215 protein-coding genes and 2 pseudogenes (1 of these 217 running past the window's edge) are annotated in these 224,777 nt (G+C 70.3%); 91 read left to right on the top strand and 126 right to left on the bottom strand.

What is annotated here, in order from left to right:
* On the bottom strand, positions 1-757 hold the 5' portion of the coding sequence (locus tag HMPREF2833_RS08725) for a polyprenyl synthetase family protein (protein WP_070637471.1). It extends 341 nt beyond the left edge of the window; 757 of the gene's 1,098 nt are visible here — the first part of the coding sequence; its start codon is at positions 755-757; its stop codon lies beyond the left edge, outside the window.
* Between the two features lie 39 nt (positions 758-796).
* Positions 797-1,420 carry a LysE/ArgO family amino acid transporter gene (locus HMPREF2833_RS08720; protein WP_047978916.1) on the bottom strand — a complete coding sequence of 208 codons (624 nt, stop codon included), beginning with the start codon at positions 1,418-1,420 and terminating at the stop codon, positions 797-799.
* Positions 1,421-1,542: 122 nt separating this feature from the next.
* Between HMPREF2833_RS08720 and HMPREF2833_RS08715 the strand changes: the two genes are divergently transcribed.
* A complete protein-coding gene (locus HMPREF2833_RS08715; RefSeq protein ID WP_070637469.1) occupies positions 1,543-2,157 on the top strand; it encodes a malonic semialdehyde reductase in 615 nt (204 codons plus the stop codon).
* 141 nt (positions 2,158-2,298) lie between these two features.
* On the opposite strand, the gene HMPREF2833_RS08710 is transcribed toward HMPREF2833_RS08715, so the two are convergent.
* The 3 genes from HMPREF2833_RS08710 to speB form a co-directional block, all read right to left on the bottom strand.
* The gene (locus HMPREF2833_RS08710) at positions 2,299-2,799 is read right to left on the bottom strand and encodes a MarR family winged helix-turn-helix transcriptional regulator (protein ID WP_070637467.1); all 501 of its coding nucleotides are present in this window, start codon (positions 2,797-2,799) and stop codon (positions 2,299-2,301) included.
* Between the two features lie 197 nt (positions 2,800-2,996).
* Positions 2,997-4,178, bottom strand: a complete 1,182-nt coding sequence (locus HMPREF2833_RS08705; RefSeq protein WP_070637465.1) for an aminotransferase-like domain-containing protein — start codon at positions 4,176-4,178, stop codon at positions 2,997-2,999.
* Complete coding sequence (gene speB, locus HMPREF2833_RS08700) at positions 4,178-5,215, bottom strand: agmatinase (protein ID WP_019310800.1); 1,038 nt, start codon at positions 5,213-5,215, stop codon at positions 4,178-4,180. Before speB ends, HMPREF2833_RS08705 begins: the two co-directional genes overlap by 1 nt.
* 193 nt (positions 5,216-5,408) lie before the next feature.
* Between speB and HMPREF2833_RS08695 the strand changes: the two genes are divergently transcribed.
* Positions 5,409-6,854 (top strand): sodium:solute symporter family protein, encoded by a 1,446-nt coding sequence (locus HMPREF2833_RS08695; protein WP_070637463.1) that lies wholly within the window; start codon positions 5,409-5,411, stop codon positions 6,852-6,854.
* The gene (locus tag HMPREF2833_RS08690) at positions 6,851-8,500 is read left to right on the top strand and encodes a thiamine pyrophosphate-binding protein (protein ID WP_070637462.1); all 1,650 of its coding nucleotides are present in this window, start codon (positions 6,851-6,853) and stop codon (positions 8,498-8,500) included. Before HMPREF2833_RS08695 ends, HMPREF2833_RS08690 begins: the two co-directional genes overlap by 4 nt.
* A 127-nt stretch (positions 8,501-8,627) precedes the next feature.
* Here HMPREF2833_RS08690 and HMPREF2833_RS08685 read toward each other — a convergent pair whose 3' ends face one another.
* Positions 8,628-9,191 (bottom strand): P-loop NTPase family protein, encoded by a 564-nt coding sequence (locus HMPREF2833_RS08685; protein ID WP_070637461.1) that lies wholly within the window; start codon positions 9,189-9,191, stop codon positions 8,628-8,630.
* A 113-nt stretch (positions 9,192-9,304) separates the two neighbouring features.
* Here HMPREF2833_RS08685 and HMPREF2833_RS08680 point away from each other — a divergent pair, with 113 nt between their 5' ends.
* From HMPREF2833_RS08680 to lysX, 4 genes are all read left to right on the top strand, one after another.
* Positions 9,305-9,805, top strand: a complete 501-nt coding sequence (locus tag HMPREF2833_RS08680) for a nucleoside deaminase (RefSeq protein ID WP_070637460.1) — start codon at positions 9,305-9,307, stop codon at positions 9,803-9,805.
* Positions 9,806-10,072: 267 nt separating this feature from the next.
* Positions 10,073-10,963 carry a formyltetrahydrofolate deformylase gene (gene purU / locus HMPREF2833_RS08675; RefSeq protein WP_070637638.1) on the top strand — a complete coding sequence of 297 codons (891 nt, stop codon included), beginning with the start codon at positions 10,073-10,075 and terminating at the stop codon, positions 10,961-10,963.
* A 137-nt stretch (positions 10,964-11,100) separates the two neighbouring features.
* Positions 11,101-11,991 carry an alpha/beta fold hydrolase gene (locus HMPREF2833_RS08670; RefSeq protein ID WP_246829104.1) on the top strand — a complete coding sequence of 297 codons (891 nt, stop codon included), beginning with the start codon at positions 11,101-11,103 and terminating at the stop codon, positions 11,989-11,991.
* Between the two features lie 129 nt (positions 11,992-12,120).
* Complete coding sequence (gene lysX, locus HMPREF2833_RS08665; protein ID WP_070637634.1) at positions 12,121-15,420, top strand: bifunctional lysylphosphatidylglycerol synthetase/lysine--tRNA ligase LysX; 3,300 nt, start codon at positions 12,121-12,123, stop codon at positions 15,418-15,420.
* Positions 15,421-15,495: 75 nt separating this feature from the next.
* Here the strand turns inward: lysX and HMPREF2833_RS08660 are convergent, their stop codons facing one another.
* Complete coding sequence (locus tag HMPREF2833_RS08660) at positions 15,496-16,803, bottom strand: acyltransferase family protein (protein WP_070637459.1); 1,308 nt, start codon at positions 16,801-16,803, stop codon at positions 15,496-15,498.
* A gap of 266 nt (positions 16,804-17,069) precedes the next feature.
* On the opposite strand from HMPREF2833_RS08660, the gene HMPREF2833_RS08655 reads away from it, so the two are divergent.
* From HMPREF2833_RS08655 to HMPREF2833_RS08635, 5 genes are all read left to right on the top strand, one after another.
* Entirely contained in the window at positions 17,070-18,902 is a 1,833-nt protein-coding gene (locus HMPREF2833_RS08655; RefSeq protein ID WP_070637458.1) for a sensor histidine kinase, read from the top strand.
* A 1-nt stretch (position 18,903) separates the two neighbouring features.
* Positions 18,904-19,560, top strand: a complete 657-nt coding sequence (locus HMPREF2833_RS08650) for a response regulator transcription factor (RefSeq protein ID WP_070637456.1) — start codon at positions 18,904-18,906, stop codon at positions 19,558-19,560.
* A gap of 8 nt (positions 19,561-19,568) precedes the next feature.
* Positions 19,569-20,744: a DUF4097 family beta strand repeat-containing protein gene (locus HMPREF2833_RS08645; protein WP_246829103.1), complete on the top strand. Its 1,176-nt coding sequence runs from the start codon at positions 19,569-19,571 to the stop codon at positions 20,742-20,744.
* Between the two features lie 290 nt (positions 20,745-21,034).
* Entirely contained in the window at positions 21,035-22,255 is a 1,221-nt protein-coding gene (locus HMPREF2833_RS08640) for an MFS transporter (RefSeq protein WP_083310975.1), read from the top strand.
* A gap of 57 nt (positions 22,256-22,312) precedes the next feature.
* Positions 22,313-23,599: a cytochrome P450 gene (locus HMPREF2833_RS08635; RefSeq protein WP_070637452.1), complete on the top strand. Its 1,287-nt coding sequence runs from the start codon at positions 22,313-22,315 to the stop codon at positions 23,597-23,599.
* Between the two features lie 200 nt (positions 23,600-23,799).
* Here the strand turns inward: HMPREF2833_RS08635 and HMPREF2833_RS08630 are convergent, their stop codons facing one another.
* Together HMPREF2833_RS08630 and HMPREF2833_RS08625 are read right to left on the bottom strand one after the other, a co-directional pair.
* On the bottom strand, positions 23,800-24,981 hold the full coding sequence (locus HMPREF2833_RS08630; protein WP_070637450.1) for an NAD(P)/FAD-dependent oxidoreductase: 1,182 nt from the start codon (positions 24,979-24,981) through the stop codon (positions 23,800-23,802).
* 114 nt (positions 24,982-25,095) lie between these two features.
* Positions 25,096-26,844 (bottom strand): M23 family metallopeptidase, encoded by a 1,749-nt coding sequence (locus HMPREF2833_RS08625; RefSeq protein WP_083310974.1) that lies wholly within the window; start codon positions 26,842-26,844, stop codon positions 25,096-25,098.
* On the opposite strand from HMPREF2833_RS08625, the gene HMPREF2833_RS12790 reads away from it, so the two are divergent.
* A complete protein-coding gene (locus HMPREF2833_RS12790; protein ID WP_256388766.1) occupies positions 26,825-26,953 on the top strand; it encodes a hypothetical protein in 129 nt (42 codons plus the stop codon). The genes HMPREF2833_RS08625 and HMPREF2833_RS12790 overlap by 20 nt on opposite strands.
* A 61-nt stretch (positions 26,954-27,014) precedes the next feature.
* Here HMPREF2833_RS12790 and HMPREF2833_RS08620 read toward each other — a convergent pair whose 3' ends face one another.
* Together HMPREF2833_RS08620 and HMPREF2833_RS08615 are read right to left on the bottom strand one after the other, a co-directional pair.
* Positions 27,015-27,536 carry a mycothiol transferase gene (locus HMPREF2833_RS08620; protein ID WP_070637445.1) on the bottom strand — a complete coding sequence of 174 codons (522 nt, stop codon included), beginning with the start codon at positions 27,534-27,536 and terminating at the stop codon, positions 27,015-27,017.
* A 127-nt stretch (positions 27,537-27,663) separates the two neighbouring features.
* Positions 27,664-28,512, bottom strand: coding sequence for a LysR family transcriptional regulator (locus HMPREF2833_RS08615; protein WP_070637443.1), 849 nt, complete (start codon positions 28,510-28,512; stop codon positions 27,664-27,666).
* A gap of 105 nt (positions 28,513-28,617) precedes the next feature.
* Between HMPREF2833_RS08615 and HMPREF2833_RS08610 the strand changes: the two genes are divergently transcribed.
* Entirely contained in the window at positions 28,618-29,559 is a 942-nt protein-coding gene (locus tag HMPREF2833_RS08610; protein WP_070637442.1) for a DMT family transporter, read from the top strand.
* Here HMPREF2833_RS08610 and HMPREF2833_RS08605 read toward each other — a convergent pair.
* The 12 genes from HMPREF2833_RS08605 to HMPREF2833_RS08550 all read right to left on the bottom strand — a co-directional run bounded on the left by HMPREF2833_RS08605 (position 29,547) and on the right by HMPREF2833_RS08550 (position 41,609).
* Entirely contained in the window at positions 29,547-30,023 is a 477-nt protein-coding gene (locus HMPREF2833_RS08605; RefSeq protein WP_070637440.1) for an ester cyclase, read from the bottom strand. The genes HMPREF2833_RS08610 and HMPREF2833_RS08605 overlap by 13 nt on opposite strands.
* Before the next feature lie 170 nt (positions 30,024-30,193).
* Positions 30,194-31,564: an NAD-dependent succinate-semialdehyde dehydrogenase gene (locus tag HMPREF2833_RS08600; protein ID WP_070637438.1), complete on the bottom strand. Its 1,371-nt coding sequence runs from the start codon at positions 31,562-31,564 to the stop codon at positions 30,194-30,196.
* Positions 31,565-31,696: 132 nt separating this feature from the next.
* Positions 31,697-32,788, bottom strand: coding sequence for a HoxN/HupN/NixA family nickel/cobalt transporter (locus tag HMPREF2833_RS08595; RefSeq protein ID WP_070637436.1), 1,092 nt, complete (start codon positions 32,786-32,788; stop codon positions 31,697-31,699).
* A 22-nt stretch (positions 32,789-32,810) separates the two neighbouring features.
* Entirely contained in the window at positions 32,811-33,698 is an 888-nt protein-coding gene (locus HMPREF2833_RS08590) for an urease accessory protein UreD (protein WP_070637434.1), read from the bottom strand.
* Positions 33,691-34,302, bottom strand: coding sequence for an urease accessory protein UreG (gene ureG / locus HMPREF2833_RS08585; protein ID WP_070637431.1), 612 nt, complete (start codon positions 34,300-34,302; stop codon positions 33,691-33,693). The genes HMPREF2833_RS08590 and ureG overlap by 8 nt, the downstream gene beginning before the upstream one ends.
* Positions 34,303-34,420: 118 nt before the next feature.
* On the bottom strand, positions 34,421-35,089 hold the full coding sequence (locus HMPREF2833_RS08580; protein WP_070637631.1) for an urease accessory protein UreF: 669 nt from the start codon (positions 35,087-35,089) through the stop codon (positions 34,421-34,423).
* Between the two features lie 40 nt (positions 35,090-35,129).
* Entirely contained in the window at positions 35,130-35,621 is a 492-nt protein-coding gene (ureE, locus tag HMPREF2833_RS08575) for an urease accessory protein UreE (protein WP_070637429.1), read from the bottom strand.
* 149 nt (positions 35,622-35,770) lie between these two features.
* Positions 35,771-37,486, bottom strand: coding sequence for an urease subunit alpha (ureC, locus tag HMPREF2833_RS08570; RefSeq protein ID WP_070637427.1), 1,716 nt, complete (start codon positions 37,484-37,486; stop codon positions 35,771-35,773).
* Between the two features lie 85 nt (positions 37,487-37,571).
* Positions 37,572-38,003 carry an urease subunit beta gene (locus tag HMPREF2833_RS08565; protein ID WP_070637425.1) on the bottom strand — a complete coding sequence of 144 codons (432 nt, stop codon included), beginning with the start codon at positions 38,001-38,003 and terminating at the stop codon, positions 37,572-37,574.
* Between the two features lie 18 nt (positions 38,004-38,021).
* Entirely contained in the window at positions 38,022-38,324 is a 303-nt protein-coding gene (locus HMPREF2833_RS08560) for an urease subunit gamma (protein ID WP_070637423.1), read from the bottom strand.
* A 162-nt stretch (positions 38,325-38,486) separates the two neighbouring features.
* Positions 38,487-39,872: a S41 family peptidase gene (locus HMPREF2833_RS08555; RefSeq protein ID WP_070637421.1), complete on the bottom strand. Its 1,386-nt coding sequence runs from the start codon at positions 39,870-39,872 to the stop codon at positions 38,487-38,489.
* Positions 39,873-40,091: 219 nt separating this feature from the next.
* The gene (locus HMPREF2833_RS08550) at positions 40,092-41,609 is read right to left on the bottom strand and encodes an MFS transporter (RefSeq protein ID WP_070637629.1); all 1,518 of its coding nucleotides are present in this window, start codon (positions 41,607-41,609) and stop codon (positions 40,092-40,094) included.
* A gap of 173 nt (positions 41,610-41,782) precedes the next feature.
* Here HMPREF2833_RS08550 and HMPREF2833_RS08545 point away from each other — a divergent pair, with 173 nt between their 5' ends.
* The gene (locus HMPREF2833_RS08545) at positions 41,783-42,337 is read left to right on the top strand and encodes a TetR/AcrR family transcriptional regulator (protein ID WP_070637419.1); all 555 of its coding nucleotides are present in this window, start codon (positions 41,783-41,785) and stop codon (positions 42,335-42,337) included.
* Between the two features lie 243 nt (positions 42,338-42,580).
* Here HMPREF2833_RS08545 and HMPREF2833_RS08540 read toward each other — a convergent pair whose 3' ends face one another.
* The 13 genes from HMPREF2833_RS08540 to HMPREF2833_RS12535 form a co-directional block, all read right to left on the bottom strand.
* Positions 42,581-44,803, bottom strand: a complete 2,223-nt coding sequence (locus HMPREF2833_RS08540; RefSeq protein ID WP_070637417.1) for an ABC transporter permease — start codon at positions 44,801-44,803, stop codon at positions 42,581-42,583.
* Positions 44,803-45,591 (bottom strand): ABC transporter ATP-binding protein, encoded by a 789-nt coding sequence (locus HMPREF2833_RS08535; RefSeq protein WP_246829102.1) that lies wholly within the window; start codon positions 45,589-45,591, stop codon positions 44,803-44,805. Before HMPREF2833_RS08535 ends, HMPREF2833_RS08540 begins: the two co-directional genes overlap by 1 nt.
* A 146-nt stretch (positions 45,592-45,737) precedes the next feature.
* Positions 45,738-46,622 (bottom strand): response regulator transcription factor, encoded by an 885-nt coding sequence (locus tag HMPREF2833_RS08530; RefSeq protein ID WP_070637415.1) that lies wholly within the window; start codon positions 46,620-46,622, stop codon positions 45,738-45,740.
* Entirely contained in the window at positions 46,619-47,821 is a 1,203-nt protein-coding gene (locus HMPREF2833_RS08525) for a sensor histidine kinase (RefSeq protein ID WP_070637413.1), read from the bottom strand. The genes HMPREF2833_RS08530 and HMPREF2833_RS08525 overlap by 4 nt, the downstream gene beginning before the upstream one ends.
* A gap of 117 nt (positions 47,822-47,938) precedes the next feature.
* On the bottom strand, positions 47,939-48,538 hold the full coding sequence (locus tag HMPREF2833_RS08520; protein ID WP_047979145.1) for a DUF3817 domain-containing protein: 600 nt from the start codon (positions 48,536-48,538) through the stop codon (positions 47,939-47,941).
* On the bottom strand, positions 48,535-49,614 hold the full coding sequence (locus HMPREF2833_RS08515; protein WP_047979144.1) for a hemolysin family protein: 1,080 nt from the start codon (positions 49,612-49,614) through the stop codon (positions 48,535-48,537). Before HMPREF2833_RS08515 ends, HMPREF2833_RS08520 begins: the two co-directional genes overlap by 4 nt.
* Positions 49,611-51,155, bottom strand: coding sequence for a hemolysin family protein (locus HMPREF2833_RS08510; RefSeq protein ID WP_070637411.1), 1,545 nt, complete (start codon positions 51,153-51,155; stop codon positions 49,611-49,613). Before HMPREF2833_RS08510 ends, HMPREF2833_RS08515 begins: the two co-directional genes overlap by 4 nt.
* A gap of 207 nt (positions 51,156-51,362) precedes the next feature.
* The gene (locus tag HMPREF2833_RS08505) at positions 51,363-52,775 is read right to left on the bottom strand and encodes a TIGR01777 family oxidoreductase (protein WP_070637409.1); all 1,413 of its coding nucleotides are present in this window, start codon (positions 52,773-52,775) and stop codon (positions 51,363-51,365) included.
* Between the two features lie 46 nt (positions 52,776-52,821).
* Positions 52,822-53,949, bottom strand: coding sequence for a Gfo/Idh/MocA family protein (locus HMPREF2833_RS08500; RefSeq protein ID WP_070637407.1), 1,128 nt, complete (start codon positions 53,947-53,949; stop codon positions 52,822-52,824).
* A gap of 175 nt (positions 53,950-54,124) precedes the next feature.
* Entirely contained in the window at positions 54,125-54,277 is a 153-nt protein-coding gene (locus HMPREF2833_RS12540; RefSeq protein WP_161936986.1) for a hypothetical protein, read from the bottom strand.
* Between the two features lie 267 nt (positions 54,278-54,544).
* A complete protein-coding gene (locus tag HMPREF2833_RS08495; protein ID WP_047979142.1) occupies positions 54,545-55,342 on the bottom strand; it encodes a carbon-nitrogen hydrolase family protein in 798 nt (265 codons plus the stop codon).
* A 66-nt stretch (positions 55,343-55,408) separates the two neighbouring features.
* Complete coding sequence (locus tag HMPREF2833_RS12865; protein ID WP_082142087.1) at positions 55,409-55,618, bottom strand: Fic family protein; 210 nt, start codon at positions 55,616-55,618, stop codon at positions 55,409-55,411.
* Positions 55,619-55,621: 3 nt separating this feature from the next.
* Complete coding sequence (locus tag HMPREF2833_RS12535) at positions 55,622-55,777, bottom strand: hypothetical protein (protein WP_161936985.1); 156 nt, start codon at positions 55,775-55,777, stop codon at positions 55,622-55,624.
* 205 nt (positions 55,778-55,982) lie between these two features.
* Between HMPREF2833_RS12535 and HMPREF2833_RS08485 the strand changes: the two genes are divergently transcribed.
* Positions 55,983-56,162 carry a hypothetical protein gene (locus HMPREF2833_RS08485; protein ID WP_070637405.1) on the top strand — a complete coding sequence of 60 codons (180 nt, stop codon included), beginning with the start codon at positions 55,983-55,985 and terminating at the stop codon, positions 56,160-56,162.
* 14 nt (positions 56,163-56,176) lie between these two features.
* On the opposite strand, the gene HMPREF2833_RS08480 is transcribed toward HMPREF2833_RS08485, so the two are convergent.
* The gene (locus HMPREF2833_RS08480; protein ID WP_083310971.1) at positions 56,177-56,569 is read right to left on the bottom strand and encodes a DoxX family protein; all 393 of its coding nucleotides are present in this window, start codon (positions 56,567-56,569) and stop codon (positions 56,177-56,179) included.
* Positions 56,570-56,697: 128 nt separating this feature from the next.
* Here HMPREF2833_RS08480 and HMPREF2833_RS08475 point away from each other — a divergent pair, with 128 nt between their 5' ends.
* From HMPREF2833_RS08475 to HMPREF2833_RS08465, 3 genes are all read left to right on the top strand, one after another.
* Entirely contained in the window at positions 56,698-57,513 is an 816-nt protein-coding gene (locus HMPREF2833_RS08475; RefSeq protein ID WP_070637401.1) for a sulfurtransferase, read from the top strand.
* A gap of 95 nt (positions 57,514-57,608) precedes the next feature.
* The gene (locus HMPREF2833_RS08470; RefSeq protein ID WP_059281512.1) at positions 57,609-58,487 is read left to right on the top strand and encodes a hypothetical protein; all 879 of its coding nucleotides are present in this window, start codon (positions 57,609-57,611) and stop codon (positions 58,485-58,487) included.
* A 257-nt stretch (positions 58,488-58,744) separates the two neighbouring features.
* The gene (locus HMPREF2833_RS08465) at positions 58,745-59,470 is read left to right on the top strand and encodes a hypothetical protein (RefSeq protein WP_235586654.1); all 726 of its coding nucleotides are present in this window, start codon (positions 58,745-58,747) and stop codon (positions 59,468-59,470) included.
* Between the two features lie 63 nt (positions 59,471-59,533).
* Here the strand turns inward: HMPREF2833_RS08465 and HMPREF2833_RS08460 are convergent, their stop codons facing one another.
* The 4 genes from HMPREF2833_RS08460 to HMPREF2833_RS08445 form a co-directional block, all read right to left on the bottom strand.
* Positions 59,534-60,175: a DUF1345 domain-containing protein gene (locus HMPREF2833_RS08460; protein ID WP_059281511.1), complete on the bottom strand. Its 642-nt coding sequence runs from the start codon at positions 60,173-60,175 to the stop codon at positions 59,534-59,536.
* A 195-nt stretch (positions 60,176-60,370) separates the two neighbouring features.
* Entirely contained in the window at positions 60,371-61,804 is a 1,434-nt protein-coding gene (locus tag HMPREF2833_RS08455) for a dihydrolipoyl dehydrogenase family protein (RefSeq protein WP_059281510.1), read from the bottom strand.
* 57 nt (positions 61,805-61,861) lie between these two features.
* Positions 61,862-62,875 carry an alpha/beta hydrolase gene (locus tag HMPREF2833_RS08450; RefSeq protein ID WP_201024645.1) on the bottom strand — a complete coding sequence of 338 codons (1,014 nt, stop codon included), beginning with the start codon at positions 62,873-62,875 and terminating at the stop codon, positions 61,862-61,864.
* Positions 62,872-63,750, bottom strand: coding sequence for a helix-turn-helix domain-containing protein (locus tag HMPREF2833_RS08445; protein ID WP_059281509.1), 879 nt, complete (start codon positions 63,748-63,750; stop codon positions 62,872-62,874). The genes HMPREF2833_RS08450 and HMPREF2833_RS08445 overlap by 4 nt, the downstream gene beginning before the upstream one ends.
* Before the next feature lie 142 nt (positions 63,751-63,892).
* On the opposite strand from HMPREF2833_RS08445, the gene HMPREF2833_RS08440 reads away from it, so the two are divergent.
* From HMPREF2833_RS08440 to HMPREF2833_RS08420, 6 genes are all read left to right on the top strand, one after another.
* Positions 63,893-64,807 (top strand): alpha/beta hydrolase, encoded by a 915-nt coding sequence (locus tag HMPREF2833_RS08440; protein WP_059281508.1) that lies wholly within the window; start codon positions 63,893-63,895, stop codon positions 64,805-64,807.
* A 105-nt stretch (positions 64,808-64,912) separates the two neighbouring features.
* Positions 64,913-65,539, top strand: coding sequence for an NAD(P)H-binding protein (locus HMPREF2833_RS08435; protein ID WP_047979298.1), 627 nt, complete (start codon positions 64,913-64,915; stop codon positions 65,537-65,539).
* 55 nt (positions 65,540-65,594) lie between these two features.
* Positions 65,595-66,542 carry an alpha/beta hydrolase gene (locus HMPREF2833_RS08430; protein ID WP_047979299.1) on the top strand — a complete coding sequence of 316 codons (948 nt, stop codon included), beginning with the start codon at positions 65,595-65,597 and terminating at the stop codon, positions 66,540-66,542.
* A gap of 43 nt (positions 66,543-66,585) precedes the next feature.
* Positions 66,586-66,714, top strand: a complete 129-nt coding sequence (locus HMPREF2833_RS12785; RefSeq protein ID WP_256388765.1) for a hypothetical protein — start codon at positions 66,586-66,588, stop codon at positions 66,712-66,714.
* 2 nt (positions 66,715-66,716) lie between these two features.
* A complete protein-coding gene (locus tag HMPREF2833_RS08425) occupies positions 66,717-67,640 on the top strand; it encodes a quinone oxidoreductase family protein (RefSeq protein WP_070637399.1) in 924 nt (307 codons plus the stop codon).
* Between the two features lie 89 nt (positions 67,641-67,729).
* Entirely contained in the window at positions 67,730-68,407 is a 678-nt protein-coding gene (locus HMPREF2833_RS08420; RefSeq protein WP_059281541.1) for an enoyl-CoA hydratase/isomerase family protein, read from the top strand.
* A 132-nt stretch (positions 68,408-68,539) separates the two neighbouring features.
* On the opposite strand, the gene HMPREF2833_RS08415 is transcribed toward HMPREF2833_RS08420, so the two are convergent.
* The 3 genes from HMPREF2833_RS08415 to HMPREF2833_RS08405 form a co-directional block, all read right to left on the bottom strand.
* A complete protein-coding gene (locus tag HMPREF2833_RS08415) occupies positions 68,540-69,040 on the bottom strand; it encodes a GNAT family N-acetyltransferase (RefSeq protein WP_059281507.1) in 501 nt (166 codons plus the stop codon).
* A gap of 219 nt (positions 69,041-69,259) precedes the next feature.
* Positions 69,260-70,285: a DUF4232 domain-containing protein gene (locus HMPREF2833_RS12530; RefSeq protein ID WP_256388768.1), complete on the bottom strand. Its 1,026-nt coding sequence runs from the start codon at positions 70,283-70,285 to the stop codon at positions 69,260-69,262.
* A gap of 310 nt (positions 70,286-70,595) precedes the next feature.
* Positions 70,596-72,566, bottom strand: a complete 1,971-nt coding sequence (locus tag HMPREF2833_RS08405) for a penicillin-binding transpeptidase domain-containing protein (RefSeq protein ID WP_164481637.1) — start codon at positions 72,564-72,566, stop codon at positions 70,596-70,598.
* Between the two features lie 64 nt (positions 72,567-72,630).
* Between HMPREF2833_RS08405 and HMPREF2833_RS08400 the strand changes: the two genes are divergently transcribed.
* Positions 72,631-73,521 (top strand): LysR family transcriptional regulator, encoded by an 891-nt coding sequence (locus HMPREF2833_RS08400; protein ID WP_082142057.1) that lies wholly within the window; start codon positions 72,631-72,633, stop codon positions 73,519-73,521.
* The gene (locus HMPREF2833_RS08395; RefSeq protein ID WP_053069435.1) at positions 73,511-74,419 is read left to right on the top strand and encodes a serine hydrolase; all 909 of its coding nucleotides are present in this window, start codon (positions 73,511-73,513) and stop codon (positions 74,417-74,419) included. Before HMPREF2833_RS08400 ends, HMPREF2833_RS08395 begins: the two co-directional genes overlap by 11 nt.
* Positions 74,420-74,803: 384 nt before the next feature.
* Here HMPREF2833_RS08395 and HMPREF2833_RS08390 read toward each other — a convergent pair whose 3' ends face one another.
* Positions 74,804-75,736: a nucleoside/nucleotide kinase family protein gene (locus HMPREF2833_RS08390; RefSeq protein WP_308302116.1), complete on the bottom strand. Its 933-nt coding sequence runs from the start codon at positions 75,734-75,736 to the stop codon at positions 74,804-74,806.
* Between HMPREF2833_RS08390 and HMPREF2833_RS12860 the strand changes: the two genes are divergently transcribed.
* Positions 75,701-75,787, top strand: a complete 87-nt coding sequence (locus tag HMPREF2833_RS12860) for a ribbon-helix-helix protein, CopG family (RefSeq protein ID WP_371441078.1) — start codon at positions 75,701-75,703, stop codon at positions 75,785-75,787. The genes HMPREF2833_RS08390 and HMPREF2833_RS12860 overlap by 36 nt on opposite strands.
* 653 nt (positions 75,788-76,440) lie before the next feature.
* Here the strand turns inward: HMPREF2833_RS12860 and HMPREF2833_RS08380 are convergent.
* The 7 genes from HMPREF2833_RS08380 to HMPREF2833_RS08350 all read right to left on the bottom strand — a co-directional run bounded on the left by HMPREF2833_RS08380 (position 76,441) and on the right by HMPREF2833_RS08350 (position 83,927).
* Positions 76,441-76,872 (bottom strand): cytidine deaminase, encoded by a 432-nt coding sequence (locus HMPREF2833_RS08380; protein WP_082142059.1) that lies wholly within the window; start codon positions 76,870-76,872, stop codon positions 76,441-76,443.
* 98 nt (positions 76,873-76,970) lie between these two features.
* Positions 76,971-77,741 carry an HpcH/HpaI aldolase family protein gene (locus HMPREF2833_RS08375; protein WP_062946282.1) on the bottom strand — a complete coding sequence of 257 codons (771 nt, stop codon included), beginning with the start codon at positions 77,739-77,741 and terminating at the stop codon, positions 76,971-76,973.
* 50 nt (positions 77,742-77,791) lie between these two features.
* Positions 77,792-78,577 carry a 2-oxo-hept-4-ene-1,7-dioate hydratase gene (hpaH, locus tag HMPREF2833_RS08370; protein ID WP_047978835.1) on the bottom strand — a complete coding sequence of 262 codons (786 nt, stop codon included), beginning with the start codon at positions 78,575-78,577 and terminating at the stop codon, positions 77,792-77,794.
* Between the two features lie 211 nt (positions 78,578-78,788).
* The gene (hpaD, locus tag HMPREF2833_RS08365) at positions 78,789-79,955 is read right to left on the bottom strand and encodes a 3,4-dihydroxyphenylacetate 2,3-dioxygenase (RefSeq protein ID WP_059281497.1); all 1,167 of its coding nucleotides are present in this window, start codon (positions 79,953-79,955) and stop codon (positions 78,789-78,791) included.
* Positions 79,956-80,086: 131 nt separating this feature from the next.
* Positions 80,087-81,622 (bottom strand): 5-carboxymethyl-2-hydroxymuconate semialdehyde dehydrogenase, encoded by a 1,536-nt coding sequence (hpaE, locus tag HMPREF2833_RS08360; protein WP_070637398.1) that lies wholly within the window; start codon positions 81,620-81,622, stop codon positions 80,087-80,089.
* Positions 81,623-81,660: 38 nt separating this feature from the next.
* A complete protein-coding gene (locus HMPREF2833_RS08355; protein WP_083310970.1) occupies positions 81,661-82,350 on the bottom strand; it encodes a GntR family transcriptional regulator in 690 nt (229 codons plus the stop codon).
* Between the two features lie 44 nt (positions 82,351-82,394).
* Positions 82,395-83,927, bottom strand: coding sequence for a fumarylacetoacetate hydrolase family protein (locus HMPREF2833_RS08350; protein WP_070637396.1), 1,533 nt, complete (start codon positions 83,925-83,927; stop codon positions 82,395-82,397).
* Positions 83,928-84,333: 406 nt separating this feature from the next.
* Between HMPREF2833_RS08350 and HMPREF2833_RS08345 the strand changes: the two genes are divergently transcribed.
* Complete coding sequence (locus HMPREF2833_RS08345; protein ID WP_070637394.1) at positions 84,334-86,220, top strand: FAD-binding monooxygenase; 1,887 nt, start codon at positions 84,334-84,336, stop codon at positions 86,218-86,220.
* A gap of 116 nt (positions 86,221-86,336) precedes the next feature.
* Here HMPREF2833_RS08345 and HMPREF2833_RS08340 read toward each other — a convergent pair whose 3' ends face one another.
* The 4 genes from HMPREF2833_RS08340 to HMPREF2833_RS08325 all read right to left on the bottom strand — a co-directional run bounded on the left by HMPREF2833_RS08340 (position 86,337) and on the right by HMPREF2833_RS08325 (position 89,137).
* The gene (locus HMPREF2833_RS08340) at positions 86,337-87,272 is read right to left on the bottom strand and encodes a Dyp-type peroxidase (protein WP_210387055.1); all 936 of its coding nucleotides are present in this window, start codon (positions 87,270-87,272) and stop codon (positions 86,337-86,339) included.
* 75 nt (positions 87,273-87,347) lie between these two features.
* Positions 87,348-87,677 (bottom strand): DMT family transporter, encoded by a 330-nt coding sequence (locus HMPREF2833_RS08335; RefSeq protein WP_047978839.1) that lies wholly within the window; start codon positions 87,675-87,677, stop codon positions 87,348-87,350.
* A complete protein-coding gene (locus tag HMPREF2833_RS08330; RefSeq protein ID WP_070637393.1) occupies positions 87,674-88,042 on the bottom strand; it encodes a DMT family transporter in 369 nt (122 codons plus the stop codon). The genes HMPREF2833_RS08335 and HMPREF2833_RS08330 overlap by 4 nt, the downstream gene beginning before the upstream one ends.
* An 81-nt stretch (positions 88,043-88,123) precedes the next feature.
* The gene (locus HMPREF2833_RS08325; RefSeq protein ID WP_070637391.1) at positions 88,124-89,137 is read right to left on the bottom strand and encodes an NAD(P)H-dependent flavin oxidoreductase; all 1,014 of its coding nucleotides are present in this window, start codon (positions 89,135-89,137) and stop codon (positions 88,124-88,126) included.
* A gap of 23 nt (positions 89,138-89,160) precedes the next feature.
* Here HMPREF2833_RS08325 and HMPREF2833_RS08320 point away from each other — a divergent pair, with 23 nt between their 5' ends.
* Positions 89,161-89,646, top strand: a complete 486-nt coding sequence (locus tag HMPREF2833_RS08320) for an NUDIX hydrolase (RefSeq protein WP_083310969.1) — start codon at positions 89,161-89,163, stop codon at positions 89,644-89,646.
* On the opposite strand, the gene HMPREF2833_RS08315 is transcribed toward HMPREF2833_RS08320, so the two are convergent.
* The 4 genes from HMPREF2833_RS08315 to HMPREF2833_RS08300 all read right to left on the bottom strand — a co-directional run bounded on the left by HMPREF2833_RS08315 (position 89,643) and on the right by HMPREF2833_RS08300 (position 94,028).
* Positions 89,643-89,957, bottom strand: coding sequence for a hypothetical protein (locus tag HMPREF2833_RS08315; RefSeq protein WP_101888120.1), 315 nt, complete (start codon positions 89,955-89,957; stop codon positions 89,643-89,645). The genes HMPREF2833_RS08320 and HMPREF2833_RS08315 overlap by 4 nt on opposite strands.
* A gap of 282 nt (positions 89,958-90,239) precedes the next feature.
* Positions 90,240-91,907 carry an MFS transporter gene (locus tag HMPREF2833_RS08310; RefSeq protein WP_070637620.1) on the bottom strand — a complete coding sequence of 556 codons (1,668 nt, stop codon included), beginning with the start codon at positions 91,905-91,907 and terminating at the stop codon, positions 90,240-90,242.
* A gap of 210 nt (positions 91,908-92,117) precedes the next feature.
* Positions 92,118-93,002: a 5'/3'-nucleotidase SurE gene (gene surE, locus HMPREF2833_RS08305; RefSeq protein WP_070637389.1), complete on the bottom strand. Its 885-nt coding sequence runs from the start codon at positions 93,000-93,002 to the stop codon at positions 92,118-92,120.
* A gap of 63 nt (positions 93,003-93,065) precedes the next feature.
* The gene (locus HMPREF2833_RS08300; RefSeq protein WP_039100720.1) at positions 93,066-94,028 is read right to left on the bottom strand and encodes a 1-phosphofructokinase family hexose kinase; all 963 of its coding nucleotides are present in this window, start codon (positions 94,026-94,028) and stop codon (positions 93,066-93,068) included.
* Positions 94,029-94,089: 61 nt separating this feature from the next.
* Between HMPREF2833_RS08300 and HMPREF2833_RS08295 the strand changes: the two genes are divergently transcribed.
* Positions 94,090-94,569: a GNAT family N-acetyltransferase gene (locus HMPREF2833_RS08295; protein WP_070637387.1), complete on the top strand. Its 480-nt coding sequence runs from the start codon at positions 94,090-94,092 to the stop codon at positions 94,567-94,569.
* 4 nt (positions 94,570-94,573) lie between these two features.
* On the opposite strand, the gene HMPREF2833_RS08290 is transcribed toward HMPREF2833_RS08295, so the two are convergent.
* Entirely contained in the window at positions 94,574-94,993 is a 420-nt protein-coding gene (locus tag HMPREF2833_RS08290) for a ChaB family protein (protein WP_039100718.1), read from the bottom strand.
* Positions 94,994-95,271: 278 nt separating this feature from the next.
* Between HMPREF2833_RS08290 and HMPREF2833_RS08285 the strand changes: the two genes are divergently transcribed.
* Entirely contained in the window at positions 95,272-95,745 is a 474-nt protein-coding gene (locus HMPREF2833_RS08285) for an Hsp20/alpha crystallin family protein (protein WP_070637386.1), read from the top strand.
* A gap of 91 nt (positions 95,746-95,836) precedes the next feature.
* Here the strand turns inward: HMPREF2833_RS08285 and HMPREF2833_RS08280 are convergent, their stop codons facing one another.
* Together HMPREF2833_RS08280 and HMPREF2833_RS08275 are read right to left on the bottom strand one after the other, a co-directional pair.
* Positions 95,837-96,832 (bottom strand): phosphatidate cytidylyltransferase, encoded by a 996-nt coding sequence (locus HMPREF2833_RS08280; RefSeq protein ID WP_070637385.1) that lies wholly within the window; start codon positions 96,830-96,832, stop codon positions 95,837-95,839.
* Positions 96,833-96,838: 6 nt separating this feature from the next.
* Positions 96,839-97,501: a CDP-alcohol phosphatidyltransferase family protein gene (locus HMPREF2833_RS08275; protein WP_070637384.1), complete on the bottom strand. Its 663-nt coding sequence runs from the start codon at positions 97,499-97,501 to the stop codon at positions 96,839-96,841.
* Between the two features lie 253 nt (positions 97,502-97,754).
* On the opposite strand from HMPREF2833_RS08275, the gene HMPREF2833_RS08270 reads away from it, so the two are divergent.
* Positions 97,755-98,318: a hypothetical protein gene (locus tag HMPREF2833_RS08270; protein WP_070637383.1), complete on the top strand. Its 564-nt coding sequence runs from the start codon at positions 97,755-97,757 to the stop codon at positions 98,316-98,318.
* Between the two features lie 67 nt (positions 98,319-98,385).
* On the opposite strand, the gene HMPREF2833_RS08265 is transcribed toward HMPREF2833_RS08270, so the two are convergent.
* The 4 genes from HMPREF2833_RS08265 to HMPREF2833_RS08250 form a co-directional block, all read right to left on the bottom strand.
* Complete coding sequence (locus HMPREF2833_RS08265) at positions 98,386-102,186, bottom strand: MMPL family transporter (protein ID WP_070637381.1); 3,801 nt, start codon at positions 102,184-102,186, stop codon at positions 98,386-98,388.
* Between the two features lie 198 nt (positions 102,187-102,384).
* Positions 102,385-103,017: a TetR/AcrR family transcriptional regulator gene (locus HMPREF2833_RS08260; RefSeq protein WP_070637379.1), complete on the bottom strand. Its 633-nt coding sequence runs from the start codon at positions 103,015-103,017 to the stop codon at positions 102,385-102,387.
* A gap of 112 nt (positions 103,018-103,129) precedes the next feature.
* Entirely contained in the window at positions 103,130-104,512 is a 1,383-nt protein-coding gene (locus HMPREF2833_RS08255; RefSeq protein WP_070637377.1) for a D-serine ammonia-lyase, read from the bottom strand.
* A 48-nt stretch (positions 104,513-104,560) separates the two neighbouring features.
* Positions 104,561-105,817, bottom strand: coding sequence for an MFS transporter (locus tag HMPREF2833_RS08250; RefSeq protein WP_070637373.1), 1,257 nt, complete (start codon positions 105,815-105,817; stop codon positions 104,561-104,563).
* A gap of 333 nt (positions 105,818-106,150) precedes the next feature.
* Here HMPREF2833_RS08250 and HMPREF2833_RS08245 point away from each other — a divergent pair, with 333 nt between their 5' ends.
* On the top strand, positions 106,151-107,755 hold the full coding sequence (locus tag HMPREF2833_RS08245; protein WP_070637371.1) for a GMC family oxidoreductase: 1,605 nt from the start codon (positions 106,151-106,153) through the stop codon (positions 107,753-107,755).
* A 188-nt stretch (positions 107,756-107,943) separates the two neighbouring features.
* On the opposite strand, the gene HMPREF2833_RS08240 is transcribed toward HMPREF2833_RS08245, so the two are convergent.
* The 3 genes from HMPREF2833_RS08240 to HMPREF2833_RS08230 form a co-directional block, all read right to left on the bottom strand.
* Positions 107,944-108,150, bottom strand: a complete 207-nt coding sequence (locus HMPREF2833_RS08240) for a cold-shock protein (RefSeq protein ID WP_019310274.1) — start codon at positions 108,148-108,150, stop codon at positions 107,944-107,946.
* 248 nt (positions 108,151-108,398) lie between these two features.
* The gene (locus HMPREF2833_RS08235; protein WP_070637369.1) at positions 108,399-109,481 is read right to left on the bottom strand and encodes an alkene reductase; all 1,083 of its coding nucleotides are present in this window, start codon (positions 109,479-109,481) and stop codon (positions 108,399-108,401) included.
* 280 nt (positions 109,482-109,761) lie between these two features.
* Positions 109,762-111,168, bottom strand: coding sequence for an aldehyde dehydrogenase family protein (locus tag HMPREF2833_RS08230; protein ID WP_070637368.1), 1,407 nt, complete (start codon positions 111,166-111,168; stop codon positions 109,762-109,764).
* A 209-nt stretch (positions 111,169-111,377) separates the two neighbouring features.
* Here HMPREF2833_RS08230 and HMPREF2833_RS08225 point away from each other — a divergent pair, with 209 nt between their 5' ends.
* The gene (locus HMPREF2833_RS08225) at positions 111,378-112,850 is read left to right on the top strand and encodes an APC family permease (RefSeq protein ID WP_070637366.1); all 1,473 of its coding nucleotides are present in this window, start codon (positions 111,378-111,380) and stop codon (positions 112,848-112,850) included.
* A gap of 169 nt (positions 112,851-113,019) precedes the next feature.
* Positions 113,020-114,351 carry an NAD(P)/FAD-dependent oxidoreductase gene (locus HMPREF2833_RS08220; protein WP_070637364.1) on the top strand — a complete coding sequence of 444 codons (1,332 nt, stop codon included), beginning with the start codon at positions 113,020-113,022 and terminating at the stop codon, positions 114,349-114,351.
* A 231-nt stretch (positions 114,352-114,582) separates the two neighbouring features.
* Here the strand turns inward: HMPREF2833_RS08220 and HMPREF2833_RS08215 are convergent, their stop codons facing one another.
* Positions 114,583-115,533 (bottom strand): AraC-like ligand-binding domain-containing protein, encoded by a 951-nt coding sequence (locus tag HMPREF2833_RS08215; protein WP_070637363.1) that lies wholly within the window; start codon positions 115,531-115,533, stop codon positions 114,583-114,585.
* A gap of 200 nt (positions 115,534-115,733) precedes the next feature.
* On the opposite strand from HMPREF2833_RS08215, the gene HMPREF2833_RS08210 reads away from it, so the two are divergent.
* Positions 115,734-116,174, top strand: coding sequence for a PaaI family thioesterase (locus HMPREF2833_RS08210; RefSeq protein WP_047978691.1), 441 nt, complete (start codon positions 115,734-115,736; stop codon positions 116,172-116,174).
* 72 nt (positions 116,175-116,246) lie between these two features.
* On the opposite strand, the gene HMPREF2833_RS08205 is transcribed toward HMPREF2833_RS08210, so the two are convergent.
* From HMPREF2833_RS08205 to HMPREF2833_RS08195, 3 genes are read right to left on the bottom strand one after another with little or no spacing between them, the layout of a single operon-like run.
* Positions 116,247-117,047, bottom strand: a complete 801-nt coding sequence (locus tag HMPREF2833_RS08205; RefSeq protein ID WP_082142042.1) for an SDR family NAD(P)-dependent oxidoreductase — start codon at positions 117,045-117,047, stop codon at positions 116,247-116,249.
* Positions 117,048-117,094: 47 nt separating this feature from the next.
* A complete protein-coding gene (locus tag HMPREF2833_RS08200; protein ID WP_070637362.1) occupies positions 117,095-118,756 on the bottom strand; it encodes an amidohydrolase in 1,662 nt (553 codons plus the stop codon).
* Positions 118,757-118,781: 25 nt separating this feature from the next.
* The gene (locus tag HMPREF2833_RS08195; protein WP_083310968.1) at positions 118,782-120,164 is read right to left on the bottom strand and encodes an MFS transporter; all 1,383 of its coding nucleotides are present in this window, start codon (positions 120,162-120,164) and stop codon (positions 118,782-118,784) included.
* A 213-nt stretch (positions 120,165-120,377) separates the two neighbouring features.
* Here HMPREF2833_RS08195 and HMPREF2833_RS08190 point away from each other — a divergent pair, with 213 nt between their 5' ends.
* Positions 120,378-120,569: a hypothetical protein gene (locus tag HMPREF2833_RS08190; protein ID WP_019310283.1), complete on the top strand. Its 192-nt coding sequence runs from the start codon at positions 120,378-120,380 to the stop codon at positions 120,567-120,569.
* A gap of 3 nt (positions 120,570-120,572) precedes the next feature.
* The gene (locus tag HMPREF2833_RS12525; protein ID WP_168165719.1) at positions 120,573-120,749 is read left to right on the top strand and encodes a hypothetical protein; all 177 of its coding nucleotides are present in this window, start codon (positions 120,573-120,575) and stop codon (positions 120,747-120,749) included.
* Here HMPREF2833_RS12525 and HMPREF2833_RS08185 read toward each other — a convergent pair.
* From HMPREF2833_RS08185 to HMPREF2833_RS08175, 3 genes are all read right to left on the bottom strand, one after another.
* Positions 120,746-122,479, bottom strand: coding sequence for a choline/carnitine O-acyltransferase (locus HMPREF2833_RS08185; RefSeq protein WP_070637361.1), 1,734 nt, complete (start codon positions 122,477-122,479; stop codon positions 120,746-120,748). The two genes, HMPREF2833_RS12525 and HMPREF2833_RS08185, sit on opposite strands and share 4 nt — an antisense overlap.
* Positions 122,476-123,126, bottom strand: a complete 651-nt coding sequence (locus HMPREF2833_RS12520; RefSeq protein ID WP_070637359.1) for a TetR/AcrR family transcriptional regulator — start codon at positions 123,124-123,126, stop codon at positions 122,476-122,478. The genes HMPREF2833_RS08185 and HMPREF2833_RS12520 overlap by 4 nt, the downstream gene beginning before the upstream one ends.
* A 113-nt stretch (positions 123,127-123,239) precedes the next feature.
* Positions 123,240-123,908, bottom strand: a complete 669-nt coding sequence (locus HMPREF2833_RS08175; protein ID WP_070637357.1) for a DedA family protein — start codon at positions 123,906-123,908, stop codon at positions 123,240-123,242.
* A gap of 104 nt (positions 123,909-124,012) precedes the next feature.
* On the opposite strand from HMPREF2833_RS08175, the gene HMPREF2833_RS08170 reads away from it, so the two are divergent.
* The 7 genes from HMPREF2833_RS08170 to HMPREF2833_RS12725 all read left to right on the top strand — a co-directional run bounded on the left by HMPREF2833_RS08170 (position 124,013) and on the right by HMPREF2833_RS12725 (position 129,125).
* On the top strand, positions 124,013-124,462 hold the full coding sequence (locus tag HMPREF2833_RS08170; RefSeq protein ID WP_070637355.1) for a pyrimidine dimer DNA glycosylase/endonuclease V: 450 nt from the start codon (positions 124,013-124,015) through the stop codon (positions 124,460-124,462).
* Positions 124,459-125,241 (top strand): alpha/beta hydrolase, encoded by a 783-nt coding sequence (locus tag HMPREF2833_RS08165; protein WP_246829101.1) that lies wholly within the window; start codon positions 124,459-124,461, stop codon positions 125,239-125,241. Before HMPREF2833_RS08170 ends, HMPREF2833_RS08165 begins: the two co-directional genes overlap by 4 nt.
* Positions 125,242-125,370: 129 nt before the next feature.
* Positions 125,371-125,874, top strand: coding sequence for a TspO/MBR family protein (locus tag HMPREF2833_RS08160; RefSeq protein ID WP_083310967.1), 504 nt, complete (start codon positions 125,371-125,373; stop codon positions 125,872-125,874).
* A 64-nt stretch (positions 125,875-125,938) separates the two neighbouring features.
* Positions 125,939-126,919, top strand: a complete 981-nt coding sequence (locus tag HMPREF2833_RS08155) for a DNA-3-methyladenine glycosylase family protein (protein WP_223246136.1) — start codon at positions 125,939-125,941, stop codon at positions 126,917-126,919.
* Entirely contained in the window at positions 126,916-127,419 is a 504-nt protein-coding gene (locus tag HMPREF2833_RS08150; RefSeq protein ID WP_070637352.1) for a methylated-DNA--[protein]-cysteine S-methyltransferase, read from the top strand. Before HMPREF2833_RS08155 ends, HMPREF2833_RS08150 begins: the two co-directional genes overlap by 4 nt.
* Positions 127,420-127,590: 171 nt before the next feature.
* The gene (locus tag HMPREF2833_RS08145) at positions 127,591-128,373 is read left to right on the top strand and encodes a glycosyltransferase family 2 protein (protein ID WP_223246137.1); all 783 of its coding nucleotides are present in this window, start codon (positions 127,591-127,593) and stop codon (positions 128,371-128,373) included.
* Positions 128,370-129,125: a hypothetical protein gene (locus tag HMPREF2833_RS12725; RefSeq protein ID WP_246829100.1), complete on the top strand. Its 756-nt coding sequence runs from the start codon at positions 128,370-128,372 to the stop codon at positions 129,123-129,125. Before HMPREF2833_RS08145 ends, HMPREF2833_RS12725 begins: the two co-directional genes overlap by 4 nt.
* Positions 129,126-129,223: 98 nt before the next feature.
* Here the strand turns inward: HMPREF2833_RS12725 and HMPREF2833_RS08135 are convergent, their stop codons facing one another.
* The 3 genes from HMPREF2833_RS08135 to HMPREF2833_RS08125 all read right to left on the bottom strand — a co-directional run bounded on the left by HMPREF2833_RS08135 (position 129,224) and on the right by HMPREF2833_RS08125 (position 130,740).
* On the bottom strand, positions 129,224-129,658 hold the full coding sequence (locus tag HMPREF2833_RS08135; protein WP_371441074.1) for a DoxX family protein: 435 nt from the start codon (positions 129,656-129,658) through the stop codon (positions 129,224-129,226).
* On the bottom strand, positions 129,658-130,080 hold the full coding sequence (locus HMPREF2833_RS08130) for an organic hydroperoxide resistance protein (protein WP_070637348.1): 423 nt from the start codon (positions 130,078-130,080) through the stop codon (positions 129,658-129,660). The genes HMPREF2833_RS08135 and HMPREF2833_RS08130 overlap by 1 nt, the downstream gene beginning before the upstream one ends.
* Positions 130,081-130,389: 309 nt before the next feature.
* Positions 130,390-130,740: a hypothetical protein gene (locus tag HMPREF2833_RS08125; RefSeq protein ID WP_070637346.1), complete on the bottom strand. Its 351-nt coding sequence runs from the start codon at positions 130,738-130,740 to the stop codon at positions 130,390-130,392.
* A gap of 199 nt (positions 130,741-130,939) precedes the next feature.
* On the opposite strand from HMPREF2833_RS08125, the gene HMPREF2833_RS08120 reads away from it, so the two are divergent.
* Positions 130,940-131,569 (top strand): hypothetical protein, encoded by a 630-nt coding sequence (locus HMPREF2833_RS08120; RefSeq protein ID WP_070637344.1) that lies wholly within the window; start codon positions 130,940-130,942, stop codon positions 131,567-131,569.
* A gap of 36 nt (positions 131,570-131,605) precedes the next feature.
* Here HMPREF2833_RS08120 and HMPREF2833_RS08115 read toward each other — a convergent pair whose 3' ends face one another.
* A complete protein-coding gene (locus HMPREF2833_RS08115) occupies positions 131,606-132,193 on the bottom strand; it encodes a GNAT family N-acetyltransferase (RefSeq protein WP_070637342.1) in 588 nt (195 codons plus the stop codon).
* 164 nt (positions 132,194-132,357) lie between these two features.
* Between HMPREF2833_RS08115 and HMPREF2833_RS08110 the strand changes: the two genes are divergently transcribed.
* The 3 genes from HMPREF2833_RS08110 to HMPREF2833_RS08100 all read left to right on the top strand — a co-directional run bounded on the left by HMPREF2833_RS08110 (position 132,358) and on the right by HMPREF2833_RS08100 (position 136,137).
* Positions 132,358-134,577: a catalase gene (locus tag HMPREF2833_RS08110; protein ID WP_070637340.1), complete on the top strand. Its 2,220-nt coding sequence runs from the start codon at positions 132,358-132,360 to the stop codon at positions 134,575-134,577.
* A gap of 223 nt (positions 134,578-134,800) precedes the next feature.
* A complete protein-coding gene (locus HMPREF2833_RS08105; protein ID WP_141756173.1) occupies positions 134,801-135,862 on the top strand; it encodes an iron-containing redox enzyme family protein in 1,062 nt (353 codons plus the stop codon).
* Positions 135,859-136,137, top strand: coding sequence for a CDGSH iron-sulfur domain-containing protein (locus HMPREF2833_RS08100; protein ID WP_070637336.1), 279 nt, complete (start codon positions 135,859-135,861; stop codon positions 136,135-136,137). Before HMPREF2833_RS08105 ends, HMPREF2833_RS08100 begins: the two co-directional genes overlap by 4 nt.
* Positions 136,138-136,262: 125 nt before the next feature.
* Here the strand turns inward: HMPREF2833_RS08100 and HMPREF2833_RS12515 are convergent, their stop codons facing one another.
* Positions 136,263-136,430, bottom strand: coding sequence for a hypothetical protein (locus tag HMPREF2833_RS12515; protein WP_168165718.1), 168 nt, complete (start codon positions 136,428-136,430; stop codon positions 136,263-136,265).
* 260 nt (positions 136,431-136,690) lie between these two features.
* Between HMPREF2833_RS12515 and HMPREF2833_RS08095 the strand changes: the two genes are divergently transcribed.
* From HMPREF2833_RS08095 to HMPREF2833_RS12155, 3 genes are all read left to right on the top strand, one after another.
* Entirely contained in the window at positions 136,691-137,605 is a 915-nt protein-coding gene (locus HMPREF2833_RS08095) for a sulfite exporter TauE/SafE family protein (RefSeq protein WP_070637335.1), read from the top strand.
* A gap of 108 nt (positions 137,606-137,713) precedes the next feature.
* Entirely contained in the window at positions 137,714-137,836 is a 123-nt protein-coding gene (locus HMPREF2833_RS12780; protein ID WP_256388764.1) for a hypothetical protein, read from the top strand.
* Positions 137,833-138,228 carry a type II toxin-antitoxin system death-on-curing family toxin gene (locus tag HMPREF2833_RS12155; protein WP_083310964.1) on the top strand — a complete coding sequence of 132 codons (396 nt, stop codon included), beginning with the start codon at positions 137,833-137,835 and terminating at the stop codon, positions 138,226-138,228. The genes HMPREF2833_RS12780 and HMPREF2833_RS12155 overlap by 4 nt, the downstream gene beginning before the upstream one ends.
* A gap of 26 nt (positions 138,229-138,254) precedes the next feature.
* On the opposite strand, the gene HMPREF2833_RS08090 is transcribed toward HMPREF2833_RS12155, so the two are convergent.
* On the bottom strand, positions 138,255-138,578 hold the full coding sequence (locus HMPREF2833_RS08090) for a hypothetical protein (RefSeq protein WP_141756172.1): 324 nt from the start codon (positions 138,576-138,578) through the stop codon (positions 138,255-138,257).
* Positions 138,579-138,914: 336 nt separating this feature from the next.
* Here HMPREF2833_RS08090 and HMPREF2833_RS08085 point away from each other — a divergent pair, with 336 nt between their 5' ends.
* Positions 138,915-139,109, top strand: coding sequence for a hypothetical protein (locus tag HMPREF2833_RS08085; RefSeq protein WP_070637330.1), 195 nt, complete (start codon positions 138,915-138,917; stop codon positions 139,107-139,109).
* Between the two features lie 8 nt (positions 139,110-139,117).
* Here HMPREF2833_RS08085 and HMPREF2833_RS08080 read toward each other — a convergent pair whose 3' ends face one another.
* The 7 genes and pseudogenes from HMPREF2833_RS08080 to HMPREF2833_RS08050 all read right to left on the bottom strand — a co-directional run bounded on the left by HMPREF2833_RS08080 (position 139,118) and on the right by HMPREF2833_RS08050 (position 147,363).
* Positions 139,118-140,062: an electron transfer flavoprotein subunit alpha/FixB family protein gene (locus HMPREF2833_RS08080; RefSeq protein WP_070637328.1), complete on the bottom strand. Its 945-nt coding sequence runs from the start codon at positions 140,060-140,062 to the stop codon at positions 139,118-139,120.
* Positions 140,063-140,195: 133 nt separating this feature from the next.
* Positions 140,196-141,002 (bottom strand): electron transfer flavoprotein subunit beta/FixA family protein, encoded by an 807-nt coding sequence (locus tag HMPREF2833_RS08075; RefSeq protein ID WP_039100685.1) that lies wholly within the window; start codon positions 141,000-141,002, stop codon positions 140,196-140,198.
* Positions 141,002-141,892 (bottom strand): HpcH/HpaI aldolase/citrate lyase family protein, encoded by an 891-nt coding sequence (locus HMPREF2833_RS08070; protein ID WP_070637327.1) that lies wholly within the window; start codon positions 141,890-141,892, stop codon positions 141,002-141,004. The genes HMPREF2833_RS08075 and HMPREF2833_RS08070 overlap by 1 nt, the downstream gene beginning before the upstream one ends.
* Positions 141,893-142,041: 149 nt before the next feature.
* Positions 142,042-142,506: pseudogene (locus tag HMPREF2833_RS08065) on the bottom strand (MaoC family dehydratase); the annotation flags it as partial.
* A gap of 73 nt (positions 142,507-142,579) precedes the next feature.
* Complete coding sequence (locus tag HMPREF2833_RS08060; protein WP_039100772.1) at positions 142,580-143,743, bottom strand: acyl-CoA dehydrogenase family protein; 1,164 nt, start codon at positions 143,741-143,743, stop codon at positions 142,580-142,582.
* A 14-nt stretch (positions 143,744-143,757) separates the two neighbouring features.
* Positions 143,758-145,743, bottom strand: a complete 1,986-nt coding sequence (locus HMPREF2833_RS08055; RefSeq protein WP_070637324.1) for an ATP-binding protein — start codon at positions 145,741-145,743, stop codon at positions 143,758-143,760.
* A gap of 12 nt (positions 145,744-145,755) precedes the next feature.
* Positions 145,756-147,363, bottom strand: a complete 1,608-nt coding sequence (locus HMPREF2833_RS08050; RefSeq protein ID WP_059281097.1) for a carboxyl transferase domain-containing protein — start codon at positions 147,361-147,363, stop codon at positions 145,756-145,758.
* A gap of 135 nt (positions 147,364-147,498) precedes the next feature.
* Here HMPREF2833_RS08050 and HMPREF2833_RS08045 point away from each other — a divergent pair, with 135 nt between their 5' ends.
* The 6 genes from HMPREF2833_RS08045 to HMPREF2833_RS08020 all read left to right on the top strand — a co-directional run bounded on the left by HMPREF2833_RS08045 (position 147,499) and on the right by HMPREF2833_RS08020 (position 152,851).
* Complete coding sequence (locus tag HMPREF2833_RS08045; protein ID WP_047979458.1) at positions 147,499-148,110, top strand: TetR/AcrR family transcriptional regulator; 612 nt, start codon at positions 147,499-147,501, stop codon at positions 148,108-148,110.
* A gap of 4 nt (positions 148,111-148,114) precedes the next feature.
* Positions 148,115-149,284 carry an acyl-CoA dehydrogenase family protein gene (locus HMPREF2833_RS08040; RefSeq protein ID WP_047979459.1) on the top strand — a complete coding sequence of 390 codons (1,170 nt, stop codon included), beginning with the start codon at positions 148,115-148,117 and terminating at the stop codon, positions 149,282-149,284.
* Between the two features lie 77 nt (positions 149,285-149,361).
* The gene (locus HMPREF2833_RS08035; RefSeq protein ID WP_070637322.1) at positions 149,362-150,984 is read left to right on the top strand and encodes an AMP-binding protein; all 1,623 of its coding nucleotides are present in this window, start codon (positions 149,362-149,364) and stop codon (positions 150,982-150,984) included.
* A gap of 83 nt (positions 150,985-151,067) precedes the next feature.
* Complete coding sequence (locus HMPREF2833_RS08030; RefSeq protein ID WP_047979407.1) at positions 151,068-151,499, top strand: helix-turn-helix domain-containing protein; 432 nt, start codon at positions 151,068-151,070, stop codon at positions 151,497-151,499.
* Positions 151,500-151,580: 81 nt separating this feature from the next.
* Entirely contained in the window at positions 151,581-152,156 is a 576-nt protein-coding gene (locus HMPREF2833_RS08025; RefSeq protein WP_047979408.1) for a PIN domain-containing protein, read from the top strand.
* 11 nt (positions 152,157-152,167) lie between these two features.
* Positions 152,168-152,851, top strand: a complete 684-nt coding sequence (locus tag HMPREF2833_RS08020) for a GNAT family N-acetyltransferase (protein WP_047979409.1) — start codon at positions 152,168-152,170, stop codon at positions 152,849-152,851.
* Positions 152,852-152,904: 53 nt separating this feature from the next.
* Here HMPREF2833_RS08020 and HMPREF2833_RS08015 read toward each other — a convergent pair whose 3' ends face one another.
* The 3 genes from HMPREF2833_RS08015 to HMPREF2833_RS08005 all read right to left on the bottom strand — a co-directional run bounded on the left by HMPREF2833_RS08015 (position 152,905) and on the right by HMPREF2833_RS08005 (position 156,529).
* Complete coding sequence (locus HMPREF2833_RS08015) at positions 152,905-153,660, bottom strand: SDR family oxidoreductase (protein ID WP_047979410.1); 756 nt, start codon at positions 153,658-153,660, stop codon at positions 152,905-152,907.
* Between the two features lie 22 nt (positions 153,661-153,682).
* A complete protein-coding gene (locus tag HMPREF2833_RS08010; protein WP_047979411.1) occupies positions 153,683-155,008 on the bottom strand; it encodes a cryptochrome/photolyase family protein in 1,326 nt (441 codons plus the stop codon).
* A 201-nt stretch (positions 155,009-155,209) separates the two neighbouring features.
* Positions 155,210-156,529: an SLC5/6 family protein gene (locus HMPREF2833_RS08005; protein ID WP_070637320.1), complete on the bottom strand. Its 1,320-nt coding sequence runs from the start codon at positions 156,527-156,529 to the stop codon at positions 155,210-155,212.
* Between the two features lie 150 nt (positions 156,530-156,679).
* Between HMPREF2833_RS08005 and HMPREF2833_RS08000 the strand changes: the two genes are divergently transcribed.
* Positions 156,680-157,102 carry a MarR family winged helix-turn-helix transcriptional regulator gene (locus tag HMPREF2833_RS08000; RefSeq protein ID WP_047979501.1) on the top strand — a complete coding sequence of 141 codons (423 nt, stop codon included), beginning with the start codon at positions 156,680-156,682 and terminating at the stop codon, positions 157,100-157,102.
* Between the two features lie 47 nt (positions 157,103-157,149).
* Here HMPREF2833_RS08000 and HMPREF2833_RS07995 read toward each other — a convergent pair whose 3' ends face one another.
* Entirely contained in the window at positions 157,150-158,907 is a 1,758-nt protein-coding gene (locus HMPREF2833_RS07995; RefSeq protein WP_070637317.1) for an oleate hydratase, read from the bottom strand.
* A gap of 88 nt (positions 158,908-158,995) precedes the next feature.
* Between HMPREF2833_RS07995 and HMPREF2833_RS07990 the strand changes: the two genes are divergently transcribed.
* Entirely contained in the window at positions 158,996-159,745 is a 750-nt protein-coding gene (locus HMPREF2833_RS07990) for a TetR/AcrR family transcriptional regulator (RefSeq protein WP_246829099.1), read from the top strand.
* Positions 159,746-159,999: 254 nt separating this feature from the next.
* On the opposite strand, the gene HMPREF2833_RS07985 is transcribed toward HMPREF2833_RS07990, so the two are convergent.
* Both HMPREF2833_RS07985 and hutG read right to left on the bottom strand, forming a co-directional pair.
* On the bottom strand, positions 160,000-161,454 hold the full coding sequence (locus HMPREF2833_RS07985; protein ID WP_070637315.1) for an amino acid permease: 1,455 nt from the start codon (positions 161,452-161,454) through the stop codon (positions 160,000-160,002).
* The gene (hutG, locus tag HMPREF2833_RS07980) at positions 161,447-162,532 is read right to left on the bottom strand and encodes a formimidoylglutamase (RefSeq protein WP_070637313.1); all 1,086 of its coding nucleotides are present in this window, start codon (positions 162,530-162,532) and stop codon (positions 161,447-161,449) included. Before hutG ends, HMPREF2833_RS07985 begins: the two co-directional genes overlap by 8 nt.
* 418 nt (positions 162,533-162,950) lie before the next feature.
* On the opposite strand from hutG, the gene HMPREF2833_RS07975 reads away from it, so the two are divergent.
* The 8 genes from HMPREF2833_RS07975 (at position 162,951) to fmdA (ending at position 172,043) form a co-directional block, all read left to right on the top strand.
* Positions 162,951-163,736, top strand: a complete 786-nt coding sequence (locus HMPREF2833_RS07975; protein ID WP_070637311.1) for an IclR family transcriptional regulator — start codon at positions 162,951-162,953, stop codon at positions 163,734-163,736.
* Positions 163,737-164,084: 348 nt separating this feature from the next.
* Positions 164,085-164,387 (top strand): hypothetical protein, encoded by a 303-nt coding sequence (locus HMPREF2833_RS12395; protein WP_141756171.1) that lies wholly within the window; start codon positions 164,085-164,087, stop codon positions 164,385-164,387.
* 131 nt (positions 164,388-164,518) lie between these two features.
* Entirely contained in the window at positions 164,519-165,253 is a 735-nt protein-coding gene (locus HMPREF2833_RS07970) for a hypothetical protein (protein ID WP_168165717.1), read from the top strand.
* Between the two features lie 226 nt (positions 165,254-165,479).
* Positions 165,480-167,198, top strand: a complete 1,719-nt coding sequence (locus HMPREF2833_RS07965) for a urocanate hydratase (RefSeq protein ID WP_070637309.1) — start codon at positions 165,480-165,482, stop codon at positions 167,196-167,198.
* 170 nt (positions 167,199-167,368) lie between these two features.
* Entirely contained in the window at positions 167,369-168,532 is a 1,164-nt protein-coding gene (hutI, locus tag HMPREF2833_RS07960) for an imidazolonepropionase (RefSeq protein ID WP_070637612.1), read from the top strand.
* A 111-nt stretch (positions 168,533-168,643) separates the two neighbouring features.
* On the top strand, positions 168,644-170,206 hold the full coding sequence (gene hutH, locus HMPREF2833_RS07955; protein ID WP_070637307.1) for a histidine ammonia-lyase: 1,563 nt from the start codon (positions 168,644-168,646) through the stop codon (positions 170,204-170,206).
* 228 nt (positions 170,207-170,434) lie between these two features.
* Entirely contained in the window at positions 170,435-170,728 is a 294-nt protein-coding gene (locus tag HMPREF2833_RS07950; RefSeq protein ID WP_039100667.1) for an FmdB family zinc ribbon protein, read from the top strand.
* Positions 170,729-170,786: 58 nt separating this feature from the next.
* The gene (gene fmdA / locus HMPREF2833_RS07945; protein ID WP_070637306.1) at positions 170,787-172,043 is read left to right on the top strand and encodes a formamidase; all 1,257 of its coding nucleotides are present in this window, start codon (positions 170,787-170,789) and stop codon (positions 172,041-172,043) included.
* Between the two features lie 123 nt (positions 172,044-172,166).
* Here fmdA and HMPREF2833_RS07940 read toward each other — a convergent pair whose 3' ends face one another.
* The 6 genes and pseudogenes from HMPREF2833_RS07940 to HMPREF2833_RS12715 form a co-directional block, all read right to left on the bottom strand.
* Positions 172,167-173,045: an alpha/beta fold hydrolase gene (locus HMPREF2833_RS07940; protein ID WP_070637305.1), complete on the bottom strand. Its 879-nt coding sequence runs from the start codon at positions 173,043-173,045 to the stop codon at positions 172,167-172,169.
* 242 nt (positions 173,046-173,287) lie between these two features.
* On the bottom strand, positions 173,288-173,851 hold the full coding sequence (locus tag HMPREF2833_RS07935) for a DUF3349 domain-containing protein (protein ID WP_070637303.1): 564 nt from the start codon (positions 173,849-173,851) through the stop codon (positions 173,288-173,290).
* On the bottom strand, positions 173,848-174,120 hold the full coding sequence (locus HMPREF2833_RS07930) for a hypothetical protein (protein WP_039100661.1): 273 nt from the start codon (positions 174,118-174,120) through the stop codon (positions 173,848-173,850). The genes HMPREF2833_RS07935 and HMPREF2833_RS07930 overlap by 4 nt, the downstream gene beginning before the upstream one ends.
* Positions 174,117-175,340: an inorganic phosphate transporter gene (locus HMPREF2833_RS07925; RefSeq protein WP_083310963.1), complete on the bottom strand. Its 1,224-nt coding sequence runs from the start codon at positions 175,338-175,340 to the stop codon at positions 174,117-174,119. Before HMPREF2833_RS07925 ends, HMPREF2833_RS07930 begins: the two co-directional genes overlap by 4 nt.
* A gap of 244 nt (positions 175,341-175,584) precedes the next feature.
* Positions 175,585-175,797, bottom strand: a complete 213-nt coding sequence (locus HMPREF2833_RS12720; protein ID WP_338074425.1) for a sulfurtransferase TusA family protein — start codon at positions 175,795-175,797, stop codon at positions 175,585-175,587.
* Between the two features lie 387 nt (positions 175,798-176,184).
* A pseudogene (locus HMPREF2833_RS12715) lies at positions 176,185-177,015 on the bottom strand (YeeE/YedE family protein); the annotation flags it as partial.
* Positions 177,016-177,270: 255 nt separating this feature from the next.
* On the opposite strand from HMPREF2833_RS12715, the gene HMPREF2833_RS12390 reads away from it, so the two are divergent.
* On the top strand, positions 177,271-177,855 hold the full coding sequence (locus HMPREF2833_RS12390; protein WP_141756169.1) for a hypothetical protein: 585 nt from the start codon (positions 177,271-177,273) through the stop codon (positions 177,853-177,855).
* 32 nt (positions 177,856-177,887) lie between these two features.
* On the opposite strand, the gene HMPREF2833_RS07910 is transcribed toward HMPREF2833_RS12390, so the two are convergent.
* Positions 177,888-178,349 carry a hypothetical protein gene (locus tag HMPREF2833_RS07910; protein WP_070637609.1) on the bottom strand — a complete coding sequence of 154 codons (462 nt, stop codon included), beginning with the start codon at positions 178,347-178,349 and terminating at the stop codon, positions 177,888-177,890.
* Positions 178,346-179,347, bottom strand: a complete 1,002-nt coding sequence (locus HMPREF2833_RS07905) for a Rossmann-fold NAD(P)-binding domain-containing protein (RefSeq protein WP_070637297.1) — start codon at positions 179,345-179,347, stop codon at positions 178,346-178,348. The genes HMPREF2833_RS07910 and HMPREF2833_RS07905 overlap by 4 nt, the downstream gene beginning before the upstream one ends.
* Positions 179,348-179,506: 159 nt before the next feature.
* Here HMPREF2833_RS07905 and HMPREF2833_RS07900 point away from each other — a divergent pair, with 159 nt between their 5' ends.
* Positions 179,507-179,743 carry a hypothetical protein gene (locus HMPREF2833_RS07900; protein WP_070637294.1) on the top strand — a complete coding sequence of 79 codons (237 nt, stop codon included), beginning with the start codon at positions 179,507-179,509 and terminating at the stop codon, positions 179,741-179,743.
* A 93-nt stretch (positions 179,744-179,836) separates the two neighbouring features.
* Here HMPREF2833_RS07900 and HMPREF2833_RS12510 read toward each other — a convergent pair whose 3' ends face one another.
* From HMPREF2833_RS12510 to HMPREF2833_RS07890, 3 genes are all read right to left on the bottom strand, one after another.
* Positions 179,837-179,998, bottom strand: coding sequence for a hypothetical protein (locus tag HMPREF2833_RS12510; protein WP_168165716.1), 162 nt, complete (start codon positions 179,996-179,998; stop codon positions 179,837-179,839).
* A 128-nt stretch (positions 179,999-180,126) separates the two neighbouring features.
* The gene (locus tag HMPREF2833_RS07895) at positions 180,127-182,328 is read right to left on the bottom strand and encodes a chorismate-binding protein (RefSeq protein ID WP_246829098.1); all 2,202 of its coding nucleotides are present in this window, start codon (positions 182,326-182,328) and stop codon (positions 180,127-180,129) included.
* A 160-nt stretch (positions 182,329-182,488) separates the two neighbouring features.
* Entirely contained in the window at positions 182,489-183,508 is a 1,020-nt protein-coding gene (locus HMPREF2833_RS07890; protein ID WP_059281272.1) for an NADP-dependent oxidoreductase, read from the bottom strand.
* Positions 183,509-184,033: 525 nt separating this feature from the next.
* On the opposite strand from HMPREF2833_RS07890, the gene HMPREF2833_RS07885 reads away from it, so the two are divergent.
* The 6 genes from HMPREF2833_RS07885 to HMPREF2833_RS07860 are packed head-to-tail and all read left to right on the top strand — an operon-like array spanning position 184,034 to position 191,905.
* Positions 184,034-184,123: a potassium-transporting ATPase subunit F gene (locus HMPREF2833_RS07885; RefSeq protein WP_065118165.1), complete on the top strand. Its 90-nt coding sequence runs from the start codon at positions 184,034-184,036 to the stop codon at positions 184,121-184,123.
* Entirely contained in the window at positions 184,123-185,799 is a 1,677-nt protein-coding gene (gene kdpA, locus HMPREF2833_RS07880; RefSeq protein WP_070637292.1) for a potassium-transporting ATPase subunit KdpA, read from the top strand. Before HMPREF2833_RS07885 ends, kdpA begins: the two co-directional genes overlap by 1 nt.
* Positions 185,796-187,952, top strand: a complete 2,157-nt coding sequence (kdpB, locus tag HMPREF2833_RS07875) for a potassium-transporting ATPase subunit KdpB (RefSeq protein ID WP_070637290.1) — start codon at positions 185,796-185,798, stop codon at positions 187,950-187,952. Before kdpA ends, kdpB begins: the two co-directional genes overlap by 4 nt.
* 57 nt (positions 187,953-188,009) lie before the next feature.
* Entirely contained in the window at positions 188,010-188,627 is a 618-nt protein-coding gene (kdpC, locus tag HMPREF2833_RS07870) for a potassium-transporting ATPase subunit KdpC (protein WP_047978199.1), read from the top strand.
* 1 nt (position 188,628) lies between these two features.
* Entirely contained in the window at positions 188,629-191,235 is a 2,607-nt protein-coding gene (locus HMPREF2833_RS07865; protein ID WP_070637288.1) for an ATP-binding protein, read from the top strand.
* Positions 191,213-191,905: a response regulator gene (locus tag HMPREF2833_RS07860; RefSeq protein ID WP_070637287.1), complete on the top strand. Its 693-nt coding sequence runs from the start codon at positions 191,213-191,215 to the stop codon at positions 191,903-191,905. Before HMPREF2833_RS07865 ends, HMPREF2833_RS07860 begins: the two co-directional genes overlap by 23 nt.
* A gap of 96 nt (positions 191,906-192,001) precedes the next feature.
* Here HMPREF2833_RS07860 and ykgO read toward each other — a convergent pair whose 3' ends face one another.
* From ykgO to HMPREF2833_RS07845, 3 genes are all read right to left on the bottom strand, one after another.
* Positions 192,002-192,124 carry a type B 50S ribosomal protein L36 gene (ykgO, locus tag HMPREF2833_RS07855; protein WP_070637286.1) on the bottom strand — a complete coding sequence of 41 codons (123 nt, stop codon included), beginning with the start codon at positions 192,122-192,124 and terminating at the stop codon, positions 192,002-192,004.
* A gap of 198 nt (positions 192,125-192,322) precedes the next feature.
* Positions 192,323-192,961 (bottom strand): YdhK family protein, encoded by a 639-nt coding sequence (locus tag HMPREF2833_RS07850; RefSeq protein ID WP_059281277.1) that lies wholly within the window; start codon positions 192,959-192,961, stop codon positions 192,323-192,325.
* Between the two features lie 104 nt (positions 192,962-193,065).
* Entirely contained in the window at positions 193,066-193,683 is a 618-nt protein-coding gene (locus HMPREF2833_RS07845; protein ID WP_223110094.1) for a DUF4396 domain-containing protein, read from the bottom strand.
* Between the two features lie 139 nt (positions 193,684-193,822).
* Here HMPREF2833_RS07845 and HMPREF2833_RS07840 point away from each other — a divergent pair, with 139 nt between their 5' ends.
* A complete protein-coding gene (locus HMPREF2833_RS07840) occupies positions 193,823-194,743 on the top strand; it encodes a restriction endonuclease (protein WP_070637285.1) in 921 nt (306 codons plus the stop codon).
* A 372-nt stretch (positions 194,744-195,115) separates the two neighbouring features.
* Here the strand turns inward: HMPREF2833_RS07840 and HMPREF2833_RS12385 are convergent, their stop codons facing one another.
* Positions 195,116-195,790, bottom strand: coding sequence for a GIY-YIG nuclease family protein (locus tag HMPREF2833_RS12385; protein ID WP_059281279.1), 675 nt, complete (start codon positions 195,788-195,790; stop codon positions 195,116-195,118).
* 143 nt (positions 195,791-195,933) lie between these two features.
* Complete coding sequence (locus HMPREF2833_RS07830) at positions 195,934-197,208, bottom strand: MFS transporter (RefSeq protein WP_101888152.1); 1,275 nt, start codon at positions 197,206-197,208, stop codon at positions 195,934-195,936.
* A 203-nt stretch (positions 197,209-197,411) separates the two neighbouring features.
* Between HMPREF2833_RS07830 and HMPREF2833_RS07825 the strand changes: the two genes are divergently transcribed.
* The 3 genes from HMPREF2833_RS07825 to HMPREF2833_RS07815 all read left to right on the top strand — a co-directional run bounded on the left by HMPREF2833_RS07825 (position 197,412) and on the right by HMPREF2833_RS07815 (position 199,277).
* Positions 197,412-197,885: a MarR family winged helix-turn-helix transcriptional regulator gene (locus HMPREF2833_RS07825; RefSeq protein WP_083310962.1), complete on the top strand. Its 474-nt coding sequence runs from the start codon at positions 197,412-197,414 to the stop codon at positions 197,883-197,885.
* A gap of 220 nt (positions 197,886-198,105) precedes the next feature.
* Positions 198,106-198,363: a DUF6480 family protein gene (locus HMPREF2833_RS07820; RefSeq protein WP_039100644.1), complete on the top strand. Its 258-nt coding sequence runs from the start codon at positions 198,106-198,108 to the stop codon at positions 198,361-198,363.
* 140 nt (positions 198,364-198,503) lie between these two features.
* Positions 198,504-199,277 (top strand): alpha/beta fold hydrolase, encoded by a 774-nt coding sequence (locus HMPREF2833_RS07815; RefSeq protein WP_308302109.1) that lies wholly within the window; start codon positions 198,504-198,506, stop codon positions 199,275-199,277.
* Positions 199,278-199,305: 28 nt separating this feature from the next.
* On the opposite strand, the gene recQ is transcribed toward HMPREF2833_RS07815, so the two are convergent.
* Positions 199,306-201,156 carry a DNA helicase RecQ gene (recQ, locus tag HMPREF2833_RS07810; protein WP_070637283.1) on the bottom strand — a complete coding sequence of 617 codons (1,851 nt, stop codon included), beginning with the start codon at positions 201,154-201,156 and terminating at the stop codon, positions 199,306-199,308.
* Positions 201,157-201,208: 52 nt separating this feature from the next.
* Positions 201,209-201,739, bottom strand: coding sequence for a hypothetical protein (locus tag HMPREF2833_RS07805; RefSeq protein WP_141756168.1), 531 nt, complete (start codon positions 201,737-201,739; stop codon positions 201,209-201,211).
* A gap of 587 nt (positions 201,740-202,326) precedes the next feature.
* On the opposite strand from HMPREF2833_RS07805, the gene HMPREF2833_RS07800 reads away from it, so the two are divergent.
* A complete protein-coding gene (locus HMPREF2833_RS07800) occupies positions 202,327-202,830 on the top strand; it encodes an FBP domain-containing protein (protein WP_039102102.1) in 504 nt (167 codons plus the stop codon).
* Between the two features lie 4 nt (positions 202,831-202,834).
* Here HMPREF2833_RS07800 and HMPREF2833_RS07795 read toward each other — a convergent pair whose 3' ends face one another.
* Entirely contained in the window at positions 202,835-204,184 is a 1,350-nt protein-coding gene (locus HMPREF2833_RS07795; protein ID WP_019310402.1) for a threonine/serine exporter family protein, read from the bottom strand.
* Between the two features lie 139 nt (positions 204,185-204,323).
* Here HMPREF2833_RS07795 and HMPREF2833_RS12380 point away from each other — a divergent pair, with 139 nt between their 5' ends.
* Positions 204,324-205,271 (top strand): SRA domain-containing endonuclease, encoded by a 948-nt coding sequence (locus HMPREF2833_RS12380; RefSeq protein WP_141564922.1) that lies wholly within the window; start codon positions 204,324-204,326, stop codon positions 205,269-205,271.
* Positions 205,272-205,318: 47 nt separating this feature from the next.
* On the opposite strand, the gene dnaB is transcribed toward HMPREF2833_RS12380, so the two are convergent.
* The 10 genes from dnaB to HMPREF2833_RS07745 all read right to left on the bottom strand — a co-directional run bounded on the left by dnaB (position 205,319) and on the right by HMPREF2833_RS07745 (position 214,897).
* Entirely contained in the window at positions 205,319-207,685 is a 2,367-nt protein-coding gene (dnaB, locus tag HMPREF2833_RS07790) for a replicative DNA helicase (RefSeq protein ID WP_070637281.1), read from the bottom strand.
* 207 nt (positions 207,686-207,892) lie between these two features.
* On the bottom strand, positions 207,893-208,207 hold the full coding sequence (locus HMPREF2833_RS07785; RefSeq protein WP_059281286.1) for a hypothetical protein: 315 nt from the start codon (positions 208,205-208,207) through the stop codon (positions 207,893-207,895).
* Positions 208,208-208,396: 189 nt separating this feature from the next.
* A complete protein-coding gene (gene rplI, locus HMPREF2833_RS07780) occupies positions 208,397-208,846 on the bottom strand; it encodes a 50S ribosomal protein L9 (protein WP_012399404.1) in 450 nt (149 codons plus the stop codon).
* 20 nt (positions 208,847-208,866) lie between these two features.
* A complete protein-coding gene (rpsR, locus tag HMPREF2833_RS07775; protein ID WP_012399405.1) occupies positions 208,867-209,103 on the bottom strand; it encodes a 30S ribosomal protein S18 in 237 nt (78 codons plus the stop codon).
* A 66-nt stretch (positions 209,104-209,169) separates the two neighbouring features.
* Positions 209,170-209,796, bottom strand: coding sequence for a single-stranded DNA-binding protein (locus HMPREF2833_RS07770; RefSeq protein ID WP_059281287.1), 627 nt, complete (start codon positions 209,794-209,796; stop codon positions 209,170-209,172).
* A gap of 121 nt (positions 209,797-209,917) precedes the next feature.
* Positions 209,918-210,223 (bottom strand): 30S ribosomal protein S6, encoded by a 306-nt coding sequence (gene rpsF / locus HMPREF2833_RS07765; RefSeq protein WP_012399407.1) that lies wholly within the window; start codon positions 210,221-210,223, stop codon positions 209,918-209,920.
* A 130-nt stretch (positions 210,224-210,353) separates the two neighbouring features.
* Positions 210,354-210,743, bottom strand: coding sequence for a TM2 domain-containing protein (locus HMPREF2833_RS07760; RefSeq protein WP_039102103.1), 390 nt, complete (start codon positions 210,741-210,743; stop codon positions 210,354-210,356).
* 51 nt (positions 210,744-210,794) lie between these two features.
* On the bottom strand, positions 210,795-211,946 hold the full coding sequence (locus HMPREF2833_RS07755) for a hypothetical protein (protein ID WP_019310408.1): 1,152 nt from the start codon (positions 211,944-211,946) through the stop codon (positions 210,795-210,797).
* A gap of 15 nt (positions 211,947-211,961) precedes the next feature.
* Positions 211,962-213,221: a glycosyltransferase 87 family protein gene (locus HMPREF2833_RS07750; RefSeq protein WP_059281288.1), complete on the bottom strand. Its 1,260-nt coding sequence runs from the start codon at positions 213,219-213,221 to the stop codon at positions 211,962-211,964.
* 239 nt (positions 213,222-213,460) lie between these two features.
* Positions 213,461-214,897 carry a CCA tRNA nucleotidyltransferase gene (locus HMPREF2833_RS07745; RefSeq protein WP_059281289.1) on the bottom strand — a complete coding sequence of 479 codons (1,437 nt, stop codon included), beginning with the start codon at positions 214,895-214,897 and terminating at the stop codon, positions 213,461-213,463.
* A 153-nt stretch (positions 214,898-215,050) separates the two neighbouring features.
* On the opposite strand from HMPREF2833_RS07745, the gene HMPREF2833_RS07740 reads away from it, so the two are divergent.
* The 6 genes from HMPREF2833_RS07740 to HMPREF2833_RS07715 all read left to right on the top strand — a co-directional run bounded on the left by HMPREF2833_RS07740 (position 215,051) and on the right by HMPREF2833_RS07715 (position 222,330).
* Complete coding sequence (locus tag HMPREF2833_RS07740) at positions 215,051-215,551, top strand: NUDIX hydrolase (RefSeq protein WP_029603333.1); 501 nt, start codon at positions 215,051-215,053, stop codon at positions 215,549-215,551.
* 65 nt (positions 215,552-215,616) lie between these two features.
* Positions 215,617-217,272, top strand: coding sequence for a murein biosynthesis integral membrane protein MurJ (gene murJ, locus HMPREF2833_RS07735; RefSeq protein WP_070637279.1), 1,656 nt, complete (start codon positions 215,617-215,619; stop codon positions 217,270-217,272).
* A 65-nt stretch (positions 217,273-217,337) separates the two neighbouring features.
* Positions 217,338-219,179 carry a hypothetical protein gene (locus tag HMPREF2833_RS07730; protein ID WP_059281290.1) on the top strand — a complete coding sequence of 614 codons (1,842 nt, stop codon included), beginning with the start codon at positions 217,338-217,340 and terminating at the stop codon, positions 219,177-219,179.
* Between the two features lie 247 nt (positions 219,180-219,426).
* Positions 219,427-220,410 (top strand): thioredoxin-disulfide reductase, encoded by a 984-nt coding sequence (trxB, locus tag HMPREF2833_RS07725; RefSeq protein ID WP_059281318.1) that lies wholly within the window; start codon positions 219,427-219,429, stop codon positions 220,408-220,410.
* A 116-nt stretch (positions 220,411-220,526) separates the two neighbouring features.
* The gene (trxA, locus tag HMPREF2833_RS07720) at positions 220,527-220,862 is read left to right on the top strand and encodes a thioredoxin (protein ID WP_059281291.1); all 336 of its coding nucleotides are present in this window, start codon (positions 220,527-220,529) and stop codon (positions 220,860-220,862) included.
* 154 nt (positions 220,863-221,016) lie between these two features.
* The gene (locus HMPREF2833_RS07715) at positions 221,017-222,330 is read left to right on the top strand and encodes an N-acetylmuramoyl-L-alanine amidase (RefSeq protein WP_070637277.1); all 1,314 of its coding nucleotides are present in this window, start codon (positions 221,017-221,019) and stop codon (positions 222,328-222,330) included.
* Between the two features lie 144 nt (positions 222,331-222,474).
* Here the strand turns inward: HMPREF2833_RS07715 and HMPREF2833_RS12710 are convergent, their stop codons facing one another.
* The gene (locus HMPREF2833_RS12710; protein ID WP_237708748.1) at positions 222,475-223,779 is read right to left on the bottom strand and encodes a ParB/RepB/Spo0J family partition protein; all 1,305 of its coding nucleotides are present in this window, start codon (positions 223,777-223,779) and stop codon (positions 222,475-222,477) included.
* A gap of 535 nt (positions 223,780-224,314) precedes the next feature.
* Here HMPREF2833_RS12710 and HMPREF2833_RS12505 point away from each other — a divergent pair.
* The gene (locus HMPREF2833_RS12505; protein WP_019310419.1) at positions 224,315-224,458 is read left to right on the top strand and encodes a hypothetical protein; all 144 of its coding nucleotides are present in this window, start codon (positions 224,315-224,317) and stop codon (positions 224,456-224,458) included.
* The last annotated feature ends 319 nt before the right edge of the window (positions 224,459-224,777 follow it).

The raw sequence follows: 224,777 nt of genomic DNA, 5'->3' as shown, positions 1-224,777 counted from the left end.
CTCGCGCGAGACCGTGGGCCATGCCCAACGCGCGACCGGTGTCCGCCAGGGCGTTGACGTGGGCGGTGGGGGCGCCGCCCAGCACAGCACCCGCGCGCAGCGGTGCCTCGTAGCAGGGCACGGCGCTGCCGATCCGCAGGGCCTCCAGCACCTCGCCGTGCCCGACCGTGGCGGCACGCTGGGTGAGCTCGCCCAGGATCCGCTCCCCCGCCGCGGCGTGGAAGACCGAGTGGTCCAGGATCTCCAGGAGCTTGATCAGCCGGGACTCCGGCGCGTGGGACGTGGCCACCATGCGGTAGGCGGCGGCCAGGGCGATCTCGCTCGCGAGGGAGGTGTCGTGGACGGAGTCCTCGGAGGTCGCCGCAGCGTCGTCGTGCTCGTCCGCACCAGGCTGAGGGGACTGCACGGTTGCGTCGCCCGGGGACGCCGCACCGATCGCCGTTCCGGGGCTCACCCCCTCGCCGCGCAGCAGCAGGGCGGTGTTGAGCAGCTCGAAGCCCGCCGCCACGGCGTTGAGCACCGGGCGGGTGGGACGTGCGGGGTAGGCCTCCACCGCGGCCATCACGAAGTCCTGCTGCAGGCCCTCCGCGGCGTACGCGACCTCCGCAACCCGGGCCCACACGCGCTCGTAGCCGGGGCTGAGGTCCGCGGCCCGGCGCCGGGAGTGCTCCAGGAACCCGCGCACCGCTGTGGCGGGGGTGAACTCCTGGGACCTGCGCCCGGTCCCGCTGCTGGTGTACGAGGAGGTGGGCGTCATGAGTCCATTTCAGCACACGGCGCAAGCGCCGACGCCGGGTCAGACGGCCGGCATCAGCGCGAGCTGCACCGCGATGAACAGCATCACCAGGCCCACGCCCACGTCCACGATCCGCCACGTCAGCGGGGTGTTCAGCACGTGGGACAGCGCCCGGGCCCCGGCGCCGAGCGCCGTGAACCAGATGACCGATCCCGTGAACGCGCCCGCCGCGAAGATCCACCGCTGCTCTCCGTGCTGGTTGGCCAGGTTGCCCAGGATCAGGACCGCATCCAGGTAGGCGTGCGGGTTGAGCCACGTGAAGGCGAGCGTCGCGAGGACGACCCCGCGCAGCGAACCTGCTCCGCTGCCCGCGGCCTCCATGGTCTGGGGTTTCAGCGCGGACCTGAAGGACATCACCGCGAACACCACGAGGTACACGACTCCCGCCCAGCGGAAGGCGTTGATCAGCCACGGCACCTGCTCGACGAGCACCCCGATCCCCGCCGTGCCCAGCCCGATGAGGAAGATGTCCGAGACGATGCAGATGGCCACCACCACGCCCACGTGCTCGCGGCGGATGCCCTGCCGCAGCACGAACGCGTTCTGGGCGCCGATGGCCACGATCAGGGCCAGGCCGGTCACCAGCCCGGGAAGGAACGCAGAAGTCACCCGGACAAGGTACATCCCTGGCGTGACGTCCCCGACATTCGGACCGCGCCGAGGGACACCAGCGGTATGCTTTCCCCAGAAACGATTTTGCCGGGCGGTACGACGCCGCCCGCGCACCCCTGCGTGGAAGGACACCCATGAGCACCCCCGCCCTCGAGCAGCTCGCCCTCGACATCACCACCGAGGACGCCGACCGCCTGTTCACCACGGCTCGCACCGCGAGCCACTTCACGGACGAGCCCGTGACCGCGGAGCAGAGGCACACCATCTACGAGCTCACCAAGATGGGCCCCACGGCGTTCAACTCCCAGCCCCTGCGCATCACGTGGGTGGAGTCCCCCGAGGCCCGCGAGCGCCTGGTGCAGCACATGAACGGCGGCAACCAGGAGAAGACCCGCAAGGCTCCGCTGACCGCCATCCTGTCCTTCGACGAGAACTGGCACACCCGCTTCCCGGAGTTCCTCCCCGCGGCCCCTCACCTGCAGGGCATGTACGACGAGAACGCTGAGCTGCGCATGTCCAGCGGCACCGCCAACGCGCACATCCAGGTGGGCTACTTCATCATCGCCGCCCGCGCCGCCGGGCTGGCCGTGGGCCCCATGACCGGCTTCGACGCCCCCGCCGTGGACCGGGAGTTCTTCGAGGGCACGGGCAAGCGCTCCATCGTGGTGGTCAACCTGGGCCGTCCCCAGGCACCGAGCTATGAGCGCAATCCCCGCTTCGCCGTGGAGGACGTCACCGAGACCATCTGAGACGCCACGACGCCGCCGGGCCCCGCCGGTCGGGCCGCCACCGTGGCACCGCCGCCCGCGCGCTGGCTGTCCGCGCCACGGCTGTCCGTAGCGGCGTCGTGCACCTCGGCCCTGCGGGCCACGCGGTTCCAGGAGTTCCGTTCAGGACTTGCGGCTGACCCCTGCCGCCTCTGCACCCGCCCCGCCGTCCCCCGTGGCGAGTTTGGCGAGGACCGGCAGCGCGGCGTCGAGCGCGGCGACCTCCCGGGCGTCCAGTGTGGAGAGCACGTCCGCGACGAAGCCGTTGCGGCGCTCGTCCTCGCGCGCCAGCACCTCTTCCCCGGCGGGCGTGAGGGACACCAGCACGGCGCGGGCGTCCGTGGGGTCGGGATCGCGGCGCACCAGACCCGCCCTGCTCAAACGGTCCACACCCTGCGTGGCCGTGGGCGTGCGGACACCGAGGTTCGCGGCGATCGTGGTCATCCGCACCCCGCCCGGGCGCAGCATGGTCAACAGGCTGATCTGCTGGCTGGTGATCTGCCGGGACCCTTCCATGCTGCGCAGGAAATACACGCCGTGGCGCAGCACCTCCCGCAGGCGAGCCGCGCTCTGGAGCAGCTGGGCGCGGTCGACGTCGGGGGTGGAGGGGCGGGAGGTGTCCATGCCTCCGTATTTTAGGCCCGCAGCCTGCCGAGATCGCGGTGCCCTGGAGCACACCGACCCCGCAACGATTCCTCGTCGTTCCCTGAGCAGGCCTCCGGCGGGCCGCCGGGGCGTCCCCCGGACAGACCTCGGGCGGGAGGGGATGCCTTCCCCGTCCCGCCCGAGACCACCACGTCACGCTGCGCGGTGCGTGAGCGTCAGAGGCTCCGCAGCGCCTCCGCGAAGCGCTTGACCCCTTCGCGGATGCGCGCGGGGGCCACCCCCGAGAACGCGAGCCGCGCGGCGTTGGACTCACGGCCGTCCATGTAGGACGCCGAGCCCGGCACGAGCACCACGCCGTGGGCGATGGCCTCGGCCAGGATGTCCTTGCCCCGCAGCTCCTCCGCGGTGACCCACGTGAAGAACCCGCCGGAGGGCGTGGTCCAGGATGCCGAGTCCGGCATGTACTCCGTGAGCGCCTCCTCCATGGCGGTCCAGCGCTCCTTGTAGAGCTCAACGGCCCGGTCCAGCGCCGGTTCCCAGTGCTCGGAGCCCACCCAGGAGGTCACGAGCGACTGCGCCAGGTTGGACGGGTGGATCACCACGGACTCCGCGGCGATCTGCAGCCGCCCGCGCACCTCGGGCGGCGCCGCCATCCAGCCCACGCGCAGCCCGGGCGCGAAGATCTTGGAGAAGCTGCCCAGGTGGATCACGTGCTCCGGGTCCATGCCGTGCATCGAGGGCAGCGGTTCGCTGCGGTCGAAGGCCAGCAGCGCGTACGGGTCGTCCTCGACGATCATCACGTCCCGCTGCGCGCACACCTCCACGAGTTCACGACGCCGCTCCTCGGGCATGGTCACGCCGGTCGGGTTCTGGAAGCTCGGGATCGCGTACACGAACGGCACACGCTTTCCCTGGGCCGCCAGCTCGTCGAGCGCCCGGGCCACGGCCTCCGGCTTCATCCCGTCGTGATCCATCTCCACGTGGTGCACGTCCACCTCGTATGCGCCGAACACGCCGAGCGCCCCCACGTAGGTGGGCCCCTCGGCCACGATCACGTCACCGGGGTTGCAGTAGAGCTTGGTCACGAGGTCCAGCCCGGCCTGCGAGCCCGTGGTGGGGAGGATGTCCGCACCCGTCACGGTGGACCCGCCGCGGGCCATGAGCTTCACGACCAGCTCGCGCAGCCCGTCCATGCCCGCGCCCGAGCCGTACTGCAGGATCTCTCCGGCGTGCCCGCGCAGCAGCAGGGAGGCGACGTCGCCCACGGCGTCCGCGGGCAGCACGGACAGGTCCGGGTTGCCGCCGGCCAGCGACACCACGGAGGGGTCGCGGGCCACCTCGAACACGGCGCGGACCGGGGACGGGCGGAACTCCTCCGCGCGGGATGCGAAGCCCATCACTTCTCCGTTCCGTAGCGCGCGCCCGAGATGCCGTACGCGGGACCGTCCGCGGCGGCGTCGGCGCCCAGGCTGATCAGGGAGATCAGCTCGTAGACCACGTGAGCGGCGGCAATGCCGGTGAGCTCGGCGTGGTCGTACGCGGGCGAGACCTCCACCACGTCGCACGCGACCACGTCCAGCCCGCGCAGACCGCGCAGGATCTCCAGCACCTCGCGGCTCGTGATGCCGCCGGCCTCGGGGGTGCCGGTGCCGGGAGCGTGGGCGGGGTCCAGGACGTCGATGTCCAGGGAGATGTAGAGCGGGCGGTCCCCCACGCGCTCGCGCAGGGCCGCGACTACGGCGTCCACGCCGGAGCGCATGACGTCCGCGGAGGAGACGATCTCGAAGCCGAAGCGCGCGTCGTCCTCGAGGTCCTGCGTGCCGTAGAGCGGGCCGCGGGTGCCCACGTGCATCACGGCGTCGGTGTCGATGATCCCCTCCTCGAACGCGCGCCGGAACGGGGTGCCGTGCGTGTACTCGGCGCCGAAGTAGGTGTCCCACGTGTCCAGGTGGGCGTCGAAGTGCAGCAGCGCCACCTTGCCGTGGCGCGAGTGCGCGGCGCGCAGCAGGGGCAGCGCGATGGTGTGGTCGCCGCCGATCGCCACCACCTTGGTGGAGTCCCCCATGAGCTCCTTGGCCGCGGCCTCGATCGACTCGATGGCCTCCGGGATGTCGAACGGGTTGCCCACGATGTCCCCGGCGTCCGCCACCTGCAGGTTGGCGAACGGCGAGTGGTTCTGCGCGGGGTTGTAGGGGCGCAGCAGGCGGGAGGACTCACGCACGTGGTTGGGACCGAACCGGGCACCGGAGCGGTAGGACACCCCGGAGTCGAAGGGCACGCCCACGACGGCCACGTCCGTGTGCTCCACCTGGTCTGTGCGGGGCAGCCGCGCGAACGTGGCCGGCCCGGCCCACCGCGGCGTGAGTGCTGCGTTCACGGGCCCCACCCGCTGCTCACCAGCGCTGTTGGTCTCCACAATGCGTTCCGGTTCCACCCGTGCTCCTCTCGTCCCGGGATCGTCCGGGCGTCGTCCGGGGCCGCGTCGCTGGGGCCCCTGGTGCTGCGACCGATCGTCGCGGTGCTAGTTTTTGTGACCTGGTCCATAAACCCTAACGCCACGCACCCGCCCGGAAACGCAGCCGGACGAGGACGCGCGGCACCCTGTCCCCTGCCCGAGGAGAACCTCCGTGAACGTGCTCGTGATCGTGCTGTACCTGGCCGCCATGGTGGTGATCGGGCTGTGGGCCGCACGCCGCGCGCACACCGCCACGGACTACCGCGTGGCCGGCCGACGCCTGGGCGCGGGGCTCTACACCTCCACCATGGCCGCCGTGGTGCTGGGTGGTGCTTCCACCGTGGGCGGTGTGGGGCTGGGCTACCAGTACGGAATCTCCGGGATGTGGCTCGTGGTGGCCATCGCCACCGGGCTCGCGGTGCTGAGCCTCTTCTTCGCGCCGCGCATCCAGTCGCTGAAGGTGTTCACGGTCTCCCAGATGCTGCAGCTGCGCTACGGCGCGCGCGGTGGCGCCACGGCGTCGTCGTTCGTGATGCTCGCGTACACCGTGATGATCGCCGTGACCTCCACCGCGGCCTACGCCTCGATCTTCTCCGTGCTGTTCCCCATCTCCCGGCCGTGGGCCATCCTGCTGGGCGGCGTGGTGGTGATCGCCTACTCGGTGCTGGGCGGGATGTGGTCCATCACGCTCACGGACCTCATGCAGTTCGTGTTCATGACCATCGGGATCTTCGCGATCCTGCTGCCCTTCTCCCTCGCGGCCGGGGGTGGCTGGTCCGGGATCACCGAGCGCCTGGACGCCTCCTACTTCTCCGCTGGGTCCATGGGGTTCCAGGCGATCGTCACCCAGTTCGTGGTCTACGGCTTCGGCATGCTGATCGGCCAGGACATCTGGCAGCGCGTGTTCACGGCCCGCTCCCCCAAGGTTGCCCGCTGGGGCGGGCTGGCCGCGGCCGGGTACGTGGCCGTCTACGGCGTGGCCGGCGCCCTGATCGGCACCGCCGCGGCCGCCGTGCTCCCCACCCTCGAGGTGCCCGAGGAGGCCTTTGCGGCCATGGCCCAGTACCACGTGCCCGCCGGCCTGGGCGGGGTCGTTCTCGCGGCCGGGGTCGCAGCCATGATGTCCACGGCCTCCGGCGCCACGATCGCCGCGGCCACCGTGGCCCGCGTGGACGTGGTCCCCACGCTGCGCGGACTGTTCGGGGCCTCCCCCGAGGACGTGGAGCGCGCCCGCTCGGAGGAGGCCTCCGTGACGAAGGACCGGGTGTACGTGGTGGTGGTCGGACTCGTGATCACCGCGCTGTCCATGCTGGTCAGCTCCACCGTGGTGGCCCTGACCATCGCGTACGACCTGCTGGTGGGCGGGCTGCTCGTGGCCGTGCTGGGCGGGCTGGTCTGGCGCCGCGGCACCGCGGCCGGGGCCATGTGGTCCATGGCCGCCGGTGTGGTGGCCACCGTGGCGGGGATGCTCGCCTTTGGCGTGCTGGCCAACGCCCCCATCTACCTGGGACTCGTCAGCTCGGCCGTAGTATTCGTGGTGGTGTCGCTGGTGACCAGGCCCACGCCACCCCAGATCAGTGAAGAGTGGAACCGACGCATCCAGGAGTCCAAGGCATGAGCACCGAGAACAGCATCCCCGAGACCGGGGGGACCCAGGCGGCGTCGCGCCCCGAGCGCACCGTGGCCACGGCCGTGCTGGAGACCCTGCGCGGGTACGGCATCGACACCGTGTTCGGGATCCCCGGAACCCACTCGCTGGAGTTCTACCGGCCGCTGCGCGAGCTCGGGATCACCGCGATCACCACACGCCACGAGCAGGGCGCGTCCTACGGCGCAGACGGCTGGTCCCAGGTGCGCGGGCTGCCCGGGGTGGTCATCACCACTTCCGGGCCCGGCCTGCTGAACTCGCTGTCCGGCGCGGCCACCGCGTACGCCGAGTCCCGGCCCATGATCCTGCTGTCCCCGGGGCGCCCCGTGGGGCACGACTTCCGGGACATCGGCTCGCTGCACGAGACCAAGAACCCCTCCGCCGCCGTCAACGCGATCGTGGGCGTCTCCCGCCGCGTGACCTCCGGCGCCGAGGCCGTGACCATGATCCACGACGCCATGCGGGACTTCGCGCACTCGCGGCCCCGCCCCATCCACATCGAGATCCCGCTGGACATCCTCGAGACCGAGGCTGACGTCCCCGAGTCCGCGACGGCGCCGCGTCCCCTCGGCGAGCCCACGCCCGCCCCGGAGCACGACGTCGCCGCGGCCGTCTCCGCGCTCGCGGCCAGTGAGCGCCCGGTCATCCTGGCCGGCGGCGGCTCGCTCGCGGCCGGGGACCGGCTGCTGGAGCTGGCCGAGCTGCTCGAGGCCCCCGTGATCACCACGACCAACGGCAAGGGCGCGATCCCGGAGAAGCACCGGCTCTCGCTGGGCGCGGACCTGCGGCTGAGCACCGCGCACGAGTTCCTGCGCTCCGCGGACGCGCTGCTCGTGATCGGCTCCAAGGTGGGCGAGGCCGAGCTGTGGGGCGGTGACATCACCCCGCAGGGGCCGATCGTGCGCGTGGACATCATGCGCGACCAGATGTTGTGCAACCTCACCCCGGACGTGGAGGTCCCCGGCAACGCCGCCGCGGTGGTGCCGCAGCTGCTCGACGGGCTGCGCGCCGCGTTCGAGGCCTCCGACGCCGAGCCACGCCCCGAGCGCGACCTGCGCGAGGTCTTCGACGCCATGGACGAGGAGGGCCGCCAGTGGGCGCCGGACCTCGCCGCGCTCAACGAGACCATCATGGAGGTGGTCCCGGACGACACCATCCTGGCCGGTGACTCCTCCCAGGTCACCTACATGGGTTCCACCACTTTCTTCCGCGCGCCCGCGCCGCACTCGTTGCTCTACATGGGCACGTACGCCACGCTGGGCTACGGGCTGCCCGCGGCGGTGGGCGCCAAGCTGGCCGCGCCGGAGCGCCCGGTGGTGTGCCTGGTGGGTGACGGCGCCCTGATGTTCTCCATCCAGGAGCTCATGACCGCGGTGGAGCTGAACCTGGACCTGCCGGTGATCTGCGTGGACAACGGCGGCTACGGGGAGATCCGCCAGAACATGGTGGACCGGGACATCGACCCCCTGGCCGTGGACCTCGTCCAGCCGGACTGGGTGAAGCTCGCTGAGGGCTTCGGCGCCACCGGGTTCCCCGCCACCATGGACACCCTCGCGGAGACCGTGCAGAAGGCGCTCGCCACGAAGGGCCCGAGCCTGGTGCACCTGAAGATCTGACCAGCAGTGCGCCCTGCGCGCACGCCCGTGGCACGACGTCGCCGCCGAGCAGCTCGTTCGGCGGCCACGTCCTGTCCCAGGGCAGGGTGCCTTGCCGCACGAGCGCGTGCCGTATCTGCGGAGGGAGTCAGGCCGCCGCGTGGTCCTCGCGAGACCACGTGGCCGCGACCCACTCGCGCGCTTCCCGCGGGGTGCGCACCCGGACCACGCGCAGGGCCGGGTGGGTGCGCTCCAGGGCGGGGATGCGGTGCCGACAGCTGTTCCGTGTGGCCACCGCCCAGCGGATGATGTGCTCCGGGTCCGTGACGATGCTGCGCAGCGGGGCTTCCCGGTTGCCGTTCCACAGTTCTTCGCGGCGCAGGCTGCGCCGCACGGTCCGACGTACCACACGATGGAACGTCACCGTCCAGAAGGGGAGGTCGAGCCACACGAGGGTGTCGGCGCGCTCGGCGAGTAGGGGGCGGGCGGCGTCGTACTGCCACTCCGTGACCCACGACGGCTGGGACACCAGGCGCTGCACGTCCGCGACGAACTCGGGGCGCGGGGTCCAGCCCGGACCGTGGAACAGTGCGTCGATCTCCGTGTGGGGAATCCCGGAGCGCCTGGCAATCTCCCGGCAGAGCGTGGTCTTGCCCGCGCCGCTGACCCCGGCCACCAGAATGCGGCGGGGAGCGGGCGTGGGAGTGTCCATGCCGTGAGCCTATGCGCCCCGGCGAAGCCGCCCCGGAGGGGCCGTCCGCGACAGGCAGTGGCACCATCGGCAGTGTCCACGGCATTCACCGCCCCCGCGCGAAAGGAACTCCCATGACACCCGAGAAAACCCCCGGCCAGGACGCGGTCCGCGCGCACCTGCGCACCGCCATCGATGCGGCCACCCGCAGCGCCTCCGAGGGTGGTGGCCCGTTCGGCGCCGTGCTGGTCACTGCGGACGGGCAGGAGTTCATCGCGGTCAACCGCGTCACTGCCGAGAACGATCCCACGGCGCACGCCGAGATCTCTGTCATCCGCGCGGCCGCCGCTGCCCTGGGCACGCCCGACCTGTCCGGGGCCACGCTCTGCGTCAGCTGCGAACCGTGCCCCATGTGCCTCTGCGCGGCGCTGTGGGCCCGGCTGGCCCGCGTCTACTTCGCGGCGGACCGTCACGACGCCGCGCAGGGCGGTTTCGACGACGCCGCCTTCCACGACTTCTTCACAGCGTCCCGGGAGCAGCGGGACGCCATGCTTCCCGTGGAGCACAAGTCCGTGGAGAACTGCACCGAGCCCTTCGAGGCCTGGAAGGCGAACCCGGACCGTACCGACTACTGACTCGCACCCGCGCGCCTCCCCCGTGGGACGGGCAGTGTCCACGACACTGGGGCCCGTACAGGTGCGGCTGCGGCGCACAGGTGAGGGGCGGCGGCAGATCATGCCGCGCACCTCCCCCACGCCGCCCGCAGCACCTGGTGCCAGGCGCCATGACCGGGTTCGCCTCCCCACGACGTCCCCTGGGACGAGCGCGGGCTGCGGCTCCGACCGACCCGTTTCCGAACCACCGACCGAGCACGAGGAGAACCCGTGAGCATCCCGCAGCCCATGACGTCCGGAGCGGTTCCCGCCAGCGAGTCCAGCCCCACCGAACTGGTGCTGACCCTCGACTGCGCCGAGCAGCCGGGGATCGTGCACGCCGTGAGCGGTGTGCTCCTGGAGCACGGTGCCAACATCGTGGAGCTGACCCAGTACGACGACCGCCGCCTGGGCCACTTCTTCATGCGCGTGCACATGGCCCCTCTGGAGGGCAGCGCACTGTCCGAGGACGCCCTGCGGCGTGATCTCACCCCGGTGGCCGAGCGGTTCGGGATGCGCTGGGAGCTGCACGAGCACCGGGCCCGGCGCCGCGTGCTGGTGATGGTCTCCAAGTTCGAGCACTGCCTCAACGACCTGCTCTTCCGCGCCCGCACCGGGGAGCTGCCGGTGGAGATCGTGGCCGTGGTCTCCAACCACCTGGACCACCAGCGCCTGGTGGAGTGGCACGGCATCCCGTTCTTCCACGTGCCCGTCACCAAGGACACCAAGCCGGAGGCGGAGGCGCGGCTGCTGGAGCTCGTGGACCGCTTCGAGGTGGACCTGGTGGTGCTCGCCCGGTACATGCAGGTACTCAGCGACTCCCTGGCCACCCGGATGGAGGGCCGGGTGATCAACATCCACCACTCGTTCCTGCCGTCCTTCAAGGGCGCCAAGCCGTACCACCAGGCCTATGCGCGCGGGGTCAAGACCGTGGGCGCCACCGCGCACTACGTCAACGCTGAGCTGGACGAGGGGCCGATCATCGCCCAGCAGGTGGTGGAGGTGAACCACGCCTACGGGCCGGAGGACCTCGTGGCCGCGGGCAGGGACACCGAGTGCAAGGCGCTCTCGGACGCCGTCCGCTGGCACTGCGAGGGCCGGGTGATCCTGCACGAGGGCAAGACCGTGGTCCTGCGGTGACGGCGGCCGGGCAACGGTCTCGGTTCCCCGTTCCACCGGGCAGGCCGGGCCCTGCGGGCAGCCGCCGAACCACCGCCCACCACGACGACGCCGCGGCACCTCCCGCTCCGCCCTCCGCCCCCGTGCGCCCTCCCGGGGTGGACGGCGAAGAGCGTGTCGTCCATCTGGACCCCGAGCGGTTCATGTGCGTCCGCACGGACGGCCCGGACACCGGCAGGCCCCTGGTCCTGGTGACCGGGATCGGCTTCGACCTCACCTCGTGGCCGGAACAGTTCGTGACCGGACTGTGCGAGCACGGTCACCGCGTGATCCGCATCGACAACCGGGACGTGGGCCGGTCCTTCCGTGCGTCCTCGGCCTCCCCCACTGCCCGGCAGCTGCTGCGCGGGAACCTGCCCGATGGGCAGTACACCGTGGAGAACATGGCCCGGGACGTCGCCGACACCCTGAAGGCACTGGACGTGGACTGCGCGGACGTCCTGGGGTTCTCCCTGGGTGGGATGATCGCCCAGTCCCTCGCGGCCCACCACCCCCGGCGGGTGCGGCGGCTGGTCTCCCTGTGCTCCACCACGGGCGCGCCGTCGGTGGGAACGGTTGCAGCGTCCACGGCCGCCATGCTGGCCCTGCCCGGCGCACGCACCCGGGGCGCGTTCATCGCCTCACGGCTCGTGATGGCCCGCCACCTCGCGGGCACCGGCTTCCCCGTGGACCGGGCGCACGAGCGGCGGCTCGCGGCGGCCCACTGGGACCGCAGCCTGGACCCGCGCCAGGAGACCGCAGCCATGCGGCGTCAGATCGGCGCCATCCGCGCGTCCGGGGACCGCACCGAGGCGCTGAGCCAAATCACGGCGCCCACGCTGGTGATCCACGGGGACCGCGACAGGATCGTGCGCCCGGACGGCGGCCCCGCCACCGCCGAGGCCGTTGCCGGAGCCCGCTTCGTGAGCGTCCCGGGCATGGGGCACCAGGTGCACCCCCTGGTGGTGCCACGGCTGCTGCCCCCGGTGCTCGAGCACCTGGGGCCGTGACGACCGTCGCCACCGCCGACCGCAGCGACCGCGGGCCGTGATGCCCCGGTCCGTGGTACCAATGAAGCCGGTCAACGATTCGAGTACCCCGCCCCGGTGTGCCACCGCCGGAGTCAGAAAGTGACGCGCATGCACACAACCCACCACCGCCTGCCCCGTCTGGCCAGCACCCTGGTGTTCCTGGCCGCGCTGTGGTCCCTCGTCTCCATCCCGTTCCCGCGGGGTGAGTGGCTCTACATCGTGGACGACGTCTTCACCGCGCTCGGCGTTCCGGCCGGCCCCAACCTGTTCCTGGCCCTGAGCCTGTTCATCGTGGGGGCCGCGCTGCGACGTGGACTGCGGATCGCGTGGGTGGTCGCCCTCGGCGTGCTGGTCGTGGAGATGCTGGTCTACGTTCTGCTGGGCATCGCCCTGGCGGTGGAGTCCCTCGAGGCGGAGCTCGAGATCCTGGACGGGCTCCTGCTCGGGGTGGGGTTCGTCATCACAGCGGCGTGGATCATCGCGTTCATCGCCCGGCGGCGCGACTTCCCCGCCCGCACGCGCCGCGGGGCCACCCGGCAGGCACTGCTCACCCTGCTGAGCGGTCTGGCCCTGGTCATCGTGCTGGTGTTCACGGTCTCCTGGCTGGTCCCCACCCACCTGCACGGCATCGAGCACCTGTGGTTCTCGTTCCGCAGCGTCACGGGCCTGTCCCTGCCGCGCAGCATCTCGGACGGCTCCCCGGGCCCCCACTGGCTGGCCACGCTGGGCGGCATCCTGGGTGCCGCGGTGCTTCTCTTCACCGTGTGGCGGTTCACGCAGTCCGCCCAGCGGGCCGAGGTCCTGAGCCCCGAGGAGGAGCTGCACGTCCGCAGGCTCCTCGCAACGAACGGCGGCCAGGACTCGCTGGGGTACTTCGCCACCCGCCGGGACAAGTCCGTGATCTTCTCCGCAGACGGGCGTGCGGCCGTGTCCTACCGGGTGATCGGCACCGTCTGCCTGGCGTCCGGCGACCCGCTGGGCCACCCGGACGCGTGGCAGGACGCGATTGCCGCGTGGCTGCGTGAGGGGCGCGAGCACGCCTGGCGGATGGGGGTGCTGTCCGCCTCCGAGACCGGCGCCGAGGCATATGTGAAGGCCGGTCTGCGGGCCCGCCCGCTCGGTGACGAGGCCGTCCTGGACACCGACACGTTCACGCTCGAGGGGCGGGCAATGCGCCCGGTCAAGCGCGCTGTGGCCCGTGTGCGTGAGGCCGGCTGCACCGTCACCGTGCAGCGCCACAGCCAGCTGGACGCCACCACCATGCAGCAGATCGTCGAGCTCTCCGAGCAGTGGCGCGGGGACGAGGTGGACCGCGGCTTCTCCATGGCCCTGAACCGGCTCGCCGACCGCACGGACGGGCGCAGCGTGGCCGTACTGGTGCGGGACGCCTCCGGGCAGATCGTGGCCCTGCAGTCCTTCGTCCCGTGGGGCACGCGTGGACTGTCCCTGGACCTGATGCGCCGCTCCCCCGAGGCCCCCAACGGCGTGAACGAGGCCATGGTGGCCACCCTCGCCGAGGAGGGCGGGGACCTGGGCGTGCGCGAGGTCTCCCTCAACTTCGCGATGTTCCGCTCCGTGTTCACCGGCGCGGACAAGGTGGGCGCCGGCGTGGGCGTGCGACTCGCGGACCGGGTGCTCACCTGGGGCAACCGTTTCTGGCAGCTCGAGTCCCTGTACGAGGCCAACGCCAAGTACCTGCCCCGCTGGGACGCCCGCTTCGTCTGCTACGACTCCGCCGCGAACCTCCCGCACATCGGAATCGCGGCCGGCCGCGCGGAGGGCTTCCTGCCGGGCCGCTCACCGCGTCCGGGGCACGACGGCGAGGCGCTCGTCGCGGGGCCCGGCGGCACTCCCGTGCGGCTCGCGGACCTCTCCCTCGAGCAGGACCGCGAGCTCCTCACCCCGCCCCGCCCGGTGCGCCACCTCACGGAGCAGCAGCGGGTCCGCCACGACAAGCTGGACGTGCTGCGCGCGGCCGACATGGAGCCCTACCCCGTGGGCGTGCCCTACACGATGTCCCTGGAACGGGCGCGGCAGATCATCGAGGAGGGCGCGGAGGCCACGGTCACCGAGCCCGTCTCGCTGGGAGGGCGCGTGCGCGAGCTGCGCGACTTCGGCGGCGTCGTCTTCGCCGTGATCGAGGAGCACGACGTGCGGCTGCAGGTGGTCCTGGAGGACTCCGCCGTGAGCCCCGAGCTGCTGGCGCTGTGGCGGCGCGCCGTGGACGCCGGTGACCACGTGTCCGTCACCGGAACCTTGGGCCGCAGCCGCCGCGGGGAGCCGTCCCTGCTGGCAACCTCCTGGGCCATGGCGTCCAAGTCGCTGCGGCCCGTGCCGAGCGACCACACCGGGTTCACCAATCCCGAGGCCCGTGTGCGTCAGCGCTACCTGGACCTGATCGTGAACAAGGAGTCCTCGCGGCTGCTGCGGGCACGCTCACGGGGGATCGCCGCCATGCGCCAGTCCTTCATGCAGCGCGGCTACATGGAGGTGGAGACCCCCATGCTGCAGGCCGTGCACGGTGGCGCGAGCGCCCGCCCGTTCCGCACCCACATCAACGCGTACAACGCGGACCTGTACCTGCGCATCGCCCCGGAGCTGTACCTCAAGCACCTGTGCGTGGGTGGCATGGACAAGATCTTCGAGCTCAACCGCAACTTCCGCAACGAGGGCGCGGACGCCACCCACAACCCCGAGTTCACCTCCGTGGAGGCGTACGCGGCGCACGGCGACTACAACACCATGCGGGAGCTCACCCGGGAGCTCATCATCGAGGTGGCCACGGCCATCCACGGCGAGCCCGTGGCGGTGCGCCCGGACGGCCACGGCGGGGAAGATCGGATCCGCCTGGACCACGAGTGGCCCGTGATCCCGGTGCACCAGGCCGTCTCCGAGGCCACCGGCACGCTGCTCACCTCCGGCACCCCGGTGGAAGAGGTGCGCGCCGTCGCGGACGCCCACGGCGTGCACTGGAGCGAGGAGATGACCTCCGGTGAGGTGGTCCTGGAGCTCTACGACGAGCTGGTGGAGGGTCAGACCACCCTGCCGGTGTTCTACACGGACTTCCCGCTGGAGACCTCACCGCTGACGCGCACGCACCGCACGGACCCGCGGCTCTCGGAGCGCTGGGACCTGGTGGCGTTCGGCGCGGAGATCGGCACGGCGTACTCGGAGCTCGTGGACCCGGTGGACCAGCGCAACCGCCTGACGGAGCAGTCCTACAAGGCCGCCGCGGGTGACCCCGAGGCCATGGAGGTGGATGAGAACTTCCTCACCGCCCTGGAGTACGCCATGCCCCCCACGGGCGGCCTGGGCATCGGCGTGGACCGGATGATCATGATGCTCACGGGCACCAACATCCGCGCCACGCTGGCGTTCCCGTTCACCCGCCCCAACGAGCAGCGCTGAGGGTTTCCTCCTCACCGGAGACGGCCGCCGCCCACGAGCTCTCCTCGTGCGCGGCGGCCGTTGCCCTCCGGGCGGTCAGCGTGGGGACGGGACGGGGTCGGTTGCGGCAACCCGTCCGCTGCGCAGCAGCACCACCGCCGTCAGGGATCCCACGGCACCGGCAGTCGTGAGCGGCACGGTGAGCAGGGTGACGATCTCCCACAGCGGCGGCACCGTGGCGCACACCAGGGCGATGGCGAGGGCGGTGCCCGAGAGCCGCGCCGGGCGTGCGCCCCAGGGCGCCACGGAGGCACTCTCGACCCGCCGTAGCGCGGTGGCCACGGCCAGGACCACGGCCCAGCACAGCACCGCCAGCGGGATCCGCAGCCACCACCAGGCGGCGGAGCCGGGAGCGGGGTCGTACCCTCCCGCGAGGAACCACGCGGCCATGACCGCCACGACCAGCGGCAGGTGCCACAGGTAGATGGTCAGGGCGCGGGAGCCCACCACGTGGGCCACGGTCTGCGCGGGCCGCCACCGCATGAGGCTGCGCAGCGCCGGCGAGAAGACCTCCAGCAGGCACGCCTGCGCCACCCCGAGCAGCACCATGCACACCGTGGGCGGGTTGAGGTTGGTGAGCATGTCCGGGGCGTAGGCACCGGAGGCCACGCACAGCCCGAGCAGCGCGTAGCACCCGGCGGCGAGCGCCACGAGCGTCGCCCGGGACCGCGCGGCGAACCACCCGTCCGCGCGGAAGAACCCGAGTTGCTGCACGAGCGGCCACACGAACACCATGTTGAGCAGCCCCCACCACTGCTGCCCGGTGGCCATGCGGATCAGGTCCACGGCCACGGTGCCCGAGAGCAGGAACCAGCACCACACCCACCCCATCTGCTCATGCATACGCATGAAACAGGGTGCCAGGGCCTGGCAGATCAGATAGGCGGCCAGGAACCACAGCGCCATCCCCATCCCGGACAGCGCGAACGTCACCAGCTCGTGCGGCGCGCCCGCCACGAGCGCCGCTGCGGCCCCGAGCGCCAGCGCGCACCACAGCACGGCGGCCGGCTGCACGAGCCGCAGGGTCCGCTCCCGCACGTACTCCCCCGCGGCCATGCCCCGCGCACGACGCCGCCGCCACGCCCCCGCCGTGGCCGCCCCGCCCACCACGAAGAACAGCGGCATGACCTGCAGGAGCCACGTGGCCCACCAGTACCAGGGCTGCAGCGTGGGCACGAGCACCGAGCGGATCTCCCCGGAGGCCGGGTCCCGGGTGATGGTGACCAAGAGGACGTGGAGGCACACCACGGTGATCACGCACGCCACACGAGCGGCGTCCACGGCGGGGTCGCGGTCAGGGGCCTGGGAGGCGGACGCGGGCTGGGCGCGAACGTCGTGGCTCATGCTCGTCACTCTAGAATGCGTCCGCCCGCGATCCGGGGTGGGACGCGCTGCTGGGGAACCCGGGGCCGCGCGCCGAGTGGGGGCAGGACAGCTCCGGCAGGGGCCGTCGCGGCCGGACGAGGACCCACGGGGTAGGCCGACCCGCGAAGAGGTGGGCAGGAGTGCGCAGGAGTGCGCCAGGGTGCACCGGGGTGGGGAAAACCCCACCCGGACCCGGTGGCCAGCTCTGGCGCGCTGAACGGCGTGGTGTCCGTAGCGTGGAGGCCATGAGCACACGAGCCCCGGAGCCCACGCCACCGTGGGACACCACCGAACACCTCCCCGCCGACTCCGAGCACACCCGCCCCCTGCCCCCGGCCGAGCAGACCCTCAAGACCACGGGCGCTCGGAGTGCGGACACCGCTGAGCACCCGGGCGGCGCCGCGGGCCGCAGCGGCCCCGCCGCCCAGCGCGACCTGGACCACGATTCCGTGACGCGCACCCTGCCCGTGGACCGGACCCCCGCTGCCGCATCGTCGTACGAGATGGCGCCCACCAGGTCCGTCGAGCAGCGCACCAGCACCCTCCGGCACCGGGCCGTGTCCGGGGCGGTGCCGGAAGCCCCCGCTGACGGTCGCTCCGGCGACCCCGCCGCGACCGCCCCCGTCCGGGAGTGGCGCACGTTCTCCCCCAAGACCCTGTTCTTCGGGGGCCTGGACCTCGTGGTGGACTCGATGCTCAACAGCGCGCTGCTCTCCCTGATCTTCTTCCTGCTGACGGTCGGCGTGCTGACCGTGCCGCTGCTGGGCGTGGGCGTGCTGGTCCTGGCCGCCACGGTCTACGTGCTGGTGGCCGCGGTGTGGCTGGAGCGGCGGCGTTCCGCCTCCTCGTTCGGGCTGGACATCCGCGATCCCCGGCGCCGGCGCAGCCCGCGCACGGACTGGGTGCGGATCCCCCACCAGGTGTGGCTGGACGTCAGCGACGGCTCCCTGTGGCTCGGGCTGCTCCACCTGGTGCTCACGTGCGCCCTGGGCTGGCTGGCCCTGCTGCCGTTCGTGACGGTGGGTGCGGGCGTCGCCCTCGCCACCGCTCCCCTCTACGCCCCGGCGGACTCCGTGGTGCGCCGGCTGATGGCCACCGCGGGGAACCTTCCCGAGTGGGCACTCGTCCTGCTGGGCGTGGCGGCGGTGCTGCTGAGCATCCTGGTGGGCGTGCTGGCCACGGTGGCCCACCGTACGCTCTCCGCCGCGCTGCTGCGCCAGAGCGAGGCCGTCCGCCTGCGCCGTGAGGCCGCAGAGTCCCGCCGCCGGGCGGAGCACGAGTCCGCCGCCAAGGAGTCCGCGGTGCGCGGCGCGGAGACCGAGCGCTCACGCATCGAGCGGGACCTGCACGACGGCGTCCAGCCGCAGCTGGTCTCGGTGGCCATGAACCTCTCGATGGCCATGTCCCGGATCGACACCGATCCCGCGGCCGCCAAGGAGCTCGTGGCCGAGGCCCACGGCACCACCAAGGCCGCGATCACCGAGCTGCGCCGCCTGGCCCGCGGCTTCCACCCCGCCGTGCTGGAGGACAGGGGGCTCGACGCCGCCGTGTCCGCCGTGGCCGCGCAGGCACCGTTCCCCGTGGACGTCTCCGTCACGGCCCCGCGCCTGGATCCCCGCACGGAGGCCGCGATCTACTTCGCGGTGTCCGAGGGCCTCACCAACGCCGTCAAGTACTCCGGCACCCGCTCCGCCGACGTGGCCGTGTCGGTCCAGGACGGCCCCGCGCCCGGCACCGCCGTGGTGGTGGCCGGTGTCCGCGACTTCGGCCGCGGCGGCGCCCGGGTGGTCCCCGGCGGAGGGCTCTCCGGGATCCAGGACCGCATCCGCTCCGCGGGCGGCCGGTTCTTCGTGACCTCGCCCGTGGGTGGCCCCACCGAGGTGGTCGTGGAGCTGCCGCTCACCGGCCCCACCGCGCCCCGCACCACGCCGAGCGACCCCGGTGCGGACCGCGCCGCTCACCACGGGGGCGCGAGCGCACCGAGCGCCCCGGGTGGGCCGGGGCAGGGAACCGGCGGTGCGGCGTCGTCGTACCCCGCGGCCGGAAACGCGTACCCCGCAGCGGGAGAGGAGAACTGAGATGCGCATCGTGATCGCCGAGGACGCCGTCCTGCTCCGCGCGGGGCTCGTGCGCCTGCTCACGGACGCCGGGCACCAGGTGGTGGCTGAGACGGACACCGCCGAGGGCCTCGTGAAGGCCGTGGCGGAGCAGCGTCCGGACTTCGCCCTGGTGGACGTGCGGCTGCCGCCCACGTTCAGCGACGAGGGCATCCGCGCCGCCGTGCTGATCCGCTCCGCGCACCCGGAGGTGGCCGTGCTGGTGCTGTCCCAGTACGTGGAGGAGCGCTACGCGTCCGAGCTGATCGCGTCCCGCCGCGAGGGCCTGGGCTACCTGCTCAAGGACCGCGTGGCGGACGTGGACCAGTTCCTCGAATCCGTGCAGACCGTGGGTTCCGGCGGCACCGTGCTGGACCCGGAGGTGCTCACCCAGATCCTGGTGCGCTCGCGGCGCCGCGAGGACATGGAGCTGCTGTCCCCGCGTGAGCGCGAGGTGCTGGGCCTCATGGCGCAGGGGCTGTCCAACGCCTCGATCGCCGCGAACCTCTACCTCACCGAGTCGGCCGTGGAGAAGCACATCGGCTCGATCTTCGCCAAATTGGGCGTCATCTCCGAGACCGGCAACCGCAGGGTCCTGGCCGTTCTCAAGTACCTCGGCTACTCGGACCACTCTCTCTAGGACACGTCATGAGCACACAGTTCCCCGATCCCTCATCCTCTCCCACCCCGACGACGCCGCCCGCGGGCCTGCCCGGCGACGGCCGCCCGCCGCGCGACCCCCGCGGGGACCGCCCCGTGGGGCGCGGCGAGCGCCGCGCGTGGAACACGGCGACGGCCGTGATCGGCGGTGTGACCGCGCTCGGGCTGCTCCTGGCCGGGGCGGGCACCGCGGCGGCGGTCGCCCTGACGCAGGAGCGCGACGGATCCTGGACCGCGACCTCCGCCGTCAAGGAGATCCGCATCGACACCCGCACCGCCACGGTGGACGTCACCACCAGCCCCACCGTGGAGCACGTGGAGGTGCAGTGGCACGAGACGGGCTGGTCGCTGCCCGATCGCCAGATCACCCCCACGGTCGAGAACGGCGTGCTGAGCCTGGACGCCGTGCGGCAGGAGGAGTCCGCGTGGGCCACCGGCCCCCAGCAGATCTCGGTGGTCGTCCCGCAGGACGCCCCCGCCGCTTCCCTGGACATCTCCAGCACCGCCGGCGCGGTGAACGTGCAGGGCACGTACCAGGACGTCTCCGCCTCCTCCGAGATGGGCTCGGTCACGGCCACGGACGTCAAGGCCTCCGTGCTGGACGCCCGGGCGACCACCGGGCAGGTGGTGCTGGACGGGGTGAGCGTGAAGAACCGCCTGGACGCCCACGTGACCCTGGGGATGGCGCTCGTCGCGGCCCAGGGCCCGGCCCCGCAGCGCACCTCCGTCACCGCGACCACCGGCGCGTACGGGGTGGACATGCCCGGCGCGGACTACTGGTACCCGCAGGGCAGCCAGCACGACGTCGCCGACCCCCGCCACCCGCGCACGACCACCCCCGGTAGCTCCGCGTACGCCGGAGATTCGTGGGGCAGCGGTGACTTGTGGAGCTCGGACCAGGGCCTGCAGACCGCCACCCAGGGCGGGGCGCCGAGCACCGAGTACGACGCGGACGCCACGTGCGACGCCGCACCCAAGGGCCGGCCCTGCCTGTTCCTGAAGGGGACGCCGGTGGACGTGCGGGACGCCGGGACCGTGGACGCGTGGGACGGCGACCGGCAGGAGCCCACGGACGGCTCCCCCAGTTCCCTGAGCTCCCCGCGCTCCTCGAACTCCCCGGCCCCGAGCCTCACGGTCTCCACCGCCCCGGGCCGCGACGAGTAGACCTCCCGTCCGGCGCGTACGGGCTCCGGACGGGCGCCCCGCGGCACCGCTGACCAGGCGGGCCGCAGGGCTTTTCCCTGCCGGGGGCAGGAGGGGTGTGGTCGCGGACGGGACCGCCGAACGATGCCGCCAGGACGGCGTGCGACGAGAACCTCCGCGCTCGGAGCGGGTGGCGAGGCACGGCGGGACGGTGCGCGGCGGCGTCGTCCCGCGGGTGCCGGACGGGCCGGGAGGCGGCCCCGGGTGACACCGGATGACTCCCCAGGCGGCGCGCCCCGTAGCCTGGTCGGGTGACGTCCTCCGACCCCGAAGCCATGGACCGCGCGCGCATCCGCCGTGCCCGGCTGGCCGTGTCCCTGCTGTTCCTCACGAACGGCGCGATCTTCTCCAACCTGCTCCCGCGGCTGCCCGAGTTCAAGGACATGTTCGAGCTCTCCAACGCGGCGTACGGGCTGGCGGTGATCGCGTTCCCGATCGGCGGCGTGGTGGCCGGGCCGCTGCCCGCTCCCGTCCTGCGACGGTTCGGGACCGCCCGGACCGCGGCCGCGGGTTCCGTGCTCCTGGCCGCGGCCGTGTTCGTGACCGGTTCCGTCCCGGTGCTCGCCGTGTTCGGAGCGGGGCTGTTCGTCGCCGGAGTGCTGGACGCGGTGGTGGACACCGCCCAGAACGCCCAGGGACTGCGGGTCCAGCGCCTCGCCGGAACCTCGATGATCAACTCCATGCACGCCCTGTGGAGCGTGGGTGCCGTGATCGGCGGGCTCATGGGCACCGCGGCCGCTGCCCTGCACGTGCCCCTGGCCTGGCACTTCCTCGTCAGCGGGGTGGTCTTCGCCGCCGTGGCCGTGGTGGCCATGCGGTGGGCCGTGCCGGACGACCACGAGGCCCACGCCGCCGCCCAGGCGGAGAACCTCCCCGTGGACACCGCAGGGATTCCCCGGCTGCCCCGGGGAAGGCGCGCGGCGCTGCTGGCTCTGCTGCCCATCGCGGTGGTCGCCGTGTCCGGGGTGCTCGTGGAGGACGTGGGCTCCAACTGGTCCGCCGTCTACCTCCGGGACGTGCTCGCCGCCCCTGTGGGCCTGGTGGGGCTCGGCTACGTGAGCCTCGTGGGAGCGCAGTTCGTGGGCCGGATCGTCGGGGACCGCCTGATCGACGCGCTCGGCGCCGTCCTGGTGACCCGCATCGGAGGCGTCCTGATCTTCGTGGGCCTGGGAGCCGTCGCCCTCGCGCCCGCTCCGTGGCTGGCCCTGGTGGGCTTCGCGCTCGCCGGTTTCGGCTGCGCCACCATGGTCCCCAACGCCTACGCCGCCGCGGACCACGCGCCGGGCCTCAAACCCGGTACGGGGCTCACGCTGGTCAGCTGGTGCATGCGCATCGTGTTCGTGCTCTCCCCACCTCTGGTGGGGGTGCTCGCCGACGCCGTGGGGCTGCGCACCGCGCTGCTCATCTTCCCCGTGATGGGCGTGCTCGCGTTCCTGTTCGCCGGGGCGCTGCGGGAGCGCCGCCGCTCCTGAACGCAGGCTCAACGACCCTCCCGCAGACGCACGGGCTGCGGGCGCATACTGGGGAGCATGACTTCACAGTTCGGCCAGACCCGTTCCGAGCAGGGCCCCTCGCTGCTGCGCTCCGGCTACCTCTTCGCCTCCCGCGTACGACGCCGCGCAGGCCTCTCCTCGGACTCGGGGTGCCCCGTGCGCATGCCCCTGCTGGGCAAGAATACCGTCCTGGTCCGCGGTGAGGAGGGCGTCAAGCTCTTCTACGACACGTCCCGCGTGCAGCGTGACGGGGCGATGCCCGGCGTCGTCCAGGGTCCCCTGTTCGGAGCGGGAGCTGTCCACGGCCTGGACGGCGAGGCCCACCGGACGCGCAAGAACCAGCTCGCGGACATGGCGTACGAGGACGAGCGCGTGGCCGCGTACAAGCCCTTCGTGGCCGAGGAGCTCGAGGACCTCGTGGCTCGCTGGAAGGACGGCGACAACGTCTACGACAGCACCGCGATCGCCTTCGGCCGCGCGTCCTTCCGGTGGGCCGGTCTGCAGTGGGGCGTGCCGGAGATGGACCGCTGGGCCCACCGCATGAGCCGCCTGCTGGACACCTTCGGTCGCCCCGCGAGCCACGTGGTGTCCCGGTTGGACCGGATCGCCCTGGACCGCCGCTTCGCCGCGCTCATCAAGGACGTCCGTGCGGGCCGGGTCCGTGCTCCCCAGGACTCCGTGCTCGAGCACATGGCCGGTCTGGTGGACGAGCACGGCGAGCTGGTGGACGCCAAGACAGCGGGCATCGAACTGCAGAACCTTACCCGCCCGAACGTGGCCGTGGCCCGCTTCGCGGCGTTCGCGGCCACCGCCCTGGTGAAGCACCCCGAGTGGGTCGAGCGCATCCGCACCGCCTCCGAGCAGTGCGGCGGCACCCTGCTGGACGTCCCCGAGGCCGTGGCCTTCGCGCAGGAGGTCCGCCGCGTGTACCCGTTCGTGCCCATGCTCCCCGCGGAGCTCACGCAGGACACCGAGATCCAGGGCTGCCCCGTGCACAAGGGCGAACGTGTGGTCCTGGACATCCTGGGCACCAACACGGATCCGGCGTCCTGGGACCGCGCGGCCACGTTCGACCCCGAGCGCTTCCTGGGGGTCGAGGACGCCGAGGCGATCACCACGTTCATCCCCCAGGGCGGTGCGGACGTGCGCACGGGCCACCGCTGCCCCGGCGAGAAGATCGCGGTCACGTCCCTCTCCGCCGCCGTGGTGGCGCTGTGCCGCCCGGAGGTCCAGCTGCCGAGCGACCAGGACGACCTCACGTTCTCCTGGACCCACATGCTGACCCGCCCGGTCACCGGGGTGCGGGTGCGCTCCACCCGCTGAGCACGGTGGCGCCGGGCCCGTCCGGACCCGGCACCACCCCAGCACGCGCCGCCCCGCCACGCACGGCCCCGGACGACGCCGCCGGGCGCCTCGCGCGGTTCTCTCACGAGGGTGCCCCACGTGGCGTGGAAGCCCCACGTGGGGGTCTCGCATTGGAGTCTCGCGGCGGCGTCGTGGCCCGGGACCAGGGGCCGAACCGCTCAGATCAGACCGCGCAGAATGCCCTTCCAGTACAGGGCGGGCTGCAGCCAGCGGTCGAAGAGGAACGTCCACGGGCGGGGGTTCGCGAGGTCGCGAACGCCGAAGGACGGCTCCGGGCGCATCCGGCGGTCCACCTCCGCGAGCAGCAGTGTTCGTCGGGACAGCGCGATGGGCGCCACGGTGTAGCCGTCGTAGCGCTGGAGCTCCTCGGAATCCGCCGCGAGGAGATTGTGCACCAGGACCGGGCTCTGGCTGCGGATCGCTCCGCCGGAGGCCATGATGCCCAGCGCGGCGGCATCCCCGAGGGACCACACGTGCGGGAAGCGGACGTGCCGCAGCGTCTCGGGCTCCACGGCCACCCGGCCCGCCCCGCCGTCGTCCGCGAGCCCGCTGTCCGCGATCCACGCGGGGGCGCGGTGCGGGGGAACCACGTGCAGGGCGTCGTACTCCACGGTCTCCCGTGCCCCGCCCCGCGTGATGCGCAGGGCCCGGGCCTCCGGGTCCACGGACTCGATGCGAGCGTCCAGGACGGCCTCCACGCCGTAGCGCCGCAGTGCGTCCGCGATGTGTCCGGCCACCCGGGGCTCAGGGAACAGCTCGGGCGCCTCCACGACCACCCGCACGCGGAGGTCCTCCAGCACCCCGGTGCGGCGCCAGTGGTCGCACGCCATGAAGAGGGGCTTGTAGCCCACCCCGCCGCAGCCCACGTCCTCGAAGCGGATGGTGAACACAGCGGTCCCGCCCCGCAGCCCGGACATCAGGTCCCACGTCTTGGGCGCGAGTTGCGTGATGTAGTTGGAGGCAGCGTGCGGGCCGTCAAGGGCTGCGGCCAGCCCGGGCACCCGATCGAGGTCCGGGGCGATGCCGGGGGCCACCACGAGGTCGTCGTAGTCCAGCTCAGTGCCGTCGTCGAGCGCCACCGTGTGGGCCTGCGGATCCACCCGCGTGACACGGGCACGGATCCACCGGGCTCCGGAGGGCATGTACCGCCGCTGGGCCTTGCACACGCTGCTCAGACCGGCCATGCCCGACCCCACGTAGGAGAGCATGGGGCTGTAGGTGTGGGTGGGGCTCGGCTCCACGACCGTCACCCGGACCGAGTCCCGGGATGTCTGCCGCAGGAGGCGCGCCGCGCAGCTCAGGCCCGCGTTGCCACCCCCGATGATCACGATGCGTCGCACGTGTGCCCACTTCCCTGGTGCCGGTCCGGTGCTGGTGCCCCTTGCGGGCAGGCTAGCACCGCACGAACGGGCACCGTGGGATCGGGCACCGCGTGGGGGTGGGGAGTCCCGGGGTCAGTTCTGCGGTGCGGCCGGGCCCGGCGCCGCGGGGCCCGGCACCGCGGGGGCAGGCTGGCCCGCTCCCGGCGCGGCGGCGTTCTTGTCCTTGTAGAGCGGCGCGTTCTTCACCAGGTTCTGGAGCTTGGTGAGCTCCGCCGTGGCCGCGGAAGTGAGCTTCGGGTCTGTGGGCTTGGCGGAAGCCTTCTCCACCGCCTGCTGGGTGATCCCCAGCTGCTTCGCGTACGCCGGGTCCACCGCGGCCAAGTTGCGGAAGGTGAGCTGCTGGGTCAGCGCCTTGAGCTCCACGTTCAGGGGGGTCAGCGGCCCGAACTGCTCCGCCGGGGTCAGCTTCAGCTGCGTGGCCAGCAGGTTCTGGGTGCGCTGCTGGAACTGCTCCAGGGTGGTGAGCTTCGTGATGTCCGCCGTGTACGGGTTGACCGGGGAGGGCGCGGGCGCCGTCGTCGAGGGGTTCGGGGTCGGTTGCGGCGGCGTGGACGTGGTGGGCTTGGGCGTCGGTGTCGTGGTTGCCGACGGAGTGGGTGTCGGTGTCCTGGTTGCCGACGGAGTGGGTGTCGGGTCGGTGGTGCCCGAGTTCCCGGGCGTCCCGGTGCCCTTCGGTGGAGTCTGCGACGAGGTGGCAGAGGGAGCCGGCGCGGGGGCCGTGGTCTTGCCGCTTCCCGGCTTTGTCTTCCCGCCACCGCGCTGCGGGGGTGCGGACGGGCCCTGGGTCACGTGCTTCTTGCCGGAGGAGTCGGAGGCCTTCGGAGCGGATTCACCGGAGGCCTTACCGTTGCCGGAGGCCGAGGTGTCCTTGGCCGGTGCCGTCTGCTGACCCAGCGCCCGGATCTCGTCCTGGTTCTTCTTCGGTGTCCTGGGCGCGGAACCCGCGTCCGTTCCCGGCTTGGCGTTCGGGTTGGTGGGGGCCTGCGACACCCCGGCCTGGTCCGCCGTGGAGTACGCCGGACGGGACGCCGGGATAATCTCCTCCCCGGACTTCCAGTCGAAGGACTGCGCGTCCACCACCTTGCCGTCCACCCACGTCTCGAAGTGCAGGTGCGGCCCGGTCACGCGCATGCCGGTCTGGCCCACCACGCCCAGCTGCTCGGAGGCCCGGAGGGAGTCGCCCTCGCGCACCATGACCTCTTTGAGGTGGTTGTACGTGGTCTTCATGCCGTTTGCGTGGGAGACCTCCACGCGGTTGCCGCCCCACACGTCCCAGAACACGGCGGTCACGGTGCCGTCCAGGGCGGCGACGGCGGGGGTGCCCTCGGGCGCGGAGATGTCCGTGCCGTTGTGGAACTCGCGCTGGCCCGTGTCCGGCGCGGTGCGCCAGCCGAACTCGCCGCCCTTGAGCACCACCACGGGCTGCGCCGGGGCGATCAGGGTGTTGAGGGGCAGCTCGCCCTCGAAGGTTGCGGGTGCGCGCGTGCTCGGCGCCACCGAGGACGCCGCCCCGTTGCCCGCTCCGCCGCCCGTTCCGGGCCCGCCCGCTCCGGCCGATCCGCCGCTCGGCCGGGTGCTGCTCAGGGAGACGAGGGAGGCGTCCTGGGCTGCGGAGATGGCTGCGGGGTCCGGTGTGGAGGCGAAGAGGGAGGGCTGAGCCGGCCGCGCGGCGTCGGCGGCGGGATCGGTGGCTCCGGGGCGCTGCGGACCCTGGGGGTCCTGCGCCATGGCGGGCTGCCACGGGGCGGTGTCGGTGCCGTTGCTCAGCGCCACGCTCCCGGCCACGAGCAGGGAGAAGGATGTGAAGGCCACCAGCGCCATGGACGGCTTCCTGCTGGTGGATGAGCGTGCGCTTGAACGAGCCATGGATGCGATCGTCTCTCCCGGGATGGACTTCGGCGCCGTGAGCCCTGGGGCCGACAGTCAGTAGAACCAGTGTAGGTGAACCCTCAGCGTCTATGCAGTTTCATTGACGTGAAAGTGCGGCCCTGTCAGTACCGCCCGGACCACTCGTCCACCAGGCCGCGGACGTAGGCGGCCTGCCCGACGTGCTGGGCGGCGTCGTCGATCGTGGAGACGATGCGCACGCCGCGGGTGACGGGCGGGTCCCAGGAGTCGTCGACGACCTCGTCCAGGGAGGCGTCGTCAAGGCCGTTCACGTACTCCGCCGTGCCGCAGCACACCGCGCGCAGGTAGCCGATCAGCAGCCCGGGGTCCTGCACCCGCACGCTCGCGACCTCCCGGGGGCCGTCCCCGAAGCCGAAGTCCTCCGCGGGGCGGTCCAGTCCGAACGACTCGCACCAGCCCTGCGCAGTCCACACCTGCTCCGCACCGCACAGCGCGGCGATCTGCGCATCCTGCTGCCGCGCCGCGTGCCACAGCAGCCAGGACATGGAGTTGTGCGTGCCGTCCGGCATGCGGTTCAGCACCTCCGCGGAGACGCCCTCCACGGCGGCCTCCGCCGCTTCCACCGGGCGCTTCGCCGCGTCCGCCACCAGTTCCCGAGCACCCATGTTCCACCTGATTCCGCACCGGTTCCGTGTGATCCACCTCCCACTGTACGACCGTTGCGCGGGCCGCGGGAGGGGCGGGCACCGCAGGTGCAGGGCGGGTTCCGGGCACGACGCCGCCCGCTCACCGTCAGGCGTTCTCCAGCACCAACCGCACGAACTCCGTGACCGCCGGTGAGCGCTCCGCGTCACGCCACACCAGGTGGACCGGCACGGCCTCCAGGCCCTCGCCAGCGCGCACCACGAGCTCCGGGTGGTTGTAGTACCGCATGGTGGACGCGGGCGTGATGCCGAACCGGCGCGGGTCCGCGGCGATCGCCACGATCCACTCGTCCACGCCGCGCACGGTGAGGATCTCTCCGGGGCCGATGTGTGCGAGCCACTGCGCCGTGGTGGTCCCGCCGTGGGGATTGACCACCGCGTGCAGTCCCGCGAGATCCCGCGCCGCCACGCGGGGCACACGGTTCAGCACACTGTCCCGGGAGAAGACCACCGCGCGCTCCTCACGGTGCAGGACCCTGCTGCGCACGCCCTCGGCCGTCACGGGGCCACGGACCACGGCGACGTCCGCAGCACCCCGGGCTACTGCGGCGTCGGGCGCGGTGAGCTGCGTGAGGCGGCACGCGCCGTCGGGATGGGCGGCGCTCCACGCCCGGACGGCGCCGGAGACTGCGCTGTCCAACCCCGCCCACGCGTAGGCCACCGTGACGGACCACGGCTCCCAGCGCCCGGGATCCACCAGGGCGTCGACGCCGCGCAGCACCTCCTCGCAGCGTTGCGCGAAGACCCGCCCGCGATCCGTGAGCACCGCACCGTGCGGTCCGCGCTCCACGAGCCGCACGCCCACCGCCGCCTCGATCTCCCGCAGCATCCGCGAGACGGTGGGCTGCGTGGTCCCCAGCTCCCGCGCGGCGCCGGACAGCGACGACGCCGCGGCCAGCGCCGCGAACATCCGCACGTGCCGCAGCTCCAAGGTCATGCGCCCAGCGTATAGCGGTGCCCGGCGGTGGGTCTTCCCCCAGTTCGCCGCGGTGCGCGAGTCTGGGGGTCTGCGTCCGCGCCCGCCCACCCGGAGGAACTCGCCATGACCACCACCCGCCAGACCGCGGCCCTGGGACTGTTCCTGCTGCTGTGGTCCAGTGGCGCGGTGGCCACGGCCCTGGGGCTGGCCCGCATGGACGCGGAGCTGTTCCTGCTGCTGCGAGCGCTGGTCACGGCCGGGATCGCGTGGGTGCTGTGCCGGCTGCTGCACTCCGCCCTGCCCCGCACGCGGCGCGAGTGGGCGGCGGTGCTCGGCACCGGGCTGCTGATGCACGTGCTCTACCAGACGTTCTTCTTCGGATCCGTCGCCGCGGGGATCGCCCCGGGGCTGCTGTCCCTGGTGGTCGCGTGCCAGCCGCTGCTGACCGCGGTGGTCACCGGTCAGCGGGGCCTCGTGGCCTGGGCGGGCATCCTCCTGGGCTTCGGAGGTCTGGCGCTGGCGTGCACCCCGGACCTCACGAGCGCGGACTCCACAGGGTGGGGCATCGCCGCGGCGGCCGGGGCGCTCGTGACGCTGACCGCCGCCACCGTCTCCCAGTCCCGGATCCGCCGTGTGGGCGTGCTGGCGAACCTCGCCGTGCAGAGCACCACGGGCATCCCTGTGTTCCTGGCCGCCACACTGCTCCTGCGCCCGCAGCTGCCGCCGCTGGCGCCCGCCACCGTGCTGCCCGTGCTGTGGATGGGCGCCGTCATCGGGGTGGTGGCCACCGGGCTGCTCTACTGGCTCGTTCAGCGGGTGGACGTGGTCACCGTGACCAGCGTGCAGTTCCTGGTCCCGGCGGTGACGGCCGTGCTGGACCGGATCGTGCGCGGCCAGTCCCTGCACGGGATCACGCTCATCGGGATGGCCGTGGTGATCTGCGCCCTCTTCCTCTTCCAGCGGGGACGACGACGCGGGGCCGCGGCCGGCGCCCATGGCACCAACCGCGGCCCCGCCGCAGCACCCCGGGCGCCTTCCGCGCCCCCGTCGGGTCAGTCGTTGTAGGTCAGGCACTCCTCAATGGGCCAGCCCAGCTGCTCCCACATGGGCAGCTTGTTCCACTCCTTGACGAACTCCACGAGCTTGCCGTCCTGCACGCGGAACAGCGCGCACGCGGTCCAGGTGGCCTGGCGGCCGGTGGGCTGGATGTCCCCGTGCGGGGCGCCCTTGTGGGTGCCCTGGGCGGTGTAGCGCAGGGCCACGCGGTCGTCCTTGACGAACTCCACGTCGAAGCTCTCGAAGTGCAGGTCGTCCAGCTTGGTCATGAGCTCGCCGTGCACGTCCGCGTACTGCTCCAGGGTCTCGGTGCCGGGGAACGTGGTGGGTCCCACGAAGCGGTTGTTCGGCGCACACAGGTGCGTCACGGCGTCCCCGCTGGCCTCACCCGGGGTGTAGGCGATGCGCATGTACTCCTTGGCCAGCTCCAGGTTGGCCTTTTCCTGATCGGTGAGGGTGGTGGTGTCGGTCATGGTGTCTCCTTCGCGAGCGGGGTGGCACCCCGCGAGATCTGGTGCGAGAACTGGTGAGGGGGTCGCCGGTGCGGCGAGGCCGTGCACGCGCGGACTCGCCGAGCGAGCAGGTGCCCGGGAGCGCCGTCGTGACGGCTACCCCGGGCACCCATGTGGTGGAGCGTGCGGGGTCAGCCCGCCACGCGCACCAGCTTGGTGTTGGAGAACTCGTCGAAGCCCCAGCGGCCCAGCTCACGGCCGTAGCCGGAGCGGCGAACACCGCCGAACGGCAGGCCCGGCATGGTGGTGCCGTGCTCGTTGACGTAGGCCATGCCCACCTCGAGGCGGCGCGCAACCTCCTCGGCCTTCGCGGTGTCCTCGGCCCACACGGAGCCGGAGAGACCGAAGGAGGAGTCGTTGGCGATCTCCACGGCCTCGTCCACCGAGTCGTAGGAGTAGACCACGGCCACGGGGCCGAAGATCTCCTCCTTGAAGGCGTCCATCTCACGCGTGACACCGGTGAGGACGGCCGGGGACATCCAAGCGCCGTCCTTGTCGAGGGACTTGCCGCCGGTGTGCAGGGTGGCACCCTGCTCCACGGCGCGCTCCACCTGGGACACGGCGTCGTCGCGGCCCTCCACGGAGGACAGCGGGCCGATCTTGGTGTCCTCTGCCAGGGGGTCACCAACCTTCATGCCCTCGACGGTCTCCACGACCACCTTCACGAACTCGTCGAACATCCCGGAGGGCACCAGAATGCGCTTGGGCGAGTTGCAGGCCTGGCCCGCGTTGCGCATGCGGGTGGTCGCCACGGTCTTGGCAGTCTTGGCCACATCCACGTCGTCGAGCACGATCAACGGGTCGGAGCCGCCGAGCTCCAGCACGCTCTTCTTGAGGTTCTGCGCGGCCGTGGTGGCCACCGCAGCACCGGCGCCCTCGCTGCCGGTCAGGGACACGCCACGCACCCGCGGGTCCTCGATGATCGTGGTCACCTGGTCGGTGCTCACGAACAGGTTGATGTAGGCGTCCTCCGGGATGCCTGCACCGTGCAGGATCTCCTCGATCAGTTCACCGGTGCGGCCGCAGATCGAGGCGTGCTTGAGCAGGATCGTGTTGCCCAGCATCAGGTTCGGGGCCGCGAAACGGGCCACCTGGTACTGCGGGAAGTTCCACGGCATGACACCCATGAGCACACCCACGGGCTCGGTGACCACGACGGACTTGGCGCTGTCGCCCACGTCCAGGGTCTCCTCCTCCAGCAGCCCCTCGCCGTGGTCCGCGTACCACTGGTAGATGGACGCCGAGAGGGCGACCTCGCCCTGGGCCTGCTTGAAGGGCTTGCCCATCTCGGTGCTGATCACACGCGCCAGCTCGTCCCCGCGGTCCTGGAAGGCCTGGGCCACGGCCGCCAGCGCCTTGGCGCGGTCAGCTGCCGGGGTGTTGCGCCACGAGGCGAAAGCGGCGTCGGCGCGCTCGATGGCGCGGGTGACGTCTGCGTCGGTGGCCGAGGTGAACTCCTGCTCAACAACTCCGGTGGCGGGGTTCTCTGTACGGAAAGCCATGAGGTCTCCTAGTGTCTCGGATTCTCTTTTCGGACGATCGAGCACGTCCTCACCCGGGTTAACGAACGCCCGCGGGGGAAGATTCCCGACGATGTGAAGCCCACCATCCCTGCGCGGCGTCGGGACCGGCGCTCACGCCTGCGTGTCCGCCCCACGACGGGACGTCCACCAGAACCACAGCCACACCAGTCCGAAGACGGCAACCAGCGCCAGGCCCGCCTGGCCGAGGTCGACGTCCGCGAGCGCCGTCGTGACCGGGTCGGTGAGTCCCAGAAGGTCGTTGACGAACCCGCCGAGGGTGATCACAGCGATGAGCAGCGCGGAGACCGCGGAGATCACGGTGACCGTGGCGTTGAAGCGCATCCGGGTGCCGGTCTCGGTCAGGGCCGTGGAGTAGAGCTTCATCATGCCGAGCCCGTTGAGGGTGTCGCACAGGGTCATGGCCGCCGTGAACGCCACGGGAAGCCCCAGCAAGGCTAGGGCCGGCACGCCCGCGAGGGACGCCGAGACGGTGAGCAGCAGCAGGCCGATGGTCGTGGCGGTGTCGAAACCCAGACCGAAGAGGAACCCCAGCACGAAGATGTCCCGAGGGCGCCGCACGCGATGCAGCGGTTTGCGCAGCAGCCGGGACACGAGGCCCCAGCCGCCGTCGAGGTCGTGGGGGTGGGCGGCGTCGTCCCCGGAGGCGGAGACAGCCGCGGACGGCGGCAGCGTGCGGCTGCCGCGGCCACGCAGCAGACCCACGGAGATGCTCGCGTTGTAGAGGCCCAGAACCAGCAGGTAGACCCCAGAGACGCCCGCGCCGATCAGCCCGAGCACGTGGTTCGCGGAGCTGCCCTCCTCGAACGCGCCGCTGACGAACTGCGCCCCGGCCACCACCATGACCCCGGCCAGCGTGACCACCAGGGAGTGGCCCAGGCTGAATGCGAAGCCCACGCTCGCGGGGTTCATGCCCTCGGAGACGAACTTGCGGGTGGAGTTGTCGATCGCGGAGATGTGGTCCCAGTCGTAGCTGTGCTTCATGCCCGCGGCGTACGCGGTCAGCACCACGCCCAGGGCGAGGGGCTGGGAACCGGGAGCGAGCGCGCTCGCCAGCAGTCCGAACGCGAGCAGGTGCAGGCACGCCACCGCGGCGAGCGTGAAGCCCACCCGGATGCGCAGCGGCAGCGCGTGCCGGTCCGTGACGTAGCGGCGGTAGAGCGTGGGGTGTGACGTGGTGGACACGGTCCTCCTCGGTGGGGTGTGGTCAGTACTTGCGCAGCCCCAGGGGGGCCTGTCCTCGCCAGCGCTCCCGGAGTTCGTCCACCACGGCCCGGTGCAGCGCCGCGATGGCTTCCGTGGACTCGGCGAGCGAGCGGAGGCACACGCACCGCACGCCGTACGGCTCCCCCGCGCCGGCGCGGGTGATCCCGGAGTGGGTGCCGGACGCGTCCACGAGCTCACAGAGACGCTCGTACAGCTCCGCGTCCAGACGTGCGTCCGCGAGCAGCAGCTGCCCGGTGTGGCTGTGGCCCTCCATGAACCCGGTGCCGGCCACGTCCGTGTGCTCGGACGGGCGGATCCGCAGCTGGTCCACCACAAGCCGCCGGGTCCGCACCGGCGCGGGGGATGACGGCGCACCCGCCCCCGCGGGCGGCGTCACCCGCACCTCGGTCCGCATCCGCAGGTCGTCGTACGCGAAGGACTCCCCGGACGGGGACCACCCCGGCGTCACGACCTCCGCGAGCACGAGGGACGCCGTGGGGTCCATCTCCACGAGGGTGCGCTGGATGTAGGACCCGCCCCGGTAGACGATCAGCTGGTCCGGCACGTACTCGAGCACGCTGCCGGGGCCGAGCCGCACCGACATCTCCTGAGTGGCCGGGTCCTGGGGCGTGCGGTAGACCTTGGTCGCGGACTGCGTGGTGAGCGCCAGGGAGGCACCGGCCGCCACGTCGACGTCCAGCCGGTAGGCGTCCGCCCCGAGGTACGCGCCACCCGGGTTGACCACCGTGTAGGTGACCTGCCCGGAGCGGTCCAGGTAGTGCGGGCGCAGCACCCGCAGCGCCCCCTCGTGGAACTGGCGGGCGGCGTACGAGCGCCCGTCCCGCTGCCCGATCTCCAGGCGCAGCTGACCGGCCCAGTCCTCAGGCAAGGTCCAGCATCAGGACGTCGGTGCGGATCCACTCCTGCACCCGCTCCAGGCCCTCGTCCGTCTTGAGGTTGGTGAACGCAAACGGCTTGTCCTTACGGAAGACCCTGGAGTCCTCCTCCATCACGGTCAGGTCCGCTCCCACGTACGGGGCCAGGTCCGTCTTGTTGATGATGAACAGGTCCGACTTGATCATCCCCTGCCCTGCCTTGCGCGGGATCTTCTCCCCCTGGGCCACGTCGATCACGTAGATGGAGAAGTCCACCAGCTCGGGGCTGAACGTGGCGGAGAGGTTGTCCCCGCCGGACTCCACGAAGATCACCTGCAAATCCGGGAACCGCTTCTTCAGCTGCTCGATCGCGGCCTCGTTCATGGAGGTGTCCTCGCGGATGGCGGTGTGGGGGCAGCCTCCGGTCTCCAGGCCGATGATCCGCTCCTCCGGCAGCACCGAGTTGCGCGCCAGGATCTTGGCGTCCTCGATCGTGTAGATGTCGTTGGTGATCGCGGCCATGGAGATCTCCTGGCTCATGGCACGCGTGATGCGCTCCACGAGCTGCGTCTTGCCCGCTCCCACGGGGCCTCCCACACCGATGATGACGGGGTCCATGCTGTCCCTCCTGCTGCTCGTGGTGGTTCTTGTTCTCGTGAGGTCTCGTGCGTTCCGCCGGCCCGCGGGCGAACCGGCCCGACGCGCCCGGCCTGGCCGCGCGGCGTCGTCGTTGGCCTCAGCTCATGAAAAGTCTGGCCCGCTGGCGTTCGTGGTTCATCTGGGCGATCTCCAGGCCGGGGGCCACCGCGCCCAGCACCTCCTCGCCCAGCCCGGCGGACACCAGCTCCCGGGAGGTGGCGACGGCGCGCCCCACCCAGTCCTGTGCCGCCCGGATCACCGCCTGTCCGGTGTTCTGGCCCAGGGGGATGCCGCGCACCGCGTTCTGGGTCAGGGAGATCACCGTGGCATACACGTGGGAGGCCACCGCGGTGTCCTCGGGGACGTCCAGGCCGCGGGCGAGCACACCCCACACCGTGGCCTGGTGGCCGTGCATGCGCTCCTCGGCCACGCCCTGCTGGTACCGCAGCACCCAGTCCCCCGGGTAGCTGCGCGCGCCGATGCTCAGCAGCCGCCGCCCCATGGTCATCCCGCCCTCCCGGATCTGGCGGGGAAGGGCCTGCGCCGTGACGAGGTCGTCCAGGTCCTCGACCCGCTCGAAGTCCTGCGCCGCGTAGACCAGTCGGATGGCCAGCGCATCCGTGAACGTGAGCTGCTGGTCCACGAACATCTCGAGCCACGCGGAGAACGAGGCCTCGTCCTCCAGCTGCTCCGCGGCCATGTACGTCTCGAAGCCCAGGGAGTGGCTGAACGCCCCGGTGGGCAGGGCGGAGTCCGTGAGCTGCATCAGCCCCAGGACACCGCTCAGGCTCAAATCCGTCACGGCCTCAGTGCGTGTGCTCGGCGTGACGGAACGGCACGGGCATGACGCGCTCCTGCCGGGAGTACGGCACCCCGTGGTGGTCCAGAAAGTCCTGCACGGTGTGGTCGTACTGCACCACCATCACCTGCGCCCCGTACTCGGAGTTTTCGTCGAAGAACTGTGCCTGCAGGTGCCGGTTGCCCAGGCTGTGCGCCACGAACGCCATCTCCACGATGGAGCGCGCACCGATCACCAGCACGTCCGTGGGCAGCACCTGGACCACCACGGCGTTGCCGTTCTCGGCGTCCCCCTCCACGGCCAGCACGTCTCCGTCCTTCAGGTCCGGCGCCTTGGCGGGCCGCCGCAGCCCCAGCTCGTGGCCGTGGTCCGTGGTGAGGCGCTGGATGCGCTTGACCAGCTCCGTACTGGGCAGCACCACCTTCTCCACGTGCCGTCCGCCCACGAGCTCCTGGCCGGAGGCCTCGTGGATGTTGCCCAGGATCTCGGTGACGATCACGGGTCTCCTTCCGTCGATTGCGGGGGTTCCGAACGTGCCTGCTTCCCCGGCGACCGCCTTGGCTGGTGCCCCGGACCGCCGAAGGGGCGGCGCGGCGTCGTCGTCCTCCGGGGGTGCCGGGACGACGACGCCGCTGCGCCGCCGGGGCCTCAGAACAGGAAGTAGCGCTGGGCGAGCGGCAGCTCCGTGCGGGGTTGGCACGTGACGGGCGTGCCGTCCACCCGCACCTCGTAGGTCTCCGGGTCCACGCGCAGCTGCGGCGTCTCGCCGTTGAACTTCATGTCCGCCTTGGTGAGGGAGCGGATGTCCCGGCACTCGCGCACCACCTTCTCCAGGCCGAGCGAGCGCGGCACGCCAGCCTGGATGGAGGCCTGGGACATGAACGTGATGGACGAGCGCGCGGCCGCCTTGCCATACGCGCCGAACGCCTTGCGGTACCAGCGGGGCTGCGGCGTGGGGATGGACGCGTTCGGATCGCCCATGACCCCGTGGACCATCTGCCCGCCCTTGATGATCAGGTCCGGCTTGACCCCGAAGAACTTGGGCTCCCACAGCACGAGGTCCGCGAACTTGCCCTCCTCCACGGAACCCACCGTGTGGGAGACGCCGTGGGCGATCGCCGGGTTGATCGTGTACTTGGAGATGTAGCGCTTGATGCGGTGGTTGTCCCCCACCGAGCCCTCGTCCTCGGGCAGCTGCCCGCGCTGGCGCTTCATGGAGTCAGCCACCTGCCACGTGCGCAGCACCACCTCGCCCACACGGCCCATGGCCTGCGAATCCGAGGACGTCATGGAGAAGATGCCCATGTCCTGCAGCACGTCCTCCGCGGCAATCGTCTCCTTGCGGATGCGCGAGTCCGCGAACGCCACGTCCTCCGGGATGTCCGGGTTGAGGTGGTGGCACACCATGAGCATGTCCAGGTGCTCCTCGATGGTGTTGCGCGTGTACGGCAGCGTGGGGTTGGTGGACGCCGGGAGGATGTTCGGGTCCTGCGCCAGCTCGATGATGTCCGGGGCGTGGCCGCCGCCCGCGCCCTCCGTGTGGAACGTGTGGATCACCCGCCCTGCGATGGCCGCGCGGGTGTCCTCCACGAACCCCGCCTCGTTCAGGGTGTCCGTGTGGATGGCCACCTGGACGTCGTACTCGTCCGCCACCTGCAGGGACGTGTTGATGGACGACGGCGTGGCGCCCCAGTCCTCGTGGATCTTCAGTCCGATCGCACCCGCCCGGATCTGCTCCGCCATGGGGGAGATGGCCGAGCCGTGGCCCTTGCCGAGCAGCCCGAAGTTCATGGGGAACTCCTCGAAGGAGCGCAGCATGTTGTGGATGTTCCACTCACCGGGGGTGATGGTGGTGGCCTTCGAGGACTCGCTGGGCCCCGTGCCGCCGCCGATCATCGTGGTGACCCCGGAGACCAGTGCGGTCTCGATCTGGTCCGGGCTGATGAAGTGGATGTGCGAGTCGATCCCGCCCGCCGTGAGGATCTTGCCCTCCCCGGCGATCACGTCCGTGGCCACGCCGATCACGATGTCCACACCGTCCATCACGTGCGGGTTGCCCGCCTTGCCGATCCTCTGGATGTGGCCGTCCCGCACCGCCACGTCCGCCTTGTAGATCCCCGTCCAGTCGATGACCACCACATTGGTGATCACCAGGTCCGGGATCCCCACGTCCCGCACGAGCTGGCCGTTCTGGCCCATGCCGTCACGGACCACCTTGCCGCCGCCGAACACGGCCTCCTCCCCGGGGGTGGTGAGGTCCTTCTCCACGCGCGCGAACAGCTCGGTGTCCGCCAGGCGGATCGCGTCCCCCGCGGTGGGTCCGTACAGGCTCGCGTACTGGTCCCTGCTCATCTCAAAGCTCATGGTTGACCTTCTCGTTCTGCGTGTTCAGCGTGCTGGTCGACGTCGTGCCGTCCGGGTGGGCCGGACGCGTGCGGACCGGACGAGGTCAGCGGGTCTCGTTGGAGAAGCCGCCCCGCTGGCGCAGCGGCTTCGGGGCGTCTCCCGCTGCGGAGCGGTGGCGTACGGGGGTGACGGCCGCGGCGTCGTCGTCCAGGGAGGCCGGCTCGTGGGCGTCCAGGGGCCCGTCCATGAGGTCCCGGAAGCCGTGGACGATGCGGTCACCGCCCAGGGGGATCAGCCGCACCGTGGTGGTGTCCCCCGGCTCCAGGCGCACCGCGGTGCCCGCGGGGATGTCCAGGCGGTGCCCCACGGCCCGGTCGCGGTCGAACTGCAGGGCCCGGTTGGCCTCCGCGAAGTGGAAGTGGGAGCCCACCTGCACGGGGCGGTCCCCGCGGTTGAGGACCTCCAGGGTGATGGCCTCGCGGCCCTCGCTGCAGATCACGGGGGTGTCCGCCAGCACGTACTCTCCGGGGGTCATGGGTGCTCCTCGCGCAGGTCAGCGGATGGGGTCGTGGACGGTCACGAGCTTGGTGCCGTCCGGGAACGTGGCTTCCACCTGGACGTCCGGGATCATCTCCGGGACACCATCCATGACGTCCTCGCGGGTGAGGATGGTGCTCCCCCAGCTCATCAGGTCCGCCACGGTGCGCCCGTCGCGAGCGCCCTCCAGGAGCTCGTAGGTGATGATGGCGACGGCCTCGGGGTAGTTCAGCTTGAGCCCCCGCGCCTGGCGTCTGCGCGCGAGGTCTGCGGCGACCACCACCAGAAGCTTCTCCTGATCCTTGGGCTGCAGGTGCATGCCTCGTCCCTCCGCTGGCTCGGCTGGTTCCGTCGCTGGAGAGAGACGGCTACCCCTCGGTACGCGAACTTGGTTAGCGTACCTCCACAACCGGGGTGACCTGCGGTGTCATGGACAGCAGGTGCCCAGGCATTCAAAAACTTTCCAGGGGTGTGCCGTGCGCTACACGCGAGTGGGGCGGCGGTCGGGCTGGATGCCGTGGAACTCCACCGGGTGCCCGGACCGGTCGTAGGTGATGGCCGTGCTGATGCGCAGGCTGCAGTCAGGGCCCAGGGGGATCGTGCGTGGCCGGCCACTTCCACCGCCTGTGCGTTCACCCACCACCGTCACGTGGTCGAGCCCTTTCAGCCCCACCAGGAAGTCCTCCGCGGCGCTGTACGTGGAGGCATCCACCACCACCGTCAGCGTGCCGGGCCACCGCCCACGGACGGAGGGCTCGGCCCAGCGGGGCCGCGGTCCCGACAACCCGCCGCGGCCATCCGTGAAGGCAGCGCTGCCCAGCAGAGTTCTGGTGCGCAGGAAGCGATCCCGCAAACGACCCGCCAGCATGATGTCTCCCCCGACGTTCCCGCGCAGATCGAGGATCATGTGATCCGTGACCGTGGCTGACGCGGCGACGTCGTCGATCACGGATTCGATGCCCGCAACTGGGTCGAACGCCCGCAGCACAATCTGCACATCACCCGCCGGGTTCCGCCGAACCGTCACGAGGTCTTCCACAGCAGGGGGAGCCGCCGACTCAATCCACCTCGCCGAGCGCGTGCCACGCGGGTCCTCCGCCACGAACGTGCGCTGTTCGCCCGCGACGGCCATGGCGGAGCGGGCAGCCATCCTCCGGTGCTGCTGAGGAGAGGCGCCCACCGTGGAGAGCCAGTGGTCGGGGTCCGCGATGCGCACGACCCACCCCGGCCTGACACCAACCGCGTACGCGGATGACCCTTCGGGAACGCGGATCAGTACGGCTCCGACATCGTGGAGCTCGGCCGTGTAGGGCGGGTGGAACCTCGTGGCACCGTGGTCCATGACCGCAGTGTGCGCATCCCCGAGCTGGGCCACCCATCGTGTGGCCCAGGGGAGGAAATCGGCCCAGTCCCCAGGACGGTCGTCCAGGACCCCGGCGCAGAAGGCGGCCCGGTCCAGTCCCCGCAGATCGAAGGAGGGATAGCTGTTCAGGCATTCGCTCCGAATGCGTTCCACGGCCTGATCGACGGTCTGCGCGGGAGAAGCGTAGACACATGTACCCGACGTGTGGGCCAGTGTCTGGAGCAAGCTGAACGTCGCCAGGAGTCCATCCGGATCGCTAGCACGACTGCGCAGGGTGGCGCCGTCCGGGTCCCAGGCCAGTGAAGGGGCTTCACCCCGGCTCGTTCGTTCGGCCACCCACCGGGTGCAGGCGATGGGCGGCTCAGTGAACACCACGGGTGCTCCCAGGACAGCCTCGAATTCGTGACGCTCCTGAACGAGCAGTGAACGCGTGTCAGGGTCCAGCCAGTCGTGCGCGAAGTCCAGGTAAACCGGGGCGTCCACCGCCAAACCATTCAGGGTCATGTACTCATTCTGACCTCCTTCGCGCCGTCACCGTCTCTCCGCCTCACGTCACGGCGCGCGGATTGCGGGGGTCACCCGCACGCCTGAGGTGCACTTCTGACGCTCCCGCGGCACGGGATCCTGGCAGAAGTGCACCTCAGACGTGAGACGGGTCGCGGAGCGGTGTGGCGGCGTCGTGGCCCCTGGGCATGGTGGACGGGGCGTCGTGGGCCGGGCGCGTCAGCCCTGCACGCGGCGCACCCGACGGTCCGCGCGGAGCACGCGGGCCAGGACCAGTGCCACCACGGCCACCAGCACGCCGCCGATCAGCGCGGTCCACTGCATCCCGGAGGAGAAGGCGGCCACGGCGGCGTCGGCGATCACGGAGCCCGCGGGAGACTCCGCCGCGACGTCCAGCGCCCCGCCGAGGGTCTCGTGCGCGATCTGGGCGCTGTCCGCGCTCACAGCGGCGGGCAGCTCCAGGTGCGCCTGGTAGAACGCGGTGGTCAGCCCGCCCAGCACGGCGGTGCCGAGCACGGCGCCCACCTCGTAGCCCGTCTCGGACACGGCCGACGCCGCGCCGGCCTTGGCCTCGGGCACGGAGGAGACCACGAGGTCCGTGGACAGCGTGGTGGCCAGGCCCGTGCCCGCGCTCATCACGGTGAACGCCACCAGGATGGGCGCGGAGGACGCCATCTGATCCGTGAACGCCACCACGAAGAACCCGGCGGCCACGAGCAGCAGACCCAGCACCACGGCGGTGCGGATGCCCACCAGTCGTGCGATCCGCTCGGCACCCAGGCCCGCCAGGATGGAGAGCACCAGGCCGGGGACCATGAGCAGCCCGGAGGTCATGGGGTCCGTGCCGTTGACCAGCTGGAGGTACTGGGTGAAGAAAAACAGGAAGCCGAACAGCGCCACATTGGACACCATGTTCACGGACAGGCCGCCGGAGAAGCGCGGGCTGCGGAAGAAGCGCAGGTCCAGCATCGGGTAGTCCTTGGCCACCTGCTGGCGGGCGAAGAGCAGCCCGCACAGCGCGCCCACGGCGATGAACAGCACACCGTGGAGCACCGAGCCACCGGTGGCGAGGGACTTGATGCCGTAGACCACCGGGGCCATGGTGAGCACGGCCAGCACGATGGACAGCGGATCCACGGGCCCGGGGTGGGGGTCCTTGGACTCGGGCAGGATCAGAGGCGCGGCCACCAGGAACGCGAGCAGCACCGGAACGGCCAGCAGGAACACGGAACCCCACCAGAAGTGGTTGAGCAGGAAGCCGCCGGCAATGGGCCCGAGGGCCGCGCCCGCGCTGAACCCGGCGGTCCAGATGGCGATGGCCAGGGTGCGCTGGCGGTCGTCCCGGAACACGGAGCGCAGCAGGGACAGCGTGGCTGGCAGCAGCATGGAGCCGAACACGGCGATGCCCACGCGGGCGGCCAGCAGCCACTCCGCAGTGGGGGCGAACGCGGCGAACAGGGACACCAGACCGAAGCCCGTGGACCCGATCATGAGCATCTTCCGCCGACCCATCCGGTCCCCCAGGCTGCCCATGGGGATCAGCAGCGCAGCGAGGATCAGGGGGTAGACGTCCACGATCCACAGCAGCTGGGACGCCGTGGGGTGAAGCCCCTGGGAGATCGCGGGCAGGGCGAAGCTCAGGGCCGTGTTGTTCACGGACACCAGGAGCACGGGGAGCATCAGAACCACCAGGGAGGCCCACTGCCGGGGCCCTGCCTTGCGCTGTTCTTCGACCATCGTGGACACCTCGGGAACCTCCTCGGACTCGGATTGCGGGGGGACGAGAGACGTACGCCCTTGTACCGTGCTCCGTTCTCGGAGCATCTCACCAGTCTTTACCGTCCAGACGGTACAGTTAACTTCGTCAGGTCCGCAATGATTCCCGTCACCACGTGAGGTCCCGCACGTCCATGCCACGCAAACCGGAAGCCCGAGACAAGCTGCTGGCCGCCTTCGAGCACCTGGTGCTCACGGAGGGCGAGCGCGCCGCCACCCTGGACGCGGTGGCCGCCCACGCCGGAGTCTCCAAGGGCGGGCTGCTCTACCACTTCCCCCACCGCCAGGCGCTCGTGGAGGCGGCCATGGTCCGCTGCGAGGAACTGGCTCGGGAGGACCTCGAGCGGCTCACCGCGTCCTCCGAGGGCGCGGCCCGCGAGTTCCTCACCACCTCGCTCTACGAGGACAGCCCACTGGACCGCAGCCTGGGCGTCGCCTTCCGGCTGGTGCAGGCCCGCGAACCCGGCGCCAAGCAGACCTGCGCCCGCGTGAACGCCGAGTGGTACCGCGTGATCCTCGCGGACGTACAGGACCCGGTGGTCGCCACGGCAGTGCTCGCCATGGGTGACGGGCTGTACCAGCAGGCGGTCATGGGCCTGCTTCCCGACGACGCCGCGGCGCGCCACGCAATCCTCGACCGTCTCCTGGCCGCCCTGGACCGGCTCACGGGCTCGCACCCGGCAGGCTGAGCGCCGCGCACGACGACGCCGCCGCTGGGCCGGCCTTCCCCGTCGGCCGCGGCTGACCCGGCGGGCCGGTGCCCGCCCCTCGGTGCGCCACCGCTCCCGAGGGGCTGGCTGCCGCCGCAGACCCGGTGCGCGCAGCCCCGGACAGGAAAAGGGGCTTGGCCGCCCGTACGCGACCACGCCCCGTCTTCACCGGATCCCCTGGTCGGGATCCTCGTTCCCACCGGGTTCCCCCGGCAAGAAGTCTCAGTCCGCCCGAGCCATGCCCTCCACCGGGCTGAGCTTCGTGGCCCGCCGGACCGGCAGGGCCGAGGCGAGGACGGCCACCACCACGGCGCCGACCAGGATCAGGCCGAAGCCCGCCCACGGCACCGCGGGGTGCACGGCGATGCCCTCCGGGATCACGGACATCACGCCCAGCACACCGAAGGCCCATCCGATCACCAGGCCCACGAGGGTGGCCACCAGGGAGATCACCAGCGCCTCTCGGCGGATCAGCGCGCCCAGTTGCCGTTTGGACAGTCCCAGGGCCCGCAGCAGCGAGTTCTCCTTGGAGCGCTCCAGCACGGACAGGGACGTGGTGGACGCGATGCCCAGCACGGACACCACCACGGCCACGGCCAGCAGTCCGAGGACCACGGTGAGCAGCACGTCCAGGACGCTCACGTAGCTGGCCTTCTCCAGCAGGGCCCCGCCCAGCTGGTTGGCGTCCACGTGCAGGATGTCCGCCACGGAGCTGCGCAGGTCCGTGGCCTGGGTGCTGTTGAGGTACTGCTCGGCGTCGATGGTCGCACCGGCCCCGGAGGGCAGGTCCCCTCCGGTCTGCACGCCCAGGACGTTCGACAGCCCCTCCAGCTCGGAGATCTGGTCCGCGCTGAGCTGCCCCGCCTGCGCCGGGACGGAGATGTCCACGGGGCTCTGGCGGTCGAGCTCGTTGAGCAGGTTCACGCGGGCCACGTGCTGGCCCGTGAGCACGGTGGAGACCAGCAGCACACCGATCAGCAGCGCGGTGGCCGTGGTGCTCGTGCGGGTGGGGTAGCGCGCGGCGTTCGCCGCGGCCAGGCGGGAGGGGATCCCGCCGGGCAGCAGCCTGCCCGCCCCCCGCACCATGCCGGGGATGTAGGCACGGGAGGTCAGCACCACGCCCAGGAAGGCCGCGAGCCCTCCGGCGATCCCCAGCCCGGGGCTGTGCTGCGATGCTCCGAACACCAGGGCGCCCACACCGGCCACGAGCACGAGGGCACCGAACACGATGCGCACCACGGGCAGCCCGTCCGCGGCCCGTGAGCCGCGCAGGCCGTCCAGCGCCGAGGCCCCACGGGCACGGCGGGCCGGACCCAGGGAGGCGACGACGGTCAGCAGGACACCGGTGACGAAGCCGACCAGCACGTCCCGGGGGGCGAGGGTCAGAGTCAGGGACCCGGTGAGGCCCGAGGCGTTGAGCAGCGCCACGAGACCGGCCACGGCGGCCACGCCCAGGGCGGATGCGAGCACCCCGATGAACAGCCCCTCGAGCAGCACCGCGCGGCGCAGCTGTGAACCCGTGGCGCCCACGCAGCGCAGCAGGGCGAGCTCACGGGCCCGCTGGGCGGTGAGCACGGACAGGGTGTTGGTGACCACCAGCAGCGCCACCAGCACGGAGAGTCCGGCGAACAGTGCCAGGAAGATCGCGAGCACGTCCGTGCCCTGGGACATCTCCTGGAGGGCGTCGTCCGCCAACTGCTCGGGGGTCTTGATGGTCAGGGCCGGCTGGCCACCCTGGTCCGTGCCCAGAATCCTGTTGACCTCGGTGGTCAGGGAGTCCAGCTGCTCCTGGCTCAGGGAGCCGTCGGTGCGCAGCAGGATGCCGGAGCCCCCGGCGAGTCCGGGAACCTCCGTTGCGGCCATGTGCCCCAGCCCGCCGGGCGTGGCGTACCAGTCCGGCAGGCTCGCGGAGGAGTTCTGGGACACGATCCCGCTCACGGTGTACTGCGTGGTGGAGCCGTTCTCGATGCCCCACTCGGTGAGCTCCACGGTGTCCCCGACCCCCAGGTGGAGGTCCTCGGCGGTCTTCTCGGAGACCGCCACCTGGGTGTCCGAGGTGGGCAGCTCACCCGTGGTCAGTTCCGCGGGCAGCAGGGAGGGGTCCCCGGGCAGGTCACCCATCACGCTGGGTGAGTTCTCCTTCCCGCCCTGGGCCTGGACGGGGGCCCCGTGCGAGGCCCAGGCGCTGCGGACCTCGGGCAGCTCTTCGATCTTGCGGATCTGCTGAGCGTCCGCGGCGGCCGGGGCCTTCTCCTCGTCCGTGCTCTGCACCACCGCGTCCGCGTTCTTGTAGGGGGCCGCGAGGTCCGAGGCGAGGCTCGTGGTCAAGCTGCTCGCGAGTCCCAGGGCCGCGGTCATGAACGCGGCGCACACGGCCACGCACAGCACCACGAGGGCGTAGCGGCTCCACTGCCGGGTCAGGCGGGAGTAGACGACCTTCAGCATCAGCGCGCACCTCCCCGGGCGTCGTCGGCCACGATCTGACCGTCGCGCACACGCACCACGCGGTCCGCGGCCTCGGCCACGGTGGCGTCGTGCGTGACCACGACGACGGTCTGGCCCAGTTCGTCCACGCAGCGGCGCAGCAGGGCGAGCACCTCCTGGGACGTGGCCGAGTCGAGCGCGCCCGTGGGCTCGTCCGCGATCACGACGTCCGGCTGGGAGAGCAGGGCGCGCGCGATCGCGACGCGCTGCTGCTGCCCGCCGGACATCTCGTCCGGGCGGTGGTCCAGGCGCTTGGTGATCTGCAGCGTGGTGGCCAGGGCGTCCAGGCGGGCGGTATCCACCTTCTTGCCCGCGAGCGAGAGCGGCAGCTCGATGTTCTGGCGGGCGGTGAGGGTGGGGACCAGGTTGAACGCCTGGAACACGAAGCCCACGTGGTCGCGGCGGAAGCGGGTCAGCTGGTCGTCGGAGAGCCCGGCGATGTCCTGGCCGCCCACCGCGATGCGGGTCTCGGGGTTGCGGTCCGGGGTGTCCAGACCGGCCAGGCAGTGCACCAGCGTGGACTTGCCGGAGCCGGAGGGGCCCATGACCGCCACGAACGTGCCCTCGGGGATGTCCAGGCTCACGTCGCGCAGCGCGGCCACGGCCGTGCCGCCGGCACCGTACGTGCGGGAGACGTGGGCCGCGCTCACGGCCAGACGCCGGGAGGTGCCGGGGTGTGCGGGCGCCGGGGCGGCGTCGGCCCAGGGCGCGGAGTCGTGTGGGGTGCGGGTGGGGTTCGGAGAAGTCATGCTTCCATTTTCCGAGCCCCCGGGCCGGCGCACATCGGACGGGGGTACGAGCTTTTCCGGTCCCGGCGTGCCCCCGGCAGTGACGCGCGACGCACCCGGGGCCACCCGCTCATACCGGGGGATGAGACCGGACCGGCGACCGGGGCTCAGCCGGGCAGCACCACGCCGGTCTCGTACGCGATCACCACGGCCTGCACCCGGTCCCGCGCCCCGAGCTTCGCCAGGATGTGGGACACGTGGGTCTTGACCGTGGGCTCGGAGAGGAACAGCCGCTGCATGATCTCACCGTTGGAGCACCCCTCGCCGATCAGCTCGAAGACCTCGCGCTCACGGGCCGTGAGCGTGCCGAGCCGGGGGTCCTGCCACGGGTCCCGCGCCGAAGCACCTCCGGGGCCGCCGCGCTCGCAAGACTGCGGGGTACCGGGCGCACCACCGAGGGGAACGCCGGGGTCGGCACCCGGTGCGGGAGCCGCGCCGCGCCACCGGGGCCCCTCCGCCGGCGTCGTGCCCCCGGACCCCGCGCGGGAGGCCTGAGCCGCCCCGCCCGGAGCCGCTCGATCTTCGGGCGGGAAACCCCCGGAGACCAGGTGGGACAGCAGCCGCCGCGTGGTGGACGGCGCGATCACGGCGTCCCCGCGGGCCACGGTGCGGATCGCGTCCAGCAACTCCTCGGGGCGGGCGTCCTTGAGCAGGAACCCGCTGGCGCCGGCCTGGATGCCCTCCAGGGCGTACTCGTCCAGGTCGAACGTGGTGAGCACGATGATCCTGACCTCAGGCCGCAGCCGCAGGATCTCGCGGGTCGCGGAGATGCCGTCCATCCGGGGCATGCGCACATCCATGAGGATCACGTCCGGGCCGCCCGGCGCCGCGGTGCGCACGGCCTCGACGGCGGCCGCGCCGTCGTCCACGTCCCCCACCACGGTGAGGTCGGCCTGGGAGTCCACGAGCATGCGGAAACCGCCGCGCACGAGCGGCTGGTCGTCCACGATGAGCACGCGGATGGGCGTGGCGCCCGGGGTCTCTGCGATCATGTCTCCTCCCCCGGCAGGGTAGCGCGCAGCACGAACACCTCTGGGCGCTCGGGGTGCGGGCCCGCGCTCAGGGAGCCCCCGTAGAGCCCCACGCGTTCGCGCAGCCCCTGCAGCCCGTATCCCCCGCCGGGTGCCCGGGAGTCGCCCCCAGCGCCGTCGTTGCTGATCTCCACCGTGGAACCGCCGAGGCCGTGCTCCACCACGATCCGCACCGAGGTGGCCGCGGGGGCGTGCTTGAGGGCGTTGGTGAGCGCCTCCTGGACCACGCGGTACAGGGTCAGCTGCGCGCCCTGGGACAGGTGCGCCTCACCACTCACCACGTGCTCCACGGGCAGACCGGCCGCGCGGACGGAGGCCACGAGGTGCTCGATCTGCTCGAGCTGCGGCACGGGCGCGGTGCCGGTCCCGTCCTCGGTGCGCAGCACGCCCAGCAGCTTGCGCATCTCCGCGAGGGAGCCGCGCGCGGTCTCCGCAATGGTCCCCAAGGTCTCCACGGCCACTTCGGGTGCCGACGACGCCGCGTAGCGCGCCCCGTCCGCCTGCGCGATCACCACGGACAGCGAGTGCGCCACCACGTCGTGCATCTCCCGCGCGATCCGTGCCCTCTCGTCCTGGGCTGCCAGGCGCACCTCTTGCTCGCGCTCCACCTCCAGGCGCCGCGCGCGGTCCTCCAGCTGCTCCCGACGACGACGCCGCCCCCGCGCCAGATCCCCGGCCAGGAACGCGACCGTGACGATCGCCGCGGTGACCACCGTGAACATGGTGCCCGCGAGCACCCACTCCAGGGTGGTGTAGCCGTCGAACATGAACAGGAACCAGTGGTTGCTGCGCACCCCCAGCACCACGCTGCCCAGCAGCGCCGCGGCGTACACGCGCCGCCCGGTGGGGGTGGGTGAGAGCTTCACCGCGGTGTAGACCACGCAGGGCACGGCCCACAGGCACACTCCGATGGGGGCCACGTTGAGCACCAGCAGGCTCAGCAGGCTCAGGGCGCCCACGCAGTACGCCGTGGCCACGGGGTTCACGCGCCGGAAGAACAGCGGGATCCAGCACACGAGCGTGCACCACCACGTCCGCGTGTCTCCCAGCGAGACCGCGGAGAAGAACGCCGTGACCAGGCCGCCCAGGACCATGAGCACGGCGTTGCTCTGGTGGGGGTGGTCCTCCACCCAGCGGGCGAGTCGGATGTGAGCAGCCATGACGTGGGAAGCCTATCCGCCGCGCACGGCCCGGCGCGTCATCCCGCGGGACGAGGAACGCCCCGGTTCCAGCCCCTGCCGGGGAGGAACGCGGGGCGCTCTGCACGTCCTGAGGGGTCAGGAGAACCACTGGGTGGGCGGGCCCGCCGTGAGCAGCACCGCGAAGAGCAGCACCACGAACCCCAGCAGGGCCAGTCCGGAGAGGACCGGCCACCGCAGGATCACCGCGAGCAGCTTCTCGGCCGGGGTGCGCGCGGGCTCGCGTCCCGTCACCTCCGCCGACGCCGCCGGGGTTCGTTCGGACGCCCCGGCGGCCGTGGTGCCCGCGGACCCGGCCCCGCGCTGCGGCGAGGCGGCGGAGGACGCCGGCCGTGCGGCGTCGTCGTCCGCCGGGAGCGTGCCCGCGGGTGCCACGCGCCAGGAGTCGGAGAGCAGGCCCCTGCGCTCCACGTGGCGCTCGAAGGGGACCGTGGCGAACGGGACCACCGACAGCAGCAGCCCCACCACGCCGGTGGACGCGGGCCAGCGGCGGTCCGTCCAGACCACCACGGTGGCCACGCAGTAGCTCAGGAACACGAACCCGTGGATTCCGCCCCCGATGCGCACCGGGAGGTCCCCGGCGTGGAAGACGTACTTGGCGATCATGCCCAGGATCAGCAGCGTCCAGGTGACGGCCTCGGCGGTGGCGGCGGTGCGGTACAGATTCCGGGGGCTCATGCGGCGTTCTCCTGATCGGGTTTGCTGGTGGCGTCGCGGACCTCGCCCACGAGCTCCTCCAGGACGTCTTCGAGCGCGACGATGTAGACGGACTCGTCCGAGGTGCGGGAATCACGGGCCACCTCGCCGAGCAGCGCGAAGTGCGCGCCCTTGGCCTGCATGGTGCGGGTGACCTTGCGCAGCTTGTCCCCCGGGGCCACGCGCGCGAAGCGGCGCACGATCGCCGGGGGGATGGGGCGCTCACGGGCGGTCTCGGGCAGGCCCAGCACGTCCTTGGTGTGGAGGTAGCCCATGAGCCGCTCGTTCTCGTCCCGCACCGGGAACCGGGAGTAGCCGGTCTCCGCGCACAGCGCCTCCACCCCGCCCACGGTGATGTCCGAGGGCACGGTGCGCATGCCGGTCAGCGGCAGGGCCACGTCCGCGGCGGTCTTGTTCTCGAAGTTCAGGGCACCGGTGAGCAGCCGGATCTCGTCGTTGTCCAGCAGACCCTCCCGCCCGGACTCCGCCACGAAGCCGCGGACATCGTCCGAGGTGAACGCGGAGGCCACCTCGTCCTTGGGCTCCACGCGGAACAGCCAGCGCACCAGGAGGTTGGCCGTGGCGTTCATGATCCAGATGAACGGGCGGAACACCACCACGAACCCGTGCAGCACGGGGCCGAGCACCTGGGCGGCGCGGCTGGGAACGGCGATCGCGATGTTCTTGGGCACCATCTCGCCCAGGATCATGTGCAGGAACGTGACGATCAGCAGCGCGATCACCAGGGCGATCGGGTGCAGCAGCGCCTCGGGAACGCCCAGCCAGTGCATGGGCACCTCGATCAGGTGCGCGATCGCGGGCTCACCCGCGGCACCGATCAGCAGCGAGCACGCGGTGATGCCCAGCTGGGTGGCCGCGAGGGACGTGGAGACGTTCTCGATGCCCTTGAGGGCGTACTTGGCGGACTTCGAGCCCTCCGCCGCGAGGGGTTCCAGCTGGTCCCGGCGAGCCGAGACCACGGCGAACTCGCTCGCCACGAAGAACGCGTTGCCGGCCAGCAGCAGGACCAGCACGATGATGGCGGTGCTCGTGGTCATCGGTTCTCCTCGCTGGGGTCTTCCTCGGACACGTCCTCGTCACGGTGGAACCCGGGGGCGCCCAGGTTCTCGCCCCGGGAGGCGCGGAACTGCTCGGCAGTGACCGGCTCGGGGTTCTCCCCGCCCAGCGGATCGGGCCGCCCCGGGGGCTGCCAGGAGGTCGACGACGTCGAGCCGCCCCGCTCGTCCGGGTTTCCGCCCACGCGGTGCACCAGCAGACGGTCCACGCGGTGCTGGTCCATCCGCATGACCTCGAGCCGGATCTCGGCGGTGGTCGGCAGGTCGTCCTCGTCCCGGTGGTAGTGGTCCACGGCCTCCACGGTGAGGGAGTCCCCCACCTCGGGCAGCCGGTCCAGCTCCTCCGCCATGAGGCCGCCAAGGGTGTCGGACTCCTCACCCTCGGGCATGTCCACGCGCAGCACGTCGCCCAGCTCGTCCGGGCGCAGCAGACCGGAGACCACCAGGCCACCGTCGCGGGTGCGGCGGAAGCGCTGCACGCGGGTGTCCTGCTCGTCGTCGATCTCCCCCACGATCTCCTCGATGAGGTCCTCCAGGGTGACGATCCCGGCGGTGCCGCCGTACTCGTCCACCACCACGGCCAGCTGCAGGCCCTTGCCTCGCAGCTGGCGCATCAGGGGGTCCAGGGTCATGGACTCGGAGACCACGTCCGCGGGCACGCACACGTCGCTCACGCGCACCACGGCACGCTCGTCGAAGGGAACCGCCAGGGCGTGGGTGTAGTGCACCACGCCCACGATGTCGTCCACGGACTCACCCGTGATGGGGAACCGGGAGTGCCCGGTCTCGGACGCGGTGAGCAGCATGTGCTCCACGGTGTCGTCCGCGTCCAGGAACGTGACACGGGGGCGGGGGCGCATGACGTCTGCGGCGGTGCGGTCACCGAACTCGATGGAGCGGGCCACGAGCTCCGCGGTGCCGGCGTCCAGGGTGCCCTCGCGCCCTGAGCGGCTCACCACGGACGCCAGTTCCTCCGCAGTGCGGGCGTTCGCCACGTCCTCGGTGGGCGTGAAGCCCAGCATGCGCAGCACGGCGTTCGCGGAGCTGTTGAGCACCGTCACGAGCCACCCGAACACGAGCATGAAGAACTTCTGGGGCAGCACCACCACGCGCGTGACGCGCATGGGGTCCGCGATGGCCCAGTTCTTGGGGACCAGTTCGCTGAAGACCATCTGCGTGAAGGTGGCCACGATGAAGGCGGCCGTGGTCGCGATGCCCACCGCGGCGGCGTCGGGAACCCCCGTCCAGCCGAGGCCCTCCGCGAAGAGGGTGCCCAGGCTGGGACCGGTGAGGAAGCCGGCCATGAGGCTCGTGACCGTGATCCCCAGCTGGGCGCCGGAGAGGTTGGTGGAGGTCTTCTTGAGACTCTCCTCGATGGTGCCGGCGAGCTTGTCGCCGGACTGGTGGGCGCGCTGGACCGCCTGACGGTCCACGGTGAGGAACGCGAACTCCACGGCCACGAACAGGGCGTTGGCCAGCACCAGGAACAGGAAGACGAGCAGGAGGAGCCAGGCTGTCAGCACCAGCTCACCTCGGGGCGCGGCGCGATCACGCGCGGGGGGAACGGGGAAGCGGTCGAGCGGGAATCAGGGGAGCAGCGGAGCTGCGCCGGACTGTCCGACTCCTTGTCGTCGGCCGCGACGAGCGCACCGAGGTGCGCCGGGGGCCGGTTGTGTTGAGATGTCACCGGTCCAGGATACCGAATCCCCACGGCTCCCCCGCGGTTCGTGTCAGCGCGTGCGGCCGAGAATGTGCTGGGCGCAGCTGCGCAGGTCCTCGTTGCGGAACCGGTAGCCGCTGGCCAGCAGCTTGGCCACGTCCACGCGCTGGCTCGCCGCCACGAGCTCCTCGGTGGCCTGGGTGCCCAGCAGGGCCTTGGGGCCGGCCAGGGGCGTGGGCACCACGGCCGGTCGGTGCAGCACCCCGGCCACGGTCTTCGCGAACTGCTTCTGCCGCACGGGCTGCGGCGCGGCCACGTTGAACGGGCCCTCGGCGTCCTCGCTGAGCACCAGGTGCGCCACGGCCCCGGCCATGTCGTCCAGCCCGATCCAGCTCTGCCACTGCTTCCCGCCACCCAGCGGCCCGGACAGTCCCGCCTCCAACAGCGGGAGCTGGGGCTTGAGCAGACCGCCCGTGGGCGAGAGCACCAGACCGGTGCGGATGTTGACCACCCGCATGCCGTACGCGGCGGCACCGTGGGCGGCGCGCTCCCACTCGCGGCACACCTCGGCCAGGAAACCGTCCCCGGAGGGCGAGTCCTCCGTGAGGACCTCGTCCCCGCGGCCCGTGCCGTAGTAGCCCACGGCGGAGGAGACCACGAGCGCCCGGGGCCGCTTCTCCGCGGGAACCTGGCCCAGCGCACGGACCAGCAGGCGGGTGCTGTCCACGCGGGAGTTCATGATCTTCTTCTTGTTCTCGTCCGTGAAGCGCGTGGCGATGGACGCGCCGCCCAGGTGGACCACCACGTCCACGCCCTCGAGGTCGTGCGGGTTCAGCACTCCCTGGTCCGGGTCCCAGCCGATCACGCCGTCCCCGGTGTCCGCCCCTCGCTTCATGCGGAGCACCGTGTGCCCGCCGGTCTCCAGCAGGGCGCACACCTGGGTGCCCACCAGACCGGACGAGCCGGCCACCGCAATGGTGAGCCGGGGCCCGTCGTGCTGGTCGTGGAACGCGAGGTCCGCCTTCAGCTGCCGCTCCCTGTAGGCGAAGATCCGGTTGAGCTGCGGGGTCATCACGCGCTCCCCCACGTCGTTGAGCTTGCCCGTCCACTGCGGCAGCGGCCGCACGGTGACCCTGTCCTGGATGAGCGTGCCTCCGGCCTCCGTCTCCTCGAAGACGTGCCGGTGCTCCCACTCCCCCAGCGGGCCCTTGGCCATGCGGTCCGTGAAGTAGTGCGGCGGGTCCCACTCCCCGTGCTCGGCGGTCCACGGCAGGTGCACCATGCCGAACGTGCCCGGCACGGAGACCCCCAGCTTGGCCTCCGAACCCGGCTCGATCCCGTCCGAGGGCGCCTGGCGCACCTGGTCCGGGCCGCCGCCGAACGGCGGGGTGAGGCGGGGCAGGGCGCCGGGGCGCTCGTGCCACGCGAACACCCGCTCCCGCGGCTGGGTCAGGCGGGTCTCGTGGACGTATTCGTGGGTCATGGCGCTGCGGTGTCCGTTCACTCGTGGGGCGGGTTGCTGGGGCCGATCAGCCGTTCTGGGGCACCTGGTCCACCAGTTCGTCGTCGTCGGGCTCGTCCGCCGGGGCCACCCGGCGCACCTGCCGGGAATCCAGGACGCGTTCACGACGCCGCGGCTCCAGTGCCACCGGAGCACCCGTCTCCAGCGACTTCAGGACCGCCGCGTTCACGCGGACATCGAGCAGGCCCTCCTCACCGCTGGGCTCGGGGGCCTCCCCGCTGCGCAGGCAGTCCACGAAGTACTGGGTCTCCCCGCCGAACTGCTCCACGGGGTCGTGCGCGAAGCTCTCGGAGGAGCCGTTCTTCGTGAGCGTGTACTCGATGCCGGTGTCCGGACCGAAGCCGAAGCACGGCTCCGCGGAGATCTCCCCCTCGGTGCCGGAGACCGTGAAGCGCTCCACGGACTCGGACGCGTAGGAGATGGTGAACTGCGCGAGGCGGTCCCCAGGGAAGGTGAGGGTGACGGCCACGGTGTCGTCGAAATTGAACTCACGGCCCGGGGTGCGCACGCCCTTGGCGTAGACCTCCACGGGCTCGTCGTGGAAGAGGTTGCGCACCATGTTCTGCGGGTAGGTGCCCAGGTCCGGGATGGGCCCGCCCCAGTACCCGGAGTGCCCCCGGTGGTTCTCCTCGGTGATGTCCTGGGAGAACGCCGCAGTGAAGTAGCGGGGACCGCCGATGATCTTCTGGTCACGTACCTTCTCGATCATCTCCACGGTGCCCGGCTCCTGGTGCAAACGGTAGGCGAGCATGAGGGTGGCGCCGCTCTGCTCCGCGGCGTCGATGATGGCCTGGCAGTCTTCCTCGGACGTCTCCATGGGCTTCTCGAGCAGCACGTGGATGCCGGCCTTCAGCGCGGGCTCCGCGAACTCGCGGTGCCGGAACACCGGAGTGGCCACGTAGACCGCGTCCACGTCCCCGGACTCGAGCAGGGCGGGGTACTCCTCGTAGGAGTAGGCGGCCACGCCGTACTCCTGGCCCAACTCCTCCGCCTTCTCGGCGCTGGAGGTCACCAGCGCGGCGAGCTCGGCGTCCTCGATCCGGTCCAGGCCGGGGATGAAGGCCTGCTGGGAGATCTGACCGACGCCCACCACCGCAAAGCGGACCGGGCGGTCGTTCGGGATGCTGGCAACCATGGTGGTGAACCTCCGAGGGGTCGAGACTGCGGGTCATGCCCACCCGTCAGTGGGCTGATGACGTGTTCTGCAACCACTGTAGGCACGCCCTCCGGCGCGTGTCAGCGCCCGTTCACCCACCGCGCACAGGTCCCCGGCCGCGAGCGCGATCCGCCGTGGCCCCACAGGGGTTCTGCTAATCGCGCCCTGGCGAGCCCACAGTATCGGGAGCCGGTTTCCCGGCGGGGCGCTGTCGTGCCACGGCCCAGATGCCGAAGCCGACCAGCGCGAGCACGAGCACGATCACGGCGGCCACTGCCGCCCACATGAAGATTGATGCTGCAACCACGGTCCGCACACTCCGTTCACCAACGGCCGGTACCGGTTACCACCTCGACCCGCCGACCGCCCGTCTGACCCCGTGCCGAGTCCCTTGATCCTAGGCCCGTCCCAGACCCGGTGCCTATAGCCGGGCGGCCAGAAGGTGGACGGAGACAAACGCCTTCCAGATGAGCTCTCTCAGCTCACGCAATCCCATGGGCCGTGGTCCGACCCGGACGACGCCGCCGTTCCAGTGCCCGCAGTCATCCGCGCCGGCCGGGAGCCGACGCCCGCCCTACAGCTCCCGCGCGTTGGCCAGCACCGGGATGGCCTTCCGGGTGCGCTCCACCAGGTCCATGTCCAGGTCCACCACCGCGTAGTCCGGGCCGTCCCCGAGAGATGCCACCACGGTGCCGTCCGGGGCGGCGACGAGGCTGTGCCCCACGCCGCGCGGGGCCTTCTCCGGGTTCTCCTCCCCCGCCGCGAGCGGGTTCGCCTGCCCCACGGCCACCACCCAGGAGGTGGTGTCCAGCGCGCGAGCGCGCGCCAGCAGCTCCCACTGCTCCACCTTGCCCGGGCCGTCGCCCCAGGACGCCCCGACCACGGTGACCGTGGCGCCGTCGTGCGCGAGCCGGGTGAACAGACGCGGGAAGCGGATGTCGTAGCACGTGGCCACCCCCACGGTGGTGTCCCCCACGGGGAAGGTGACGGGCTCGTCGCCGGGGTCCACGGTGTCGGACTCCAGGAAGCCGAACGCGTCGAAGAGGTGGATCTTGGCGTAGCCGCGCACGGTGCCGTCCGGCAGGGCGATCAGCGTGGTGTTCCGCACGCGCTCGCCGTCTCCGGGGGTGAACATGCCCGCCACGATCGCCACCGAGTGCTCGCGTGCGAGATCGGCGACGGCGCTCGCCCACTGCCCGTCCAGCGGCTCGGCAACGTCTGTGAGGCGGCGCCCGAACGCGAACATCGTGGCTTCGGGGAGCACGAGCAGGTCCGCGCCGTCCTCGCCCGCACGCCGCGCGAGGTCCGCGATGGTCCGCAGGTTTTCCGCAGGGTCGTAGGTGCTGAGCAACTGTCCGAGGGCGATGCGCATACCTGCCACTTTAGGGGCGTGAGGGGAAATTCATGGCAAAAGTGGAACGGTCAGTTGCCGTCAGGGTTACTGGCCCGGTACAGCTCCTCGGAACGCACGAATGGAGGCGCGTTCGTTCTCAATGCGCCCAATGTTTCGCCAGGACAAGGTACGACCTGACAGCGCCGCAATCTGGTCCAGGTAGGCACGTTGTGTCCTGCCATTACCCTCTCGGAACGGGTGCACATAGTTGACCTGTTCCAGCAGGGTGGATGCCTGCTCGACGCGAGCTCTCAACCGTTAGGCCGCCCGCTCCGGGTACAGCGGAAGGTCGGCCATCTTCTGGATCAGCTCGTCCAGCCCGAAGACCCCTGCCACGTATTCCCGGACGAGCTCCATGGCCGCGGCATCGGGCAGCGCCCCTTCGAGGTCCCAGCTCGCCAAAATGTCCGTCATGGATTCCCGCCGCTCACGAAGGTCATCGTCTTTGTACACGGTCAAAGCATCCTCCTGCATCGGTGATGTGGTGTCACGGGACCATGGTGGGCTGAAGGCAACAGTGTGGAGCTGATAGTAGTTGGCATGTTTCTCATGCCTCTACGGCTATCGTGTACGCCACGCGTCGGGCACCCGACGCTGTCGTCATCGGAACGAGGACTGCATGACCCGCAACAGGACCGCTCTCTTCGCCGTCGCGGCCGCGTGGCTCGCCGTGCTGCTCGCGGTTGTTCTCGGCCTCGTGCTGGGCGGGGCGCTGGTGCCCTTCGCGGTCCTCGTGGGGATCGCCGCCCTGGCCGTCACCGGGTTCTGGGCCGTGCGCCTCAACCGCGACCAGCGGTAGTCGCGGGATCCTGCTCAGGCGTTGCGGGCGATCTTCACCGCGCTGACGATCAGCGGGATCTGCAGCGGCAGCCGCCCGTACGCGATCGCCTGCCGGGCGGGTGCCGCATTACGCGAGTCCCACGCCATCTTCATGTTCCCCGGCCACACGCCCACGAACAGCGCTGCGGACACCGCCCCGCCGATCCTGCGGGTGCGCGGCATGAGCAGCAGCGCTGCGGTGGCCAGCTCTGCGTAGCCCGATCCGATCGACCACTGCCGCGCGGTGCCCGGCAGCTGCTCCGGGATCAGCGCGTCGAAGGGCTGCGGTTTCACCAGGTGCAGCACACCCATCCCGGTGAGTGCCAGCCCGGAGAGCACGGCGGAGCGGTTGGCCTTGCGGCGGGCGGTCATCAGTGTCCTGTTCATCCCCCCACCGTACCCACCAGCGCGGCGCAGGCGGTCGGAGAACTCTCCCGGGCGGCGTCGTTCCCACCGCCGAGCCCTCGCCCTACGCTGGGAGGCGAGCAGCGACGTCGTCGAACGAGGAGGCGGTCATGGACCCCTTTGTCACTCCGCAGTGGCTGGCCGAGCACCGGGACGAGGTGGTGCTCGCGGACGCGCGCACGTACCTGGACGGGCGCAACGCGGAGGCCGAGTACCTGCAGGGGCACCTGCCGGGCGCCGTGTTCGTGGATGTGGGCGCGGACCTCGCGGAGCACGGACAGCCCGAGGGCGGGAGGCACCCGCTGCCCACGCCCGAGCACTTTGCCGCGGCCATGTCCCGCGCGGGCATCGGGGACTCCGCCACGGTGGTGGCGTACGACGACGCCGGCGGCGTGATGGCCGCGCGTCTCGTGTGGATGCTGCGCACCACGGGCCACCGCGCCGCCCTGCTGGACGGCGGCCTGGACGCCTTCCCCGCCGAGGAGCGGGAGCGACACCGCGCCGTGCTGCCCGCCGCCGAGTTCACGCCCGTCCCGTGGCCGCGGGAGGCGCTGGCCACCATCGACGAGGCCGCCCACGGACCCGTGGTGGTGGACGCCCGGGACCGCAAGCGCTTCACCGGGCACGCCCCTGACCCCGTGGATCCACGCTCCGGGCACATCCCCGGTGCCGTGAACGTGCCGTGCCGGGAGCACCTTCGGGAGGACAGGACGCTGCGGCCGGTCGAGGAGCTGCGAGCGCGGTTCGAGGCCGCCGGGGTCGTGGACGCCACCCGGATGATCTCCTACTGCGGCTCCGGCATCACGGCGTGCCACAACCTGCTCGTGGCCGAGCACGCGGGCCTGGGCACGGGACGACTTTTCCCCGGCAGCTGGTCCCAGTACTCCCACACGGACCGCCCGGTGGAGACGTCCCCCACCAGCTGAACTGGCCGTCAGGCTACTGACACATTCCCCCCGGCAGTGCCAAGATGGAGCACACCACACGTGGCCTGTGCCACGTCAACTCCAGGAGGCTCGACATGACTCAGCACCCCGAGAACTCGGATCCCATCGCGTCCGCCGGCCAGATCGACGACCCGGACCAGCCCACCACCGTGCAGGGCAAGGACGACTCCCGCGCGGGCCGCGACACCCAGCCCGAGGAGAGCTCGGCGGACGGGGACCCCGAACAACCGGGCACCCGCCACCGCACCCGGGCAGCGGCGCACGACGACGCCGCCCTGGCCGGCTCCGCGACCCGCAGCGGCGACCGCGACGCCCGCGCCGTCACGGACGAGCACGAGGGCAAACCGCCCAAGGCACTGCGCGAGACCGGTTTCCCCGTGGTGGACGAGGGCACGGTGGACGCTCAGCACAACCGCGAGGTGGACTCCGAGGCACTGGCGGGCACCCGCAAGTTCCAGCCGCGCCCCGGTGACGCCAACCCCAACGTCTCCGACAACCCGGCGGACCGGCTCGACACCGGCGGTGGTGTGGGGCGCGAACGCCTCACCGAGGACCGCCGCAGTGCCGACCACGGGCGACCGGAAGCCTTGGGTGACCGCACGGCGTCCGAGCACGTGGCGGGCCCGCGCGGCGGCGTGGCCGACGGTGCCGTGCAGGTTGAAGCGGACGGGTCCGGAACCAATCGCCGCACCGCGGGCGAGGGTGACCGCGTCACCGCTGCCCGGCACAGCACGGACGAGCGCGAGTCCCGCCACGTGAGCGCCACCCGCGACGACACCGCCCAGGACAGCACCGCCCAGTACGAGGACCCCGAGAGCATCCCGGAGGTCGAGCCGGTGCGCCACTCGCGCATCGTGGAGGAGCGCGTGCAGCAGCAGGAACGCGACTTCGACCTCGGGACCACCGAGGAGGGCGAGCGGTACCTCACCCCCCGGGACGTTTCCGGCGCCTGAGCACCGCGTCACGAGCACCACTCCCCCAGAAGACGCCCGGTCGGAACCATCCGGCCGGGCGTCTTCGTGCCCGCCCCCACCCACGCGCCCACCACGATGCCCCCCGAAGTGGGCCGATCTCATGCTTCTTCATCACTGCAGGTCAGGCCGTGGGCCCCGCACATTGGCACCTCCTGTATGCGTTTGCAAAATCACGAGTTGGTGACGAACCCGCTGTGGCGTTGCGCACAGGACTCGCGATTGCGAACCTGTTTGCTATGGCGAAGCGACACGGCACTCGAACATGGTTGGTCGCCGCGGTGCTGCTCGGCACCGTGACGGTGACCGGGTGCGCGGGCGGCTCCTCCGGCGATCCCGAACAGGGTGGCCCCTCGGCGAGCCCCGAGGCGAGCGCCCCGGCCGGCGGCGAGAGCTCCGTGGCACCGGCTCAGGGGGTCACACCCGCCGAGGCCGACAGCGCGGCCACCTACGAGCTCACGCAGACGTACACGGACCCGGACAAGCTGTTCACGGTGAAGTACCCCAAGGACTGGACGGCTGAGCAGAGCAACGGCTACCTGGAGCTGAAGAGCCCGGACGGGAAGGTCACGGGATCCGTGGCTTCCACCAAGGCCCGGCCGCCCAAGGGCGACTGGTTCACCCGCCCCGCCCATCCGTTGATCGGGCTGGAGACGCCCATGAGCGAGCAGGTGAACGGCAAGGTCTACACGTACTCCAGCTACGTGCCCGCGCCCGCACGTGGTGACGGTGGTGGCGACTCGGTGATGTGGGGACTCACGGAGTCCGACAACAAGGGCATCGTGCGCCTCACGAACGGTGGCGACAAGGCGGCACTGCTGGCCGAGTTCCACTACGCCCCCGTCAACGAGGGCAACAAGCCCCTCTCCCAGAGCAAGGGAGTGGAGCTGGTCAACCAGATCAACCAGACGGACGAGGCCGGCACCGTGGACGCGATCCTGAAATCCGTCCGCGCCGGCGCATAGGGCCCCCACGACCCATCGGCCGTCACTGCGGGGCGCAGAGCGCGGGGAGAGAAGCAGGCGCGGTCATCCTGGCAGCACACCGAGCACCACGTTCACCGTGGCCGCCAGGATGACCGTGCTGAAGATGTAGGACAGCAGGCAGTGGCGCAGGATCACGGCGCGCAGCCGTGTGGTGCTCACATTGGTGTCCGAGACCTGGAACGTCATGCCCAGGTTGAAGGAGAAGTAGAGGAAGTCCACGTACCGCGGGGGCTCGCGGTCGTTGAAGTCGATCCCGCCCTGCGGGTGCCGGTAGTACTCGTGGGCGTAGCGCGCCCCGTACATCAGGTGGAGCATGGCCCACGTGAGCAGGATGCCCAGCAGCCCCAGCACGGCACCGGTGGTGCGGGTCTCGGTGCCTCCGCGCACCAGGATGACCATGATGGTCAGCAGGTTCACCAGGGACAGTGCCACCACGGTGGCCTCCTGCACGAGCGGCTGGAAGTCTTCGCGCACCGAGTTCCTGCGCGTGCGCGCGGCATCCATGGGCCACAGCACGGACACCGCCAGCACCACGTACGCCAGCGACACACCGCACGCCCCGACCAGCACCGCCAGCAGTCCGTCCAGGGCCAGTGAGGCCATCCCGCCCGCGACCACGCCCACCGCCACGGCGATCGCGAGTCGCAGGTGGGCGGACAGGGGCCGCCGCTCGGTGCTCGTCATGGGTCCAGGCTAGTGGGCGCGCCAGGACGCAGTGCCCGCCACGCGCTCAGCATCCCGGACTCGTGGCCTCTCCGGACGCGCGCCACGGCATGACGCGTTCCCACCGTCCCGAGCGAAGCCCTTCCGGGGCCGCAGATCACGTCCCACGGGGCCCCTCTTGCGGCGCCCGGCACGACAGGCCGACCAGGACGGGCCTCAGCGCAGCTCCGCGGGCAGCTCTTCCAGCAGCCGCAGCCAGATCTCGGAGACCGTGGGGTAGCTCGGGACGGCGTGGCGCAGCAGCTTCACGGGCACCCTCCCCACGATCGCGATCGTCGCCCCGTGCACCAGCTCGGTGGCCTCCGGTCCCACGAACGTGGCGCCCAGGAGACACCCCGAGTTTTCGTCCACCACGAGTGTGGCGTGCCCGGCGGCGTCGTCCCGCGTCAGGGCGGCACCGGCGGCACCGGTGATCGGGGCCTCCGCCACGACGACGCCGTGCCCCGCCTCCCGCGCCTCGGCCTCGGTCATGCCCACGGCACCCACCGGGGGATCGGTGAAGACGGCCTGCGGCACGGGAACGGGGCCGTCCGGGGCGGTCTCGTGCCGTCCGGCGAGCCGGGAGCCGAGCACGCGGGCCTCGTACTTGCCCCAGTGGGTGAGCAAGGCGGTGCCGGCGGCGTCCCCGATCAGGTGCAGCCAGTCCGGCAGCCGCCCGGCGCGAGCGTCCTCCGGGGTGATCCCCACGGACTCCAGCCCCAGGTCGGTGAGGCGCGGCGTGCGGCCGGTGGCCACGAGCACCTCGTCCACCTCCAGCGGGCCGCCCGTGGTGTGCAGCCGCACCGGGCCGCCGTGGATCCGGCCGAGACCGGTGTCCCGCGCATCCTCGCGGTGGGCGGTCTGCACGGTGGTGCTCAGCCGCACGCCCACCCCGGCGTCCTCCAGGCCCGCGCGGACGAGCTCCCCCACGAACGGTTCGTTCTTCGCGAGCAGCGCGTCACCGCGCACGAGCAGCGTGACGGAGGAGCCGAGCGCGGCCAGCCAGGTGGCGGCCTCCACGGCTACCACACCGCCGCCCACGACCGCCAGCCGCGGCGGGACCTCCACGACCCCGGTGGCGTCCTTGGAGCTCCACGCGTGCAGACCCTCCAGGGCTGGCGGGACCACCTCGGTGGAGCCGGTGGCGACGACCACCGCGCGGCGAGCGGTCAGCGTCCGCTCACCGTCCGGACCGGAAACGCGCACGGTGCGCGGCCCCGAGATCTCCCCGCGCCCACGCACCACGCGCAGACCGGCGCCTTCCGCCCAACGAACCTGCCCGGCGTCGTCGTACTGGGAGACCCACACGTCCCGGCGCGCGAGCAGCTCCCGCACCCGGACGGCCGGGGAGTCCACGCCGTCCAGGTGCGCGGCGGTGCGCGCCACCTCCACGGGGCGCAGCAGGGCCTTGCTGGGCATGCACGCGTAGTAGGAGCAGTCGCCACCCATGAGCGACTCCTCCACGATGACGGCGGAGAGCCCACCGTCGTGCGCATACTGCGCCAGGTTCTCCCCCGCGGGCCCGCCACCGATCACGACGACGTCCGCGACCTCCTCCTCGACGCTCGCGGCGCCCGGGATGCCCTGGGTGTGGTGCTCAGAACCGGTCATGGGGTCTCCTGTCTGGATGGACGACGGTGGGACGTCGTGAACGAACCCGTGCGGACGTCACTGCATGTGCGCGTCGAACCACGCGATGAGCTTCTCCGGGTGGTCGCCGAAGTAGTTGTAGGCGTAGAAGCGCTGGTTGGAGTCCCCGATCCAGAACAGCTCCTTGTCCTCGGCGCCGAGCGCGTCGAAGATCTCCTGGCCGTCCTGCTCACCGTGGATGAGGAAGTCGCGCTTGAGCTGCGCCATGAACGTGGGCACCTTCACGGCGTGGGCGTGGGGCCGCGGCGTCTCCTCGTCCAGCCGGAAGCCGGTGAGCTCGCGGATGCGCACGTCCAGGCGTTCGGCGGCCTTCTGCGGGTCCATCTTGGCGAGCTCCGCACCTTTCTCGATGAACGTCCTGCCGCTGACCACGTTGACCACGGCGAGCGCGCGGATGTCCGCGAACTCCTCCGGGTACAGGTCCATGGCAACCATCGTGGAGTTTCCGCCCATGCACCGGCTCCACAGCCCGACCGCCATCTCGGGCCAGCGCTGCTTCGCGTAGCGCACCGAGCCCACGACGTCGCGTGCTTCCACCAGGCCGAGCCCCGAGGTCCCGGCAGGGTCGGAGGAGCTGCGGCCGTGGTTGCGCAGGTCGTAGGTGAGGATGTTGTAGCCCGCCTCGTGCAGGGCCTTGAGCTCGGGCAGGAAGTTGACCTCGAACCCGCCGAACATGGTGTTCCACGGCGCGAGGTGGCCCGGGAAGCCGTAGCGGTTGCAGGTCATCGGGTGGTTCACGACCAGCAGCTTCTGGGATCCCTCGGCGGGGATGAACCAGCCCTCCAGGGTGATCCCGTCCATGGCCGGGAAGAAGACGTCCTCGTAGGCCATGCCGTACTCGTCCGGGCGGCGCAGCACCGGCGTGCGCACACCGTGGGCGAACATCTGCGCGTAGATCTCCACCAGGGGATCCAGTTTGTTGGTCACAGCCTCCTTCACCGTCCTGGCCGCGTTGGTGGCCATCGCGGTGGGCTTGGCGTCGTTCTGCCCGCGGTCGGTGCTGGTCCCGGTGATCTGCTGCAGGTCGGTCATTGTGCTGCCTTTCCGTGGCTACGGTCTGGTTCGTGGTTCGTCTGCGGCGCTGCGCAGAGGCTGGAGAGCAGCCGCAGCCCGTCCCGCGTGGCCGGGTGGTCCGGGTCCGGCGTGTACCCGAACAGCCGGGTTCCGGGCATGCCCGTGACCTCCAGGGCCTCGTAGCGCAGGTGCAGCGGGCCCACGTCGGCGTCGTGCACGAGCTTCACGCCGCGCCTGTGGTCGGCGACGTCGTGCGCCCGCCACCGGCGCGCGAACGCCTCGCTGCCCTCCGTGAGCTCGTCGACGAGCTGCTGGGCGGCGCCGCCCGGCGCCCGGGCCACCTCCACGCGGAGCATGGCCGCGACGTCGTCCGCGATGGCGTCCCAGTCGTCGAAGAACCGCTCCGCGTCGTCGTCGAAGAACACGTAGCGCGCCAGGTTCGGCTGCTTCTGCGTGTCGAACACACGGCGGTACAGGGCGCGTCCCAGGTCGTTGGCGGCCACGATGTCCAGGGAGCCGGTCTGGATGACGGCGGGCGCGTGGACGATCGCATCGAGCAGCTGCTGCAGCGCCACGGGGACGCGAACGGGCGCCTGCCTGGTGGGACGCGGCGTCGACGCCGCCCGCGCGAGGTCGAAGAGGTGGGTGCGCTCGGTGTCGTCGAGCTGCAGGGCCCGCGCGATCGCGGCAAGCACCTCGTCGGAGACCCCGCGCACCTGGCCGCGCTCCACCTGCACGTAGTAGTCGATGCTCACCCCGGCGAGGGTGGCCACCTCTTCACGGCGCAGACCGGGAACCCGTCGGCGTGTGCCCCGCGGCAGTCCGACGTCCTCGGGCTGGAGGCGTTCGCGCCGCGACATCAGGAACTCGCGGATCTCGGCAGGAGAAGTCATGGGAGCCAGGCTATCGGCGGGTCGTGAGCCCAGCCAGGGGTTGCCAGTACCCCCGACAACGGCCACTGCCGCCGCGGGACGAGCACCCCTAGCGTGGAGGTTGAACCAGCAGGAACGGCACCACCGACGAAAGGCAGCCGACATGCAGCACATCACTTTCCCCAACGGCCCCGTGACCATGGCCGGGAACCTGTTCACGCCCGAAGGCTTCGACGAGACGACGACCTACCCCGCGCTCGTCGTCGTCCACCCCGGCGGCGGCGTGAAGGAGCAGACCGCCGGTCTCTACGCGGAGAAGCTCGCGGCGCTGGGCTACGTGACCCTCGCTTTCGATGCCTCGTTCCAGGGCGAAAGTGGCGGCGAGCCGCACTTCCTCGAGGACCCGGCCGCGCGCGTCCACGACGTCTCCGCGGCCATCGACCACCTGCAGAGCCTCGAGTTCGTGGACGCCGAGCGGATCGGCGTGTGGGGCATCTGCGCGGGCGGCGGCTACGGCGCGACCGCCACGATGGTGGACAAGCGCATCAAGGCCTTCGGCGCGGCGTCGGCACTGAACATCGGCACCTCGTGGCGCCAGGGCTGGGACGGCTCCGGGGCGGTGAGCGACGCGAACGAGGCGCTCGACGGCGTCGGCCAGCAGCGCACCGCGGAGAAGGCCCAGGGCGCGGACGTGGCCGAGAGCCAGTACGTGCCCGTGGAGGTCACGGACGACGTCCCGCGGGACATGGCCGAGGCCCACGACTACTACCTGACCCCGCGCGCGCAGCACAAGAACGCGGAGAACCGCTACCTGCTCACCGAGAGCATCCCGCGGATCATGGCCTACGACGCCTTCCACCTGGCCGAGGAGATGTTCACGGCACCCCTGCTGCTCGTGGCGGGCGCCGAGGCCGGTTCGCTGTGGCACTCCACCCAGCTGCACGGCAAGGTGCGCTCGGAGAAGAAGCTCGTGGTCGTGGAGGGTGCTGCGCACATGGACTTCTACGACGTGCCCGAGTACGTGGACCGCGCGGTGGCCGAGGCCGAGCCGTTCTTCGCAAAGCACCTCGCGGCCTGAGTGCCCGGACTCCAAGGGGGTGCCGCCCTCCCGTGTGTGTGGAAGGCGGCACCCGAAAGCGTCATCAGCACAGGCGCCGGTGGGGCGCCACGGAAAGGAAGCATCATGACCAACGTTCTCGTCCTCGGTGCCAGCGGCCAGATCGCCCGCTACGCCGTTCCCATGCTCGCTGAGCAGGGTGACACGCTCACCCTCTTTGCACGGAACGCCGCGAAGGTCGGCGCCCCCGAGGGCGCGCGCGTGATCGAAGGTGACGTGCTCGACGCTGCCGCGCTCGGGGCTGCCCTCCAGGGCCAGGACGTCGTCTACGCCAACCTCGGCGGCGAGATCGTCGCGCAGGCCGAGGCCCTTGTCTCCGCCCTCGACGCCGCCGGCGTGAAGCGCCTCATTTTCATCGTCTCGCTCGGCATCTACCACGAGCTCCCGGAGCCGTTCGAGGCCTGGAACCAGCAGATGATCGGCGACGCGCTGGTGGACTACCGCAAGGCCGCCGACGTCATCGAGGCCTCCGACCTCGACTACACGATCATCCGCCCGGCGTGGCTGACCAACAACGACGAGACCGACTACGAGCTCACCCAGCGCGACGAGCAGTTCAAGGGCACGGAGGTCTCCCGCAAGGCCGTGGCCGCGTTCATCGCCTCCGTGGTGGCGGACCCGAGCACGCACTCGCGCGCCAACGTGGGCGTCAGCAAGCCGGGCACCGAGGGCGACAAGCCCGCCTGGTACTGAGCGACCAGCCGCTCTGGCGCGGCGCACCGATTCCGCAACGCAAGGAGAGAGACACATGAGCAGCACCACCAAGAGGTCCGTCACCGTTCCCGGCCCGGGCTGGGACATCGCCGCTGACCTCATCCTCCCGCCCGGGTTCGACGAGTCCAAGACGTACCCGGCCGTCATCAGCGGCCACCCCATCGGCTCGTGCAAGGAGCAGACCTCGGGCAATGTCTACGGCCCGGCTCTCGCGGAGGCAGGCTTCGTCGTCATCGCCTTCGACGCCTCCTTCCAGGGTGAGAGCGGTGGCGAGCCCCGCTGGACCGAGAACCCGGTGCAGCGCAGCGCGGACTTCTCCCACGTGGCCGACTACCTGGTGACGCTCGACTACGTGGACGCCGAGAACATCGGCGTGCTCGGCATCTGCGGTGGTGGTGGCTACGCCACGAACGCGACGATGCTCGAGCGCCGCATCAAGGCTCTCGTCGCCGTCGTGCCGGTCAACTACGGCCGCCTCATGCAGGAGGGCTTCAGCCAGTACGACCCGGTCGCGATGCTGGAGCAGGTCGCAGAGCAGCGGACCACGGAGGCCCGCGGCGGCGACGTGCAGGTCAACGAGCTGCTGCCTTCCTCCCCCGCTGCGGCGGAGGAGGCCGGTCAGAGCGACCGCGACGTCGTCGAGGCCACCGACTACTACAAGACCGACCGCGGCCAGCAGCCCAACGGTGTGGCACGCATGAACCTCGGCACGCTGAACCAGGCGCTGAACTGGGACGCGTTCCTGCGCGTGGAGACCATGCTGACGCAGCCCGCCATGGTGGTCGTCGGTGACCAGCCCGGGGCGTTCGGCTCCTACCGCGACGGCATGGAGCTCTACGGCCGTCTCGCGAGCAGCGCCGACCGTCAGCTGCTCGTGCTGCCCGGCGTCTCGCACTACGACCTGTACGACAAGCCGGAGCCCACGCAGAAGGCGCTCGAGCAGATCGTCCCGTTCCTCAAGCAGCACCTGAACCTCGCCTGAGAGATCCCAGGGCCCGTCCACCGGGCCCGGCAGAAGGCCGCCCATGACGACGACGTGGGCGGCGTTCTGCGTCGGCCACGGCCTCGACGTGGCGCGGTGCTGCTACGACGAACGTCTTGCGGAGTGGGCGCGCTACGAAGACCTCACGAACACGACGAAGACGAAGGGCTGAGGATGACTGAGAAGAACACTGCGGCAGAGCTGCCGGAGACCATGCGCGCGCTCGTGGTCGGCCACGGCTCGACCTGGAAACTGGTGGAGCGCGACGTCCCCCGCCCCGGCGCCGGTGAGGTGCTCGTGGGCGTCCACGCCGCGGCGTCGAACAACGGCGACATCCCCATGATCGACGGCGCCGACCCCGCCGCGGGCGGCAACGGCGAGGAGGCGGTGGCCGGGTTCGAGTACGCCGGTGAGATCGCCGCCGTCGGTGACGGGGTGAGCACCTGGGGCGTCGGAGACCCCGTCATGGGGTCCATGCCGTCGGCGTACGCCGACTACGTCCTGGTCGATGCACGATTCCCGATGCCACGTCCGGCCACGATCACGCCGGTCGAGGCGGCGACCCTGCCCGTGGGCCTGCTCACCGAGCACGGCGCGTTCGTCGCCGCCAACTTCGTGAAGGGCCGTTCCGTGCTGGTCACTGGCGCTAGTTCGGGTGTGGGGCTCGTGGGCGTGCAGGTGGCCAAGGCGGTGGGCGCCTCCACGGTCATCGGCACGACGCGGCGCGAGTCGATGCGCCAGGTGCTGACCGACCTCGGTGTGGACGAGGTGATCGTCACCGACGGCGACGACCTCGCGGAGCGGGTGCTCGCCCTCACCGACGACGGCGTCGACGTGGTCCTCGAGCACCTCGGCTCCCCGGCGTTCGCACAGTCCGTCGAGGCCACCGCGCAGGAGGGCCACCTGGTGCCCGTCGGCCGCGCCGCGGGCAGCGAGTCGAACATCAACCTCGACCGGGTCGGTCAGCGCCGCCTGACCATCCGCGGCGTCTCGTTCGGCTTCACGCGCCTGCAGGAGATGGCCGACGTCGTGGCCGGGCTCTCACCAGAGGTGATCCCCGCCGTCGAGCGTGGCGAGATCCGCGCCGTCGTGGACTGACGGCCCCGCTGACCGGCGTCTCCTGCCCCACAGTGGAGGGCGTCGGTCGCGCGGTCCTCTCCGCGAGGGTCGTGTGCGATGCTGACGAGATGACTCAGCTGACCCGCCAGGAGAACGTGTTCGTCCTCGACATCAGCGACTCGCCCGAGGGCGACCACCGCTTCACGTACGAGCGGATGCAGGCCATCGACGCCACCCTCACGCAGGTGGAGTCCACGCCCGGGGACCTCGCGCTGGTGATCACGGCGCAGGGCAAGTTCTTCTCGAACGGGCTCGTCCCCGAGCTCTTCGTGGAACCGGAGTACAGCGCGGCGTTCCAGAGCCTCGTCGCCCGCCTGCTGGTCTCCGAGGTCCCCACGGTCTGCGCGATCAACGGCCACTGCTACGCCGGCGGGCTCCTGCTGGCCCTCGCGTGCGACGAGCGCTACGCCCGCGCTGAGCGCGGGTTCCTCTGCCTCCCCGAGACCTCGATCCGGGTCCCGTTCACCTCCGGACTGTCCGCGCTGGTCACGGCCCGCCTCGCCCCGCGCGACGCCCACCGCGCCATGGTCCTGTCCGAGCGCTACGACGCCCCCGCGGCCATGGCGGCAGGGATTGTCGACGACGCCGTTCCCGGCGCGGATCTGCTGGCGCACGCCGTGCGCCGGGCCGGTGAGCTGAGTCCGCTCCGCGGCTCCGTCCTGGCCACCAACAAGCGCCGACGGTACGCGGACGTGGTGGAGGCGCTGCACCGCCCGGAGCAGCTCACCGTGGAAGCGGACGCCTGAAACCTCTTCCCTGCGCTGCGCGTTCGCGGTGCGGCATCCGAGTCACGCTGCCTGCGCACCCGCGTGTCGCGGGACGGGTGGGGCTGGCGGGGCATTCCCGAGCGGTCGAACGCGCTGGTGGTCACTGCCCCGTCACACGTCACGGGCCATCGCGATCCGAGGGGCCGTGAACCGCATGCGCTCCGCGGAGAGTTCGGCGGCGAGCTGCGGCCCGAGGGCATCGTCCGGCAGGGCACGAAAGCCCAGCTTGCGGTAATAGGGGGCATTCCAGGGGACGTCCGCGAAGGTGGTCAGCGTCAGCCGGTCGTCGCCCCGGTCACGCGCCCACGAAGTGACGGCGTCGATCAGGTCTGCTCCGATGCGCTGACCGGCATGATCCGGGTGAACGCTGACCTGCTCCAGATGGGCGCTCCCGTCACGCACCACGGCGAGGGCATAGCCGACAACCTCGTTGGATACCGTGGCGACCCGCACCCGGCCATCCGATGCATGCCGCTTGAGTTGCTGCACGTCGGGCAGGGGATCGTCAGCGATCTCCGGCATCCCGACCGTGCGGAAAGCCTCTCCCGCGGCGGCCTCAATGGCCGGCAGTCCGAGGACGTCTGCGGGCAGCGCAGGGCGGATGATCGGCATCCACCCAATCTAGCGAGAACGGGATGTGGCAGGCCGCAACCATGTTCCTTCACAGAACCTTCCCGGCGGAGGGCCACCGCTGGCACAGCCATGTTTACGCCTCGTCCCGTGACGACCACGTCATGCTTTCCTGCATCTGGGGGACCGTGAAGACCACAGTCCAGGGCATTTGTCTTTGAACAGTCATTGCGCATCCAGCAATCCCCCAACATGCGTGATTTAGCCCTCAATTTCGATCTGCGACGCCATTGTTGGGATGAACTCCTCTTGTTGGTCGAGCGAAACAGGCCCCCCGCCACCATCGAAATCCACAGTCCATACAGTAGGAGAGCCTGGAGCGGAAGCAGGTTCCCAGCTGATCTTGGCCGCATACTCCTCGCCAGGAAGGATGACCCGCTCCGAGATTTCACTGAACACAACTTGCCCTGAGGGGCTCAGGTCCATGACGGAGATCTGGTTCACCCTGCAAGGCAGGAAACTGTGGTTGGTGATGCGGATTTCAGCATGCACTCGTGAGTCAGACGCAGGTTCCTCCTCCTGGTCCACCGGGGCCAGCGCGGCCGAGACTCTTTGTGCGCCGCAGGTCGGCGCGACGACGGCGGACACCCTGCTCACGTCGCCGAGGGCGGCCGATTCGCTTGGCGGAGACCATGCACCCACCCGGCCAGTTCCGGAGGGAAAACGCAAAGGATCGCTGGTTGCGCCATATCCAAATTGGGCGCGAATCGGATCGATGCCACCCAGGGTCACATCCACCCGTTGCTGAGGCCCCGGCGGCTCGGACATGGGCGCCCAGGACATCGTCGCAGTGCTGGATTGCCCGGGCTTCAGGCGCACCGCGCCAGTCCCGCCGCCCAACGAGACCACCCGTGATTCCCTCTCGTTTTGAAACCTGATACCCGGTGTCCCAAGCAGATCACATGAACTGGTTCCGTAATTGCGAACCGACAGGCGCGCGCTGTCCTTGGCGCCTGACGCCTGAAGCTGATCTATCACCACTTCTACGTTTTCTGGTTCGCACGCGAATGTCAGATCTCCACTGGCGGGTCGCGCCCACGGATGCTGGCTGGGAGGATGCTCAACTTCGTTTGGCAGCGCATTCGAAGGAGGGTCGTCCGGAACCCCGGGGTGACAGCCAGTGGGCTGGGGTTTCAAGTGAGCGCCTTCCACCTGCACGTTCGCGCAGACATGCTCCCACCAGGATTCTTCCTCGAAAGGGTCCGCCCCAGAGACCAGTCGCCACATCACCACATCCGATGCTCCTCCTGACCCCATCTCGTACGCGAATCTCCCCGCAGTTAAGTCATCTCTTCCGAATAGTGGACCCGGCATCTCCAGCGCATTCCGCAGGGCAGTAGGCGCGCTAAGGTCCCTGCCCGCAACGCCCCTCTCCCACGCTGCCAGCAACGGCGAGTACGAGGAGTCGATTGAGCGGGCTCTCGATGGCGCGCACCCTGTGGCAACCATGAGCAACATGCACGCCAACCAGGCCGTCGCGAGGCGAATCAACCGTCGGCACTTCATCTGACCCACCGCCTGCTGCCCCGAGACACGCTCATTGCAGATCCTGCGCTGCTTGAAGCACCTCCAGCATGATGGGGGTGCCGGTAATTGATCCAAGGTCACCGTCCTCCACGAAGACTGCTACCGCGAGATCGCCGTGGCCAGCGATGACCCAGGAGTGGGTGCGAGGCGGGTTTTCATTCCCATATTCTGCCGTGCCTGTCTTTCCGATGGCGCTGTCCGGCTCCAGGGAACCCAGCTCTTTCAGGTGTCCAGTGGACACAACTTCCCGCTCCAGTGTTTGCAGGTCTGCCGCCTCACTCTTCTCCAACGGATTACTGGACGAGGGATCCGATGCCGGTTCATGGGCCAGGATACTGGGCTCCACCAGCTTGCCTGCCTGAACACTTGCCTGAAACCTGGCCATTCCGAAAGGAGAGACCAGCGTGCGTCCTTGCCCGAACATGGCCGCGACATGTTCCGCCGCTGGTTCCTCCGTGGGGATGCTGCCCGAGAACACTGGGATTCCTGCGTCCATCTCCACCCCAACGCCGAGAGAGTTTCCGGCTTCCGCCAAGGCCTGCTGGCTAATCTTTTCGTGCTGAGCGGCGAACGCCGTGTTGCACGAATGGGCAATCGCTTGTCGTAGAGGAACGGCTCCCTCAAACTCCTGCGGATAGCCAGAGAAGTTAGCCACGTTCATTCCCTCAGCCGAGTACGTATGAGGGCAATCGACGATCGTGTCGGGCGTGTCTCCCTCCCGAAGCATGGCTAAGGAGGTCGCAACCTTGAATGTTGATCCGGGCGCGTACTGACCCAGGGTCGCAGTGGGATAACCCTTCGATCCCTCTCCGTTGGCCACAGCCAGGACCGCGCCGTCCGAAGGTCGCATCGCCACGACAGACGACGGTGATTTGATCCCCTTCAGCGCCTGTTGCGCAGCATCCTGGAGATCGGCGTTGAGTGTCGTGTGCAGGTCCTCTCCCGGGACAGGCGCATGAGCCATCAGCTGGTGCGTTTGCCCCGCCTCAAGGCTCCCGTCTGGATTGATGCCGACGCGGTCGACAACAACTCCGGGATTGCCGTGCAAGGTGTCCTCGTGCGCCTCTTGCAGGCCCCCGCGGCCAACTTGGGCGCCACGGGTGAGTTCGCCTCCCGACTTCTCTATCTCCTCGGCCGTCGCCTCACCGACCGTGCCAAGGGTCTCGGCAGCAAAACCCTTGGTGCGACCAAGAACGCGGGCGTCCTTCGTGACTAGCAGCCCGGGGATTTTTTCCATGCTCTGGGAGTCGAGCGCTCGAAAATCTTCTTCCCTCAACGCGATAGCTTCCACCCACGCGTTGTCGTCAGCCTGACGCACTTTTTCCCGGTACTGCTCTGGGTCGATGCCCGCAGCCTTGGCCAGTGCGGTGGCCGAACCCTCCCGCTTCTCGCGGGGGACCTCACGAAGGTCCAAACCTACGCGGTGAATGGTCTGCTCCATGGCCAGCGGCTGGTCGCCCGTCCCGAGGATTTTCCCACGCTCTGGTTGGATCGTTTGGATACGCAGGACCTCATCCTCTGCCAGCTCGGGAGCGACGAGTGACGGCTCCCAGGTGGCCTTCCACGTGCCGTTGGACCGCTGGAAATCCACACCGGTGGTGTAGGTCCAGTCTTCTTCGGTGGCAGGCAGGTCCCATGTCCAGTTCAGATCGCCGTGGGCCGTCTGTCCCTGGCCGCTCACCCGAGCCGTTCGCACGTCCGGTGCAATGCCCCCCGTCATGCGGAAGATGCGATCCAGATCAGCCTGGACCTCCGACCCAGTCGCATTTGAGAACCCGATCCCGGAGACGTCCCGGGCGCGCAAGCCCTGCGCGAGTGCCTCAGCAGCATCTTGGGGTTCATTTCCCGGCAGCACCGAGCACCCACTGAGCATCAGAGCAACGACGACGCTCATCGCGAAGTGGGCGTGGTGTCGAGTACGTCTGGGTGAGGTAGCCATGCGGTCGTGCTCCATCCTGCAGTTCATGTTGTCGCCGATCACGCTATGAGAGGCGCTTGTCATATGTCCAAGACTTTCTTAAGACAGGTACGTTATCTTTGAAGATATGAGACGCGAACGACCAGGAAATCTCCTCCGCTGGGTTGAAGACTTCCTAGTGGTCGTCGAAACGGGGCACGTGGGCCGGGCCGCGGAGGCACTCGGGGTGTCCCAGCCCCCGCTGTCGCAGACGATCCGCAAGCTGGAGACTGCTGTGGGTGAGGAGCTGTTCGTCCGCCATGCCCGGGGCGTTTCATTGACCCCAGCCGGTGAGGCGTTCTTGCCTTTGGCCCACGATCTGGTGTCGGCCCAGCGGCGAGCTCTCACGCTGGGCAATGACATAGCAGAACGTGCAAGTGCAGTTCGAGTGTGGGTACCCCGGTCCTTGCCCGCCGCCTGGATAAGTGCCTGTCTGCTCGACAACGTGGACACCTTCCCGCAAGCCGAGTGGGCGGGGGCTTCATCCGCGGACATCGTGCGCCACGTTCGCGAGAACACGGCAGCCGTGGGGATGGTGGTGGCCCCGATCGTGACCGACGAGCTGGTTTCTCTACCCGTCGTCGCGATTCCCCAGGTTTTGTGCATGCGTCCTCTGCCCGCCGCGCCCATACACCGAAACGATCTGCGGCACGCTGTCCCCTCCGAGATGCTCGTGCCTCCTCGAACCGATGGCCCGGCGGCATTCGATGTACTGTCCGCCGATCTCGAAGCGCTGGGCGTGATCACTCAGCTCAGGCAGGAGGTGGACCCCCTGAAGATTGCCGCGGAGATGCGCACGCTCGGGGCTGCCACTCTGATGCCGAGTGACACGCCAGGGTTCGACGGAGCTCCCCTCGAGGCGGGATTGCTGCCCCTCAGATTGCGCGTCATCCACCATCCCGATGCCGCACCACAGGCCCGGGATGCGGCGATGGTGCTTCACGACGGCCTCGGGAGGTGCGCTGCCCATGTCCGGTGAGACGTGGAACAGCGCGGGGGTCGATGCCGCACTGAGCCAGCTTGGACGCGAAGTGGCCGAGATTCTGCAGAGCGAAGACATGACGGGCGCAGTATCGGCCCGAGTGATCGACGCACCCGAACTGCCAGTGTTTTCTTTTCATGAGGAGGAGGTCTTTCCGGCCGCATCCTTGTACAAGCTCGCGGTCATGATGGCGTTCTGCAGGGAGGTAGACCACGGCGTTCTGGAACCTTCGGCTCTCGTTGACCTCTCCCCCGCAGACAGAGCCCAAGGCCCTACCGGCCTCGCGATCCTCGAGGACATGGTGCGAATCTCGTGGCGGGACCTGGTCCGCCTGATGATGTCCATCTCGGACAACGCCGCCGCAGAAGCTGTCCTGCGCAAGGTGGGGACCAGCCGGGTCCACGAGACACTTCGCCTCATGGGTGCTACGAGGACAGAGATCCGCCCCACGCCACCGAGTGGGAATGGCGCGCCCGCCTCTTTTGACGACGAGGGCAGAGACCGTTATCTCATGCCGGACCCGGTGGAGTACGACCCGCTGTCTGTCTCGTCCACCACAGCGTCGGACCTTGTCACGCTTCTATGCGCCATCTGGCAGGACCGCGCGGCCTCGGCGGAACAGTGTGCCTTCATGCGTCAGGTGCTCTCTCAGCAGGCCTGGGGTCATCGATTCGCAGAAGCGTTCTCCTACCCAGGCGTCACCGTTGCAGCAAAGACCGGTTCATTCGGATCCCTGAGTCACGAGGCGGGGGTGGTCTCTCACCCGGGAGAAAAGTCAATAGCCGTGGCGGTTCTGACCCGTTCCGTGCGGCGTGAGCGCCAGATTCCCCTGTCTAACAAGGTAGTGGGCCAGATCGCCCGCCACTGTGTCCGCAACTACCGTCAGTTCCTCTAGCCGTATCATCTGAGCCGCTACCCGATCGGGTGACAACGGAGGCCCTGAGGCGTGTACGTCGTCGCCGACCCCACACGTCGCTCAAAGGCGCCTGGGAGGCGTGGGGACCCCTTCTACTGGAGGCCGCGGATGTAGGCCGAGTTCCCCAGGATCGCTGGTTTGTACCTGTCAATGTTCGCCGTGGTGACGTGCTCGGCGATCACCTGGAGAAGGGTCGCGATGGCAGGGGCTCCAGCGCCTCGATGGTGGGTTGCATGTTGCTGCGGTCGCGCGCCGCAACGATCCGATCGAGTTGAGCGTCAAGGATCATGGGCGAATCATTGCACGCAGGACCTCTCCAGCACTCCGATTGTCAGCAGGGCGTCAACATCAGCCCATGGTTCCTCAGGAAAGTCTGGGGCGGTCGAGGCTCGCATTGTCGAGAACCCACGTCGCAGCCTCCCGGGGAGAAGCCTCGGCCAGGTAAAGGCGCTGGCCGGCCACGTAGCGATGGTGCTCTTCGGCCTCCGGGTCTGGGTCGTGTTCGCCGGGAAAGCGCGCGTTTCCTCTCGGTACCGAGACGCTGAACGGGACATCAACCCACACGGAAGCATCCCACTCGTCGCGCAGTTCAGGCCGGTGCAAAAAGATCCCGTCCACCAGCACCAGGGCGTCCGGTGCCAGCTTGATGGGCCGTGCATCCACAGGCCGGTCTTCGTCAACGTCCCACACGGCCGGGGTAATGGCGTGCCCAGTTCGAAGTGGCGTGATGACACAGCGACGAAAAGCGTCGTAGTCATAGGAGGCGCGATAAAAGCTCTCAGGGCCTCGACCAGTTGCATACCGGTGGACACGAGGGTGGTGGAAGTCGTCCATGCTCACGTTGATGGCCGGCCGCGCGCCTCGGGCCAACACCAGCGTCACCAGCTCCTGCGCAAGGACCGTCTTTCCCGCTCCGTCGAATCCGTCAATGGCCACCAGCGCAGGACGCCCCGGTGCAACGGCGCACAAACGTTCGGCCAGGAGCGCGAGGGTTTGGTGACGACTCATGCCATGAGTCTCCCAGCTGTGTCCGGAATGACCGACCGTTGTGCACGGAAGAGCCGTCACCCGGTCCAGATAATTTTCGTTTACGTTATTCATATGCGCGAGAATCAAGTGCCGGAAGAGTTGATTGAGGCGTGGGTTGCCGAGGCCGAAGCGGGTTACGACGCGGGCGTGCTCAAGCGACGCGGTCGCGGGCGGCCGGGGCGAGGTGCTGAACCGATGCAGGTTGTCTCCGTCAGACTGACGGCCGAGGAGCTGGCCGCACTCGATCGCATCGTAGAACGAGAGCACACCTCACGATCCAAGGCGATCCGCCAGGCTCTCGCCACGTACACGGCGTGAAGTTCCACCCCCAGAGACCACAACGTCATGACCCGCAACAGCTAGCAGAGGAATCCCCCCGGCCGGGTGTTCGCGCTTTGGCGCGGAGTTCATCCAGTCGTACCAGCACCTCAATCTGGAGCAGGCAGGGCCACCCGTGGACCACCAGCCCCAAGCCCAAGCACGCCAGGGCCCACCAGGGATGGGCGGAGACCGTGAGTGCTACCGCGGCCAGCAGATGGATCGCAAGCGACACCGTATGGCTGACCAACGATCCGGCGGTGTCGCACCTGAACGGATCAAGGTCGGTGAAGGACCTGATGGGGCGACGTACCTGCCGGTTCCACCCCACCCGGTCCAGAATTCGGGCCAGCGAACGCGGCCTGGCCCAGCGAATCATCCAGGACCGCAGAGCTGTTCGTCGCCACTGGTGGGCGAGCAGCCACTGGGTGGGACGCCCGTAGAACACGCCCGCTCCAAAGGTTCCAGCCGTCACCAGCCCCACGTACCCGCCAGGGGATCGCGGCACGACGACAACGAAGCCACACGCCAGCGCAAGTACGGTCACCAACGCGGCAAGAACACTGGAAGTCTTCATACCCGGCAATCCATTTGACGACCTACGGTCTTCTTAGCGCAGTTTTCTATGCCTGCGCCCCGTGGACAGTGCTCCATCACCAGCCGTCGGTAACTTCACCCGGGAACACGGTCATCCAGTAGTCCGGAAGCACCTCGCGCAGAGGCTTCCACATGACCTGCGTGGGATCCCCGCGTCCGGCAACACCCACCAGCACCTCGGGTCCGTGCACGGCCAGCCGCTCCCGGCACACGCCGCACGGGCTGAGGACCAGGAACCTTCCCGCTTCATCCCGGTGCAGGCACACGGACGCCAGGATCTCCTGGTTGAGCCGGAACGCGGCCGCGTAGGGCTCGATCTCGTGGCAGACCTCCACCGCCGGGTTCACCGCATCCGGAGCGGTGCCGGTGAGAACGGTCCCATCCGCGAGCAGCATCGCGGCTGCCCCGCGCTCCTCGCGCCCGGGAAAACGGTGCTCGATGAGGCCTCGACATGCGTCGACCGTACGGTTCAGCTGTTCGCCATGCATGCTCCGACTCTAGGCGGCAGACATACATCATCCCGTGCCACTACACGGCGTGAGAGCGGCCCGGCGGGACGCCTGGCCGCTCTCACACGGGCTGGCCACTACCCCCGGAACGCCCCCGCCAGGTTCCGTGCCCCGGAAGCCAGCAGGGCGACGTCCGCGCCCACGTTCACGAAGTCCGCACCCGCGGCGAGGTAGTCCCGCGCCTGGTCCTGCGCGAACGCGTTGACGCCCACGAACTTGCCCGCCGCCTGCACCGCGGTGATCACGTGCTTCACGGCGGCGACGACGTCCGGGTGGGTCTGCTGACCGATCAGCCCCATGGAGGCGGCAAGGTCCGAGGGACCCACGAACACGCCCTCGACCCCGTCCACCGCGGCGATCTGCTCGATGCCCGCGACGGCCGCCGCAGACTCCGCCTGCACCACCAGCGTGATGGTCTCCCGGGCCCTCGCCAGGTAGCCGGGGATCCCGCCCCAGCGCCCGGAGCGCGCGAGCGCCGCACCCACGCCGCGCACGCCCGCGGACGGGTACGCCACGGACCGGGCGGCGGCCTCGGCCTCGGCGACCGAGTCCACCATGGGCACGATCAGCGACTGCACCCCGAGGTCCAGGTACTGCTTGATGACAACCTCATCATTGGAGGGCACCCGCACCACGGAGAGGGTGGGGTACCCGGCGATCGCGCGCAGCTGCGCCTGGATGGACTCCAGGGACAGCGGCGAGTGCTCACCGTCCACCAGGAGGTAGTCGAAGCCCGCACTCGCGCAGATCTCCGCCGCGGTGGGGTCCCCCGAGGACAGGAAGATGCCCGTGACCGGGTCCTCCGGCGTGCGCGGCAGCGCGAAGAGGTCCTTCAGGCTCGGCAGCACGCCCGGCAGGTTGGCGGCGCCCTCGGCGCGGAAGGTGTGGATCAGCTCGTTCACTCGAAGCGACACGTGATGGCTCCCAACTGTCCGTAGTCCGCGTGCACGGTGTCCCCGGGGTGCACCCACATGGGCTTGGTGAAGGACCCGGCCAGCACGATGCTCCCGGCCTCCAGCGCGTCCCCGTGCGCGGCCAGCTTGTTCGCCAGCCACGCCACGCCGTTCGCGGGGTGGTTGAGCACCGCCGCGGCCACACCCGTGTCCTCCAGGGTCTCGTTGCGGTACAGCAGCGCGGACACCCACCGCAGGTCCACGGCGTCCGGGACCACGGGGTTGCCGCCGTAGACCATCCCGCCCAGGGCGGCGTTGTCCGAGATGGTGTCCACGATCGTGCGGCCCTCCATCTGGATCCGCGAGCTGAGGATCTCCAGCGCCGGCACCACGTACTCGGTGGCCCGCAGCACGTCGAAGATGCTCGTGTGCGGCCCGCGCAGCTCGTCCTTGAGCACGAACGCGAGCTCCACCTCGATCCGCACGTTCGAGTACTGCCCGTGCTCGATCACGGACCCGTTCTCGTGGACCTGGTCCGCGAAGATCGCCCCGTAGTCCGGTTCCGTGATCCCCGTGGCCTCCTGCATGACCTTGGAGGTGAGCCCGATCTTCCGGCCCACCAGCCGCCGCCCGGACTCCTGCGCGCGCCTGCGCCACTCGTTCTGCACCGCGTAGGAGTCCTCCACGGTCATCTCCGGGTAGCGCTGGGTGAGCCGCTCGATCATCGTGCGGTTGGCCTCCGCCGCGGCCAGTTCGTCCGCGATGGCCACCACGCGTTCGTGCTCCAGCATGTCCTTGCCTTTCGGTTGGTCCGTGCGCCGTGTCCGCAGGGGACGACGACGCCGCTGCGCCGGCTTCCCGACGCTCCGTCACCCGGGTGCCCCGCAGGGCCGGGTGCCGCTCCCCCGGGAAGGGCGCGAGCGGCGTCGTCGTCCGCTCGGCGTGAGCCGTACCCGCAGCCGCCGGGGCGGGCGGGCGCGGCTCACGCGCGGGAGGAACGGGTCAGAGCTGGTGACCCATCTTGTACTCGCCCTTCTTCCAGTCCGGCATGGACTCCTCGCCCTCGGAGGGGCGCGTGTAGGAGAAGCCGTCCGCGCCGATGGTCACGGCGAGCTCGGAGTCGTCCGTGCGGGAGACGACCTCCTGCGGATTGCCGTCCAGGTCCAGCACCAGGGAGGCCTCCGTGTACCAGGAGGGGACCACGGGGGTGCCCCACCAGTCGCGGCGCTGGTTGTCGTGGACGTCCCACGTGACCACGGGGTTGTCCGGGTCACCGGTGTAGTAGTCCTGCGTGTAGATCTCCACTCGGTGCCCGTCCGGGTCCCGCAGGTAGAGGTAGAACGCGTTGGACACGCCGTGACGGCCGGGACCGCGCTCGATCTTGTCCGACTGCCGCAGCGCACCGAGCTTGTCGCAGATGGCCAGGATGTTGTGCTTCTCGTGGGTCGCGAAGGCCACGTGGTGCATGCGGGGGCCGTCGCCGCCGGTCATGGCGGTGTCGTGCACGGTGGGCTTGCGGCGCATCCAGGCGGCGTACACCGTGCCCTGCTCGTCCTGGATGTCCTCGGTCACGCGGAAGCCCAGGTCCTGCATGAACTTGGTGGCGCGGGGCACGTCCGGGGTGACCTGGTTGAAGTGGTCCAGGCGCACCAGGGCGCCCGGGGTGTAGAGGTCGTAGCGCCACGCGAGGCGCTCCACGTGCTCCACGTCGTAGAAGAACTCGTAGGGGAAGCCCAGCGGGTCCTCCACGCGCACGGACTCGCCGATGCCCTTGGTGAACCCCTCCGCGCGGCGCTCCACGCGGCAGCCGAGCTCCTCGTAGAAGGCCACGGCCTTGTCCAGGTCCTCGGGGGTGCGCACGCGGTAGGAGAACGCGGCCACGGCGGCCACGGGGCCCTGGCGCAGCACCAGGTTGTGGTGGATGAACTCCTCGATCGAGCGCAGGTAGACGGTGTTCTCGCCCTCCTCCGTGACCGTGAGCCCCAGCACGTCCACGTAGAACTCGCGGGACTTGGCCAGGTCCGTGACCACGAGCTCCATGTACGCGCAGCGCAGGATGTCCGGTGCCGGGGCACTCGGGGTCTTGATGGGGTTGTCCGTGGTGATCGGGGCTTCCTGCGAAACGTAGAAGCCCGAGGACGTCATTGTCCGATCAGCGGGATTCGTCATGGTGTGTCCTTCGTGGTGGGAGTGACAGGGTCGTGGGGTTCTGATGGCCGTCCACTCCGCCGCGGACCGGACGGCCCGCGGCGGGGCGGGAGCGGCGTGGGACTGGCGTGGGGGTGCTGGGTGGGCGGGGCTCAGCCGTCCGTCTTGGCGGCGGCGTCCTCCTGCTTGCCGAACACCGGGTTGTGCACCTCGCCCAGGTTGATGTGCACGGCCTGCTGGTCCGTGTAGAAGTCGATCGAGCGGTAGCCGCCCTCGTGGCCCAGCCCGGAGGCCTTCACGCCGCCGAACGGGGTGCGCAGGTCGCGCACGTTGTTGGAGTTCAACCACACCATCCCCGCCTCCACGTTCTGCGCGAAGTTGTGGGCACGCTTGAGGTCGCTGGTCCAGATGTAGGCGGCCAGGCCGTACTTGGTGTTGTTGGCGAGCTCCAGCGCCTCTTCGTCCGTGTCGAACGGGGTGATGGCCACCACCGGACCGAAGATCTCCTCCTGGAAGATCCGGGCGTCCGGCTTGACGTCCACGAACACCGTGGGCGCCACGTAGTTGCCGGTCTCGAAGCCCTCGGGGCGGCCGCCACCGGCCACCAGGCGGGCCTCCTGCTTGCCGATCTCCACGTAGGACATGACCTTCTCGTAGTGCTCCGGGTGCACCAGGGCGCCCACCTCGGTGGACGGGTCCGAGGGCAGGCCCACCTTCACGCGCTTGGCCTGCGCGGCGTAGCGCTCCACGAACTCGTCGTAGATCCCGCGCTGCACCAGGATGCGCGAGCCCGCGGTGCAGCGCTCGCCGTTGAGGGAGAACACCCCGAAGATCGTGGCGTTGATCGCGGCCTCCAGGTCCGCGTCCTCGAAGACCACGGCCGGGGACTTGCCGCCCAGCTCCATGGACAGGCCCTTGAGGTACGGGGCGGCGTTGCCGAAGATGATCTGGCCCGTGCGGGACTCGCCCGTGAAGGAGATCAGGGGCACGTCCGGGTGCTTGACCAGGGAGTCACCGGCGTAGCCCTCCTCGCCGAAGCCGTTGACCAGGTTGAACACACCGGCGGGCACCCCGGCCTCCTCGAAGATCCCCGGCCACAGGGACGCGGAGAGCGGGGTGAACTCCGCGGGCTTGAGCACCACGCAGTTGCCGGTGGCCAGGGCGGGGCCCAGCTTCCAGGACTCGAGCATGAACGGGGTGTTCCACGGGGTGATCAGACCGGCCACGCCGATGGGCTTGCGGTTCACGTAGTTCACCTGGCGCCCGGGGACCTTGTAGGCGTCGTCGATCTGGGCGACGATCAGGTCCGCGAAGAAGCGGAAGTTCTCCGCCGCGCGGCGCGCCTGGCCCAGGGCCTGGGTGATGGGCAGCCCGGAGTCGTAGGACTCCATGGCGGCCAGCTGGTCACCGCGGGACTCCACGATGTCCGCGATCTTGTGCAGGATCCGGGAACGCTCACGCGGGAGCATCTTGGGCCAGGGGCCCTCCTCGAACGCCTTCTTGGCGGCGGCCACGGCGGCCTCGATGTCCGCCTTCTTGCCGGAGGCGGCCGTGATGTAGGGCTCGTTGGTCACGGGGTTGAGCACGTCGAACGTGTCCCCGTCAATCGAGTCCACCCACTCGCCGTTGATGTAGTGGCGGATGGAATCGGGAAGGTTCTCGGGCTTGGTGTCCTGCAGAGCGGCCATGGGATGACTCCTCGTATCAGTGGATTCGGTGGGTTGTCTCACGTGGTGCGCCGCTGCGCCGCACCACGGTCCTCGCGGCTGCTGAGGTAGCTGGCGAGGGTCGCGGCGCGGTGCTGGCGGACGGCACGCTCCACGGCGTCCGCCGGGGCGTGGGTCTCGATGAGGTGGAGGATGTGGTGGTGCTCGTTCACCGAGGCGCGGGCGCGCTCCGGGACGAACGAGAACGTGGAGGTCCGCAGGTGGTTGAGGCGTTCCCACTCCACCGTGACCAGGTCGTTGAGGCGTTCGTTGGGGCACCGGCACGCGAGCACGCGGTGGAACTCGTGGTTGGTCTCCGTGAACGTCTGCGGGTCGAAGTTCTTCAGCGAGGCCTCCATGGAGGCGTTGAGCTCCCGTGCGTGGGCGAGGTCCTCGGCGGTGATGTGCGCGGCGGACAGTGCGGTGGCCGCGCCCTCCAGCACCGCGAGGGTCTCCATGCTGTAGGTGTACTGCTCGCCGTTGACCATGGACACCCGCGCCCCCACGTTGCGCTCGAACGTCACCAGGCCCTCGGCCTCGAGCCGCCGGATGGCCTCCCGCACCGGCACCACGGACATGCCCAGCGTCTCGGCAATGCTCGCGAGCACCAGGCGGTAGCCCGGGGAGAACGCCTGGGACATGATCTGGGCCTTGATCCAGTCGTACGCGTGCTGCGCCTTGGAGGGTGCGGCGTTCGCGGTCAGGGGCATGCGGTCCTCGGTTCGGTTCGGGGGTCTCGGAGGTCAGGCGCGGGTCACTCGGAGGGCAGCGGGTTCTCGGCGAGCCACTGCTGGAACTTCTGCTTCCACTCCCCCGTGGGCGGGAACAGCCCGTCCACCGGGTGGCCCTCGGCCACGCGCTCGGCCACCCAGGCGTCCTCGTGCTCCTTGGCCAGGGCGTCCTGGGCCACCTCCTCGGCGAGCTCGCGCGGGATCACGACGACGCCGTCGTCGTCCCCCACGACCACGTCACCCGGGAGCACCGTGACGTTGCCGCAGGCCACGGCCACGTCCGACTCCCACGGCACGTGCCGCCGGCCCAGCACGGCCGGGTTGGGGCCCTTGCAGAACACGGGCAGCCCGATCTCCTGCACCGCCGCGTAGTCGCGGACGCCGCCATCGGTGACCACACCGGCCGCGCCGTTGTGGCGGGCCCGCAGCGCGAGGACGTCCCCGAGAGTGGCGGAACCGGTCTCCCCGCGCGCCTCGATCACGATCACCTCGCCCTCGCCCACGGCGTCGAACGCGCGCTTCTGGGCGTTGTAGCCGCCGCCGTGGCTCTTGAAGAGGTCCTCGCGGTTGGGCACGAAGCGCAGGGTCTTGGCGGTGCCCACCAGCTTGGTGCCGGGGGTCTGCGGGAAGACGTCCGCGACCACCACGTTGTTCAGCCCGCGCTTGCGCAGCTGGGCGGAGAGCCCCGCGGTGGGGGCCTTGTCGAGCTTCGCGCGCAGGGCGGGGCTGAGAGCATGCTCCGACCCCTGCTCCGGAAGACCGGCGGCCTCGCGCGAGCCCCACGCCTCCTCGCGCTGGGTGTCGTTCACGGCGGGCATCGCGCCCAGGCCCTCGTCGAAGCGCTCGTTGCCCTCGGTCACGCGGCTGAGCAGACGGCCGGACGACGGCGCTCCGGCCGCGTTCGGCGCGTCCACCTCCACCTCCACGACGTCCCCGGGCTGCGCCACCGAGGACCCGGCGGGGGTGCCGGTGAGGATCACGTCCCCCTCCTCCAGGGTCACGTGCTGGGAGAGGTCCGCCACGAACTGGGCGAGCGGGAAGATCATGTTCTCCGGGGCGGTGGTGTCCTCCTGGACCAGTTCGCCGTTGAGCCACGTGCGCACGCGCAGCTGCTCCGGGGAGACCTCGCGGGCGTCGATCAGGGAGGGGCCCAGGGAGGTGTAGCCGTCCCGGCCCTTGTTGCGCAGGTTGGAGCCCTTGTCCGCGGCGCGCAGGTCGTAGAGACCCCAGTCGTTGGAGGCGGTCACAGCGGCCACGTGGTCCCAGGCGTCCTCGAGGGACACGTTCCGGGCGGGCGTGCCGATCACCAGGGCGATCTCGCCCTCGAACGCGAGCAGCTCAGTGCCGGCGGGGCGCTCCACGGCGGCACCGGAACCGGCCAGGGAGCTCGCGGGCTTGATGAAGTAGGAGGGCACCGCCGGCTTGCGGCCGCGCTGGGCGGCGCGGGACTCGTAGGCCACGTGCACGGCGATGATCTTGCCGGGACGCACCGGGACGGGCCGCACCTCACCGGTTCCGACGGACGGGTTCTGAGCGTTGTGCACGTTCTCGGTCACGGCGAGGGCCTCCTCGGGATCATCAGAATGTTATTCGAAATCGTATATTATCCGGGTGGGGTGGGCAAGTGGCCCCGCTCACACCATTGTGCTCGGGGGGAGCCCGGAAAGTCCCGTGCGCGGCTGTTCTCGGCGCAGAACGGGCCAACCCGCCCGCACCGCGCGCTCCGGTGGCGCCGGGCGAGGCGGGCCGAGACGGCGCGGAACCCGGTCTGGAACTGCCCGTCCGCCGATTGCGGGCCGTGCGGCGTCGAACCGCGGGCGCGTGACCCCTGTTACGCGGGCCACACATCGTATATGATCTGGATTACACCTCAGGTCTCCACCGGCTCCCCGTGGCGCGGGCACCGTCGCTCGCCCCGGACAGGGCCCCCGGTCCACCCCATCGCAGAACGCAGGAGAAGGCATGCTCTTTCACCAGAACGGATACGTCTCCGAGGATCCCCGGATCGAGGAGGCGCGCGGTCACGGGATCGACCGCCCCGAGGACCTCCCGGACACCATGGACGTGCTCATCGTGGGCTCCGGCCCGGCCGGTGTGATCGCCGCGGCCCAGCTGTCCCAGTACCCGGAGGTGAGCACCCGGCTGATCGAGCGCCGCCCGGGCCGCCTGGAGATCGGCCAGGCGGACGGCATCCAGGCCCGCAGCGTGGAGACCTTCCAGTCCTTCGGCTTCGCCCAGGAGATCATCCAGGAGGCGTTCATGCTCCGCGAGATGTGCTTCTGGAACCCGGACCCCACCAACCCGCAGAACATCGTGCGCACGGGCCGCCCCGAGGACGACCCCCACGGCGTCTCCGAGTTTCCGCACATGATCGTGAACCAGGCGCGCGTGATGGACTACTTCCTGCGCTCGGCCAAGCGGGGCCCCGGGAAGATCGAGCCGGACTACGGCATCGAGTTCGTGGGCCTGGAGATCGACCAGGACCACGAGCATCCCGTGGCCGTGACCGTGCGCTACGCCGCCGGCCCCCGCGAGGGCGAGGAGCGCACCGTGCGCGCCAAGTACGTGTTCGGCTGCGACGGCGCCGCCTCCCGCGTGCGCAAGGCCATCGGCCGCAAGCTCGAGGGCCAGGGCGCCAACCACGCGTGGGGCGTGATGGACGTGCTGGCCAACACCGACTTCCCGGACATCCGCACCAAGTGCGCGATCAACTCCGTGAACGGCTCCATCCTGCTGATCCCCCGCGAGGGCGGTCTGCTGTTCCGCATGTACGTGGACCTGGGCGAGGTGCCCGAGGACGACAACCACGAGATCCGCAAGACCCCGGTGGAGGAGGTCATCCGCCGGGCGAACCAGATCATCCACCCCTACACCGTGGACGTGAAGTCCGTGGCGTGGTCCTCCGTGTACGAGGTGGGCCACCGCCTCACGGACCACTTCGACGACGTCGACACAGAGGACCGTGGCACCCGCTGCCCCCGCGTGTTCATCGCCGGGGACGCGTGCCACACCCACTCCGCGAAGGCCGGGCAGGGCATGAACGTGTCCATGCAGGACGGCTGGAACCTGGGCTGGAAGCTCGGCGCGGTGCTCTCCGGCCGCGCGGACGCCTCCCTCCTGGACACCTATTCCGAGGAGCGGCAGGTGATCGCCAAGAACCTGATCGACTTCGACCGCGAGTGGTCCACGCTCATGGCCACCCCGCAGGACAAGCTCCCGGACCCCAAGTACCTGGAGGAGTTCTACGTGAAGACGGCCGAGTTCCCGGCCGGGTTCATGACCGAGTACCAGCCCTCGCTGATCGTGGCCGGCACCGAGCACCAGGACCTCGCCAAGGGCTTCCCGGTGGGCAAGCGCTTCAAGTCCGCCGAGGTCCAGCGCGTGTGCGACGCCGTGGTGGTGCACCAGGGCCACGAGGCCACCGCGGACGGGCGCTGGCGGATCCACGTCTACGCCGACGCCGCCGTGGCCGGGGCGGACTCCCCCACCACCGCGTTCGCGGAGTGGCTGCACAACGACCCCACCTCCCCGCTCGTGGCGTTCCGCCGCGAGGGCGACGGCGAGGCCACCATCTTCGACGTGGACGTCACCTACCAGCAACCCTACGACCAGGTGGACATCAACGCCGTCCCCCGCGCCTTCAAGCCGAAGGTGGGCCCGTTCGAGCTGAACTACTGGGAGCGCGTGTACGGCGCGATCCCCGGCAACGACATCTTCGAGCAGCGCACCATCAGCCGTGACGGCGCCGTGGTGGTGGTCCGCCCGGACCACTACGTGGCCGCGGTCCTGCCGCTGGACGCCACCGCCGAGCTCGCGGAGTTCTTCGCCGGGTTCCTGCGCAGGGACTGACCCGAGCCACCAGACCGGACCCGCCGTGTCCCCTTGGGGGAGGCACGGCGGGTCCTCTCGTGGTCGGGGAGCCGCGCGGCGTCGTCGTCAACCGTAGCGCGGCCAGCCGCTCGGCCTCAGCCCTCGGCGGGGACGGAGGAGGGGTCGTCCAGGAAGGACTGGGGCGGGGCGAAGAACAGCCCGCCCGTCATGGCCGTGGAGAAGTCCAGGATGCGGTCGTAGGTGCCCGGCGGGTTGCCGATGACCATGTTCTCGAGCATGGTCTCGGTGATCGCGGGGTCTGCGGCGTAGCCGATGAAGTACGTGCCGAACTCCGCGGAGCCCACCTGGCCGAAGGGCATGTTGTCGCGCAGGATCTCGCGCTTGCGGCCGTCCACGGGGTCGAGGTCGTTGAGGGCCACGTGCGAGTTGGCGGGCTTCTGCTCGTCGGACATCTCGATGTCGTCGAGCTTGGAGCGCCCGATCACGCGCTGCTGCTCCTCCACCGAGAGGGCTTCCCACGCCTGCATGTCGTGCAGGTACTTCTGCACCAGCACGTAGCTGCCGCTGCGGTAGTCGGGATCCTCATCCCCCACCAGGGCGGCGGTGCAGGCGTCCTCCCCCTCCGGGTTGGCGGTGCCGTCCACGAAGCCCAGCAGGTCCCGCTCCTCGAAGAACTTGAAGCCGTGCACCTCGTCCTCCACGTGCACGTGTGGGCCCAGGCGCTTCATGAGGTGCTTGGCCAGCTCGAAGCACACGTCCTGCGTGCCCGCCCGCAGGTGGATCAGGATGTCTCCCGGGGTGGCCTGTGCTGAGTGGACGTCCCCGTGGAACTCCTTGAACGGATGGAGGTCTTTGGGCAGCGGCGCGTCGAAGAGTCTGCTCCAGGCGTCGTGGCCCACGCCCACCACGCACAGCAGGTCGCTGGCGGGCACCCGGAAAGAGACGGCCTTGGTGAGGTCCGAAACCTCCGTGAGCACGTCCGCCACCTCTGCCTCGGCGCCGTCGTTGACGGTGAGGACCAGGAACATGGCGGCTTTGGCCGGTGGGGCCACGATCTTCTGGGTGGGCATGGTGCCTCCTGGGTGAGCGGGTGCGCCGTGGGGACGGGTCACCTCCACACTATGCCGGGGGTTGGGCCCGCGGAGTCAGTGCGCAGCACCCGTCTCGATGAGCAGGACACCTCCCACGATCAGAGCAAGACCGGCACCCATGATCCAGGTGAGGGGCTCCTTGAAGAACACACGGCTGATGAGCGCGGTGAGCGCCACGCCGGCGGCGGCCCAGATCCCGTACGCCACCCCGAGCGGCATGCCCTCCACGAGCACGACTCCCAGCAGCGAGAACGCCACGGCGTAGCCCGCGGCCACGCCGAGCCACCAGAGCCGGCTGCCCACGCTCACCATGCGCAGGGACACGGTGCCGCCCACCTCACAGAGGATCGCGACGCCGAGCAGAACGTAGCTGAGCACGGTCACCGGGCCACCTCCGGACCCGTCGCCTCCGGCTGGGAGCGGCGCTGCGCCACCTGGGAGCCGAGCTCCACGAGGAGCACACCCACCATGACCAGGACGAGCCCGGCACCCATGAGCGGCGTGATGGTCTCCCCGTAGACGATCGAGGACAGCACCGCTGTGGCGGCCACCCCCGTGGCGCCCCAGATCCCGTACCCCACGCCCAGGGTCATGCCGTGCCGCAAGGACGCGAACAGTCCGAGGAAGGAGCCGAGGTATCCGGCCGCCACCAGGGCGTAGAACGCGGGGTTCTCCACGGCGGCTTTCAGCGCCAGCGAACCCGTCACCTCGGACGCGATCGCGGCGGTCAGGAACAGCCATTTCTGCATGGGGCGGGGATCTCCTCTGGACGTGGTGCGGTGCGGTGTGCCGGGAAGTCGTGCAAGCAGCAAGAAGTGGTGGCGGAGCGCTCAGAGCCCGCGGAACAACTCCACCACATCCGCCGCGGTGGTGTCGCGGCAGGCCGCGAAGCCCGTGCCCGCCCACAGGTTCAACCCCTCGGAGTCCGCGGACGACGCCGCCCGCAGCGGTGCCGTCATGTGGTGCACCTGGGGGTAGCCGGCCACCTGGTGCGCCGCCATGCGTTCGGTGAAGCGGTTGCGCAGCGCTCGGGCCGCCCGGCCGGAGAACGCGCGGGTCACCACGGTCTCCTTGTGCGCGCCGTCCAGCAGGGCCGCCCGGTGAGCAGGCTTGGTGCCGGCCTCCACCGCGGTGAGGAACAGGGTGCCCACCTGCACGGCCGCGGCACCCCGCGCGAGGAGGGCGGCGGCGTCGTCCCGGCCGGTGATCCCGCCCGCGGCGACGAGGGGCAGGTCGGTCAGCTCCCGCGCGGCGTCGAGGAGAGCGGCCGTGGTGATGTCCTCCGGCTGCCCGGCCTGCCCGTGGGTTGCGCGGTGCCCGCCCGCCTCGACGCCCTGCACCACGATCGCGTCCGGACGCAGCCGGGCCGCGGCCGCCACCTCGTCCGCGGACGTCGCGTTGAGCACGACGGCGCTGCCCGCGTTCCGCAGCCGGGCGACGTCGTCCGCGGTGGGCAGGCCGAACGTGAACGAGACGAGCGGGACGGGGTGGGCCGTGAGGTGGTCGAGTTTCGCGGAGTACTCGTCATCCACGTACTCGCCCGGTTCCGGGGCGGGCACGCCCAGCTCGGCGGCCACCGGCGCCAGGGCGCGGGCGTAGGCGGCGAGCGCTGCGGGGTCCGACGGGTCCCGCTCGGGGACGAACAGGTTCACGCCGAAGCGGTCCGTGTGCGCCGCGACCTCGCGGACCTCCTCCGCCACCGCCTCAGTGCTCTTGTACCCGGCGGCGAGCATGCCCAGCCCGCCGGCGCGCGCGACGGCCACCGCGAGCGCTGGCGTGGACGGCCCGCCCGCCATGGGCGCCTGCACAACGGACACGGGCAGGGTGGTCAGGGGGTTGGTCATGGCGTCTCCTTACACTGGCAGGCGTGTCCGCATCCCATGATCCCCGCCAGGCCCCCGTTCCGTCCTCTCCGCCCTCCGGCAACGACGACGCCGCCCGCCCCGTCATCAAGGTCACCGGCGTGGTCCTGCGCCGCGCTTCGGACGGCTGCGTGCTGACCGTGCGCAAGCGCGGGACCAGCATGTTCATGTTCCCCGGCGGGAAACCGGAGGCGGGCGAGAGCCCCGAGGAGACCGGGATCCGCGAGGTGCGCGAGGAGCTGGGGATCGAACTGTCCCCGGCGGACCTTGCGCCGGTGGGGGAGTGGCACAGCGACGCCGCCAACGAACCCGCGCACGGGCTGCACAGCCACGTGTTCATGAGCACGGATCCACTGACGCGGACTCCGGTGCCGGCCGCGGAGATCGAGGAGCTGCGGTGGCAATCCCTGGACGGCGTGGAGGACGTCGAGGATCTCGCCCCGCTGGCGCGCTGGTATGCGCTGCCGGCGGTGCGGGGGATGGGGTCCTAGCCGATCTGCGGATTGCCCCGGGTCTCGTGCGGACGCGAGATCTGGTCCGTGTTCTCCAACATCCGCACGCGAGCCTTGCGGCTCAAGAACTGAATGACGGTGCTGATCGTGGCAAACACGGCGGTGTACGCCGCGTAGTACCACCCGAACTCGCGGTCCGGAACGATCAGGGTGAGAAGTGCCGCGAATCCCAGGAAGACAAAGAAGTAGAGCAGCCACGTCACAACGGCCCGCCACACTGTGTGGGGAAAGTACGGATCCGCCTTCAGGATCTCCTGCCGCCGGGACTGGGCCTTTTTGGAGGCGTCCACTGAGGCCCCTCTCGCGGATACCCGCCCGAGGCCTTGTGCCTCGAAGGCCTTCGGTTCGCTCGTGGACATCACTGCTTCACCCGCTCCGGTCGTTCCACCGGGAATCTCCCGGTCTTCCACCGTCTCAGACAGCGCAGGCCCGGACAATGACCATCCGGCCACTCTCCCCCGCCGCGCGACCGGGGTGAGACGACGCGCAGGGCCGGCCGTGCGGCGTCGTCGGCGCCCACGAGGACCCCACGGCGGCGCGAGAGGCTTCGGAAGCGCCCCCGTGGGAGGCGGTCAGGCCGCGGGCGTCTCGTCCTTCCGCGCCGCCCGGCGGACCTGCAGCGCTCCCAGGAAGCCGAGCAGGATGAACCCGGTGGCGATCACGAGCGCCCACTGGGTGGCGTGGGTGAAACCGGTGGAGAGGGCGTCGATCACGTGCTGCGTCTCCGGGCCCAGGGGCTGCTGCGCGGCCTGGCCCTGCAGCTGCGGGATCATGCCGCCCGCAGACTGGCGGGTGGCGTCCGCGAGCTGGCCCGCCTGGGCGGCGTCGAGCCCGGTGGCGTCCAGTGCGGCGGGCAGGGTGAGGCTCATGGACACGGACAGCGCCGCGCCCGCGAACGCCGTGCCCAGCGCCGAGCCGATCTGGCGGACGGTGCTCTGCGTGGCGGACGCCTGGCCCGACGACGCCACGGGCACGTCCCGCAGGACCGCCCCCGTCAGCTGCGCGGAGGCCAGGCCGAGCCCCACGCCGTAGACGACGAGCGGCAGGGCGATGAGCCACGCAGAGGTGCTGGGCCCCATGACCAGCGCGAGCACGGCGACGCCCAGGACCTCCAGTCCCAGGCCGATCAGTACCGTCCCGGGAGCTCCGAACTTCGCGGCCAGGTGCCGGGCGGACGCGCCCGAGATGAACGCGCCGATGGCCATGGCCGCGAGCACCAGGCCGGACTGCATGATGTCCAGGCCCAGCACGTTGGTCAGGTACAGCGGCAGCACGAAGATGATCGCGAACTCGCCCACGGCCACCATGGCGGCCGCCAGGTTGCCCCAGGAGAACGTGCGCACCTGGAACAGGTTCAGGTCCAGCAGCGCCGAGCGGCGCACCTTCGCGCGGTGACGTTCCCACACGATGAACAGGCCGAGGGCCACGAAGCCCACCACCAGGGCGATCGCCACGATGGACACCGGCGCCGTGGCGGGCCACACCCACCCGAAGATCGAGAAGTCGGCCGTGGGGGTGAGCCAGCCGATGGCCGGGCCCTCGATGATCGCGAACACCAGCGCGCCGAACGCGATGGCGCTGAGCATGGCCCCGTCCACGTCCGCGCCGCGCGCCCGCACGTCGCTGCGGGTGTTGGTGATGCTCGTCCACCCCACCACCGCGATGACCGCGGCGAGCGGCAGGTTCACCAGGAAGATCCAGTGCCAGGACGCCCAGTGGGTCAGCGCGCCGCCCACCAGCGGGCCGATCGCCGCGGCGCCGGACATCACCGCGCCCCACACCCCGAAGGCCGGGCCGCGGTACTTACCGCGGAACAGCGCGTTCACGGTGGACAGCGTGGACGGCATGATGAACGCCGCCCCGAGCGCCTGCACCGCGCGGGACGCGATGAGCGCCCCCGCCGTGCCGGACAGCGCCGCCAGCAGACTGCCCCCGGCGAAGACCACGAGCCCCACCATGAACATGGTCTTGCGCCCCCAGCGGTCCGCGAGCTTGCCCGTGGACAGCAGCAGCGCCGCGAGCAGCACCGCGTAGAGACTGTTGACCCACTGCGCGTCCGTGAGGTTCAGGTGCAGGTCCTGGATGATCGCGGGCAGGGCGACACCCACGATCGTGCCGTCCAGCACGATCATCCCGAGCCCGGCCGCCAGCGCCGCGAGCGCGATCCAGTCCTTACGGCTCGGGGCGTCCACGGTCTCGACGCCGCTGGGGTGCGTGTCCGCCGCTGGTGTCGACGCCATGGGGGCCTCCGCTTCGTGCTGGTTCTCGGTCCGCGACCGCCCGTGCTCCACCGGGGCAGGGGGTCCGTTCCCACCCTGGCCCCGGCTGGCGGCCGGCTGGGATGGGCGAGTGTTCTCGCGGGAAGACTATCCGCTCACCGTGTGAACGTGCAGGGACCGGTGGCGGACGTCGTGATCGTCGTGTGCACGCCTCCCACCGGAGGCGGGACGTCAGGTTCGGCGCATGACCGTGGCGGAGTCCACGGTGACGTCGCCGGGACCGGGTGCGGCGGCGTCGTCGTCCGTGAGGCCGGGGAGGGCGACGTCCCAGAACGGCGTGGGCCCCGCGATCCCCAGCTCCTGGCGCGGCACGGCGTGGGTGTCCTGGGTGGGGTCGTCCACGGGGGCGCGCAGCAGGGTGGCGGTGGCCCAGCCGTGGGTGAGGAGGTAGTGGTCGCTCTCGGGCTCCTCCGGGCCGGTCTCCGCGCTGTAGGTCACCGCGATGTGCTTCTCGTCCCCGCGCCCGATCTGCGCCTGGACCGCTCCGAAGCTCGCGAGCCGGGCGGGTTTGAGCCCCCGCAACCGGTCCGGGGACACGTCCGGGACGTTGACGTTGAGGATCCACTCGTCGAACGGGCGCTGCTCCCAGCGCTCCAGTGCGTAGCGGGTGACCAGCAGGGCTGTGTCCCAGTGCTGGGGTGCACCGGAGGTGATGGACACCGCGATCCCCGGGATCCCGTGGGACGCGCCCGTGAGCACCGCGCCCACGGTGCCCGAGTGCAGAGTGGCCTTGCCCGTGTTCGCGCCCAGGTTCACGCCGGAGAGAATCATGTCCGGGCGCTGGCCGAAGGCCCCGTAGGAGGCCAGGAACGCGATCAGCGCGGGGGCGGCCTTCACCCCCACGCACTCCACGCCCTCGGGCATCCGGGGCGGTTCCGCGGGGACCAGGGCGATCCGCCCGTCGATCTCCTCGCCGGACAGGGACGAGCTGGCGCCCGAGTACTCCTCGGCGGGGGCGGCCACCTTGACACTGTGCCCGCGGTCCAGCGCGGCCTGCGCGAGCACCGACAGTCCCGGGGACGAGATGCCGTCGTCGTTGGTGACCAGGATGTGCATGGGATCCATGGTGGCACGCGGCCCGGGCCCGGACCAGGGTGGCGTCCCCTGTGACCAGGCCCGTCAGGAGAGGGTGCGCACCGTGATCTGGCGGGCAAACTTCTCGATGGTCGTGCGGTTGCCGGTGCCGAGCCCGCGGCGGGCCACGTTCAGCGCTCCCGCCGAGGCACCCAGGGCCACGGCATCCACCAGGTCCAGCCCACGGGCCAGCCCCACGGAGATGCCCGCGGTCATGGAGTCCCCCGCCCCGCGGTGGTCCAGCGGCGTGATGGACGGCGCCGAGACCTCCCGCACGGTGTCCTTCTCCACGAGCAGCGCCGGGTCCTTGGCGCGCGAGACCACGACGGCGCCCGCACCCCGTTCCACGAGCGCCCGGCCGGCGTCCACGAGGGACTCGGGGGTGTCGTCCGAGCCGAGGTCCAGGTCCCGGACCTCCTCGTGGCTGATCTTGAGCACGTCCACGTGGGCGTCCACGGCGGCCAGCGCAGGAGCGCCGCTCAGGTCCGCGACCACGGTGGTCCCCGCGTCCCGGGTGTCCCGGATGAGCCGCCCGAAGAACGACGCCGGCAGCACGTCCCCGGGTTCCGCGCCCGTGACCGTGAGGACGTCCGAGGCCAGGGCGTCCACGAACGCGGTGCCGTAGAGGTCGTCCAGCTCGTGGCGGGAGAGCTCGGGCGGGGGCATGTGGGCCACGGTCTCCCGGTCCTCACCGCGCAGGTCGTACACGTAGCCGCCGTTGCCGTACCCGTAGCGCACGGCGTTGACCTGCATCCCGAGCCCGTCCAGCATGGAGCGGATCAGGGTGCCCAGCTCACCACCGAAGGGACCGTTCACGGAGACGTCCGCGCCCAGGGAACCGGCCATGCGGGCCACCCACAGGCCCTGCCCGCCGGGGTGCATGTGCACGTCCGACTCGTGGGGGCTGCGGTTGCGGTTCGCCGCCGGCTCCGTGATCTCCGTGATCAGCAGCGGCGTGGGAACCAGGATGGACAGGCGCGGCGCGGCGCCGGAGCGGGTCTCGGTCACGAACGAAAGCTACATCACACCATCCCTGGTGAACAGCACATGGAGGTGCCACCATGGTGGGATGAATTCCACCGCACCGGTCCGCATCGTGGAGGGTCAGGCCGCGAGCGAGCACACCCTGCAGGCCCTGAGCGCGTACTTCAGCGAACTGGACCACCGGATCGACGGCGGGTTCGACCCCGAGCTCACCGAGGTCTCCGGCCCGGAGGACGTGACGCCTCCCCACGGGGACTTCTTCCTCATGACGGACCTGGTCACAGGAGCCGTGATCGCCTGCGGAGCGGTCCGGCGGATCGACGACGAGCGCGTGGAGCTGCGCCGGATCTGGGTCACCCCGGAGCACCGCGGCAGGGGCCACGCCCGCACCCTGGTCCGAGCCCTCGAGAACAAGGTGCGCTCCTTCGGTGCCAGCACGGCCGTGGTCTCCCTGAACCCGGAGATGACCGAGGGCATCGCGATGTTCCGCAACCGCGGCTACGAGCCCGTGGAGCCCTTCCACCGGGACACCACCGCCTCGGTGTTCCTGGGGCGGGTGCTGTAGGGCCTCAGTCCCGCGCGTCCCGCGTCCTCTTGTCGTTCGCCTTCTCGATGGCCTCCACCAGCTCGTCCTTGGTCATGTCCGAGCGACCCTGCACGTCCAGTTCCTGAGCGATCCCGTAGAGGTGCTCTTTGGAGGCGTTCGCATCCACTCCCCCGGCGGTGTCCTCGGAGTTGAGCCCGCCCTGCTCCGCGCTGGCGTCCGACGGGCCGTTCTCCTCCTTGGGCTCCCAGTGGTCCCCCACCTTCTCGTGGGTGTGCTTCACCGCGGCCCACGCGGTGCGGGCCGCGCGGGACTCGTCGTGGTACTCGTCCTCCGCAGAGTCGTACGCCTGCGCGAACGTGTCCTGCGCCTTCTCGTCCGAGCGCCGCAGCGTGGACGGAATCTCGTCCTGACGTGCGCGACCGTTCTTCCCCGCCTTGGGCACGGTGTCCTCCTGCTGCTGGGAACGTCTCTGGTGCTTCGATTCTAGGAACGACGACGCCGCCCGCCCCACCCTTTCGGGCCCGACGTGGCCCCCGTGCGCCTTGAGCTGAATCCACTCAACTTTGATGCCCCAACCCTTGGCACCTTGCCGGGAAGAGTGCTAATTTATGAGCAGTTGAGTCAGGGGTACTCAAGGAACGTGACGGCTCCTCGTCCACCGGTTTCACGGGGGCTCCGGGGCGCACCGCGGACGAGTCGCACAGGAAAGGAACAGCAGTCATGGCAACCTTCGATCCGTTCTCCGAGGTCCAGAACTTCGCCAACCAGGTCCTCTCCACCCGCAACGGCCTGGAGCAGATGCCCATGGACCTCTTCCGCCGGGGCTCCAACTACTACCTCGCCGCGGACCTCCCGGGCATCGACCCCACCAGCGTGGACGTGGACGTGGACGGCCAGCTGCTGACCATCCGCGCGCAGCGCCGCCTGCCCTCCGCAGAGAAGGACACCAAGTGGATCGTGCGCGAGCGCCGCAACCACTCCTTCGTGCGCCAGCTGAACCTGGGCCAGGGCATCGACACCGAGAACATCACCGCCGCGTACGACAACGGCGTGCTGACCGTGACCATCCCCGTGTCCCCCAAGTCCCAGCCGCGCAAGATCCAGGTGGCCACGGGCCAGAACCAGGACAACGTGGTGCTGGAGAACGGCCAGCAGGAGCAGCAGGCCGAGTCCAGCGAGGGCTCCGAGAGCTGACCGCCCCGGCGTCAGCCGGCACGCACTGAGTGAGCCACGAGGGCCCGCGGGAGATCCCGCGGGCCCTCGGTCACGCGCGGGGGCCTGGGACTCACCCCGCGAAGAAGAACCGGGTGAGGTGGAAGAACACCGGTGCCGCGAAGACCAGGGAGTCCATCCGGTCCAGGATCCCGCCGTGGCCCGGGATGAGCGCCCCGAAGTCCTTGATGCCGCGGTCCCGTTTGAGGCTGCTCATCACGAGCCCGCCCACGAAACCCAGCAGGCAGGACACCAGGGCCAGCACCCCGGCCTGCCACGGGGTGAACGGGGTCAGCCACCACAGCGCCGCCCCCAGAGCCGTGGCGGAGAGCACCCCGCCCACGAAGCCCTCCCACGTCTTGTTCGGGCTCACGGTGGGCGCGATCCGGTGCCGGCCCACGGTCTTGCCCCACAGGTACTGCAGGACGTCCGAGCCCTGCACCACCACGGCGAGGAACAGCAGCAGCGCGCCCGCCTCCACGCCACCGGAGCCCACGGCGGAGCCGTCCGCCGCGGCCCTGCCCTCGTGGATGGCCACGGGCAGCTGCAGCACCGCCGGGAGGTAGCTCAGGGCGTAGACGCACACCATGAGCCCCCACTGGCTCAGGGCGGCCCGGTGCAGGAACGACTCCGTGCGCCCGGACAGCGCGAGCAGCACGGGCAGGAACAGGAACGCGTACACCGGGATGAAGATGGCGAACATCCCGTACCAGTGCTCCCACACGAACCAGAAGTGCAGCGGGGCGAGAACCACCATGATCCAGCTCAGCACCCTCCGGTCCCGTTCCCCGGGCGGCAGCAGGTTGGCGAACTCCCGCAGGGCCAGCAGGGACAGGGCGAGGAACAGCAGCACCACCGCGGTCTCCCCCAGTGCCAGGCTGCCCACGAGCACCGCCACCATGATCCACCACGCGAAGATCCGCTGCCGCACGTTGAGCAGCGTGGCCCGCAGCCCTTCCGACGCCGTGCGCCGGTACATCATCTCCGCCACCACGGTGGCGAGCACCAGGAACCCCAGCAGCCCGGCGAGGAACCACCACGTGGGTCCGCCCAGCAGTCCGAACTCCACGGCGGCCTACCCCCTCTCCCGCAGTTCGCGCGCCACGGCCCGCAGCCGGGTGACCACGGTCAGCGCGCACCCCAGCGCCACGAGCACGAGCGTGACCCACAGGACGCTCCCGCGCGGCCACCCCCACCACGGCTCGGTGGCGCTCAGCAGGATCCCCGCCAGGAGCAGCCACATGCGCCGCTGCTTGGGCAGCACCCCGCCGAACTGCTGCGCGCACCCCACGCTCACACCCAGGGTCCGCACGTAGGCGGTGAGCACCGCGAGGCCCCCGGCCAGCCACCCCAGGGCAGCACCGCCCGCCACGGACGACGCCGCCCAGCCGGCTCCCGCGAGCAGGGCCAGGTCCGAGATCCGGTCCGGCACCTCGTTGTAGAGCTCCCCCGTGGGTGTGCGCAGCCCGCCCTCCACGGCGAGCATCCCGTCGAACATGTTGCACAGCAGACGCAGGGGGATGCAGAGCGCGGCGAGGACGAGCGCGAGGGTGCGGGCGGCGTCGTCCGCGTGGACCGAGACCACCAGGCACCCGCAGCCCACCAGGGAGACGAGCACCGAGGCCACCGAGATGTGGTTGGGGCGCAGTCCCGCGCGCTGCAGGGCGCCGGCGATGGCGGTGGCCCACCCGGCGGAACGCTGCGGGATGGGCCTGCGCAGGGGGTCGGTGGTGGCCATGCGGCGTCTCCTGGGGCCGTGGGGACTGTGGATCTGCGCCAACTGTGGCTCACCCGCGGCCCCGTGGTGGTTGGATGTCCACAACCGTGCCACCTCGAGTCCACCGGGAGACCACCGTGCACAGCAGAACCCCTGACGAGCCCGCGCAGCCATCACCTCCGGGCCAGGCGCGGTTGACCTGCGGGAACGAGCAACGCACCGCACTGGGAGCCACCGTGACGCACCGTGCCCACCCCCGGGGTGGTGGAGCCCGGTGAGCGCGCTGCGTGACCACGCCGTGGCCGGTGCCTGGAGCTTTGCGGAGGCCACCGCGTTCTTCGTGGTCCCGGACGTGTGGCTCTCCGCGGTCGCGGTCCGGAACCTGCCCCGCGGACTCGCGTGCGCCGCGTCGGCCACCGCGGGTGCCCTGGTGGGCGGCGCCGTGATGCACCGCTGGGGTGCCCGCGTTCCCGGTGACGACTCGGCGCGGATGCTCGCCCGGATCCCCGCGGTCTCCTCCGCGATGGTCGCGCGGGTGGAACGGGACATGGCCGCCCGCGGGTTCACGGCCGTGCTCCTGGGGCCTCTGCGGGGCACCCCCTACAAGCTCTACGCCCGCACCGCCGGGCTGCGCGGTGATCCGCTGCACCGGTTCCTCGCGTGGTCCGTGCCCGCACGGGCCCCGCGCTTCGTGGTGGTCACGGCCGCGGTCGGCGGGGTCTCCGCCCTGCACGGACGGCTCTGGCCGGACGCTCCGGAACGGGTGCGGTGGGCGATCTTCGGCACCGGGTGGACCGCGTTCTACGCGTGGTACTTCCGCACGGTGGGCCGGGAATGAGAACGGGCCCCGGGCAACGACCAGGACGGTCGGCACCCGGGGCCCGTTGAGCCGGTGCGAGGGACGCTCAGCGGCCCATCCAGCGCACCACCCGGTCGAGGTCCTCGGTGGCCCGCTTGGACCACACCATCAGGGCGTACACGTGGGGGCCGCCCTCGCACACCACGGTGGTGGTGTCCACGCCCGCGCGGACCAGGTCCGTGACGAACTCCATGGTGTCCGGGAACAGCATGTCCCGGTCCCCCTGCAGCACGAACGTGCGCGGCAGGCCGTGCACCTCACCGAACGCGGGGCTCACCATGGGGTCCGTCACCTCGCGGGTTCCGGCCCACCAGCGGCCGGCCGCGCGCGGGCCCTCGGTGTCCAGCATGTGGTCCACGGAGCGGTACTCCTCGATCTCCGGATTGCTCACTGTGGCATCGACCCACGGGGACACCAGGATGAGCCCTGCGGGCTGCTCGGCACCGGCCTCGCGCAGCCGCATGGCCTGAGCGACCGCCAGACCACCGCCGGCGGAGTCACCGGCGAGGAAGACCCGCGGGGACAGGGACCGCGCCAGGGACCACACGCCGTCGGCGAGCGCCAGGGCCTCGTCCACCGTGTGATCCGGAGCGAGCCCGTAGCCCGGCACCACCACGGTGGCCCCGGTGCGCTGCATGAGGGCGTCGATCCACCGCCAGTGCGTCCCCGTCATGGGGTGCACGTACGCCCCACCGTGCCAGTGGATGACCACCGGCGCAGCCGCACGCTCCAGGGCGGGCCTGGGACGTGCGATGACCACCGGGCGCCCGGCCACCATGACCTTCTCGAACGTCGCCCGCTTGTGCATGGACTTGTGCGGGGCGGCCTCCTCACGGGAGCTCGCCAGCGAGGCCAGCAGCTTCTGCTCGGACTCCCACACGTCGGGAAGCACCCGCAGACCCTGGTTGGTCGCGCGCAGCGCGGGATCAGCGGGCACGAGGACCACGTCCGGGGTCCCCTCCCGGGCCGCAGGGCCGTCAGCGCCCGGGGCCTCGTGGCCCGGGACGTCCGCTGCGTGACGCCCGTGGCGCCGCGCGCGGTGCTGCTCGGCCACGGTCCGCTCGTCGTCGGGCACCCCCAGGGGTGCCGACGCCGCATGGCGGGCCCCGGCCGCAGCGGCCGCAGACCCCGCGGCAGCCGAGGGCCCACCGGATGCCCGGCCCACAGGGGCGGAGTTCTCCACGGTGGCACCGGCACCTTCCGGAGCCTCGGCAGCGGCGGTTCGGCCACCCGGGCCGAGCCCACCCCCGACGGCGGACCGGTCGTGGCTCGACGCCTCCCCGCGCGCGGCCTCCTCCTCGGAAGAACCACGGTGGTGGGCGGCCACCCCGGCTGCACCTGCCGCGGCACCGGCCACGGCCGCCCCGGTGTGCTGACCCGAACCGCGGTGGCGGTGGGCCGAGTCCGCGCGGTGGCGACCCCTGGCGTGGGAGTGGCGTGCGGCGTCGTCGTCCGCGTGGTCCGCTGCGTCCGCGGTGGAGGCGGCGGTCTCGCGCAGCAGGGACTCACCCTCCACGTCCACGTGCGGCAGGATCTTGTCCAGCCAGCGCGGCAGCCACCAGGCCTTCTCGCCCAGCAGGCGCATGACCGCGGGGATCAGCAGCATCCGCACCACGAACGCGTCCAGCAGCACACCGCCCGCGAGCGCGAAGCCGATGGGCCGGATCATGGACAGCTCCGAGAAGATGAAGCCCGCGAACACGGAGATCATGATGATCGCCGCGGCCGTGACCACGGAGCGCCCGGCGCGGAAGCCGTGGACCACGGCCTGCCGCGCGGGGTGCCCGTGGACGTAGGCCTCGCGCATGCCGGAGACCAGGAACAGCTGGTAGTCCATGGCCAGACCGAACAGGATGCCGACCATCAGGGTGGGCAGGAAGCTCAGGATGGGCCCGGGATCGTGCACGCCGAACAGGGCGCCGCCCCAGCCCCACTGGTACACCGCGACCACGGCGCCCAGGGACGCCAGCACCGAGAGCAGGAAGCCCAGGGTGGCGATCACGGGGACCAGCACGGAGCGGAACACCATGAGCAGCAGCAGCAGCGAGATGAGCATGACCACGCCGAGGTACAGCGGGAGCTTCTCGCCGAGCAGCTGGGAGACGTCGATGTTCGCGGCGGTGGTGCCCGCCACGCCCACGTGGACGTCTTCCTGGGACTCCAGGTCGCCGTTGAGGTCGCGAATGCTGCCCACGAGCTCCTCGGTGGCCGCCTCGGCGGGCCCGGACTCGGGGATCACCTGGATCACCCCGGTGGCGCGGTCGTCCGTGAGCTGGCCGGGCAGCACGTTGGCCACGTCCTCCTGGGCGGCCAGCTGGTCCGAGACCACGTTGATCTTCTCCTGCGCCTCGGCCTTGCTGAGGCCCTCGGGCAGGTCCACGACGACGGCGATGGGACCGTTCTCGCCGGCCCCGAAGTCCTCCGCGATGCGCTGGTACGCCTTGTACTGCGTGCTGTCCTCGGCCTCGATGGAGGCGTCCGGCAGACCCAGGCGCATGCTCTGCGCGGGGATCGCCAGGACGATCAGCACGGCCGCGCACGCCAGCGTGGTGATCCACGGGTGGCGCAGGTGCAGGGGCACGTTGTGCTCGTCGATGCTCTCCTCGTGCGGCGCGGCGTTGCGCTGCTTCTTGGGCAGCACCCGCCGCCCGGCCAGCGAGAGCAGCGCCGGGGTGAGGGTCAGGGTCAGCAGCAGGGCCACCAGCACGGCCAGTCCTGCCGTAGTGCCCATGAGCCCCAGGAAGGGGATGCCCGTGACGTTCAGCGCCACCAGGGCCACCATCACCGTGAGCGCCGCGAAGAACACCGCGGTGCCGGAGGTCCCCACGGCCAGACCGATCGACTCGCGCACCTCCACGCCGCGGCGCAGCTGCTGGCGGTGCCGGTTGAGCACGAACAGCGAGTAGTCGATGCCCACCGCGAGGCCCAGCATCACGCCGAGCATGGGCGTCACCGACATCATGTCCACCGCACCGGAGAACGAGAGCGTGATGCAGGTGGCCACGGCCACGCCCAGCAGTGCTGTGAGCACGGGGAGCGCGGCCGGCACGAGGGCCCGCAGCATGATGAGCAGCACCAGCCCGGCCACGACCACGCCGATGATCTCCGACGGGCCCAGCAGCGCGGTGATGTCCTGCGCGATCTCCTGGGAGAACTCCACACCCACGCCGTCCACCGGGTGGGCGCGGACGGCGTCCATCACGGCGGTCTTGGTGTCCGCCTCCACCGCGTTCTGCTCCTGCGTGAAGTTGACCACGCTGATCGCGGAGTTCTGGTCCTCGGAGACCACGCGGTAGTCGCCCATGCGCTCGTAGCTCTGCTCACCCTGCTCGAGCTGGGTCTTCTGCTGCTCCAGCTGGTTCGGGTCGATCCCCTGCTGCTTGAGCACCTGTTCCGGGCTCACCCCGGGCGGGAGGCTCTTCTGCAGCTGGGCCATCTGCTTCTCGCCCTGTTCCAGCTTCTGACGGCCGTCCTCGAGCTGCTGCCGGCCGTCGTCCAGCTGCTGCTGGCGCTCGAACGGGTTGACGGTGGAGTCCACCCCGGAGACGTCCTCCGTGGCCTTCAGGGCGTCCTCGATGCCGTCCTTCTGGGCCTGGGTGAACCCCGAGCCGTCCTCGGTGTAGAACACCACCCGGCCCGTCCCCTGGTTGGCCTCCGGCATCTCCGCCTTCAGCTTGTCCGCCAGGTTCTGCGTCTCGGTCCCGGGGATCGTGATGGCGTTGCTCAGGTGCACCCCCGAGACGGCCACCCCACCCACGGCCAGCGCCAGGACGGCGAGCCACACCAGGATCACCGCCCACGCGTGAGCGGCCGAGCTCTTGCCCAGCCTGTACAGAAGTCGTGCCACGGAAGTTCTCCTACTGAGTCGTCTGTGCGGTGAAGTGTCTGGCGGGAGCGCCGCGCGGGGCGGCTGCGGATCCCGGGTGGTGCCTGTCCGGGGTGGTCCCGGTCGGTGCGCTGGTCTCGTTCGGTGCGGTGGTTCTCTGCCGCTGCGGTGGTTCTCGGGTGCTGCGGTGGTTCTCGGGCGGGGGACGACGCCGCGGCGTCAGGTGTCGAAGCCCCTCCCCAGCACCTCCAGGGCGGTGGACAGCAGCTCGTCCCAGGTCTGGCGCCCCCGCTCGTCCAGGCACTCGGCGAGCGAGTTGATGAGGGTGGTGGCCACGAGGTGCGTCTGGAACGGGGTGTACTGCGGCAGACGCTCCCGCAGCACCTCGTTCAGGCGCTCCACCGCCGTGCGGGTCACCCGGTAGCCCCACAGGGAGGCGGCCTGGGTCTCCTGCACGTCCACGGAGAACACCGGCTGGAGGTCCCCGATGAGCACGCGGGCGCGCAGCGCTCCGATCAGCTGCCGGTAGACCTCACCGAGCGATGCGGTCTCCGGTTCGGTGGGCTCCGGGAGGTCGTCCAGCACGGTGTCGATCAGCTCGGTCACCAGCTCCGAGAGGTACTCGAAGGCGGCGTCCTGGGCCGAGGGGAAGTGGTTGAAGATGGTCCTGCGTGACACTCCGGCGCGTTCTGCCAGACCGTTGACGCTCACACCCTCGGTGCCCAGCTCCGCCGTGAGCTCCCCCGCCGCGGCGATGATGGCCCGGCGGTTGCGCAGCCTGATGGCCTCGCGCTTGTCCTTGGGCTCCGCTGCGCGCCGTTCACGGCATCCGGAGATCAGCTGGGGTGTCACGGGGCCATCGTACGGCAGTCATTGCACGGAGTGCACCTTGTTGTGCGGAGGGTCTCACGCCCCTTGGCCAGAGGCGCCACCCCCACGCCTTCGCTGCATCCGCGACGCCGCCTCAGCCCAGGTAGCGCGCCCTCACGTCCGCGGGGAGCATGCCGCCACCGGTGAGCCACGCGAGGTGGGTGGCTCCCTCTGGAACGCGACTTTCCACGCTCGAACGAGGTCCGCCACCCTCCCGAGCGGCCGCTTCCCCCGCAACTCGGCGGATGGCCTCCAGGGCCGAGGCCGCGGACGGCTCCACGACTATGCCCTCCGAGGCATGCAAGGCCTTGACCTGGCCCGTCATCTGCTCGTCCGACGCCGTGACGCAGCCCGCGATCAGGCCCTGCATGGCACGGCCCACGAAGCCCGAGGGACGACCCACGGCCAGACCGTCCGCGACCGTGCGGGTGGTGAGTCCGAGCTCCGCCACGGAGATGCCGTCGTGGAGTCCCGTGTGCAGCCCCAGGAGCATGCACGGCGCCTGGGTGGGCTCTACGAACACGCAGCGCACCGCATCCCCGAACTCCCGCGCCAGACCGTAGCCCACCCCGCCGGGAGCCCCTCCGATCCCGCACGGCAGGTACACGTAGAGGGGATGGTCCTGATCCACGGCGATGCCCTGGTCCGTGAGCTGACGTGCCACGCGCGCGCCGGCCACGGCGTACCCGGCAAACAGGCTCAGGGAGTGCTCGTCGTCCACGAAGTGCACCGCGTCGTCTTGCTCCGCCGCCCGGCGACCCGCCGCCACGGCCTCCGTGTAGTCCGTGCTGTGCTCCACCACCTCCACGCCCCGCGAGCGCAGCAGGTCCTTCTTCCACTGCTGGGCGTGGGTGGACATGTACACCGTGGCCTGCAGTCCGAGGGCGGCGGAGATGATCCCGATGGACAGTCCCAGGTTGCCGGTGGAGCCCACCACCACGCGGTGCTCGGTCATGAGGGCGCGCAACGGTGCCCTGCTGAACGCCGTGTAGTCCTTGTCTGCATCCGGGCGCGTTGTCGAGTCCGGCAGGAGGCCGTGCGCCACGGCCAGCGATTCCGCGTACTGCAGCACCTCGTGCACTCCTCCGCGCGCCTTGACGGAGCCGCTGACCGGGAGGATGTCATCCCGCTTGAGCAGCACCCGCCCGCTCCGCACCCCGGCGGCGTTCTGCCAGGCCGTGGCCTCCTGCAGTGGCGACTCGATGAGCCCGCCCGCTGCGGCGGTGTCCGGGAAGGTCGCCGCGATCCAGGGGCGGAAGCGCTCGAGGCGCGCGGCGGCGTCGTCGACGATCGCGGGGTCCACGCGGGACGCCGAGAGCCCCTGCGCGGCGTCCGTCGCGGCGGGATTCCACCAGGTCAGGGGCTCTTCCCGGGCCAGGCGCGCGGCCAGCGGATCTTCGAGGAGACCGCCGGGGACGGCGCCCTCCCGAGCCGGGGGCAGGGATGCGGGGCGCGGGTCGGGACGCTGTGCTGTCATGCGTCCATCATGGCGCCGTCAGGGGAAGGGGACCACGGGGGGGCTGCCTCACACCACCCGGCGCGTGCTCTTCGGGCGGGTGGCGTGCATGGCCACCGCCGCCACGAGCCCCGCGACGCCCGCCCCCAGGGTGAGCACGAAGCCGCGTTCGGGCACCTCGGACAGGAGCCCGCCCATCGCGGAGCCGAACGAGACCCCCAGGACGATGCACGTGGTGAGCATGGTCATCACACTGGCCATGCGGTGCGAGGGCGCAACCTCCTCGCCCCGGGTGTAGGAGCTGACCAGCAGAGTGCCCACACCGAGGCCCGTGGCCGCGAAGAGGACCGAGAGCGCCACCGGCCCCGGGACGCCCATCAGCAGCACGGCCATGACCCCCACGAGGAGCGCCCCGCACGCCACGCGCACCGACAGGGGCACACGGGACGGCAGACGGGACACCAGCAGGCTCGCGAGCGCACTGCCCCCGCCCATGCAGCCGTAGATCAGTCCGGTGTACGCCTCCGTGCCGCGCTCGGCGTTGATGGCCGTGAGCGCGGTCTGCGTGGACCCGAACACGGTGCCCACGCACAGGCACGCGAGCATCGGCGGCAGCACGGCGGCCCAGCGGATCCGTGGGGCGGAGCCGTCCGTGACCTCGATCGAGCGGGTGTCCAGGGTCAGGTTGCGACGCTGCGCGAGGTAGACGATGAAGCACCCCTGACCGAGCAGCACCCACACCATGAGCACCACGAGGGCAGGATTCGGACCCAGCACCCCCACCAGCACGCCCGCGATCACGGGGCCCAGGACAAAACCCACCTCGTCGCACGCGGTTTCGTAGCCCAGGGCCTTGCTCACCAGCCCGGGCGTGCCACGACGCCGCGCGAGCGCCGACCAGCGCGCCCTCGCGATGGCGCCGATCTGCGGATTCGCGGCGCCGATGACGGCCCCGGCCACGAGCACCAGGGAGGAGGGCGCCTCGAGCAGCACCACGCTCAGCAGGGCACTCATGCCGAGCAGCTGCACCAGGGTGGCGGACACGACCACGGGCAACGGTCCGAAGCGGTCGACCATCCGACCCAGCAGCGGAGCCCCCACCGCGGAGCCCAGGCCCGTGGCGGCCACGGTGAGACCGGCGAGCCCCAGCCCCAGGCCCGCCCCACTCACGTAGAGCAGCACCCCCAGCTGGACAGTGGCGGCGGGCAGGCGGCCGATGAGTCCCGTGATGAGGAACGGCCAACCACCCGCGGACATGAGCGAGGGGGCACCGGCTGGTGCGGGCGGCGTCGTGCGCGGGGAATCGTGGGGCGGGGGTGTGCTCATGTGCGTGCTCCTGGGTACGACCGACGACCGCGCACCCGACCACACACGCGGAGAACCCCTGACAACGCTGCGATTCTACCGGCGCCCCGCCAGGCGGTGGTGCTGCCTTGTGGAGCAAACGCAGCCTGAGCAGCGAAAATTTGCTTTTGCTCCGTTAGTGCAGACCCCCCACCCCGGGATTAAATGCAGAGTTTGCCGCCTACTGCCCGGTAGACGGCAAAACCCGCACTTCATCCTCAGGGGGTGGAGTGGGCGGGTCGGCTCTGCACGCATCCCCACATGCCGTGCACGCCAGGACCAGCCGCCATGTGCCCCGCATCACATACTGGGACCATGACCAGCACAGCAGACAGCGCGCGCCACACCGTCGTCGTGGGCGCAGGCACCGCAGGATCCATCGTCGCCGGGCGCCTCGCCGAGGCCGGGCACCGCGTCACGCTGATCGAGGCGGGCGGCGAGGACACCAACCCGGCCATCCCGCACCTCTCCCGCCTGGGCGAGCTCTGGCACAGCCCCGAGGACTGGGACTACTTCACCGTGCCGCAGGAGCACGCCTCCGGCCGGGTCATCCACTGGCCGCGCGGGCGCGTGCTGGGCGGCTCCCACGCGCTCAACGCCGCCATCTGGGTGCGCGGCAACCCGCTCGACTACGACGACTGGGCCGCCGCGGGCTGCGAGGGCTGGGCGTGGCGCGACGTCGCCCCCGTCTTCGAGGCGCTCGAGGCCTACGACGGCGCCTCCGCGGACGACGACGCCGCCGCGCCCCGCGGCACGGACGGCCCCGTGCCCGTGGTCGGCAGCTACCACCGCAGCCCCATCTTCGACTCGATCATTGCGGCCGCCGAGGCCGTGGGGGTGCCGTTCAACGCCGACTACAACTCCGGCTCTCAGGAGGGCATCTCCCAGGAGCAGCTGACCGTGGCGGACGGCAGACGCGTGACCACCTACATGGCGTACGCGAAGCCGTGGGTGGACCGGGGCACCATCGAGGTCCGCACCGGGGCGGTGGTGGAACGGCTCGTGCTCACGGACGGCCGGGTCACGGGGGTCCAGCTGCACGCGGGCCCGAACGCCGAGGTGGAGGGCGTCTCGCCGGAGGAACCCACCGCGGACCTCGGCTCGGACGGGGAGGTCATCGAGGCGGACGAGGTGGTGCTGTGCGCCGGGGCGCTGGACAGCCCCAAGATCCTCATGCGCTCGGGCATCGGCCCCGCGGAGCACCTGCGGGAGGTGGGGATCGAGCCGGTGGTGGACCTGCCCGGCGTGGGCGAGAACCTGCACGACCACCTGCTCGTGCCCGTGATCGCGGAGGCCACGGCCCGGGTTATCGAGCACCCCGAGGACGAGATCGCGGTGACCCAGACGCACCTGTTCTGGAAGTCCACCCCGGACCAAGACCGCCCGGACACCCAGCCCCTGCACTTCTGCGTGCCCATGTACGACGACCAGATGGAGGGCCCCGCCAACGCCTTCACCCTGCACACCGGGCTGGTGCGCCCGTACTCACGGGGCCGGATCACCCTGACCGGGCCCAGCAGCACGGATCCGGCGAACTACGACCCCAACATCTTCTCGGACCCCCGGGACCGGGAGGCGCTGCGGGCGTCGCTGCGGCAGGGGCGGGCCATGGCGGCGTCGTCCCCTCTGGCCGAGGAGTGGGGCGCGCGGGAGATCTACCCCGGACCGGACGTGGTCACCGAGGCGGACGAGGACGCCTACATGGACCGGGCCGTGACCACCTACCACCACCAGGTGGGCACGTGCCGCATGGGCACCGACCAGATGGCCGTGGTGGACCCCGCCACGCTGCGCGTGCGAGGAGTGGACGGCGTGCGGGTGGTGGACGCCTCCGTGATGCCGTTCATCACCAACGGCAACACGAACGCCCCCTCCGCCATGATCGGCGAGAAGGGGGCGCGGATGCTGCTGGGAGAGTGACCTGAGACCGGGTCACCAGAGCCGAGGCCCGGCCAGAGCCCGGGAGAGCGCGTGCGCTCCGGGGCGGCGTGCAGACCCCCAGGCGCCCGCCGGACCACGAGAAATGCGCTCCGCCGCAATCGGCAGAGCGCATGTCTCGTCGTTCCCAGGGAGCTGTCCTCGCCCGCGAACGAATGATCAGGGAGTGATCAGGAGATCACCGTGATGTTCGTGGCCTGCAGGCCGCGGTCGCCCTGCTGCACCTCGAACTCGACCTTGTCGCCCTCGTTGAGGGAGCGGAAGCCGCCGGAGTTGATGCCGGAGAAGTGGGCGAAGACGTCGTCGGAGCCGTCCTCGGGGGCGATGAAGCCGAAGCCCTTGTCAGCGTTGAACCATTTGACGGTGCCAGTAGTCATAGTCAGACCTGTCTTTCTGGAAGAAAGTGAGCTCGTCCCGAATTTCGGGGGCTCGGCGTTGCGATGCTTGCCATGAACGTTTCTTCAGAAAAACTGCCACACCTCAGACGGTGGGGTGATGCTTAAAAGACAAAACGAAACCTCAACAACTTCTCCTCAAGCTACGGCCCCGGCGGGCCGGAGTCAAACGTCGCGCCCCCGACGCCCCTCCGACCCGCCCTCCTCCACACGGCCCCGGGTGCCCGGTCTCAGACGCGCGCTGCGGCGAACGGGTAGTCCACGTAACCCTTGGGGCCGCCCAGGTAGAAGGTCTTGGGGTCCGGGGTGTTCAGCTCCAGGCCGTCCCGCCAGCGCTCCACCAGGTCCGGGTTGGCGATCAGCTCACGCCCCACCATGACGCCGTCCGCGAGGTCCGCGGCCATGATGTGCTCGGACTCCTCGAGCTCGGTGTACTCGCTGAAACCGCTGTTGAGGTAGAACACCCCGTCGAACTGGCCGCGCAGCTCCTGCACGAACTCGCCGTCGATGTCCTTGTGCAGCACGGACAGGTACGCCAGGCCCAGGCCCCGGAGGCCGGCGAGCAGCGCGGAGTAGGTGGCGCGGACGTCGTCGTGGTCGTCCTCGATGGCGCCCTGGACGTTGTGCTCGGGGGAGATCCGCAGACCCACCCGGTCCCCGCCGATCTCCTCGGCGACGGCGCGCACCACCTCGATCACGAAGCGCGCCCGGTTCTCGGGCGAGCCGCCGTACTCGTCCTCACGGTGGTTGGCGGACGGGGCCAGGAACTCGTGGAGCAGGTACCCGTTCGCGCCGTGGATCTCCACACCGTCGATCCCCGCGTCCACCGCACGACGCGCGGCGGAGACGAACTCCTGCCGGATGCGCGGCAGCTCGTCGGTCTCCAGCGCACGCGGCACGGGAATGGGCTGCTTGCCGCTGGGCACGTGGGTCTGCTGGTCGATCCCGACGGCGCTCGGGGCCTCCGGCGTGGCGCCTCCCGTGAGCTCGGGGTGCGAGACGCGGCCCGCGTTCATGACCTGCATGAACACCACACCGCCCTTGTCGTGGACCCCCTCGGCCACGCGGGACCATCCGAGGGCCTGCTCGGAGGTCTCGATCCCGGCCTGGCCCCAGAACCCACGGCTCGTCAGTGCGGGGAACGTGCCCTCGGTGACCACGAGCCCCGCGGAGGCCCGTTGCGCGTAGTACTCCACGTTCATGTCCTTGGGCACACCGTCCTCGTCGGAGCGCATCCGGGTGAGCGGCGCCATGGCCACACGGTTCGTGAGCTCGAAGGCTCCTACGGTGATGGGGTCGAACAGGGTGGGCATGCGGGTCCCTCCGTTGAAACTGCGGTTACTGCCTGGTCATCAGGGACAACACCCTTGCTACGCTGACCATTCCTGCGGAAAGTTCACGGGGTGCGGAGACCGCCGCAGAGGCACGCCGACGCCCCTCCCCCACACCCCGGGGCACACCAGGGGCCGGGTGCCCCCGCTTCCGCGAGCGGTCCGCGCCCGGCCCCGTCGATCCCCCATCGGGTCACCTGCTCACCCGATCATTCCCCCGGTCTTGCGCAGTGCACGGCACTGCATGGAGCGAGGTCGCGGTTCAGCGGGAGATCACCTTGCTCGCCGCCACGGACTTGAGGCCCTCCACGCCGAACTCCAGGCCGAAGCCGGACTTCTTGATGCCGCCGAAGGGGATGCGCGGGTCCACGGCGCCGTGCTTGTTGATCCACACCGTGCCGGCCTCGAGGCGCTGCGCCACGGCCATGGCGTTGTCCGTGCTGGAGCTCCACACGGAGGCACCGAGCCCCACGTCCAGGCCGTTGGCCATGGCCACGGCCTCGTCCACGTCCGAGTACTTGATGACGGGCAGCGCGGGGCCGAACTGCTCCTGGGTCACCAGGGGGTTGTCGTTGGGCAGGTCCGCGATGATCGTGGTGGGGTAGAAGTAGCCGGGCTGCTCGGCCACCGGATCGCCACCCATGAGCACGCGGCCGCCGCCGTTCTTGGCGTCCTCCACGAGCCCGGCCACGATGTCGTACTGCTGCTTGTTCTGCAGCGGGCCCAGCACGTTCTGCTCCTCGCGGCCATTGCCCATGGGCATCTGCCGGGCGACCTCCACGAGGGCTTCGCACACCTCCTCGTACACGTCCTCGTGCACGTACAGCCGCTTGAGCGCCGCACACGTCTGCCCGGTGTTGATGAACGCGCCCCAGAAGAGGTCCCCGGCAACCGCCTGGGCGTCCACGTCCGGGAGCACGACGCCGGCGTCGTTGCCTCCCAGCTCCAGGGTCAGGCGGGCGAGGCCGTCCGCCGCGGAGCGCATGATGGCCTGGCCGGTCTTGGTGGAGCCGGTGAACATGATCTTGTCGACGTCCTCGTGGGTGGACAGCGCCTTGCCCACCTCGCCGCCGCCGGGGACCACGCGCAGAACGTCTGCGGGCAGCGCCTGGTTGAGCACGTGCACCAGGCCCAGCACGGACAGCGGCGTGTACTCGGAGGGTTTGACCACCACGGTGTTGCCCATGCGCAGCGAGGCCGCGACCTGCCACACGGTGATCATCATGGGCCAGTTCCACGGCCCGATGGCCCCCACGACGCCGAGCGGCACGTACTGCATCTCCGCGTACCCGGACTCGTCGTCCACGAGCACCTCGGGCTCCAGCGGGAAGTCCGCGCTGGCACGCAGCCACCCCACGCAGCCGCCCACCTCGAACGCCGCGTTCGGCCCGTTCTTCACGGGCTTGCCCTGCTCGCGGGACAGCAGCTCGGCGAGCGCCTCCGCGTTCGCTTCGACGGCGTCCGCGGCCCTGTGCAGGTACTCGGAGCGCTTCGCGTGGCCCAGCCCCGCCCAGTCCGGCTGGGCCGCGCGGGCGGCGGCCACGGCGTCGTCGAGCTCGGCGGTGGTGGACTCGTGGACCGTGCCGACCACCTCCCCCGTGGCGGGGTCCAGGATCTCGCGGCCGGACGGGTCCGTGATGGCGGAGAGCAGGTCTTGGCAGGTGTTCACAGTGGCTCCTCTGGGGCGGTGGACGGGCGGCGCGGGTGAGCGCGGTGAGCGCGGCCGGCTGCCCCCATTGTGCCGTGGATCACTTGTGCGCGGCAGGCGTCGGAGCTGCTGCGCAGGCAGAGACAAGTGGCGCGCACTGTGGGACAAGGGGCTCCGATGTGGTCCAGGACACACTGGGGACAACGATCCCCGGACCACAGGAGGCCCCCGTGGCAGAGACCACCACCCTTGCGAGACGTCACCTGTCCACCACGTCCGTGGTGTGCATGATCATTGCGGCATCCGCCCCGCTGACCGTGCTGGCGGGCGGCGTCCCCACCAGTTTCGCGGTGTCCGGTCTGCTGGGCGTGCCCCTGGGCTACCTGGCGCTGGGAATCGTGATCATGGTCTTCGCCGTGGGCTACGGCGCCATGAGCGGGCACGTGCAGAACGCCGGAGCGTTCTACGCCTACGTGACCGAGGGCCTGGGCAACCGACAGGGCATTGCCGCGGCCATCCTGGCCTTGGTGTCCTACAACATGATGCAGGTGGGCCTCTACGGCCTGTTCGGCTTCTCCCTGGCCACCCTGCTGTCCTCGACCCTGGGCGTGGCCGTCCCGTGGTGGGTGGCCGGGGGGATCGGGTGGCTGGTGGTCGCGGCGCTGGGCGTCAACAGCGTGGATCTCTCCGCCAAGGTGCTGGGCTTCCTGGTGGCCCTGGAGTTCCTGGTGGTCACCGTGGTCTCCGTGATGGCCCTGGTCAGGGCCCCGGAGGGCCTGTCCCTGGAGACCGTGAACCCCTCACACTTCCTCACCGGGGGTGTGGGCGTGCTGCTCGCCTTCGGCATCGCCGCGTTCATGGGCTTCGAGTCTGGCGCCATCTACTCGGAGGAGACCAGGAACCCGCGCCGCACCGTGGCCCGTGCCACGTACATCGCGGTGGGTGTGATCGCCGTGTTCTACGCACTCTCCGCGTGGGCGCTCTCCGTGGGGGTGGGCCCGTCCGCGATCGTGGGGGCCTCCCAGGAGCTCGGGCCGGACCTGGTGTTCGCGTGGCTCGGCGAGCGCAGCCCCGCCCTGGCCACGGTGGCCAACGTCCTGTTCATCACCTCGCTGCTCGCGGCCCTCGTGGCGTTCCACAACGGCGCGGCCCGCTACTTCTTCGCCCTGGGCCGCACCGGCGTGCTGGGCCGGGTGTCCGCCCGCTCCGGCGCCCCCTTCGCGGGGTCCCTCGCGCAGTCGGTGGTGGGCCTGGTGGTCATCGTGGTCTTCGCGGTGGCCGGAGCGGGGTCAGAGCTCGGGGAGATGTTCCCCGTGCTCACCCTGTTCACGTGGCTGACCAACGCCGCCGCCTTCGGCCTGGTGTTCCTGCTGGCCGTGACGTCCGTGGCCGTGGTGGCCTGGTTCGCACGGGACCACCACGGCCACGGGCCCTGGACCCGGCTGGTGGCCCCGGTGATCTCGGCCGTGGCCCTGATCGCCGTGGCCGCGCTGATCCTCTCCAACTTCGACCTCATGATCGGCGCCGAGGGCTTCTCCCCGCTGGTGGTCGTGATGCCCGGGATCATCATCGGCTCCGGCGTGGTGGGCCTGATGTGGGGCGAGGTGCTGCGCCGCACCCGCCCGGAGATCTACGCCGGGATGGACCACGTGGACCAGATCCCCGAGTCCCAGGAGATCCCCGTGGTCCCCGGGCGCCACTGAGCCCACCCCGTTCCCGGACGACGACGCCGCGCCCGCCCCACGGACGCCCGGCACCACCGCGCATCACCCGCCGACACCGGGCGCCCGGGGCGCGCTCGGCACCCGGGTGACCGGGCGGCGTCGTCCGCACCCTGTTCGTCCCGACAACCCGCAACCCCTGGAGGTACCCGTGAGCAACCCGCATGTCGTGATCGTCGGAGCCGGTTTCGCCGGCCTGGTGGCCGCCCGTGAACTGCAGATGGCAGGCGTGGACGTGGAGATCGTGGAGGCCCGCGACCGCGTGGGCGGCCGCGCCTGGACCGAGGAGCGCATGGGCCGCCCCCTGGAACTGGGCGCCACGTGGGTGCACTGGATGCAGCCGCACGTGTGGAGCGAGATCACCCGCTACGACCAGAGCATCTACCCCAGCCCGTTCTGCGACGACGCCTACTGGATCACCGGGGGCCGGGTGGAGCACGGCACCGAGGCGGACCTGGATGCCGCTCTGGCCCGCCCCATGGCCAAGATCTTCGAGGACTCGCGGGAGTTCTTCCCGTACCCGTACGAGCCCCTGCACGTGCTGGACGAGAGCAGCGGCAGCACCCCCGAGCTGCGGGAGCGCTTCCGCGCGGCGGACCAGGGCAGCGTCCTGGACTGCCTCGAGGGCGGTGACTTCACCCAGGAGGAGCGGGACCTGTGCGACGCGTACTGGTCCGCCGCGTACATCGGGGACCCGCACCAGGGCTCACCGCTGATGGCCAAGCAGTGGGCGGCACTGTCCGACCACCGGTTGAGCCTGGTGGACGAGCAGACCCTGCGCTTCAAGCTCACCCACGGCATGCGGGGCCTCTACGAGAACATCGCCGCGGACCTGCGCTGCCCCATCCGCCTGAACACCCCGGTCACGGCGGTCGACCACCGCTCCGACGGCGCCACGGTCACCCTGGGCACCGGCGAGAAGATCTCGTGCGACAGCGTGATCGTCACGGTGCCGGTGGGGGCGCTGCCCACCATCGAGTTCACCCCGGGCCTGCCCTCGGGGATGCGCACCGTGATCGACCAGCGCTGGAACTCCACGGGCTGCAAGATCTGGGTCAAGGTCAAGGGCCACCACAGCATCCTGGGCTACGCCCCCACCCCTCACAAGGCCGCCGTGTTCCGCAGCGAGTTCTTCATGGACGACGACACCACCATCTGCGTGGGCTTCGGCTCCCACCACGACGCCGTGGACCTCACCGACCCGCGGGACGCCCAGGCGATCGTGGACCAGTGGCGCCCGGACCTGGAGGTCGTGGACTGCACGGGCCACGACTGGGTGGCGGACAGGTGGAGCGGTCAGGCGTGGGCCACGCTGCGCTCGGGGCAGTTCACCAACGGCTGGCACCACTTCCGCTCCACCGACTCGCGGCTGCGCTTCGCCGGGGCGGACTGGGCGCGCGGCTGGCGCGGCGTGGTGGTGGACGGCGCCATCGAGACGGGCCTGTCCACCGCCCGGGACGTCCTCCGGGACATCCGCGCCTGAGCCGCACCGCAGGACGACGCCGCTCGCGTCCTTCCAGGGGCGGGCGGCGTCCGCGCGTGCGAACCGTGCCGGGCCACCCGGTCCCTGGCCACGCGGCCCTCAGTGCCGGGGCACATGCGGTGCGCAGCCCCGGTGTGCCTGCGGTGCACGGCGCCGGTGTGCCTGCGGCGCGCGGGATGCCCGGCGCGGTGCGGCACGGAGGCCGCCGGGCGGCGTCGTGCGGCGGCACTCTCAGGAGGAGCTGAGCACGCGGCGTCGGTAGGCGGTGGGGGACTCCCCGTACTCGGCCTTGAAGGCCTTGCTCACGTGGGCGGGATCCGTGAGGCCGTGCCGGGCGCTGATGGTGTGGACGGTGTCGTCCCGGTGGGCAGGATCCGCGAGCTCCGCGCGGATGGCGGCCAGGCGCACCGCGCGGATGTGGGCGGCCACCGTGAGGTGCTGCGCCGCGAACCGGCTGTGCAGCTGACGCACCGACACGTACAGGGCGCGGGCGATGGAGCCCGGGGAGAGCTCCGGATCCGCGAGGTGGTCGGCGATGTACGCGGTGGCCTGCTGCACCAGGAGGTCCCCCGCGTGCTCCCCGGCCGGCTCCACGACCTCCGCGGAGAGCACACTGACCAGCATGTCCAGCGCGGAGCGCACCAGCTTGCTCGCGTGGGGGCCGCGCAGCAGGTCCATGTTCTCGGCCAGGTTGCGGAACATGGGAACGGCCACCCGCCCCAGACCGTCCTCCTGGCCGATGCGCTGGGCGGTCACCAGGTCCAGCTGGGCGGGGATCAGCTGCACCACCGAGCGCGGGAAGGTCATCACCAGGCTGTGCTGGGGGCCGTCGTAGACCAGCTCGTACGGGCGGTAGGCCGCGTACAGGCCCAGTCCGCCGGGGCCCAGCACGCACTCCCGCCCGTCCTGGCGCAGCCGCGCCCGACCCTGCAGCTGCAGGCTCAGCTTGAGGTACTCCCCCGCGTCCCGGGCCACCATCTCGGCGGTGCGCACCACCCGGTGGGCGCTCGTGGTCATGTCGAAGAGGTGGACGTCGTCCAGTTCCACCGTGGTGAGATCCGCCCGGAACTCGCTGTCCACGGGGGCGGTGATCTCCAGGGCCGCGAAAGAGGCGTTGATGGTCTCACGCCACTGCGCGAGGGTGAGGTCCGTGCGGCGCCCGGCGGCTTCCTGACCCGTCATGCGCGCCCCCTCTCCGATCCGCCCGCGGCACTGCGGGCCCGTGTCCGCATGCTACGCCGCCGCGGCCGCGGCTCCGGGCGTCACCGGGGAAACACCCGCACCCCCTGCCCCTAGAGTGTTCTCAGACCGCGCCGCCGCCCGCTCTCGGGTGCGGCTCCCCGGGCCTGCACCGCTGCGGCCCCGACGTCCGGAGGACCACTATGTACGCCGATCCCACCGACATGAACGCCATCCGCGAGCTGCTCCACGAGATCCTGCGCAACGACCCCGCCCCACTGCACCTGGGGATCGACCTGGGCGAGATCGAGCAGGGGCGTGTGAGCATGTCCATGACCGTCTCGGACTTCATGGCCAACGGCCACGGCATCTGCCACGGCGGGTACCTGTTCACCCTCGCGGACACCACGCTGGCGTACTGCTGCGCCACCGCGGGTGCCCCGATCGTCACGCGCAACGCCGAGATCACGTTCACGGCCCCCGCGCACACGGGCCAGACCGTGACCGCCACGGCCACGCGCCGGGTGAGCTTCGGCAGGAACCAGATCTGCGACGTCGTGCTGGAGGCCGACGGCCGCGTGGTCGCCTACTTCACCGGCCAGGGCACCACGCCCCCGGCCCCGAAGACGCAGGTGCAGGCCTGATCCCAGGACCCTGAACAGCACGATCCCCGCGGCGCCCGGAAAAGGTGCCGCGGGGATCGTCGTCCGCGGGGATTAGACCGCGGACCAGCCGCCGTCCGAGGGCAGGACGGCCCCGTTGACGTTGACGCCGTCGTCGCTGGCCAAGAAGCAGATGGAGGACGCCAGGTGGGCCGCGCTGGCCACGCCGGGCATGTTCGCCTGCACGGTGGCCAGGCGGGCGCCGCCGAACTGCGAGGCGTCCTTCGGGATCTGGATGCCCGTGGCCACGCCGCCCGGGGCCACCACGTTGAAGCGCAGCCCGGAGGTGGCGTACATGAACGCGGAGTTGCGGGTCATGCCGATCACCGCGTGCTTGGACGCCGTGTAGGCGATGCCCGCCGCGGAGCCGCGCAGAGCGGCCTCCGAGGCCAGGTTCACCACGCTGCCGCGGCCGGCCTCGAGCATGAGCGGGACCACCGCGCGGGTCAGACGCATCATGGCCTCCACGTTCACCGCGAACACGCGCTGCCACGTGGCGTCTGTGACCTCGTGCACCGGGGCGAAGTTGTCCATGATCCCGGCGTTGTTCACCAGGGCGTCGACGCGGCCGTCACAGGCGGCCACAACCCGCTGGGCGGCGTCCTCCTCCGTGAGGTTCGCGGTCACGGGCATGAGGTTCTCCCCGAGCTCCTCAGCGAGGCTCCTCAGGCCGTCCTCCGCGAGGTCCACGGCGACCACGCGGCCGCCCTCCTGGACCACGCGCATGGCCACGGCACGGCCGATGCCCGACGCCGCTCCGGTCACCACCACGGTCTGGCCGGCGAATCTCTCCGGGGTGGCCTTCTCCACCCACTCGGCGTTGAGCATCTGGGGCATGGCGGGATTCTCGGACATCACGATCTCCTTCGATCAGCACATCGACGAACAGTGGGTGGCGTGGTTCAGACGGTGTCCGCGCGGTGCACGATCCGCCCGTCGCACACGGTCAGATCCGCGGTGACGTCCTTGAGCTCTTGGACGTCCACCTCGAACGGGTGGCGGTCCAGCAGCACCAGGTCTCCCAGGAAACCCTCCGCGATGCGCCCCGTCCGCTCGTCGTCGAAGGATGCCTTCGCGGCCTCCACGGTGTAGGCGTCCAGGGCCTCGGCCACCGTGATGTTCTGGGCGGTGTCCGTGACCTGGCCGGACACGGACGTGCGGGTCACGCACGCGGAGATTCCCAGCCAGGGGTTGGCCGTGGTCACCGGGAAGTCCGAGTTGCTCGGCGCCGTGATTCCCCGATCCAGGAACGTCCGCATGGGGTAGGTCCGCCGCATCCGCTCCGGGCCCAGGTTCGTGAGATAGGAGTCCCCGAGCTCGTGGAGGAACGCCGTGGAGGATGCCGCCACGATCCGGCCCTCCACCAGCCGCTGCAGATCCTCCTCGGTGGGCAGCGCGCAGTGCTCCACCCGGTGACGACGCCGCGTGACCGCCTTCTCGTACGCCGCCTCAGGGTTCTCGGCCTCGGTGGCGACCTCGCGGCCCGCCCCCTCGATGAGATCCAGGGCCTGCTCCACGGCGCGCTCCCCGATCCCGTGGATGGCCAGCCGCAGCCCGTTGCGCAGCGCCTGGGCGGCCATCGGGGCGATGTCCGGGGTGTCGTAGTACAGGATGCCGCGGGAGTCGGTGCCCTCGAAGGGCTCCGCCACCGCCGCGGTCCGGCCACCCACGGAGCCGTCCAGGATGAACTTCATGCCCTGGATCCGCACCATGTCGTCCCCCAGGCCGCTGCGGATCCCGGTGCCGATCACCTCGTCGTAGCTGCCGTGGAAGTCACCGAGCTTCAGCGCGAAGTACCACGGGCGGAACCGCGTGGTGAGCTCCCCCTCGTCCTTCAGACGCAGGTAGGTGCCCATCTCCAGGGGCCCGGTGCTCATGTCGTGCACCGTGGTGAGCCCCCACGCCGCGAAGTCCTGCTGGGCCACGCGCATGCCGTCCAGCAGCTCGTCCGCCCCGCTCACGGGAAGGTCCGCGAGCGACATGGCGGTCTCCTGGAGCAGCCCGGTGGGCTCACCACTTTCATCCCGCACGATGCACCCGCCGGAGGGGTCCGGGGTGTCCCGGGTGATGCCCATGCGCTCCAGCGCAGCGGTGTTCACGAGCGCCATGTGCGCGCACGTGCGTTTGAGGTACACCGGGTGCTCCGGGGCGGCCTTGTCCAGGTCCGCGCGGGTGGGCCCACCGCCGTCCATCCGGTGCTCGTCGTAGCCCCAGCCGATCACCCACTCCCCCGCCTCGGTGCCCTGGGCCGCCTCACGGATCGCCGTGACGACGTCGCCCGCTCGCGGAGTGACGGACGGCCGGCAGTCCGCGTTCAGCGCCAGCCGCGCGTACAGCCCCGGGTGCCCGTGCGTCTCGATGAGCCCCGGCATGAGGTACCGCCCGCCCGCGTCCACCACCGGCGCATCCGGTGCCGTGCGGCGTCGTGCCTCGCCGGTGTCCCCCACGAAGGTGATGACGCCGTCCTGGACCACCACGGCCTGCGGCTCGGGGCGGTACTGCCCGGCGGGTCGGTGCACCACGGCATTGACCACGGTGATGCTGCGGGTGTTCTGCCCTGTCATGTCTGGTTCCTCGTTTCCACCGGGGTCACCGGTTCAGCAGGTCTCCGGAGATCTGGTCCACGTTCTGCTCCTCGTCGCGGCGGATGAGCCGGCGGGCGGCGATCGAGGACACCAGGGAGATGGCCCCCAGCACCATCAGCAGCAGGGCCGGGCCCGTGGAACCACCGCCCGTGACACCGAGGATCCACGCGGCCAGTGCGGGCATGAACCCGGCGATCACGCCCGCGAAGTTGGCGCACATGGCGATCGCGGAGTAGCGGACCTTCACCGGGAACAGCTGGGTGAGCATGGTGCCCACCGGGGCGTACGGGATGGAGGCGAACCCGATGCCCAGGATCATCGCGGCCGTGATCCACGCGACGTCGCGCGTGTCCACGAGCCAGAAGATGGGGAACGCGAGCACGGTGGCCAGCGCGTAGCCCAGAACCACCACGATGGACGGGGAGGTCCGGTCCGCCACCTTGCCCGCCACGGACATGGTGACCAGCTGCGCGACCGCACCCCACGTGATGGCCGTCAGGATCACGGTGGAGGGCAGGCCGAGCTCCCCGGTGACGTAGCTGATCATGAACGTGGTGAGCACGAAGAACCCGGCGTTGCCGAAGAGGTACGTCCCCACGCCCAGGATCAGGCGCCCGGGCACGGTCCGCAGGATCTCGACGGCGGGCAGCCCCTCCTTCTCCTGGGGAGCCGCCGCGCGGGCGGCCTGGGCGTCCTTGTAGTCGTCGGTCTCGTCCACGCGCAGCCGGATCCACACGCCCACGACCACCAGCAGGATGGAGATCAGGTACGGGATGCGCCAGGCACCCTCCAGGAACTTCTCGCCGGACAGCGCCACCACGGCGGCCACGATCATCGAGGACAGGATGGTGCCGGTGGGAGAGCCCAGCTGCACCACCGATCCGTAGAACCCGCGCTTGCCCTCGGGTGCGTTCTCCACGGCCATCAGCGTGGCACCACCCCACTCGCCGCCCGCGGCCATGCCCTGCACGCACCGCAGGACCGCCAGCAGGATCGGCGCTATGATGCCCGCGGTCTCGAACGTGGGCAGCACCCCGATCAGCGTGGAGGACACACCCATGGCCACGATCGTGATCATGAGGATGGTGCGCCGGCCCAGCCGGTCCCCGAAGTGCCCCGCGAGCAGCGCCCCGATGGGGCGTGCGATGAAGCCCACCCCGAACAGCAGGAACGAGCTGATCACCGCGAGGGCAGGATCGTCCCCGCCGAAGAACAGCGGCGCAAAGACGATGGAGGAGGTGGTGCCGAACAGGAAGAAGTCGTACCACTCGAGGGACGTGCCCACGTAGGCGCCGATCAGCGCGCGGCGGGCCTTGCGGGGGTCGTGCTGCCGGACGGTCTGGCCGCCCTGCGCGTGGTCTGCGGGACCACTGACGGTGTGGGACATGGGCACCTCTGGATCAGGAGGGAGGAGAACCGGTCCACGCGGTGGCCGGCGGGACCACCACGCTGTGACCCCTGCCCTGCCACTATGTGACCCAGGTCGCAGAGCGTCAAATACCTCGGGAACCCCGTTCGGCAGAAAAGTGCCGACTGTGTCACTTCATGTGGTGGCCCCGAGACGGTTGTGGTGCCGCGCGCTGAGTGGTCGACTGGCTCCATGAGTGAAAACAGCATCTGGGAAGCCCTGCAGACCGCCCGCGACAAGGCCAAGGAGCGTGAGGACGAGGAGAAGCAGCGCGTCGAGGACGCGGACAACCACGAGCAGCAGCGCGCGGCGAGTTCACGCGTGGCCGCACGTCAGGCCGTCCGCGAGACCCTGGACGACATCCTCGCCGAGCGGGAGGGTTGAGCCGTGGCGGGCAGACACACCGCGGATAACGGCCAGACCGCCAAGGAGCAGACCGTGGGGATGACTCCCGAGCAGGAGCAGGAGTACCTCACGGACGACCGCACCCAGCCGCAGCCCGCAGACGGCGGGATCGGCGCCATGACGGACATGCAGGGCCGGGAGCCGGACACCGGCAACTAGCCCCGCAGCGACCCCACGAACTCCCACAGCGTCTGCGCGGCCGTGGTGAGGTGGTGCGCGAAGCCCTCCAGGTCCTCGCTGGTGTCCCGGCGGTAGTTCACGCAGAACTCGTAGCTGTCCGCGCACGTGGTGTAGGTGACACCGAAGCCCTCGGGTGTGGTGGGGGCAAAGGCGTAGCGCACGATCCGTTCCGGCCCGCCGATCGAGGTGGTCGAGAGGAAGTCGTGACGCACCGCCGCGAGCGCCGGGGACCCGAAGAACGCGGAGGTCTCACCGGTGCGCTCGGCCATCATGGCGAGCCCCAGCAGGTGCCGGTCCACCCCGTGGGCGCTCTTGCACGCCTTGACCCAGCCGCGGTGGGCGTCCAGGGCGGCGCGGAAGAGCTCCTCGGTGGCGTGACCCTCGTGGAGGGCGCGCACGAACGCGACGGCCTCCGGGGTGACGGGCCGCAGGCACTCGGTGCGCCCGGCCTGGTACTCGCGCATATCCACCGCTTCGTAGACCCCGCGCACGCGCCCGTACGTGGCGTGCTGGGCGAGCAGCAGGATGAGCTGCTGGGCGGCGTCGTCGCTGATCCGGAAGGGCAGCTCCGCGCGGTGCGGGCGCGGCACCACCACGCGGTGCACGCCCACCAGCGCGGCCTCGCTGCGGTAGCCGGCGACCGCCGCCACGAGCTCCTCCCGCAGCTGCGGGTCGATGTCCCACGTGAGGGCCTCCGGTGACGGTGCGTCCGACAGGGGCGCCTCGTCCGGGACCGTGACGTCCTGCAGCTCTCTGGCGACCGCCAGGATCGTGGCGCCGTCCACGGTGCTGTGCTCCACGAGCATCGCGAGCCACTCGTCCTCCAGGCACACCTCGTAGGTGATGGGCTTGTACGCCCACGCGTGCCCCACCTCGAACGCCGAGCGCTCCAGGTGCTCCACGACCTCCGCGCGCGCCTCCACCAGGTTGACCACGAACAGCATGCGCGTGATGCGCTCGTAGACCGCCGCGTTGTGCGCGTCCGCGGTCAGTCGCTCCAGCAGCGGCGCCGCCACTTCGCTGCCCAGGTAGGACAGCGCCCCGAACGGCAGCTCGGTCTCGCGCGGCTCGTCCCGTTCGAGCACCTCCCGCAACCCCTGCGCCACGGTCCGCAGCGGCACCGGCCGCAGCTGCCCGGTGGCGATCGGCAGCGCGTACAGCCGCCCGCGGTGGATCACACCGATCTCCGGGACGTCCACCACGCCGCCGGACGACGACGCCGCCGGGCCCGGTCTGCGGATCTCGTCCCGTTCCGAGAGGGGATGGCGGACTCCCCCGGCCAGGCACTCCCACTGCTCCATGCTCAGGGGGTTGCCCCGGGGGTCCACCTGCTGGGGAGTCTCCCCGCGCACCTGCCGCAGGTGCACCGATGCCGCCCGGTGCACGAGCTCCGCGGCCCGGCCCACGCCGGGTGCACCGTAGTCCCCCGCGATCTGGAAGCCCACGCTGGTGGTCAGCGGCAACGGGGTGCGCACCGTGAGGTAGCCGTCCAACCACTCCCGCGAGAGCCAGCTGCGTCCCGCGGCGTCCTCCGCGCTGGCGAACTCCTCCAGGGCGGTCTGCAGCCGCGGGCCCTCCTGGGATGCGAAGCGCTCGACCTCCCGGCGGGTGTCCTCCAGGGTCTCCCGGTCCACCAGCGGCTCCGCGGCCGTGAGGAAACGGGACAGCGTCCCGCCCAGCGGGGGCACGGGCAGGGTCTTCGCGCTCATGGGGTCCTCTCGGTGGTGCGGCAGGAAAGGGTCAGGGGTGTGCTCACCTGCCACGCGCGCAGCAGGGCGTGGATGTGGCGGTCGTAGGCGGCGTCGGCGTCCTCCCCGTCCGTTGCGCCGGGGTGGTGCATCTCGATGGCGATCCAGCCGTGGATCCCCGCCCGCACGGACGCCCCGATGTCCGTGACGGGGACGGGGTGGAGGGCACCCTCGTCGATCCCGGCGCGGATCAGCCGGTACATCAGGCGCGTGGAGGCCTCCGCGAACTCCACGCGCTCCGCGTCCCCGACCATGGGTGTGCCCAGCCATGGCCGGCCGCGCCCCAGGATCACCTTGTACAGCTCGGGGTTCGCGAGCACCCAGCGGCGGCTCTCCCTCGCGAGCGCGCACAGGTCCTCGAGCGGCTGTCCCGTGGTGAGCGCCCCTCTCTGAGCCCGGAGGTAGTCGGCGAGGGCTTCACGGCGCACCTCGGCGATCAGCGCGTCCCGGCTGCCGAACATGGTGTAGATGGCGGTGGTGGAGCAGCCGTGCTTGGCGGCCAGCGGCCGGAGGGACACGGAGTCCACACCACCGGACAGGATCTGTTCGGCGGCGTCCTGGATCAGGGCTCGGCGGGTGGTCTCATCGAATTTGCGGGGGCGCGCCACGATCGCAATGCTACTGGTCAGGCCGGGGTCGGGCGCTCGATGACGGAACGCGGACACCGCCTCCGGCCCACGACGCCGCACGGACGGCTCCCGTGCGGTCCCCACCGCGCCGCTCAGGTGTCGGAGCGCGCCTGCCGGTTGCGGCGGATGCGCTTGAGCACCCACCAGATCACCGCCACGAGGACCACGACCACCACGATGCGCGAGAACACGCTCGCGTACTGCTCCGCGATGTGCCAGTTCTCGCCCAGGTAGAACCCGGCCAGCACGAAGATGGTGTTCCAGATCAGGGACCCCAGGCCGCTGAGCAGCACAAAGAGTCCGAACGGCATGCGCTCGATGCCCGCCGGGATGGAGATCAGGGAGCGGAAGATGGGGACCATCCGCCCGAAGAACACAGCCTTGCGGCCGTGGCGGTCGAACCACGCCTCGGTGCGGTCCAGGTCGTACAGGTCCACCAGGGGCATCTTGTCCACGACGATCCGCAGCCTGCGGCGCCCCAGGGCGATGCCGATCCAGTACAGCGCGATGGCGCCCACGATCGAGCCCAGGGTGGTCCAGAAGATGGCACTCGCCAGGCTGAAGCCCCCCTGGCTCGCGGTGAATCCGGCCAGCGGGAGGATCACCTCGGACGGCAGCGGCGGGAACAGGTTCTCCAGCGCCACCAGGAAACCGGCACCGGGGGCACCGATCGCGTTCATCACGTCCACCACCCACGCCGCGACGCCGGTGAGTGGGGAACCGCTCTCGGCGGTGGCGGCCAGGATGGCAGGCAAGGACATGAAGGTGTTCTCCGCACGTGGTCGTCAGGGGTGAGCCCCATCCTACGGGCGCTGGCTCGGAGCCGGCTTGGAGGTTCCGGGGCGTTGCACGGTTGAATGGGCGCATGCGCCTGTGGTCACTTCACCCGTCCCTGCTGGATCGACGCGCCCTCGTGGCGGACTGGCGGGAGGGCCTGCTGGCCCAGAAGGTGCTCCTGGGCCAGACCACGGGCTACACCCGCCACCCGCAGCTGCAGCGCTTCCGCGCCACGAGCGATCCGGTGGGCTTCGTGACGGCCTACCTGCACGGCGTCGCGGACGAGGCGGACCGGCGCGGCTACAGCTTCGACCGCTCCCGCCTGGCGCGCCCCCGGGACACCGAGTCCCGCTCCATCACGGTCACCACGGGCCAGCTGCGCTACGAGTTCGAGTTCCTGCTGCAGAAGGTCCTCGCCCGGGACCCGGAGTGGGCCCGCACCGCCCTGGACGGCACGGATCCCGACGCCGCCCCCGCCCACCCGCTGTTCGCGGTGGTTCCCGGGGACGTGGCCGAGTGGGAGCGGATCAAGCCGTGAGCGGAGCGTCGGGGCAGGGAGCCGCACGGCGGCGGTGTCGGATCTCGCGGTGGCTCGCGATCACGGCGAGCGCCCTGGCCGGGCTGCTCGCGCTGGCCGTGGTGGGCCTGCTGATCTGGAGCGGAACGGGTGTGATGGCGGCCGAGCCCGAACCGTGGCAGGGCGTGCTGGACGATCCCGCGGTCAGCGTGGCGCAGGAGCGCGACGCCGTGGTGCTGCGCCCCGCCCACCACACCGGCCCGGAGCGCGGGATGGTGTTCTACCCCGGGGCCAAGGTGGAGCCGGAGGCCTACGCGGCGCGGCTGTCCGGGCTGGTGGTCGAGGACGGGATGACCGTGGTGATCGCGGACCCGTGGCTGCACCTGGCCCTGTTCGACCGCCGTGACCCCAGCACGTTCACCACCCACGCGCCGGAGGTGGAGGAGTGGTTCGTGAGCGGTCACTCGATGGGCGGGGTGCGGGCGTGCCAGGTGGCCCCGGAGTCCGCGGGACTGCTGCTGCTCGGCTCCTACTGCGCCACGGACCTCTCGGGGACCCAGCTGCCGGTGCTGAGCATCGGCGGCGAACGGGACGGGCTGTCCACGCCGGAGAAGATCTCTGGAGCACGGGACCTGCTGCCGGGGAGCGCCTCCATGGTGCAGGTGCCGGGTGCCAACCACGCGAGCTTCGGGGACTACGGCCCGCAGGCCGGGGACGGTACGGCGAGCATCTCCGACGAGGAGATGACCGCACGGGTGACCGGTCTGGTGCACGAGGAGCTGCTGAGCGCCGGGGCCTGAGGCACCGCGCACCCGCCGTGCGGCCGCGCGATTTTTTGCTCGCCTATCTAGTTGTTGATGCGTCATTACCGGTTGTGGGATACTGGACGTGCCCATCGCCGCACGACCGACATGGACAAGGACACTCGCATGAGCACGCCCGCCGCCGCCCGAACCGTCAGCACCCCGACCCGCGGAGGCCGCTCGTGGCTCTGTCTGATCCCGTTCGTCCTGCTCGTCGCGGCGGTCGCCGCGCTCGGCGGACTGGCGTCCTCCAACGCGCAGGAGGTCTACGGGAGCCTGGAACTGCCGTTCTTCGCCCCGCCCGCGTGGCTGTTCGGACCCGCCTGGGCCGTGTTCTACACGCTGATCGCAGTCGCCGGCTGGCTCGTGTTCCGCGCCCGCGGCTTCTCCTTCCCCCTGTACCTGTGGGCCGCCCAGCTGGTGCTCAACGCCCTGTGGACCCCGCTGTTCTTCGGCGCCGAGCTGTACTGGCTCGCGTTCGTGGACATCGCCGCCCTGTGGGTGGCCGTGGTGTGGTGCGTGGCCGTGTTTTGGAAGGTCAGCCGCCTGGCCGCGGGGCTCATGGTCCCGTACCTCGGGTGGGTCACGTTCGCCGCGGCCCTGAACCTGGGGATCGCACTGCTGAACTGACGCCCCGGGCAACGCCTCCGCGATCCACTGGCGCCCGGCTCCGCACAGTGCGAGTCTGGTGCCCGTGCCCACCGAGAACCCCGCCTCTGACGAGCAGCACCGTGCCGCGCCTTCTCGGGACGCGTACCCCGACGCCGCGGCCGGCTTTGGCGAGGTGGACCTCGCCCTGCACTACCGTGCGCCCCTGGACCTGCACGGGCTGTTCGTCTGGTTCGCGGTACATGCCGTCGAGGGCATGGAGGTCGGCACGGCCACCTCGTACTCCCGGACCCTGCGCCTGCCCGGCGGACCCGCCTGGCTGCAGGTGTACCAGCAGGGCGAGGACGAGCTGCGGCTTCGGGCGCGGCTCACGGACCTCGCGGACCTGCCCGACCTGATCGCCCGGGTCCGGAGACTCCTGGACCTGGATGCCGACCCCCTGGCCGTGGACGAGGCGCTCTCCCGCGTGCCCGCCCTGCACCCACTCGTCGAGGCCCGGCCGGGTGTGCGCGTCGTCGGCTCCGTGGACCCGGAGGAGACACTGTTCCGCACCCTGATCGGTCAGCAGATCTCCCTGGCCGCCGCGCGCACGATGCTCGGCGCCCGCACGCGGGAGATGGGTGAGCCCGCCCCGGACTTCGCCCCGGGGCTGAGCCGCATGTTCCCCACGGCGGCGGCAATCGCGGAGCACGGCGAGCGCTTCCTGCGCGGTCCCGCGGCCAGGGTGCGCGCGGTGCTCGGGGCCGCACGCGCCGTCGCCTCCGGGGAGCTCAGTCTGTCCTTCAGTGACGACGCCGCCCAGCAGCGTGCCGCCCTGCTCGCGCTTCCCGGGGTGGGGCCGTGGACCGCGGACCACGTGCGCATGCGGGTCACCGGGGACCCGGACGTGTTCCTGGTGGACGACGGCGCCATGCGGGCCGGTGCCCAGCGGATCGGCCTGCCCGGGGACAAGAAGGCGCTGACCGCGTGGGCGCAGGACGCCGCCCCGTGGCGCAGCTACGCCACCACCCACCTGTGGGGTCCGCTGACCCCACCCGCCACCTTCGACGAGAGCGAGCAGCCATGACCCACACCGTGGAGACCGTCGACACCCCGGACGGCCCCTTCACGGCCGTGACCAGGCAGGACGGAGCGGTGATCGCCTCGGGCTGGACGGCGTCCCCCGAGGAGGCGCTGGCCCGGGTGCGGGAGCAGTGGCGTCCGCAGGACGTGCACGCCGGGACTGTGGCCGCGATGGACGCGGTGCGGTCGTACTACGCGGGAGAGCTCGGCCTGGTCATGGCCGTGCCCGTGGAGCTGCACGGCACGGACGGGCAGCTCGCCGGGTGGGAGCAGCTGCGGCGCATCCGGCCCGGTGACCCGCTGACGTACTCTGAGTTCGCGGATGCCCTGGGCACCCCGCGGGCGGTGCGGGCGGCGGCCTCGGTGTGTGCGCGCAATCCCGTGGCGCTGTTCGTGCCGTGCCACCGGGTGCTGCGCGCGGACGGCTCGCTGGGTGGCTTCGCGTGGGGTGAGGACGTGAAGCGGAGCCTGCTGGAACGGGAGGCGGCGGGGCGGGCGCGCTGATCGTCGCGATCCCAGCGCGGGCAGGTGTACCGAGATGTGCGGGACCACCGTAAGGGCGCGATCACGCGAGCAGCCGTGCTGGATCCGCTCGGGAGTGGGGGACCTCGTTGCACCGCTCGCACCCACTGCGGCACCCAGGTGACCTCACGGACGGCGTGACAGACTGGCCCCGTGGAACGGGTGAGTGCGGCGCAGAGCATGACGTGCAGCGTCGTCATCCCCGTGCGCAACGACGCCGCGTACCTCGAACGCTGTCTGCGGGCCCTGCGGGAGCAGACCCGCGTGCCGGACGAGATCGTGGTGGTGGACAACGCGTCCTCCGACCACCTGGCGGACGTTCTCGCACGGCACCCCGAGGTGCGGTGCGTGCGTGAGCCGGAGCCCGGCGTCGCCCATGCGGCCGCGGCGGGATACGACGCCGCGCGCGGCGACCTGATCCTGCGCTGCGACGCGGACAGCCTGCCCGCCCCGGGGTGGGTCGAGCGGCACGCGAACACCCTCACGCGGGCACTGGGCCGACCGCAGGGCAAAGACGTCGTGGCGGTCTCCGGGATCGCGCGCTTCGGCCCGCGGTGCCCGGGCCTCGGGCGTCTCGCGGGCGCCGCCTACATCACGGCCTACCGGCTGGTGGCCGGGACCGCCCTGGGGCACTGGGCGCTGTGGGGTTCCAACATGGCGTTCACGCGGTCCTGGTGGCGGCGGGTGTCCCCCGCGGTGCACCGCGACGCGCATGTGCACGACGACTTCGACCTCAGCTTCCGCGTGCGGCCCCGCGAGCGGGTGGTCATGGACCCGGGCAGTGCCGCCGTGGTCTCGTGGCGGGCGGTGGTCTCACCGCCGCGGATCCGCCGGCAGCTGCGCATGGCCGCCGCCACGCTGCGCGCCAACTGGCGCACCGAGCGACCATGGGTGCGGATCCGCACTCGCCTGACCCGCCGGGGTGCCCGCCCGTGACGCACCGTTCCGCAGCACGGACCACCTCCCCGGAGGGCCCCCGGGACGACGACGCCGCACGGTCGCCCGGGTGCGCCCGTCCCTCGGAGGTGTCGGCCCACCGGGGCTCGAACTCGGGCTGCGAGCAGGACGGGGCGACAGCGGCGTCGTCGTCCTCGGCGCGAGGGGACGCAGTCGTGTCGGCCGAGACCGGGGGCTCCCTCGTCTGGCACACGGGGTGGCTGCGCCGAGCGGGTGCGGTGGCGGCGTCGGCCACGTGCTTCACGGCGATCGTGGTGGCCCTGGTCTACGCCCTGGACGCCCGCTGGGTGGACACCGCCGTGCTCATGCTGGCCGGGCTGGGGCAGGTGATCGCGTTCCTGTGGTTCCGCGCGCCGTGGCCGCGGGCGGTGTGCTCCCTGATCCTGCTCACGGCGGCGGTGAGCGCGGCGCAGCAGCTCTACAACCGGATCTGGTGGTGGGACATCCTGATCCACTTCCTCGCGGTCTATGCACTGGTGTGGATGCTCTGGAACCGAGTGCTTCGGGGCAGCGTGCAGCTGCGGGACCGGATGCGGGACGCGCGCCGGGAACCGTACCTGCTGTGCGCGCTGGCAGGGCTGTCGCTCGCCACGGTGTGGGAGATCATGGAGCTGCTGGGGTTCCTGTTCGTGACCCCGGAGATCCACATCCCGCCGCTGGACACCCTCCTCGACGTGACCGTGGGGGTGCTGGGCGCCGCCATGGTGGGGCGGCACCGGGAGCCTCGGTGAACGCGGGTGGGGCAGGGCAGCGTGAAGGAACCCTCAGGGGAGCCTGTCAGCTGCCCGGCCCGCCGGTCGTGGCGCGCCACGGCCGGTGACCCGTGCGGTTACTTGCGAAGGCCTCGCAGAGCGCCGGTGGACCACAGCGCCGCGGCGATGAGGACGGGCTGGAAGAACAGGCGTACGAAGCGCTTGGTGTCCGTGTCCAGCCCGAAGCCGTCCCGGTGGTGGATCCACTGGGCCAGGTTGCCGGGGAACACCGCGGCGAAGAAGCCGGCGGCGACCAGCCCGACCGTGCGGCGTCGTGAACGGGCGGCGATCAGCGAGGCACCCAGCGCAATCTCCACCACACCGGACGCGAGGACGGTGACGTCCGTGTCCAGGGGCACGAAGTTCGGAACCTGGGCCTGGAACTCGTCACGGGCGAATGTCAGGTGGCTGACGCCGGCGAAGGCCAGGAAACCGCCGAGGGCCGTGCGGACGATGTGGCGGGCGGGGGAGGGCTTGGAGGCCTTGCGGCGAGAAGGGGTGGGGAGGTTCATCACTCGTCCACCACCGTGACGGAGACGGGAATGTTCCCGCGCGTGGCGTTGGAGTAGGGGCACACCTGGTGCGCCGCATCCGCGAGCTCCTGGGCCTGGTCGTGCTCCAGCTCGGGGATGACCACCTCCAGCTCCACGGCCAGGCCGAAGCCTCCCTCGCTGTTGTCCCCGATCTGGACCCGTGCGCCGACGGCAGACTCACCCAGGGCAACCTTCTGCTGGCGGGCGACCATCTGCAGGGCCGAGTGGAAGCACGCCGCGTATCCGGCGGCGAAGAGCTGCTCAGGGTTGGCGCCGTTGCCGGAACCGCCCATCTCCTTAGGGATGGCCAGGTCGAACTGCAGCGTGCCGTCCTTGAGGGCCACGCTGCCGTCGCGACCCGCGCCCTGCGCGAGTGCCTCTGCGGTGTAGAGAGCGTTCATGATCTTGTACTCCTTCGCTGGCGGGGCTGGCAGGTCTCGACCCCCCAAGTGTCGAGACCCGCCGTTCAGATGCCGCGTGTGGGTGGGCACCGCAGGGACCTAACGGCTCCTGCGTGCCCGCTCATGACACGTGGCCGCTGTTCGCGCACGCCCCCGTGTTTGGGGGAGGTCCGGGACCGTGCCGAGCGGCCAGACCCGAGCATAGTTGCGCGCGTTTTAGTTGTCCACAACCGATGTGCTGGCCTGGCTCTTATGGTCCCGGCGGGCCAGTGTGGTGATCCTGGTCCACGGCAGGGGGAGCGCTCACTCCTAGACGTCATTCCTACGTTTGGTGCTGCCTGCGAACAGAGTTCCCCCGTCCAGGAAGTAGGAGCATCCAACAACCAGTGAAATCAAGAAAAACGCGTCTCTGGTGATCGCGAACATGACTGTCATGAGGGCGGCGATGAAAATCATGCAGAGCATGGAGGCAGTCTTGTGCTTTTCGTTGTATTGCTTGACGTCTTGGCCCCGTGTTTCCACTAGGGAGGGAATGAGAGAGACCAGCACACCACCGGCAATGAGGATGAACCCGGGGACAGCCGCTCCCGTGAGGTAGACGACCGCTCCCCCGAGTGCGGCCGCTGCACCAAGAACTCCACAAATGATTTTTGCGCTCATCGGCCGGTAGCCACCTTCCCGTACGCGGAGGTCACAGAATCTGGACAATGGACTATACCGTGTTCCGAAAATCGGCTCCGAAGCCTTGGGATTCCGCACATGACCGCCCACATCCGAATTGTGGTCCTGTCAGACGAAGAGGCATGTCCACCGCGGGAACACTCGCTCGCGTACAGCCTCGCCCCATACCCTTGACCCCATGACCACCACCCACCGCTTCACCGGCCACATCGCCGGCGTCGGCACCTCGGGCGGCACGCGCCTGGTGCTCGGCTGCTGGGACCGCACCCCGCAGGGTCCGTTCGCGGACGTCATGGTCGCCCACCCGGACGGCCGTCGTGAGCTGCTCGCGCCCACCGAATGGGTGGCCGACTTCGTCTCCGCCACCTACTCTTTCGACACCGTCACCCGCGTTCCCGTGAGCGTGCAGCGCACCGGGTTCTCCCGCGCCTCCCGCTGGACGGTCACCGCCGGGCCGCTCACGTGGCAGTTCAGTGTGGGCCCGCGAGCGCCGCTCGGTCTGCTGCTGCAATCGGTCCCGCGGCCGCTGGGCACCTCGCTGCCCTTCGCGCGGGTCACCAACCTGGTGGCGCCGCACGTGATGCCCGGTGTGCAGACCCTGGGCACCGCGGGCAACGGCCGCACCGAGTGGTACTCCGCCTACGACCTGCACACCATCACGTTCTCCCGCGCCACGTGGGGCGGCCACGACCTGGGCACGCTCACGGACATGACCCCTCCCCCGGACTTCGGGTTCAGCTCCACGCCCCGCCGCCCGAGCCTCACCGCGCTGACCAGCACGGTACGGGTTCCCAGCTCCGGGCGCTGACGACGCCGCACGGTCGGCACCTGCCGCCCGCTCACCTCAGCGCCGCGCCACCCGCGCTTCCAGACCGGTCCGCACGGACGGCCACTCGTGCTCGAGCACCGAGTAGACCACGGTGTCCCGCAGCACCCCGTTGCGCTCCAGCCGGTCCCCGCGCAGCACGCCGTCCAGGCGGGCGCCGAGGCGTTCGATGGCGGCGCGGGACTGCTGGTTGGCCCAGCTGGTCTCGTAGCGCACGCACCGGCAGCCGAGCTCCTCGAACGCGTGGGTCATGAGCAGCAGCTTGGACTCCGCGTTGGTGCCCGTGCCGTGGGCGGAGGCCCGGTTCCAGGTGTGCCCGATGCTCACGCGCGGCACCGCCCACTGGGGGTCGTAGAAGGTGGTCATGCCCAGGACGGCGTCGTCCGACTGGCGCACCGTGGTGAACGGGAGCATGAAGCCTTCCTCCTGCCACGCGAGCCGCTGCTCGACCGCCTCTGCCATTCCGTCCGGGGACGGCACGGAGGTGTACCAGCGGTCCCACATGCTCCCGTCCTCGGTGGCCTCGACCAGGCCGTCCAGGTGCTCGCGGGTCAGGGGCTCCAGTCGCACGAGCCGGCCGTGCAGGGTCACGGGTGTCCACGTCATGGGGCCACTGTCTCACGACGCCGCTGCCCGGCTGGCTCTCGCACGGCCGCCAGGGCGGGGCACACCTAGAGGTGTAGCCAATCCATCAGGGTGCTGACATTGTGGAGGTACACACCCGGTGCTCCATCCGCGGGTGTGTGCCGTCTCTTCGCAGGAGGATCATCATGTCCGCACACGAGAACCAGACACCCCAGGTCCCGGGAGTTCCCGGCACCGGGGACACGCCCCTCGAGGAACCCACCACACCGCGTGAGCCCCTGCCTCCCAAGCCGGACCAGGGCGCACCCGAGCGGGTGTCCCCCACCGGTGCGCCGACCGATGCGCCCATGTCCAGCATGGCGCAGCAGGGCGAGTACCTGACCACGGCGCACGGTACCCGGCTGACCAACTCGGACCAGTCCCTCAAGGCCGGTCCGCGCGGTCCCGTGCTGCTGCAGGACCACCACTTCCGCGAGAAGATCTCGCACTTCGACCACGAGCGCATCCCCGAGCGCGTGGTCCACGCCCGCGGCACCGGCGCCCACGGCACGTTCCGCTCCTACGGCACCGCGTCCCGCATCAGCCGGGCGGGCGTCTTCGCGGAGGGCAAGGAGACGCCGGTGTTCGTGCGCTTCTCCACCGTCCTGGGCTCCCGTGGCTCCGGGGACCTGGCCCGTGACACCCGCGGCTTCGCCGTGAAGTTCTACACGGACGAGGGCACGTGGGACCTGGTGGGCAACAACATCCCCGTGTTCTTCATCCAGGACGCCATCAAGTTCCCGGACGTCATCCACGCCGGCAAGCCGCACCCGGACCGTGAGATCCCCCAGGCGCAGTCCGCGCACGACACGTTCTGGGACTTCGTGTCCCTGCACACCGAGGCGCAGCACCACACCATCTGGAACATGTCCGACCGCGGGATCCCGCGTTCACTGCGCACCATGGAGGGCTTCGGCATCCACACCTTCCGCCTGGTGGCCCAGGACGGCTCCACCGTGCTGGTGAAGTTCCACTGGAAGCCGCGCCTGGGCGTGCACTCCGTGGCGTGGGAGGAGGCCCAGCTGATCAACGGCGCGGATCCGGACTTCCACCGCCGGGACCTCGCGGACGCCATCGAGGCCGGTGCGCATCCGCAGTGGGAGCTGGGCGTCCAGGTCTTCGAGGACAACGAGGAGCAGAGCTTCCAGGGCATCGACCTGCTCGATCCCACGAAGATCGTGCCGGAGGAGCTCGTGCCCGTGGAGCCCGTGGGCCTCATGACCCTGGACAGGAACCCCTCCAACTACTTCGCGGAGACGGAGCAGGTGGCGTTCAACCCGAACAACCTGGTCCCGGGCATCGACGTGACCAACGACCCCCTGCTGCAGGGTCGGCTCTTCTCCTACCTGGACACCCAGATCACCCGCCTGGGCGGTCCGAACTGGAACCAGCTGCCCATCAACCGCCCGCACGCCGCGGTCAACGACATGCTGCGGGACGGCTTCCACCAGGGCGCCGTGCACTCGGGGGTGGCGCCGTACCGGCCCAACTCGCTGGACGGCGGCAACCCGTTCGAGACGCCCGAGAACGAGCACGCCTTCATCGACTACCCGGCACCCGTGCCGGCGTCCGTGAAGGAGCGTGCGCGGCCGCAGTCGTTCGAGGATCACTTCTCCCAGGCGCGGATGTTCTGGCTCAGCCTGAGCGAGGTGGAGCGGGAGCACACCGCGCAGGCCTACGCGTTCGAGCTCGGCAAGTGCTGGGACGAGACCATCCGCGTGCGCCAGCTGCGGCACCTCTTCGCCATCGACCCCTCCCTGGGGCACACCGTGGCGCAGGGGCTGGGCCTGCCGGACCAGGAGCCCACGGTGGCTCCGGCCCAGGACGTCCAGCCCTCGCCGGCGCTGTCCCAGGTGGGCGGCACGTGGCCCGTGGAGGGACGCCAGGTGGGCATCCTGGTGGGCCCGGACACGGACGCGGATCAGCTGACCACGCTGATCTCCCGGATCGACGCCGAGGACATGGTCCCGCTCGTGATCGCACCGCAGGGTGGCGAGGTGGCCCCGGGCGTCGTCGCCCACCGCACCCTGCTCACGGCGCGCTCCATCGAGTTCGACGCCGTGGTGGTCACCACCGCGGGGGCACCCGCCCACCAGGTGGCCGCGGGAATGGACGCGAAGGCCGGTGCACCCAGCCCGGGCGACGTGGACCCCCGCGTGAGCCTGCTGCTCAACGAGATGTGGCGCCACGCCAAGGCGATCGCGGCCTTCGGGCCCGGCGTCACGGCCCTGGAGACGCTGCAGATCGAGCAGACGCCCGGGGTGGTCGCGGCGGACTCCGCCGAGGACGCCCTGAGCACCGTGACCGAGCTGCTCGGCAGCCACCGGGTCTGGGAACGCTTCCCGACCACCGGTATGTTGGCATAGGGAACAACCACAGCAGTTCACGGGGTTGCCCGCGGATCGTGACCCGGTCACGGTCCGCGGGTCACCGCCTGCTCCCCCACCCATCGCGTGCGCGGTAGGACACCGTGCACGCCGTGCCGACGACGCCACCCACCCGGTGTGCATCCTCGGCGGCACGTCCGCCAGCGGGCCACACGACCCGCGGACGGACCACTCAACGACTTCGTCACGGGAGACCACGATCATGACCACAACCCCCGTCCGCACAGCCGCCCCGGCAGCCCGGGGACCCGTGAGCACCGCCCTCCTGGACGTCCTGACCGGACCTCAGAACACCCCGGACGCCGCCTACGAGACGCTCGCGAGCGCCGTCGCCCGCGCCGTGGAGAGCACCGAGGACGTGCTCGCGGACGAGGACGTCCAGCTCTCCCTGTTCCTGCTGTACCTGCTGCACTACGGCCCGGCCGAGTTCGTCGCCGGGGACCGCGAGTGGGACCCCGAGCTGCTGCGCATCCGCGCGGTGCTCGAGGAGCGCTTCGAGCGCGAGCTGCGGGAACGCGTGCCCATGCCGGACCCCGTGCCGCAGGACGGCGCCGAGCTGGTGGACACGATGTTCGCCATCACCGGCGGGGCCGAGAAGCCCACCCTGGCCACGTGGCTCGCCCGGCACCCCAGCGAGGAGATCCTGCGCGAGTTCCTGATCCACCGTTCCATCTACACGCTGCGCGAGGCGGACCCGCACTCGTGGGGCATCGCCCGGCTGCGGGGCCGTGCGAAGGCCGCGCTGGTGGAGATCCAGTCGGACGAGTACGGCGGCGGGCGCCCCGAGCGCGTGCACGCCACGATCTTCGCGCAGAGCATGCGCGGTGTGGGGCTGGACGACACCCTGGACCACTACCTGGACCTGGTGCCCGCGCCCACGCTCGCGTCCATGAACGTGATGAGCCTCTTCGGGCTGCACCGTCGGCTGCGCGGTGCGATTGCCGGGCACCTCGCGGCGTTCGAGATGACCTCGTCGATCCCCAACAAGTACTACGGCCGCGCGTTCCGCAAGCTCGGCTACGGCGAGGACGTCACCTGGTACTACGACGAGCACGTGGAGGCCGACGCCGTCCACGAGCAGATCGCCGCACGGGACCTCGCGGGGGCGCTAGCCCAGGACGAGCCGGAGCTGCTGGAGGACGTGCTGTTCGGCGCGGCCTCGTGCCTGTACGTGGACGGGCTCATGGGCGATCACATGCTGGAGTGCTGGAGCAACGAGCGCTCCTCGCTGCGTGCGGACGACGCCGTTGGGGCGGCTCTGTGAGCAACGAACGCCCCGAGGACTCCCCCGCTGAGGATCCCGTGGTCATCACCCCGTGCCCCAACGGGCCGCTGCTGGTGCGCGGGGACGTGATGATCGCTCCGGAACCGGGAGCCGAGCCGCAGAAGCCGCCGCGCCGCGTCGTCGCCCTGTGCCGGTGCAACATGTCCTCGATCGCCCCGTTCTGCGACGGCTCCCACAAGCTCGCGAACTTCCGCACGCGCCCGCCGCGCTACAACATCGGCAGCCCGCGGGAGGATGCGGACCAGGAGGACTGAGGCCCAGGACGCAGGGCGGTGCAGAACGGCCCGCACGGCAGCCGCGCTCCCCCGCCTCCCCTCCGAACACAGAACGGCGCCCCGCAGGCACAAACCTGCGGGGCGCCCTTGTCCGCGCGCGGACCTCAGTTCTCGGTGGCGGGGGTCTCGCCCTTGTTGTCGGTCATGGCGCCGACGCCCTCGTCGGCGGGCTCCGCGTCCACCTGGGTGTCCTGGGCCATGGCCGCGGCCTCGTCCTGCGGGTTCATCTTGATGGACTCTTCGCCGGCATTGGCGGGATTCTTCTGTGCCACGGTGCTGCCCTTCCTCTGGACTGCTGATCGGCGGGATCACCGACATGCCCATTTTCGTCAGTGTGCTGTCCGCTGACAAGGAGGTGGCCGAGGCCACATTTTTGAGCCCTGTGTCAAGCCCACGTCACGCTGTGACATGGGACGACGCACAAAGACACACACCTTGGGCCCGGGTTCTGGCGGTTCCTACGCTGGGGCGATTCACGCGGTAACTCGCCGGTACCCCCACCGGCTCCACCGCCCGCCGTGCAGGAGGCATCGTGCGCACACTCATCGTGCTGGCCCTCGTGGGGTTCGGAGCGCAGCTCGTGGACGGCTCCCTGGGCATGGCCTACGGCGTGACGTCCTCCACCCTGCTGCTGGCCGCCGGGCTGACCCCGGCGTCCGTGTCTGCCACGGTGCACCTGGCGGAGGTGGGCACCACGCTCGCCTCCGGGTTCTCGCACTGGCGCTTCGGCAACATCGACTGGCGTGTGGTGGGCTTCATGGCCGTGCCCGGCGGGATCGCGGCATTTTTCGGCGCGAACCTGCTCACCGTCTCCGGCGACGCCGCCGCGCCGGTCATGTCCACCATCCTCCTGCTGCTCGGGGTGTACGTGGTGTGGCGGTTCCTCAGCATCGGCGGGCGACGCCCCTCGTTCCACGGCCGCGTGCCCGCCGCGTTCCTGGTCCCCCTGGCCGCGGTGGCCGGGTTCATGGACGCGATCGGCGGCGGCGGGTGGGGGCCCGTGGGCACCCCCACGCTGCTGGCCTCCGGGAAAATCGCGCCCCGCAAGGTGATCGGCTCGATCGACACGTCCGAGTTCGTGGTCAGCCTGGGCGCCTCCGCGGGGTTCCTGCTGGCGCTCGGCAGCCAGAACATCGACTACGGCATGGTGGTCGCCCTGCTCATCGGCGGCGTCGCGGCCGCACCGCTCGCGGCATGGCTCGTACGCCTGCTCGCCCCGCGCATCCTTGCGATCGGCGCGGGCGGGCTCATCATCGTGACCAACGCGCGCACCCTCCTGCGGGTGGACGCGGTCCAGAACACCCTTCCCGACGCCGCTCCCACCCTGGTTCTCGCGGGTCTCGCCGTGCTCTGGGCCGGTGCACTCGTGTGGGTGATCCGCCGGGAGGTCGCGGACCGCCGCGCGGCCCCCACGCGCACGGAGGTTCGGGTGCCGGAGAAGGTGTGAGGGCGGCGTCGTTCCCTCGGTTCCGGGACCTGCCCGGCACGCTGTCGGCGCGCCCTGTCCGATGAGCGGCGAGCACCGTAGAATCGATCCCGACGGAAGGAGAGCGACATGGCCGAACAGGCCCCCGAAGGATCCAACCTCACCCACCTGAGTCTTGATGATCTGGATGCGCTCATCGCCGTTTCGCAGAAACAACTCGCCGGCGTGAACGAGTTGCTTGCTGACCGTTGACGCCCTGGGTTCAGCTGACCCGTGACGACGTGGTCAGGATCCACAACGCGGTACTCCCGGCCCCGGTCCGGGATGAAGGACTCCTGGCCAGCGCCGTGGACAAGCCGTGGACGAGTTACATGGGAGTTGAGCTGTATCCAAGCTTGGCCGACAAGGCAGCCGCACTCCTGGTAGGGCTTTCCAGGAACCATCCTTTTGTGGACGGGAATAAGCGAACCGCAATCGGAGCAGTCAGTGTCTTTCTGCTCGCGAATGGATATTGGCTTGTGATCAACAATGACGAAGAAGTGGCGAATTTCGTGGAGATCACAGCGCAGGGTTCCGTTCACCACGAGTTCGTCTCAGCGTGGATCGCGGCGCATCTGGACGCTCTGCCCACCGGGACGCCCTGATCTCAGGCGCGGGCTGTGTTCTCGCCTCACAGTCCCTCGGGGCTGTCCGGAATCTCTCGGTGGAAGAAGCTCGCCATCACCCAGTACGCCGCAGCTCCCAGAGCCCCGGCAATGAGCAGGGCGACCGCCGCGCCGACGAGTGACCGGTCCAGGAGCAGAAAGCCGGGCGCGGCATACGCCAGAGCCGCGAGCACCGTGGCCGCTCCAGCCCGCGCGGGGCCGGCGAGGAAGAACCCCAGGTGTACGGAACGTTTGATGAGCCTGAGGAAGAAGTACAGCAGGATTGCGAGCGCCCCCACGATGATGAAGCCGCTCAACGCCGCCCCGGCAGTGCTGTCGTCATGGCCCATCGTCCCGACCGTGGTCCGCAGCAGGCCGAGTGCCGCGCCAGCGAGGGCCACAAGCACCCAGGCGGCCCCTCGGGGAGGACGTCCGGTGTGAGTCCCGTTGTCCATCATGGGAGCCACACTATGAAATTCTCGTGTTCACGGTGAAGCACGTTGATGAGCGGCCGGGGGAAAACGGGGACAGACGGGAAACCGTCCGGGCCCCCGACCACTCCGCCCCGCGTCACCCCGGCCGCACAATTTCTGGGGGCCCAGTGCTTTAGCGTGGGCCAGACCGAGATTCATGTGAACGAGCGGGCAACCCGGCCCCGCCCGCCGTATCCGGAAGGAACCCGACCCATGAAGAACACGTCAATCATCCAGTACATCGGCACCGCCGTGGTCACTCTCATCGCGGTTTTCGCAACTGCCGGCATCGACAATTTCTGGATTCGCCTGGTCGCGGGGCTTGCGATTGCATGCCTAGGCGCTTTCGCTGTGATGTTTGTCCAGCGTCGGGCGGACCGGCGCGCCCCTGAGGACCGAGCAGAGTAACCCCTCGGTCAGCCCTTCCGCTCCCGCAGCGTCTCGAGCAGCTGCGGGATGACCTTGTGGAGGTCCCCCACCACGCCGTAGTCCGCGATCTCGAAGATCTGGGCGTTCTCGTCCTTGTTGATCGCCACGATGGTCTGCGAGGTCTGCATGCCCGCCCGGTGCTGGATGGCGCCGGAGACACCCGCGCACAGGTACAGCTGCGGGGACACCGTCACACCGGTCTGGCCCACCTGCGCGGCGTGCTCCACCCAGCCCGCGTCCACGGCCGCGCGGGACGCACCCACAGCGGCGCCGAGCTCGTCCGCGAGCTGCTCGACCAGGGAGAAGTCCTCACCCACGCCGCGGCCGCCGACCACCACGGTCTTGGCCTCGGTGAGCTTGGGGCGCGACGACGCCGGCGCGGCCTCCGTTCCCGTGACCGTGGCCGCCGGTCCGGACACCCTCACCGCCAGCGGCTTCACCTCCGGAGCTTGTCCCCCGCTCACCTCCTCGGTCTCCACCGAGTTGGGGGCGAGCGTCACGAACGCGAGCTCCGTGGTGGGCTCCGCCGTGGTGGTCCAGCCCCCGGCCAGCACGGACTTGGTCACGGTGCGGTCCTGCGCCACACCCACCGCATCGGTGATGATCGCCGCCGAGTGGCGCACGGCCAGACGGGCGAACCACTCGGTGGTGTCCGCGTCGTTGGCGCCCAGCACGAGCGTGGCACCGGAGTCCGTCAGCGCGGCGTCGAGCAGGGCGGTGTCCGTGAGGGACAGGTCCGCGGCCTCCTGCTCCGGGACGAGCAGAGTGGCCACGCCGTAGCCGCCGAGCTCATCGGCCAGGCCCTCGGGCTGGGGTTCGTGGCTGAGCACGGTGACGGGATCTCCCCCGGCGAGGGTGCGCGCGAGCGTGAGCAGCTCGTGGTCCGGGGAGCGCAGCTGACGGGTGTGGCCGAGGTCTACGAGGACGTGCATGGTGTTTCCTCTCGAACGCAGTGGAAGATCGTGGGAGCGGCGCGGGACGGGCCCGCAGCGACCCAGTGCGGTGGGTCGGACCGCCGGGACACGGGCCCCGGGCAGCCGTGAGGCGCCCCGGGCCGCGCGACCGTCAGAGCAGGCGGCGCTGCGCGAGGAAGTCCGCGAGCTGGATCCCGGCCTCGCCCTCGTCCTGGACCACGGTTCCGGCCTCGCGCGGGGGCCGGGCGGTGGCGGACTGCACGGAGGCGGCCGCGGCGTCGCGCCCCACGGTGGAGGCCTCCACGCCGATCTCCGCGAGGCTCAGCACGGCCGAGGGCTTCTTCTTCGCGGCCATGATCGCCTTGAAGTTGGGGTAGCGCGGCTCGTTCGCCTGGTCCGTGACCGAGACGACCGCGGGGAAGTGCACCGCCACGGTCTGGGTGGCGTCCGCTCCGGGGCGGGTCAGGGCCAGCCCGGTGTTCCCCTCGTCCCAGGCGACGCTGTCCGCGCGGGTCACGAGCGCGAAGTCCAGGCGCTCGGCGAGCATCGCGGGCATCACGGAGGTCTCCCCGTCCGTGGACGCCAGGCCCGTGAGCACCAGGTCCACCCCGCCGTGCTCCTCGCCCACGTGCTGGATCGCGGCGGCGAGCGCCGCCGAGGTGCCGAGCGCGTCGGAGCCGGCCAGGGCGTCGTCGGCCACGTGGAACGCGGCGTCCGCGCCCATCTGCAGGGCCTTCTTCACGGCACCGGAGGCGTCCTCGGGGCCCACGGTCACGGCGATGATGGTGACCTCCGCCTCCGGGGCCGCCTCGCGCAGGGCGATGGCCGCCTCCAGGGGGTACTCGTCCAGCTCGGAGAGGATCGACTCGCCGCGGTCCACGGTGAGGTCCTCCTGGAACGTGCGCTGCTTCTGGGCGTCCGGAACGTGCTTGACCGGAACCACGATGTTCGTGCTCATCAGTTCTCCCTCGTCTCGGTGCGGGACGTCTCGGTGCCCGGTTCATCGGTGCCGAGTGTGTCGGCGCGGCGTGCCTGGGCCACGGTGCGCTCCGCGTGGCGCAGCAGCGGCCCGTCAATCATGTGGCCCTCGAAGCGGAACACGCCGGGCGCGCCCTCCGCGGCCGCCAGCAGACGGCGCGCGTAGTCCACGTCCTCGGCGGTCGGCAGGTACGCCTCGCGAATCACGGCCACCTGGCCCGGGTGGATGCACGCGGTCGCGGCGAACCCGCTGCCCGCGGCGTCCTCCGCCTCCGCGGCGAGACCCTCGGTGTCCGCGATGTCCACGTGCACGGCGTCGATCGCGGCCTTGCCGTGGGCGCCCGCGGCCAGCAGCACCGCGGCGCGCGCGGCCACGGCCACGTCCCGGTAGGAGCCGTCCGGGCGGCGGCTCGAGCGCCCGCCCAGGGACGCCACCAGGTCCTCCGCGCCCCACATCAGGGCGACGACGCCGCCGGCCGCCGCGATCTCGGACGCCGCCACGATCCCGGCGGCCGTCTCGCACAGCGCGATGACCCGCGCGTCCGGCAGGGCGTCCGTCACCTGGCGGACCTGCTCGGCGGACTCCGCCTTGGCGAGCATCACGGTCCGGAACGGAGTGTCGCGCACCGCGGCGAGGTCGTCCTCGAAGAACGGCGAGGCGGCGTCGTTGACGCGCACCACCGTGGTGGCGGGATCCAGGTCCGCAGCGGTGATGTGCTCGCGCGCGGCGGGCTTGGCGTCCGGGGCAACGGCGTCCTCAAGGTCGAGGATCACGGCGTCCGCCCGCTCGGCGGCCTTGGCGAAGCGCTCGGGGCGGTCCGCCGGGCAGAAGAGGATGGCGGGGCCCATTGTGAACGTCGGGGTCGTCATGACTGGTCCTTCCCTGTCGGGTCCGAGACCGGGGCTGCGGCGTTCGTCGGTGCCTCCCGGCCGGGAAGCCCGGCCCCGGAGGTCCCCGCGGGCTCGGGTGACCCGTCCCGGGGAGCCGGCGCGGCGGCGTCGTCGTGACCGGTGGCCGCGGGGGCGCCCTGCATGAGCACCGAGCGCACGCACGTGGCCACCACGGTGCCGTCCTGGTTGCGGCCCACGTGGCGGACCCTGATGATGCCCTGGCCCGGCCGGGATCTGGAGGGGCGCGCGTCCAGGATCTCGGACTCGCTGTAGAGCGTGTCCCCGTGGTGCATGGGGTGCGGGAACGCGACCTCCTCGAAGCCCAGGTTCGCCACGATCGTGCCCTGCGTGAGCTGCGCGACGGACGCGCCCACGATGATCGACAGCGTCATCATGGAGTTCACCAGCCGCTCCCCGAACTCCTGGCGCTCGCTCCACGCGGCGTCCAGGTGCAGGGACTGCGTGTTCATGGTGAGGGTGGTGAACAGGACGTTGTCCGCCTCCGTGACGGTGCGCCCGGGGGCGTGCTTGTACACGGCGCCCACCTCGAACTCGTCGAAGTACAGCCCGCGCTGCTCGATGACCTTGGCCATGCGGTTCTCCTTGCCGGTGCGCCGGGGCGGCGCGTTCAGTCGTGCTCGGGTGACGTGGTGCTGGGCGCCCCTGTCACAGCCCCAGCTCGCGGGCGATCAGCATGAGCTGGACCTCCGTGGTGCCCTCGCCCACCTCCAGGATCTTGGAGTCGCGGTAGTGGCGGGCCACGCGGAACTCGTTGATGAACCCGTAGCCGCCGAACACCTGGGTGGCGTCCCGGGCGTTGTCCATGGCGGCCTCACCGGCCACCAGCTTGGCGATCGCGGCCTCCGTCTTGAACGGCTTGCCCTTGAGCATGCGGGACGCGGCGTCGTAGTAGGCCAGGCGGGCCTGGTGCACGCGGGCGCGCATCCGGGCGATCTTGAACGCCACGGCCTGGTTCTTGCCGATCGAGCGGCCGAACTGCTCACGCTCGGTGGCGTAGCGGATGGCCTCTTCGAGACAGCCCTGCGCGGCACCCGTGGCGAGGGCGGCAATCGCAATGCGGCCCTCGTCCAGGATCCGCAGGAAGTTCGCGTAGCCGCGGCCCTGCTGGCCCAGCAGGTTGGCCTCCGGGACGGTGACGTCCTCGAAGGTCAGTGGGTGGGTGTCCGAGGCGTTCCAGCCCACCTTGTTGTACGCCTTCTGCGCGGTGAAACCGGGGGTGTCAGTGGGCACCAGGATGGTGGAGATCTCCTTCTTCTCCCGCCCGTCCGCCGTGGTGGTGGTGCCCGTGACCGCGGTGACGGTGACGAGCTTGGTGATGTCCGTGCCGGAGTTGGTGATGAACTCCTTGCTGCCGTTGATCACCCAGTTGCCGTCCTTGAGCTCCGCGCGGGTGCGGGTGCCGCCGGCGTCGGAGCCGGCCTCCGGCTCGGTGAGCCCAAAGCCCGCGAGCGCCTGGCCGCTGGCCAGCTGGGGCAGCCACTGCTGCTTCTGCTCCTCGGTGCCGAACAGGTACACGGGCATGGCGCCCAGCGAGACGCCCGCCTCCAGGGTGATGGCCACGGACTGGTCCACGCGGGCGATCTGCTCCAGGGCCAGGCACAGCGCGAAGTAGTCCCCGCCCTGTCCCCCGTACTCCTCCGGGAACGGCAGGCCGAACAGGCCCATCTCCGCCATCTGGGACTGGATCTCGTAGGGGAACGAGTGCTCCTCGTCGTGCTTGGCGGAGACCGGGGCGATCTCCTCGTCCGCGAACTCGCGCACGGCGTCCGAGAGCGCCTGGTACTCCTCGGACAGTTCGAACGTGTTCAGCTCGGTGTTCTCACTCATGCCTGGTCCTCCGTGTGGTCGTGGGTGTCCTGCTCTGTGCTGTCCTGCTCGGTGTCGTCCGTCTCGATCGTGGCGACCACCTGGTCCACCTTCACGCGGTCCCCCACGCCCACCAGGACCGTGACGGTCCCGGGCAGGGTGGCGGTGATCGGGTGCTCCATCTTCATGGCCTCCACGGAGACCACGGTGCGGCCCTCGGTCACGTGCTCGCCGCTCTCCGCGAGCACGGCCACCACGGTGCCCGGCATGGGGGAGCGCAGCTCCGGACCGCCCGCGGTGGTCTCCCGCTCGATCTGCGCAAGCTGCGCCTGCAGCGCCCCGGTGCGGGTCCGCACGGGGATCTCGAACGACGCCGCTCCCTCGCTCACGTGCACCGTGCGGCCTTCCGCGGTGTCCGGGTTCCCGGTTCCCACGGCGGTCACGACGGCGCGCGAGGGGTCCTCCTCGAACGGGGCCGGTCCGGGCAGGGCCGTGGTGGCGGAGAAGCCGTCCGCGCGCCACGCGGTGCCGCCGATCCGTCGCGCGGCGTCGGCGTCCGGCAGGGAACGCGGCCCCGCGGCGTCGTCGTCCCGGGCGCCGAGACCCACGTGGGTGGCGAGCGCCTCCAGGTAGGGGTCCGGCTGGGCGAACTGCAGCTGCGGAAGCTTGCGCTCGATGAGGCCGGTGTCCATACGCCCGGCCACCACGTCCTCGTCCGTGAGCAGCATGTGCAGGTACTCCACGTTGGTGCCCACGCCCAGGATCACGGTGTCCTCGAGCGCGGTGCGCAGGCGCTGCAGCGCGGTGCGGCGGTCCGGGCCGTGGGCGATGACCTTGGCGAGCATGGGGTCGTAGTCCAGACCCACGCGCTGGCCCGCCATGATCCCGGAGTCCACGCGGACCCCCGGGCCGGAGGCGTCCCGCAGGGCCACCACGGTGCCCTCGGTGGGGAGGAAGCCGCGCGCGGGATTCTCCGCGTAGACGCGCGCCTCCACGGCGTGGCCGTCCAGGTGGACGTCCTCCTGGGTGAGCGTGAGGTGCTCGCCGTCCGCGATCCGCACCTGCCACTCCACCAGGTCCACGCCCGTGACCATCTCGGTGACGGGGTGCTCCACCTGCAGGCGGGTGTTCATCTCCATGAAGTAGAAGGTGTCCGGCTCGCGGTCCGAGACCAGGAACTCCACGGTCCCGGCGCCCACGTAGTCCACGGCCTTCGCGGCGGCCACGGCGGCCTCCCCGATGCGCGCACGGGTGGCGGCGTCCAGCAGGGCGGACGGCGCCTCCTCGATCACCTTCTGGTGGCGGCGCTGCAGCGAGCACTCCCGCTCCCCCAGGTGGATCACGTGGCCGTGGGTGTCCGCGAGAACCTGCACCTCGATGTGGCGCGGGGTGGCCACGAGCTGCTCGATCAGCAGGGTGTCGTCCCCGAAGCTCTGCTTCGCCACGCGGCGCGCGGCGGGCAGCGCCTCGGCGAGGTCCTCGTAGCGCTCGACCACGTGCATGCCCTTGCCGCCGCCACCGGCCGACGGCTTGATGAGCACGGGGAACGGCATCCCCTCGGCGGCGGCCACGAGCTGCTCGTCCGTGAGACCGGGCTCGGAGACGCCCTGCACCAGGGGGACCCCGTGCTCGGCCACCTGCAGCTTGGAGGCGATCTTGTCCCCCATGATCTCCAGCGCACGCTCCCGCGGGCCGATGAACGCGATTCCCGCCGCGGCGCACGCGCGGGCGAAGTCCACGTTCTCGGCCAGGAAGCCGTAGCCGGGGTGGACGGCCTCCGCACCGGTCTCCCGGGCGGCGGCCACCACGGCGTCGATGTCCAGGTAGCTCTCGGCGGCGGCCGCGGGACCGATCCGCACGGCCACGTCCGCCTCCTTCACGTGGCGGGCGCCGGCATCGGCGTCCGAGTACACGGCCACGGAGCGGATGCCCATGGCACGCAGGGTGCGCATCACGCGCACGGCGATCTCGCCTCGGTTGGCGACGAACACGGTGGAAAACATGAACGAGGACTCCTACATCCGGAAGAGGCCGAAGCCCGGGTCGGGAAGGGGTTGCAGGGAGGCTGCCGCCAGCGCCATGGCCAGCACGCGGCGGGTGTCCGCGGGCTCGATCACGCCGTCGTCCCACAGCCGGGCCGTGGAGTAGTACGGGTTGCCCTGGGACTCGAACTGCTCACGGATGGGGGCCTCGAAGCGCTCCTGCTCCTGCGGGTCCATCTGCTCGCCGCGCGCCGCCAGCTGGTCCTTCTTGACGGTGGACAGCACCGACGCCGCCTGCGGACCGCCCATCACGGAGATCCGGGCGTTGGGCCACATGAACAGGAACCGCGGGGAGTACGCGCGCCCGCACATGGAGTAGTTGCCGGCGCCGAAGGATCCCCCCACCACCACCGTGAACTTGGGGACCCGGGTGGAGGCCACCGCGGTGACCATCTTGGCGCCGTTCTTGGCAATGCCACCGGCCTCCGCGTCCCGGCCCACCATGAAACCCGTGATGTTCTGCAGGAACACGAGGGGCACGCCGCGCTGGTCGCACAGCTCGATGAAGTGCGCGCCCTTGAGCGCGGCCTCGGAGAAGAGGATGCCGTTGTTCGCCACGATCCCCACGGGGTGGCCGTCGATGTGCGCGAAGCCCGTGACCAGCGTGGTGCCGTAGTCCTTCTTGAACTCGTGGAACTCGCTGCCGTCCACGATCCGACCGATGACCTCCCGCACGTCGTAGGAGCCGTTGACGTCCGCGGGGATGATCCCGTCCAGGTCCGCCCCGCTCAGGTCCGGCTCCCGGGCGGCAATCACGTCCCACGCCACGGTCTTCTGCTCGGGAAGGGTGCCCACGATGTCCCGGACGATCTCCAGGGCGTGCTCGTCGTTCTCCGCGAGGTGGTCGGTCACACCGGAGGTGAGGGTGTGCAGCTCACCGCCACCCAGCTCCTCCGGGGTGACCTCCTCCCCGATGGCCGCCTTCACGAGCGGCGGGCCGCCCAGGAAGATGGTGCCCTGGTTGCGCACGATCACGGTCTCGTCGCTCATCGCGGGGACGTACGCGCCGCCCGCGGTGCACGAGCCCAGCACGGCGGAGATCTGCGGGATCCCGCGGCCGGAGAGGTTCGCCTGGTTGTAGAAGATCCGCCCGAAGTGCTCCCGGTCCGGGAAGACCTCGTCCTGCAGGGGCAGGAACGCCCCGCCGGAGTCCACGAGGTACACGCACGGCAGCTTGTTCTCCGCGGCGATCTCCTGCGCCCGCAGGTGCTTCTTGACCGTCATGGGGTAGTAGGCGCCGCCCTTCACGGTGGCGTCGTTGCACACCACCACCACCAGGCGGCCCCGGACCATCCCGATCCCGGCAATGACCCCGGCACCCGGGCACGCGCCGTCGTACATGTCCTCCGCGGCCAGGGCGCCGATCTCCAGGAACGGCGAGCCCTCGTCCAGCAGCCGGGCCACGCGCTCGCGCGGCAGCAGCTTGCCGCGGGAGCGGTGGCGTTCACGGCTCTTCTCGGGACCGCCCAAGGCGGCCCGCGCCGTGCGCTCACGCAGCTCGTCCCGCAGCCGCGCACTGGTCTCGCTGTTCGTGCGGAACGCGGCGGAACTGCGGTCCAGCTCGCTCGTGAGGAAAGCCATGTCGTCCCTTCGGGAAATTCAGTTAATGCTCGATAACTAAGGTGGACTATAGTGATGCCCATCACCGTTGTCCATGCTCCAGCCCACAGCGTCCGCGCAGGTCCGGGGGTGGGCACGGCACCCGAAGGAGGTTGCGTGGTCGTGACGCCCCGCGAGCAGGCCAAGAGCGAGCGCCGTCGCAGGATTCTCGACGCCGCCGCGCAGCTTTTCGCGCGCCACGGCTACCAGGCGGTGACCCTGCAGAGCATCGGCGAGCGCGCCGGGATCTCCGGGCCCGGGGTGTACCGGCACTTCGAGAGCAAGCAGGAGATCCTGTGCCAGCTGCTCGTGGGGATCTCCCAGCGCCTGCTGGACGGCGGGCGCGCGATCCGCGCCGAGCACGGGGACACCCCCCGGGCGCTGGCAGAGCTGATCTCCTTCCACGTGGACTTCGCCCTCGCGGACGCCGCGCTGATCCGCGTGCACGAGCGCGACTTCGGCTCGCTGGAGCAGCACAACCGCCGCACCGTGCGGGAGATCCAGCGGCTCTACCTGGCCGAGTGGCGCCACGTGCTGCTCGTCCTGGAGCCCGATCGCTCCCTCCAGGACCAGACCACGCGCGCGTTCGCCGTGATCGGCCTGATCAACTCCACCGCGTACTCCCGCGCCCGGACCGAGAGCCCGGACGCCCAGGTCAGCGCGGTCCTCAAGGAGATGTCCCGGCTCGCGCTGGGCATCTCCGCCGAACCCGTTCCCAGTGAAAGGTGACCCCATGATCCACGGCTTCTACGACGAAGAGCACGAGGATTTCCGCTCGGTGGCCCGCGAGTTCAACGAGCGCGAGGTGGCCCCGCACTACGCGCAGTGGCATGCCGAGCACATGATGGACCGTGGCATCTGGAACCAGGCCGCGGAGGCCGGGCTGCTCGGCCTGGCCGTCCCGGAGGACTACGAGGGCATGGGGCTCGCCGACTACCGCTTCCGCTCCGTGATGGACGAGGAGTTCGTGCGCTCGGGCCACCTGGCCCTGGGGCTCGCGTTCCACCTGCAGGACGACTGGGTGCTGCCGCACCTGCTCGCGTACGGCACGGACGAGCAGAAGCAGCGGTGGCTGCCCGCGATCCTGGGCGGGGGGATGGTCACGAGCGTCGCCTTCACCGAACCGGGCGCCGGCTCCGACCTGCGCGGGGTGCGCACCAGGGCCGTGCGCGACGGCGACGAGTACGTGCTCAACGGCCAGAAGACGTTCATCGGCAACGGCATCTCCGGCGACGCCGCCCTGGTCCTGGCCCGCACGGACGGTGGCACCTCCCCGCGCGGGAGCCGGGACAGCTTCAGCCTCTTCCTGGTGGAGAAGAAGGACCACGCGGGCTACACCACGGGCAAGCAGCTGGACAAGATGGGTCTGCAGGCCTCGGACACCGCCGAGCTGTTCTTCGACGACGTCCGGGTGCCCGCCGCCAACCTCGTGGGTGAGGAGGGCAAGGGGCTGGACCAGGTCACGGAGCAGCTGCCGCAGGGGCGGCTGGGTGTGGCCGTGGCCGCCATGGCCATCGCCGAGGGCGTGCTGGCCGAGACCACGGAGTTCGTCTCCAGCCGCAACGTGTTCGGCGAGCGCGTCCTGGACTTCCAGAACACGCAGTTCGAGCTCGCGGAGCTGACCGCGCAGCTGGAGGCCTCCCAGGCGTACGTGGCGCACTGCGTGGAGCTGTTCAACCGGGGGCAGCTGGACCTCATCGCGGCGTCGAAGGTCAAGCTGCAGGCCACCGGCACGGTGAAGGACCTGGTGGACCGCTGCCTGCAGCTGCACGGCGGGTTCGGCTACATCCTGGAGTCCTCCGTGGCGCAGGCGTACACGGCCGTGCGGCTGCTCACGATCTTCGGCGGCACGGACGAGATCCTCAAGGCCACCGTGGGTCACCACATCGCGGCCGCGAACTGAGCGCACCACCCCACCTCGAGCCACCCGCCGGCCGCGGTCCCCGCTGACCTTTCCGGCACCCGACCAAGGAGACACCGATGACCGACCCCACGCCGTCCTACGCCGCCGGTCCCACCGAGCAGCCGCTGCTGGAGGAAACCATCGGCGAGAACCTGCACCGCACCGCGGAGCGCTTCCCGGACCACGAGGCCCTCGTGGACGTGGCCGCCGAGAAGCGGTGGACCTACCGCGAGTTCCTGCGAGACGTCCGGTCCCTGGCCACGGGCCTGGACCGGCTGGGCGTGCGCACGGGTGACCGGGTGGGGATCTGGGGGCCCAACTCGTGGGAGTGGGTGCTCACGCAGTACGCGTCCGCGGAGCTCGGTGCCATCCTGGTCAACATCAACCCGTCCTACCGCCAGCACGAGGTGGACTTCGCGCTCGCGCAGGCCGGGATCTCCACGGTCATCAGCAGCCCCGCGTTCAAGAACAGCGACTACGCGGGGATGCTGGAGGCCGCCCGCCCCCACGCCCCGGAGCTGCAGAACGTGGTGCTCATGGGCAGCCCCGAGTGGGACGCACTGTTCGTGGAGCCCGACGACGCCCGGCTCGCCTCGGTCGCCGCCGGTCTGCACGCCGACGACGCCGTGAACATCCAGTACACGTCCGGCACCACCGGGCGTCCCAAGGGAGCCACGCTCAGCCACCGGAACATCCTCAACAACGGGTACTTCATCGGGGAGCTGCTGCACTACACCGCGAAGGACCGGATCGTGGTGGTCCCGCCGCTGTACCACTGCTTCGGCATGGTGATCGGCAACCTGGCCGCCACCAGCCACGGCTGCGCGATCATCCTGGCCGGGCCGGGCTTCGACCCGCGGGCCGCGCTGCGCGCCGTCGCCCAGGAGAGGGCGACCAGCCTGTACGGGGTGCCCACCATGTTCATCGCGGAGCTGGAGCTGCCGGACTTCGGGGACTACGACCTCTCCACCCTGCGCACCGGGGTGATGGCCGGGTCCCCGTGCCCCATGGAGGTCATGCGCAAGGTCATCGACCGGATGAACATGCGGGAGGTGGCCATCTGCTACGGCATGACCGAGACCTCCCCGGTGAGCTTCCAGACCCGCTCGGACGACTCCCTGGACCGCCGCGTGGGCACCGTGGGGCGGGTGCACCCGCACGTGGAGGTCAAGATCGTGGACCCCTCCACGGGCGAGACCGTGCCCCGCGGGCAGGCCGGTGAGTTCTGCACCCGCGGCTACTCGGTGATGAAGGGCTACTGGGGCCAGGAGGAGAAGACCCGCGAGGCCATCGATCCGGAGGGCTGGCTGCACACCGGGGACATCGCCGTGATGGACCAGGACGGCTACGCGCAGATCACCGGGCGCATCAAGGATATGGTGATCCGCGGCGGGGAGAACATCTACCCGCGCGAGGTGGAGGAGTTCCTCTACACCCACCCGGACATCGTGGACGCCCAGGTGATCGGCGTGCCCAGCGAGAAGTACGGCGAGGAGCTCATGGCCTGGCTGCGGCTGCGTGACGGCGCTGCCACCCTCACCGCCGAGGCCATCCTGGAGTTCGCGGACGGGAAGATCTCCCGCCACAAGATCCCCCGCTACGTGCACGTGGTGGACGAGTTCCCCATGACCGTGACCGGCAAGGTCCGCAAGGTGGAGATGCGCGAGGAGGCGCTGAAGCTGCTGGACCTGGAGGAGTAAGACCACCAGTCGTTCATTTATAAGTGAAAATGCGTTACGGTGTAGCTGCACGAACAGCGACTACTGCGCTCCAGGAGCACGTCATGACGACCACGGTTGAACGGATCAATATCTCAGCCCAGACCGTGCGGGAGGCACAGGCCCCGGCACAGCACGGCGCAAGCCTCGTTCTTCGCGATGCTGCAGGCAACGACGTGGCCCTCCCTGCGGAGGTGCAGAGAACACTTCTCCGCGCACTGTCCGCCATCGCGGAACACGGCTCAGTGAACATCGCCCAGACGCCCGAGGAGCTGACGAGCACCGTGGCCGCCGATCTCCTGGGCGTCTCCCGCCCCACACTGCTGCGGTGGGCCCGGGAGGGGCAGATCGAATCGTTCAAGGTCGGATCCCATGCGCGGTTCCGGCGCGCTGATGTGCTCCAGCTGCGCCAGCAGCGCGAACTGGCACGGCGTGCCGCGTTCCAGGAGTTGCGGGAACTGGATGCAGAGAACGACTTCGAATTCTTCGCGGATTAGCGGCCCGCGGCTTCAGGCCACATGGGAGGTGTCCGCGTCATTGGCCGGGAACACCCTTCGCACCGTGCCTATTCTGAGCCCATGACGCAACGGGTCTTCGTGGATGCCAATGTCCTCTTCAGCAAGACCCTCATGGACTGGCTCTTCCTGCTTCATCTGGACAACTCGACGATGTTCCAGCTCCACAGCACGGAGGACGTCTTCGCGGAAGTCATCGCGAACATGCGTAAGAAGTGCCCCACTGCCCCGGGTCACAAGACGGCCCGCCGCGCGCGGTTGATACGCGACAACATGGACGAAGTCCTGGCAGACTTTCCTTCCGATCTTCATTTCACGGGCACGGATCCTCACGACTACCACGTTCATGCGGGAGCAGTGCACGGCCGGGCCGACGTGGTCCTCACCTGCAACACGCCCCACGACATCACGATGGAACCTGAGGCCGAGCCCTACGACATCCTGCACCCCGACGACTTCTTCGTGCTCGTGGCGGATTCGCATCCCGCCTGTCTGATTCCCATTGTGCGCAATCAGCTGAGCTACTGGGGTGCCAGGGCAAACCATGTGCAGGTGGATGAGGCACTCGCCAGCGCCGGTTGCCCCCAGTTCGCGAGCAGAGTGCGACGGACGCTCTCCCAGATCGCCCGTATGCCGTGACAGGAGTGGACATGTTGACACTCGAGGAGATCTTCCCGCCCTTCGGACTGCGCATCACGTGCGGGGACCTGGAGCTGCGCGTACTGCGGGACGAGGACTTCCCGGAGCTCGTGGAGCTGTACCAGGGCGGCATCTCGGCACCCGGCCTGCCCATGCCCTTCCTGAACGCATGGCACGAGACGCCGCTCGCTCCCGGAACGCCCGAGGGATATCCGGCGTCCTCGCTCTCCTGGTGGTGGGCTCAACGCTCCACGTTCGCACCGCAGCACTGGAACCTGGCGCTGGCCGTCCGGTTCCGGGGCGAGCTGGTGGGGATGCAGGACCTCACGGCCCGGGACTTCCCCGTGGCACGCTCGGTCAGCTCGGGCTCGTGGCTCGGACGCGCGCACCACGGACAGGGCATGGGCACCCTCATGCGCCAGATGGCCGTGGGATTCGCGTTCGACGAGCTGGACGCCCTCGCGTGCCACTCGGAGTACGTGGTGGGCAACCACGCCTCCGCCGCGGTGAGCCGGAAGACCGGCTACGTGGACAACGGCAGGGCCCGCATTGCCCAGAACACCCGCGACGGCGCCGTGGGCGTGGAGGAGCAGCGCGTCGTCGTCACCCCGGAGACGTACGTGCGCCCCGAGACTCCGGTGATCTGCGAGGGCACGGAGGCCCTGCGCCGGTTTTTCGGGGTCGCGCGCGGCTGACTCCAGCTGGTGTCAGATCGCGGGCCACCGGTCGCGACACCGAAGCCCGCGCGTCAGCCCAGCCAGTCCTCGAACCGGGTGGCGGTGACGAACGCGTCCTGCGGGATCAGTCCGCCGTTCGCGATGCCGCGCCCCAGGTAGGGCGCCTCCTTGATCATGGCCGGGCGCTGGCCGCCCAGATCCCCACCGGCGGTGAGGATGCGGCGGGCGAAGTTCGCGATGGTGTCCACCTCCGGGCCCCGGACCGCGAGGATCTCGTGACGGGCCTCGCGGGGAGCGGTGGCGGCGTCGGCCACGAAATCCGCGACCTCCTCGCGCAGCGCGGGCGCCATGAGCATGGTGGGTGCGAGCGCCACCGGACCCCGGCTGACCATGCCCACGGTCGCGGGGACGAAGTCGAACCACTGGGTGGAGCGCACCGTGACGGACGGGACCGGGGACTGCTGGTAGATGCTCTCCTGCACGGCCTTGCCCTTGTAGTAGCCGTACCCGGAGTTCACGCGCGGGTCCTCGGCCCCGGCAATGGACAGGCACACGATCCGGCCCACGCCCTGCTCGTGCGCCGCCGAGGCGATGTTCGACGCCGAGCGCGCGAAGAACGGCACGGCCTTGCGCGCTCCCATGGTGTTGATGTGCAGGGCGTCCACCACCGCGTCCGCACCGTCGAGGGCCTGCGCGAGGCCCTCCCCGGCGACCGCATCCACGCCCGTGCGGCGGCTGGCCCGCACCACCGTGTGGCCGCGCCCCTCCAGCACGTCCGCCACGTTCGCTCCGAAGTTCCCGCTGGCACCCAGCACCGTGATCCTCATGGGGTCAGGGTAGACCCGGCACCTACAGGCTCTTGAACAGCTCCAGCGCGTGCGCCCGGGACTCCTTGAGGTCCACGATGGGCTCCACGCCCTCCTGCCGCCCGCTCCAGCGGTCCACGTACTCGAAGTCCGGGTCGAACTTCTTCTGCTGCGTCTCGGCGTTGAAGATCCGGAAGTAGGGCGCGGCGTCCGTGCCGCAGCCGGCCACCCACTGCCAGTTGTGCGGGTTGCTCGCGGGGTCCGCGTCCACCAGCGTGTCCCAGAACCACTGCTCGCCCAGCCGCCAGTCGATCAGGAGGTTCTTGGCCAGCAGGGAGGCCACCACCATGCGCACGCGGTTCTGCATGGTCCCGGTCTCCCACAGCTCGTGCATCCCGGCGTCCACCAGGGGAATCCCGGTGCGCCCCATCTGCCACGCGGCGAGCACTTCCTCGTCCAGCGGGGGCCACGGGAAGGCGTCGAACTTGGGGTTGATGTTCTCGGTGGCCATGTCCGGGTGGACGTACAGGTTGTACCAGGAGAACTCGCGCCACCCCACCTCGGTGAGGAACTTCCCGGGGTTTTCAGCGCGCTCCAGCGCCGTGTGCCACACGGTGTACGAGCTGATCTCGCCCCAGCGCAGGTGCGGGGACAGCCCCGACGTGGCGGGTTTGGCGGGTACGTCCCGGTCCTGGGCGTAGCGGGGCAGCCGCTCGTCAAGGAACTCGTCCAGCCGCTCGTGCGCCGCCCGCTCCCCCACGGTCCACGTGCGTGCCAGCCCCCCGGACCAGTCCGGGTGCGTGGGCAGCAGGCCCCAGTTGGCCAGGTCATCGGAGGCCGGTGCCGGGTCCGCAGGCTGGAGCGACGACGGCGCCGGGTACGGTTCCCGGGGCGGCGGCCCACTGGTGCACGCGCGCCAGAACGGCGTGAACACCCGGTAGGGGTCCCCGTTCTGGGTGCTGACGGTCCACGGCTCGAACATGAGCGAACCGGCATACGAGTGGGCGTCCACACCGTTCTTCCCGGCCCACTCCTTGAGCCCGGCATCCACCGCACGTTCCGGCCCACCGTAGCGGCGGTTCCACAGCAGGCGGCCCGCACCGGTCTCGCGCACGACGCCGGGCACCACCTCCCCTGCCGGGCCGCGCCGCAGCGTGAGGGGCACCCCCAGGTCGGAGAGGTCCGCGGCCAGTGAGCTCAGGGAGTGGTGCAGCCACCACTTGGCAGCGCCACCGAGCGGGCGGATACCCTGCGACTCCTCGTCCAGGACGTAGAGGCACACCACGGGTTCGCCGTGGGACACCGCCTCGTGCAGGGCGGGGTGGTCGGTGACCCGGAGGTCGTCGCGGAACAGCACCACGGTGGTCATCTGGGCTCCTCACCCGATCTGTCGGGGGTGTGCAACGACCCCCGCTGCGCAGCAGCGGGGGTCGCGGCCTCGGTCACGGCCAATCTACACAGGGGGACCGCGCCGGGCCCGGGGCGGCAGGCCCGCAGCGGTCCGCACCGCACCACCGGCGGCCGAGCGCGGACCCGGCCCAGCGGCGTCGTCCTGCGGCGGCGTGGGGCGTCAGGCCACCAGACCGTAGATGATGCCGCTCACGGCCACCAGCCCGGCCACCGTGACGAACACGTTGGAGAGCTTGCCGCGGTAGGGCTCCAGCGCGGGGAGCTTGTGGATCGCGTACATGGGCATGAGGTACAGGATCATCGCGATCACCGGGCCCGCGAGGGACTCGATGAGCGAGAGCACGCTGGGGTTCGCGATGGCCACGAGCCACGTGGTCACGAACATGAACACGGCCACGGCGGTGTGCAGCGTCTTGGTGCCGATCCTGGTTCCCTGCGGGTCCACGGTGGAGCGCACGACCCCCACGGCGCCTTCGGCGGCGCCCATGTAGTGGCCGAAGAAGGAGGAGGCGATCGCCGTCAGCGCCACGGCGGGGCCCAGGTAGGCGATGAACGGGCTGCCGTTCTCGTTGGCCAGGTAGGAGAGGACGGGCAGGTTCTGGTCCTTGGCGGCCTGCAGCCCGTCCGGGCCCAGCGAGAGCACGCAGGACCACACGAAGCCCATGGTGAAGATGACCAGCAGCATGGTGCTGCGGCGCAGCACCACGGAGGCGCGCTCGCTCGCATGCTCCCCGTACTGGTGCTTCATGGCCACGGAGAACTGGCTCACGGCCGGCGAGTGGTTGAAGGCGAACACGAGCACCGGGATGATCATCCACACGGACATCAGGAAGTCGCCGGCGGACGGCACGCCCTGGAACACGCTGAGGTCCCACGTGGGGATCAGGTACAGCGTCACGCCCAGCAGGATCAGGATCAGCGGGTACACGAGCCACTGGGTGACGATCAGCATGATCCGCTGACCCGTGAACATCACGAGCATGAGCAGCGCCACCAGGATGCCCGAGAGCAGCCAGCGCGGCGGGGACGCCATGCCCAGCTGGTTGACCATGAGGCTGTCCACGGTGTTGGTGATGCTCACCCCGTAGATCAGCACGATCGGGTAGATCGCCAGGAAGTACAGGACGGTGATGACCCGGCCGATGCCCTCACCGAAGGCCTTGCGGGCCACCACCGTGATGTCCTCGCCCGGGACGGGGGAGGCGCACACGAAGCGGGACAGCGCCCGGTGGGACAGGTACGTCATGGGGCCGATCAGGATGGTGACGATCAGCAGCGGCCAAAGACCGCCAAGCCCAGCGTTGATGGGCAGGAACAGCACTCCCGCGCCCACGGCGGTGCCGAAGAGGGAGATGGCCCAGTTGGTCTCGAACCGGCGGTTGACGGGCCGCTCGTTCGCGGCCCCCGCCTGCGTGACCGTGGCGGAGGACCCTCCGGTCGAGGCGTTCGTGGGGTCTGGGGCGTGGTCGTGGTCAGCCACCGGGGTCTCCGTGCTGTCGGGGAAAGGAACGAGCGAAAGGATGCGGACACCCTGTGAGCCGGATCATAGTTATACGCGATTCGGTGGCATTGTTCAACAAACTCCCGTCGGCCCAGGTCGCACCGTAGGGCCCTCCCGTACCATGGACGCATGGATCCCGAGCTCCGCCTGGACACGCAACTGTGCTTCGCGCTGTACACCGCCTCGCGCAAGGTCACCAGTGCCTACCGGGAGCCGTTGAAGGCGATGGGTCTGACCTACCCGCAGTACCTGGTGATGGTCGTGCTGTGGGAGGACGACCACCGCTCCGTCCACCAGCTGGGGGAGACCCTCATGCTGGACAGTGGAACCCTCTCGCCCCTGCTGCGGCGCATGGAGGCCGCCGGCTTCGTCACCCGCAAGCGGTGCGAACGCGATGAGCGCTCCGTGGTCGTCTCCCTCACGGACGCCGGTCGCTCCTTGGAGGAGAGGGCCGCCGCCATGCAGAAGAAGCTGCTGGACGAACTGGACATGAGCCTGCGGGAGAGGCTGACCCTGCACGAGCTGGCGCGGAGGCTGTACACCTCGCGGTGACACCCTCCGGCCGCACCCGTGCAGGGCCGCTCAGCGCGCGCTGAGGGTCACAGCACGCCGTACTCCTCGAGCAGCTCGCCCACCTCGCCGTTCTCCAGACGACGACGCAGCCGCTTGCGCAGCGGTTCCGGCCCGGGGATCCGGACCTTCTCGCCGTCCCGCAGCCGGGTGAGGCCTTCCAGCAGCACCCGCACGTCGTAGGTGCTGCCCCACGTCTCGGGAACGCCGCGCTCCACGCCCATGAGCTGGTAGACGGCCTCCATGCCGGTGCGCACCGAGTACTCGGTGGTGAAGATGCAGTCGCGGCCGGTCTCGGCGAACTGACCCAGGAACGCGAAGTTCCGGGCCCCCTCGGGCACCACCTGCGGGCGGTCGCCCGCGTGGCGCGGCATGAAGAAGCTGGTCACGTACGGCATCATCACGGGCACCGTCTTGGCGCCGGTGGCCGCGAGCTCCGGGATCTCCTCCACGGGAACGCCCATGTGGTAGAGCCACTCCTGGGTGATCTCCTCGCCCGTGCACTCGGCCATGGTCTTCTTCACGAAGTCGCCGGGGGTGTCCACGAACAGCGAGTAGACCCACACCACGATCTGGTCCTTCGGCTGCTTCTTGAAGTGCGGCTGGCGGTTCACGGTCCAGCTGAGCAGCCACGAGGAGTCCTCCGCCGTGACGATCCCGCCCGTGACCACGCGGCCGCTGAACGGATCCCGCTGCGCGATCTTCCGGATGTACTCGGGGATCCGCTCGTCCAGGGTGGTGACGGTGGCGGACTCCCACTTGGTCTCGTCGATCGAGGAGCAGAACACCTCCGGGCGCCCGAAGGAGGGGTCCTTGGCGGCGATCCGCTTCCACAGGTCCCAGGCCGAGGCGGGGCCGCGGTCGAGCTTCGCGGGGGTGGCGTGGTCGCCGTCGTCCGAGTTGTCCACGAGGGAGCCGATGGTGGTGAACACGAGGTCGTGCTCGCCCAGCTCCTGGGTCTCGGTGGCGCCCTCGCGCACCCAGTGGATCGCGGTGGCGCGGATCTCGCCGTTGCGGTGGGAGAAGTCGATGTCGCGGACGTCGGTGTCGTACTGGAAGGTGACGCCGCGCTCGGTGAGATAGGAGATCAGGGGCAGCACGAAGGACTCGTACTGGTTGTACTTGGAGAACTTCAGCGCGGAGAAGTCCGGCAGCCCGCCGATGTGGTGCACGAAGCGGTGCAGGTAGAGCTTGAACTCCAGCGCGGAGTGCCACTCCTCGAACGCGAACATGGTGCGCCAGTACATCCAGAACGGGGAGGCCAGGAACTCCTTGCTCATGACCTCCTGGATCTGCTTGCCCTCCATCTCCTCGCGCGTGGCCATGAAGACGTGCAGCAGGTCCTTCTGGGCGCGCTGCGGGAGGTCGAACTTGCCCTCGTGGCCCGCATCCCGGCCCTGCTTCACGGTGGCGCGGCGCAGGGAGTAGTTGGGGTCGTCCCGGTTGAGCCACGCGAACTCGTCCAGCACGGACGCGCCCTCGATCTCCAGGGACGGCACGGAGCGCATCATGTCCCACAGGCACTCCATGTGGTTCTCGAGCTCGCGCCCGCCGCGGATCACGAACCCCTTCTCAGGGACGTCCAGACCGTCCAGGGCGCCACCGGGCAGCCGGCCCTTCTCCACCACGGTCACGTTCTCGCCGGGCACGCCGGCGTCCCGGACCAGGAACACCGCCGCCGCGAGTCCGGCCAGACCGGATCCCACGATCCACGCGCGGGTGTCCTGGGCGTGCTCCGCCGGGCGGGGCCGCATGAAGGCCTCGTAGTTGCCTGCTGTGAACTGCATGTCGTTCCTCCTTCCGCGGGGCGTCGCTCTGGCGCTCCCTGCGTACATAATTGAGCCTACTCAATTTTGAGTGCAATACAATTATCTGGTGGAGAAAATTCAGAACCCGACGCCGCGCCGCCGGGGACATCCCCTGGAGCACGCGGCCTCCCGCGTGAGTCCGCGCGGTCCCGGCCGCCGTGAAATCGCCAAGGCCGAGAAGCGCGCCCGCATCCTGACCGCCGCCCGCGCGCTCGTGAGCGAGAAGGGCTACGCGCAGATGTCCATGAGCGAGGTGGCCGCCCGCGCGGACGTGGCAGCGGGCACCGTGTTCCAGTACGCCGCCACCAAGGCGGAGCTGCTCATGATGGTCACCGAGAACATCTGGGCGGACCACGTCAACGACGCCCTGGACGCGACCCCCGGCCCTGCCCAGCGCTCCCCCGCCGCCGTGGTGGACGCGATCATGGACTCGCTGGACCCGATCTTCGACATGGCCGTCCACTGGCCCGAGACCACGGTGTGGATCGCCCGCGAGATCCTCTTCGGGGAGGACCTGCCGCACCGCCGCGAGGTGCTGGTGCTCGTGGAGAAGCTGGAGGACCACATCGCCCGGATGCTCGCGGGCTGCCGCCCCGCCGCCTCGGACGCCGACGCCGCCCCCCTGGACGTGGGTGCGCGGATGATCGTCACCAGCGGGCTGGCCGAGCTCAACCGCGCCCGCCAGGGTCGCGCGGAGCTGGACCTGGTGCTGGAGCGGATGCGGGAGATCGTCGCGCTCGTGGCCGCGGGCGTGGGCACCGCACACGCTCCCGCGCACGACGCCGCCGTCCCCGCCTCCCCGGAGTCCGCCCGGTAGCCCGCCGGGGCGCGACGCCGCCGTGCCCCGGGTGGCCTGCTCAGGGAGCACGGAGCGGCGCCAGCGCGTCACGGGCAGGCGCTGGAGCGGACGGCGGCCGCGCCCCGCTCAGGAGGCGGTCACGGCCCCGCGAGGACGAACCCGTGACCCGCGCGGCGCGTGACGAGGCGCGCGGGCCCGGCCGTGCGGCGTCGTCGTCCGGGCATGGGAGAGCCCCGGCTCGCGGACGGGCCGGGGCTCTCAGCAGGCGGGGATCAGCTGCGGGGCAGGGTGATCAGCGCGGTGTGGTCGTCCAGGTCGGGGCGGTTGCGGCCGCCGCCCTTGACGAACAGCAGGTAGCCCACGCCCAGGAGCACGAGCCACACGACGCCCACGATCAGCGCCACGCGGGTGTCCGGGAACCAGCCGAGCAGCACGATCACGAACAGGATGCCGGCGGTCGCGGCCCACGAGGCCACGGGCCAGAACGGGACCTTGAACGCGGACTCGGGGCGGTTCTTGCGCTCGATCTCGCGGCGCATGGCGATGTGCGAGAGCAGGATCATGAGCCACACCCACACGGTGGCGAACGTGGCGATCGAGGCGATCACCAGGAACACGTCCTCGGGGATTACCACGTTGAGGATCGCGCCGATGCCCAGGGCGACGCACATGACCACCACGGTGAGCCACGGGACGCCGCTCTTGGACACCTTGGTGAACGCCTGGGGCGCCTGCCCCTGCTCCGCGAGGCCGAAGAGCATGCGGCCGGCGCCGAAGGTGTCCGCGTTGATTGCGGAGACAGCGGCCACGATGACCACCACGTTGAGGATGGATGCCGCCGCGGGAATACCCAGGGCGGAGAAGATCTGCACGAACGGGCTGGCCTCGCCGGTGATCTCGGTCCACGGGACCAGAGACATCAGCACCACCATGGTGCCCACGTAGAACAGCAGGATGCGGGCGGGCACGGCGTTGACGGCCTTGGGGATGGAGCGGGCCGGATCGCCGGCCTCACCCGCGGTGATGCCGATGGTCTCGATGCCGCCGAACGCGAAGACCACCACGGACAGCGCGGCCAGCAGACCACCCAGGCCGTTGGGCATGAAGCCTCCGTGGTCCACCAGGTTCTGCGGCCCCACGGGCTCGCCCGGGGCGTAGGAGACGCCGAGGACCATGAGCACGATGCCGCCGCCGATCATCGCCAGGATGGCACCCACCTTGATGATGGTCAGCCAGAACTCCATCTCGCCGAAGATCTTCACGTTGCGGGTGTTGATCGCGGCGATGAACAGGATGACGGCCGTGACCCAGATCCAGCGGGGCGTGTCCGGGAACCAGAAGCCCATGTACACGCCGAACGCGGTGACGTCCGCAATGGCCACCACGATCATCTCGAACACGAACGTCCAGCCCGTGACGAAGCCCGCGAACGGGCCCAGGTAGCGCGCGGCGTACTGGCCGAAGGAGCCCGGAACGGGGTGGCGCACGGCCATCTCGCCCAAGGCCCGCATGACCATGTAGACCACCGCTCCGGCGATCAGGTACGCCAGGATCACGGAGGGTCCGGCCGCCTGGATGGCGGTGGCGGAGCCGTAGAACAGGCCCGTGCCGATCGCCGAGCCCAGCGCGATGAACTGGATGTGGCGCATGCTCAGCCCGCGGGACAGCGTGGGGTGGCCCGCCCCGCCCTGCTGCGGTGCGGGCGGCGGGGATGCGGGACTACTCATGGCGCTCTCCTGTGGTGTTCCCGGCGAGGCCGGTGGGTGGGGTGCTCAGGGCGTCGTGGGCCAGGGTGGTGATGAGGCGCGCGGCGGCGCGGGCGGTGCGGCCGTCCACGTCCATCCGCGGCAGCAGCTCCACCACGTCCACGAGCACCAGTTTGCCGCTGCGGGCCACCCGGTGGCACACGGCCTGGATGGTCTCCAGGGGAACACCGTATCCGGCCGGGGCGCTCACGCCGGGCGCCACGGCGGCGGGCAGGACGTCCAGGTCGATGCTCAGGTGGATGGCGTCCACGCGTTCGACGAGGCGGTCCACGACCTCCAGGACGGCGTCGAGGTGGCAGGGCTGGCACTGCTCGTCCGTGAGGAACTCGACGCCCAGCTCCTCCGCGGTGCGGAACAGGATGCCGGTGTTGTTGGGCTCGCTGATCCCCAGCACGGTGTAGTCGAACGCGCGGCCGGCCTCCTGGTCCGCGCGGGCCATCTGCAGGAACGGGGTGCCGGAGGAGGGCTCGTCCGCCTGCCGCAGGTCGAAGTGGGCGTCCAGGTTCAGCACACCCACGCGCTGGTCCCGCAGGCGGTCGCAGCGGGTGCGTCCCAGGTAGCTGCCCCACGCGGTGTCGTGGCCGCCACCCAGGACGACCACGGGGTTGCCCGTGTCCAGGAGGCGTGCGACCTGGTGGCCCAGGGTGTCCTGGCCGTCCTCCAGGTCGCGGCCCGGGACCACCACAGTGCCGGCGTCGTGAATGCCGAAGTCGGCATGCATCGCCAGAGGGGCGAGGGCACCGCGCAGGGCGTCCGGGCCCTCGGAGGCGCCCACGCGGCCCTTGTTGCGGCGCACGCCCTCGTCGCAGGAGAAGCCGATGAGCTCGACGGCGGGGGTCTGCGCGGTCTGCGAAGCAGTGTCCTGGTCGGCGCCGCGCTGTCCGTCACCTCGCGAGGCGTTCTGAGGGGTCTGCTGCGCGGCTTCATGAGCGATGCCCTGCCGTGCTCGTTGGTGCCAGCGCAGGTGCTCCGGGGTGTCCGCGTCCGTCCTGCCGCTCCACACCTCAGGGTCCGGCGGGGTGATCCGGGTGGTCGTCATGCAGCATCCTTCCCTGCGGTGCCGCCTCCCCGGGCCGCCTCGCGGTGCTCGCGTGTGATCTGAATTACCTTTCGCTCCAGACAATCCCATCACCGGGGATCGCGGGGAGGCCCGACACCAGATATCGTCTGGTATTCCAGACACGCAGATCGTACGACACGCGGGCCAGACAACGACGCCGCTCGCTGGGTCCCTGGGGCGCGGCGCCGCATCTCGGAAACGGCCGGGGCCGGCCCTACCGTTGCGGAGCCGAGACGCGCGAGGTGCGGCCTCGGCCATCGACAGCCCCACCGCATCACCGGCACTGTGCCAGACCGTACTCACACCGCGGGCTGCGGGCACCGCGGGGGTACCGGACGCGCCCGGGGTGACCGTGCGGCGTCGTCCGCCCGAACTAACACCGTCCGAAGGGAACGCGATGACCGGAGCCAAAGTCCCCGCCGCGCAGAACACGCTGCGGATCCTGCGGTTCCTGGCGTCGCGGAAGGGGCCGGTGGCGGCGGCGTCGATTGGGACGGCGCTGGAGCTGCCGCGGTCCAGCGTGTACCACCTGCTGGCGGTGATGACGGAGCAGGGGTTCGTGGTGCACCTGCCGGAGGAGCGGCTGTACGGGCTGGGGATCGCGGCGTTCGAGCTGTCCTCGGCGTACACGCGGCAGGATCCCATGGCCCGGCTGGGTGAGCCGCTGCTGCGCGCGCTCGTGGACGCGGTGGGCGAGAACGCGCACCTCGCGGTGATGCACGGGCGGGACGTGGTGTACGTGGTGGAGGAACGGGCGCCGTACAAGCCGTCACTGGTGACGAACGTGGGGGTGCGCATCCCGGCGCACCTCACGGCGAGCGGGCGGTCCATGCTCGCGGGCCTGCCCGCGGCCCAGGTGCGGGCGCTGTACCCGGACAGGGACTCGTTCGCGTCGCGCTGGGAGAGCACGGCGATCACGACGCCTGGGCAGCTGCGCGCCGAGCTTTCGCGGACCCGTGAGCGCGGCTGGGCCGTGGAGGAGGGGGACGTGACGCCGAACTTCGCCTCCGTGGCGGTGGCGGCGCACGACCACCGGGGGCTGCCGGTGGCGGGGGTGGCGCTCACGTTCCTAGGACACAAGATCGACGATGAGCGGCGGGCGGAGCTGGTGGGGCACGTGCGGCGGACGGCGGAGGCGCTGACGCGGCGGTTGCATGGGGCGGTGCCGGGGGCTGGAGGGTAAGCGGCCGGGGCCGGAGGGAATTGAACCGATATCGCAGGTCAGTTCACCTGCCCGGCAATATCGACTCTGGACAGTGGTAACACTGGGGACATGAAGCACTCGATGAAGAGGCATCAATCTTCGGGTCGTTGCAGGCCGGTATCGCTAGCCGTCGCCGCTGCTGTAGTCGTGGTGTTCGGCGCAGGATGCAGCGTGGACCACCGGGACGCAACCGCGCCGAGCACGGCTCCTGCCTCTCATTCCTCGTCACGCGCATCCTCCGCGACTCCGTCCGTGACGCCGTCCCCCACGGCGTCGACTGCGGTTCCGACGTCATGAACGCCGACCGCGGCGCAACCCACCGGGACCGTGAAATCCATGCATCCGGCGACCCCGACCCCGATTCCTGGCGTGACCACCGGCCGATCCTCGGGAGGGCCGATCCCGGGGATCCACATTGCCACGGAAGAGCAAGCCCTGGAGTTGATTGGCAAGGTCGACGGGTTCAATCCCGACATCTGCTACATCAGCGACAAAAACCCCGATGGATCATTCACGGTCACAGGACAGTCCAAGTCCATGACGGGCCAGGGCGGATCCGGCACCACCGGGGTGTGGACGGTATATCAGGACGGCTCTTACCACTTCGGTCAGGATTTAGCTGACGGTTGAGCGGCGGCATGCGATCCGGGCGGTGCACTGGGGTGGAGCACCCTTTGCTCGTCACGCTCTGACCTCCTGGGCGAGGAATCCCTAAGCCCGGTACCCTTGGACGTCCCCCCTCCCCCGATCGGACGTGACGAATGGACACCTCGCCCACTGATCCTGCTCCGCGAGTTCTGTCTCGGCGCACCCTTGCCCGCGGCCTCGCATGGTCAACCCCCACACTGGCGCTAGCCGCCGTCGCACCGGCCTATGCGGCGTCCAGCACCTGCAGTCCGACGCTCACCTCCCAGGGCGGCCTGATCTACGGCTGGGGCGGCACAGGGGGAAGTGGGACCACCACGCAGACCATGACCGTGGGGGCCGAGACCTACGTGTACGGTCTACCCGCGGGCGTGACGGTCGTGAAGATCACCTACCAGTGGTGGATCATGAACCGTCAGGGTCAAGACTCGTCAGGGCCAGGGGCCTTCTGGGTGGGCAATCGCACCTCGAGCCGCAGTACCGAAAACCGCTCGGCCATGCCCTACACCACGGGTAGCCGGGGTTGGCGTGGCAGCCTCGCCAACACAGTGAACAACACCTCAGTGATGTTTCCGGACGGCACCTCATACCCGGCCTGGGACCTGAACTTCCTGTGGAATGGGAGCAATGGCGCCAACGGCACCTATTCGAGTGGCACCGACGGGTGCACCAACTTCGTCAGCGGACCGTCCGGGCGTTTCGGCGTGACCTACACCGGTGTCACGCCTCTGGCCCGTTGCCCCAGTCCCGACGGAACCATCCCGAACTTCAACACCATCGAGGTCACCCTCTCGAACGGGCAGGTGCTCAACACTTCAATCACCAACAACGGCGGATCCACCTGCAAGTGAGGGGAACAGACCGGGAGCGGTGAGGTAATGCTCCTCGCGAGACACCTGGTCAGCAACCACACCTAACGTCCATCGTGTGGTGCCCCACTCGACCCCCCCCTGTCTGGCATCCCAGACACAACCCCCTCCAGAACCCGTGACCCCCGTCACCGCCCGTGGTCCCATGGACTCATTCCCCGTCCGCGGCCTCACGCGCCCCGGACCGACCCGCACCAGGAGGCACCTCATGGCACTGCCCAACGCCCGCCCCGTCCGCGCACCCCGCGGCACCGAGATCAGCGCCAAGAGCTGGCAGACCGAAGCGCCCCTGCGCATGCTCATGAACAACCTGGACCCGGAGGTCGCTGAGCGTCCGGACGACCTGGTGGTCTACGGCGGCACCGGCCGTGCGGCTCGCAGCTGGGAGGCGTTCGACGCCATCGTGAAGACCCTCAAGGAGCTCGAGGACGACGAGACCCTGCTGGTCCAGTCCGGCAAACCGGTGGGTGTCTTCCGCACCAACAAGTGGGCCCCGCGCGTGCTGATCGCCAACTCCAACCTGGTGGGCGACTGGGCCACGTGGCCCGAGTTCCGCAAGCTCGAGGACGAGGGCCTCATGATGTACGGCCAGATGACCGCCGGGTCCTGGATCTACATCGCTACGCAGGGCATCTTGCAGGGCACCTACGAGACCTTCTACGCCGTCGCCCGCAAGATGCACGAGGAAGGCCGCATCCCCGAGCCCACCCTGGCCGGCACCCTGACCATCACCGGCGGCTGCGGCGGCATGGGCGGCGCCCAGCCGCTCGCCGTGACGCTGAACGGCGGCGCCTGCCTCGTCGTCGACGTGGACGAGACGCGCCTCAAGCGCCGCCAGTCCAAGCGCTACCTGGACGAGGTGGAGACGAACCTGGACACCGCCCTCGCCAAGGTCATGGCGGCCAAGAACGAGCACCGGGCGCTGTCCGTGGGGTACGTGGGCAATGCCGCGGACGTGTTCCCGGAGCTGCTGCGCCGCCACCGCGCGGGCGAGATCTCCGTGGACGTCGTGACCGACCAGACCTCCGCGCACGATCCCCTGTCCTACCTGCCCACCGAGTTCACCGTGGAGCAGTGGGACGCCGAGGCCAAGGCCGATCCCATCGGCTTCACCAAGAAGGCCCAGGAAGCCATGGCTGCCCAGGTCCAGGCGATGGTCGAGTTCCAGGACGAGGGCGCCGAGGTCTTCGACTACGGCAACTCCATCCGCGACGAGGCCCGCCACGCCGGCTACACCCGCGCGTTCGAGTTCCCGGGCTTCGTCCCGGCGTACATCCGCCCGCTGTTCTGCGAGGGTCTCGGCCCCTTCCGCTGGGTGGCGCTCTCCGGCGACCCCAAGGACATCGAGGTCACGGACAACGCCATCAAGGAGCTCTTCCCGGACAACAAGCACCTGCACGAGTGGATCGACGCCGCGCAGGAGCACGTGGAGTTCGAGGGCCTGCCCGCGCGCATCTGCTGGCTGGGCTACGGCGAGCGCCACAAGGCCGGGCTGCTGTTCAACCAGCTCGTGGCCGAGGGCAAGGTGTCCGCGCCCATCGTGATCGGCCGCGACCATCTGGACTCCGGTTCGGTGGCCTCGCCCTACCGCGAGACCGAGTCCATGAAGGACGGTTCGGACGCGATCGCGGACTGGCCGCTGCTCAACGCGCTCACCGCCGCGTCCTCCGGCGCCACCTGGGTCTCCATCCACCACGGCGGCGGCGTGGGCATCGGCCGTTCCATCCACGCGGGCCAGGTCTCCGTGGCGGACGGCACCGAGCTCGCCGCGCAGAAGCTCGAGCGCCTGCTCACCAACGACCCCGGCATGGGCGTGATCCGCCACGCGGACGCCGGCTACGAGCGCGCCATCCAGGTGGCGGACGAGCGCGGCGTCAACATCCCCATGCACAACGATCTCGCGGCCACCCGCCAGGCGGACCAGTGACCGGGCGCCCCACCTCCCCCACCGGGGACGACGACGCCGCACGCGGGCTCCGCGCCGATTCTCACCCGGGTGCCGCCTCCTCGGGGACGGCACCGGGGGCGACCAGCGACGCAGCCCAGCCGGGCGCGCGGTCGCACCGGGCGGCGTCGTCCGCCGGCGGGTCCGAGCTCATCACCGGCATCGGCGAGCTGCACACGGTGGACCCCGCGCGAGGTGAGGACTCCGTGCTCCGGGACGCGGCCGTCGTCGTCGAGAACGGGCTGATCGCATGGGTGGGCCGCGCCTCCGAGGCGCCCGCGGCGGACCGCGCCGTGGACGTGGAGGGGCGCGCGGGGCTGCCCGGCTGGGTGGACTCGCACACGCACCTGGTGTTCGCCGGGGACCGCGGGGAGGAGTTCGCCGCGCGTATGGCCGGCGAGGCATACGCGGCGGGTGGCATCGGCGTGACCACGAACGCCACCCGGGAGGCCAGCGACGAAACCCTGCGCGGGCTCGTGGCCGGGCGCGTGCGGGATGCCGTGGCCGGTGGCACCACCTACCTGGAGACGAAGACGGGCTACGGCCTGGACGTGGAGCAGGAGCTGCGCGCGGCGAAGATCGCCGCGGACGCCGCGGACGAGGTCACGTTCCTGGGCGCCCATCTGGTGCCCGAGGGCGTGGACGCGGACGAGTACGTGGAGACGGTGTGCGGGCCCATGCTCGAGGCCGTGACCCCGTACGTGCAGTGGGCGGACGTGTTCTGCGAGCGCGGGGCGTTCAATCCGGAGCAGTCGCGCCGCGTGCTCGAGGCCTGCCGGGACGCGGGGCTCGGGCTGCGGGTGCACGGCAACCAGATCGGCCCCGGTGAGGGTGTGTCCCTGGCCGTGGAGCTGGGGGCGGCGTCCGTGGACCACTGCAACTTCCTCTCGGACGAGGACGTGGCGGCGCTGGCCGGCTCGGGCACCGTGGCCACCGTGCTGCCGGCGTGCGACCTGTCCACCCGTGCCCCGCTGGCCCCTGCCCGTGAGCTGCTGGACGCGGGAGCCACCGTGGCGATCGCGTCCAACTGCAACCCCGGCACCAGCTACACCACGTCCATGAACTTCTGCGTGGCCACCGCGGTGCTGCAGATGAAGCTCACGGTGGACGAGGCCATCCGTGCCGCCACGCTCGGCGGCGCCAAGGCGCTGCGGCGGGACGTCTCCACCCCGGACCGGCCCGCCGTGGGCCACCTCGCTGTGGGCACGCGCGCGGACCTGCACGTGCTGGACGCCCCGCAGGCCGTGCACCTGGCCTACCGCCCCGGCATGCCCCTGACGTGGGGTGTGTGGCGGGCGGGCCGCCGGGAGATCTGAGCGCACCGAGTGACCCGGGGTCATCCACCCCGGGTCACTCGCAGGCCACCCCTTTTCTTCTCCACGAGTTGCCCAGACGACTCGGACCATCGACCGGAAGGACTCTTCCCCATGACCCTCTTCGACACCGACCTCCCCACCACCGTGCAGCTGGGCTCCTCCGGCGTCACGGTGGGTGACGTGATCGCCGTCGCCCGCCACGACGCCCGCGTGGAGCTGACCGACGAGGCCCGCGAGCACGTCGCGAGGGTGCGCCGGAACATCGATGAGCTGGCGGCGTCGGATGTGCCCGCGTACGGGATCTCCACCGGATTCGGCGCGCTGGCCAACAAGCACATCCCCCTGGAGAAGCGCACCCGGCTGCAGAAGTCCCTGGTGCGCTCCCACGCCGCGGGCACCGGGCCCACCGTGGAGCGGGAGGTGGTGCGGGCGCTCATGTTCCTGCGTGCCAAGACCCTGGCCTCGGGGCACACGGGCATCCGGGTGGAGACCCTGGAGACCATGCTCGCCGTGCTCAACGCGGGCATCACCCCGGTGGTGCACGAGTTCGGCTCACTGGGCTGCTCGGGTGACCTGGCACCGCTCGCCCACTGCGCGCTCGTGCTCATGGGTGAGGGCCGCGCCGTCGGACCGGACGGCACCGAGCGTCCCGTGCCCGAGCTGCTCGCCGAGGCCGGGATCGAGCCCGTGACCCTCGCCGAGAAGGAGGGCCTGGCGCTCATCAACGGCACGGACGGCATGCTGGGCCAGCTCATCATGGCGCTGGCGGACCTGCAGAACCTCCTCACCGCCGCGGACATCACCGCCGCGTTCTCCGTGGAGGGTCTGCTGGGCACGGACCGCGTGTTCGTCCCCGAGCTGCACGAGCCGCTGCGCCCCCACCCGGGCCAGAAGTATGCCGCTGCGAACATGCTCAAGGTGTTGGAGGGCTCCGGCATCGTGGCCTCCCACCGCGTGGGCGACGACCGCGTGCAGGACGCCTACTCCCTGCGCTGCGCCCCCCAGGTGGCGGGCGGCAGCCGGGACACCGCGGCGTACGCCCTGACCGTCGCGCAGCAGGAGCTCGCCGCGGCCGTGGACAACCCCGTGGTCCTGGACGACGGCACCGTGAGCTCCAACGGCAACTTCCACGGCGCGCCCGTGGCCTACGTGCTCGACTTCATGGCCATCCCGATTGCGGACCTGGCGTCCATGTCCGAGCGCCGCACCGACCGCATGCTGGACCCGGCCCGCTCCAACGGCCTGCCCCCGTTCCTCGCGGAGGACCCGGGCACGGACTCCGGGCTGATGATCGCGCAGTACACCCAGGCCGGGCTGGTCTCGGACATGAAGCGCCTGGCCGCCCCGGCGTCCGTGGACTCGATCCCCAGCTCCGCCATGCAGGAGGACCACGTGTCCATGGGCTGGCACGCCGCCCGCAAGCTGCGCCAGGCCGTGCTGAACCTGCGCCGCGTGCTCGCCATCGAGCTGCTCTCCGCCACCCGCGCGATCGCTCTGCGCGCGCCCCTGGAACCGGGCGCGGCGGCGTCGGCGGTCATCGCGGACCTGGACGGCCGCGTGGGCGCGCCCGGCGAGGACCGCTTCATGGCGCCGGAGATCGAGGCGGCCGAGGAGTACGTGGCCTCGGGACGCCTGGTGCGCACGGTCGAGTCCGCGGTGGGCCCGCTGAACTGACCGGCACGCGCGGGGGCGGGGCACGACGTCGCCCGCGTGCGTCCCCCGCGCACGGCCTGTACGCATGGGGCCGGGGGCCGCGTCTGAGGAGAGGTTCTGCCGCCGGAAAGTGCGTTTCCGGGGGCAGAACCTCTCCCTGCGCGTTGAGGCGAACGCGGGTCAGCGTTCGGACCTGTCCCCTCCGCAGACCGAGTTGTATCGTGGCTCACACGCGCGAAGGGAGCGTCCATGCCCGTCTACGAGTTCCGGTGCGAGGCCTGCGGGCCGTTCGACGCCCACCACGCCATGGCCCAGGTGCCACGCTCCCAGGACTGCCCCGCGTGCGGTGCGGACGCGCGGCGCGTGTTCTCCGCGGTGGGGCTGTCCCGCGCGAACTCTCCCCGGGCACGGGCAATTGACGACGCCGCCCGCACGGCTGACGCGCCCGACGTCGTCCGCTCCCTGCCCCGCCAGCCCGGCGCCCCCGGAGCGGCCCCTGCCGTGACCCGGGACCCCCGGCACGCGAAGCTGCCGCGGCCCTAGCTTCCCCGCACTGCCGCGCGGGAACCGCCCGCGGGGCTCTCCAGAAAGGTCACGGACCATGCCAGAAGTGATTTTCCCGCTGGACTCCACCAAGCCCTTCACCGAGCAGAAGCTGACCGGCCACAACCGCTGGCACCCCGACATCCCGCCCGTGGCCACGCTCAAGCGCGGGGAGAGCTACCGCATCGACTGCCGCGAGTGGTTCGACGGCGCCATCAAGAACGACGACTCCGCGGACGACATCCGGGACGCCCCACTGAACCGGGTGCACGCGCTGTCCGGGCCGTTCCGCATCGAGGGTGCGGAGCCCGGCGACCTGCTGATCGTGGACATCCTGGACGTGGGTCCCATCCCCCAGGAGGAGGGCCCGCTGGCCGGACAGGGCTGGGGCTACACGGGAATCTTCGCGCAGAAGAACGGCGGCAGCTTCCTGGTGGACCAGTTCCCGGACGCGTACAAGGCGGTGTGGGACTTCCGCGGCGGCGAGTGCACGTCCCGGCACATCCCCGGCGTGAAGTTCACGGGCATGGTCCACCCCGGCCTCATGGGCACTGCGCCGTCCGCGGAGCTGCTGAAGACGTGGAACAAGCGCGAGGGCGACCTGATCGCCACCGAACCGAACCGCGTGCCCCCGCTGGCCTTGCCGCCGGAGCCGGACTCCGCGATCCTCGGCTCGCTGACCGGCGCGGACTTCGACCGCGTGGCCGGCGAGGGCGCCCGCACCGCTCCCCCGCGCGAGAACGGCGGCAACCAGGACATCAAGAACTTCACCAAGGGCTCGCGCGTGTTCTACCCGGTGTACGTGTCCGGGGCGAACCTCTCCATGGGTGACCTGCACTTCTCCCAGGGGGACGGCGAGATCACGTTCTGCGGCGGCATCGAGATGGGCGGTTTCATCGACATCCATGTGGACGTGATCAAGGGCGGCATGGACACCTACGGCGTGAGCGAGAACGCCATCTTCATGCCCGGACGCAACGGTCCCGTGTACTCGGAGTGGCTGGCGTTCTCGGGCACGTCCGTGACGCTCGACGGCGAGCAGCGCTACCTGGACTCGCACCTGTCCTACCAGCGCGCGATCCTGCACGCCATCGACTACCTCGCCAAGTTCGGCTGGTCCAAGGAGCAGGCGTACCTGCTGCTGGGCGCCGCCCCCATCGAGGGCCGCTTCTCCGGGGTGGTGGACATCCCCAACTCGTGCGCCACGGTGTACCTGCCCACCGAGATCTTCGACGTGGACATCCGCCCCTCCGCCAGCGGTCCCACCCAGGTGGACCCGGGCATGGGGGCGCCGCGGGCGATGAACCCGGGCTGATCCCGCCACGGCCCCGCGCGGACGACGCCGCGGGGCCGCCTCTCGCAGGTGAGTGCACTTCCGCCCCAGGAACCGCGGTTTCCAAGGATGGAAGTGCACTCGCATGTCTGACGGGCGGTCCTCTCAATCCCGTGCGGCGGCCGCCAGGTGCTCCTGGATCTCCGCCAGCACCTCGTCCGGGCGCTCCTCCACCATGAAGTGCCCGGTGGGAACCGCCCGGCCGGTGATGCGTGGCAGCCACGGCCGCCACGCCTCCAGCGGGTCCGTCTGGGCACCCACCACGCCGTTGCTGCCCCAGAGCAGCAGGGCGGGGAGGTTGCGAGAGGTGCCGCGGTCGGCGTCGTCGTGCTCCCGGTCCACACCGGCGGCCGCGGCGTAGTCCGCGCACCACGCGGCCACGACGGACGGGTTCTGGGCGGCGGCCTCGTAAGCCGCGAGCGCCTCGGGGTCGAACGTGTCCAGGGAACCGGGAGTGCCACCCAGTCCCCCGAGGGCCGCGTGCAGGAAGGTGAGGGGCTCGGCGCTGATGAGCCGCTGCGGCATGGGTGCTGGCTGGGCCAGGAACAGCCAGTGGTAGTACCGGGTGGCCAGCCAGTCGTCCATGAGCTCCCACACGGTGGGGGTGGGGAGGATGTCCAGCAGCGCCACGGAGCGCACCGCGTCCGGGAAGTCCAGGGTCATGCGGTGGGCGGTGCGCGCGCCGCGGTCGTGGGCCACCACGTCGAAACTCTCGTGGCCCAGGTGGCGCATCACGGCCACCATGTCCGCCGCCATGGCCCGGAAACTGAACTCCTCGCTGTGCGCCGTGGAGTTCCCGTAGCCGCGCAAATCCGCGACCACCACGCGGTGGTCCCGCGCGAGGGCAGGGCCCAGTCGGTGCCACATGGCGTGGGTCTGCGGGAAGCCGTGCAGCAGCAGGAGCGGCTCGCCCTGCCCGCCGGTCCGCGCGTGGATGGTGGCCCCGGGGACGGAGATGCGGTGGGTCTCGAAGTTCTCGAACATGGGGCCATTGTGCGCCTCCCAGATGGGGGACCACCCGTGCAGCCGGGCCCGTCAACACACTCGGGGCGGGAAACCTCCCGACTGCTCCACGAACGGGGCTGAGACACCCATGGCCTCAGGCGCACAGCGTCTGAGGAGAGGTTCTGCCCCCGGAAAGTGCGTTTCCGGGGGCAGAACCTCTCCCTGCGCGTCGGGCCACCCACGGGACATCGCCCGCCCCACGCGTGGCGCCCCGCCGCGCCCTACTCCCCCTCGAACGGCCACCCGTGCGCCGCGAGCATCGCCCGGATGCGTGCGATCTCCTCGGGCTTGGGCTCGTCCTCCGTGGCGCGCTGGATGGCATCGCGGGCGTCCGCCTCGGAGGGTGCCACTCCCTGGTCCCGGGCGTCCTGGGCCAGCTGGTCCGCGATCGCGGCCATGTCCGCGTCGTCCAGCTGGGGGCGGAGCACCGCGAGCACCGGGAGGTAGTCCTGGGTGGGGACCCCGTTGGGGTAGTCAGCCCGCAGCCAGTTCATCACCCTCGCCACGTAGCCGGGCTGGCGGGGTGGTTCGTCCTGGCTGGCGCCCACCAGGGGCCACCCGGCGCGCGCGAGCTCCGCGGCGACGTCGTGCTGCTGGGCCTCGGAGGACGTGGCGGGGCCCAGGAGGTCTCCCGCCGGAACGTCCAGCGCCTCGAGCAGGCGCTCGGTGCGGTGCGGGCCCACCGTGCGAGCCAGCAGCTCCGCGAGCGCGGCGTGCTGCTCGGGCGGGACGCCCTGCGGGTAGGCGGCCCGAATGTGCTCGAGAGCCGCGTCGAAAGTCATCATCCGAACACCGTGATCCCTAGGTAGTGCTCCAAGCTCTTGCGGGTGATCCAGAGGACCCCGATCAGCACCGCGGCGAGCACGATCGCAAAGCAGAGTACCGCCCCGGCGAGCGCCACGGGGTTCCTGCGGGCCGTGCCGTCGGGGCCGGGGTCCGGGGTGGCGCGGCTCCACAGGGTGATGCCCACGGTGAACAGCGCGGGCAGGCCGGCGCCGAAGCACAGGCCGGCCACGAGCACGGCCAGGGCGGATCTCGCCATCTCGGCAATCATGAGCGGGTGACCTCCTGGGTACCGGAGCGGAGGGAGTCGCCGGGTGCGGGGGTGGTGCCCTCGTCCCAGTCGTCGTTGACGTTGTGGCGGTCCACCTTCTGGTGGCGGGAGCGCATGAAGATCAGGGCTGACGTGACCACCATGAACAGGAAGATGGCCACGGCGCCGGCCAGTCCCCCGATCGCGTGGGCGACCACGAAGCACGCCGCACCCACCACGGCCGCGGCGGGCAGCGTGAGCAGCCAGCCCACCACCATGCGCCCGGCCACGCCCCAGCGCACCGTGGCGCCGGGCTTGCCCACCCCGGATCCGAGGATGGAGCCGGTGGCCACGTGCGTGGTGGACAGCGCCATGCCGAAGTGGCTGGAGGTCAGGATGATGGCCGCCGACGACGCCTCGGCCGCCATCCCCTGCGGCGGCTCGATCTCCACGAGGCCCTTGCCGAGGGTCCGGATCACGCGCCAGCCGCCCAGGTACGTGCCCAGGGCGATGGCCACCGCGCACGAGACGATGATCCACGGGGGCAGACCGTCGTCCTCGATGCCCTGCACGCTCAGGCTGCCGTGCGCGATCAGGGCCAGGGCGATCACGCCCATGGTCTTCTGCGCGTCACCGGTGCCGTGGGCCAGGGACACCAGCGACGCCGTTCCCACCTGTCCCCAGCGGAACCCCTGGTCCCGGTGGCGACGGTCCGCCCCGCGGGCGATGAGGTACACGAGCGCGGTTCCCACAGCGGCCACGCACCCGGCGATGAACGGGGCCAGCGCGGCGGGCACCAGGATCTTCTGCACCACTCCGGCCCAGTTCACCCCGGCCACCCCGAGCGAGGCGAGACCCGCGCCGATGAGCCCGCCGAACAGCGCGTGGGACGAGCTGGAGGGCAGGCCGAACAACCACGTGGCCAGGTTCCAGAGGATGCCGCCGATGAGCCCCGAGAAGATGAGGGTCAGTGCGATCGTGGGGTCCAGTCCGGAGACGAGCCCGCCGTCCGGGGTCTGGATGAGCAGCACGTCCTTGGTGACCGTGGTGGCCACCTCCACGGAGAGGAACGCGCCCACCAGGTTCAGCACCGCGGACAGCGTCACGGCCGTGCGGGGCTTGAGCGCTCCGGTGGCGATGGACGTGGCCATGGCGTTGCCGGTGTCGTGGAATCCGTTGGTGAAGTCGAAGGCCAGCGCGGTCACGACCACCAGGCCCAGGATCACCAGTTCAACTGTCATTCCCCCAGGATGATCCCCACCGGGGCTCCGTGCCAAAAACGCGGCCGCACCCGGCCCCGTGGTGTTGGACACCTTGCTGACAACGCACGTACCCGCTACCACCGGCAGCGGGTACGTGCGCGGTTCTCGCGACGGAGCGGCCAGCCCTCGCGCGGGGTTCGTGGTGCCGGTGTGGGCGCCCACCGTGGTCGATCCCGCGGCCGCCCCTCGTGCGCGGGGCTCGTCCCCCCTCCAGGGCGGGGGGTCAGCCCTTGCGGAGGGTGATCTGCCAGCTGGCGTCGCCCTTCTCCACGAAGTCGGTGACCTCGTGCCCGTCCGTGGCCGCCCACTGCGGGATGGCCTCGGTGGCCTGGGTGCAGTCGAAGTCGATCACCAGGTGGTCACCGCTCTGCAGGGTCTGCATCACGTCCTTGGCCTCGATCAGCGGGAACGGGCACACCGCCCCGAGCGAGTCCAGGGCCCAGTAGCCGTCCCCCAGGTCCTTCAGTTTCGACGACGCCGCTGCGCCCGGGTTCCTGACCATGAGCGCCGTGGGTGCCGCGGAGAGTCCCGAGAACACGTCCGCGCCCGAGGTGCGGGGGGCACCCGCGGTGGGAGCGGCGTCGTGCGCGGCGGTGTCCGTGGCGAGGGGGCGGGCCGTGGGGGCGGCGTCGATGGAGTTGTCGTCCGGTGCGGAGGCATCCACGGTGTGGTCCAGGCTCTCGGCGGTGGAGTAGGTGCCCCCGCTGGTGCCCTGCTCCGGCTGGGTGACGGTGGGCTTGAGCCAGATCCTGGTGGCCGCACCCACACCCAGGGCGATGAACAGCAGCGCGATCCAGCCCTGGAAGGTGAACAGGCTGGTCTGGACCATGCCGTTGCCCACCGTGCAGCCACCGGCCAGCGCTGCACCGACACCCATGAGCAGGCCGCCGCCGATGGAGCGCACGGTGGTCCTGGCGTCCGGGACGCGCACGCGGAACTCGCCCGTGGACTTGGCAGCGATGAACGAGCCCACCAGGATGCCGAGCACGAGCATCACGCCCCAGTCCAGCTTCTTGTCCGCGCCGGTGACCAGGAAGTTGAGCAGGTTGGCGGTGGGGGTGGTGATGCCCAGACCGTCGTTGCGGCCGGTCGCGGCGGACAGCGGCCACGCGATGACGCCGATCAGACCCACGAGCGCGCCGGCGGTGTAGACGTGCAGGGGCTTCTTCCAGGCGGGACGGCCGTTCAGCCGCGCGGGCTTCACGGTGTTCTTCTCGCGGTTGAGGAAGTGGCGCACCATCACGCCGGTCACCGCGGCCAGGACGATCACGAACAGCCAGGGGGACACGCCCAAGGCGTCCGGGATGGTGGTGAGCCCGGTGTCCCACTGCTTCATGCCGGAGTTGACATCCTTAAGCACACCCGTCTTCATGGCGGAGGCGGACAGCGCGTACATGGCCAGCGCGATCCAGGAGCCCACCAGGCCCTCACCCGAGCGGTACCACGTGCCGGAGGCGCAGCCGCCGGCCAGGATGATGCCCACCCCGAACATGAACCCGCCCACGACCACCGCGAGCGGCATGAACGAGGGGTAGTCCGGGGAGATCACCCCGAGGGTGGTGAGCGCAGCGAGCCCCACGGCGTGCACGGTGATCACCACAAGCAACGCCGTGAACGTGCGCCACGAGCGCTGCAGGAAGACGTCCCGCAGCATGCCCGTCACGCAGAAGCGGCCGCGCTGCATCACCACGCCCAGCAGGGCGCCGAGGACGAGTCCGGTGAGGATCATGAGTGTGTCCCTGTTTCTCGCGCCCTCCCCCGGCGCGGTGAGCGTCAAATATTGAAGAGGTAACCATGTGGGGAGTGCCTGTCATTCAACTCCCCCCATCGTGGGAGGTCCAGGGAGGTGTCACGGGGCGCAACAGTGGTGGTCGCGATCACTCCCGAGGTGCATGTTTTAGACTGAAGTATGCAGTCCTCCCCCCGCAGCACCCCCCGGGAAGCATTTGGCGCGCATGACGGCGCCGGGTCACCCATCTCTCGGCGCACCCTTGCCAAAGGCGCGGCATGGGCCGCCCCCACCGTTCTTTTTGCCGCACCTGCTCCGGCGGCGGCGGCCTCCGTCCGGGATGTCATTGTGCGGGCTGAGCCGTGTGGCAAGGATTCGCTCCTCGTCAACCGGATCCCTTTTTCGATCACCACGGTCTACGGAGCCACCCTCCCCGCTGGCACCCGGTTCGAATTGAAGTACGGCGGAGGGTCGCGGTCATCACCTACATGGGACGGCGCGCTGGCAGCGAACAGCAACATCACCTGGACACCAGGAAACGACTCCAGCATCACAGGGGGGCGCTGGGGCACCGTCGTGTTCATTCTCAGATCCCCCATGCCCGCCAACACCACGTGGAACCTGGACTTCCACATGGACATCGGCGCGTCAATCACTGACCAAGTGACAAGCTTGACAATGACCAGCTCGTTGCCGGACCAGAACAAAGACACTGGCAATGATTCGGCATCCCACCAGATGTATCGCGGGGGATGCGGGACCTGACGTCTCGGAACAACCCATTGGCCAATCCCGGGTCACGGACGGGCGAACCCGGCCCTTTCCCCGATGAGCGCCGCCGATCTCTCCCCCACCCGCCCCACCGACATCGGCACCTGCCCGAACACCGACCGCGGGATGGGGTGACGGCACAGCTCCGCCGTGCGCCTCTCGTCCCAGTCCACGTAGACGTACCAGCCGCCGTCATCCCCGGCACGAAGCTCAGCAGCCTCAGCCTCCACACCGCCCACCTCGAACGCCGTGCGCCGCACCGTGCCCACCGCGCACAGCTCCTGCCGCTTGGACAGGTACGCCCAGATCACGTCCCCCGCCTTCATGGTGCGGAAGCCCGTGCGCAGGCACCAGCGGTCGATGGGCTGCGAGCGCCCGATCGCCTCCCACACCTCCGTGGCGTCTTCACGGGTGCGCCAGTCCGCGGGCATGTGCTCCGCATGGGCGGCGGGGTTGATGGGCAGGAACCAGTGGACGTCCTCGCTCATCCGCGCCCCACCCACGAGTCCGCGGACCCGTCCGCCAGCAGCGCGTCGTACCCCTCCCGGAACGTGGGGTACCGCCACTCCTCGCGGGGCACCAGGGCGTGCACCAGCTCACCGTCCACGATCTTGCCGAGCGGCCCCTCCCCCGGCCCGGAGTCGTCCGGCGGCACGGGCACACCCAGCCGGTGCGCGAGGTGCGCGGCCACGTCACCCAGCCGTGCGGCGTCGTGGTCCACGGCGTGCAGCAGCCGCGGGAGCCGGGCCGGTGCCGACGCCGCCGCCGCACCGCCTCCCCCCGCGACCGTCCCGCTCCGCGAGGCTCCCGTTCGCTGACCCGCCGCGTCGCCGACTCCGCCGGGCATCCCTGTCTGCGTGGAATCCTCCCGCTCGCCCGCCACGGTGCCCCGTTCCAGCAGGGTGACCAGGACCGTCACGAGGTCGTCCCGGTGGATCCTGTTGGTCACCCGCCGGTGTGCCAGGGGCGCCCCGCGGCGCACCCGCTCGATCATGGACGTGCGCCCCGGTCCGTAGATGCCCGCGGGCCGCACGATCACGAGGTCCGGGAACAGCTCCGCCGCCAGATCCTCCGCCGCGAGCAGCACGTGGGCGGTGGGTCGCTGCGGGTCGGGCGGGGTGTCCTCGGTGACGCGTTCGCCGTCGCCGCCCAGCACACCCGTGGAGGACACCAGGACCACGAGCGGCTCCTGCTCCCCGAGTGCGCGCCGCAACCCCCGCAGGCCGCCCAGGTAGGTGTGCTCGTACCCGGCGACGTCGTGGCCGTCCGCCGTGAGGGTGACCACCACGGCGTCCACGTCCGGAAGGCGTGCCTCGCCGGGATCCGTGAGATCCAGGGACGCCCCTGCCAGCGGCGCGGGCAGCCGGTCCGCATGCCGCCGCACACCGGTGGCCGCCCACCCCCGCTCGCTCAGTCGCAGCCCCAGCGCGGTTCCCACGTCCCCGCAGCCGGCCAGCAGAACACGCCGTGATTCGGTCTCAGTCATGCCTCCACCCTGCCACGCAGCTCCGCATGGACCACACCGTGGAGCGTCGAACAAACTTTCGTCACCCCACTTACCATCGCCGCCGAATCGGACTACGCTGGGAACTCCCAAGCCCCGCATCACCTCATCGGCCCTCCGGGCCTGAATGGAGATCGCACCATGATCATGAAGACTCTGCACGACGCCGGCATCCGCTCCGAGTACGCCTACGCCGCGGGCATGGGCTCCATCGGCCTCGCCTTCGTGTCCTGGGGCCTCTCGCGCTTCAAGAGCGACGACTCCAAGGCGCAGTCGGACCGCTGGGGCATCTTCGTGGGCCACTGGGCCCCCACTTTCATGAGCGTGGGTCTGGCCCTGTCCCAGTACGAGCAGACCCTCGAGAACAAGAAGAAGTAGCCACCGGCCCCGCAGCCACTCGGCGCAGGAAAACCGCCCCGCACCTTCCTGGTGCGGGGCGGTTCGTCTGTCAGCGGCTGCCCGGTGCGGCGCTCAGTGCCCGTAGCCCTGGGACTGCTCCTCCGTGCCGGCCTGCTCCTCGAAGAACTCCTGCTGCTCCTGGGTGTCCGCCTGCTCGGCGGCCTTTTGGCGCTGCTCGTCGGTGTCCACCTGGCTGACCGACTCGGTGTTCTCGTCCTGCGGGTCCTTGCCCATGGCTGCACTCCTTCACGGTTGCGTGGTGCACCGCCCCGAACCCTGCAGCTCGGACGACGGCGCCGTGCCCCCGAGCATCCTCAGCTCACCGGGGCGTGTCAACGGGGTTCAACGATGGCACCCACTCGTCACCCGGCAGCCGCGAGCGCGTGCTGCACCCACGCCGTCACGGGCCCTGGAGCCCACCGCCCCACGCCCCGGGCCTCCCCCACCGGACGGGCGCCGCGCAGGGCATTGGTCACGAACACCTCCGACACCTCAGCGAGGTCCGCGAGTGCGATGGCCCGTTCGCGGACCTCGTACCCGGCGGACCGCAGCGCCGCGATCACCCGGGCGCGCATCACCCCGGGCAGGATCCTGCCGTCAGCGGGCGGGGTGGTGACCACGCCGCCGCGCACCACGAACACATTGGCCCGCCCGGTCTCCAGCACCGTGCCGTCCTCGTCCACCAGCAGCGGGTCGCACACCGGGGACCACGGGCCGGGTGCCGCGTCCAGGGCGCCGCGGTCCGCCCACTTGTGGCACCCCCACCCGCCGGGCACCACCACCGGGCGCAGCACCCACGGCTCCACGGGAGGGGCCACGTCGGGCGGATCGAGCGGGGCTCGGGTCATCTCGATGCGCAGACTCCCGGCCTCCGGAACCGCCGTGACCCGCATCCGGTGCCGGCCCTCCAGGGCGGCGGCGCACCGGATGATCCGCTCCTCGAGCCCGCCAGGCAGGTCACAGGAGAAGCATGCACGAACGCTGCTCTGGAGCCGGGCCAGGTGCTCCGCCAGCTGCTCCGGCCGCCCGTCACGGACGAGCATCGTGGTGAACACGCCCGGAGCAGGATCGGGGCTCGCGCGGAGAACAGGCGCGTCCCGCAGGACGGGTGCCCGGCCCGACGACGCCGCCCCGCCCGGGTTTCCCGCGCCCGCTCGCCCGGTGAATTCGCCGCACTGGGAGGCACCGCCCACGCACGCCGGGGTCGCCACCTCCGAGGACTCCGCGTGCTCCCGCCACTCGCGGGTCAGCTCCTCCCCGAACCGGGCACCCACCGCATCCAGCAGCGGGGCGGCCTTCACGAGGGTCTCGAACGCCTCCCCGCCCGGGTCCGAGTCCGCGACGATCCCGCCACCCACGCCCAGCCGCACGGCCCCACCGGAGAACTCGAAGGTCCGGATGGCCACGTTCACCGCCAGACCCGCCACCGGGCTCACACACCCGATGCCCCCGGTGTAGACGCCCCGCGCGGTGGTCTCGAGCTCGTTGATGATCTCGGTGGCGCGGATCTTGGGCGCCCCCGTGCACGAGCCGGGTGGGAACGTGGAACGCAGCAGGGCGGCGTCGTCCAGCCCGGGGCGCAGCGTGCCGTGGACGTCCGCGACCAGGTGGTGGACGCCCGTGTGCGGCTCCACGCGCGGCACGGCGGGGCTCAGGACGGAGCCGGAGACGCACGCGCGGGAGAGGTCGTTGCGCATGAGGTCCACGATCATCACGTTCTCCGCGCGGTTCTTGGCGGAGGCGTGCAGCTCGCGGGGGTCCGAGTCCGCGGGCGCCGTGCCCTTGATCGGGGAGGTCAGCACGGCGCGGCCGGTGCGGCGCAGGTAGAGCTCGGGCGAGAGGCTGGCCACCGCGCCGCCCGGCACGCGCAGGAACGCGGCGAAACGCGGCCGCAGCCGCTTGTACCCAGCGCAGAACAGGTCCAGCGGGTCGCCGTCGAATGCCGCCGTGAGCTCGCGGCAGATGTTCGCCTGGAAGATGTCGCCATCCCGGATGTGGGTCAGCGCCCGCCGCACGGCCTCGGCGTGGGCCGTGCCGGTCACAGCGGCCTCGAACGGCTCGCAGCGGTACGGCCGCGAGGCGGGAGCCTCTCCGGCGGGCGACGCCGCGGGGCCGCCCGCGAGCGCCCGCTCCACGAGCGCGACGGTCCGCCGCACCCGGCCCGGATCCGTGCCGGGGAGGGACTCGCAGTACCAGCGGTCCGCGGCGGCGTCGTGCACCAGGACGTGGTCGTAGTGAGCCAGATGGTGCTCCGGCAGGGCACCGGAGCGCGGAGGCGCGGGCGGGAGGGTCTCCAACCGGCGCGAGAGCTGGTAGCCCAGGTAGCCGATCCACCCGCCGTCGAACCGGGCGGGGTCTTCGGCGGTGAGGGCGGCGTCATCGTCCGCGGCGCCCAGCGCGGCGAACGGGTCCTCATCCGCACCCAATACACGTGTGGGCCGGATACCGATGACCGCATCCCCGTGAAGCCAGTCCCCGAACAGCGCCGCGAGCCCGGGTTCATCGCGCAGCGCACGCAGCATCTGCACGGGACTCACACGGTGCGGCAGGGCGGTGCGGGGCACGGGTTCCTCTCGGGGCAGGGCTGGCCGAGCCCATGATACGAACGAACCGCCCCGCAGGCGTGCGCGGGGCGGCTCGTTGGACGGGGCGGGGACGGCGTCGCCGTCCCGGGGCACGACTGCGGGCCCGGAGATCCGCATGGCCGCCCGCGCCGCGCGGTGCTCAGATCTTGACGACCATCTTGCCCTTGTTCGCGCCCTTCATCATGTCCAGGAACGCGTCCACGGCGTGGTCCAGGCCCTCCACCACGGTCTCGTCGTGGGTGACCTTGCCGGAGGTGAACCACTCGCCCATCCGCTGGCGGTACTCCTGGGCGATGTCCGTGTGGTCGCCCATGGTGAAGCCCTCCAGCATGAGGGAGTTCTTGATGATGTTCCCCATGTTGTCCGGGCCGCAGGGACGCTCGGTGGAGTTGTACTGGCTGATCGCGCCGCACACGGCCACGCGTCCGTGACGGTTGAGCACGTCCAGTGCGGCCTCCAGGTGGTCGCCGCCCACGTTGTCGTAGTAGACGTCCACGCCGTCCTCGCCCACGGCCTGCGCGAGCTGCTCACGGATGGGGGCGTCCTTGTAGTTGAGCACCTTGTCGAAGCCGTACTTCTCGGTGAGCATCTGTGCCTTCTCGTCCGAGCCGGCCGAGCCGATCACGTAGGAGGCGCCCAGCAGCTTGGCGATCTGCCCTGCGGTGGAGCCCACCGCCCCCGCGGCACCGGAGACGAACACGCGGTCCCCCTCCTTCAGCCCGGCAATGCGGGTGAGCCCGGTGTAGGCGGTCATCCCAGTCATGCCCAGGACGCCCAGGTACACGGACAGCTCCGCGTTCGGAAGTTCCTCGACCTTGGTGAACTCGTCCGCGGAGCCCTGGGCGAGGTCGCGCCAGCCGTACTGGTGCAGCACGGGGGTGCCCTCCGGGAGCTCCTCGGCGCGGGACTCGACCACGCGGCCGATGGCCCCGCCGGTCATGGTCTCGTTCAGGGCGAACGGCGGGATGTAGCTCTTCTCGTCCCGCATGCGACCGCGCATGTACGGGTCCACGGACATGAACTCGTTGCGCACGCGCACCTGGCCGTCCTCGAGCTCGGGCAGGTCAACGGTGACGGTGCGGAAGTTCTCGTGCTCCGGCCACCCCTCGGGCCGGGAGACGAGCTGGATCTGAGTGCTGGTGGAATCGTTGTTAGCCATGTCTGTATCGTGGCACGCTCGATCGCTTTCCGCAGCAACAATTCGCGTGGAGCGGACGGCGCGGAATGCGGGAATAACCGATCGGTAACTTGTGTCTCCTAACCGGCCCAGGATGTGCGGTGCGCCACGCTCAGGAGACGGACGGTGGGAGGCGAGCGGGCGTCGTCGTCACCCGTGTCCGCCCCACCTCCGGCAACGACACCACCCGACCGGCTCCCGCACGCGCTGCCCTTCCAGCGCGTCCCACGGCATCCGGCTCCCCCTCGCGCAGCAGCGCCCCGAGCGCCCGGGTGTGAGGAAACCGTGAGGATCCGCAGGGTGCGCGTATGGGTTCCGTGAGGGGGCCTCCCCCGGCGGTGGGGGCGGGCGTCTACTGAGGTTCTGCACCCAGGGAGGGTGCGGCGGCCGTGGTCCTGCGGCCGGTGATCTCCGATCGGAGCCAGCAGTGCTTGATGTCGTGTACGTCCTGGGCGTGGTCGCCCTGTTCATGGTCGTGGTGATGGTGGGCAAGGCGGTGGACAAGCTGTGATCGTGCTCAGCGGCATCGCGTTCGTGCTGGGCGTCGCGGCGATCGCGTACCTGGTCTTCGCCCTGGTGAACCCGGAGAGCTTCTGATGGAGTGGGTTCCCTTCCTCGCCTCGGCGGGCACGCTGGTGCTGGCTCTCGCGCTGGCCTACCGGCCCCTGGGCGACTACATGGCGTGGGTCTTCCAAACCCGCACGCACTGGGCCCCGGAGCGGGTCCTCTACAGGCTGACCGGCGTGGCCGCGGACCAGGAGCAGTCCTGGCAGGCGTACCTGCGCGCGGTGCTGTACTTCTCCCTGGCGGGCGTGCTGCTGCTGTACCTGCTGCAGCGCACCCAGAAGTGGCTGCCGTTCTCCACGGGCGCGGACAACCCGGAGCCGGGGGTCGCGTTCAACACGGCCATCTCCTTCGTGACCAACACCAACTGGCAGGCGTACTCGGGTGAGAACCTCGCGTACACCGTGCAGTTCGCGGGCCTGGCGGTGCAGAACTTCGTCTCCGCCGCCACGGGCATCGCGGTGGCGGTGGCCCTGGTGCGCGGCTTCGCGTACCGGCGCAGCGGCACCATCGGCAACTTCTGGGTGGACCTCACCCGCACCACGGTGCGCGTGCTGCTGCCGCTGTCGGTGCTGGGCGCACTGGCGCTGATCGCGGGCGGTGTGGTGCAGAACTTCGACGGCTTCACGGACGTCACCACCGTGGCCGGCGGCACCCAGTCCATCCCGGGCGGGCCGGTGGCCTCCCAGGAGGTCATCAAGGAGCTGGGCACCAACGGCGGCGGCTTCTACAACGCCAACGCCTCCCACCCGTTCGAGAACCCCACCGGGTGGACCAGCCTCTTCGAGTGCTTCCTGATCCTGGTGATCCCGTTCGCCCTGCCCCGCACGTTCGGGCGCCTGGTGGGGGACAACCGCCAGGGGTACGCGATCCTCGCGGTCATGGGCGTGCTGTACCTGGCCTCGCTGTTCGCGCTCGCGGTGTTCGAGTCCGCCGGGCAGGGCACCGCACCCGAGCTCGCGGGTGGCCCCATGGAGGGCAAGGAGGCCCGCTTCGGCATTCCCCAGTCCGTGATCTTCGCGGCCACCACCACGCTGACCTCCACGGGTGCGGTGAACTCCATGCACGACTCCTACACCGCCCTGGGCGGGATGGTCCCCATGCTCAACATGCTCCTGGGCGAGGTGGCCCCCGGCGGTGTGGGCTCCGGGCTCTACGGGATGCTCGTGATCGCGGTGATCGCCGTGTTCGTGGCCGGGCTGCTGGTGGGGCGCACCCCCGAGTACCTGGGCAAGAAGATCGGCCCGCGCGAGATGAAGCTCGCGAGCCTCTACATCCTGGTGATGCCCGTGCTGGTGCTCGCCGGGGTGGGTCTGAGCTTCGGGATCCCCGCGCTGCGGAACAGCATCGAGAACGAGTCCCTGACCAACACCGGCCCGCACGGGCTCTCCGAGGTGCTCTACGCGTTCGCGTCCGGCGCCAACAACAACGGCTCGGCGTTCGCGGGCCTCACCGCGGACACCCCGTGGCTCACCGCCGCGATCGGCGTGGCCATGCTCTTTGGCCGGTTCATCCCGATCGCCCTGGTGCTGGCCCTGGCCGGCTCCCTCGCGGCGCAGGAGAAGGTTCCCGCGACCGCGGGCACCCTGCCCACGCACCGGCCCCTGTTCGTGGGGCTCACCGCGGGCACCGCGGTCCTGGTGACCGCCCTCGTGTTCTTCCCCGTTCTCACGCTGGGTCCCCTGGCAGAAGGTCTGATGCAGTCATGAGCACCACCCTCACCGAAGCACGCCCCGAGGCCCCCGCGGCCCGCCCGCCCGCACCCCGCACAACGCTCACCTGGCAGCAGCTGCGCGAGGCTCTGCCCGGTGCCGTGCGCAAGCTCGACCCCCGCACCCAGTGGCACAACCCCGTGATGTTCATCGTGTGGGTGGGTGCCGTGGTCACCACGGTGTTCGCCGTGGCGGAGCTGTTCGCCGGCGGCGCGCAGGACTCCGGCGGCACCGCGGTGCCCGGCGCGTTCACGTGGGCGATCGCCGTGTGGCTGTGGCTCACCGTGGTCTTCGCGAACCTCGCGGAGTCCATCGCGGAGGGCCGCGGCAAGGCCCAGGCGGAGTCCCTGCGCCAGACGCGCACCAGCACCACCGCGCACCGCGTGCGGGACTACGACGACGCCGCGGACCCGGGTGCCCAGCACGCGGTCACCGAGGAGGCGTCCTCGGCGGACCTCACCCTGGGTGACGTGGTGGTGGTCTCCGCGGGCGAGCTGATCCCCGGGGACGGGGACATCGTGTGGGGCATCGCGAGCGTGGACGAGTCCGCGATCACCGGCGAGTCCGCCCCCGTGGTGCGCGAGTCCGGAGGGGACCGCTCCGCGGTGACCGGTGGCACGCGCGTGCTCTCGGACCGGATCGTCGTGCGGATCACCTCCAAGCCCGGTGAGACGTTCGTGGACCGGATGATCTCCCTGGTGGAGGGCGCCGCCCGCCAGCGCACCCCCAACGAGATCGCCCTGAACATCCTGCTGGCGTCCCTGTCCATCGTGTTCGTGGTGGTCACGCTGAGCCTGAACCCGATTGCCTCCTACCCCGCGAGCCCCGCGAGCGTGACCGTGCTGATCGCGCTGCTCGTGTGCCTGATCCCCACGACCATCGGCGCGCTGCTCTCCGCGATCGGCATCGCGGGCATGGACCGGCTGGTGCAGCGCAACGTGCTGGCCATGTCCGGGCGCGCCGTGGAGGCCGCCGGGGACGTGACCACCCTGCTGCTCGACAAGACCGGCACCATCACGTACGGCAACCGCCGCGCCACCGCGTTCGTCCCGCTCACCGGGGTGGCCGAGGAGGAGCTCGTGCACGCCGCGGCGCTATCGTCCCTGGCGGACCCCACGCCCGAGGGCTCCTCGATCGTGGACCTGGCCCGCGAGCGCGGGGCGAGCCTGGATCAGGAGGCCGCGGGCGACGTCGTGCCCTTCACCGCGCAGACGCGGATGTCCGGGCTGGACCTGCCGGACGGATCGCAGATTCGCAAGGGCGCGGGGTCGGCGATCGTCGCGTGGCTTTCGGAGGACGGCGCGCAGCCGGGCGACGCCGCCCGCGGTGAGCTCCAGGAGCGCGTCACCGAGATCTCCCGCTCGGGCGGCACCCCGCTGGTGGTCGCGCACAAGCGGGCCGACGGCGCGGCGCGCGTGCTCGGCGTGGTGCACCTCAAGGACGTGGTCAAGGAGGGGCTCACCGAGCGCTTCGCGCAGCTGCGCGCCATGGGCATCCGCACCGTGATGGTCACGGGTGACAACCCCCTGACCGCCGCGGCGATCGCGGAGGAGGCCGGCGTGGACGACTACCTCGCGGAGGCCACCCCGGAGCAGAAGCTCGCGTACATCCGCACGGAGCAGGAGGGCGGGAACCTCGTGGCCATGACCGGGGACGGCACCAACGACGCCCCCGCGCTGGCCCAGGCGGACGTTGGCGTGGCCATGAACACCGGCACCTCCGCGGCCAAGGAGGCCGGGAACATGGTGGACCTGGACTCGGACCCCACCAAGCTCATCGACATCGTGGCCATCGGCAAGCAGCTGCTCATCACCCGCGGGGCGCTCACCACGTTCTCGATCGCCAACGACATCGCCAAGTATTTCGCGATCATCCCCGCCATCTTCATCGGGGTGTTCCCGGGGCTCGCGGTGCTCAACGTGATGGGCCTGCACTCACCGGCCTCCGCGGTGCTCTCCGCCGTGATCTTCAACGCGATCGTGATCGTGTTCCTGGTCCCGCTGGCCCTGCGGGGTGTGAAGTACCGGCCCATGAACGCGTCCAAGACCCTGGGGCGCAACCTCGCGGTCTACGGGCTGGGCGGGATCATCACGCCCTTCCTGGGGATCTGGCTGATCGACCTGGTGGTCCGGCTGATCCCGGGCTTCTGAGCCGGCCCCCACCCCGCACCACAGAGATTTCGAGTCGTCGAGAAAGAAGCGATCGTCATGAGCATTGCCGCACACTCCTCCGGGCGCACCATGTCGGTGGCCGTCCGCACCCTGATCGTGCTCACCCTGCTGCTGGGCGTGGGCTACACCGCGGTGGTCACGGGGCTCGGGTACCTCGCGTTCCCCGAGCAGAGCCACGGGTCCATGATGACGGACGGCAACGGTGAGGTCCGGGGGTCCTCGCTGATCGGGCAGTCCTTCACGGACGCGGACGGCAAGCCCCTGCCGCAGTACTTCCAGCCCCGCCCCTCGGCCGCCGGGGACGCGGGGTACGACGCGTCGTCGTCCTCCGGCACCAACTGGGGCCCCGAGAACGAAAACCTGGTGGAGGCCATCACCCAGCGCAAGCAGGCGATCGCGGAGCTCAACGGGGTGCCCGAGTCCGAGGTCCCCGCGGACGCCCTGACCGCCTCCTCCTCCGGTCTGGACCCCCACATCAGCGCGCGCTACGCGGACATCCAGATCGAGCGCGTGGCCCGGGAGCGGGGTCTTCCGGTAGAACAGGTGCGGGAGCTCGTGGGCCAGCACACCAAGAACCCCGATCTGGGCTACGTGGGTGACCGCGTGGTGAACGTGGCCGAGCTCAACCTGGCACTGGACGAGACGAGGCGCTGACATGACCGCACCGGGGCGGCTGAGGGTGCTGCTCGGCGCCGCCCCCGGCGTGGGCAAGACGTGCACGATGCTCGCGGAGGGCAGGCGGCTGCTGGCCGAGGGCAGGGACGTGGTGATCGGCGTCGTGGAGACCCACGGCCGCGCGGCCACCGCCGCCATGACCGAGGGTCTGCCGCAGGTCCCCCGGCTGCGCACCCGCTACCGGGACGTGGAGCTGGAGGAGATGGACGTGGCCGCCGTGCTGGAGCGCGCCCCGGACATCGCCCTGGTGGACGAGCTCGCCCACACCAACGCCCCCGGCTCGGAGCACGAGAAGCGCTGGGAGGACGTCCAGCAGCTGCTCGCCGCGGGGATCGACGTGATCTCCACCGTGAACATCCAGCACATCGAGTCCCTCAACGACGTGGTGGAGCGGATCACCGGCGCGCCCCAGCGGGAGACCGTGCCGGACCGGTTCCTGCGCGGCGCCCACCAGATCGAAGTGGTGGACCTGGCGCCCCAGGTGCTGCGGGACCGGCTCGCGGAGGGGCTCGTGTACCCCGCCGAGCGCGTGGACGCGGCGCTGTCCCACTACTTCCGCCTGGGCAACCTCACCGCGCTGCGCGAGCTCGCGCTGCTGTGGCTCGCGGACGAGGTGGACCAGGCGCTCATGCACTACCGCCGCGAGCACGACATCGACGGCACGTGGGAGGCCCGCGAGCGCGTCGTCGTCGCCCTGACGGGCGGGCCCGAGGGCGAGACCCTGCTGCGCCGCGGCGCCCGGGTGGCGGCCCGCTCGGCGGGCGGTGACCTGCTGGCCGTGCACGTGATCGCGCAGGACGGCGTGCGCGCCGACAACCCCGCGGCGCTCGCGCAGCAGCGGGCGCTTGTGGAGAAGCTCGGCGGGACCTACCACCAGGTGGTGGGGGACGACGTCCCTGCGGCGCTCGTGGAGTTCGCCCGCTCGGTCAACGCCACGCAGCTGGTGCTGGGCACCAGCCGCCGCAGCCGGCTCGCGGCGGCCTTCACGGGTCCGGGCATCGGGGCCACGGTCACCAAGGAGTCCGGGGAGATCGACGTGCACATGGTCGCCCACGCGCAGGCGGGCGGGCAGTTCACGCTCCCGCCGCTGGGCGGTGCGCTCTCCGCACGACGCCGCGTGCTCGGCTTCCTGGTGGCGCTGCTGGGCGGTCCGGTGCTCACCGTGGCGCTGGCCGGGGCGCGCTCCCCGGACGCCATCACGAGCGACGTGCTCGCGTACCAGCTGCTCGTGGTGGTCGTGGCGCTCGTGGGCGGGATCTGGCCCGCACTGTTCGCGGCGGTGCTCTCCGGGCTCACCCTGGACTACTTCTTCATCGACCCCGTCCACACCATCACCATCGCCGATCCCCTGCACCTGCTCGCACTGATCCTCTACACGGTGATCGCGGCGCTCGTGAGCTTCGTGGTGGACCGTGCGGCCCGCTACACCCGCACCGCCCGCCGGGCCGCCGCGGAGTCCGAACTGATCCAGAGCATCGCGGGCAGCGTGCTGCGCGGCGAGGACGCCGTGCAGGCCCTCGTGGACCGCGCGCACGAGGTGTTCCGCGTTCCGGGGGTGCGCATCATGGCGGGAGACACGGTGGTCGCGAGCGCGGGGGACGTGGGGCCCGGGGACGAGCCCACGGTCATGCCCCTGGATGGCGGCGGGTCCCTGGAGCTGCACGGCGGGCACCTGGCCTCGTCCGAGCGGCGGCTGCTGAGCGTCGTCGCCGTGCAGATGAGTGCGGCCCTGGAGCGGCAGCGGCTGCAGGCGGCGGCCGAGGAGATCGGGCCGATCGCGGCGTCGGACCGGGTGCGCGGGGCGCTGCTGTCCGCGCTGAGCCACGACTTGCGCCGTCCGCTGGCGTCCGCCACGGCGGCGGTGGGCGGGCTGCGCGCGGCCGGGGACTCGCTCACGCCGGAGGACCGGCAGGAGCTCATGGACACCGCGGACGAGAGCCTCACCGCGCTGGCCACCCTGGTCAACGACCTGCTGGACGTGAGCCGCGTGCAGGCGGGCGTGCTGTCCCTGGGCACCACGTCCACAGACCCGGCGGACTCGGTGGCCTCCGCGCTGGACGAGCTGCAGCTGGGGCCCTCCGAGGTGCGCCTGGACCTGGCCCACCACGGCGCCACGGTGCTCGCGGACCCGGTGCTGCTGCAGCGCGCGCTCGTGAATCTGCTGGCCAACGCCGAGCGGCACACCCCCGAGGGCGTTCCGGTCTCGGTCACCACCAGCACGTTCGCGGACCGCCTGGAGATCCGCGTGATCGACCACGGCCCGGGGATCGCCCCCGAGCGCCACGACGAGATGTTCGTGCCCTTCCAGCGCCTCGGGGACACGGACAACACCACGGGCCTGGGGCTCGGGCTCGCGCTGTCCCGCGGTTTCGTGGAGGCCATGCAGGGCACGCTCACCCCGGAGGACACCCCGGGCGGCGGGCTGACCATGGTGGTCTCCCTGCCGCTGGAGACGCTCGGGACGACGACGCCGCCCGCGGACTCCGCGCCCGAGGCGCCGGTCGCGCGCGGGGCGGGGACAGCGGCGTCGTCCGCCGGGACCGACGAACGGGAAGGGGCGCACGGTGAAGATCCTCATCGCGGATGACGACCCGCAGATCTTGCGGGCGCTGCGGATCATCCTGGGAGCCAAGGGCTACCGGGTGATCACGGCCGCGAACGGTGCGGAGGCCGTGAGCGCGGCGGTGGACGAGCAGCCGGACATGTTCCTGCTGGACCTGGGCATGCCGCAGCTGGACGGCATCGAGGTGATCCAGGGAATCCGGGGCTGGTCCCAGGCGCCCATCCTGGTGGTCTCCGGGCGCACGGGCGCGGCGGACAAGGTGCAGGCGCTGGACACCGGGGCGGACGACTACATCACCAAGCCGTTCGCGATCGACGAGCTGCTGGCCCGCATCCGGGCGCTGACCCGGCGGATCCCGCAGGAGAAGACCGTGGCGGTCGTGCGGCTCGGGGACGTGACGGTGGATTTGGCCACCCACAGCGTAACCCGGGCGGTAGCGGGCGGGGTCAAGCAGATCCGGCTCACGCCCACGGAGTGGCAGGTCATGGAGGTGCTGCTGCGCAACGCGGGCAAGCTGGTGACCCGGCAGACGCTGCTCACCCACGTGTGGGGCACCGAGCACGTGCAGGACAGCGGGTACCTGCGGCTCTACATCTCGCAGCTGCGCAAGAAGCTGGAGGCGGACCCGGCCAACCCCCGGCACATCCTCACAGAGCAGGGAATGGGGTACCGACTGGTGGGCGTGGAGGTGTGAGTCGGTCGCGCGGCGTGCGCCCGCGCGGTTCGACGTGGCGCCGCGATGGGGCCCACGCTCTCCTAGCGTCTCCGCGGTGTGCTGGAACGGACCGGTTCAGCCCTGGTGCGCCTTCATGCGGGGGTTCTTCTTGTTGATCACGTACGTCTTCCCGCGGCGGCGCACCACCTGCGAGCCGGGGATCTTCTTGAGGGAGCGGAGGGAGTTGCGGACCTTCACGGGGGTCTCCTTGCGTCGGGTTTTTTGCGAACAGTTCTCAGATTACCATTCGCGCCCCCGCTCGGGACGACGACGACGCCGCACGCGGGCTCCCAAGCGCCCCGCACCCGGGTGGGGCGCTGGGGCAGGGGGCGCTCGGGCGCGGGGCGGGGAGAGGGGGCCTGGCGGCGTCGTCGTCCGCTGTGGTCCGCCGGGGCGTCAGCGGCGCGGGGCGAGCTCGTCCTCCACGACCCACTTGTGGTTCTTCATGGTCATGCCGTCGGCCTCGTAGTCGACCATGTAGACGGTCTGGGTGGTGGAGGAGGCGATGGTGCCCGTGGCACCCTTCATGCCGGGCATGTGGTCCGCCTCGATGGTGACCTCGGTGCCGTCCGCGAGGCGCTCCGAACCGACGCCCTTGAGCTCCTCCTGGACCACCCACTTGTGGTTGGTGACCTCAGGCCCGCCGTCCGTGGGGGTGTAGTTCACGGCGTAGGTCACGGTTTTGTAGGCGCCCACCACGGTGGCCGGGGCGTCCTTCATGCCCTCCATGTGATCGGTGGTCAGCGTAACCTGCGTGCCCACGGGGTAGGTGGGCTTCTCCGCGGCGGCGATACCCTCCGGGGCGGGGCCGCCGTCCATGGCGTGCATGTGCTCCTGGCCGTGAGCGTGCCCGCCCTGGCTCGCACTGGGCGTGCCGCTCGCGGGTGACGACGCCGCCTGGCTCGTCGCGCTGGAGCTCGCGCTGGTCTCGTGGCCCTCGTGGGCGGAGTGGTCCGCGGAATCGGAACCGGCGGAGCAGGCGGTGGCGGTCACCAGGATGGCGAGGCCGGCGAGGGTGAGGGGAAGTCGACGCATGGGACGGATCCTTTCTGTGGGCCCTCCCGGGTTTCTGGACCCCGGTACGGGCGGGTTTCTGGTCGGAATGCGCGGTGGCAGCGGGGCCCCGCTGCGGGAGTTCCCTACAGCAGAGTGCCGAGGGAGGCGACGAAGCCACCGAGCATGAAGGCGCTGATGCCGTACGCCAGCGGGCGGTTGTCCATGGGGCCGCCGCCGGAGGCGTGGTGGGTGATGGCGTGGCCCTTGCCGCGGCGCAGCAGGGCCTTGTTCACCGGGTAAGCGGCGAAGAACGCGATCACGAGGGACAGGGCCATGGAGCCCCAGAACAGGGCATCCAGCAGGCCGGCGTCCATGGCGCCGGGGACCAGCCACATCACGAGGTTGTCCACGACCTCCATGGTGAGGATGGAGACGGTGTCCGCGGCGAGCACGAGGCGCAGCGCCTGGCCCACGCTGATGCCGGAGCGCAGCAGGGGCAGGGAGGACAAGGCGTAGCCGAACACAAAGGCCAGGGCGATGGCCACGGCGGTGCTCGTGACATTGCCCCACCCGAACACGGTGGCCAGGATCAGGCCGAGGATCTCACCGATGGAGCAGCCGGTGAGGCAGTGGAGGGTGGCGCTGGCGGCCATGTTGGACATGTCGTGGCCGGAGTGGTCGGAGGTGGTGTGGTCGTGCATGTCGTGACCCGTGTGGGGGTCTGGGTGGTTGGTCGGGTGGGTGGTAGCGGCCGTGTTCATGCCATCGACTATATACCCAAGGGGGGTATACAACACGGTGCTTTACCTCACTCTTGACACCCAGTGTTTGAGCAGCAATCTCTACACTGAGGTTTCGAGCCATGAGACGGCCACTAGAGAGACACGAGAGCGGTGCTGCATGACCTCACCCAATGCCCGACCCAGTGAAGTTCCCACGTGGCCCGAACTCATGGGCCTCGTCATGAACGTTCTGGAGCCTGGAGAGACCCTCCACCGCAAGGAGATCTTCGAACGAGCTGCCCGCCTCGCTCACCTCAGCGAGAAAGCTCTCCAAGAGCGACTCAACAGCGGCGAGCTCAACTACGAACACCGCATGAGTTGGGTCCTCACCCATCTGGCCCGAGCCAACCTCGTGGACAAGCCATCCCGTGGGCACTATCGCCTCAATGCCGCGGGTCGTCAGTTTCATTCAGAGCATCCGGATGGCATGACGTACAGTTCAGCGAACACCTATTTCAAGTCGTATTGGAAGAAAGAGGCACATTCAACGGCCACTCCCGCCCTGGTGACTGATGTCGCTGAAATTGACCCCCTGGAGAAAATTGACCAGGGCTTCGAGCAACTGACTACCAAAACCGGCGAGGAGCTACTTCAGCGCCTCCGGGGCTCACACCCTGACTTCTTCGAAGAGGCTGTTGTTCAGGTTCTTCTCAAGATGGGCTACGGAGGCATTGAAGAGCGCGGGCGGCGTATCGGAGGCACGGGCGATGGCGGCGTCGATCGTGTTATCGATCAGGACCCATTGGGGTTGAACCAAATCTATATACAGGCGAAGCGCTATGCGGAAACCAACTCGGTGGGCCGTGAAGCGCTGCAGGCCTTCGTAGGGGCTCTGCATGTCAAGGGAGCACCGCGAGGTATTTTCATCACCACTAGCACCTTCACCGCCTTGGCTAAGGAGTATGCATCGTTGGTGCAACCCCGCCCTATCCTCATCGACGGCGCCCGGTTGGTCGCGCTCATGATCAAGTACCGGGTGGGCGTTCAAGTGAAACAAACGTACGAGGTTTTGGCTGTGGACGAGGATTTCTTTGAATAGCCACCCCGCACATCTCAGCTGCCGAGATACAGTCCGCGCCCGTCCTTTCGTCCCATTGGTTCCCGCGACAGGTTCAGTGGTTAGGACCCTTCGCCCTCGCTCATAGATGCGAACACTGCATCGGCGAAAGCATCGTTGTGGAACCGTGAAAATGCACCCCGCCCTTTCCGCAGTTGGCCCAGCGCCAGCGATCGTGCAGCACGCAGGACACCGGGGATCCGCAGCAACTCGGGGACGGCATGGAAACCCTCCAGTTCAACCGACCTCACCGTGCCCGCTGAGCGGTAACGACCGTGGGTGGTGACGAGTGCGGTGATCTCAGCCGGCAGATCCCCGTGGGGCCCTATGTTGAGGACCGTGTAGAGCACCCACTCACCGGCATCGCCCCTCCACTCCCCCAGGAACAGCACTTCCACGCTGTGGATGCTGAGGGTGGCCAACCGTCGATTCCGTGGGCCCTTCGAGGTGTGAGGCATGGCCGTCAAGGTCCAGGACGTTCCCTCCCCCCACATCCGGCGAAGGGATGACCGCGCTGATATAAGCCGCCACGGTAGAAACCACGGCCTCGCCCTGAGGGTGACGCATGAGCTGGTCCAGCTTGTTCCGCGAACGCAACCTGCGGCGCGCAAGGGCAATTCTTTGCGGGTCGACGTGCAGTCCCGTGTAGTCCTCATCCGCTGTCAGCCACTCCGCCTGGGCCTGCTTGTCGATCAGCAAGTCCAGACGTGAACTCCCGAGCGACTGTGAGAGGAGCAAGAGGTTGCGTAGGAGGACCCCGTCAGCTTCTCGCGCGGACACGACGGCGCGTTCCATCCGGTCGAGATCCTCTGCAATAACCGGCGCGAACCTCACGGACACGATGTCCGACCACCGTCGACGATGATCCATCAAGCGGCGAGGGAAATTCACCGTCTTGCCCACGTACTCCTCGCCATTGGCAAACACGAGGACATAGATTCCAGAAGTGAACCCCACATCAAACAGGGCCGACGCCCTCAGCCCGGAGGGGACATCCCACTCTTTGAAATGCAATGACGAGGAATCCATGGATCGACTCTAGGAGGGGGCACCGACTGGCACAGAGGCGCCGGTACGCACCCACCCGGCCCCGCGGCGTCGTCGTCCCCCGAACAACCGCGCAACGAAAAGGGGCCCGCGGCACACGCCACGAGCCCCCAAAGGAGCAACCGTCAGTCCACCGCCAGCCGCCCCCGCTTGGCGTGCGGGTGCCGCCCGTGGACAGCGTGGTACAGAACAGCCGCCACGACCACCAGTACCGCCAGCACCGTGTACATGGTGCCGAACCCGGTGGCGGAGAGCAGCAGGCCCAGGACCACGGGGCCAATGCCCACGCCCACGTCCATGAGCAGCAGCAGGGTGGAGATGCCGGTGCCCAGCTTGTGGGCGGGCACCGCGCTCACGGCGATAGCCTGCGCGGCCGGCATGAGCGTGCCGTAGCCCAGACCGGTCATGGCGCCGGCCACGACCACCTGCCAGTCCTGGGTGGCCACAGCAAGGATGCCCAGCGCCACAGCGAAGCAGATGAGGCCCAGGTACACCACCACGTTGTCCCCGCGCTGGTCCTGCACCTTGCCCAGCACCAGGCGCATGATCAGCATGGCCACGGCGTACGCCACGAAGAACAGGGCGGCACCCGTGGTGACACCGCGCTCCTCGGCGTAGGCGTTGAGGTAGGTGATCACGCCCGCGTAGCAGACGCCCACCACCAGCATGAAGGAGCCGATGGGCAGCACGGACGGGTGCGCGATGTCGCTCAGGGAGAACTTCGAGCGTTCCGCCTTCGCCTCCTGGTGTGCCAGCGGCTCGCGCAGGAAGATGCCCAGCACCAGGCCGAGCACCGCGGTGGCCAGGGTGGTCCAGAACAGCCACGTGTAGTCCAGGTTGCCCACCAGGAACAGCCCCAGGGCGGGACCGATCGCCGTCGCCAGCGTGGTGCCCAGCGCGAAGTACCCGGTGCCCTCGCCGCGGCGGGAGTCGGGGATCACGGACTGCGCGATCGTCATCACGGCGGTGCTCGCGAACGCGTAGCCGAAGCCGTGGACCATGCGCACCGCGATCAGCACGGGCAGCGATCCCGCCGGGATGTACAGCGCGCACGCCACGGCCACGACCACCAGGGCGATCAGCAGCATCCGCCGCCGCCCGAGCGCGTCCACCAGGTAGCCGGACACGAGCCGCGCCAGGGTGGCACCCACCACGAACGCGCTGGACGCGAAGCCGCCCACCGCGTCCGAGGCCGCAAAGCTCTTCACCGCGTACAGCGCCATGGTGGTGACCAGCATGTAGAAGGTCAGGTACTGCAGGAAGTTGACCACCCACGCCACCACGAACGTGGGCGTGACCAGCCGCTCGGGCCCCGCGGAGTGCGCCGGGCCGGACCTGCTGTGCTCCACCACCACGGGCAGCTGGCCGGTGGGTACGTGCTCCTGGGTGTCGACGGACACGGGCGCCTCCTGGGGGTCTCGGATTTGTATAGTGCAAAATACTACTCAGAGATTTGTATAATGCAATCCCGGAGTCTCCGTTCCGTACGCACGTGCCCCCACCTCCGCGTCCGCCCCCGTCACGACGACGCCGTTCCCCACCCCCGCGGCCCCCGCACCCCGCGCGCGGACCGCGGACGAACGAGAAATGAAAGGATGGACCCGTGCAGAGCGAGGATTCCGTGAGCGAGCTGGTCTACGAGCACATGCTGCTCTCCCGATACGCCCTCCAGGGCGCGCCCCCGCAGTCACGCACCGAGGCGCTGGACCGCAGCTCCACCGTGCTCCTCGCCCGCCTGCAGGCCGGCGGCCCCATGAGCGTGGCCGAGCTCGCGCAGTCCTTCGGCCTGGACATCTCCACCGTCCACCGCCAGGTGGCCGCCGCCATGAAGAGCGGGCTGATCGAGCGCATCAAGGACCCCGAGGGTGGCGTGGCCCGCAAGCACCGCCCCACCGAGGAGGGCCTGCGGCGCCTCGAGGAGGAGTTCCACGCCCGCCGGGAGTCCTTCGAGCGCTTCACGCGGGACTGGTCCGCGGAGGACGTCGCCACCCTGGCCCACCTCCCCCGCCGCTTCAACGAGAGTGTGGAGGCGAGCCTCGGCCACAGCTGGCCGCGCGACTACCCCACCGAGTCCTAGCGCACGACGCCGCCCGGGCCGTCCGCGCGCGGTGCCGCCGGATCCGCAGGAGCCCCGCGAACCCCCTCCCGGCGCGGTCCAGCCCCACGCTTTCCCGCCATACGACCCCGGCACCCCGCCGCAGGCAGAGGTGATGACGAAGGACTGAGCCCCAAATACTCAGCCTGCTTGCTACAGTGGCTCCACCAACTCCGCACGAGCACCCAGGAAGTGGGCCACGGTGGCAGACATCAATCCGGAGGAATCCGAGCGGGACCGCAGCAAGGCGGCCGCAGCAGCCAATGAGCACTCCGGGTACAGCGTGGAGGGGGACACCCCGCCCGCCGAGGGACTTGGCGTGGGACCCACCAACAACGAGGTGGACCGCGAGCGCCCCGGCGAGGGCGCCGTGGGCAAGATTGTCCTGATCGGCCTGGCCGTGGTGGTGGCGCTGTTCATCGTCCTGGCCGTCATCGGGCGCGTCATCGGGTTCTTCTAGACCCGCCCCGCCCCAGGCCCGCGGCCACGGCTGACGAGCCCCTCCGTGCGCCATAGGGTGGGAGCATGACTCGGATCACCAGCTTCACACGACAGGGACTCACGTTCGACGTTCTCGACCAGGGCCCGTAGGACGGTCCCGTGGTCCTGCTGCTGCACGGCTTCCCGCAGGACGCCCGTTGCTGGGAGCACGTCGCCGAGCGGCTGAACGCCCAGGGGCTGCGCACCCTCGCCATGGACCAGCGTGGATACTCACCGGGCGCCCGGCCCACCGAGCTGGCCGCGTACCGCCGCGAGGAGCTCTCCGGGGACGCGCTGGCTCTCGCGGACGAAGCCGGCGCCGAGCGGTTCCACCTGGTCGGCCACGACTGGGGCGGGGTGCTCGCGTGGGACATTGCCCTGCGCGCCCCGGAGCGGGTGACGTCCCTGACCGTGCTCTCGACGCCGCACCCCACCGCCCTGGGTCACGCCCTGAAGACCGCGGACCAGCTCAAGAAGTCCTGGTACATCGGCATGTTCCAGATCCCCGGCGCACCGGAGCGGCTGCTCGCGGGAAGAATCGGCACGATCGCCCGCAAGCAGGGGATCAGCGAGGACGCCGCGTCCCGCTACGGACAGCGGTTCTCCACCGCCGAGGACCTGCGCGGACCCATCAACTGGTACCGCGCGATGTTCCGCAAGGACGGCGTGACGGTCACACATGCCGGCAACGGCATCATCACGGTGCCCACCACGTTCGTGTGGGGCAACCGGGATCCCGCCCTGGGCCGCACGGCCGCGGAGGAGACCGAGGTGTACGTGCACGCGCCGTACGAGTTCATCGAGCTCGACGCCGGGCACTGGCTTCCCGAGCGCGAGGCCGGCCGGGTGGCGGACGCCATCGCGGACCGGATCTCCTCCGTCACGGCCAGCTGAGACCGGCCAGCCGCCTCGGTCCTCGGTCTCAGGAGACCGAGGAGCCCAGCACCTCCAGCACGGCGTCCCCGTACTCCGCGAGCTTCTTGGCGCCCACCCCGCTGATGCCGCTGAGCTGAGCGGTTGACTCCGGGGCGGCCTCCACGATCCCCACCAGCGTGGCGTCCGAGAACACCATGTAGGGCGGGATCTGCTTCTCCTTGGCCACGGAGGTCCGCCACTCGCGCAGGGCCTCGAAGGTCTCCTTGGCGGCCTCGTCCAGCGTGTCCGCGGCGCGTGAGCGCCCGCCGCCACCGCCACCGCGAGCCCGGCCGCCGCCACGCGCGGCGGGGGCCCGGTCCACCGCGAGTTCCAGGGCAATCTCCCCGCGCAGCACGGGCCCGGCCTCCGGTCCGGGGACCAGCACGCCGAAGTCGCCCACGGCCTCAACGATCCGGCGCGCCAGCAGCTGCCGCAGCACGGACCGCCACTCCCGCTCGGACAGCTCCTGGCCGATCCCCCACACGCTGAGCTCCTGGTGACGGGAGGACTCCGTGCGGTCGTTCGAGCGACCGAGCAGGATGTCGAACACTTTGCCGGAGCCGAACTGCTCACCGCGTTCACGCTGCAGCCGGATGAGCGTGGACAGCAGCTTCTGGGCGGGCACGGTGGCATCCCAGACCTTGGGCGGGTTCAGGCACGTGTCGCAGTTCCCGCAGGCCTCCGAGTCCTGCCCGAAGTACCGCAGCAGCTGCACGCGGCGACAGTCCGTGGTCTCGCACAGCGCGAGCATGGCGTCCAGGTGCGAGCGGGCGTTGCGCTTGTGCAGGTCGCTGCCCTCGCCCTGGTCGATCATTCGCCGCAGGTTCACCACGTCCCCCAGGCCGTACGCCATCCATGCTGTGGAGGGCATGCCGTCGCGGCCCGCGCGACCGGTCTCCTGGTAATACCCCTCGATGCTCTTGGGCAGGTCCAGGTGAGCCACAAAGCGCACGTCCGGCTTGTCGATCCCCATGCCGAACGCGATCGTGGCGACGACGACGATCCCCTCCTCCCGCAGGAACCGCACCTGGGTGTCCTGGCGCATCGCGGCGTCGAGCCCCGCGTGGTACGGCAGGGCGGTGACCCCGCGCTTCGAGAGCCAGGCCGCAGTGGACTCCACGCTCTTGCGGGAGAGGCAGTAGACGATGCCGGCCTCCCCCGGGTGCTCCGACTGGATCAGCCGCAGCAGCTGGTCCTTGGCGCCGTCCTTGGGCTCGATCCGATACTGGATGTTGGGGCGGTCGAAATTGGAGACGAAGTGCCGCGCATTCTCCATGCGCAGCCGCTCGGTGATCTCCTGGTGGGTGGCCCGCGTGGCGGTCGCGGTGAGCGCGATGCGGGGAACGTCCGGGAAGGCGTCCGCGAGCACGGAGAGTCCCATGTAGTCGGGGCGGAAGTCGTGGCCCCACTGGGAGACGCAGTGCGCCTCGTCGATCGCGAACAGGGCAACCGGCGAGCGCTTCAACAGGTCGATGGTGCGCGGCAGGATGAGCCGCTCGGGAGCCAGGTAGAGCAGGTCGATCTCCCCGGCACCGAGCTGCCGTTCGACCTCCTGTGCCTCGTAGGGCTCCAGCGTGGAGTTGAGGAATGCCGCGCGGATGCCCACGGCCTCGAGCGCGGCCACCTGGTCCGCCATGAGCGCGATCAGCGGGGAGACCACCACGCCCGTGCCCTCCCGCAGGATCGCGGGGATCTGATAGCACAGGGACTTGCCGCCGCCGGTGGGCATGAGCACCACGGCGTCCCCGCCGCCGACCACCTGGTCGATGATCTCCGCCTGCTCACCCCGGAAGGCGTCGTAGCCGAAGACCTCCCGCAGGACAGCAAGGGACTCGGTTTCGGTGCTCGTGGAGGTCATGCCCCCAGGGTAGGCGGTGCGGCCACTGCGGGCCCGGGCTGTGGAGGGGACCTCAGCCAACCATGGTCACAGGGCCGAAGTTGGCTCTGAGGGTGTTGCCATTGACCAGCACCGAGTGATCCACGAAGAAGTACCCCGTGGAGGAGAGATTGTCATTGCTCTCGAACCCGAATGAGGGCAGGCACGTGGTCCCGTCCTGCGCCGTGACCCCGCCGGTGTAGACGGTGGTGTAGGCGTAGTAGGTCACCCCGTTGAAGTACTTGTTCGACTTGCTGGAGTCCCGCGAGAGCCTGCTCCAGCCGTTGAATCCCGGGCCGTTCTGTGCCGAGAACGTGAGAGAGCTGTAGTAGGGCAGGTAGTACGTCACGGCAGCGTTGGAAATCTGAGTGGAAGAGTTCGTGTTCAGCACGCAGAACCCCCGGCCCGGCACATTGGACTTCGGAGTCGTGGAGAACAGCTTGAAGCTCTGGTAGTTGTCCACCCGCTCGGTGTACCAGGTCAAATTCCACGTGGCGCGCCCCCATGGGTCGAGCTGCGGCGTGGGCGAGGCGGCCATTGCGGGGGCGGCAGTCGCTACAGCCACCACGGGGATACTCCAAGCAGCTCCTTTCGCCAGCTGCCGGCGATCAATGCTTACGCTGCCCATGGTGGTCCTCCGTGTCACCGCCGTTCATGTAGAAACATGGATTTTCTCATACATATGTATCTTATATTGGTGTTTTCCCATGTCAGATGCATCTCTGTCAGGGATTCAGCGCACCCCACCTTTCCCATCATGTGAACCCGTGGAAAGCCCCCCCCAACGCGCCCCTCAGCCGCCCTCGCTGCACATGCGACAGCCCGGCGTTAGACTCGCCGGGTACGTCACCACGATCCGCACCCGCGGAGGAACGAGGCTCACGTGCGCCAGGAGGCAGCCGGCTTCCACGCCGGCACCAGACAGCGCTGACCCGCGCGGCCGTCGTCTGCGGACGACCGGGCCGCGCCCTTCGCCACGCCCGAAAACCTCACCGCGTCCCCGCCCCGCCGCCGGACCGTGCCCGGCGTCCTCACGCTCCCGTACGACGACGCCGCCGCGCCTCCCCGCCCCGCGCCCGGGTGCGTGCCCCACGCAACGCCCGCGAGCGCCGTCGTGCGCGCAGTGACGCACCAGAACGAAAGCCAAGAATCATGCATACGCATACAGAATCCGAAATCCGCAAGAGCTTCATCAACTGCTCCAAAGGTGCTGCCCAGCGCATCAGCATCCCCCAGGACGTGCTGCACACCGCGTGGGAGCAGCAGATCTTCCTGGGGTGGTACGACCCCAAGTCGCCGCGCGCCGGCTACGTGGTGGTGGAGACCGAGGGCGGCCTGCGCGGGCTCGTCATGGAGAAGAGCGCGCAGAAGGCGACGGGTGGGGCGAGGATGTGCCAGATCTGCCTGACCCTGCACCCGGCCAGCGGAGTGTCGCTCGTGTCCATCCAGCGCTCCAAGTCCGCGAAGGACAAGTACAGCTCCGTGGGCACATACGTGTGCTCCAACCTGGCGTGCAGCGACTACACGCTGGGGCGGCGCAAGCCCGAGGGCGTGCGCCAGATGGAGGAGACCATGAGTGCCGAGGAACGCGCCGAGCGCACGCTCGAGAACATGCGCGGTCTCGTGCAGCGCGTGGCGGAGGCCATGGGGAAGTAGCTGGTCAGCTGTTGAAGGGCTTGGAGAAGATCGGGACCATGATGTCGCTGAAGTTCTCCTCGTCCGTCATCTCCCGGCGGAACTTCTGGCCAGGGTGCTTCAGCGCGAACTGACGACGCCGCCCGGCCCAGAGGGTCTCCGAGGCCAGGTACTGCCCCAGCATGCCACCCATGCACAGGCAGAACGCGGTGATCGCGGCCTTGAGGACGGACTCGCCGGCGTCCTCGAGGCCGAAGATGGTGCCCAGCACCCCCTGGTAGACGAGCATGCCCGGGAACAGGGGAAGCAGCACGATCATCAGGGTGGCGTTGGATGCGAGGTCCAGGGTGCGCGTGAGGGCCACGCTGAGCGCCCCCGCGACGATCGAGGAGACCAGGATGGCGCTGTAGGAGCTCATCCCGAGCGCACCCACGCCCAGCACACCCAGCTGCACCATGCCGCCGAACAGCCCGAGGGCCGCGAGCTTCCAGCCGCGGCCACCGGAGGCCAGCGCGAAACCGGCGGAGACCACCGCGGCACCCAGCACGGTCAGCGCCCAGCGGGAGTCGTCCATCTCCAGGGTCTCGATGTAGTCCATCGAGTCCCCCACGAGCGGCTGCATGGCGTGGATGCCCACCGTGACACCGGCCACCAGACCCGCCGTGCTCGTGACGGCCTCGAGGATCCGGCCCGAGGCCGAGACGTACCAACCGGTGATCACGTCGTGCACCGCCCCGTACGCCGCGATCCCGGCGAGCCATGCCGCGAGCGCGGCGACGATGCACACCGCCGTCTGAGTGATGGAGAAGAACATCCCGCACACGGTGGCCCCCATGACCGCCACCAGGCCACCGGCGGCCAGGCTGAAGATCTCTGGGGCCTTCACGTGCTGCACCAGGGCGTACACGCCGTACACCACGGCTGAGACCGCGGCGGCGCTGATGGCCGTCCCCCAGCTGCCGCCGAGGATCAGCGCGAAGCCCACCCCGAACATCGTGAAACCGGTCATGATCAGCTTGTGGCCGATGACCCGCGACTTCGCCATGATCTCGTCCATGCGACGGCTCGCCTCATCGGCATCCAGCCGGCCCAGCACGAAGTCCTCCAGGACCGCACCCGTTGCACTGCGCAGCTCGATGTCCAGCGTTCCGGGCTGGGTCTCGAACACCCGCGTGCTCGGCGCCTTGTCCGGCTGGTCCTGGTGGCTGATGGTCACCTGCCCCAGGGAGACACTGACGGTCACGTCCCGCAGGTCTGTCTTGCGGAAGATCGACAGCAGCGACTTGGTGGTGTTCGCGGACCCCGCCCCGCTACGGATCAGGGCGTCTGCGATCTGGAAGGCGAGTTTGTAAGCGGCCTGTTCAGTGGTGAGCACTGGCCAAGCGTAGTGGGGCGCCGCAGTTACCGGCGAGGCGAGGAGGGGGCAGTCTGGTGGGAGGTTGGCCACACGGGACAGACCACTGCACGCCGCCTTTTACATGCAGACGCATTGACTGCCTGCGTACACTGACCTTGTGGAACCCAAGGAGACAAAATTTTCCCTAAACATCGGCGATGTCGTTACCCGCAAGGAAATCAGCGCTCGGTACGGGGGTGACACCCAAAGCGGCATGGTGACCCCCGCAGGCGGTCGCTTCATTTTCCTCTTCTCAGACCCAAAGGTAGTTCACTATCACGGTTACAATTTCGATGGCTGGGTAACCCCGGACCAAACCGCGTTCGATTATACCGGCCACGGAACCTCCGGCGACCAGCAGTTCATTCGCCGGAACGAGGTGTTGCGGACCTCGATGGCAGACAATAGGGAGGTCCATCTTTTCATTGCCGAAGGATTCGTCCCTGGAACTCAGCGGCGCACTCATCGCTACGAAGGAAAGTTCGAGACCCACCCCGATCATGGGTGGCGTTATGAGTTCGCACCGGTTGGCAATGGCGCGCATCGCAAAGTAATTGTCTTTACGCTTGAACGGGTAGGAGATTTCACGGCCTCTGTCCCCATCGCAGTGGCCCCTCCGGCATCTCCGCCCGCCCCGGAACTGCGAGTACAAGAGGTCGCCGCGGAGCAGACAAAGGCTGTTCTCGTCCATCGCGCCGAGACTGCAGCCATGAGCGTTACGCGTAGCGAGCGACAGATCGAAGATCGACTTCGTGAAAAACTTCGCCTTGAACTTCGCCTGTCCATCAAGCCCGCAAATTCACCTTCTACCTTGTACACGGACGTGTGGGATCCCGCCGAACGAGAACTTTATGAAGTAAAAAGTTCTTCCTCGCGCCAAAATATTAGAATGGCGATCGGCCAACTTTTGGATTACAGCCGCTACATCGACGGTCCAGAATTCAAGTGCGTTGTTGTCATCCCTGAGTACCCCGGTGAGGACCTCATCGATTTTGTTCTGCGCAACACCATGGACCTCATTTACTGGGATGCTAATGGTGAACAGATCCGGCGATACAGCCAATGAGGTCAGGTCTTATTTGGAAGTCTATCAATTGCACCCCCGGACAAGTTTTAGAACCCTTCCAGCGCCATGTTCGCAAACCTCGAGTAGTGCCCCTGGAAGGCCACCACGATGGTCTTAGTGGGGCCGTTGCGGTGCTTCGCCACGATCACGTCCGCCTCGCCGGCACGCGGGGACTCCTTGTCGTACACATCCTCACGGTGCAGGAGGATGACCATGTCCGCGTCCTGCTCGATCGAGTTGTGCACCGTCACACCGTTGGCAATGAAGTTGTGCGAACCCACCACGGTGGCGTCGAAAACCTCTTCCTCGCCGTCATGCGTGATGGACAGGATGCGGTCCCAGTAGAGGTCGTTCATGGCGATCATGTCGAGCTCGTGGGTGTCGAGGGCCTCGACGAGCTGACCCACACGAGTCGGCCGTTCCAGCACCGCAGTGTCCGAAGTCAGCGCTGGAACACCCCGGCTCTTCACGATTCGGCGGACGTCGTCCCACACGTTGACGGGTTCGTCTGACGCGCCAGCCCCTGCCGTCCGCTCGTTCTTGACCATGCGGAGGCGAGCCCGCAGCTGACCGGCCGCCCGGGCACAGTGGCCGTCCACGGGGATCTGCTCGAGGAACATGAGCTGATCCTCGAACTCCTCGATGCGCAGATCTGCGCCCCTGCCGAAATCGTGCACGGTCCCCACGATGCCGAACCTCAGCAGCAGCCGGGCGACCTGGTCGGCGACGCCCCGGGTCAGTCCGTCGATGAAGACCTCACCGACGTGGTCGTTGACTCGCTCCCCACCGGTGACCGTGCCCGACGCAGACCACGCCGCGCTCAAGAGGTCACGAATCTGTTGTTTCGGAAGTGTGAAGATCTCGGCGGACAGAGACGTTGAGGTGGTGAGCGACGCGCCCAGCAGGGACACGGCGTCGTCGTCCCACTGCGTCTCCTGCTCCGGCGCACACACGTGCCGCGGGATGCCCAGTCGTTCTCCAGCCGTGAGATCTCCCAGCGCCGTCCAACCGTCGTAGGTGTAGAACTTGTGGTTGGCCGTGGCCCGGACCTCGCGGCCGGATGCGAGCCGGAGCTTGTACACCGGTTTGGTGCCTGTGGAGAAGACGTGCGTCATGGGCCGCTTGACGTACCGGAGGTCATCCGCAAGCGCCCACACGGGCACGTCCTTCTCGCCGGCGTCGAAGAGCTCACGCATGGTCGTCTCTGCGCCGGTGTCCGCCCGCAGGATGCGAGTGTCACCGGTGAGGCAGCCCGATTCACGCAGGTCACTCACCTGCGGCTTCTTGTCCTGGCGCTGCTCCGCTCCACGGTTCAGCTGGGACAGCGCCACCACGGGCACGTCCAGCTCCTTGGCGAGCAGCTTGAGCGCACGGGAGAACTCGGAGACCTCCTGCTGGCGGGACTCCACCTTCTTGCCGGAGCTCATGAGCTGCAGGTAGTCCAGGATCACCAGGTTGAGGTCGTGCTTCTGCTTGAGCCGGCGGCACTTGGCGCGGATCTCCATGAGCGACATGTTCGGGGAGTCGTCGATGAACAGGGGTGCCTCGTTCATCTTGCCCATGATCTGCGCGATCTTGGCCCACTGGTCGTCGTGCAGGGTGCCCGCGCGCAGGTCCTGCATGTTGAGGGTTCCCTCCGCGGAGAGCAGTCGCATGGCGATCTCGTTGCGGCTCATCTCCAGGGAGAAGATCACCGAGGTCATGCCGTGCTTGATGGAGGCCGAGCGCGCGACGTCCAGCGCGAGCGTGGACTTGCCCATGGCCGGACGGGCCGCGATCACGATCATCTGCCCGCCCTGGAAGCCGTGCGTCAGCTCGTCCAGCTCGTGGAACCCTGTGGGCACACCCTGCATGCCCGAGCGGCTGCCCGCGGCCTCGATCTCGTCCACGGTGGCTTCCATGACGTCCTTCAGCGGGACGTAGTCCTCCGCCGTGCGCCGCTCCGCCACCTGGTAGATCTCGCCCTGGGCCTCGTTGACGATGTCGTCCACTTCGCCGTCGTGCGCGTAGCCCAGCTGCACGATCTTGGTGCCGGCCTCCACGAGCCGCCGCAGCACCGCGCGTTCCCGCACGATCTCCGCGTAGAAGCCCGCGTTCGCCGCAGTGGGCACGGAGGCGATGAGCGAGTGCAGGTAGGCGATCCCGCCGATCCGCTCGATCTCACCGTTCTTGGTGAGCTCGTCCCCCACGGTGATCGCGTCCGCCGGCTCGCCGCGCCCGTAGAGGGACACCACGGCGTCGTAGATGTTCTCGTGCGCCGGATTGTAGAAGTCGACGCCGCGCAGCACCTCCACCACGTCCGCGATGGCGTCCTTGGAGAGCATCATCCCGCCCAGCACCGACTGCTCGGCCTGGTTGTCGTGCGGCATGGTGCGGCCGTAGTCCTCGCGCGGCCCGGACGTGTATTCGGACACCCTGTCTCACTTTCTTCACGACGGCGGCGCCCGTCCTCCGCGGCGCACCCCACCATTCTCGCACCGCCCTCAGACCCGCACAGCGCGTGCTCCCGCGCTGTCCACGGCCTGTGGAAAACACTGTGGGAAACGTGTGGAACACGCCGCTCGGCCGTGTGCACAGCATGTGGAGATCTCTGTGGACAAGCAGGCTCAGCTGTGGATGAATCAGCTGATGAGCACCAGGGACATGAGCCACAGCAGGGGGGAGCACAGCAGCGCCAGCAGGAGCACCAGCACGAACCTGCCGCGCAGCCGGGGGAACGCCACGATCCCGGCGACCCCGATGATCCCGGCCACCAGGGAAGTGACGGCACTCAGGATCAGCCCCGCCAGAAGCACCCCCATGGAGAACTCCGGGCTGAAGGAGTTGCCCACCAGGAACCCGCCGAAGAAGAGGACCACGGTCAGGGCCACACATCCCAGCCCGGCCCAGAACAGCCTGCGGCCCGTGCTCACCGTGTACACACTCCTGGAGATCATGACCTCGATCCTCCCACGAACCGCTCCGGAGAGGCTGGATGCCTCCGGGCATGGAAGAACCCCGTGGAGGGCATTCCACGGGGTTCTCACGGATCCTGCGCGGATCCACCGGGGTCCACCCGTCCGCGCCCCTTGACGGATGCGGACGGGCTCGCCGAGCACCGGGGTGCTGCGGCGGGACCACGGGGATCAGGCGGGGACGACCTCGAACTCCACGTTCGCGTTGACGTCCTCGTGCAGGTGGACCACGGCCTGGTACACGCCGGTGGTCTTGATGCGCTGGGTCAGGTCCACGCGACGCTTGTCGATGGAACCGAGACCGGCGTTCTCCACAGCGGAGGCGATGTCGCCGGCGCGGACCGTGCCGAACAGGCGGCCCTCGGCACCGGCCGTGACCGGAACGGTCAGGGTGGTGGAGGTCAGCTTGGCGGCGAGAGCCTGCGCGTCCTCGAGGGAGGACAGCTCACGTGCCGCACGAGCCTGCTTGATCGACTCGATCTGCTTCTCGGCGCCACGGCTCCACGGGGTGGCGAAGCCGCGGGGGAACAGGAAGTTACGGGCGTAGCCGTTCTTCACGTCCACCACGTCGCCAGCGGAACCGAGCCCGGAGACTTCCTGGGTCAGGATGATCTTTGCCATGAGTTCTCAGTCCTCTCTGATCAGCGGCCGGCGCCGGAGTAGGGCAGCAGTGCCACTTCACGAGCGTTCTTGATCGCCTGGGCGATCTTGCGCTGCTCCTGGACGGACACGCCGGTCACGCGGCGAGCGCGGATCTTTCCGCGATCGGAGATGAACTTGCGCAGCAGTGCGACGTCCTTGTAGTCGATCTCGGTGACGTCAGCCGCCTTGAGCGGGTTCTGCTTTGGTTTCGGCTTGCGAATTTCAGCCTTGGCCATCGTGGTGCTCCTTTTCTGGTGCGGAGCCCGCAGGCGAACCTGCGGGATGGGGTGGATTGTTGATGTTTAGAAGGGGGGCTCGTCCTCGGAGTCGGCGCCCCAGTCGTAGTTCCCGCCGGAGGACTGACCCCAGGGGTCACCGCCCTGCTGCGGTCGCTGCTGGCCGCCACGGCCGCCCTGGTTCCCGTTGAACCCGCCGCCCTGGTTGAAACCACCGCCGCCGCCCTGGGAGTCGTTGAACCCTCCCTGGCCGCCGCCCTGGTTTCCTCCGAAGCCGCCCTGACCGCCACCGAAGCCCTGGTTCCCGCCGTAGGAGTTTCCTCCGCCGCGCGAGTTCCGGTTGATCTTGGCGGTCGCGTACTTCATGGAGGGGCCGATCTCGTCCACTTCCAGCTCGGTGCTGGTGCGGCGCTCCCCTTCCTTGGTCTCGTACGAGCGTGCCTTGAGGCGGCCCTGGACGATCACGCGGGTGCCCTTGGTGAGGGACTCCGCCACGTTCTCGGCTGCCTCACGCCACACCGAGCAGCGCATGAAAAGAGTTTCCTGGTCTTTCCACTCGTTGCTCTGCCGGTCGAAGGCGCGCGGGGTGGACGCAACGGTGAAGTTGGCCACGGCGGCTCCGGACGGCGTGAAGCGAAGTTCGGGGTCTGCGGTCAGATTTCCGATCACTGTGATGACGGTGTCGCCAGCCATGTGAACCTCCGGATGTGTGGACGCTGGATGCGAGACTCAGTGGGTTGACAAGCATCTCATGGAGCCCGTGAGGGCTGCCGGGGAGAGTGCGGTGTGCAGTCCGGGTGAACCGCACGTCAGCTCACTTGCCGTGGATCTTCTGCTCTTCCGGGCGGATGATCTTGGTGCGCATCACGGCCTCGTTCAGGCTCAGGACACGGTCCAGCTCCTTGGCGGTCTGCGGCTCGGCGGTGAAGTTCACCACGGCGTAGATCCCCTCGGACTTCTTCTGGATCTCGTAGGCCAGGCGACGACGGCCCCAGATGTCGAGCTTGTCGACGGTGCCGTTCTCCTTGGTGACGACCTCGAGGAACTTCTTGAGGGTCGGCTCGACGGCACGCTCCTCCACCTCGGGGTTGAGGATGACCATCAGTTCGTATTCACGCATGTAAAGAACCCACCTCCTTCGGGCTGAGCGGCTGCGGTCCTTCCGCAGCAGGAGGTTCTGTGCGTTGTCGGTGCCGGCACGAGAAACGGCGCACGGCACACAGACTTGCCCACTTTACTACAGCGGAGCCTCAGTAGCCACTGACGCGCCGGGCCAGCCGGGCGTTGAGAGTGCCCACCCGCACCGGGATCACGAAGATGTCCACGAGCAGCAGCAGCCACAGGGGAATCAGCAGGAACCATCCGATGATGATGCCCACGGTGGCCCACCCCGCCACCCCGAGGGTGAGGTAGATCAGGCCCTGGAACGGTTGGGCCAGGTAGAACTTGTGGATCCCGAACTGGCCCAGGAAGAACCACAGCACGTACGCGAGCAGCGTGGACTTGCCACCCACCACGTTCACGTTGACCGTAGGGCCTCCCCAGGAGGCGCCGGCGGTGTTGCCGTACGGCGAGCCCGGACCGGCCCCGCCCCGCGGCGGCATGGGCTGCGCGCGGTAGTACTCCGGTTCCTCGGCCATGGTGGCTCCCCTGTCCTCGTGCTGCACTGCGGTGTCTCGGCTGTCTCCAGTCTAGGAGGGCCGAGGGCCCGCCTGGGCGTGGGTCAGCGGGGAGCGCAACCGGACGTCGGTGTCCAGGTGCTCCCCGGTGGTGCGGGCCGTCACCTCGATCTCGAAGGACACCGTCTCCACCATCTGCCGCCCGTTCTGCAGCCACGTGACCCGGGCCTGCGCCTGCCGGAAGGGCACCGCGTGGAAGGTGAGGGGATCCCGCGCGTCGGGCTCCAGCAGCAGCGCGGGACGCGAGGTGAGCTGCCAGCGCACGTTGGAGACCCCGTCCGCCAGACCGCTCGTCCCGGTCGGTGCGCCACCCCCGGACGACGGCGCCCGCTCGGCCTTCCGGGGCACGGGACAGGTGGCCGCGTCGAAACGCACCACGCTGCCGCACATGCTGAGGGTGTTCTGCACCTCGCGCTCTACCTCCTCCCACATGCGTGGCGAGGCCTCGTAGGTCATGCCCGCCTCGGCCGGACGCGGATCCGCAAGAGATATCTCCGTGACGGCATGCTTCCCGGCCAGCAGGTACGAGTCCTGCGGCAGGGCGACGTCGTACTGACCGGGGAGGCCCTCGAAGCGCCAGGTGCGGGCGGGACCGCCAGGAGGGGCGTCCGGGTCCGACCCGATCGCGGTGCCCTCGGGGCGGACCTTCTGCCCGTTGACGGCCAGCGCGTCCACGGCGGCGGGCAGGCGGACGGTCACGGGCGCGTGCTCGCGCTCGCGCAGCTGCCAGGCGTCGTTGAACGGCCCCCACGCCGTCACGAGGTGCACGGTGTAGGCGCGCCGGACCACGGAGCCGTCCCCCAGGCCCACGTCCACAGTGACCACCGCCGTGTCCCCGGTGACCCGGGTGCCCACGAACTCGTGGCGCTGCGGGCGGTTGCCCGCGGCTCGGTACGCGGGGTTGGTGAGCACCTGGTCGAGCCCGTCGTCCTCCGTGGTCAGCAGCGGCGCCATGACCTGCCGGGAGCTGCCGCCCTCCAGGTGGCTCAGGTAGGTGTCCACGGGGGACTCCGGGTCCCGAGCCACCAGGAACCAGTTCGCGGCGGAGGTCCACACCGTGACGATGCCGACCACGAGGGCGAGGACCACCACGAGCGGCACGGCCAGGGCGCGCAGGGTGGGCAGCGCCAGGTTCTCGAGGGCCTCGGGTTCGTGTCTGCTCATGGGTTCCGCGGCGGGCTACTGCACGGCGGAGGCGCCCAGGGCCGCCGCCTTGCGGCCCCGGAACATGTCCACCACCACGGCCACCACCAGGTACACGAGGAACGCGTAGCGCACCACGGCCAGCAGGTCCTGGGCGCTCCACCCGAACTCCTGCACCCAGGGCAGGGTGGGCCACGCCGAGCTGGGAAGCACCACGGTGGCCCAGTAGAGGGTCTCCACCACCTGCCACAGCGCGAACTCCACCCAGTTGCGCCGGCACAGGATCACGAGCGGCACGAGCCACAGCACGTAGGTCAGGGAGTACTCCTTGGCCAGCAGGATGTAGAGCGCCAGCAGCAGGAACGTCACCTGCACCACGGAGGGTTCACGCTTGCTCAGCAGTGCCACGAGCAGGACGAACACCAGGGCCAGCACCATGCTCAGCAGGACGAACTGGCCACCGTCCCCGGCGCCCAGGGAGACTCCGGTGCGAGGCTCCACGGTGGAGCCCCACACGTTCCACAGGGAGGAGCTGCCCGTGTCGGAGCGGACCATCTCGTTGAACTGCGCGAGCCACCGGTCCCAAGCCGTGAGCATGTACGTGCCGTTGATCACCGCCCACGCGAACACGGCCCACAGCAGCGCGGAGACGATGTCCTTCAGGAACCGGTGCCGGGCGGCCATGATCAGGATGGCCAGCAGCACCACCACCGGGAAGAAGGCCACGGACGCGCCGAAACCCACCATGATCCCGGCCACAGCGGGGTTGCCGCGCACGTACCCCAGGACGGCCAGCATCATGAAGAGCACGGCCCACAGGTCCCAGGACTGGAAGCCCACCAGCACCACCACGGGGGACAGCGCCATGACCAGCGCATCCGTGCTGCGGTTGCCGCTCAACGACGACACCACGGCCACGATCGCCAGCCACACCAGGGCCAGCAGCACCACCGAGAGGTCCAGGTAGAAGCCCTGCCCCACGTCCAGGCCCATCAGGGAGGACAGGTTGGAGGCGAACCACCCGATGATCGTGGTGATCATGCCCACCAGCACGGGCTGGTCCCCCGTGGGGCCGCCCGTGAAGAAACCTCCGGCCACGTCCGAGGAGTGCACCCCCAGATCGCCCGCGTCGATCACGGTGGCGCACAGCTGCGGGACCTGCTCCGCGACGTTCCACTCCGGCACGTGGCACGGGATGCGGATGAGGTAGGCCATCATCACCGTGTACAGCCCCACGCCCAGCAGCATCAGGCCGGCACTTGCTCCGGACCTGTTGCGCGCACCTTCGAGGCTCATGCGGGGTCTCCTAGGACGTGGGTGGGAAATCGATCACCAGTGTTCCACGCGGGTGCGCGTTCTCGGGCGTCATGTCACTCTGCGGCGCGCAGTGCCGGGCGACACCTGCCCGGTGGAGCGGCGCACGGCACCGAGTCCGTGGAACGGCGCGCGGCACCGGGCCTGTGGCGCGGCCCCAGCGCCGGACCACACCGGGGTGGCGCAGTGCCCCGCCCCTCGGCACGACGCCGCCGCTCAGCTCAGGAGCCCCCGATGCCCTTCTCACGGGCCCACCGCAGCAGCCGCTCCCGCGCCTCGTCCTCCCCGAGCGCCCCCTCGTCCAGGCGCAGCTCCAGGAGGTACTTGTAGGCCCGCCCCACCTGGGGTCCCGGCGGGATGCCCAGGATCTCCATGATCTGCTGCCCGTCCAGCTCGGGGCGCACGGCGTCGAGCTGCTCCTGCTCCGCCAGCTGCGCGATGCGCCGCTCGAGCTCGTCGTAGTGCCCGGCCAGCCGGGCGGCCTTGCGCCGGTTCCGGGTGGTCACGTCCGAGCGGGTCAGCCGGTGCAGCCGCTCGAGCTCGCTCCCCGCGTCCCGCACGTAGCGGCGCACCGCGGAGTCGGTCCAGTCCGCCTCCCCATATCCGTAGAAACGCATATGCAGTTCCACCAGGCGGGTGACCCGTTTGATCGTCTCGTTGTCGAAGCGCAGCGCCTTCATCCGCTTGCGTGTGAGCTTGGCGCCCACCACCTCGTGGTGGCGGAAGCTGACCGCCCCGGACGGCTCAAAGCGCCGGGTGGCGGGCTTGCCCACGTCGTGCATCAGCGCGGCGAAGCGCAGCGCGAAGTCCGGGGCGGGAACGGGGCCCGCCGGGTCCGTCTCCTTCTCTGCGGCCTGTTCCATGACCGTGAGGGAATGCTGGTAGACGTCCTTGTGGTGGTGGGCCTCGTCCGTCTCGAGCTGCAGCGCCGGCACCTCGGGCAGCACGATCTGCGCGAGACCGGTGTCCACCATGAGTTCCACGCCGCGCCGCGGGTGGGCGCCGCAGATCAGCTTGACCAGCTCCTCGCGCACGCGCTCCGCGGAGACGATCTCGATCCGCTGGGCCATGGCGGTCATGGCTTCCCGCACCGGTTCCGCCACCGTCAGACCCAGCTGGGACGTGAAGCGGGCGGCGCGCATCATGCGGAGGGGATCGTCCGTGAAGGAGTCCTCCGGGGTTCCGGGGGTGCGCAGGACACCCGCGTGCAGGTCCTTGATGCCCCCGAAGGGATCCACGAGCTCCATGTCCGACAGCCGCAGCGCCATGGCGTTGACCGTGAAGTCACGGCGGCGCAGATCCTCCGTGAGGTCGTCCCCGAACGCCACGGTGGGCTTGCGCGAGTCGGGGTCGTAGGCCTCAGCACGGTAGGTGGTGATCTCCAGCTGCATGCCCGCCTTGCGCATCCCGATGGTCCCGAAGTCCCGTCCGATCTCCCAGTGGGCGTCCGCCCAGTCACGGATGACGGCCAGGGTCTGATCGGGATCCGCGTCCGTGGTGAAGTCCAGGTCCAGGGCCTCCCGCCCCAGGAGCAGATCGCGGACGGGACCGCCCACGAGGGACAGGTCGTGCCCGGAGGCGGCGAAGAGCCGACCCAGTTCGAGGGAGACGGGATGGAGGGAGGAGGTGTCCAGCAGCTGCGTCATGATGCGAGCCATTATCGCATCACGGCCCCGAGCGGCCTCGCCGGCCGCCGCCACCGAACCGGGGCGGGGTCGCGCCACGGCTCCTCGACTGCCCTGCCGGGGCTGCGGCGGGGGCCTCCGGCGGCCGTCAGGGAGTGCCAGGTGATTGTGGCTAAGGTAGACGGCATGGCTTTCCCCGTACCCAGCGCGCCCAAGAGGCGACCGAACCAACCGGTCTCCGCGCTGCCCACGGTGGAAGAGGTCTCGGCCGGTGGGATCGTGGTCAACCTGTCCGACCCCACGCATCCGGTGGCCATCATCGCTCGCATCAACCGCGGTGGGCGCCTGGAGTGGTGCCTCCCCAAGGGGCATCCCGAGGGTGAGGAGACCAACCAGGAAGCCGCCGTGCGGGAGATCGAGGAGGAAACCGGGATCAGGGGCCGGGTGCTCTCCCCGCTGGGCAGCATCGACTACTGGTTCACCGTCTCCGGGCACCGTGTGCACAAGACCGTCCACCACTTCCTGCTGGAGGCCACCGGCGGATTTCTGACCACCGAGAACGATCCCGACCACGAGGCCGTGGACGTGGCGTGGGCGGGCATCGACGACCTCGGGCGCAAGCTGTCCTTCCCCAACGAGCGGCGCATTGCCGACATCGCCCGGGAATACATCATCCACCAGTTGTAAGGTGTCCCGTTCGACCCGTGCCGCGCCGCGGACGGTCCCACCCTTCGTGCAGGAGGCCTTGTTCCATGCAGAGCTCCGGGGCGCGCGCCAGCGCCATCATGGCCTCCGGGACCCTGGTGTCCCGGATCCTGGGTTTCGTCAAGACCTTCCTGATCACGGTGGCCATCGGCTCCGCCGCCACCATGGCGGACGTGTTCCAGCTGGCCAACACCCTGCCCAACCTGATCTACGTGCTGATCGCCGGCGGCGTGTTCAACGCGGTTTTGGTGCCGCAGATCATCAAGGCGTCCAAGTCCGAGGACGAGGGCGCTGACTACATCTCGCGGCTGCTGACGCTCGCCGTGATCGCCCTGCTGGTGATCACCGCCGCCGTGCTGCTGTGCGTGGGGCCCATCATGCGGCTCATGGGCCCCGGCTGGTCCCAGGAGCAGCTGGCCATGGGCACCATGTTCGCGGTGATCACGTTCCCCCAGATCTTCTTCTACGGGCTCTACACCGTGGTGGGCCAGGTGCTCAACGCCAAGGGCGCGTTCGGGGCCTACATGTGGGCGCCCGTGCTGAACAACGTCATCGCGATCGCCTCGCTGCTGGTGTTCATCTACCTGTTCGGCCCGTTCCGCACCACCCCGCACACGCTGGAGAACTGGACGTCGGGGCAGACGTTCTGGCTCGTGGGAATGTCCACGGTGGGCGTGGCCGCCCAGGCCTTCATCCTGTTCTGGCCGCTCGCCCGCCTGGGTCTGCGCATCCGCCCGCGCTTCGGGTGGCGCGGGATCGGGCTGTCCGCCGCGGGTCGGCTGGGCGGCTGGACCCTGGCCACCGGCGTGATCGCCAACCTCGCCTTCATGGCCCTGTACCGCACGGCGGCCATTCCCACCGGAGCGCGCTCCGACGTTCCCGCCGGCCCGGGCGGTCCCGCCCCGATCGCGGGCACGGCCGTGCTGGACCAGGCCACGATGCTCTACGCCCTGCCCCACGGGGTGATCGGGCTGTCCATCGCCACCGTGCTGTTCAACCGGATGGCGGCCGCCGCCGCGGAGCACGACCGCGAGTCCCTGGTGTCCTCCCTCTCCTCGAGCCTGCGCGTCACGGGCGTGGCCACGGTGTTCTGCATGGTGGCCCTGATCGTCTACGCCGGACCGCTGGGCATGCTGTTCTCCGGCGGTGTCCCCGCGGCGGGCGCCGTGATCGGACAGGTCATCACCGTGATCGCGATCGGCGCACCGTTCATGTCCACGGCGTTCATGCTGGGCCGCGCGTTCTACGCCCAGGAGGACGCCCGCACGCCGTTCATGGTGCAGCTCGCGGTGTCCGTGTTCACGGTGGTCGGCGCCGTGGTCATCGCCCACTCCGTCCCGCCCGAGCAGATGGTGTTCGCCGTGGCCGGGTGCTACGCCCTGCAGAACATCCTGGCCACGGTCATCTACCACTACGCGCTCAAGCGGCGGATCGGCGACTACGGCCTGTCCCGCATCGTGGGCTCGCACGCCCGGATCTTGGCGGCCTCCCTCGTTGCGGGGCTCGTCGGCGTGGCGGCCCTGTGGCTCATGGGCGGCTACAGCACGGACGGCTTCCCGTGGCACCGGCAGGTCACGGCGCTGGTCACCATCGCGGTCGGAGGCATCGCCATGGCCGTGGGCTACGCGGTGGCCCTGAAGGTCTTCCGGGTGCAGGAGTTCGCGTCCCTCGTGGCCCCGCTGAAGGCCAAGCTCGGCCGGTAGACTGCCGGAAAGTTCGTTCTCGCGTCCGTGCGACCGCCGCGGCGCCCGAATCAGAGGGAGCCACCGTGTCCCAGCCCATCGCGCTCGGAACCGTCCTGGGCGGCCGCTACAAGGTCAGCGCGTCGCTGCTGAGCACCGCCGACCACGACCACGTGCTCCAGGGCGAGGACCAGATCCTGCGCCGTCGGGTGTCCATCCTGGTTCCCGCGCCCGCGCACGAGTCCACCGTGGTGGAGAACGCCCGTTCCCTCGCGGCCGGCTCCGGGCACAGCGGCTTCCAGGTCCTGGACATGGGCCAGACCGAGGACGCCACCTACCTGGTCACGTCCTACGCACCCGCCACGGACCTGCTGGACGCGCTGCTGTTCGCGGACCAGCACTCGGACGACTACTCCCTCTCCGACGACATCTTCGGGGATGCGCGCACCGCGTCCTCCGCGTCCTACATCTACGAGGAGCCGGATCCCACCCAGCCGCAGCGCAGCGTCGCACCCCGCACGGGGGAGCCCCAGGACGAGGAGCCCGCCGTCACGCGCTGGAGCGCCTCGGACTACGACGACTACTCCTCGGCGCCGCCCGCACCGTCCGTGCGCAACAGGCTCGGCCTCGCGCGCAAGGTCCGCCCGGGTGCCGTGCGCTCCACCATGTTCGACCGCGCGGCCTCCCGCGGCGGCTCCGGTGGTGCCACGGTGGCCGCCGGCGCCATCGACCCCACGTACGACGGCGACAACCGCTACGAGAGCTTCGAGCGCACCGAGGGCAAGCCGGACCGCCTGGACGAGCGCCACGGCGGCTCACGCGCCGTCCCGTCCGGCGACGCCGCCGGGTCCCCTGACGCGCCCGGACCCCTCGACGACGCCGCTCCGGCCGCCGCATCCCGGGACCGCGCCGAGGGAGCCACCGCAGGTTCCACCGCGCGGACCGACGAGAGGACCGCGGGGCGGGCCACGGGGCGGACCACCGCGGGAACGGCCGATGAGAGCACCGGTGAGACCGCCGGTGCGGGAGCTGCCGTCGCGGGCACCGCTGGTGTCGGGGCCACTCTCGGAGGAGCTGCGGGGGCAGACGCCGCCCTCGGAGGAGCCGCGGAGGCGGGTGCTGCGGATCAGCGGAGCGGGCAGGGGCTTGATCCGGAGCCGGACCCTGCAGGCTCGGACACCGCGTCTTCACCCACCAGCACGGCCACGGTCGGTGCGGCCGCCACGGGCACGGGCGCCGGGGGCGCACCGGGCACCGACGGCTCCACCGCGGAGGACTCCCGCAAGGGGCCGTTGCGCTGGCTCCTGCTGCTCCTGCTGGCCATTGTGCTGATTGCCGCCATTGTCCTGGGGTTCCGGGGACTCGGAACCCTGACGAGCCAGTTCACCAGTGAGGGAGCACCGGAGCAGACCGCGGCTCCGGCGGATCCCAGCGGCTCTCCCGCCGCGACGGCCGCACCCAGCGCCGCGGCGGCGCCGGACGTGGCCTCCGCCTCCCGGCTGACCTCCGATCCGAACTTCATGGCGGACACGGACGCCACCCTGAACCAGGCCACGGACGGCGATCCCGCCACCTACTGGCTCAGCTACGGGTTCTCCAGCGCGCAGTTCGGCAACCTTGCGGACAGCGTGGGTCTCGCGGTGCAGCTGAAGGAACCCGCAACGGCCCAGGAGCTGACCATCCAGCAGGCGGACGGCTCCGGTGGCCAGTTCACCGTCTACGTCTCGGACCAGCCCTCTCTCGAGGGCGCCCAGGAGGTGGGCAAGGGCTCCTTCACCGGCCCCGAGGTCACCGTTCCGCTCGCGGACGCCGCCCGCAGCACGCCCCACCAGTACGTGCTGGTCCAGTGGACCGAGCTGCCCCAGCTGAGCAACCCCATTGGCGGATACCCCTTCGGTCTGCGGATCGGAGAGGTGGACGTCCGCTGACCCCACGGGGTCCGGGTGGTCCCCACGGTGGGCCCACGGGGCTGTCCAGGCCCCGGGAACCCGCGGTGCGGCGTCGTCGTCCCCCGTGCGGCGCGACCAGCCCAGGACGCCCCACAGGGTGGAATATCTGAGCGTGCTCCCCACGTTCTGACGTGTAGTCGACCTCCGCGAACGCGGTGACCCAGGGAAAGGCTTCGAAGCAGTGAGCAACCAGCCCGGCATCTTCTCCAGCGCCGTGAACATCGGCGTGGGCGGCGCCGCCCAGCCGTCCACCGCCCCGGCCGCGGCCCCGGGTGACGACGCCGTCCACGACGTCGTCATCGTGGGCTCCGGCCCCGCGGGGTACACCGCCGCGATCTACACGGCACGGGCCAACCTCAAGCCCGTGGTGCTGGCGGGCTCCGTGACCGCCGGCGGCGAACTCATGAACACCACCGAGGTGGAGAACTACCCCGGGTTCGTGGACGGCATCATGGGCCCCGAGCTCATGGACAGCATGCAGCAGCAGGCGGAACGCTTCGGCGCGGACATCCGCTTCGAGGACGTCGTCTCGGTGGAGCTGGACGGTGAGGTCAAGACCGTGACCATCGAGGACGGCACGGTCCTGCGGGCGCGCGCCGTGATCATCTCCACGGGCTCCGCCTACCGCAAGCTGGGGCTCGAGGACGAGGAGCGGCTGTCCGGACACGGTGTCTCCTGGTGCGCCACGTGCGACGGCTTCTTCTTCAAGGGGCAGAACATCGCCGTGGTGGGCGGTGGTGACTCCGCGATCGAGGAGGCCACCTTCCTCACCAAGTTCGCGGACAAGGTCACGCTGATCCACCGCCGGGACGAGTTCCGTGCCTCGGACATCATGAAGCAGCGCGCGTTCGACGACCCCAAGATCGAGATCCTGTGGAACACCAGGGTCACGGGCATCAACGGTGCGGACAAGGTGGAGTCCCTCGCCCTGGAGGACACGGTCACCGGCGAGGCCTCGGAACTCGCGGTCACCGGGCTGTTCGTGGCCATCGGCTCGGACCCGCGCGTGGATCTCGTGCGGGACCAGCTGGAGCTCACGGTGGACAGCACGATCGCCGTGGACGGCCGCTCCTCCACCACCTCGCTGCCCGGTGTCTTCGCTGCGGGCGACGTGGTGGACCCCACCTACCGCCAGGCCATCACGGCCGCGGGCTCGGGCTGCGTGGCCGCCGTGGATGTAGAGCACTACCTGGCGGCGCTGGACAGCTGAGCCGGCGGGGGCCGCGTGCACCCCCTGGTCGCTGACCCCACTCCTCCGCCCGGACCCGTCCCCGCGGAACCCTCCGGACATAACCGTCCGGGCGACACCGACGAAAGGAACCAGACATGAGCTCAGCCAAGGACGTCACCGACGCCACCTTCCAGACCGAGGTCCTCGAGAACTCCAAGCCCACCATCGTGGACTTCTGGGCGGAGTGGTGCGGCCCCTGCCGCCAGCTCGGCCCCGTCCTGGACGCCCTGGCCGCCGAGTACGCCGACCAGGTGGACGTGGTCAAGGTCAACGTGGACGACAACCCCGCGATCGCCTCCCAGTACGGCATCACCTCCATCCCCGCGGTGTACCTCTTCGCCGACGGCGAGGTGGCCAAGACCTCCGTGGGCGCCAAGCCCAAGTCCGCGCTGGAGAAGGAGTTCGGGGAGTACCTCACCCCCTCCGCGTGAGACCACCCGCCCGGGTCAGCGCACCGCCGGTGCGCGGGCCCGGGTTTTCTCTGACATCATTCACCCCAGACCAGAAGCCCGCACGAGCGGGACGACCAACAGCAGGGAGGCCCACGTGCCGCAACCCACCGCAGGAGCACCGCTTCGCCACGGCGTGTCCGATCGACGGGTCCTGGGGCTCAGGGAAAGGCTGCTGCGCGCCGGCGCGCAGGACACCAAGCTGGCGCCCGACACCGCCCGCGATCCCTCGGTCTTCGACGGTCACGTGGACCGGGCGGTGAGGGGTTTCCAGCAGCGCAAGGGCCTCATCGTGGACGGTGTGGTGGGGCCGGACACCGAGGCGGCGCTCAACGATGCGCAGTACTCCCTGGGAGACCGGCCGCTGTTCCTGCAGGAGGAGCGGCCGCTGCACGGTGACGACGTGGAAGAGCTGCAAACCAACCTGTCCCTGTTGGGTTTCTACTACGGACACCTGGACGGGACGTTCACGCGCCAGACCGAGTACGCGGTCAAGGAGCTGCAGAGCAGCCTCGGGACCGAGGTCGACGGCGTCGTGGACCGGGAGACGCTCACGGGACTGGCCCGCGTGAGCAAGAAGATCACCACCGCCAAGGCCTTCTCCCTGCGCGACCACCGGCGGCTGGAGTCGCTGCACGAGGCGCTTCGCGGACGGGAGGTCGTTCTGGTCCCTTCCGCCGCGGGCTCCGCCACAGCACCCGATGCCGCACCCCCCGAGTTCACCACGGCCCAGGAAGAGATCACGATGGACGTGGCGGTCCGCGCCTACGACCTGCTGCGCAACGTGGGGGCCGTGCCCGTGCTGGTGGATCCCTCCTCCTGCGGGGGCTCCTCGCCCCAGGAAGAGCCAAAGCACCCACGCACGGAGCACGCTCCTGCCGTCACACCATGGGACCAAGAGTCCGAGAGCACTTCTTCCTCCCCGGGACCGAGCTCAGGGAACCGCGCGGCGGACGGTCGTGTGAGCGTCCGGACGCAGCAGGAGGCCCTGGCAGCGCACCCCCAGGCTGTGGTGCTGTGCTTGCAGTGCGACTGGAACCGCTCCCCACATGCTCAGGGCGTCGCCACGTTCTACTGGGGCGACCCCGCCACCGGACAGTCCTACGCACCCATCGGCCACAAGGCCTCGGACATGATCCTCCGGGAACTGGTGGCTCGAACCGGAGCCCTGGACCTGGGCAGCCACGCCCGGCAGTGGAGCACGCTGCGCAGCGCAGGGGCAGCCACCGCCTGGGTGGACCTGGGCTATCTCTCCAGCCCCGTGGAGCGGGAGCAGCTGCGCACCGAGTCCTACCGGTCTCGTCTGGCCGAATCACTGCTGTGCGGGCTCCAGCGCGTCACGGCTCCCGCGCCGGAGCCGACCGCCACGGGCACCATGAGCCTCGCGGACATCGAAGCCTACTACCGGGTGAACCCCCGTACTGAGGTGCACAGCGACCCCTCGGTCTGAGCGATGTGCCCTGCGTCTGTGCCCCTCTCTGCCCGGGGTGCGTGCGCTGCCGGTAAAGCTTGCGGACATAGAAGGCCCCGATGTTTCACGTGAAACATCGGGGCCTTCTGTGTCCTCGGAATGCCTCGAGGGTCCTTCTGGCGGTCAGTTCTCCGAATCGAGCTTGGGGTCCAGCACGTCGATGATGCGGTTCAGGTCCTCCACCGACGCGAACTCGATGGTCATTTTGCCCTTACGAGCGCCCAGCTGAATTTTCACGCTGGTGTCGAGCTTGTCCGAGAAGGCATCAGCGATGTAGCCCAGACGGTCGTCGTGTCGGGTGCTCGGCGCCTTGCGCCTGGTGGACTGGCGCTTGAGGCCGTCGGAGAGCGCCACCGCTTCCTCCGTCGCCCGCACGGACAGACCTTCCGCCACAATGCGCTGAGCCAGACGTTCCATCTCCGCGGGATCCGTCAACGCCAGCAGAGCGCGAGCGTGACCGGAACTCAGTACACCGGCGGCCACACGTCGCTGCACCAGCGCAGGAAGACGCAGCAGTCGCAGCGTGTTGGAGATCTGCGGGCGGGACCGCCCGATGCGCTCCGACAGCTGCTCCTGAGTGGCACCGAACTCTTCCATCAGCTGCTGGTACGCGGCCGCCTCCTCCAGGGGATTCAGCTGGGCGCGGTGCAGGTTCTCCAGCAGTGCATCACGGAGCAGGTCGTTGTCCGCCGTTTCCCGGACGATCGCGGGGATGGTGCTCATCCCGGCAGCCTGAACCGCCCGCCAACGGCGCTCACCCATGACCAGCTCATAAGCTTCCGGGCCACCGTCGCGGCTGGGTCGCACGACGATGGGCTGGAGAACGCCAAGTTCCTTCACCGAGAAGGCGAGCTCCGCCAGCTCGTCCTCGTCGAACACCTGCCGTGGCTGCTTGCGGTTGGGGTGGATGTCCGTTACCGCCAACTCGGCGAAGGTAGCACCCGGAACGGCTCGCAGGTCGCCGCCGTCACCCTTTAATTCGGTGATGCCTGCACCATCCGTGGGCACACCTGCGCTTGAATCGGGCGCAGTCTCCGGAGAGCTCTCGACCGGCACGGACGTGTCTTCGTCTCGAGTCCGCGCGCCGTCCACCGTGAGATCTTCTCCCATGTTCTGTGACCCCGTGGGGTCAGAGCCCTTGGTCGCGGATGTTTCACGTGAAACATCGCTCGCCCCGGTGGAACTGACCTGCTTTGAAGCCAGATCGCTGCGCGTTTTCTGATCGTCCGCAGGAGACGCGGTGGGCCCGTGCGCCAGGGAGGAATTGCGCCCGGAATCCGGCGTGGATGTCTCCGAGACATGCGACGCGCCTTCGGGGCGCGTTGCTTGTAGCGTGTCCCCGTCACCGTCCGGCGTCACCCGCGACGTGCCCACAGGGCTGGAAGGGGCATCGGAGAAGGAATCTGGATCGGACGGCAGAAAGAACATGTCCACGGGCCGGCTCACATTCGTTGTGCTTCGCAGTGCCTGCCCCATGTCACGACGGCGTTGAGCTGCTCGACCTGTCGAATCCTTGGAACGACCGCCCGGCCGGGACGCGCCTGCACTGGATGTTTCACGTGAAACATCGAAGTCCCGATCGCTGTCCTTTCGGACTGAGCTCTCATGCCTCGCGGAGTCCTGCGTGGTTGACGCCGCGCGTGCCCTGGGCGTGGCGGATTGCTCGACATCAGCATGTGCGCCTGGCCCTTCGGAGCTGACCGCATTCTTCCGCTCGCTCCCCGTGCCGACGGCTGCGGCGCCGGAACCGGCACCGGCACCGGCACCACCATTGGAGGACTTCCTGGCCCCCACGGTCTTTGCGCCGTCCGAGGACGCCTTGCCGGCCGTCGTCCTCGTGTTCTTGTCCATCTCCTCGGCCCCCGCAGCACTGCGCGCCTCCACTGCCGTGGCCTTCGTGGACTTCTTGGCTCCAGACCCGGCCTTCTTAACCGCGTCAGTCCCGGAAGAATGAGAGGTCGCCTTGTCGCTTGTCGTCGTTCGCTTCGATGAAGGCGCGCCCTTGCCTGCCGTTCCGGTTGTTGGCGCCTTGCCGGTCGAGGCCGCGTTCTTCGAGTTCCCGGATGTCTTGGATGCCTCTGCGCCGCCGACCGAGCCGGTTCGCTGACGTCGTTGACCGCTTTCCGGCTTACTGGGCTCATCGGTGGCCTCGTTCTGGCTCCCCGCAGCTTTGCGTTGAGTCTCCGGTTCTCCACTGGGGATGAGGGCACCAAGACCTCGCCCAAGACCCCGACGTCGTTCGACCACGTTCATGTCCTTTCACCGATGATGTGCTGCCCATCGTAGTCGTGGTGGGGTTCGCCCCTCGCGTTGTCGGAAGCATTCCCCGACATGTCCTGGGGCGTCCCGAGTCAATCAGGGAGTCGCTCGGCACCCCCACTGCGAATAGCACGATGCCCCGATGTTTCACGTGAAACATCGGGGCA

The organism is Kocuria sp. HMSC066H03 (genome assembly GCF_001812045.1).
Taxonomy (GTDB): Bacteria; Actinomycetota; Actinomycetes; order Actinomycetales; family Micrococcaceae; genus Kocuria; species Kocuria rhizophila.
The sequence above is the reverse complement of the archived record's forward strand: the minus strand, read 5'-3'. Positions and strand labels throughout refer to the sequence as shown.

Bases quoted from the DNA above. Each gene is read 5' to 3' on its own strand.
- HMPREF2833_RS08395 (WP_053069435.1), top strand. From the start codon at position 73,511: ATGTCCGGTGAGACGTGGAACAGCGCGGGGGTCGATGCCGCACTGAGC.
- hpaE (WP_070637398.1), bottom strand. From the start codon at position 81,622: ATGGCCGCTCTGCAGGACACCAAGCCCGAGAACCTTCCCGATTCCATC.
- HMPREF2833_RS08535 (WP_246829102.1), bottom strand. From the start codon at position 45,591: ATGACTTCTCCGAACCCCACCCGCACCCCACACGACTCCGCGCCCTGG.
- HMPREF2833_RS08185 (WP_070637361.1), bottom strand. From the start codon at position 122,479: ATGAGCGCGAAGACCCTGCCCGTGCCCCCGCTGGGCGGGACGCTGTCC.
- HMPREF2833_RS08130 (WP_070637348.1), bottom strand. From the start codon at position 130,080: ATGAACGCTCTCTACACCGCAGAGGCACTCGCGCAGGGCGCGGGTCGC.
- HMPREF2833_RS07965 (WP_070637309.1), top strand. From the start codon at position 165,480: ATGGCACTGCCCAACGCCCGCCCCGTCCGCGCACCCCGCGGCACCGAG.
- HMPREF2833_RS08430 (WP_047979299.1), top strand. From the start codon at position 65,595: ATGAGCAGCACCACCAAGAGGTCCGTCACCGTTCCCGGCCCGGGCTGG.
- HMPREF2833_RS08240 (WP_019310274.1), bottom strand. From the start codon at position 108,150: ATGACTACTGGCACCGTCAAATGGTTCAACGCTGACAAGGGCTTCGGC.
- HMPREF2833_RS07845 (WP_223110094.1), bottom strand. From the start codon at position 193,683: ATGAACACGGCCGCTACCACCCACCCGACCAACCACCCAGACCCCCAC.
- hutG (WP_070637313.1), bottom strand. From the start codon at position 162,532: ATGACGACCACCCGGATCACCCCGCCGGACCCTGAGGTGTGGAGCGGC.
- lysX (WP_070637634.1), top strand. From the start codon at position 12,121: ATGCACACAACCCACCACCGCCTGCCCCGTCTGGCCAGCACCCTGGTG.
- HMPREF2833_RS08465 (WP_235586654.1), top strand. From the start codon at position 58,745: ATGGCGAAGCGACACGGCACTCGAACATGGTTGGTCGCCGCGGTGCTG.
- HMPREF2833_RS08330 (WP_070637393.1), bottom strand. From the start codon at position 88,042: ATGCAGAAATGGCTGTTCCTGACCGCCGCGATCGCGTCCGAGGTGACG.
- HMPREF2833_RS08125 (WP_070637346.1), bottom strand. From the start codon at position 130,740: ATGAGCGCAAAAATCATTTGTGGAGTTCTTGGTGCAGCGGCCGCACTC.
- HMPREF2833_RS08310 (WP_070637620.1), bottom strand. From the start codon at position 91,907: ATGGCGTCGACACCAGCGGCGGACACGCACCCCAGCGGCGTCGAGACC.
- HMPREF2833_RS08215 (WP_070637363.1), bottom strand. From the start codon at position 115,533: ATGACGGGTCAGGAAGCCGCCGGGCGCCGCACGGACCTCACCCTCGCG.
- HMPREF2833_RS08275 (WP_070637384.1), bottom strand. From the start codon at position 97,501: ATGGCCACCACCGACCCCCTGCGCAGGCCCATCCCGCAGCGTTCCGCC.
- fmdA (WP_070637306.1), top strand. From the start codon at position 170,787: ATGCCAGAAGTGATTTTCCCGCTGGACTCCACCAAGCCCTTCACCGAG.
- HMPREF2833_RS07785 (WP_059281286.1), bottom strand. From the start codon at position 208,207: ATGATCTCCAGGAGTGTGTACACGGTGAGCACGGGCCGCAGGCTGTTC.
- HMPREF2833_RS08175 (WP_070637357.1), bottom strand. From the start codon at position 123,908: ATGTCCTTGCCTGCCATCCTGGCCGCCACCGCCGAGAGCGGTTCCCCA.
- HMPREF2833_RS07900 (WP_070637294.1), top strand. From the start codon at position 179,507: ATGATCATGAAGACTCTGCACGACGCCGGCATCCGCTCCGAGTACGCC.
- HMPREF2833_RS08435 (WP_047979298.1), top strand. From the start codon at position 64,913: ATGACCAACGTTCTCGTCCTCGGTGCCAGCGGCCAGATCGCCCGCTAC.
- HMPREF2833_RS07905 (WP_070637297.1), bottom strand. From the start codon at position 179,347: ATGACTGAGACCGAATCACGGCGTGTTCTGCTGGCCGGCTGCGGGGAC.
- HMPREF2833_RS07770 (WP_059281287.1), bottom strand. From the start codon at position 209,796: ATGGCTGGCGACACCGTCATCACAGTGATCGGAAATCTGACCGCAGAC.
- HMPREF2833_RS08345 (WP_070637394.1), top strand. From the start codon at position 84,334: ATGCTCTTTCACCAGAACGGATACGTCTCCGAGGATCCCCGGATCGAG.
- HMPREF2833_RS08115 (WP_070637342.1), bottom strand. From the start codon at position 132,193: ATGACGTGGACACCCGTGACCCTGCACGGCCGGCTCGTGCGACTGGAG.
- HMPREF2833_RS08415 (WP_059281507.1), bottom strand. From the start codon at position 69,040: ATGCCGATCATCCGCCCTGCGCTGCCCGCAGACGTCCTCGGACTGCCG.
- HMPREF2833_RS12785 (WP_256388765.1), top strand. From the start codon at position 66,586: ATGACGACGACGTGGGCGGCGTTCTGCGTCGGCCACGGCCTCGACGTG.
- HMPREF2833_RS08450 (WP_201024645.1), bottom strand. From the start codon at position 62,875: ATGACCGACCTGCAGCAGATCACCGGGACCAGCACCGACCGCGGGCAG.
- HMPREF2833_RS08530 (WP_070637415.1), bottom strand. From the start codon at position 46,622: ATGATCGCAGAGACCCCGGGCGCCACGCCCATCCGCGTGCTCATCGTG.
- HMPREF2833_RS12710 (WP_237708748.1), bottom strand. From the start codon at position 223,779: ATGTTCTTTCTGCCGTCCGATCCAGATTCCTTCTCCGATGCCCCTTCC.
- HMPREF2833_RS08500 (WP_070637407.1), bottom strand. From the start codon at position 53,949: ATGGTTGCCAGCATCCCGAACGACCGCCCGGTCCGCTTTGCGGTGGTG.
- HMPREF2833_RS08025 (WP_047979408.1), top strand. From the start codon at position 151,581: ATGACGCAACGGGTCTTCGTGGATGCCAATGTCCTCTTCAGCAAGACC.
- HMPREF2833_RS08150 (WP_070637352.1), top strand. From the start codon at position 126,916: ATGACCCACACCGTGGAGACCGTCGACACCCCGGACGGCCCCTTCACG.
- HMPREF2833_RS08340 (WP_210387055.1), bottom strand. From the start codon at position 87,272: ATGCCCACCCAGAAGATCGTGGCCCCACCGGCCAAAGCCGCCATGTTC.
- HMPREF2833_RS08635 (WP_070637452.1), top strand. From the start codon at position 22,313: ATGACTTCACAGTTCGGCCAGACCCGTTCCGAGCAGGGCCCCTCGCTG.
- HMPREF2833_RS08195 (WP_083310968.1), bottom strand. From the start codon at position 120,164: ATGTCCCACACCGTCAGTGGTCCCGCAGACCACGCGCAGGGCGGCCAG.
- HMPREF2833_RS08580 (WP_070637631.1), bottom strand. From the start codon at position 35,089: ATGCAGCTCACGGACTCCGCCCTGCCCACCGGGGCGTTCAGCCACTCC.
- HMPREF2833_RS12510 (WP_168165716.1), bottom strand. From the start codon at position 179,998: ATGGGCAAGGACCCGCAGGACGAGAACACCGAGTCGGTCAGCCAGGTG.
- HMPREF2833_RS08355 (WP_083310970.1), bottom strand. From the start codon at position 82,350: ATGCCCCTGACCGCGAACGCCGCACCCTCCAAGGCGCAGCACGCGTAC.
- HMPREF2833_RS08550 (WP_070637629.1), bottom strand. From the start codon at position 41,609: ATGGTCGAAGAACAGCGCAAGGCAGGGCCCCGGCAGTGGGCCTCCCTG.
- HMPREF2833_RS12385 (WP_059281279.1), bottom strand. From the start codon at position 195,790: ATGGATTCCTCGTCATTGCATTTCAAAGAGTGGGATGTCCCCTCCGGG.
- kdpA (WP_070637292.1), top strand. From the start codon at position 184,123: ATGGAGTGGGTTCCCTTCCTCGCCTCGGCGGGCACGCTGGTGCTGGCT.
- HMPREF2833_RS12535 (WP_161936985.1), bottom strand. From the start codon at position 55,777: ATGACGGACATTTTGGCGAGCTGGGACCTCGAAGGGGCGCTGCCCGAT.
- HMPREF2833_RS08015 (WP_047979410.1), bottom strand. From the start codon at position 153,660: ATGAGGATCACGGTGCTGGGTGCCAGCGGGAACTTCGGAGCGAACGTG.
- HMPREF2833_RS07750 (WP_059281288.1), bottom strand. From the start codon at position 213,221: ATGAGCCTCGAAGGTGCGCGCAACAGGTCCGGAGCAAGTGCCGGCCTG.
- HMPREF2833_RS08295 (WP_070637387.1), top strand. From the start codon at position 94,090: ATGAATTCCACCGCACCGGTCCGCATCGTGGAGGGTCAGGCCGCGAGC.
- HMPREF2833_RS08605 (WP_070637440.1), bottom strand. From the start codon at position 30,023: ATGACCGACACCACCACCCTCACCGATCAGGAAAAGGCCAACCTGGAG.
- HMPREF2833_RS08560 (WP_070637423.1), bottom strand. From the start codon at position 38,324: ATGCACCTGCAGCCCAAGGATCAGGAGAAGCTTCTGGTGGTGGTCGCC.
- HMPREF2833_RS08285 (WP_070637386.1), top strand. From the start codon at position 95,272: ATGGCAACCTTCGATCCGTTCTCCGAGGTCCAGAACTTCGCCAACCAG.
- HMPREF2833_RS07840 (WP_070637285.1), top strand. From the start codon at position 193,823: ATGACCTCACCCAATGCCCGACCCAGTGAAGTTCCCACGTGGCCCGAA.
- HMPREF2833_RS08235 (WP_070637369.1), bottom strand. From the start codon at position 109,481: ATGCCCACCCTGTTCGACCCCATCACCGTAGGAGCCTTCGAGCTCACG.
- HMPREF2833_RS08525 (WP_070637413.1), bottom strand. From the start codon at position 47,821: ATGGCTGCTCACATCCGACTCGCCCGCTGGGTGGAGGACCACCCCCAC.
- HMPREF2833_RS12390 (WP_141756169.1), top strand. From the start codon at position 177,271: ATGCAGTCCTCCCCCCGCAGCACCCCCCGGGAAGCATTTGGCGCGCAT.
- HMPREF2833_RS08455 (WP_059281510.1), bottom strand. From the start codon at position 61,804: ATGACCGGTTCTGAGCACCACACCCAGGGCATCCCGGGCGCCGCGAGC.
- HMPREF2833_RS08460 (WP_059281511.1), bottom strand. From the start codon at position 60,175: ATGACGAGCACCGAGCGGCGGCCCCTGTCCGCCCACCTGCGACTCGCG.
- recQ (WP_070637283.1), bottom strand. From the start codon at position 201,156: ATGACCTCCACGAGCACCGAAACCGAGTCCCTTGCTGTCCTGCGGGAG.
- HMPREF2833_RS07910 (WP_070637609.1), bottom strand. From the start codon at position 178,349: ATGAGCGAGGACGTCCACTGGTTCCTGCCCATCAACCCCGCCGCCCAT.
- murJ (WP_070637279.1), top strand. From the start codon at position 215,617: ATGCAGAGCTCCGGGGCGCGCGCCAGCGCCATCATGGCCTCCGGGACC.
- HMPREF2833_RS08660 (WP_070637459.1), bottom strand. From the start codon at position 16,803: ATGAGCCACGACGTTCGCGCCCAGCCCGCGTCCGCCTCCCAGGCCCCT.
- kdpB (WP_070637290.1), top strand. From the start codon at position 185,796: ATGAGCACCACCCTCACCGAAGCACGCCCCGAGGCCCCCGCGGCCCGC.
- HMPREF2833_RS08105 (WP_141756173.1), top strand. From the start codon at position 134,801: ATGACCACAACCCCCGTCCGCACAGCCGCCCCGGCAGCCCGGGGACCC.
- HMPREF2833_RS07740 (WP_029603333.1), top strand. From the start codon at position 215,051: ATGGCTTTCCCCGTACCCAGCGCGCCCAAGAGGCGACCGAACCAACCG.
- HMPREF2833_RS12530 (WP_256388768.1), bottom strand. From the start codon at position 70,285: ATGTGGCGACTGGTCTCTGGGGCGGACCCTTTCGAGGAAGAATCCTGG.
- trxA (WP_059281291.1), top strand. From the start codon at position 220,527: ATGAGCTCAGCCAAGGACGTCACCGACGCCACCTTCCAGACCGAGGTC.
- HMPREF2833_RS07985 (WP_070637315.1), bottom strand. From the start codon at position 161,454: ATGAGTAGTCCCGCATCCCCGCCGCCCGCACCGCAGCAGGGCGGGGCG.
- kdpC (WP_047978199.1), top strand. From the start codon at position 188,010: ATGAGCATTGCCGCACACTCCTCCGGGCGCACCATGTCGGTGGCCGTC.
- HMPREF2833_RS08620 (WP_070637445.1), bottom strand. From the start codon at position 27,536: ATGGGTGCTCGGGAACTGGTGGCGGACGCGGCGAAGCGCCCGGTGGAA.
- HMPREF2833_RS08425 (WP_070637399.1), top strand. From the start codon at position 66,717: ATGACTGAGAAGAACACTGCGGCAGAGCTGCCGGAGACCATGCGCGCG.
- HMPREF2833_RS08515 (WP_047979144.1), bottom strand. From the start codon at position 49,614: ATGACCACGAGCACCGCCATCATCGTGCTGGTCCTGCTGCTGGCCGGC.
- HMPREF2833_RS08480 (WP_083310971.1), bottom strand. From the start codon at position 56,569: ATGAACAGGACACTGATGACCGCCCGCCGCAAGGCCAACCGCTCCGCC.
- HMPREF2833_RS08120 (WP_070637344.1), top strand. From the start codon at position 130,940: ATGACCACCACCCACCGCTTCACCGGCCACATCGCCGGCGTCGGCACC.
- HMPREF2833_RS08715 (WP_070637469.1), top strand. From the start codon at position 1,543: ATGAGCACCCCCGCCCTCGAGCAGCTCGCCCTCGACATCACCACCGAG.
- HMPREF2833_RS08090 (WP_141756172.1), bottom strand. From the start codon at position 138,578: ATGGGCCATGACGACAGCACTGCCGGGGCGGCGTTGAGCGGCTTCATC.
- HMPREF2833_RS08170 (WP_070637355.1), top strand. From the start codon at position 124,013: ATGCGCCTGTGGTCACTTCACCCGTCCCTGCTGGATCGACGCGCCCTC.
- HMPREF2833_RS08720 (WP_047978916.1), bottom strand. From the start codon at position 1,420: ATGTACCTTGTCCGGGTGACTTCTGCGTTCCTTCCCGGGCTGGTGACC.
- HMPREF2833_RS07995 (WP_070637317.1), bottom strand. From the start codon at position 158,907: ATGCAGTTCACAGCAGGCAACTACGAGGCCTTCATGCGGCCCCGCCCG.
- HMPREF2833_RS08610 (WP_070637442.1), top strand. From the start codon at position 28,618: ATGACCACCACCCGCCAGACCGCGGCCCTGGGACTGTTCCTGCTGCTG.
- HMPREF2833_RS08690 (WP_070637462.1), top strand. From the start codon at position 6,851: ATGAGCACCGAGAACAGCATCCCCGAGACCGGGGGGACCCAGGCGGCG.
- HMPREF2833_RS08505 (WP_070637409.1), bottom strand. From the start codon at position 52,775: ATGACCCACGAATACGTCCACGAGACCCGCCTGACCCAGCCGCGGGAG.
- HMPREF2833_RS08565 (WP_070637425.1), bottom strand. From the start codon at position 38,003: ATGACCCCCGGAGAGTACGTGCTGGCGGACACCCCCGTGATCTGCAGC.
- HMPREF2833_RS08210 (WP_047978691.1), top strand. From the start codon at position 115,734: ATGTACGCCGATCCCACCGACATGAACGCCATCCGCGAGCTGCTCCAC.
- HMPREF2833_RS08420 (WP_059281541.1), top strand. From the start codon at position 67,730: ATGACTCAGCTGACCCGCCAGGAGAACGTGTTCGTCCTCGACATCAGC.
- HMPREF2833_RS08495 (WP_047979142.1), bottom strand. From the start codon at position 55,342: ATGCGCATCGCCCTCGGACAGTTGCTCAGCACCTACGACCCTGCGGAA.
- ureG (WP_070637431.1), bottom strand. From the start codon at position 34,302: ATGGACCCCGTCATCATCGGTGTGGGAGGCCCCGTGGGAGCGGGCAAG.
- HMPREF2833_RS08135 (WP_371441074.1), bottom strand. From the start codon at position 129,658: ATGAACCTCCCCACCCCTTCTCGCCGCAAGGCCTCCAAGCCCTCCCCC.
- HMPREF2833_RS08205 (WP_082142042.1), bottom strand. From the start codon at position 117,047: ATGTCCGAGAATCCCGCCATGCCCCAGATGCTCAACGCCGAGTGGGTG.
- hpaD (WP_059281497.1), bottom strand. From the start codon at position 79,955: ATGACGAATCCCGCTGATCGGACAATGACGTCCTCGGGCTTCTACGTT.
- rpsF (WP_012399407.1), bottom strand. From the start codon at position 210,223: ATGCGTGAATACGAACTGATGGTCATCCTCAACCCCGAGGTGGAGGAG.
- HMPREF2833_RS08080 (WP_070637328.1), bottom strand. From the start codon at position 140,062: ATGCACGTCCTCGTAGACCTCGGCCACACCCGTCAGCTGCGCTCCCCG.
- HMPREF2833_RS08705 (WP_070637465.1), bottom strand. From the start codon at position 4,178: ATGGGCTTCGCATCCCGCGCGGAGGAGTTCCGCCCGTCCCCGGTCCGC.
- HMPREF2833_RS08200 (WP_070637362.1), bottom strand. From the start codon at position 118,756: ATGACAGGGCAGAACACCCGCAGCATCACCGTGGTCAATGCCGTGGTG.
- HMPREF2833_RS08540 (WP_070637417.1), bottom strand. From the start codon at position 44,803: ATGCTGAAGGTCGTCTACTCCCGCCTGACCCGGCAGTGGAGCCGCTAC.
- HMPREF2833_RS08475 (WP_070637401.1), top strand. From the start codon at position 56,698: ATGGACCCCTTTGTCACTCCGCAGTGGCTGGCCGAGCACCGGGACGAG.
- HMPREF2833_RS07890 (WP_059281272.1), bottom strand. From the start codon at position 183,508: ATGGCTAACAACGATTCCACCAGCACTCAGATCCAGCTCGTCTCCCGG.
- HMPREF2833_RS08250 (WP_070637373.1), bottom strand. From the start codon at position 105,817: ATGAGCACACCCCCGCCCCACGATTCCCCGCGCACGACGCCGCCCGCA.
- HMPREF2833_RS07935 (WP_070637303.1), bottom strand. From the start codon at position 173,851: ATGATGACTTTCGACGCGGCTCTCGAGCACATTCGGGCCGCCTACCCG.
- HMPREF2833_RS08470 (WP_059281512.1), top strand. From the start codon at position 57,609: ATGACTCAGCACCCCGAGAACTCGGATCCCATCGCGTCCGCCGGCCAG.
- HMPREF2833_RS08440 (WP_059281508.1), top strand. From the start codon at position 63,893: ATGCAGCACATCACTTTCCCCAACGGCCCCGTGACCATGGCCGGGAAC.
- HMPREF2833_RS07970 (WP_168165717.1), top strand. From the start codon at position 164,519: ATGGACACCTCGCCCACTGATCCTGCTCCGCGAGTTCTGTCTCGGCGC.
- HMPREF2833_RS08615 (WP_070637443.1), bottom strand. From the start codon at position 28,512: ATGACCTTGGAGCTGCGGCACGTGCGGATGTTCGCGGCGCTGGCCGCG.
- HMPREF2833_RS08680 (WP_070637460.1), top strand. From the start codon at position 9,305: ATGACACCCGAGAAAACCCCCGGCCAGGACGCGGTCCGCGCGCACCTG.
- HMPREF2833_RS08710 (WP_070637467.1), bottom strand. From the start codon at position 2,799: ATGGACACCTCCCGCCCCTCCACCCCCGACGTCGACCGCGCCCAGCTG.
- purU (WP_070637638.1), top strand. From the start codon at position 10,073: ATGACGTCCGGAGCGGTTCCCGCCAGCGAGTCCAGCCCCACCGAACTG.
- HMPREF2833_RS07745 (WP_059281289.1), bottom strand. From the start codon at position 214,897: ATGGCTCGCATCATGACGCAGCTGCTGGACACCTCCTCCCTCCATCCC.
- HMPREF2833_RS07950 (WP_039100667.1), top strand. From the start codon at position 170,435: ATGCCCGTCTACGAGTTCCGGTGCGAGGCCTGCGGGCCGTTCGACGCC.
- HMPREF2833_RS07850 (WP_059281277.1), bottom strand. From the start codon at position 192,961: ATGCGTCGACTTCCCCTCACCCTCGCCGGCCTCGCCATCCTGGTGACC.
- HMPREF2833_RS08020 (WP_047979409.1), top strand. From the start codon at position 152,168: ATGTTGACACTCGAGGAGATCTTCCCGCCCTTCGGACTGCGCATCACG.
- HMPREF2833_RS08655 (WP_070637458.1), top strand. From the start codon at position 17,070: ATGAGCACACGAGCCCCGGAGCCCACGCCACCGTGGGACACCACCGAA.
- HMPREF2833_RS07930 (WP_039100661.1), bottom strand. From the start codon at position 174,120: ATGATTGCCGAGATGGCGAGATCCGCCCTGGCCGTGCTCGTGGCCGGC.
- HMPREF2833_RS08555 (WP_070637421.1), bottom strand. From the start codon at position 39,872: ATGACCCTGAATGGTTTGGCGGTGGACGCCCCGGTTTACCTGGACTTC.
- HMPREF2833_RS08325 (WP_070637391.1), bottom strand. From the start codon at position 89,137: ATGACCAACCCCCTGACCACCCTGCCCGTGTCCGTTGTGCAGGCGCCC.
- HMPREF2833_RS08010 (WP_047979411.1), bottom strand. From the start codon at position 155,008: ATGACCACCGTGGTGCTGTTCCGCGACGACCTCCGGGTCACCGACCAC.
- rpsR (WP_012399405.1), bottom strand. From the start codon at position 209,103: ATGGCCAAGGCTGAAATTCGCAAGCCGAAACCAAAGCAGAACCCGCTC.
- HMPREF2833_RS08485 (WP_070637405.1), top strand. From the start codon at position 55,983: ATGACCCGCAACAGGACCGCTCTCTTCGCCGTCGCGGCCGCGTGGCTC.
- HMPREF2833_RS08625 (WP_083310974.1), bottom strand. From the start codon at position 26,844: ATGGCGCTGGTGGCCTTCACATCCTTCTCCCTGCTCGTGGCCGGGAGC.
- HMPREF2833_RS08070 (WP_070637327.1), bottom strand. From the start codon at position 141,892: ATGACGACCCCGACGTTCACAATGGGCCCCGCCATCCTCTTCTGCCCG.
- HMPREF2833_RS08520 (WP_047979145.1), bottom strand. From the start codon at position 48,538: ATGAGCCCCCGGAATCTGTACCGCACCGCCGCCACCGCCGAGGCCGTC.
- HMPREF2833_RS08160 (WP_083310967.1), top strand. From the start codon at position 125,371: ATGAGCACGCCCGCCGCCGCCCGAACCGTCAGCACCCCGACCCGCGGA.
- HMPREF2833_RS08075 (WP_039100685.1), bottom strand. From the start codon at position 141,002: ATGAGCACGAACATCGTGGTTCCGGTCAAGCACGTTCCGGACGCCCAG.
- HMPREF2833_RS08030 (WP_047979407.1), top strand. From the start codon at position 151,068: ATGACGACCACGGTTGAACGGATCAATATCTCAGCCCAGACCGTGCGG.
- HMPREF2833_RS08085 (WP_070637330.1), top strand. From the start codon at position 138,915: ATGAAGAACACGTCAATCATCCAGTACATCGGCACCGCCGTGGTCACT.
- hpaH (WP_047978835.1), bottom strand. From the start codon at position 78,577: ATGCTGGAGCACGAACGCGTGGTGGCCATCGCGGACGAACTGGCCGCG.
- HMPREF2833_RS08600 (WP_070637438.1), bottom strand. From the start codon at position 31,564: ATGGCTTTCCGTACAGAGAACCCCGCCACCGGAGTTGTTGAGCAGGAG.
- HMPREF2833_RS08650 (WP_070637456.1), top strand. From the start codon at position 18,904: ATGCGCATCGTGATCGCCGAGGACGCCGTCCTGCTCCGCGCGGGGCTC.
- HMPREF2833_RS08245 (WP_070637371.1), top strand. From the start codon at position 106,151: ATGACCAGCACAGCAGACAGCGCGCGCCACACCGTCGTCGTGGGCGCA.
- HMPREF2833_RS07755 (WP_019310408.1), bottom strand. From the start codon at position 211,946: ATGAGCAGACACGAACCCGAGGCCCTCGAGAACCTGGCGCTGCCCACC.
- HMPREF2833_RS07760 (WP_039102103.1), bottom strand. From the start codon at position 210,743: ATGGCCGAGGAACCGGAGTACTACCGCGCGCAGCCCATGCCGCCGCGG.
- HMPREF2833_RS08190 (WP_019310283.1), top strand. From the start codon at position 120,378: ATGAGTGAAAACAGCATCTGGGAAGCCCTGCAGACCGCCCGCGACAAG.
- HMPREF2833_RS07975 (WP_070637311.1), top strand. From the start codon at position 162,951: ATGACCGGAGCCAAAGTCCCCGCCGCGCAGAACACGCTGCGGATCCTG.
- HMPREF2833_RS08050 (WP_059281097.1), bottom strand. From the start codon at position 147,363: ATGGCTTTCCTCACGAGCGAGCTGGACCGCAGTTCCGCCGCGTTCCGC.
- rplI (WP_012399404.1), bottom strand. From the start codon at position 208,846: ATGGCAAAGATCATCCTGACCCAGGAAGTCTCCGGGCTCGGTTCCGCT.
- HMPREF2833_RS08035 (WP_070637322.1), top strand. From the start codon at position 149,362: ATGACCGACCCCACGCCGTCCTACGCCGCCGGTCCCACCGAGCAGCCG.
- hutH (WP_070637307.1), top strand. From the start codon at position 168,644: ATGACCCTCTTCGACACCGACCTCCCCACCACCGTGCAGCTGGGCTCC.
- HMPREF2833_RS08000 (WP_047979501.1), top strand. From the start codon at position 156,680: ATGGATCCCGAGCTCCGCCTGGACACGCAACTGTGCTTCGCGCTGTAC.
- surE (WP_070637389.1), bottom strand. From the start codon at position 93,002: ATGCACATCCTGGTCACCAACGACGACGGCATCTCGTCCCCGGGACTG.
- HMPREF2833_RS08545 (WP_070637419.1), top strand. From the start codon at position 41,783: ATGCCACGCAAACCGGAAGCCCGAGACAAGCTGCTGGCCGCCTTCGAG.
- HMPREF2833_RS08110 (WP_070637340.1), top strand. From the start codon at position 132,358: ATGTCCGCACACGAGAACCAGACACCCCAGGTCCCGGGAGTTCCCGGC.
- HMPREF2833_RS08255 (WP_070637377.1), bottom strand. From the start codon at position 104,512: ATGACAGCACAGCGTCCCGACCCGCGCCCCGCATCCCTGCCCCCGGCT.
- ureC (WP_070637427.1), bottom strand. From the start codon at position 37,486: ATGAGCTTTGAGATGAGCAGGGACCAGTACGCGAGCCTGTACGGACCC.
- HMPREF2833_RS08685 (WP_070637461.1), bottom strand. From the start codon at position 9,191: ATGGACACTCCCACGCCCGCTCCCCGCCGCATTCTGGTGGCCGGGGTC.
- HMPREF2833_RS12780 (WP_256388764.1), top strand. From the start codon at position 137,714: ATGGCCGAACAGGCCCCCGAAGGATCCAACCTCACCCACCTGAGTCTT.
- HMPREF2833_RS08380 (WP_082142059.1), bottom strand. From the start codon at position 76,872: ATGCATGGCGAACAGCTGAACCGTACGGTCGACGCATGTCGAGGCCTC.
- HMPREF2833_RS08400 (WP_082142057.1), top strand. From the start codon at position 72,631: ATGAGACGCGAACGACCAGGAAATCTCCTCCGCTGGGTTGAAGACTTC.
- HMPREF2833_RS07940 (WP_070637305.1), bottom strand. From the start codon at position 173,045: ATGTTCGAGAACTTCGAGACCCACCGCATCTCCGTCCCCGGGGCCACC.
- HMPREF2833_RS08055 (WP_070637324.1), bottom strand. From the start codon at position 145,743: ATGTTTTCCACCGTGTTCGTCGCCAACCGAGGCGAGATCGCCGTGCGC.
- HMPREF2833_RS08445 (WP_059281509.1), bottom strand. From the start codon at position 63,750: ATGACTTCTCCTGCCGAGATCCGCGAGTTCCTGATGTCGCGGCGCGAA.
- HMPREF2833_RS07865 (WP_070637288.1), top strand. From the start codon at position 188,629: ATGACCGCACCGGGGCGGCTGAGGGTGCTGCTCGGCGCCGCCCCCGGC.
- HMPREF2833_RS08040 (WP_047979459.1), top strand. From the start codon at position 148,115: ATGATCCACGGCTTCTACGACGAAGAGCACGAGGATTTCCGCTCGGTG.
- HMPREF2833_RS08645 (WP_246829103.1), top strand. From the start codon at position 19,569: ATGAGCACACAGTTCCCCGATCCCTCATCCTCTCCCACCCCGACGACG.
- HMPREF2833_RS07925 (WP_083310963.1), bottom strand. From the start codon at position 175,340: ATGACAGTTGAACTGGTGATCCTGGGCCTGGTGGTCGTGACCGCGCTG.
- HMPREF2833_RS07800 (WP_039102102.1), top strand. From the start codon at position 202,327: ATGCATACGCATACAGAATCCGAAATCCGCAAGAGCTTCATCAACTGC.